Here is a 225103-nt window from a genome sequence, read left to right as displayed (position 1 = left end):
ACCGAAAGCCACGTTTTCTTGGTGGATTTGCGTTCGAAAAACATTACCGGTAAAGCCGCCGAGGAAGCCTTGGGCAAAGCGCACATCACCATCAATAAAAACGCCATTCCGAACGACCCCGAAAAACCGTTTGTCACTTCTGGCATCCGTGTCGGCACCGCCGCAATTACCACCCGCGGTTTCAGCGAAGCCGATGCCCGCGAGTTGGCCAATTTGGTGGCCGACGTGCTGGAAAACCCGGAAGACGAAGCCACGCTGGAGCGTGTGGCCGCCGCGGCCAAAGCACTTTGCGATAAAAATCCGGTTTACGGCGCCTGATGCCTGACTGATGCCGAGCAGGCTACCTGAAACGCTTTCAGGTAGCCTGTTTCCTATGGTCCGCCATATCCGCAGCCGCCGGCTTTCGGTTATACTGCCGCACGGCAGTTTTGCATTCTTTTTCTCTTCTATTCCATTCGGGTCGAACACCATGCAACCGCTCCGTCTGCTCTCCCTGCTTGGCCGCTGCTTATGGCTGGCGGCGGTGGCCTTGATGTTTTCCGCTTGTGCTCTGGTGCAATACCAGCCGGTGGAAACCATCAACCGCATCGACCGCCAGCAGGGCTACCGTTTGAGCCACAACCTGCAGAAACACGATGATGACGTGTTTGTGATTCTGATGTTTTCCGGCGGCGGTTCGCGGGCGGCTGCTCTGGGCTACGGTGTTTTGGAAGAATTGAGCCGCCAGAAAGTGTATGTGAACGGACGCGAAACCACGCTGATGGACAGCGTAGATTTGGTATACGGCGTCTCCGGCGGCTCGGTATTGGCCGCCTATTACGCCATGCACGGCAAAGACACCATTCCGGCTTTCGAGCAGAATTTTTTGAAGCAGAACTTTCAGAAGCAGGTGGTCAGCCAGGTATTCTCCTTGGCCAATCTGCCCCGCCTGACGTCGCCGGAATTCGGCCGCGGCGATCTGCTGCAGGAGCAGTTTGAAAACACCCTGTTCGGCAACACCACTTTCGGCGATTTGGCCGCCCGCCGCAAAGGGCCGTTTGCGGTGATTTCCGCCACCGATATGTCGCTCGGACACCGTTTCGACTTCACCCAAGAATATTTCGACGTGATGTGCCTGAATTTGTCCAAGCTGCCGGTGGCGCGCGCCGTGGCCGCATCCAGCGCCGTGCCTTTGGTGTTCAGCCCGCTCACGCTCAACAACCACGGCGGCAACTGCGGCTATACTCTGCCGCCGAATATGCGCCAAGCCTTGGCCGACAGCGACGAAGAACGGCTGCAAAGCCAAACCCGCCGCGAATTTACCGTCCAACACCTGAACCAATACGGCGACAGCCGCAAACGCCCGTACATCCACCTGATCGACGGCGGCCTTACCGACAACCTCGGCCTGCGCAGCCTGCTTGATGCCTCCGAAATCTATCCCGAAAACATGCTGCGCCGCCAGTTTGCCAACGGCAAGGTGCACACCATCGCCATCATCAATGTGAATGCGCAAAACCAGCTCAGCAGCAACATCGACCAATCGGCTGCCGTGCCGGGCTTTGTGGACGTATTGAATGCCGTCATCAACGTGCCGATCGACCAATATTCCCAAGAATCGCTGCGCCGCTTCCGCGCCGTAGCCGACCAATGGAACGACAGCGACATCCGCACGCCTGCCGGCCGCAAAATCGGCATGCATTTTGTCAGCCTCAATCTGCGCGACCTGCCCGATACGCCGCTGCGCCACGCCGTACTCAATATTTCCACCAGCTTCCAGCTGCCGAATCAAGACGTCAACAACCTGAAAACCGCCGCCGGCGTGCTGTTGCAGCAGTCGCCCGAATACGCCAGACTGCTCGAAGCCCTGTCGGCCAAGCCTGTAGTGGGCCCGGCCATTCCCGTGCCCGCTCCCGCAGCCTGCCATGAAGAAAACGGCGGAGACGAACCCGTTACCGTTTGCCGCTAAACGCTTTTCAGGTAGCCTGAGGCCAATCCAAACAACAAATACAAGACCACCACACCATCGAGGAGAAAAGCATGTCCGCAGACAACCCTTTCGCCGCCTGGCAGCAACTCTGGCAAAACAGCAGCGCCACCGCCCTGCCCTTTATGCCGCCGGTTTCGGCGGAAGAGGCCGCCCGCAAAATCGCCGAGCTGGATTACATTGAAACCTGGCTGCAGTTCCAATTACAGGCGGTACAAAGCCAAAAAGCCCTGCTGAACCAGCAAAAAGCCTTTTTTGAGACCATGCAGCAAATGACGGGCGGCGGCAGCGAATCAACAAAATAACGCTTGCCATCAGGCTACCTGAAAGCCGGAAGCCCGCCGTTGCGGGCGGTTTTCCGCCCTCTCGGCCGAGGGCAAACTCTGCTACAATACGCGCCTGAATAATTCAGCGATTCATTTAGTCAAAAATATAAAGAAGTGTATGGAAGCCGAACGCATCAACCAACTCAACAACACCCTCGACGACCTCGAAAAGCGCAGCGGAGAAATCCGCGTTTACTTGGATTACGACGGCAAGAAAGACCGCTTGGAAGAAGTGATCGGCTTGTCTGAAGACCCGGAGTTGTGGAACGACCCGAAAAAAGCCCAGGAAATCGGCAAAGAGCGCAAAGTGCTGGAAGGCATCGTGCTCACGCTCGACACCATTGCCGGCGGCATCGAAGACAACCGCCTGCTGATCGAAATGACGGTGGAAGAAGGCGACGCCGACGGCTTTGCCGCTTTGGAAGCCGATGTGGCCGGCTTGGAGGCCCAAATGGCGGAGCTGGAATTCAAGCGCATGTTCAATCAACCCGCCGACGTCAACAACTGCTTCATCGACATCACCGCCGGTGCCGGCGGCACCGAGGCGGAAGACTGGGCCGGCATGCTGTTGCGCATGTACACCCGCTACGGTGAGCGCAAAGGTTTCAAAGTGGAGGTACTGGAGGAAGACGAGGGCGAGATTGCCGGCATCAACCGCGCCACCATCAAGCTCGACGGCGAATACGCCTACGGCCTGTTGCGCACCGAAACCGGCATCCACCGCCTAGTGCGCTATTCGCCGTTCGACTCCAACAACAAGCGCCACACCTCGTTTGCCTCGGTGTTTGTTTACCCCGAAGTGGACGACAGCATCGAAATCGAGATCAACCCCGCCGATTTGCGTATCGATACCTACCGCGCTTCCGGCGCCGGCGGCCAGCACATCAACAAAACCGATTCCGCCGTGCGCATCACCCACGAGCCCACCGGCATTGTGGTGCAGTGCCAAAACGACCGCTCCCAGCACGCCAACAAAGCCGCGGCCATGGACATGCTGAAATCCAAACTGTTCGAATTGGAAATGCGCAAGCGCAACGAAGAAAAACAGGCGCTGGAAGACGGCAAATCCGAAGTGGGCTGGGGCCACCAAATCCGCTCCTATGTACTCGATTCCTCGCGCATCAAAGACTTGCGCACCGGTTACGAAATGGGCAACACCAAGGCCGTGCTCGACGGCGATTTGGACGGCTTTATCGAAGCCAGCCTGAAACAGGGTGTATAATCCGCCGCATCGCCGAAGGCTACCTGAAACCGTTTTCAGGTAGCCTTCTCTCACTCCCCTACCCTTTCTCTATACGTTTCCAATGACTACCCTGCTGAACCGCCGCACCCTGTTGGCCGAAGTGATGCTGCTCAACATCGCCATTGCCTGGGGCTTGGGCTTTCCCTTGATGAAAGACGCCATGGCCCAGCACGGCATGTGGACGCTGCTGTGGTTGCGTTTTACCTTGGCCGCCCTGCTGGTCTTGCCGTTTGCCCTGCGCCGGCCGCGCGAGCTGACAGGCGGCACCCTATTTACCGGCAGCGTGTTGGGCGCTTTGCTGTTTCTCACCTTCGCCTTTCTTATTGGCGGCCTGCAATACACCAGCGCCGCCAATACCGGCTTCGTGGCCGGGCTGACCATGCTGTTCGTGCCTGTGTTGGAACGCGTGGTGTGGCGCAAACCGATGTCGGCCGGCGTGAAATGGTCGGTGCTGCTCGGCCTGGCCGGTTTGGCCGTGCTTTCCCAACTGAGCTTCGAGCGCGTGGCACTCGGTGATATGTTGGTGTTGGTGGGCGCCGTATTCAGTGCCCTGCAGATCATCGCCGCCGATAGGCTCACCCTGCGCCACAACGCCGAATGGCTGACGGTGATCCAACTAGCCGCCGCCGCCCTGCTGTTTGCCGCACTCTGTCTGCCGAGCGGACAGCCGCTGTGGCCGCAAAACTGGGATTTCAGCCTGTGGCGCGCCCTACTGCTGACGGCGGGTTTTGCCACCGCCTTTGCCTTTTGGGTGCAGATGCGTTTTCAAAACCAAACCACGCCGCAGCGGGCGGCACTGATTTTCAATCTGGAACCGCTCTTTTCCGCCCTGTTTGCCTGGTGGCTGCTGAACGAACACATCGGTAGCCATGTCTGGCTCGGCGGCTTACTGATTGTGGCCGCCATGACGGTAGCCGTGATTTGGCCCTTACCGAAACGTGTCGTGTAAACACCCCGGCAGAAAGAAACATCCGCCTTCTGCTCTTTACACTGCGCGCCGCCCCAACCGCTCTGGAAAAAAACCGCGGTCGCCCATATAGTATCGGACGCCGTCTTTTCAGGTAGCCTCTTCCCCTTTTCCCTGCCGATTTCCATGCCCGCCCCCGTTACCGTCACCACCTATAACATCCACAAAGGCATGTCGCCGCTCAACCGCAAACTGCTGCTGCCGCAAATGGCCGACGCCCTGCAAAGCATTGCGCCCGACGTGCTGTTTTTGCAGGAAGTGCAGGGCGAACACCGCAAGCGCCTGCTTACCGTGCCCGATTTTCCCGCCGAGCCGCACGACGAACTGCTCGGCCGCCTGCTCTCCTACCACCGCAGCTACGGACGCAACGCCGTCTTCAAAGACCGCCACCACGGCAACGCCATCCTCAGCCGCCTGCCGCTCACTACCAAACACAATCTCGACGTATCGGTTAACCGTCTGGAGCAGCGCGGTATTCTGCATTGCGAAATCCAACCGCCCGGCTGGCGTTATCCCTTGGTTTGCCTGTGCGCCCACCTCAACCTGCGCGAGCCCGACCGCCGCAAACAATACCGCGCCCTCTACGACTACATCCACCGCCATATCCCGCACCACATTCCGCTGGTGCTGGCGGGCGACTTCAACGACTGGCGCCACCAATCCTGCCGCAATCTCGGCCAAGTGCTCGGTCTGGACGAAGCCTTTCTGCGCTTCAGCGGCAGCCGCCCCAAAACCTTCCCCGCCCGCCTGCCCATGCTCAGCCTCGACCGCATCTACACCCGCCACCTCACCGTGCTCGACGCCGTCACCTACCAAGGCAAACCTTGGCAGCTTTTGTCCGACCACCTGCCCCTTTCCGCCACCGTGGTGCCGAAATAAACCGCTCGTTAATTAAAACAGCTACCCGAAAGCCATGTTTTATCATGCTTTCAGGTATCCGCTTGCTGAAAAATCCTGATTAACCAAAGTTGTTATTTGGTCATTACTTTACACGTCGGATACTGCTATGCAGGCGATAGGCTCCATGTTGCAGCAAATGGTTTAAAAAGTGCTCCAATTCGTTTAAGTCATCTGTAGCGTAAACAATTTGATAGCAGGTGTCGCCACTTGTTTTATCTACACTTTCTATGTTTTCCCAACTGAGCAGCCAATTTTCAAACTCATCAAAATGCGTGTGTTGCATTCGTACGCCAATAAAGTGGCGCATTCGGGTTTCTTTAAGCGTAAAACCGTTAATGATACCCGCATCCTGCATTTGCCGAACCCGTTCGGCAACCGCCTGTCCGCTCAAATGAACGGTTTGTCCTAAAGCTTGCCAACTGATTCTCGCGTTGCGACGTAGTTCGCGCAAAATGGCTTGGCTGGTTCGGTCGTTAAATTTTTTCATTTTCTCTGTTTCCAGCATCAATATCGTGAATTATGTGCTGTCACTGCTCTCCGCTTTTCATTATCCTTGCCTTTTCAATTCAAGGAGTAAAACAAATGAAAACCGCTTTGTTGGTCATTGATGTGCAGAACGAATATTTTGCAGGCGGTGCATTTCCGCAAGAAAATGCAACCGAGGTGGCACAAAAAATTGCGGCTCATATCCAGCAAGCGCAAGCAGACGGACAGTTTGTTATTGGCGTACAACATGTTTCTCCCGAAGGAGAAGCTTTGTTTGCACGAGGTTCGCATGGCGGAGCTTTGCATGCTTCGGTGTCAGATTTGCTAGTGGACAAACCTTTAGTACAAAAAATGCACGCAGATTGCTTTTTAGGCACAAATTTGACGGAAATCCTGATGCAGCAAGGCATCGAGGCATTGGATATCTGCGGCATCATGACACAGAATTGTGTTACACATACAGCATTATCCCCCGCAGCAGAGGCTTATCGTATCCGCATATTGGGTGATTTGTGTGCCGCACCAAGTGCATTGGTTCACCAAATCGCGCTACGAGCATTGGCAGACAGGGTTGAGGTGATTTGATCGCCGCAAGCAACTGTGGGCCGGGCATCCTAGCCGACGTTTTTTAGGCAAGGACTGCGCCATCTCCGCCCTATACACATAAAGATCTCAGGCTACCTGAAAACATTTCAGGTAGCCTGAGATCGCTTACCGTAATCCAACATCGGACCATAGCAAATGCTGCTATACAACAAAATCAGTTGAGGCTACCTGAAATATTTTTCTTGAGGTCGCATTATCCCTTTGTTGCCCCAAGAATGTGACAAATAAACCGTTAGACCAGGAACCAGCCGAAAAACGCTAACATCTTATCCAAATAATAAAAACTCGCCACCGCCGCCAAAGCCAGCACAATGCCGACTTGGTTGGCGGTGGCAATCTTTTCCTTAAACACCGCCGCCCCCACCAGCGTGCCCAACACAATCACGCCCAAATTCATGCCGGCAAACACCAGCGTCGGATCGTTTTGATAAGCCTGATGCGCTTTCAGATAAAACAGGATGTTGCCGAAATTCAACGCCCCCAGCAGCAGACCGCCCACCACATCCGCCGCTTTCAGCGCCTTGCCGCGCCACCACACATAGCCCCACATCAGCACGCAGGCCAAAGCAAACGCCACAAACAGATTCAGCGACACCGCCTGCCCGGTTTTCGACAACTGCTTGAACAAAATATCGATCATGCCGAAGCCCAGCCACACCCCGGCCAGCCAAAACAGGCCGCCGCTGCCTTTTTTGCCGCCCTCCGGCTTATACAGCAGGCCGGCCAGTGCGGCGAAGGCCAACACAATACCGACCGTTTTATTGAGCGTCAGTACCTCGCCGAACCACAAAAACGCCACCGCCACCGGCAAAGCCAGCGACAAACGCTGAGCCGCATCGGTACGCACAATACCCGCCTGCTCCACCGCCCGCGCCAGCACCACAAAAATAGTAGGCAGCAGCACGCCCAGCAGCAAAAACGGCCACAGCGCGCGCCAGTCGGCCTGTGCCAAAGAATGCAGCGGGGGTTTGAGCAGAAACCAGCAACACGCCCCGGCCACAATATAGTTCACCGCAATCGCGTGCTCGATCTGAATGCCGCGCCGGCGCGCCACTTTGAGCAACACTGACACCGCCACGCTGCAAGCCACCGCCGCCAATAAAAATTCCATCGCCTCAAGCCTTGTCACTTCCGTTCAAAACGGCGCCGCATTATATAGAAGCGGCCCGCCTCGGGCTACTTAAGCGCCTGTTCGCCCTCTCCGTGGCAGCCGTATTGCCGGCCAAAACCGCATACCGGAAAATCGCACGCAAAGGCTACCTGAAACCCGCCCCGCCGCCGCATTTTCATCATGACAGCCCCCGCCCGACAAGGTAAGATACGCGCTTTATTCCACTGCCGCCCCTTCAATGATTCCAGACAATATGCTCGCCACGGTGGACTTGGGTTCCAACAGCTTCCGCCTGCAAATCTGCCAAAACCACAACGGCCAGCTGCAAATCATCGACTCCATCAAAGAAATGGTGCGCTTTGCCGCCGGTCTCGACCAGCGCAAAATGCTCGACGAGGCCTCGCAGGAGCGCGCCTTGGCCTGTTTGGCCAAATTCGGCGAGCGGCTGCGCGGTTTCCCGCCCGAACAGGTGCGCACCGTGGCCACCAACACCTTCCGCGTAGCCAAAAACATCGACCAATTCATCCCCAAAGCCGAAGCCGCGCTGGGCTTCCCGATTGAAGTGATTGCCGGCCGCGAAGAAGCCCGCCTGATCTACACCGGCGTGGTGCACACCCTGCCGCCCAACGGCGACAAAATGCTGGTGGTGGACATCGGCGGCGGTTCCACCGAATTCGTGATCGGCTCCGACCTCCAGCCCACGGTAACCGAAAGCCTGAATCTGGGCTGCGTAACCTACAGCATGCGCTTTTTTCCGAAAAGCAAAGTCAGTGCGGAGAGCTTTCGCACCGCCGTCACCGCCGCCCGCAGCGAAATCCAGCGCATCGGCAAAATCCTCAAACTCAACGGCTGGGATTTCGCCGTCGGCACTTCCGGCTCCGCCCGCGCCATCCGCGACGTTACCGCCGCCCTCTTTCCCGAACAGGACGGCATCACCCTTGAAGCCATGCAGAACATCGCCCGCCGCTTAATCGGGGCCGGCAGCACCAAAAAAGCCCGTTTGGAAGGCTTAAAAGCCGACCGCATCGAAGTGTTCGCCGGCGGCTTGGCCGTGATGACCGCCGTATTTGAAGAGCTGGGCATCCGCAGCATGACGGTGACCGACGCCGCCCTGCGCGACGGCGTGTTCTACGACCTCATCGGCCGCCAGCTCAACGAAGACATGCGCGACCAGACCATCGCCCGCTTCCAGCAGCGCTACCACGTCGGTCCCAACCAAGCCGAACGCGTGGCCGCCTTGGCCGAACAGTTTTTCGCCATGCTCTCGGCCAAGGAAGAGCCGAAAACCCGCAGCCACTGGCAGCAATATCTGCGTTGGGCCGCTTTGGTGCACGAAATCGGCATCGACATCGCCCACACCGCCTACCACAAACATTCGGCCTACATCCTCGAGCAAGCCGATATGCCCGGCTTCTCGCGTAAAGAACAGCGTATTCTGTCCCTCCTGGTGCTCGGCCACCGCGGCGATGTACGCAAACTGGCCGAGCTGCTCAACGGCAACCGCATGCTCTGGTTCGCCACCCTTTCCCTGCGCCTGGCCGCCCTGTTCTGCCGCGGCCGCCTGCCGCTCGCCCTGCCCGACGGCACCACGCTGGATTACCAACAGCGCCGCTACACCCTCAGCATCAACCGCCGCTGGCTGGACGACAACCCGCTCACCGCCGGCGCTCTGGCCGACGATGCCGCCCAATGGCAGAAAATCGGCCTGAATTTCGAAATCGTCGCCAAATAAAAACACGCCGCCTTTCAGGTAGCCCGAACCCGAACACACCATGCATACCGAAACACACGCCCCCAACGCCGCCCCAATGCCCCAGCACGAACTGCAGATGACCGTTTTGATGACGCCCGACATGGCCAACTTCAGCGGCAATGTGCACGGTGGCGACCTGCTCAAGCTGCTCGACCAAGTGGCCTATGCCTGCGCCAGCCGTTACAGCGGGCATTACTGCGTGACCCTGTCGGTGGACAAAGTCACCTTCAAAGAGCCGATACACGTGGGCGAATTGGTGACTTTCCTCGCCAGCGTCAACCACGTCGGCCGCACCTCCATGGAAATCGGCATCCGCGTCGAAGCGGAAGACATCCGCCGCCGCAGTGTACGCCACACCAACAGCTGCTATTTCACCATGGTGGCCATGCACGAAGGCAAGCCCGCGCCCGTGCCGCCTTTGGCCTTAAACACCGACTTGCAGCGCTGCCGTTTTACTGCCGCCGAGCAGCGCAAAAAACTGCGGCTCGACAGCAGCCGCACCATTCCCTCTTGCGACATTTGCGCCTGAAAACCGTTGTCCGAACACCGGCTCCGCCACCACAACGCCGCGCCTCAGCTTTCAGGTAGCCCCTTGCCTAATCCGACCCTCAGGAGAAAACATCATGAAACGTCTGCTGCTGTGCACCCTACTCAGCGCCGCCTGCCTCAGCGCCTGCGGCGAAAAAGACGCCCCGTCCGCCCTGAGCTGCAGCGCCCCCGAAGTCGTGGAGGCGCTCAAGCAGCAAATCCGCCAGGAATCGGCAGTCCAAGCCGCCCTCGGCAACCATGCAGACCAACTGCCCAGCGTGTCCGACGCTGCCGCCGTGAACAGCGGCCTGGAGGCTTTGGGCTTGGCGATCGACGACATCCGCACCGTCCAGCCCGCCGGCAAAGACAACGCGGCTTTGGCCTGCGAAGCCTCTCTCCGGCTCACGCCCACGGCCGATGCGGCGCTGAAACTGCAGGAAAGCTTCACCCGCTATATGAGCGTGCACGAAACCGACGGCATAGACATGGAAAGCGTGATGAGCAACGGACTGAGGGCCGACGGCAAACAGGGCTACTTCCGCTCCCTTTCCTACACCGTGCAAGCCACCGACGACGGCGCCAAAACCGTGGTAGAACTGGACAGCAAAGCCGCTGCCGCCGCGCTTTCCCTGCCGCTGCGCTTCTATCTCGCCCACGCCCAACTGAAACACGATGCGCAAGTGCTGGAGCAGGCGGCTTCGGCCGAGGCCGCCCGCCAGCAGGAACTCGACGCCCTCAACCAAGCCCAACTGCAAGCCCGGCTCGAAGCGGCGAAAAGCGAAAACCAAGGCTGGCACCGCCAGCTCAACCAACAGTGGCAAAGCCTGCCGCCCGCCGCCCGCGCTGCCCTGAAAACCGATCAAGAGCAATGGAACCGCCTGCGCGAAAGCGAATGCGCCTACTTCGGCAAATCGGAATCGAGCGAGCCGCTGGAGCAGGAAGTGCTGCGTTTGGAATGCGACTCCCAACGCATAGAGCAGCGGCTGCCTGAATTGGCGCAAAATGCCGAAACCCATCTCTTGGCCGCCGTCAACGAAGCCCGCCGCCAGAATCAGCAGGCCGATCAGGAAATCCGCCGCCTGTGGCAGAGCATACCCGACGATGTGAAAGCCATCATCGGCCAAGACTACCAAAACTGGAACAGCGCCACCTCCGCCAAATGTGCCGCCGCCGCCCAACAGGCCGGCAGCAACCATTCCGCCCAGCTGGCGCGCCTGCAATGCGAAACCGAAGAAACCCGCAGCAAAATTAACGAACTGCGCGGCTACGTGGTGCAATAAACCCGCCGGCGGCTTTCAGGTAGCCCGAGCACCCATACCGCAGGCTACCTGAAAGCTCCGCCGCCTCTCCCGCTGCCTGGAAAACCCATGGATTTAACCGAAACCCAAATTGCCTCCGAGCCGATTTTCGACGGCAAATTCGTCACCATCGCCCGCGACACCGTACGCCTGCCCAACGGCAACGAAAGCTACCGCGTCGTCATCCGTCATCCCGGCGCCGCCTGCGTGCTCGCGGTTACTGAGCAGGACGAAGTGGTGCTGGTGCGCCAATGGCGTTACGCCACCGCCCAAGCCCTGCTCGAACTGCCGGCCGGCAAGCTCGACCACGGCGAAGACCCCGCTCTGTGCGCCACCCGCGAGCTGGAAGAAGAAACGCCCTACCGCGCTGAGCGCGTGCGCCTGTTGCACACTTTTTACACCGCTCCCGGCTTTTGCGACGAAAAAATGTATCTCTATCTGGCCGAAGGCGTCAGCGCCACCAGCACCCGCACGCCGGATGAGGACGAATTCGTCGAAACCGTGCTGCTGTCGCGCCAGGCAGTTAAAGCGGCGATGCAGAACAACGAAATCCAAGACGCCAAAACCGTGGTCGGTCTGCAGTATTGGCTGCTCAACAGCTAAATGGCGCCGGCTAGGGCCGCTCTGCTGAAACACCGCCACAGGCACACAGCCGGCTGTTTCAGGTAGCCGCTCAGTGCCGCCGCCGGTGAATCGCCACCTTAATCCGAGGCTACCTGAAACATGCAGCAATTCACCCTCAACACGCCCGAAGGCATCCATCTGGGCTTCATCGTTTTCCTGCCGGACGACGAATACGAAGAGCCGCCGCAAAGCGGCGTCTGTATGTTGCGCCTGCAGGCGGCCGACGCTTCTTCAGCGGAGCTGCCGGTCGGCAACCCGCTACAAGCATGGGCCGAACAGCCCCTGCTTTGGCGTGTTGAAGGCGATACCCTCACCATTCACGATTCAACCGGCCACCCCGTCGCCGACCTGCGCCAGCAATACCTGCGCTTGGCAGGCAGGCTGTTTGTGTTGTCGGATTTAAACGGAAATCTCTAAACCATGGGCAGCGTATTCATCTTGATCCCCATCAGCATCGTGTTGGCGTTTGTGATCGGCTATTTCTTTTGGTGGTCGGGCAAACACGGCCAATTTGACGATTTGGAAGGCCCCGCCCACCGCATTCTGATGGACGACGATTCGGTACACGAAGAAGAACACGGCCACAGAAAGGACCAACCATGAGCAACGGATTCGCCTTTGCCAAAAGCCGGCGCTTCGCGCCCCTGTTCGGTACCCAATTTCTCGGCGCCCTGAACGACAATCTGTTTAAAACCGCCCTCTTCGTGATGATCAGCTACCACGGCTTGGGGCAGAGCAGCTGGCTGCCGGCGGAGCAGATGCTCAATTTGGGCGCCTTATTGTTTATCTTGCCGTTTTTTTTGTTTTCCGCCTTATCCGGCCAACTGTGCAATAAATTCGACCGCGGCCGCATGGCGGTGGTGATCAAGCTGATGGAAGTGGCGGTGATGATGCTGGCCACCGTCGGTTTTTTGGCGCAATCGGTTTGGCTGCTGATGGGCTGCCTGTTTCTGATGGGCCTGCAATCCACTTTGTTCGGCCCGCTCAAATACGCCGTGCTGCCGGATTATCTCAACGAAAAAGAACTGCTTTCAGGCAACAGCCTGATTGAGGGCGGCACCTTTCTGGCCATTTTGTTCGGCCAGATCATCGGCACCCTGCTGGCCGGCACCGGCGGCACGGTGGTGTCCACCGTGGTGTTGGTGATTGCGGCTTTGGGCTTGTGCACCAGCCTGTTTATGCCGCGCGTGGCGGCCAAGGCGCCGCAAACCGCCGTCAGCCTGCACGTGGTGCGCGATTCCAAAGACATTCTGCGCCAAGCCTTCGCCGACCGTGCGCTTTACGCGGCCATCATCGGCATTTCTTGGTTTTGGTTTATCGGCGCGGTTTACACCACCCAACTGCCCACCTTTACCCGCCTGCACTTAGGCGGCAACGAGGCGGTATTCAATCTGATGCTGGCACTGTTTTCCATCGGCATCGGCAGCGGATCGGTATTGTGCGCCAAATTGAGCCATAACCGCCTGAATTTGGGCTGGGTGGCCTTGGGTACCGTCGGCATGGGTATATTCGGCCTGCTGCTGGTTTCCTTAACCCACGGACAACACCACCGTGAATTGGTCGGCATCACTACTTTCTTGGCCCGCAGCCATGCTTACCCGGTGATGCTGTGTATCGGCATGCTCGGCTTTTTCGGCGGTTTTTTCTCAGTACCGCTTTACACCTGGCTGCAAACCGCCAGCAGCGAAACCTTCCGCGCCCACGCAGTGGCCGCCAACAACATTGTCAACGGCTTATTTATGGTGGCCGCCGCCTTGCTGAGCGCTTTATTGCTGTGGCTGTTTGACAGCATCACCCTGCTCTATCTGATGGTGGCGGTGGGCAATGTGCTGATGCTGGGCTATCTGTTGTGGATTGCCCCCGAGATTCGGGAAGGCATCAAGCGCTGGATTGCTTAGCCTACTTGAGATTGCTATACTCGCAACTTCATTTTCGGGCGGGCAAACGGCCTGTCGAAATGGCAAAATCACATCACTGAACAGGTTTATTGGGCATATGAAATCGACAAAAGTCGTTTGCTTGGGCGTGGCCGCCGCACTTTCTTTGAGCGCCTGCACCGGCAGCAACCTGAGCATCGGCAGCAAAACCGTTGTTTTACAGAACGACAGCCACATTCCGCTTGATAATTGGGTGGCCGTTTATCCGATTACCCTGTCTCTGGTCAACGATCTGCGTGCACCCAAGGTATACAGCAGCCGCAATCCCGCTTTGGAGCAGCAAAGCGCCCACTACCGCTACCGCATCGGCAACGGCGATGTGCTCAACATCACGGTTTGGGATTATCCGCAAAACGGCGGTAACCGCTCAGAGCAGGCTGCTGGCGGCGGCACTTGGGTGGACGAGCAAGGCCATATTTTTTATCCCTTAGCCGGCAAAATCTACGTCCGCGGCAAAACACTGGCCGAAGTCCAATCCCTAATCACGCAACGTCTGCGCCGCTACATCCGCAATCCGCAAGTGGATGTCAACATCGCCCAATTCCGCTCGCAGAAAATTTCCGTAGCCGGCGCGGTGAATAAGCCCGGCCAACTCCCGATTACCAATGTGCCGATGACACTGCTGGATGCGGTCAATCTGGCCGGCGGCTTCAGCGAACAGGCCAATATCTCCGCCATCAAATGGACGCATCAGGGCGTTGACCACACCATTTCCCTTACCGACATCGTGCGCCACGGCAACCTCGCTCAAAACCGCCTGTTGGCCGACGGCGACATTGTTTACGTACCGCCTGTTACCGACGCCAAAGTGCATGTCATGGGCGAAGTCGGTAAGCAGCAAACTTTGAGCATGGGCAGCAACGGACTGAATCTGACAGAAGCCTTAGGCATGGCTGAAGGCCTGAACCAACAAAGTGCTCGCGCCACCGGTGTGTTTGTGGTCCGCAACCAAGCCACCCAAACCGAAAACGGCCTCAAACCGATTGCGGTGTACCAGCTCAATCTGGCCGATGCTTCCGCTTTCGCTTTGGGCACCCAATTCAAACTGCAACCCGATGATGTGGTTTACGTGACCACTGCGCCGATTACCCGCTGGAACCGCGTGATGACCCAGATCGTACCGTCGATCGCCAATTTGGTGGGCATCGGCCGAGCCTTCTAAGTCTGTCCTTATGAATTTTCAAAACATTTTGGTGGTGTGCGTGGGCAATATCTGCCGCTCCCCCACCGGCGAGCGACTGCTGCAAGGCTACCTGAAACACAAGCAACAGGTTTCCTCCGCCGGCGTCGGCGCCTTGATCGGTTCCGCCGCCGATGCACAAGCAGAAGCGGTGGCTGCCCGACACGGCGTTTCGCTTGCCGGCCATTGCGCACGGCAACTCACTGCCGAGCTGTGTGATGCCAACGATCTGATTTTGGTGATGGAACAAGCGCACATCGGCGCCGTCGACAAAATCTCCCCTTCCTCGCGCAGCAAAGTGATGCTGTTCGGCCAATGGCTGCCCAAGCAGGACATTGCCGACCCCTACCGCCAAAGCGACGATATGTTTCGTCTGATTTACCGGCAAATTGACGAAGCCGCCCGCCTGTGGGCCGACAAACTCAACCGTACCCGATAATCAAACCGCTATATTTTTGAGATGCCCGACATGAGCAATCCTTCTCTACAAAACAACAACGCTACCGATAACGAAGAAATCGATCTGCACAAACTGCTCGGCACCCTCTGGTTCCATAAATACAAAATCATCAGCGTTGCTGTCTTGAGCGCCCTGTTGGCCGGTGCTTATGCTTTTGGCACGGCCCCCGTTTATCAGGCCGACGCTCTGTTGGAGATCGAAAGCCGGCAGGCAGGGGTGTTGAGCGATCTGGAAAGTTTGCTCAGCAACGGCTCTGTGGCCCAAACCGACGGTGAAATTGAGTTGATCAAATCACGGCTGGTCATCGGCCGTGCTGTACGCGCCCTGAATCTCGAGTACGATGTCCGCCCGCGCTACACCCCTATTGTCGGCCGCCTGGCTGCCAACCTATCCGGTGAAGAAGCACCTGTTCTTCAAATAGAATCGTTCTCGGTGAAAACCGAATGGCTGAACGAAGCCTTTGTGCTGCGTCTCGAAGACAAAGTCAATTTCACTTTGAAAGCTCCCGACGGCCAAACTCATCAAGGCCAAATCGGCAAGCCGCTGACATTCGGCGACAACCAGCTCACTGTCCAACAAGCGCTGGCCCAACCCGGCCAAGAATTCACGCTGCGCCGCCGCTCGTTTTTGGCTTCGGTCGAGCGTTTGAAAGACAATTTATCCGCTTCGGCAAAAGGCAAAAACAGCCCGATTATCGGCCTCTCCTACCAAGACACCGATCCCAAACGGGCGCAGCAGGTGCTCAATTCTGTGTTGGAGCATTACGCTCTGCAAAATAAAGAACAGGAAACCCAAATTGCCGCCAACGGCCTGCAATTCATCCAGCAGGAACTACCCGGCTTGAAACGTGAGCTGGAACAGGCGGAAGACAAACTGAATGCCTACCGCATCCGCCATGGTTCCTTGGATATTCCGCAAGAAGCCAAAGGCACCTTGGAGAGCCTGACCAAAATCGAGATGCAGATGACCGATCTGCGCACCGAACAAGCCGGGCTGTCCGAGCTGTACACCGCCGAGCATCCGGCCATGCGTGCCGTGGCCGACAAACTCAAAGTATTGGAAAACGCCAAGGCCACCATCAATGCGCAAATCAGCCGCCTGCCGGAAATCCAACAAGAAATCATTCGCTTATCGCGCGACGTGGAAATCAACCGTGCCATTTACGTGCAGCTGCTCAACAAACAGCAGGAACTGGATATTTTGAAAGCCAGCTCCGCCGGCAGCGTGCGGATTGTCGATACCGCCATGACGGCAGAACTGCCGGTGAAACCGAAACGCCCCATCCTCATGCTGCTCGGCTTTTTGCTTGGCGGCCTGCTGGCTTCAGGCTTTTATCTGATGCGCTCCGCCCTGCATCGCGGCATCAAATCGCAGGATGAAATCCAATTATTGGGATTGAATGTGTATACATCCATTCCTTTATCAGAAATCCAACGCAAGCGCGACAAAATCTTACAGGCGCTCAAACGCAATAAAGATGTCCGTTCCGATACCCTACTGGCGTTTGAAGACCCCAGCGACGTTGCCGTCGAAGCCTTGCGCGCCCTGCGCACCACTTTATTCTTCAGCATGATGGATGCCGATAACAATATTCTGACCATTTCGGGCCCCGCTCCCGGCGTCGGCAAATCTTTTGTGTCTGCCAATCTGGCCGCCATCATCCATCAAGCGGAAAAAAAGGTATTGGTGGTGGATGCCGATATGCGCAAAGGCTATTTGCACGAAATGATGGGTGGCCGTGCCGAACAAGGTTTGGCTGAAATTCTGGCCGGCCAACTCACTTTTGCGGATGCTGTTCAGCCGGTCAAAGAAGGCCGTATCCACTTTATCAGCCGCGGTACCGTACCCGGTAATCCGTCCGAACTGTTACACCGTCCCAAACTGGCTGAATTCATGAGTTGGGCCGGCGAGCATTACGATTACGTTTTGTTGGACACCCCCCCCATTCTGGCTGTTACCGATGCAGCCGTGCTTGCGCAACACAGCGGCACCACCCTTCTGGTGTCGCGTTTCGCTGAAACCACGCTTGAGGAATTACAGGAAAGCATTACCCGCTTCCAGCACAACAACGTGCGCATCAGCGGTGCCGTGCTCAACGGCGTACAGCGCACCGCCGAAACTTACGGCCGCTATGGCACCTACAGCACCTACAGCAATAAATACGGCGGCAATTGATTTGCCTCAGGCTACCTGAAAACGTTCAGGTAGCCTCAGCATATCCGATGTCACTTCGAAAGGAATCAATCATGGGAATCCTAGACTCCGTTCTCAACAGCGCCCTGTCTTCCATCGCCGGCGGCAACGGTAACGGCCAAAGCCAAGCGCTGCAATTGATTGCGCAGCTGATCGAGCAAAACGGCGGTGTCGGCAACCTACTGCAACAGCTGCAACAAGGCGGCCTGGGCGATATTTTACAAAGCTGGATCGGCCAAGGCGGCAACCAGTCGGTGAGCGCCGATCAGCTCGAGTCCGCACTGGGCGGCGGTTTGCAGCAAGCCGCCCAACAAGTGGGCTTAGACGGTCACCAGGCCGGCGACTTGTTGTCGCAATACCTGCCCCAAATCATCGACAGCCTCACGCCAAACGGCACCGCTGCCGATGCCGACGGTTTCGGCTTAGACGATGTCGCCCGTATCTTGCTGCAAAATTTCATGAAATAAACCGCTTATCCGAACCAAGCGGCAACATGTCTCGGGCTACCTGAAAATGTTGTGCCGCAACCTTTTCAGGTAGCCTGGACCACATTCTTTTTCTATCATCTCCCAGATCATGAACACCGCCTCCGCACCCATTTCGCCCAGCCTCAAAGCCACCGTTCTTTCCGAAGCCCTGCCTTATATCCGCCGCTTTGCCGGCGCCACCGTCGTCATCAAATACGGCGGCAACGCCATGACCGAACCGCATTTGAAAGATGGTTTCGCCAAGGACGTGATTTTGCTCAAATTGGTGGGGATCAATCCGGTGGTCGTACACGGCGGCGGCCCGCAAATCAACGAAATGCTGCAAAAAGTCGGCAAAGAAGGCGTTTTCGTACAGGGCATGCGCGTTACCGACAGCGAAACCATGGACATCGTCGAAATGGTGCTCGGCGGCCATGTCAACAAAGAAATCGTCTCCCTGCTCAACCAAAACGGCGGCAAAGCCGTCGGCATCAGCGGTCGCGACAGCCATTGCATCCGCGCCAAAAAGCTGTTCATCAACACCCCCGAGCGCAACGGCGTCGATATCGGCCAGGTAGGCGTGGTGGAAAGCATCGACGTTTCCCTGATCCGCGGCCTGATCGAGCACGACTACATTCCCGTTATCGCGCCTATCGGCGTCGGCCGCCACGGCGAAGCCTTCAATATCAATGCCGATTTGGTGGCCGGCAAGCTGGCCGAGGAACTGAAAGCGGAAAAACTGGTGATGATGACCAACATCAGCGGCGTGCTGGATAAGGCCGGCAATCTGCTGACCAATCTGACGCCGGAGCGCATTGACGAACTGGTGGCCGACGGCACCCTGTACGGTGGTATGCTGCCGAAAATCAGTTCCGCCATCGAAGCCGCCACCCACGGCGTCAATGCCGTCCACATCATCGACGGCCGCGTGTTGAATGCCCTACTGCTGGAAATTTTCACCGATGAGGGCATCGGCTCGATGATTCTCGGCAAAAAAGCGGCGGCGGCATAAATCCCTCCTCCGCCACGGCCACTACCGAGCGGACTACCTGAAAAGCCGGCCCGTCTCTTGATTTATTTTTGAACAATATTATTGGAACGCCCCATGTCCTGCGAACATCTTGTCATGTCCTATAGCACCTTCAGCAAAGAACAAAACAATGCTTTGCTGGAGCCGATGTTTCTCGGTCAGCCGGTGAACGTGGCGCGTTATGATCAACAAAAATACGAAATTTTCGAAAAGCTGATCGAAAAACAACTCTCGTTTTTCTGGCGGCCGGAGGAAATCGACGTTTCGCGCGACCGCATCGACTATCAAAACTTGCCCGAGCACGAAAAGCATATTTTCATCAGCAATCTGAAATATCAAACGCTGTTGGATTCGATTCAGGGGCGCAGCCCGAATGTGGCGCTGCTGCCCTTGGTGTCGATTCCCGAGCTGGAAACCTGGATTGAAACCTGGAGTTTTAGCGAAACCATCCATTCGCGCAGTTACACCCACATCATCCGCAATATCGTCAACGATCCTTCGGTGGTGTTCGACGATATTGTGCAAAACCAATACATCATCGCCCGCGCCGAAGACATTGCCTGTTATTACGATGATTTGATCGAATACAGCCAGTATTACAATCTGTTGGGCGAAGGGCGGCACCAGGTGGGCGACAAAGCCGTTACCGTCAGCAAACGCGAGCTGAAGAAAAAGCTGTATCTGTGCCTGATGTGCGTGAACGTGCTGGAGGCGATCCGTTTTTATGTGTCGTTTGCCTGTTCGTTTGCCTTTGCCGAACGCGAACTGATGGAAGGCAATGCCAAAATCATCAAGCTGATTGCCCGAGACGAGGCGCTGCACCTCACCGGCACCCAGCATATGTTAAATCTGATGAAGAGCGGCGCGGACGACGCGGAAATGGCGGAGATTGCCGCGGAGCTGGAAGGCGAATGCTTCGAACTGTTCAAAAAAGCCGCCGCCCAAGAGAAAGAGTGGGCCGAGTATCTGTTTAAAGACGGCTCCATGATCGGCCTGAATAAAGAAATCCTCAGCCAGTATGTGGAATACATCACCAATTTGCGTATGCAGGCGGTGGGCCTGAAGCCCGCTTTTGAGGGGGCCAACCAAAATCCGATTCCGTGGATCAATGCTTGGCTGTCGTCCGATAATGTTCAGGTGGCCCCGCAGGAAGTGGAAATCAGCTCTTATCTGATTGGCCAGATCGATGCCGAAGTTAATGCCGAGGATTTAGGCGATTTCGAACTGTAAACCGCTCGGACGGCAAAAGAGGCTACCTGAAAGGCAAAGGTGTTTCAGGTAGCCTGTTCGTTTTAAATAGGCGTATCAAAATTACCGCCACCACTCGCTGCGTTTTACAACGCTTTTTGTTGTTCTGAAGTCTGTTTTGTTATGCCATTGATTACCACACACAGCACCGCTTTTTACCTGCAGGAAGGAGAAACCCTGCTGGAGGCTTTGGAGCGTACCGGCCATGAAGTCGAATACCAGTGCCGCAGCGGCTATTGCGGCTCGTGCCGGCTTAAGCTCTTGTCCGGCAGCGTGGGATATCGGGAATTGCCGTTGGCTTTTTTAGCGCCGAGCGAAATTTTGCCGTGTTGCTGCGTAGTCACAGAAGACATTAAGTTGGATTGCACCGCTCGGCAAAATGAACCAGACTTGTTCGAGCAGGATTTGTTCGCGGAAGGCAAAGCGGATTAGAGCAACTTAGACTAAAAACGTTATATAATAGGTTTTTTCTGGCAGCCGGAGCATGAGATGCGCGCCTATTCGCAAGACCTGCGAGATCGAGTACTGGGAGCGCTGGAGCGCGGAGAGCGCCCCAGCGCCATTGCCCGTCGTTATGAAGTCAGCCGCATGTGGGTATATCGGGTGCGTGATCGCTTCGAAAAAGAAGGCGAGCGCAGCAGCAGGCAGCAAGGCGGCAAGCGCATCTCCCGGCTGGCGCCAGTAGAGGGCATGATCCGCGACTGGATCAAGGCCGATCCCGATCTGACCTTGGTGCAAATGTGCGAGCGTTTGGGCGAGCATGGCATCAGCATCAAACCCTCGGCCTTGTGGCACCAGCTCAACAAATGGCGGCTGAGCTTCAAAAAAAACGCTGCACGCCAGCGAGCAGGAGCGTGAAGACGTGCAGCAGGCACGGGCGAGCTGGATACAGCAGCAGGCCCGGCTCGATGCCAGGCGCCTGGTATTTCTGGACGAGACCTGGAGCAGCACCTGCATGACGCCGCTGCGCGGGCGCGCCCCGCGCGGTCAACGCTGCGTGGCCAGCGCCCCGCATGGGCACTGGAAGACCAGCACCTTCATTGCCGCCTTGCGCTGTGATGCACTGACGGCCCCCATGGTGACCGATGGCCCCATCAATGGCGCCGTGTTTCTGGCGTGGGTCAAAACCTTTCGGTGCCCGACACTTCGCCCTGGCGACATCGTCATTGCCGACAACCTCTCCAGCCACAAAGTGGCGGGCGTGCGAGAAGCCATCGAAGGCGTGGGCGCCAGCATTCGCTATCTGCCGCCGTACTCGCCGGATTTGAACCCCATCGAGAAGCTGTTTGCCAAGTTCAAGGCGCTGCTGCGCAGGGCGGGCGAGCGCACGGTGGGTGCGCTGTGGCAGCGCATGGGGCAGCTGGTTGATTTGTTCTCGGCTCAAGAGTGTGCCAATTACTTCAAATCAGCTGGGTATGTAATGAATTAAATCGAAATTGCTCTAAAGGCATCAACCGAAGGGGATTCCATAGCATACGGTGCGGCCGACATCATCATGCGGCCGCACCGTTTACTGTTTCAGGTAGATTGAAAATAACCTTGCAGCTTAAATCTTACATGCTCCGCCCACGCAGCCATCGTCCTGCAAATCGACCTGAGTATCATCAGCGCCGTCGCGGGTGTTGTGGTAATAGAGGGTTTTGAGGCCAAATTTGTAGGCGGTGAGCAGGTCTTTGAGCATCTGCTTCATCGGCACTTTGTGGCCTTCGAATTTGGCCGGATCGTAAGAGGTGTTGGCCGAAATCGCCTGATCAACAAACTTCTGCATAATGCCCACCAGTTTCAGGTAACCTTCATTATTCGGCATCTGCCACAGGGTTTCGTATTGGTCTTTCAAACGCTCAAATTCGGGCACCACCTGTTTCAAAATGCCGTCTTTGGAGGCTTTGACCGACACCAGGCCGCGCGGCGGCTCGATGCCGTTGGTGGCGTTGGCGATTTGCGAGCTGGTTTCGCTGGGCATCAGCGCGGTGAGGGTGGAGTTGCGCAGGCCGTGTTGCAGGATATCGGCGCGCAGGCCTTCCCAATCTAAGTGCAAAGGCTCGCTGCAAATGCCGTCGAGGTCTTTTTTGTAGGTGTCGATGGGCAGTTTGCCTTGGGCATAGGTGGTTTCGTGAAACAGCGGACAGGGGCCGAATTCTTTGGCCAGATTCACCGAGGCTTTGAGCAGATAATATTGAATTGCCTCAAAGGTGCGGTGGGTCAGGCCCAAGGCGGCCGGGTCGCTGTAACGGGTACCGTTTTTGGCCAGATAATAGGCAAAGTTGATCACGCCCACGCCCAAGGTGCGGCGGTTCATGGTGGCAATTTGCGCCGCCTTGATCGGGTAGTCTTGGTAATCGAGCAAGGCGTCCAGCGCGCGCACGGCCAAATCGGCCAGGCCTTCCAATTCGTCCAGGCTTTCCAGCGAACCCAGGTTAAACGCCGACAGCGTACACAGGGCGATTTCGCCGTTTTCATCGTTGATGTCGTTCAGCGGTTTGGTGGGCAGGGCGATTTCCAGGCATAAATTGGATTGGCGCACGGGAGCGACGCGCGGGTCGAACGGGCTGTGGGTGTTGCAGTGATCCACGTTTTGAATGTAGATGCGGCCGGTACCGGCGCGCTCCTGCATCAACAAGGAGAATAAATCGGTGGCGGGCAGTACGCGCTTGCGGATGGCCGGGTCTTGCTCGTATTGGGTATAGAGACGCTCGAATTCGTCCTGATCGGCAAAAAAGGCATCGTAGAGGCCGGGCACTTCATGCGGCGAAAACAGGGCGATGTCGCCGCCTTTGATCAGGCGGGTGTAGAGCAGGCGGTTGATTTGCACGCCGTAGTCGAGATGGCGCACGCGGTTGTCTTCCACACCGCGGTTGTTTTTCAGCACCAACAGGCTTTCCACTTCAATGTGCCAAAGCGGGTAAAACAGAGTGGCCGCGCCGCCGCGTACCCCACCTTGCGAACAAGACTTGACCGCAGCTTGGAACATTTTGAAAAACGGAATACAACCGGTGTGTTGCGCTTCTCCGCCGCGGATTTCGCTGCCCAAGCCACGGATGCGGCCGGCATTGATGCCGATGCCGGCGCGTTGGGAAACGTATTTCACAATCGCGCTAGTGGTGGCGTTAATGGAATCGAGGCTGTCGTCGCACTCAATCAGCACGCAGCTGGAAAACTGGCGCGTCGGCGTGCGCACGCCGGACATAATCGGCGTGGGCAGGGAAATTTTAAAGGTGGAAACGGCATCGTAAAAGCGTTTCACATAATCCAGACGGGTGGCTTGCGGATATTTGGCAAACAAACACATGGCCACCAAAATATACAGAAACTGCGGCGTTTCGTAGATTTGGCGGGTCACCCGGTTTTGTACCAGATACTTTCCTTCCAGCTGCTTGACCGCGCCGTAAGAGAAGGTCATGTCGCGTTCGTGGTCGATATAGCCGTTGATTTCCTCAAACTCTTCGCGGCTGTAATCGGCCAAAATATGGCGGTCGTATTTACCGGCTTCGGTCAGCTTGAGCACATGGTCGTACAGATGCGGCGGATCGAACTCCCCGTAGGCGATTTTTCGCAGGTGGAATACGGCCAAGCGGGCGGCCAGATATTGGTAATCCGGGGTTTCCGGAGAAATCAAATCGGCGGCCGCCTTGATGATGGTTTCGTGGATGTCTTCCGTGCGGATGCCGTTGTAAAACTGGATATGGGATTTCATCTCCACTTGCGATACCGACACAAGATTCAATCCTTTGGCGGCCCAAGTAATGACGCGATGGATTTTATCTAAATTAATGTCTTCCAAACGGCCGTCACGTTTGGTTACTTTCATATTGGCGGTATCGTTCATGGCACGGCTTCCCTGTGAATTTTTGCAAAGAAACACACTGGTCAAAGTGTGCTGGTAAGTTAAGTAGACGGGCGCAATAGTACGAAAATTTGCCGGCCGGCGAAAGACTTGTCAAAGCCGATATTTTCATAACCAAATGTTTATCTTAAAGATAAACTTTCCCTGTCAAATGACAGGGAAAGTTTGAGGCTACCTGAACTCTTTCATCGCCATTTTCAGGTAGTAAAACATCGACCACAGCGTTAAGACGGAGGCAATCAACATCAAGGCATTGCCCAACCAAATAAAGTTCCAGCCCCGTGCCGGCCAGCTTTCCAGCAGCAGCAGCGTAATGGCCGCCATTTGGGCGGCGGTTTTGAATTTGCCGATGGTGGCCACAGCCACGCTGCTGCGTTTACCCAACTGCGCCATCCATTCGCGCAAGGCGGAAATGGTGATTTCGCGGCCGATGATGATCATGGCGTAGATGGCCCAAGTACGCTCCAGCTTCACCAGCAAAATCAGCGCCACCGCCACCATCAGCTTGTCCGCTACCGGATCGAGAAACGCACCGAAATCGGAAGTCTGTTGCCAACGGCGCGCCAAAAAGCCGTCAAACCAGTCGGTGACGGCAGCCAGCACGAAGATAAAGGCCGCACTCCAATTGACGAACTGCATATCGCCGCGCCATGCAGCCGGCAGATAAAACAGCGCCGTAAACAGCGGGATCATCAAAATCCGCGACCAGGTAAGCAGAATGGGGATATTCCAAGACATAATGTTTTCCGATGGCGCAAGCCGGACGCCTGTCTGCCACAATACTCAAAATCAATCTTTTGCCGAACGCGGCCAAACCGCCGCCCAAACCGTTTTCAGGTAGCCTTCAACCGTGCAAGGCCGCATAAATTTTTTCGGCCAAAGCCCTGCTGATGCCCTCGGTTTGTGCCAAGTCGTCCACACTCGCGGCCTGGATGCCGCGCAAACCGCCGAAGCGGGTGAGCAGGCTTCGGCGGCGCTTGGGGCCGATGCCGGGAATCTCTGCCAGCGTTGATGTGGTGCGCGCTTTGCCGCGTTTGCGGCGGTGGCCGCTGACGGCAAAGCGGTGTGACTCGTCGCGCACGGTTTGCAATAGATGCAAGGCCGGATGATGCGGCGGCAGCTGCATCACGGCATCCAGATGCGGAATGATCAGCTCTTCCAAGCCGGCTTTGCGCTCCGGCCCTTTGGCAATGCCCACAATCGGCAGGGCAATGCCCAATTCGCGCCACACCTGCTGCGCCATCGCCACCTGCCCTTTGCCACCATCAATGAGCACCAAATCGGGCCAGCGGCCGTCTTCTTCGTTGCCGGCGGCCAGTTTGCCGTAACGGCGGGTCAGCACCTCGCGCATGGCAGCATAATCGTCGCCCGCCTTGGCGGTGGCGATATTGTAGCGGCGGTATTGGTCGGGGCGCATGTCCTGTTGTTCATACACCACGCAGGAAGCCACCGTGGCTTCACCTTGGGTGTGACTGATGTCAAAACATTCGATGCGGTTCAAATCTTCTGCCGCCATACCCAACAGTTCGGCCAGCGCGGCCACGCGTTGCGCCTGGTTTTGGTTTTGCTGCACATGCTGGCGGATGGCAAGCAAAGCATTTTGTTCGGCCATTTTCAGCCAGACTTTGCGCTCGCCCACGGTTTTCGACACAAACTGAATCTGCCGCCCCTGCTCTTCGTTTAAAGCAGCCTGCAGGCTTTCAGGTAGCCTGAAGTTGCTGATTATCACATCGGGTTTGTCTTTGCCCAAATAATGTTGGGCGGCAAAGGCTTCGCCGTAGGAGGCCGGGTCTTCTGCAATGTGGTGGCGCGTATCGGGAAAAAAACTTTTGTCGCCCACCCGCCGGCCGCCGCGGATGCTGACCCAATGAATGCACACGCTGCCCTGCTCCGCCGCCAAAGCCAAGATGTCGATGTTGCGCGGATTATGCGGATTTTTGCTGTCGATAAACTGCTGGCTCTGCACCGTGCCCAAGGCTTGGATTTGGTCGCGGTAACGGGCGGCCTGCTCGAAATCGAGCGCGGCAGCGGCCTGCTGCATTTTTGCCGTGAATGTCTGCAACAATTGGTCGGTGCGCCCGTTGAGAAAAGTGACTGCCTCGGCCACGCTTTCCCGGTAGGCCTCGCGCGAAATGTGGCCCACACAGGGGCCGGAGCAGCGTTTGATTTGGTACAGCAGGCAGGCCCGGTCGCGGTGCTCAAACACGCTGTCTTCACAAGTACGCAGCAGAAACACTTTCTGCAAAATCTGTATGCTGTCGCGCACCGCATAGCCGTTGGGATACGGGCCGAAATACTGGTTGGGCTTTTTCAGGCTGCCGCGGTAATACGCCATTTGCGGAAATTCATGCCCGCTGAGCATCAAGTATGGATAACTTTTGTCGTCACGAAACAGGATATTGTATTTGGGCGACAAGGCCTTGATGAAGTTGTTTTCCAGAATCAGCGCTTCGGTTTCCGAGCGGGTGGCGCTCACCTCGATTGAAGCCACTTGGCGCACCATCAGGGCGATGCGCGGCGAGAGATCGTTTTTCTGGAAGTAGCTGCCCACGCGCCGCTTCAGATTCACCGCTTTGCCAACATACAAAACCTGCCCGTCTTTATCGAGAAAACGATAAACGCCGGGCAGGTTGGGTAGGTTTTTCAGGTAGCCGGCCACATCGAAAGCCGGCTGCTCCTCACACGTGCTTTGTGCCGTATCCAAGCCGCAACCGATCACTTGCAGTAAGCGTTGACATTGTTTTGATATTGCTGAACCAATTGGTCGCGGTTTTCCACGCGGGCGGTTTGGGCGTATTGCAGATTGAGTTTCGCCACATTGCAGTTACTGGCTTGGGTGGCTTCGTTCTGCTCGCGCACTTTGCGGTTTTCCTCTTCCAGCTTTCTGGCTTCTTCTTCGGCCACGCGGTTGGCCGCCGCGCGCAAATCGGCCGCGGAGATTTCACCCTGACCGCCCTGGATCTGCGGCAGCTGGTTTTGCTGCTGGCTGGGGGGCGCGGCAGCGGGGCGGCTGGTCTGCGTGCGGACATTCACGATGTTGCTGCTTTGCGGACGCAGATTGCGCGGCACATCGGAATAAGTATTGACACCGCGTTCGCTGCGCCAGTTATACACATCTTCCGCCATCAGATGGCCGGAGCCGAGCAGCAAGGCCGCACACAAAACCGAAAGCGATATTTTTTTATTCATATTCTTCATGTCTGTTTTCCCACTGGATCCGGTTGATAAACGGTTGCCATTCTACTGCAATTGCCGCGTCCCTGTCATGCCTGCGCACGGTTTATCGGTCTCGGCGTTTACTCGAAGCAGACAATTTTGCTACAATGCCGCCGCATCATTGACCCCCTGCAAGAAGGTTTGATTATGCGCATCGTCGAAAAAGCTTATACCTTTGATGACGTATTGCTGGTTCCGGCACACTCACAAGTTCTCCCCAAAGACGTTAGTCTCAAAACCCCGCTTACCCGCGGCATCTCTCTCAATCTCCCCTTGGTGTCCGCTGCCATGGACACCGTTACCGAAGCCCGCTTGGCCATCTCCATGGCGCAGGAAGGCGGCATCGGCATCATCCACAAAAACATGAGCATCGAACGCCAGGCGCTGGCCGTGTCCAAAGTCAAACGCCACGAAAGCGGCGTGGTGAAAGACCCGGTAACCATTGCCCCCGATATGCGGATCGGCGACCTGCTGCATATGCGTGCACAACGCAAACGCAAAATGTCCGGCCTACCGGTGGTGGAAAACGGCAAAGTGGTCGGCTTGGTCACCAACCGCGACCTGCGTTTCGAAACCCGCTTGGATTTGCCGGTTTCCGCCATCATGACCCCGCGTGCCGATTTGGTCACCGTTTGCGAAGGCACCAGCATCGAAGACGCCCGTGAGCTGATGCACCGCCACAAAGTCGAGCGCGTTTTGGTGTTGAACGCCCAAGACGAACTCAAAGGCTTGATCACAGTAAAAGACATTGTCAAAACCACCGAATTCCCCAATGCTAACAAAGACAGCGACGGCCGTTTGCGCGTCGGCGCCGCAGTGGGCGTGGGTAAAGAAACCGACGAGCGCGTTGCCGCCTTGGTGGCGGCCGGTGTGGACGTGATTGTGGTGGACACCGCACACGGCCACAGCCAAGGCGTGCTGGATCGCGTGCGCTGGGTGAAGCAGCATTTCCCGCAGGTACAGGTCATCGGCGGCAACATCGCCACCGCGCAAGCCGCCCGCGATCTGGTGGCTGCCGGTGCCGACGCCGTTAAAGTGGGCATCGGCCCGGGCTCCATCTGCACCACCCGCATCGTAGCCGGCGTGGGCGTGCCCCAGCTGACCGCCATCCACAATGTTGCCGCAGCCTTGGAAGGCACCGGCGTGCCGCTGATTGCCGACGGCGGCATCCGTTTTTCCGGCGACGTGGCCAAGGCCCTGGCGGCCGGCGCCTCCACCGTGATGCTCGGCGGCATGTTTGCCGGCACCGACGAAGCGCCCGGCGAAATCGAACTCTACCAAGGCCGCTCCTACAAATCCTACCGTGGCATGGGTTCACTCGGCGCCATGAGCCAAGGCTCGAGCGACCGCTACTTCCAAGACAAGCAGGACAGCGCCGACAAATATGTGCCCGAAGGTATTGAAGGCCGCGTGCCCTACAAAGGCCCGATTGTGCAGATTATCCACCAGCTGGTGGGCGGCCTGCGCTCCAGCATGGGCTATCTCGGCTGCGCCAGCATTGCCGATATGCACGCCAAAGCCGAATTTGTGGAAATCACCTCCGCCGGCATGAGCGAATCCCACGTTCACGACGTGCAAATCACCAAAGAAGCGCCGAATTACCACCGCTGATTCACTGCTGTTTATCGGCGCCTCATAAACAAAGGCTGAGACCTTTGCAAAACCCTCAGATGTGGATGCAGTTCAAGGCGTAGCAGCGCAGCGAACGCAGACATATCACATAGATAGGCAAGTGAGCGAGCAGCGCACAACGCAGAAATGCGCCGCAGATGGGGGGTTTGCAAAGGTCTCAGGCTACCTGAAAGGAAATATTCCTTTCAGGTAGCCTTTAATCTTGGCCGACATCGTTTTCCCAATTGGCCTACCTGATCAAAACCAGCACTCTTAAAGTCAAAATTCCCACCCTAGATAACGCCTACTTAGGCGCGGCACAAGTGCCCTCCACCTGGCAGGGGTGGCAACTTGCACGTTCGTGATAGCTGGCGATCAGCTTGATGAGTGCTGTTTCCGTATCAACTATCCATTTAGGATCGGGGATTTGGGCCACAAAGAAGTTCACAGTGCATTCAGCGGGAAAATACACCGCCCGCTCTTCCCCGCCGTTGGTATAGCCGTAAAAACGCCACAATTCTCCGTGTACACCGTTGCGGGCGGTCACGGTGCGTAGCCTCTCGGCCCGTATCTGGGCGCCGGCGGCGGCATACATGTCCAACACGCCGCTGACCTGATTTTTAATGGCCTCTTCAGGTGAAGTACCAGCCGCCCGAGTGACCGCGCGGGTATAGAGCAGCACGCCGGATAAATCACCCTCGGAAACCGGCAGAAAAACCATGCCCACACCATACCGAGCGAGAAGGCGGTTATCCATGCGCCAACCCTCCGGCGCTTCAAAGCCGTAATAATGATCGGAGCCGTAAACATAACCGACCGTCAAGGGCGAAGCCGCAAGTACGTTACTGATCAGTAAAACGAATAAAGTAAACAGACGCAACTTCATACACCCCTCCTCTCATCCTAAAAATAAAGCAGCCGAGCGGTTCAGGTAGCCTGATCTGAAGCTTGGTATCGATAATAACCGGCTGCCAAGCCTGCAAACACTCCGATTCAGCGTTCAGCGGCGGATGCGAACCCTATGCCCCGACGGCTTGACTTCAGCCATCGGCACCGGCGACAGCTGCCACTCGGCCAACAGCTGATTCAAGCGATTGAGCTTGCTTTTGCGCACCGGCTTACCGAGCATCACCGGCGCATTCAAAGCAAAACGGCGGCGGGCAAACAGAAAATTCACGCACTCCTGCACCAGCATCCGGCCGTCGGCAAAACGGATTTCCGTGGCGCTGGTCAGCAAGCCGCTGCCTTTTGCGTAGCTGCCGTCCGGTTTCAGGCGGTAGCGGTTTTTCTTCGCCCAAACCTGAAATTCCGGGCTGTGCTCGGCATCGGACGGTACATCGATGGCCAAAACCGGATAATCGCGCGCGGCACGGTCCGACATGACCCACATCATGACAAAACCGATCACCGTGCCAATCACCGCGCCAAAGCCCATACCGATTAAAAAAGAATTCATGATGATGCTTTCCATTACCGCGGCGTTAAAGCCGCTTTTTTTTAACCATTAGGCCGGCAACAGGGCTTCAATGTCGGCCGCCAACTCTTCCGGTGATACGCTCGGCGCGAAACGGGCCACCACTTCACCTTCCCGGTTTACCAGAAACTTGGTGAAGTTCCACTTGATGTCGCTGCCTTCGCGCTTTTCGCCCAGAGAGGCCAAACGGATCAGCAAATCCTTGAAGCCGGCGTTGCCGCGGTCTTCCGGCTGCTGCTGTTTCAGGTAGCCGTATAAGGGGTGCTCATTAGGGCCGTTGACATCGATTTTTTCGAAAATCGGGAATCGGACACCGAAACGGGTTTCACAGATTTGGGCGATTTCGCCGCTGTCTTCGGGCGCCTGATTGCGGAACTGGTTGCAGGGAAAATCCAAAATCTCCAAGCCTCGGCTGTGGTATTGCTCGTGCAGCTGCTGTAAAGCGGCGTACTGCGGCGTTAGGCCGCAGCGGGTGGCGGTGTTCACGATCAGCAAAACCTGACCGCGGTAACGGCTCAAATCCACCGGTTGTCCTTGCACATCGGTTACAGTGAAATCATAAACAGAGGTCATCACACGGCTCCTAAAAAAACGGTAAAACTGCATTATGAGCAACAAAAATGCCGCCGGCAACAAGGTTGCGGCGGCATTCAGCACAAAACGGCAATTATTTACGCAGGCCCAAGCGGGTAATCACGCTGCGGTAAGTGTCGGCGTCGGTGCGGCGCAGGTAGGCCAGCAGACGGCGGCGGGCGCTCACCATTTTCAACAAGCCGCGGCGGCTGTGATGGTCTTTGGGGTTGGCTTTGAAGTGGGGGGTCAGGTCGTTGATGCGGAAAGTCAACAACGCGATCTGCACTTCAGAAGAACCGGTATCGCCTTCTTTGCGTTGGAAATCTTTAACGATTTGTGCTTTTTGTTCTACGGACAATGCCATGATGAAAACTCCGAAAAATCTGCCTTACGGCGGGACAAGTTGGCTGAGCGCAAACCCTTACCAACTCCAATAGTTTCCTGTTTACTCAAAAACAAGAGGGCGGATTATGCCACGGATGCAAACAAAAGGCTACCTGAAAAGCCGTCCCGCCTGCCTGAAACACACGTACTGTAGTCTATCGTACACAATCTTCAGGCAGCGGCCATACGCTGGCGCATCTGTTCAAACAGGCAAACCGTGGCGGCCATCGCCACATTCAGCGATTCGGTGGCGCCGAGCATGGGAATGTGTACCAAACCGTCGGCCGCCTCCTGCATGGCCGGGCCGACGCCGCTGCCTTCGTTGCCGAACAGCCAAGCCGTCGGAGCGCTCAAGCGGCAATCATATAAAGAGATGCTGTCCGTATGCAGGGCGGTGGCCAGCAAAGGCACACGGCAATGTTGCCGCCAAGCCGGCAAATCGACGCCGCTGTGCAACTGCAACAGAAAATGGGCGCCCATGCCGGCGCGCAACACTTTCGGCGACCAGATATCGGCGCAGCCTTTGTCCAATACCACCTGTTTAACGCCCGCCGCTGCCGCGCTGCGCAAAATGGTGCCGATATTGCCTGGGTCCTGTATCCGTTCCAACACCACACAATCCGCCCCGCCGTCGAAAGTCTGAACGGGCGGCAAGGCAATCAGGGCGGTGATTTCCTCGGCGTCGGTGAGGCTGGTGATTTTCTGCAAGGCTTCGCCGCCCACCTGCACCACGTCGTTTGCCGCCAAACGAGCAAGCAGGGCCGAGGTTTCGGGCTGGCTGAAACGGTGTGCTGGCACATAAACCTTCAGCGGGCGGATGCCGCTGTCCAGACAGGCAGACAACAAATGCACGCCCTCAAGCACAGCCTGCCCGTGCTGGCGGCGGGCGCGGCCGCTTTGCAGCAGCTTGGCCAAGTGTTTTAAGGCGGGGTTTTGGGCGGAAGAAAGCGTATTCATGGCGGCGGATAATAACAGTCACGGCAGCTTTCAGGTAGCCTGCCGATTGAGGCTACCTGAAGCCGGGGGACATGTTAAAATGCGCGCCGGTTTTGTTTTGGAATCTTGAATCACGGTATGAGCACTGCTGCCGACCTCGAAGCGCTGTTGCCGCAAACCCAATGCCGCCAATGCGGTTTTGACGGTTGCGCACCCTACGCCGAAGCCATGGCCGCAGGCGAAGCGGGCATCCACCTGTGCCCGCCCGGCGGCGAAACCGTAATGCGCGAACTGGCCGCCCTGCTCGACCTCCCGCCGCGTCCGCTCGAACAGGCAGACAAAGCCGCCACGCCCAAAGTGCTGGCTTATATTGACGAAGCCGCCTGCATCGGCTGCACCGCCTGCATCAAAGCCTGCCCGGTGGACGCCATCATGGGGGCGTCTAAGCAGATGCACACCGTATTGGCCGACGAATGTACCGGCTGCGAGCTGTGCCTGCCGCCCTGCCCGGTGGACTGCATCGAGCTGCATCCGGTGCCGGATGCCTTCCTGCCCCGCGCCCGACCGGAACGCCGAGCCGCCGCCGCCCATGCCAAAACCCGCTACCAACGCCGTCAAACCCGTCTGCAACGGCTGGCCGACGAACGCAGCGCCTATCTGGCCGAACGGGCAGCCGCCCACCGTGCCAAACAAACGGCCAATACCGAGCCGGCGGCGAATGGCGCCATCGATCCCGCCGCCCTGATCGCCCAAGCCATGGCCCGTGCCCAAGCCCTGCAAAACCAACGCAGCGTACCCAGTAACCGCGAAGCTTTTCGCGAACGCGAAATCGCCGATGCACAAGACAAAGCCGCCTTCCGTCGTGCCCAGCGAGATGTGCGTTACGGCGACGAAGCGCAAAAAGCCGCCGCCATCCGCTATCTGAAGGAGCGCAAAGCGGCCGAGGAACAAGAAACGCAATCGGCCGGCAAAGCCGGCTGAACAGGCTACCTGAAAGCCTGCTTCCCCCATTCCCATTCCACCCACCACAAAGGCCTGCCGACCATGCACACCGCCCTTTCCCATATCCCGCTCAACGGATTCACCATCGCCAACGACCGCCCCTTCGTGCTGTTCGGCGGCATGAATGTATTGGAAAGCCGCGAACTGGCCATGGAAATCGCCGCCGCTTATGTGGAAATCTGCGGCAAACTCGGCATCCCCTACGTCTTCAAAGCCAGCTTCGACAAAGCCAACCGCTCCAGCCTGCATTCCTTCCGCGGCCCCGGACTGGCCACAGGCATGCAGTGGCTGGCCGACATCAAAGAACGTTACGGCGTGCCGGTGATTACCGATGTGCATGAGCCCGAACAAGCCGCGCCGGCCGCCCAAGTGGCCGACATCATCCAGCTGCCGGCCTTCCTCAGCCGCCAAACCGATTTGGTGGCGGCCATGGCCAAAACCGGCGCCATTCTGAACATCAAAAAAGCCCAATTCCTTGCGCCGCACGAAATGCGCCACATCATCCACAAATGCTTGGAAGCCGGCAACAACCGCATCATTCTCTGCGAACGCGGTTCGGCATTCGGCTACAACAATCTGGTGGTGGACATGCTCGGTTTCGACATCATGAAACAAATGAACGTGCCGGTCTTTTTCGATGTCACCCACAGCCTGCAACAACCCGGCGCCCGCAGTGATTCCGCCGGCGGTCGGCGCGAACAAATCGTGACGCTGGCCCGTGCCGGCATGGCGGTCGGCCTGGCCGGCCTGTTTCTTGAAGCCCATCCCGAGCCGGAACAAGCCAAATGCGACGGCCCCTGCGCCCTGCGCCTGAACTGCTTGGAACCCTTCCTCGCCCAATTGAAACAGCTGGACGATTTGGTCAAAGGCTTCGCGCCGCTCGACACCCATTAAGCCTCTGCCGAAGCTGCCCGCCGCCCGAATTTATGGTAAAGTCCGCCCTTTGCCCACCCGCCGCAACGGCGCATTGATTGAGAAAAACACCATGCAGTCTTGGCAGTTACCCGAACACATTGCCGACATCCTGCCCACCACGGCCCGCCAGCTGGAAAGCGCCAAAGAAGCATTGTTGGCGCTTTTCCGCGTGCACGGCTACGAATTGGTCAGCCCGCCGCTCACCGAATACAGCCATTCCCTGCTGGCCGATGCCGACCCCGGTTTATCGCTGAAAACCATCCGCGTGGTCGATCAGCTCAGCGGCCGCCAACTCGGCCTGCGCGCCGACATCACCCCCCAGGTTGCCCGCATCGACGCCCACCTGCTGTCAGCCAACAACGGCATCAACCGCCTGTGTTATGCCGGCACCGTACTGCATGCCCGCCCCGACGGCGCATTAAGCACACGCGAGCCGCTGCAGATCGGTGCCGAACTTTACGGCTGCGACGAGGTGGCCGCCGACATCGAATTGATCGATTTGATGTTAAAAAGCCTGCACACCGTACACGTGGGCAAGCCGCTGCTGGCCTTGGGCCACATCGGCGTCTTTTATGCCTTGGCCCACGCCGCCGAATTGCCCGCCGCCGATGCCGAGGAGCTGCTGGCGCTGATGCAGGACAAAGACACCGCCTCCATCCGCCGCTGGCTGGCCGGCCGCGAACTGCCCGCCGAATACGCCGCCGCCCTGCAGCTGCTGCCCGAACTCTACGGCGGCCGCGAAGTGCTGGACGCCATGAGCCTCCTGCCGGCTCTGCCGAAAATCGAAAAAGCCCGTGCCACCCTGGAGGCCGTGTGTGCAGCTTTCCCGCAAGCAGACATCCACATCGACTTATCCGAACTGCGGGTCGATTCCTATCACACCGGCCTGCTGTTCGCCGCCTACCACGCCGACTGGCCGGACGCCGTGGCCCGCGGCGGCCGCTACAACGGCTTGGGCAAACATTTCGGCCGCGCCCGTCCGGCCACCGGCTTCAGCTTCGATTTGCGCGACGTGGCCGCCTGTCTGCCGCCGGCCCAAAATATGCACCGCATTGCGGTGGCGCAGGCCGATGCGGCGGCCGCCCGCGACACCATCGAACGCCTGCGCCGCGAAGGCGAATGCGTGGTGGTGGATTTCGGCGGCGGCGTCGGCGCCTGCGACCGACGCTTGGTCTGCATCGACGGCGTATGGCAGGTGGTGGCCGCAGATTAAGGGTTTTCAGGTAGCCTGCTCATCAGGCTACCTGAAAACAGCATCCGCGATTTCAAAAATATCGATTCTTTTTATTTCCAATATTCTTTAACAGGGTAAGCATCATGGCAAAAAACGTAGTCGTCATTGGCGCACAATGGGGCGATGAAGGCAAAGGCAAAATTGTGGACTGGCTCGCCGAGCAAACCGGCGGCGTGGTCCGTTTCCAAGGCGGCCACAACGCCGGCCACACTTTGGTGGTAAACGGCAAAAAAACCGTTCTGCGCCTGATTCCCAGCGGCATTTTGCACGAAACGCTGGATTGCTTCATCGGCTCCGGCGTGGTGGTTTCCCCCGAAGCGCTGTTGGGTGAAATCGACGAATTGAACGCCGCCGGCGTGAAAAACGTGGAAGGCCGCCTGAAAATCGCTCCCACCTGTCCGATGATTCTGCCCTACCACATCGCGCTCGACCAAGCCCGCGAAGCCTCGCGCGGCAGCGGTAAAATCGGCACCACCGGCCGCGGCATCGGCCCGGCTTACGAAGACAAAGTGGCCCGCCGTTCCATCCGCATCGGCGACTTGGCCGACATCGACCGCATCAGCGACAAACTCAAAGCCAATATCGACCTTTACAATGTGCAGCTGCAACACCTGCACGGCGCCGATCCGGTACGCTTCGACGACGTGATGGCGAAAATCCGCAGCTTCAAAGACCGCATCCTGCCCATGGTGGCCGACGTGTCGCGCACCCTGTATGAAAAAGGCCAGCGCGGCGAGCGCCTGCTGTTTGAAGGCGCCCAAGGCACCCTGCTCGACATCGACTACGGCACTTATCCGTTTGTCACCTCTTCCAACTGCCTGGCCGGCGCCGCCTCAGCCGGTGCCGGCGTGCCGCCGCAAATGCTGGATTATGTGCTCGGCATCGTCAAAGCCTACACCACCCGCGTCGGCTCCGGCCCCTTCCCCACCGAATTGTTCGACGATATCGGCGCCGGCCTGGCCCAGCGCGGCAACGAATTCGGTTCGGTAACCGGCCGCGCCCGCCGTTGCGGCTGGTTTGACGCCGCCGCCCTGAAACGCGCCATCCAAATCAACGGCATCAGCGGCATGTGCATCACCAAACTCGACGTGATGGACGGCATCGAAGAAATCAAAATCGGCGTGGGCTACACCTTGGCCGACGGCAGCACCACCGACATCCTGCCCTTCGGCAGCGAAGCGGTGGCAGGCTGCACACCGATTTACGAAACCCTGCCCGGCTGGAGCGAATCCACCGTCGGCATCAAATCGTTCGACGCCCTGCCGGAAAACGCCAAAGCCTACCTGAAACGCATCGAAGAAGTATGCGGCGCCCCGATTGCGATCGTTTCCACCGGCCCCGACCGCGCCGAAACCATTCTGCTGCAACACCCCTTCAACTAATATTTGCATCATCCCGCAGCAAAGCATCAGGCTACCTGAAACGGTTTTTCAGGTAGCCTGATGCTTTGCAAAACCAGACCGAGACTTTTGCAAAAACTGCATTTGCGGCGCATTTCTGCATTTTGTTTATGCCCTGAAGATACTGTCACATTGGGGACAAAAGATTTCAGGCTACCTGAAAACCTGTTTCAGGTAGCCTGATGCTGATTTCACAACATGCCTTCAGACGGCATTGAGCAACTTAAATCGTGCCTTGTGCTTTCACCCGCTCTGCACCCTCGAATTTGCTCAGCGCAGACAAATAGGCTTTGGCCGTGGCCACCAAAATATCGGTGTCCGCGCCCTGCCCGTTCACCACGCGGCCGTCGCGCAGCAGGCGCACGCTGGTTTCGCCCTGGCTCTCGGTGCCGGCGGTAACCGCATTCACCGAATACAGCTGCAATTGCGCCCCGCTTTGGGCCACACTCTCGATGGCTTTGAAAATCGCATCCACCGGGCCGGAGCCGGTAGCCTGCGCGTGCTTCTCTTCGCCGTGCATGCTGAACACCACTTCCGCGCGCGGCTCTTCGCCGGTTTCGGTGGTGATGTGCTGGGAAATGAATTTGAAATGCTCCTGTTGCGACAGGCTCACCATTTCGTCAGACACCAAGGCGTGCAGGTCTTCATCGAAAATTTCGCGTTTTTTGTCGGCCAACTCTTTGAAACGGGCAAAAGCGGCGTTCAATGCTTCCTCGCTGCCCAACTCGATGCCCAACTCGGCCAGCTTGGTTTTGAAGGCATTGCGGCCGGACAATTTGCCCAAAGTGAGACGGTTGGCGCTCCAGCCCACGCTTTCGGCAGACATGATTTCGTAGGTTTCGCGGTGTTTGAGTACGCCGTCCTGATGAATGCCGGACTCGTGGGCAAAGGCATTGGCACCCACAATCGCCTTGTTCGGCTGGATCGGGTAGCCGGTTACGGTGGACACCAATTTGGAAGCCGGCACAATCTGGGTGGTGTCGATGCCGGTCTCCAATCCGAACACATCGTGGCGAACTTTCAGCGCCATCACGATTTCTTCCAAGCTGGCATTGCCCGCCCGCTCGCCCAAACCGTTGATGGTGCACTCCACCTGGCGTGCGCCGCCCTGCACTGCGGCCAGCGAATTGGCTACCGCCAAGCCCAAATCGTTGTGGCAGTGCGCCGACCAAATCACTTGGCTACTGTTGGGCGTTTTGGCAATCAGTTCGCGGAAAAACGCCTCGGTTTTGTGCGGGATGGAGTAACCCACAGTATCGGGAATATTGATGGTGGTGGCCCCCGCCTCAATCACCGCACCGCAGATTTCGGCCAAGAAGTTGATATCGGAGCGCAGCGCATCTTCGCAGGAAAACTCCACGTCGTCAGTGTATTCACGGGCGATTTTCACTGCTTTTACCGCCGCCTCCAACACCTGCTTGGGCTTCATCTTCAGCTTGTGCTCCATGTGGATGGGGCTGGTGGCAATAAAGGTGTGGATGCGTTTTTTCGGTGCCGGGGCCACCGCTTCGCCGGCTTTGCGGATGTCCGACTCCACTGCGCGCGACAAAGAACACACGGTGGATTTGGTAATGGTTTTGGCGATTTCGTTTACCGCCTCGAAATCGCCCGGGCTGGCGGCGGCGAAACCTGCTTCAATCACATCCACGCCCAGCTTTTCCAGCTGACGGGCAACGCGGATTTTTTCTTCTTTGGTCATCGCGGCGCCGGGCGACTGCTCGCCGTCGCGCAGCGTGGTGTCGAAAATAATGACGCGGTTATTGGGGTTGGACATGGTGGTTTGCTCCAAAGTGGGTTGTTGTTGCAGAAAAGCGTTTAAATCCAAAGGCCGGCCTTGCGCTTCGGCCAATGCGCTCAGGCGTTGCAGTTGGTTCAGCGGCAGCGAACCGCGGGTGCGCCATTTGTAAATGGCCGCCGCCGAAGCGGCGTCTTCGGGATGCTGTTGTTTCAAGGCTTCCGCCAGCGCATTCACGCCGCCGAAGTACGCAATCAAGCGTTCGATATCCAGTTGCATAATAGACCTTTTGTCTAAAAATTTATCTTAGCCTGCAGGTAGCTGCGGTTTTATCGGCCGCAATATACGCATAATTAGACATATGCGCAAGCCGAAATGCTGGCCAATTTTGCCCAAATATACACTTTGTCTAATTTTACTGATTGCATTGATTAAACTCTCGGCAAAACAGGCTACCTGAAAGCATCTCCGGCAGCATTCACCGTCCGTCGAGCCGCCCCCTTACTTGAATTCCAAGCGTTTACTCTTTAAAATTCCGTCAATTTTTTTCAGGAGAAGTAAACCATGTATGATGTGTACCGTGCCCCCGAATCCGGCGGTGAACCGGAAGACAGCGGCGAACTGAGCCTTTTGGCTACCCCCAATCGGTGCCCGGCGGCCATCGGCTGGGCTTGGATTCCGCAAGCCTTTTCGATTTTCCGCGAGCGCTGGGGGATGTGGCTGCTGATTGCCTTGGTTGCGCTGTTATGCAGTCTGCCGCTTAGCGCTGTTGAGCAGCTTCTGCCCGCCGAAGTGGCCTGGATCGGCTCGATACTCTCGTTTTTGCTGAGTATCTTTCTAATGTGCGGTATGGTTTATTGCGCTGCCTCGCAAGTAGAAACCGGAGAACTGGAAATTGGCAGCCTGTTTGCCGGCTTCCAGCTCAAATTCAAAGAAGTATTGATTTTAGGTCTGCTCCAATTTCTCATCATTTTCGGCCTATTGCTGGCGGTGGCCGTGCCGGTTTTGCTGATGTTTGGCATCAGTTTTAACTATGCCGCTTTAAGCCAGAATTGGGGCGGCATTCTGTTCGCGGCCATCATCATCAGTGTACTGGTCGGGCTGGGCATTGTATTGATTACCTGGTTTACGCCTGCCTTGGTGATGTTGCACGATGTGCCTCCTGTCCGTGCCGTCGGCATGAGCTTCCGCGGCGGCTTGGCCAACCTACTGCCGCTCTTGGTTTATGTGCTGGCTTTAATCGGCTTGGCTTTCGCATTTGGCTTGCTGGCGGCTCTGCTGGGCAGCATTCTGCCCCAATCGATTGCCCTGGCCCTGATGGTATTGCTCGGCATTCCGGCATTGCTGTTCTTCAGCGTATGGAATGGCTTAATCAGCTACGTGTCTTACCTCAGCGTGTGGACCAATGCCGAATTGGAAAGCTGACTGCCGATGGTAAAGTCAATGTAAAACAGGCTACCTGAAATTTTTCAGGTAGCCTGTTTGGTTGAAAGCTGTAAAACTGAATCAACTCTTGTTCCCAAACACCTAATAATCAGTCTTCGTGTCACTCGCCTGCAGCCCGATTTGCCTGATAAACCCTACAGCTAGTTCTAAAGAACTAGCCCTTTAAGGCGGGCGGCTTATTTTCCATCTTCAGAATACCGCATAGTATGCCCTGTCCGTCAGGTTGGATTCAGCCGGATGGCGTATGCGTTCAGCGGAGTGTTGTGTTGCCTTCTTTTTACCCGAAAAGTCTTTCTACCCGACTGAAGCTGCTCACGGTTTTGTGGGTGGCGGCCGCCGTGGGATCCATTATTCTGACCTTGCTGCTTTCTTGGCGGCTGGAGGGCAGTGCGGCCGCCATTAACGATGCCGGCCGGCTGCGCATGCAGACCTACCGCCTCGGCCTGATGCTGCGCAACGGAGATGCTGTCGTCGATATTCGGGAAAAAGTGGCCGAATTCGATGCAACCTTACGTGGTTTGGAACAAGGTGATCCGGCCCGTCCGCTGTTTTTGCCGGACACGCCGCAAGTGAAGCAGCATCTGCATACCCTGCAACAGCAATGGGCGCAAGTGCGGCGGATGGTTTGGAATGCAGCAGGCACCGAAACTCAAGTGGACGAAACCCGCTTGCAGTCATTTGTCGGCACGGTAGACGATTTGGTCTCGGCGGTGGAAGAAGTGAATGCCCGCCACACTTATTGGCTGCGTCTTTTCCAAAGCTGTTTGATGGCAATGGTTCTGTTGGGTGCCTGCGTGATGGTGGTGCTGCTGTATCTGTGGATCATCCGCCCTCTGGACGAATTGCAAAGCGGCGTTAAAGCCGTGCATGACGGCCAGCTGGGCGTGCAGGTGCCGATGGACAATTTGACCGAATTTGCCCAGCTGGGCAGCGGCTTCAACCAAATGAGCAGCCGTCTGCAACAACTGTACGCCCATTTGGAGCAGGAGGTGACGGAAAAAACCCGGGATTTGGCTACCAAAAACTACACTTTGGAAACCTTGTATTTCTTTTCCCGTTTTCTCAGCCAAACACAGGTTTCCGGAGAAGCCTGCGAAATATTTCTGCAAAAAGTAATGGCTTTGGTGCCCGCCAAAGCCGGCAGCATCCGCCTGTTGGACTTTAAACGCCGCCGTATGGATTTGGTTACCCACATCGGCCTGCCCGAAACCCTGCAGACAGCCGAAGCCTGCCGCCAATTGGACGACTGTTTCTGCGGCCAAAGCGCACGCCAAGGCAGCTGGCAACCCATCCGCTTTCACGATCATCCGCAGGCGGCCGCTTCCGCAACCAGCTGCGAAAAAGCCGGCTTTCACTATTTGCAGGTATTTAAAATCCGTTATAGCGGCCAAGAACTGGGTATGATGACGCTGTATTTCGAGCAGGAATATGCGCTCAATGCGGTCAGCAACGATTTATTGGACGCGCTCTGCAACCAGCTCGGCTTGGTGCTCACCAATATCCGTCTGGCCGACGAAAGCCGGCAGTTGGCGGTTTTGCAGGAACGCAACCTGATGGCGCAGGGTCTGCATGACAGCATTGCGCAAACCCTTACCTTCCTCAATCTGCAGGTGCAGATGCTGGAAAGCGCTTTAAGCGAAGGCAAACAGGATCAGGTAGCCGAAAATCTCCAATTCATCAAAGAAGGCGTGCAGGAATGCTATGAAGACGTGCGCGAGCTGTTGTTGAATTTCCGCACCAAAATCAGCCGTAAAGAATTTGCCGAGGCCGTACAAACCCTGGCAGACCGCTTCGAGCAGCAAACCCAGGTGCCGGTTGCCCTCAGCTGGCAGGGCGACGGCCCCGACCTCAACAGCGAACAGCAGCTGCAGTTTATCTTCATCCTGCAGGAAAGCCTGTCGAACATCCGCAAACACGCCCATGCGCAAAATGTTACCGTTACGTTTGATAACCGGCAGGATTTCGTGATGACGATTACCGACGACGGCCGCGGCTTCGACCCTGCCGACCTCTCCAAACAGTCCGGCGGCCATGTCGGCCTCAACATCATGCGGGAGCGGGCATTGCGCATTCACGCCCGCCTCGAGTTAGACTCCAGCGCAGGCGGCGGCTGCACCCGCGTCTGCCTCACCTTACCGCAACAAGAAAGAATTTTGATATGAATTCGAGCGAAACCATCCGCATCGCCCTGATAGACGACCACACCCTGTTCCGCAGCGGCATCAAAGCACTGCTGGCACGGCAGGACGACTACGAAGTTGTGGGCGAAGCGGCCGACGGCCTCAGCGGCGTCAAACTGGTTGAGCAAACCGCCCCCGACGTGGTGCTGCTCGATTTGGATATGCCCGTCATGAACGGCCGCGAAGCCTTGGCACAAATCCTCAGCAGCCGCCCCGAACAAGTGGTGGTGATGCTGACCGTTTCCGAAGACAGCGAAGATTTGACCGAATGCATGCGCCTCGGTGCGCGCGGTTTTCTGCTGAAAAACATCCATGCCGATTTTCTAGTGGACGCCATCCGCAAGGCGGCCGACGGCGACAATGTTTTTTCTCCCGAAATGACCGCCCGTCTGGTGCAGTCCCTGATTCAGCCCAATACCCCGCCCGCCGCCAGCGCGCTGGATGCGCTGACCCCGCGCGAATTGGAAATTCTCGGCTATCTGGCGGCCGGACACAGCAACAAAATCATCGCCCGCAAACTCAATCTGGCGGAATCCACCATCAAAGTGCACGTGCAGAGCATTTTGCGCAAACTGGAATTGTCCAGCCGCGTACAAGCCGCCGTTTATGCCGTCCAGCACAATGTGCCGCAGCCGCTGTAGGCTACCTGAAACCCTCCTCCAACCGTCTTTCCCCGCATAAGGAACACCCAATGAAAAGCAGCGCCCGCAACCAGCTGGCCGGCACCGTTACCCGCATCGAACACAGCGACGGCTCGTGTCTGGTTACCCTTGCCAGTGCCGGCGGCATCGAAATCCGCGCCCAAATCAGCAGCTTCAGCCTGCAACGTTTGAAGCTGGCCGTCGGCAGCCCGGTCATCGCCATGATCAAGGCCGCATCGGTGGTGCTGGCCACCGACCTCGCCCCGATGACCTTGTCGGCCGAAAACTGCCTGCACGGCACGGTAAAGCGCGTGGAACAGGGTTCGGTCAACAACGTCGTCACGCTCGATATCAACCACGAAATCAATTTGTGCACCACCATTACCCTTTACAGCAGCGAGACGCTGGCTCTGGAGCCGGGTCGGCCGGCTACCGCCGTTTTCAATGCCAACCAAGTCATGCTGGGCGTGTTGATCTGAGCATCCCCTGCTGCCCCGCCTTTGCCGCAATACTTGATGTGGTGCAGGTAGCGCATGGCGGAATCATTTTGCCTGCCTGATATTTTCGGCAAAAGGCTACCTGAAACGGCTTTCAGGTAGCCTTTTGCCATATTCCCCTCCTTCTTCCGGACGACTGCTGTTCCACCGAAATCCTGCCGACAACAGAGCGCTACATTTATACAATCCCCCGCCAGGCATTCTGTTTTTACCGGAAAGGAACCGACCCGTGAACGATTTAGCCCTTTGGCAGCAGGCAAACGACAGCGCCCTGATCGAGCATATCTTATCCCGTTACCACCAAACCCACCGGATGCAGCTGGGCGGCATATTGCCGCTGGCCGAAAAGGTTGCCCAAGTGCATGCCGGCAGTTTTCCGGCCGAACTGCTGCCGCTGCTGCACACCATGCAGGACGAACTGCTCAACCACATGCAGAAGGAAGAACGCGTGCTGTTTCCGATGATTCTCAACGGCGCCGGCAGCGGAGCCGCCATGCCGATCCGCGTGATGATGCACGAGCACGACGAACACGAACACGCGCTGCGGCAGCTGCACAGCCTCAGCAACGGCTTCACCCCGCCGCCCGATGCCTGCCCGAGCTGGCAGCGGCTGTATGCCGAACTGGCCCGTTTGGCGGCCGATCTGCGCGAACACATCGAATTGGAAAACCGCATTTTGTTTGCCCGTACCCTCGCCTCCTGACGGACACTGCCGCTCCGTTTCGCACACCTACCTCCAAATAACTAGCACCCTGCTTATTTCAGACTAATTTCCACTATGCCAATGCCTTGCCGCCTCCATGCTTCAGGGCAATGCGTGACAGCCGGCGAAAGCGTAAGTTAAGAGAGCGTAAAAATCCGATTAACTTATGGCAAACCACCGGAAAGGAAGGGGCAGCAAGATGGCCTCGGAAACTTACAAACGCTATTCGGTGCTGTTCTCCAGCACCCTGTCTTTCACCGTCTGTTTTATGATCTGGATGATGCTGGCGGTTGTCGGCATCAAAGTGCAGGAAGAAATGGGTTTTAACCAAACCCAATACGGCATTCTGATTGCCCTGCCGGTGCTCTCCGGCTCCTTGATCCGCGTACCGCTGGGCATCCTCACCGACAAATACGGCGGCCGTATTGTACTGTTTGCCCTGATGACCGTATCCGTGCCGGCCATTTTCCTGATGAGTTATGCCGATCAATATTGGCATTTCTTGGTTATCGGCCTTTTAATGGGCTTGGCCGGCGGTTCGTTTTCGGTAGGCACGCCTTATGTGGCGCGCTGGTTTCCGAAACACCAGCAAGGCATGGCCATGGGTGTGTTCGGTGCGGGCAATGCCGGCAGCGCCATCAACAAATTTCTCGCCGCTTGGCTGATTGTGACCTACGGAACCTGGCAGATTGTGCCCACCGTGTACTCGGCCATCATGCTGGCTACCGCCGTGGTGTTCTGGTTCACCAGCTACCATGATCCCAAGCATCTAGTGTCTTCCAACGTGACCCTAAAAGACCAGTTGGCGCTGCTCAAAGATCCCGGTGTGCTGCGTTACAGCCAATATTACTCGGTGGTGTTCGGCGGCTATGTGGCACTGGCTCTGTGGATGACCAAATACTATGTGGGCGAATACGGCATGAGCCTGCAAACCGCCGCCTTCTTGGCAGCCTGCTTCTCCCTGCCCGGCGGCGTACTGCGCGCTTTCGGCGGCTACCTCTCCGACAAATTCGGCGCGTATAAAGTGACTTGGGCCGTGATGTGGGTATGCTGGGTGTGCTTCTTCCTGCTCTCCTATCCGCAAACCGATCTTTCTATCCGCACCACCGACGGCGGCTCAATGGCCCTGCACATCGGCCTGAACGTGACTGTGTTCACCATTCTGATGTTTACCGTAGGCGTAGCCACCGCCGTGGGCAAAGCTTCTGTGTTCAAATTCGTGGCCGACGATTATCCCGATAATATCGGTGCGGTATCCGGCATTGTGGGCCTGGCCGGCGGCATGGGCGGCTTCCTGCTGCCGATCATGTTCGGCGCGCTGGAAGACTGGACCGGCATCCGCTCCACTTCGTTCATGCTGCTTTACGGCACCGTTTGCGTCTCGCTGATTTGGATGCACTTCTCGTTTAAAGCCAAACGCGACAGCGACATGAAAGCGTTGCAGGCCCGCCAATCTTAAGCACCACAGGCTACCTGAAAACCAACCGTACAAAGCGTCTATACCGTTCAAACTTTTCAGGTAGCCTTTCTTCTCGGAAGGAATCCTCTTATGTCCCATCTCATCCAACATTGGCAGCCGGAAGACAAAACCTTCTGGCAGCAAACCGGCAAGAAAATCGCCACCCGTAATCTGTGGATTTCCATCCCTGCCCTCCTGCTCGCCTTCGCCATCTGGCAGGTATGGAGCGTGGCGGTGGTCAACCTGCCCAATATCGGCTTCAAATACAGCGAAAACCAGCTTTTCTGGCTGGCCGCCCTGCCCGCTTTGTCCGGCGCTACCTTGCGGATTTTCTATTCCTTTATGGTGCCGGTATTCGGCGGCCGAAAATGGACGGCCATCTCCACCGCCAGCCTACTCTTGCCGGCCATCGGTTTGGGCTTTGCCGTGCAAAACCCAAATACCAGCTACATCACCATGATGGTGCTGGCGCTGCTGTGCGGTTTCGGCGGCGGCAACTTTTCCTCCAGCATGGCCAACATCAGCTTCTTTTTCCCTAAAGCGGAAAAAGGCACCGCACTCGGCCTGAATGCCGGTTTGGGCAATTTGGGTGTCTCCACCGTGCAGTTTGTGGTGCCGCTCATCATTACTGCCGGCGTATTCGGCGCCTTCGGCGGTGAACCGCAAACCTGGGTGAAAGGCGATGTCACCAAACAGATTTGGCTGCAAAACGCCGGCTTTATTTGGGTGCCCTTCATCATTCTGTCCACCTTGGCCGCCTGGTTCGGCATGAATGATTTGGCTTCCGCTAAAGCCAGCTTCAAAGACCAGGCCGTGATTTTCAGCCGCAAACACAACTGGATCATGTGCATCCTGTATCTGGGCACCTTCGGCTCTTTCATCGGTTTCGCCGCCGGCTTCCCGCTGCTGATCAAAAGCCAGTTTACCGGCATCGATCCGGTGAAATACGCTTTCCTGGGCCCTTTGGTCGGCGCTTTGGTGCGCCCGCTGGGCGGCTGGATTTCCGACAAAATCAAAAGCGGCGCCCTGATTACCCAAATCGTCTTCATCGGCATGATGGTGGCGGTATGCGGCGTGATCTTCTTCCTGCCCAATAACGGCGAGGGCGGCAACTTCTGGGGCTTCTTCGTCTGCTTCCTGGCTCTGTTTGCCCTCACCGGCATCGGCAACGGCTCTACCTTTATGCAGGTACCGGTGATCTTCCTCAATATGCACCAGAAATTTGCCGACGAAGGCAAGGTGAGCGAAGAGCAAGCGCGTTTGGACGCCACCAAAGAAGGGGCGGCCGTGATCGGCTTTACCGCTGCCTTTGCGGCCTACGGCGGTTTCTTTATCCCGAAAAGTTACGGCACGTCCATTGACCTGACCGGCGGGGTAAACGCCGCTCTGATCGGTTTCATTCTCTTCTACGCTCTTTGTGCGGTGTTGAACTGGTGGTATTACGCCCGCAAAGGCGCCGAGGCCAAGTGCTGAGCCCCCCGAACGGGCTACCTGAAAACATTTAGCACATTTGAAATCGTTAAAACCGCTGTCAGCCTGATGATCAAAGGCTTGCAGCGGTTTTTTATGGTTTACAATCTCTTCTTATTTTCCGGGTTTCTTTTTCTCAATCTTGTCCGGCTTGGATTGGGCTGAGATGGCGGCTTCAATCGGTTTCGGTGGCGTTCTCGCACTAAAGCCGCTGTCAATCAAAACACCTATCCCTTTGCTTACCTGCGGGCAAATTGTTCCCCCCCAAGTCAACAACATAACTGGATTCGCGAACAGTATTCCACAACCTCATGGTTCAAGGGGCTGACGGAGCCGGGCGGATGCGGGCCAGCAACTGTTGCAAAGCCTGTGCCCGATGGCTGATGTGGTTTTTCAGTTCGGGAGACAGTTGGGCGGCGGTTTGGCCATATTCCGGCAGATAAAAATGCGGATCGTAGCCGAAACCGTGCTCGCCCCTGGCGTCAGGTAGCCATTGGCCGAACCAGCGGCCTTCGGCGATGACAGGGGTAGGATCCTCTGCATGCTGCAGCCAAACCAATACGCACACATAATACACGCTTGGGTCGGCGCTGCCGGCCAGCTCTGCGCCCAGTTTGGCATTGTTGGCCGCATCCGATTTGGGCTCGCCGGCATAGCGGGCGGAATAGATGCCAGGTGCGCCGCTTAAAGCCGGGGCGCAAATGCCGGAATCGTCGGCCAAAGCCGGCAAGCCACTGTGGCGGGCCGCATGGCGGGCTTTGGCTAAGGCGTTTTCAATAAAAGTTGGGTGGGGTTCGGGGCATTCCGGCACCCCGAAATCCGCTTGCGGCCGCACCTGATAACCGGCCTGGGACAGCAGTGTATTGAACTCCCGAATTTTGCCGCTGTTATTGCTGGCCAGAACCACTGATTTCACAGCTTGCGCTCCTTATTTTGATTTTGCGCTTTCAACAAAGCTTGGCGGTGTTTGTGTTTCAAAAACAGGGCCAATGATGCCATTTGGCCGCCAATGCTGCCGAAGGCGGCAACAAAAGACACCACGGCCAAAGCGGTCTGTTTTTCCAGCAGCAGCCAGCTGCCGATGAGCAAAAGAACCAAAAACAATAAGGTACACAAGGCAGTTAGCCACAAATAACGGCGGGCGGGGGACATACAGGCTACCTGAAAGAAAAATTCAAAACAAAACAGCCTTTAAAGCATTAAAGGCTGTCGGGAAGCAAAATAGGTCAACGCAACTCTTGATATAAGCGGCGCAGCCAAGCTTGGGCATCATTGCCTTGATAAGGGCTGCCATCCTTATTGGCCAGTGAAATACGGCTTGTGTTGTTGGCTTGAGGCGCCACCACCACCACAAATTCAGGCAGTTTTTCCGGCTCGGCGGGGCGGCTGCTACCGAACAGGCGGGCAAAAAAGCCGGGCTTCTCATTGCGCACCGCTTCGCCTTCGGCCGGGGCTACCTGAACCAAATAAGCATGGCGTTGCGGGTTTTCACCGGTGATGTTCAGGCCGATGCGGTCGAGTGCCAGGCTGACCCGGCGCCAGTTGCGCGACTGTTCGCCGCGCACCAGCACCTGGTTGCCCTCTAGGGTGGCCAACTCGCCGGCTTGGGCGGTGCTGCGGCGGCTGAGTTCGCGTTCGATCTGCTGTTCGTCGGCTCCCAGATACTGCATAAAACGGCCGAGGAAGACAGCTTCCAAATCGGCATCACGCGGCGCGGGCTGCCACATGGTGGTGTCTTTGTTGCGGTCGGCATAGGTTTCCTTCATGCCGCGGTGGGAGAAGAAAACATCGGTGCCGCCTTTGCTGTTGCGCTCCAGGCGGATGGTGAACTTATCGCGCTCGCCGGTGGAGTACACGCTGCCCAAGCCGATGCGGTCAAACAGACGGCGCAAGCCGTCTTGCGGCAGTTTGGCACGGTTTTCCGCCCAATCGGTTTCCATCAGGCCGATGCCCGGCTCTTCGCGGGCGATCACAAAGCCCTGCTCCTGCCAGAAGGCATGCAGCAGCGGCCAGATTTGGGCCGGGCTTTTGTTGCCCACGTTCAGCCAGCGCTCGCCGCCTTCGCGTTGGATGCTGATGTTGCGCACTTCGGCCAATACCGGGCTGTTGGCATTGGCGGCAGAGGCTTGGCGGGCGCGGGCCAGATCGCTGGCGCGCACGGCACCGCTGCCGGCCGGCAGGGCGTAACGGTCGCCTTGGTTGGGGTTGGTCAAATCAGGCGGCACGTCCAAGCTGACCACACGTTGGTTATTGGTTTGGTAATCCAATTTTGGCTGTTCGCCGTCTGAGGCACAGGCGGTTAATGTGCCGCTGAGCAGCAAAATAAAAGGCAGTTTCAACGATTTCATGCAGAATTCCTTCACGGTTGGATCAGTTGTGCCGCGCGTAGGGCTGCACTAACTTGTTGTTGTGCGGCTTCGGAAAGCTCGATGATGGGCAAACGGGAGAATGCGCCGCAACGGTTTAATCGGGACAAGGCCCACTTAGGTGCGGCCGGGCTGGGTTCGCAAAACATGACGTTGTACACGGGAATCAGGCGGCGGTTGAGTTCTCGTGCGGTGGCGATGTCGCCGGCCAGAGCGGCACGGCACATATCGGCAAACAATTTGGGCGCCACATTGGCCGCCACCGTGATCACGCCGTGACCGCCGCTGAGGATAAAAGCCATGCCGGTGGGGTCGTCGCCGGAGTAAACGGCAAAGCCTGCCGGCACTTGGTTGATCAATTCGATTTCACGGGCAATGTCGCCGCTCGCTTCTTTGACGCCGATGATATTGGGCACTTCGGCCAAGCGCAAAATCGTTTCGTTATTCATATCCACCACGGTACGGCCGGGAACATTATAGACAATCATCGGGATGTCAACGGCCTCGGCAATGCTTTTGAAGTGGCGGTATATGCCCTCTTGGGAAGGTTTGTTGTAGTAGGGAACCACCGATAAGGTGGCGTCCGCCCCCGCCCGTCGGGCGGCTTGGGAAAGCTCGATGGCTTCGCGGGTGCTGTTGGCGCCCGCGCCGGCAATCACGGGGATACGGCCGGCGGCATGGCTGACGGCTGCTTCGATTACCGCCATGTGTTCCTGCATGCTCAAAGTGGCGCTTTCGCCGGTGGTGCCGGCGGCCACAATGGCATCGGTACCGCTTTCGATGTGCCAGTCGATCAATTGGGCAAATTGTTCGTAGTCGATGCTGCCGTCGTCTTTCATTGGGGTGACGATGGCAACCAAACTGCCTGTCAGCATAGCTTGAACCTTTATTTTTCGATAGCCGTCAATAAAACGGCGCGATTGTAGCTTATTTTTGCCGTTTGTGCGCAAAATCGGCCGGGTAAAGATATCGTGAAGAAATCGGGCTACCTGAAAGCGGATTGCCGCCGTTTTCAGGTAGCCCGGATACCTTGGCAAGCCAGGATCAGAAGCGCCAAGAGACGGAAGCTTTGATGTTTCGGCCAACCCCACTCACTGCTTCGCCAAGATAGGGCGCATAACGGCGGTTGAAGATGTTATCGGCGGTGAGGCGGACAGTCAGCTCCTGCCGATGCGGCGGCTGCCAGGCCGCAAACAGGCCGTGCAGGGCGTAACCGCGTGATTTGGGCAAGGCCCAAACCGCAGCTTTCGGATCGATATCGGCAGGCGAGCGGTCTTGGCGGCGGACAAATTCTCCACGCCAACCAAGACTGAAACCGCTTTGCGGATGACGCCAACCGATCACGGCAGTGGCTTTGCGCGGCGGAATGTCAGTCAGCCAAGTATCTTCCGGAAACCAGGGATTGACCATCGAGCCGCGCCGTTTGCCGCTAAGGAATGAATAAGACAAACTGCCGAACCAGTTGGCTGATTCATAATAAGCCTCCAGCTCTCCGCCTTTGATGGTGTAAGCCGGTAGGTTGCGGTTGTTGGGCAGGGGTTTGTACTGGCTGCACGCGCTACTGCTACCGCCGTTAATGGCCTGTTCTTCACAGAAGATGCCCCGGTTTTTGAAAATTTCATCTTGGCCGCGCAAGCGGAACAAAGTCGTGCGCAATTGGAGGCTGTCTGCTTCCTGTAACAGATTGCGGAAATGAAACTGACCGCCAACGCGCAAGGAGGTGATGCGCTCCGGCTTCAGATGCGGCGCCGAACCGGAGACCCCCGCACTGCGGGATTGAACTTCGTATTGCTCGTCAATCAAAGGGGCCCGCCAAGTGCGCGACACATTGGCAAACAACAAAACCGCCGGACTGGGCTGCCAGCTGATGCCGAAAAACGGCGACCAGCCGCTGTGGCTTTTACTGCTGTAATCATGGCCGGCCGAGGGCGTGTTGTAAATCGGCGCCGCATTGGGTGTGCCTTGGTTCTTCACATAATCGTAGCGCAGCGCCGGGGAAAGCGTCCAATCGCCGATACGGATATCGTCTTGTATATAGAAGCTGTATTGGTACTGACGCCCCGAAGGCATATAGTAAGGTTGGAAATGCCCGTAGTTATAGTCGGCATTGTTGCGTTTACTGCGGTCATACATCCAAACTTCGCGCGTATTGCGATTGAATTGCAGTCCGGATTGCAAGGCATGTGCCGCCCCACCTGTTGTGAATCGGGCGGTATTGCTGACCTCTATACCGCTGTCGCGATAAGTGGTTTCACTGGCATTGCCCATGGTACCGATGGAAATGCCAGCACCGTTTTCAGGGCGACGGTCACGCTGACTGGTTTGCGCATGACTCAATTGGGCGCGAATATCCACCCAAGGGTGATCGGGCGTATAGCGGTAGCGAAGTGTATAACTTTGGTCATTCTGCTTACGGTACAGTAATTTGCGCCGCCAGGCTTCATTCAAGCCGTAACGGTCTATTTCCCTTTGGGTAGGCGGCGTCATATCTCCCCTCTTTGCAGCAAATGGTTCCCAGCCGTTTCGCTTGCCATATATGGCCGACAGCGTTAGGCGGTGGAATTCTGAAGGTGAGTAGTTTGTTTTCAATAAAAAGCTCTGTTGACGGTTGGCCGAAAAAGCAAAACGGCTGCCGTCCGGCTGCTCGATATCATGCCCTCTACGCACAGAGGCATACAGCAAACCGTCGAAGCTGCCGTCTCGGTTACGCCCGTAAACCGCTCCGCTGTGCTGCCACTGCTCGTCATTGGAGTGGTAACTGCTTTTGAGTAATGCGCCGAACTGGCGGTCGGATGCCAGCAGATCTGCGGCATCCCGGCTTTCAAGCTTTACCGCTCCACCGAAGCCGCCATTGCCGCGTGCAGCGTCGAACGCGCCCTTATCCACAGTAATCTGCTTGAGCAATTCCGGTTCGATAAATACCGATCCTTGGCGGTAGCGTTCGAAATTTTTTGCGGCGCCATCTATCGAAACCTTTACATCTTCGGTTTCGCCCATGCCCCAGATATTCAAGGTTTGTCCGCCCGGCCGGGGAGAGCCGGACATACTTGTCCCCGGTAACAAGTCCAGAAGTGCGGCCAAATTATCCGCCTGCTGCTGGTCGATATTTTCCTGGTTTAGCCGGGATTGACCAACCGGCAAATTGGCAGAGGCGGATACCTCAATATCGGGCAGCACCGTAGAGCGGGCGCCTTCTTCTTGGCCGGCGGCCGAAACCGAAGCAGAGATCAAGAGCAAAGCCGATGCGGTAGACAGATAAACAGTAGAAAACGGTAACGGTGATCGGAACAGCATAAAAATTCTCTTAGATACTTTTAGATGTGAGTGAAACTGAATCAGACCGAAGCAGTGGGCCAAGGCAAAGCCTGAGCGCAGTATCCGACTTCCCGAACCCTTCTGCCCGGCAAATTTAAGCGGCGCGAATTGTACAGAAAGGTTAAACAAAATTAAAGATAATTATTACCATTAAAATAAATAGGCATCTTACTTATAAATAACATCAAGTTTTCACTTGATTTTAACTACATATGCAGAGCAGCTTTTAATGATTCTAAAGATTGAGTAAAATTTACACCCCTTAATTTTCACACTTTCTTTACTGGATTTTCATCATGGCCGATGCCGAAACCAAACCCAACGCTGAGGCCGATTTGGTCTATCGCTTGGAAGACAAACCTCCTTTTTTGAATGCCTTAATCAGCGCCGTGACTCACCTACTGGCGATTTTTGTGCCCATGGTCACCCCGGCCCTGATTGTGGGCGGCGCCCTCCAACTGCCGGTGGAAATGACGGCTTATTTGGTGTCTATGGCCATGGTGGCTTCCGGCATCGGTACCTTTTTGCAGGTCAACCGCTTCGGGCCGGTAGGTTCCGGCATGTTGTCGATTCAGTCGGTCAACTTTTCTTTTGTCGGCGTGATGATTTCTTTGGGCATATCGATGCGTGAAGGCGGTCTGAATGAAAACGCCATGATTTCCACCCTGTTGGGGGTGTCTTTTGTGGGCGCATTCTTGGTGTGTGGTGCGGCTTGGGTGTTGCCTTATCTGAAACGGGTGATTACCCCCACCGTCAGCGGCGTGGTGGTGCTGCTCATCGGCCTGAGCCTGATCCACATCGGCATCATCGATTTCGGCGGCGGTTTCGGCGCCAAAGGCACGGAAGACTTCGGCTCGCTGCGCAATATCGGCTTGGCCGCTTTTGTTTTGGTGGTGGTGCTGCTGTTCAACTGTATGCGCAATCCCTTCCTGCGCATGAGCGGCATCGCCGTGGGCCTGATTGCCGGCTATATTGCTGCCCTGCTAATGGGCATGGTGGATTTTTCCGCTTTAAAAGACGTGCCATTGGTAACCGTTCCCACACCGTTCAAATACGGTTTCGCTTTTGATTGGACCGCCTTTTTGGTGGCCGGCACCATTTATCTGCTCAGCGTGTTTGAAGCCGTGGGCGACCTGACCGCCACCGCCATGGTGTCCGGCCAGCCCTACGAAGGCGAAACCTTTCAACAGCGTCTGCGCGGCGGCGTGTTTGCCGACGGTTTGGTGTCGGTGATTGCCACCGCGCTCGGTTCCCTGCCGCTGACCACTTTTGCCCAAAACAACGGCGTGATTCAAATGACCGGCGTGGCTTCCCGCCACGTGGGCAAATTCATCGCCGCGATTTTGGTGCTGTTCGGCCTGTTTCCGGTGGTCGGCCGCGCCTTCACCACCATCCCCTCGCCGGTATTGGGCGGCGCCATGGTGCTGATGTTCGGCCTGATTGCCATGGCCGGCGTGCGCATCATCATGACCCACGGCATCAACCGCCGCGAAGCGGTGATTGCTGCCACGGCGGTGGGCATCGGTTTGGGCGTGGCATTCGAGCCGGATGTGTTTAAAATGCTGCCGGAAGTATTCCGCAACGCAATTGCGGCCGGCGGCATCACCGCCGTGGCGCTAAACCTGATTCTGCCGCGCGACCAGCAGGACAAACCGGTTTTTCTGAGCGAAGAGGGCTGACGGCTGTTCAGGTAGCCCCAACGCCGCCAATATTTATGTTCACCATGAATGGGAAAGGATGACGAAATGCAAACCTCAACTTTGAATATCGAAGGCATGACCTGCGGCGGCTGCGCCAAAAGCGTGGCCAAAATCCTGCAGGCCGTGCCGGGCGTGGCGCAAGCCGACGTGAGCTACGAGCAAAAGCAGGCCGTGGTCACTTTCGACCCCGCCGCAACTTCGGAGCAGGCTCTGATCGAAGCCGTGGAAGACGGCGGTTTCGACGTGGTTTAAGCCGCCCGGCGGGCTACCTGAAACCCGCCCCGCCCGGCGCAAAACGGTGGCATTCACCCGCGAAATCTAGGATAATGCGCCGTCCGTTTCGAGCGTTTGCCCGAAACTCCTATTCAGAACAAGCAACCCATCACAGGAGACGCCATGAGTCACATCAAAGTGCCTGCCGAAGGCCAAAAAATCGTTCCCGGCCAAGCCATCCCCAACAACCCCATCATCCCCTTCATCGAAGGCGACGGCATCGGTGTAGACATCACCCCGGTCATGATTGATGTGATCGACGCAGCGGTAGAGAAAGCCTACGGCGGCGCGAAAAAAATCCACTGGATGGAAGTGTATGCCGGCGAAAAAGCCACCCGCGTTTACGGCGACAACGTCTGGCTGCCGGAAGAAACCTTGGAAGCCCTGAAAGAGTACTCCGTTTCCATCAAAGGCCCGATGACCACCCCCGTAGGCGGCGGCATCCGTTCCCTGAACGTGGCCCTGCGTCAAGAGCTGGACCTTTACCAATGCGTGCGTCCCGTGCGCTACTTCAACGGCGTCCCCTCTCCGCTGAAAGACCCGAGCAAAACCGATATGGTCATCTTCCGTGAAAACACCGAAGACATCTATGCTGGTATCGAATGGGAAGCCGAAAGCGAAAACGGCAAGAAAGTCATTGAGTTTTTGCAAAACGAAATGGGCGTGAAGAAAATCCGCTTTCCGCAAACTTCCGGCATCGGCGTGAAACCCGTTTCCAAAGAAGGCACCCAACGCCTGGTGCGCGCCGCCATCCAATACGCCATCGACAATGACAAGCCCAGCGTGACCTTGGTACACAAAGGCAACATCATGAAATTTACCGAAGGCGGCTTCCGCGACTGGGGCTACGAGCTGGCGCAAAAAGAATTCGGCGCCCAGCCGATTGACGGCGGTCCGTGGTGCACATTCAAAAACCCGAAAACCGGCAAAGACATCATCGTCAAAGACGCCATTGCCGACGCCTTCCTGCAGCAAATCCTGCTGCGTCCGGCCGAATACAGCGTGATCGCCACCCTCAACCTGAACGGCGACTACATTTCCGACGCTCTGGCCGCGCAAGTGGGCGGTATCGGCATTGCTCCCGGCGCCAATATCTCCGACCAATACGCCATTTTCGAAGCCACCCACGGCACCGCACCGAAATATGCCGGCCAAGACAAAGTGAACCCCGGTTCGCTGATTCTGTCCGCCGAAATGATGCTGCGCCACCTGGGCTGGAAAGAAGCGGCCGACTTGGTGATCGAAGCGATGGAAAAAGCCATCGGCGACAAACAGGTGACCTACGATTTCGCCCGCCTGATGGACGGCGCCAACGAAGTATCCTGCTCCGAATTCGGCAAAGCCATGATCGCACGCATGTAAGCACGGCACGGCCAATCAGCCGAAAGGCTACCTGAAAACGGGCAAGGCGGGTTTACCGCCCAGCCAAAAGGTTTCAGGTAGCCTTTTCTTGTGGCTGTCGAGTCGATTATCGGCGCATGGTACGGATGGTCCAAGCGGCAAGCGCATCAGTTGCCTATCCGCTGGCAATAAAAGAAGCGGCAAATGCCGCTTCTTTCTTTCAGGTAGCCTCAAGGCTACCTGAAAACAGGCCCTGCTGCTTAAACGTTCACGCTCTCGGCCACTTGGTTGTAGCTGTCGATCTCGTTGAAGTTCATGTAGCGGTAGATTTGGTCGCCTTGCTCGTTGATGATGCCGATATTGGCTTGGTATTCCTCAATAGTGGGGATTTTGCCCAGCTTCGAGCAGATGGCCGCCAGCTCCGCAGAACCCAAGAACACATTGGTGTTTTTACCCAAACGGTTCGGGAAGTTGCGGGTGGAAGTGGACATCACGGTAGCGCCTTCGCGCACTTGTGCTTGGTTACCCATGCACAATGAGCAGCCCGGCATCTCCATACGCGCACCGGCACGGCCCAACACACCGTAGTGGCCTTCGTTGGTCAACTCTTGTGCATCCATCTTGGTCGGCGGAGCCACCCACAGGCGAACCGGAATATCGCTCTTGCCTTCCAACAACTTGGAAGCGGCACGGAAGTGGCCGATGTTGGTCATGCACGAACCGATGAACACTTCGTCGATCACGGTGCCGGATTTTTCAGACATGAAGCATACGTCGTCCGGGTCGTTCGGGCAGGCAATGATCGGCTCTTTGATGTCGTCCATATTGATGTCGATCACGGCGGCGTATTCCGCGTCTTTGTCGGCTTCCAAGAGCTGCGGATCGGCCAGCCAAGCTTCCATGGCTTTGATGCGGCGTTCCAGTGTGCGCGGATCTTTGTAGCCGTCGGCAATCATGTTTTTCATCAAGACCACATTGGACTTCATGTACTCGATGATCGGCTCTTTATTGAGCTTCACGGTACAGCCCGCAGCAGAACGCTCGGCAGAGGCATCTGACAATTCAAATGCTTGCTCCACTTTCAAATCGGGCAGACCTTCGATTTCCAAAATGCGGCCGGAGAAGATGTTTTTCTTGCCGGCTTTGGCCACGGTCAGCAAACCTTGTTTGATGGCGTACAGCGGAATGGCATTGACCAAGTCGCGCAGGGTCACGCCCGGTTGCAGTTTGCCGCTGAAGCGCACCAACACGGACTCGGGCATATCCAAAGGCATCACGCCGGTGGCGGCGGCAAAGGCCACCAAGCCTGAGCCGGCCGGGAAGGAAATACCCAGGGGGAAGCGGGTGTGCGAGTCGCCACCGGTGCCGACAGTATCGGGCAGCAGCAAGCGGTTCAGCCATGAGTGGATCACGCCGTCGCCCGGACGCAGAGACACGCCGCCGCGGGTAGAAATAAATTCAGGCAGCTCTTTATGGGTTTTTACGTCCACCGGTTTCGGATAAGCGGCGGTATGGCAGAAAGACTGCATCACCAAGTCGGCGGAGAAGCCCAAGCAAGCCAAGTCTTTCAATTCGTCGCGGGTCATCGGGCCGGTGGTGTCTTGAGAGCCCACGGTGGTCATGCGCGGTTCGCAGTAAGTGCCGGGGCGCACGCCTTGGCCTTCGGGCAGGCCGCAGGCGCGGCCGACCATTTTTTGCGCCAAGGTAAAGCCGGCATTGCTTTCGGCAGGCGCTTGCGGCAGGCGGAATTCGGTAGAGGCGGGCAAGCCCAAAGCTTCACGGGCTTTGGCGGTCAGGCCGCGGCCGATGATCAGGTTAATACGGCCGCCGGCTTGTACTTCATCCAGCAACACTTGTGATTTCAATTGGAATTCGGCAACGGTTTCGCCGTTTTTCACAATCTTGCCTTCGTAAGGCAGGATATCGACCACATCGCCCATGTTCAGTTGCGATACATCCACCTCAATCGGCAAGGCGCCGGAGTCTTCTTGGGTGTTGAAGAAAATCGGTGCGATTTTGCCGCCCAAGCATACGCCGCCGTAGCGTTTGTTCGGCACGAACGGAATGTCCAAACCGGTATGCCAGATGACGGAGTTGGTGGCGGATTTGCGGGAAGAACCGGTACCCACTACGTCGCCGACATAAGCCACCGGATGGCCTTTGGCTTTCAGTTCTTCCAGCAGCTTGATGGGGCCGATTTCGCCCGGTTTGTCGGGGTGGATGCCGTCACGCGGGTTTTTCAGCATGGCCAAGGCGTGCAGCGGAATGTCGGGGCGGCTCCAGGCGTCGGGAGCGGGAGAGAGGTCGTCGGTATTGGTTTCGCCGTCCACTTTGAAGACGGTAACGGTGATTTTTTCCGGCACTTTGTCGCGCGAAGTGAACCATTCGGCGTTGGCCCAAGATTCCAAAACGGCTTTGGCGTGTGCATTGCCTTTTTCGGCTTTTTCCTGCACGTCGTGGAAAGAATCGAACATCAGCAGGGTGTGTTTCAGGCCTTCGGCGGCAATCGGGGCCAGTTTGTCGTTGTCCAACAGCTCGATCAGCGGATGGATGTTGTAACCGCCGAGCATGGTACCTAGCAGTTTGGTGGCGTATTCGGGGGAAATCAGCGGGCTTTGTACGCTGCCTTCGGCCACAGCGGCCAGGAAAGAGGCTTTGACTTTGGAAGCGTCGTCCACGCCGGGCGGCACGCGGTTGGCCAGCAGGTCAACCAAAAACTCGCCTTCGCCGGCGGGCGGATTTTTCAGCAATTCAACCAAATCGGCGGTTTGCTGCGCGGAGAGGGGAAGAGCGGGGATACCGAGGGCTTCGCGCTCTGCGGCAGCTTTGCGGTAGGCTTCTAACATGGTGGTTTCCTTTTGTCAGGGCAGGTTAAATTTTTCTAATTCGGGTTCTTACAGCACCGCGCATCATAACCCAAAATGCGTGAAATATAAATGCCCGCCCTACTCCGACGCGCCTGACGGATAACCGTCGCCCAGCACCATTCAAAAGATTGTTTTATGGCTGAATTCAAAATAAAAACAGGCTACCTGAAAGCCGAAACTTTGCTTTCAGGTAGCCTGACACGAATACGGACAGCGCCGGATTAATCCGACTGGCTGCGGGCGCGGTACATCGCTTCTTTCATTTGGCGGATGGCTTCGGGCAGGCCGAGAAACACCGCCTGTGCAATCAGGGCATGACCGATGTTGAGTTCGCGGATCGGCAGGATGCGCGCAATCGGCGCCACATTGTGGATGTTCAGGCCGTGGCCCGCGTTCACCACCAAGCCCAGCTCGGAAGCGAAATAAGCAGCGTCTTCCAAACGGCGGCATTCGCTCAATTGGGCGCTGTGGCCGGCCGCGTCGGCATAGGCGCCGGTGTGCAGCTCGATGACCGGCGCGCCGACATCGCGGACGGCCTGAATCTGCGCTTCGTCGGCATCGATAAACAGGGAAACGCGGATGCCGGCCGCCTGCAGGCGCGCGGTGTAGTCGGCCACTTTCTGCTGCTGGCCGAGTACGTCCAAGCCGCCTTCAGTAGTCACTTCTTCGCGCCGCTCCGGCACCAGGCAGACATCGTGCGGCTGCACGGCCAGCGCATGCTCGAGCATTTCGGGCGTCAGGGCCATTTCCAGATTCATGCGCGTACGCAAAGCATTTTTAATGGCGGCCACATCGGTGTCTTTGATGTGGCGGCGGTCTTCGCGCAGATGCAGGGTAATCAGGTCCGCACCGTGGGTTTCCGCCAACAGGGCGGCTTCCAGCGGGCTGGGGTACACCGTGCCGCGCGCATTGCGCAAAGTGGCGACGTGGTCGATGTTGACACCGAGTAACATGGGCTTCCTTTCTATGGGGTGTGCGGCGTAACCGGGCTACCTGAACTGCTGTAACTGTTGCAACACTTGCCGGCTTTTGATGCCTTCCGGCAGGCGGAAATCGAGCAGCAGGCGGTTGAGGCGCAGGATTTCCTGCAAATGCGCGGGATCGCTTAAACGGCGCTCGGCCAAAGCCTGCAAAGCGGCACCGCTGACCGCCATGCCTTCCATCCCGTCCGTCTGCTGCGGCCACACGGGGTGTTCGGGCTGCACATAATAGCGCTGCTCCGCCACAAACGGGCGGCCGTGGCCGTCCTGCTGCAAATCGGGCGCCAAGCCGTTGTGCTGCAAGAGCGCCCACTCGAAATGCCGCAAAGCCGCGGCATGGTTATCTTCGGTGGCGATGCGGCGCATCACTTCGGCCAGTTCGGCATAAATGGCCGGATGCGGGTCTTCGCGGGCGGTCAGCTTGGCCACCAATTCGTTGGCATACAGGCCGCTGAACAGGGCGCGGTTTTGCGGTTGCGGCCAACCGCCCAGCCATTCGGCGCGGTGCAGGGTTTTCAATTCTTCCTTGCCGTACCACGACACGCAAACCGGCACAAACGGCACCAACACCCCGCGCAATTCGCTCTGCCGTTTGCGCGCGCTGCGCGCCACCAGCGCCACCCGCCCGTAATCGCGGCTGAATAGCTCCACCAACAGACTGGTTTCCCGCCACGGCGTAGCGGACAGCAGAAAAGTGGGTTGGTGGTCGATGCGGTTGGCTGGGCTCATGGGGCGCGATTATAGCGGAAAGACGGGGGTTGGGCGGCCGGGCTTGAATCGGCACGGATGTGTTTCAAGGAGCAGGAATCGGGCTTCAGGCTACCTGAAAGCCTGCCAAACGGTTTTCAGGTAGCCTTGGCCGCCGCACGGTAGGCTTCCTGAAGCGGGCGTAAACGCCGCAGGCGGTCTTTGGCCACGGCTTCGGCAATCTGTTGCGGCTGCTCGGCGTATTCGGCGGCAATTGCCGCGGTGTCGCTGCCGCGGGCGGCGTCCAACAAGGCCAGCCAATGCGCCCGCTGCGGATAAGGCGTGTGTTCCAAACCCAGCCGCCCCTGTACGTCTGCCTGGCACACATCCAGCGCGGCACGGAAACGTTCGGGCCGGCGCAGGGCGTCGGTTTGGCGCAGGGTGTCGAGCACGGTGGCGGGGCGCAGCTCGGCCACACTGTGCAGCACAATGTGCCAGCGGCACACCAGTTCCGCCAGCTCGGCGCAGGCTTTCGGCACCCGCCAGCGGCGGTTGACCGCCTGCACCGCAGGCACGCCGGCGGCGTCGTGGCCGTGATGGCGCGGCAGTTTGTCTTTCGGCGTGAGCGCCTTGCCCAAATCGTGCAGCAGCGCGGCGTAACGTTCGGGCAAGCCCAAGCCTAAATCGGCGGCGCGCTGCAACACCATCAGGGTGTGTACGCCGCTGTCGATTTCAGGGTGGTATTCCGCCCGCTGCGGCACGCCGAACAAGGCCGCCACTTCGGGCAGCAACACCGCCAGCGCGCCGCATTCGCGCAACACTTCCAGCATCCGCACCGGCCGCGGCTCCATCAAACCCTTGGCAAACTCCTGCCACACCCGTTCGGCCACCAAGGCATCCGCCTCGCCCGCTGCCACCATCTGCCGCATCAGCGCCATGGTTGCCGGGGCTACCTGAAAGCCGTAGCGGGCGGCAAAACGGGCGGTGCGCAAAATGCGCACCGGGTCTTCGGCAAAAGCCGGGCTGACATGGCGCAGAATGCCGTCGGCCAAATCCTGCCGCCCGCCGTAGGGGTCGATCAGCGCGCCGTCGGCATCGCGGGCCATGGCGTTGATGGTGAGGTCGCGCCGCAGCAAATCCTGCTCCAGCGTCACCTCGCGTGCGGCATGGCAGACAAAGCCGGTGTAACCTTTGGCGGTTTTGCGCTCGGTGCGTGCCAGCGCGTATTCCTCGTGGCTTTGCGGGTGGAGAAACACCGGAAAATCCTTGCCCACCGGCAGATAGCCGGCCGCCACCATCTCATCGGCATCCGCCCCCACCACTACCCAGTCGCGGTCTTTCACTTCCCGCCCGAGCAGGGCATCGCGCACCGCGCCGCCCACCAAATAAATCTGCATCATCACTCCATTTTATCCACACGGTTTGCCGCCCCGGCTTTTCAGGTAGCCTCAGGGCCGTTACACCGCTTGCGGCCGGCATTATCCTGCATCCGCCCGCTTTCCGCTATAATCGCGCCCCAGCCAGATTTCCCGCACCGCAACCCATCATGACAGACCCCCGCCGCCAACGCGCCCTCGAACACCTCCAAGCCGGTCTCGGCCACACTTTCGCCCGGCCCGAGCTGCTCAAGCAGGCGCTTACCCACCGCAGCTATGCCGCCCGCAACAACGAGCGTTTCGAGTTTGTCGGCGACGGCATCCTCAATTACACCGTCGCGCGCATGCTGTTCGACGCCTTTCCCAAATGCAGCGAAGGCGAGCTTTCCCGCCTGCGCGCCAACTTGGTCAACCAAGACGTGTTGGCCGACATCGCCCGCCGTTTGGCCGTGGGCGACGCCCTGTTTCTGGGGCCGGGCGAACTGAAAAGCGGCGGCTTCGACCGCCCTTCCATTTTGGCCGACGCCATGGAGGCCATGTTTGCCGCCATCAGCTTCGATGCCGGTTTCAACACTGCCGAGGCCGTGGTGCGCCGCCTGTTTGCCGAGCGCGTGCAGGGCGCCAGCCTGAACAATCAGGCCAAAGATCCGAAAACCCGCTTGCAGGAAGCCTTGCAGGCACAGCGCTTCCCGCTGCCCAAATACCGCATCGACAAGCAAACCGGCGAAGGCAGCGACGCCCGTTTCGACGTTTCCTGCGATTTGGGCGAACTGGGCCACATCACCTATGCCCAAGCCCACAGCCGCCGCGCCGCCGAGCAAGACTGCGCCGCCCAAGCCTTGGCCTGGCTGGAAAGCCGCTTGGCCGCAGGCAAACAGAAAAAGCGTTAAGCTCCCCGTTCAGGCACCCCCCCCAGATGTGGATGCAGTTCAAGGCGTAGCAGCGCAGCGAGCGTGAACGTCAGGAATCCCTATGGGAAAGACATATCACACGATAGGCAAGCGAGCGAGCAGTACCCATAGGGCATAAACGCACAACGCAGAAATGCGCCGCAGATGGGGGGTTTGCAAAGGTCTCAGACTACCTGAAAGCCCCGCCCCTTATCTTTGCAGCCGCCACAAACGCGGTTAGAATCCTTCCGTCTCCCCCACAGTGATTGCAGCAGGCGGTTTGCATGATGTTCTCTCTGGTACACAGCCGCGCCTTATCCGGCATGGACGCGCCCCCGGTCGAAGTGGAAACCCACTTGGCCAACGGCCTGCCTGCGTTCAACATTGTCGGCCTGCCCGATACCGAAGTCAAAGAAAGCCGCGACCGCGTGCGCGCCGCCATCGTGCAGAGCGGTTTCGACTTTCCCGCCAAGAAAATCACCGTCAACCTCGCCCCGGCCGACCTGCCCAAAGAGTCGGGCCGTTTCGACCTGCCCATCGCCCTCGGTATTTTGGCCGCCTCCGGCCAAGTGGATGCCGCCAAACTGACCGATTACGAATTTGCCGGCGAACTGGCGCTCTCCGGCCTGCTGCGCCCGATACGCGGTGCACTGGCCATGGCTTGGCAGGCCGGCCGTGCGCAACGCGGCTTTATTCTCCCTACGGCCAACGCAGCCCAAGCCGCCGCCATCGGGGAAGCCGAAGTGTACGGTGCCGACAGCCTCGGCGCCGTGGCCGCCCACTTAAACGGCGTCACCGCCCTGCTGCGCACCCCGCATCAGACTGCGGACAAAACGGAACACGCAGACGCCGCTTTGCCGGATTTGAAAGACGTGAAAGGGCAACACACCGCCCGCCTGGTGCTCGAACTGGCCGCCGCCGGCGGACACAGCCTGCTGATGATGGGCCCGCCCGGCACCGGCAAATCCATGCTCGCCCAACGCCTGCCCTCGATTCTGCCGCCGCTCACCGATGAAGAGCGCATGGAGGTGTGGGCACTGCGTTCATTATTGCCTCAATATATGAACGACTTAAGCAGTCACCGCCCGTTTCGCAGCCCCCATCATACGGCCAGTTCCGTGGCGCTGATCGGCGGCGGACACAGCTCGGATCTGCGTCCCGGAGAGGTTTCATTGGCGCACAACGGCATTTTGTTTTTGGACGAGATGCCCGAATTTGAGCGTAAGGTATTGGAAGCATTAAGAGAACCTCTGGAAAGCGGCGAAATCCACATCTCCCGTGCCGCCCGTCAAGCCGTATTTCCGGCGAAGTTCCAATTGGTGGCCGCCATGAATCCCTGTCCTTGCGGCTATTTGGGTCATCCGGTGAAGCCGTGCCGCTGTACGCCCGAAAGCATTCAGCGTTACCGCAATAAAATTTCCGGCCCGCTGCTCGACCGTATCGACCTGGTCATCGAAGTGCCCGCGCTGCCTGCCGCCGATTTGGTGCAGGCCGAAGCCGGCGAAAGCAGCGCAACCGTCCGCCGGCGTGTGATCCGCGCCCGTGAGAAACAATACGCCCGCCAAGGCAAACTGAACGCCCATTTGTCGCCCACCGATTTGGACGGCATCGCCGCCGTCAGCCCCGAAGCCAAAAGCACCTTGGGCAATCTGCTGGAAAAACTCTCCCTCTCCGCACGCAGCTTCCACCGCATCTTGCGCGTGGCACGCACCTTGGCCGATTTGGCCGGTGACGACACCGTAAACGAGCGCCACGTGCTGCGCGCCGTGGCTTTCCGCCGCAGCCTGTAAGCCTACCCGCCGCACAGGCTACCTGAAACCTGATCAAAACCCTTTTGCCCCGTTTCCTAGAAAGTTTCTTCATCATATGAACACGCCCCTTTCCCTGCCCCGCGGCCCCGTCATGGCCGATGTGGCCGCCTACACCCTCAGCAGCAAAGAAAAACAACGTCTGCTCGACCCCGCCGTCGGCGGCGTTATCCTGTTTCGCCGCAACTATCAAAACCGCGAACAACTCGCCGCCCTGTGCTGCGAAATCAAGGCCCTGCGCACCCCCGAACTGGTGATCGCCGTCGATCACGAAGGCGGCCGCGTCCAGCGCTTTATCGACGGCTTTACCCGCCTGCCCGCCATGCGTGTTTTGGGTGAGATCTGGGAGCGTCAGGGGCAGCCGGCGGCCGAAAAGGCCGCCGAACAAATCGGCTGGGTGCTGGCCGCCGAATTGCGCGCCTGCGGCGTGGATTTGTCGTTTACGCCGGTGCTGGATTTGGATTGGGGGCAGTGCGAAGTCATCGGCAACCGCAGTTTCCACCGCCGCGCCGACATCGTTGCCGCCCTCGCACTCGCCCTGCAGCGCGGCCTCAACCGCGGCGGCATGAAAAGCTGCGGCAAACACTTCCCCGGCCACGGCTTTGTTGCCGGCGACAGCCATTATGTGCTGCCCGAAGACGGGCGCAGCCTGGCCGAACTGGAAGCCGACGACATCGCCCCCTTCCGCGCACTGGCCGCCGAAGGCATGGCCGCCGTGATGCCCGCCCATGTGGTGTATCCGCAGATCGACAGCCAACCCGCCGGCTTCTCAGCCTACTGGCTGCAAACCGTGCTGCGCCAAGACATCGGCTTTCAGGGCGTGATCTTTTCCGACGACCTCACCATGGAGGGCGCCTGTGGCGCCGGCAGCATTGCCGAACGCAGCCGCCTGTCGTTTGCCGCCGGTTGCGACATCGTGTTGGTGTGCAACCGCCCCGATTTGGTGGACGAACTCTTGGCCGCCTTCAAACAGCCCGACAGCGGTCTGGCCGATTGGGCCGAAGCCAATCCGCAGCTGGCCGAGCGCTGGCAATATATGGCCGGCAGTGGCGAGCCCGCCGCCTTCGCCGCCCTGTTTGACGATCCCGCCTTCCAAGCCGCCCAAGCGCTCACTGCTGCTTTGGCTTCGCCGCAAGATTTGGTTGGCGGGGTGAAAGTGGGCGAAGCGTTCTGATGCCTGTTTTCAGGTAGCCTCAGGCTACCTGAAAGGCCTGCCGTTGATGATCAGGCTTAGAAAGAAGACGACAACGGCAAAAACGCTGCTACATCCGCTTGGGCGGGGAGAAGAATGGCAAATACGGTTCCCCTTCCCAACGACGACAGCCGCACCCTGCTTCAAGCACCCGACGAAACCACCCTTCTCCCCCTGAGCAGCAAAGATTACCTCCCGCCGTGACAATTCTGGTCTTTGCCGCAGTAAAATTTGGCTACCCGAGCAAAGCCGCCGGCCCCACCCTCTTAAAGGCTACCTGAAAGGACTCGATATGCCCGCAGATTTCGCCACCGCCGACCTCATTGATCTGGCACCCGACACCCCTTCCTGCGAAACCGACTTCAAAAGCTACGGCCGTCGCCGCCGCTTTTGCGGCCGCATCCGCACCATCCGCTGCCATCAAGACAACGGCCTGATCAAAGCCCTGATGAACACCCCCGGCAACGGGCAAGTGTTGGTGGTGGACGGCGGCGGTTCCCGTTACAGCGCGCTGATGGGCGACATGATTGCCGACGCCGCCCGCCAAAACGGCTGGGCCGGCGCCGTGATTTTCGGCGTCATCCGCGACAGCGTGGCCATCGACCAAATGGACTTCGGCATCAAAGCCTTGGGCACCAACCCGAAAAAAAGCGGCAAAAGCGGCGTGGGCGAAAGCGATGTGCCCGTTTCCTTCGGCAACCTTACTTTCACCCCCGGCCACTATCTTTACAGCGACGAAGACGGCATTTTGGTGTCGCCCGAGCCGATTGAGGCCGCTGACTCTGTTTGATCCACTTTTTACCTCAGGAGACATCCGATGAAAATTACCAGCCAATGGGTAGACGGACGCTGCTTCGTCGCCACCAATGCTTCCGGCCAGAGCGTGATCATGGACGGCGCTCCGGCCGCCGAAGGCAACAAACGCGGTGTCAGCCCGATGGAAATGCTGTTGATGGGCATTGCCGGCTGTTCCAGCATCGACGTGGTGGACATCGCCAAGAAACAGCGCCAAGACGTGCTCGACTGCATCGCCACCGTAGAAGGCAAACGGGCCGACAGCGTGCCCAAAGTGTTTACCGACATCCATATCCACTTCACGGTCATCGGCCGCGGCCTGAACGCCGAAGCCGTTGGCAAAGCCGTGCAGCTCTCCGCCGAAAAATACTGTTCGGCCTCGATTATGTTGGGCAAAGCCGCCAACATCAGCCACAGCTTTGAAGTGGCCGAAGCGGAATAAGCCCGTTCAGGCTACCTGAAAGGCACGAGGCCGGCCCGTTCCAACGGGGCGGCCTCTGTTTTTCGTCCGACACGCGCCTAGGCAGCCGTATCCGGCCAAATATTCCGCCAGCGAAGTTAAAATTAAGTAAAAATTGCCGGCAAGCAAAATTTTAAGCAGTTTTTTGCCTATTATTCATGATTAAAAATACTTAATTTCTTTAAGTGTTAATTTGATGAAATAATATTCTAAAGAAAATTCAATATTCACGCTGCGAAACAGATGCTTTTTCAGCCAAAAAAATTTATGATGCGGCCTTTCCTGAAAACGCTGCAAAGGACCACCTCATGAACCTGAATTTGCGCCGCAATCTTCCCCTCAGCCTGCTGGCTGCCGCCTTCCTGGCCGCCTGTTCCCCGGCAGAAAAACAAGCCCCGGCTCCCGCCGGCAGCGCTTCCGATGCCTCCACACCGGCTGCCGCCAGCGAAACCAAGCGCGTGGCCATCACCTCCATCGTCGAACACCCTGCGCTGGACGCCGTGCGCCAGGGCCTGATCGAGCAGCTGAAAGCCGAAGGCTTTGAAGAAGGCAAAAATCTGGTGATCGACTTCCAAAGCGCACAGGGCAACCCGGCCACCGCCGCCCAAATCGCCAAGAAATTCGCCGGCGACCGCCCTGATGTGATCGTGGCCATCGCCACCCCCAGCGCCCAAGCCGTTGCAGCCGCCACCCAAGACATTCCCCTCGTTTACTCTGCGGTAACCGACCCGGTGGCCGCCAAACTGGTGCCTTCTTGGGAAGCTTCCCAAACCAATGTCACCGGCGTTTCCGACCAACTGCCTTTGGAACCGCAAATCAAGCTGATGCACCAATTGGTGCCCAGCCTGAAATCCGTCGGCTATGTGTACAGCCCCGGCGAAGTGAACTCCACCGTAGTACGCGACCAGCTGAAAGAAGCGTTGGGCAAAACCGGCATCACACTGGCCGAAGCGCCGGCCCAGCGCACCACCGACGTGCTGACCGCCGCCCGCAGCCTGCAAGGCAAAGCCGATCTGATCTACACCTCACTGGATAACAACGTGGTGTCTTCCTACGAAGCCATGTATAAAGCCGCCAACGAAATCAAAGTGCCGCTCTTGGCCTCCGACACCGACTCGGTTGCCCGCGGCGCCGTGGCCGCTTTGGGGGTGAACTACCACAATATCGGCTTGGAAACCGGCAAAGTGACCGCCCGCATTCTGCGCGGTGAAAAAGCCGGCGACATTCCTTCGCAACGCGTAGAACAATTCGACCTGCACCTCAGCCCCAAACATGCCGCCGAACAGGGCATTACCCTGTCTGAAGAGTTGAAACAGCAGGCCACCAAAATCATCGAATAAACATTGGCTTGACAGCCGTCTCTTTCAGGTAGCCCGCAGTTAGGGCTACCTGAAAACATAATGTCCTGCCTGCCCTGCGGCAGTCTTTAAATTGGAGCTTGGGATGAACCAATCCGAAAACCCTTACCGCGCGCCGCAAGGCACCGACTTGACCGACAGCGCCAACCGCATGCGCATCATCGAACAATTGGATGTGGCCGAGTCGTGGAAAAAACGCTTCCGCCTCATCGAAAAAGCCGGCGGCGAAAAACTGCCCCGCATCAAAGAACTGAGTTTCGGAGAGCGCATGAGCGTCGGCTTCAATGTCTGGACCATGTTGTTCGGCGTGATTTACCTGCTGATTAAAGGCATGTGGAAATTGGCGCTGAGCTATGTGGCCGCTGCCGTTTTGCTGTCTCTCGCGGTTTCTGCTTTGGAAGCTTCAGGCTGGAAGACGGGCAATGCACTGTTTTTCGGTTTGGCCGCCGGCTTTGCCGCCATCACCAACCGCCACTACTACAAAAAAATGGTATTGGGCCGCTCAGACTGGCTCTGATATCGTCTTTCGGTTTTCAGGTAGCCCGAAACGCCATCTGAAAACCATCGGGCGGCCGACGCCCATTCCGCTTCGAGCGGTTCGAGCCACCGCACAGACCGCCCCGCACCCCAAGCGCACGGTTACCCACCGTGTCCGTACCACCAATCACAGAGAACCTTCATGTCTTTGATTGCCCTCTTCGGCGCCTTTGAAACCGGCCTCGTTTATGCCCTGGTGGCTTTAGGCGTGCTGATTTCCTTCCGCATCCTCGATTTCCCCGACCTCACCGCCGACGGCAGTTTCCCCTTAGGCGCCTTTGCCTGCGCCGTCTGCATGGTGGCCGGTATCCATCCCTTTATCGCCGTTGCCGTCGGTTTTGCCGCCGGCTGTCTCGCCGGCATCCTCACCGCCTGGCTCAACATCAAGCTCGGCATCCTCCACCTGCTGGCCGGCATCATCGTGATGACCGCGCTGTATTCCATCAATCTGCGCATCGGCGGCGCGCCCAATGTGCCCTTATTGGGCACCGACACTGTGTTCGACATCTTCACCCCGCTGCTCGGCCGCAGCGTGTGGCAAAACACCGCCGTGCTCTTGGCCGCCGTCATCGCCATCAAACTGGTTTTGGACTGGTTTTTCGCCACCGAAACCGGGCTGGCCATGCGCGCCACCGGCGCCAACCCCCGCATGGCCCGTGCCCAAGGCATCGCCACCGGCCGCATGGTCTTGGCCGGCATGGCGCTGTCCAACGGCCTGATCGCCCTGGCCGGCGCCCTGTTTGCCCAACTGGCGGGCGGCGCCGACGTGGCCGCTGGTCTCGGCACCATCGTCTTCGGCTTGGCCGCCGTGATTCTCGGCGAAGCCCTGCTGCCGAGCAAAAACATTCTGCTGATCACCCTCTCCGCCATCATCGGCTCCGTGATCTACCGCCTGTTTGTGATGGTGGCCATGGGCAGCGAAACCCTGATCCAGCTCGGCCTGAAAACGCAAGACCTCAACCTCATCACCTCCGTCATGCTGGTGCTGGTGCTGTTGGTGCCGAAAGCCAAAGCGAAAATGAAACAACAAAGGAAACTGGCATCATGATGCGCGCCGACAACCTCCGTCTTACCTTCAACCCCGGCACCGCCATCGAAAACCCCGCCCTGCGCGGCATGAGCCTGCACATCCGCGACGGCGAATTCGTGACCGTCATCGGCAGCAACGGCGCCGGCAAATCCACTTTCCTCAACGCCATCAGCGGCGACATCGGCATCGATTCCGGCAACATCCAGATCGACGGCCGCGACGTGACCCGCCTCAGCGCCCACGAACGCGCCGGCTTGGTGGCCCGCGTGTTTCAAGACCCGATGGCCGGCACCTGCGAAGGGCTGAGCATCGAAGAAAACCTCGCACTGGCCTACAAACGCGGCCAGCCGCGCCGCTTGGGGCTGGCCTTAAACAAACACAACCGCGAGCTGTTCCGCGAAAAACTCAGCATCCTCAAACTGGGGCTGGAAAACCGCCTCACCGACCGCATGGGCCTGCTTTCCGGCGGCCAGCGCCAAGCCGTCAGCCTGCTGATGGCCAGCCTGCGGCCGAGCAAAATCCTGCTGCTCGACGAGCACACCGCCGCCCTCGACCCCAAAACCGCCGCCTTCGTACTGGAGCTGACCGACCAAATCATCCGCGAAAACAAACTCACCGCCATGATGGTGACCCACTCCATGCAGCAGGCTCTCGACCACGGCCACCGCACCGTGATGCTGCACCAAGGCCAAGTGGTGCTCGACGTTTCCGGCGAAGAGCGCAAAGGCATGACCGTGCGCGACCTTCTGGATATGTTCGAAAAAACCCGCGGCGAAAAAGTCAGCGACGATGCCCTGTTGCTGAGCTGACACCGCCACAGGCTACCTGAACGAACACCGATTTTCCGCTTTCAGGTAGCCTGAGACCTTTGCAAAACCCCCAGATGTGGATGCAGTTCAAGGCGTAGCAGCGCAGCGAGTGCCAGACATATCAGACAGATAGGCAAGCGAGCGAGCAGCGCACAACGCAGAAATGCGCCGCAGATGGGGGTTTTGCAAAGGTCTCAGCCTGATCCCCCTCCCTTCTTTCCGCCATGTCCGATCTGATTGTTTTCAACAAACCCTACGGCGTCATCTGCCAATTCAGCCCGCACGAAAAGCACCGCACGCTGAAATCCTTCATCCCCCTGCCCGGCGTTTATCCCGCCGGCCGGCTCGACACCGACAGCGAAGGGCTGCTCCTGCTCACCGCCGACGGCCGCCTGCAGGCCAAAATCGCCGATCCCAAACACAAAACCGTCAAAACCTATTGGGCACAAGTGGAAGGCAGCCCCGACGAAGCCCGCCTCAATCTGCTGCGCCACGGCGTGGACCTAGGCGATTTCGTTACCCGCCCCGCCCAAGTGCGCGTATTGGCGTCAGCGGAAAGCGCCCGTTTGTGGCCGCGCCAGCCGCCGGTGCGCGAGCGCAAAACCGTGCCCGATTTCTGGCTGGAAATCCGCATCAGCGAAGGCAAAAACCGCCAAGTCCGCCGCATGACCGCCAAAGCGGGCTACCCCTGCCTGCGCTTGGTGCGTGTGGCCGTCGGCCGCCTGAACCTGTTCGATTTGGTCCTGCCTTTAGGCGAATGGCGTGCCATGCCGCATCAGGCGCTCTATTGATTGTTGCATCTCGGCTTTTCGGGCTACCTGAAAGCCGAATCAACCATAAAAAACCGCACTTCATCCGACATGAAGTGCGGTTTTAATTGGCTTGCGCTTAAGCAATGCTGTCGGGAAGCGTGTGACGTTGTTCTACCGGCTCGGCTTCCAGCCTGCCGTCGCGCATGATCAACACCCGGTCGAAGCGGCGGGCCAAGGTGTCGTCGTGGGTCACCACAATCAGGGCGGTGCCCAGTTCGCGCTTGAGTTCCAACATCAGCTCGAACACATGTGCCGCATTGTGGCGGTCGAGGTTGCCGGTGGGCTCGTCGGCCAACAGGCAGGCCGGACGGGTCACCAAGGCGCGGGCGATGGCGGCGCGTTGGCGTTCGCCGCCGGAAAGCTCGCCCGGGCGGTGCAGCATGCGCGCTTTGAGACCGACTTTTTCCAGCATCTCGGCCGCCTGCGCCTCCGCTTCGGCTTTGGGCCGGCGAGCCACCAACAGCGGCATCATCACGTTTTCCAAAGCGGAAAACTCGGGCAGCAGGTGGTGGAACTGATAGACAAAGCCCAAATGGCGGTTGCGCAGCGCGCCGAGTTCGGCCTGATTGAGGCGGCTGAGCTGTTGGCCGCGGATCAGCACCTCGCCGCCGCTGGGCGTGTCCAGCCCGCCCAAAATATGCAGCAGCGTGGATTTGCCGCTGCCGGACGCGCCGATGATGCCCACGCCTTCGCCTGCGGCTACCTGAAAATCCACCGACGAGAGCACGTCCACTTTCAACAAACCGTCGGCATAGGTCTTGCTCACGCCGCGGCATTCGATCACGGTTTCTTTATTCATAACGCAAAGCCTCGGCAGGTTGGGTTTTCGACGCACGCCAACTCGGATAGAGCGTCACCAGGAAAGACAGGCCGAGCGAGATGGCCACAATCACGGCCACATCCGACCATTTCACCTGCGAGGGCATATAGTCGATAAAGTAAATGGCGGAAGTCACCAGCTTGCGGCCGGCCAGGGTTTCGATGCCGGCCACGATGTGGCTCACATTGAAGGCAATCAAAAGGCCGAACACCACGCCCCAGAACGTGCCGATTACGCCCAGCAGCGAGCCCTGCACGAAAAAGATTTTCATGATGCCGCGCGGGGGCACGCCCAGGGTGCGCAAAATGGCGATGGCCGACTGCTTTTCGGTTACCGTCATGATGAGGGTAGAAATCAGGTTGATGGAAGCCACCAAGCTGATGAAAAACATGATGATGAACATCATGCGTTTCTCCACCGCCACCGCTTGGAAATAATCGCGGTTTTGGAAAGTCCAGTCGCGCACCATGATTTTGTCCTGCTGCGCCGCCGGCACCATGGTGCCGCTGATTTCGGGCGCGTTTTCCGGCTGTTTCAGCCGCACTTGCAGGCCGACATCGGCGTCGCCCGCGCGGTAAAGCACTTTGGCGTCGTCAATGTGGATCACCGACAGGCTGTTGTCCACCGCGAAAATGCCGGTGTCCACCACCGCCACCACGGTAAACTGCTTCATGCGCGGCACCATGCCCACCGGCGTCACATTGCCGTCGGGCGAAATCAGGGTGACTTTCTCGCCTTCGTTCACGCCCAAATGCTCGGCCAGACCGCGGCCCAGAATCATGTCAAACTCGCCCGCGCGCAGGCGTGCATAGTATTCGCCGGGAAATTTGCTGCCGTATTCCGACACCTTGTTTTCTTCGGTCGGGTCGATGCCTTTTACCTGCACGCCCTGTACTTCGCCGGCATTGGCCAACAGCGCCTGCCCGCTCACATAAGGCGCCACGCCGGCCACATGGCGGCTTTGCTGCGCCACTTCGGCCAGGCCGTGCCAGTTGTCGTCTTCCTCCGGCAGCAGATACATCATCTGCATATGCGGCGTCACTTGCAGCAATTGGCCGCGTACTTCTTTCTGAAAGCCGTTCATCACCGACAGCACCACTATCAGCGCCATCACCCCCACGGCGATGCCGAGTATCGAAATAATGCTGATCAGCGACACAAAACCGCTGCGCTTTTTGGCCCGCAGATAACGCAGGCCGATCCAAGTTTCCAAAGAAGCCATCATCTGATTTCAGGTAGCCTTTCGTGTGGGCGGTTTCGCCGCCCGATTGCAAATAGGGGCGCATTGTACCCGAAAACTGCGGCAGCACCGATGCCGGATGACTGCTTCGACGCCGAAACATCCGTCAGGGCTGCCCGCAAGGCTTGAGCCGGCTGATGCCCGAAACGCAAACAGGCTACCTGAAAACCTTTCAGGTAGCCTGTTGCCAAGCCATTGCGGCTTTACAGCGAGTAATACAGCTCAAATTCCAAAGGATGGGGCGCCATGCGCAGGCGTTTCACGTCTTCAGACTGCAAAGCAATGTAGCTGTCGATCCAGTCTTTGCTGAACACGCCGCCGCGCAGCAGAAACTCATGGTCGGCTTTCAGCGCGGCCAAAGCTTCTTCCAAAGAGGCGCACACGGTGGGCACCAGTGCGTCTTCCTCCGGCGGCAGATCGTAGAGGTTTTTGTCGGCCGGATCGCCGGGGTGGATTTTGTTTTGAATGCCGTCCAAACCCGCCATCAGCAGGGCGGCGAAACACAGATAGGGGTTGGCCATCGGGTCGGGGAAGCGCGCTTCGATGCGGCGGGCTTTGCTGCTGTTTACCGACGGAATGCGGATGGAAGCCGAGCGGTTTTTGGCGGAATAAGCCAGCTTGGTGGGGGCCTCGAAATGCGGCACCAGGCGTTTGTAGGAGTTGGTGGTGGGGTTGGTGATGGCGTTCAGCGCCTTGGCGTGTTTGATGATGCCGCCGATGTAGTACAGCGCCATCTCGCTCAAACCGGCATAGCCGTCGCCGGCAAACAGGTTTTGGCCGTCTTTCCAGATCGACTGGTGCACGTGCATGCCGCTGCCGTTGTCGCCCATCAGCGGTTTGGGCATGAAGGTGGCGGTTTTGCCGAAGTTGTGCGCCACGTTCCAAATCACGTATTTCATGTCCTGGGTCCAGTCGGCGCGTTTGAGCAGGGTGCTGAATTTGGTGCCGATTTCCATTTGGCTGCCGGTGCCCACTTCGCCGTGGTGCACTTCCACCGGAATGCCCACTTCTTCCAGCACGTTCACCATGGCCGAGCGCAGGTCTTGGCCGGCATCCACGGGGGCAACGGGCGCATAGCCGCCTTTCACCATCGGGCGGTGGCCGGTGTTTTGGCCGTCGAGGTGTTTGCCGCTGCTCCAGGCCGCGCTTTCGGAGGTGATGGCAAAACGCGCTTGGTGCATCTGGGTTTCGAATTCGATGCCGTCGAACACAAAAAATTCCGGCTCGGGGCCGAAAAATGCGGTGTCGCCAATGCCGGAGGATTTCAGGTAGGCTTCGGCGCGGCGGGCGATGGAACGCGGGTCGCGGTCGTAGCCCTGGCCGTGGGCCGGGTCGATCACATCGCAGGTAAGCACCACGGTGGGATCGTCGTAGAAAGGATCAATATAGGCTGTGGCCGGATCGGGGCGCAGTTGCATATCGGAAGCCTGAATGCCCTTCCATCCGCCGATAGACGAACCGTCGAAAGCCTGGCCGTTTTCAAACCATTCTTCGGGGTCGTCCAACACCACACGGGCGGGCACGGTGAGGTGGTGCTGCTTGCCTTTGGTATCGGTAAAACGCAAATCCACGAAGCGGACTTCGTGCTCTTCAATCAAGCGGATAACTTCGGAAATGGACATGTGGTGCTCCTGGATCGGAAAAAACGCCGGCCTGCGTCGGCTTTGAGACGGAAAACGGGGCTGATTTTGCCACAGATACCGTGGAAACTGAATGCTGCGCCGCAAAATTTTCCAAGCGGCCACCAAGCAACAGAATAAGGATTTGATGCGCTGAATGAAAAAGCCGCCTGCCGCCGGCGCCTGCTTCCCTTGTGGCCGCCTCCCTTCCCCACACACAGGCGGCACCGTGCAAGCAGGTATGCTGCCGCACCGCCGCATTCCAAACCGGCGGCAGATTCCGTTTGCCCGCCTCCGCCGCCACCGCTACAATGCCGTCATTGCCCCGCAACCTCAAAAAGGAATAACCGTGATTGCCAAAAGAATTTTTGAAGAAATTTCCGCCAAATTAGGCGACACCATCGAATCCAGCCCGGTAAAAGACGTGGAAAAAAACGTGAAAGCCATGCTCGGCAGCGCGTTTAACAAAATGGATTTGGTAACCCGCGAAGAATTCGACATCCAACAGCAGATTCTGATCAAAACCCGTGAAAAACTGATGGCCTTGGAAGCACGCATCGCCCAACTGGAGGCCGCCGCCCAAGCCGATCAGCCGACACCGGCAGCAGAAGAAACCGCCGCCGAATAAAACAGTCGGCCACACAAACAGGCTACCTGAAAGTCAGCCGCCTTCTGCGTGGCTGACTTTCAGGTAGCCTTTTGTAGCCTTTTGGCTGCCGAAAGAAGAGTGAAGACCTGCGATATCTGTGCCAAATCCCTAGATACAAATGCCCTTAAAACGCAGCAGTGAACGAGCGTAACCGCCAGGAATCCCCGTGGAGGGCCAAATATCATCCGCCTGAAACCGCCAGCACGACCACTGTCTAACCCTCAACTACCCACTCGGCGACAGCCAGGCGCACTTTAACGCCCTGCCTTTCTTGTAATTTGCCGAACATCATGCCGTCCCGTCTGATGCGCCGAATACCGCCTTCCGACAACGAGGGCAACAGCCTCCGGATTCATCAGCCCGTTGCATTTGGCACTTCTGAAAACGCAGGGCCAGCGTCAAACTGAGCTCGGTAGCGGCATCGATACTGCAGCTCTCATAACCAACGGCGACTAGCGGTGGGAGCCGCTCACCATCTCCAGCAAAAACAGGCGACAGTCGAGATTGCCGTTGTAGAGCGGGATTTTGCGCTTGGGCGACAGGCGCATCAGTTTGGGCATGTCGCGGTCGGCGGTGAACATGCCGGCCAGCCAGCCGGCGTAATGCTGCTTCAGCCAGCTGCCCAATTGCGGATACAGCGCGTGCAGCGCCTGCACCTCGGCCAAGCGCACGCCGTAAGGCGGGTTGGACAGCAGAATGCCGTGTTCGCCGTTGGGACGGGTGTCACACACGTCCAGGCAGTCGAATGCCACCACCGCTTCCAACTGCGCCGCACGGGCATTGGCTTGGGCGGTGCGGATTAAGGCCGCGTCATTGTCGCTGCCGGCAAGCGGCATCGCTGCCGTTGGCAGAATGTCGGCCTCGGCGGCTTGGCGCAAACGCTGCCAAAGGGCGGCATCGAAATTGTTCAGCCCTTCGAAGCCGAAGCGGCGGTGCAGGCCGGGCGGACGACGGGTGGCGATGAGGGCGGCTTCGATCACCAGCGTACCGCTGCCGCAAAACGGGTCTTGGAAGGGTTGGCTGCCGTCGTAGCCGGCCAACAGCAGCAGGCCGGCGGCGAGGTTTTCGCGCAAGGGCGCGCTGCCGGTGTCTTGGCGATAGCCGCGTTTGAACAGGGCTTCGCCGCTGCTGTCGATAAACAGGCGGGCGTCCTGCTCATCGAAAAAGGCGTGGATGCGCACATCGGGCGCGGCTTTGTCCACACTGGGGCGGGCTTGGCAATATTCGCGGAAGGCATCGCACAGGCCGTCTTTCACTTTCAAGGCGGCAAAATCCAAACTTTTCAGCCGCGCACGGCGGCCTTCGGCTTTGATTTTGAAGGTTTGCGCCACATCAAACCATTTCGCCCAAGCGATGCTGCGCGCCAAGGTGTAGATGTCCTGCTCGTTGCGGTAGCGGCTTTTGCCCAGCTGGATGAGCACGCGGCCGGCAGTGCGGGCGTGCAGATTGAGGCGGTAAACGGTTTCCAATGTGCCGCGGCAGTAGGCACCGCCGTCTGCGGGCCGAACGTCGCTGCCGCCGCAGGCGGCCAGCTCGGCGGATAAGACGCTTTCCAAACCGCGCGGGCAGGTGGTGAACAGGGTATAAGTGGTCATGGGATATTGGGAGAATGTGGTTTCAGGTAGCCCGAGGCGGCTCCTTGGCAAGCGCTGCGGCGGTATTGGGCGCCCAATCGGCTTCGGCGGGCTTATCCCGCACGCACAAAGAAAATGTGCGCAAGCTGCCAATCTGGTTGTCCGCCACGGCCGTGGCGTGGAAACGGGAAGAGAACGGCTATCGGCAAGCGGCCGGCTGTATTGGGCCGAATATGCCGGTCAGGAATCCGGCGTGGGGGCTCTGCCTGCCCTACTCTTTCAGTGATCGCCTTCGGGCCGGCTGCTGCGGTAGTATTCCCATTCGTCAACGGTTCGGCCGTCGGGCAGATGGCAGACGCCGTATTCGTTGCCGTATTCGTCTTGCCGGATTTCGGTTTGCCCGCCCTGCTTGGCACAATGGGCGCTGGCGGGATTGACGGCTTCCAGCGGCAGAGCCGGCTGTTGGGCGGCGCAGGCGGCTAAGGCAAAGGCGGCTAATGCGGCATACAGCTTGTTCATGGCGGATTCCCGGCGGAAAAAGGTTTTTCAGGTAGCCTGAGGCAATGTGCAGGCTACCTGAAACAAGGGTTATTGCTCAACAAAGGCGCGTTCGATCAAATAGTCGCCGCGCTGGCCCATTTTCGGCGACACGGTGAGACCGAAGCTGTTGAGTACGGCGGCGGTGTCGCGGTTCATGGAGGGACTACCGCAAATCATGGCGCGGTCATCTTGCGGGTTCATCGGCGGCAGGCCGATGTCGGCGAACAGCTGGCCGCTTTTCATCAGGTCGGTGAGGCGGCCTTGGTGTTCGAAAGGCTCGCGCGACACCACGGGGTAGTAGATGAGTTTGTCGCGCACCAAATCGCCAAGGTATTCGTGTTCGAACAGCTCTTTGGTGAAGCGGTCGTAATAGGCAAGGTCTTTTTTCAGGCGCACGCCGTGCACCAGAATCACTTTTTCAAACTGCTCATATACATCGGGGTCTTTGGTGATGCTGAGGAAGGGGGCGATGCCGGTGCCGGTGGAAAGCAGATACAGGTGTTTGCCGGGGTTGAGGTCGCCGAGGATCAGGGTGCCGGTGGGCTTTTTGCTGATCAGGATGTCGTCGCCCACTTTCAAATGCTGCAGGCGGCTGGTGAGCGGACCGTCGGGCACTTTGATGCTGAAAAATTCGAGATGCTCTTCCCAGTTGGCGGAGGCCACGCTGTAAGCGCGCATCAGGGGTTTGCCGTCCACCATCAAACCCACCATGACAAATTGGCCGTTGTCGAAACGCAGGGCGTCGTCACGGGTGCAGGTGAAGGTGAAGTAGTCTTCGGTCCAGTGGTGGACGCTCAATACTTTCTGAACATTGAATGCTGCCATATTGTCTTTCCGAAATCATACGAAGTTACGAAATAAGGGGAGGGTGCGCCAAAACCATAAAGCGCACCGTCGTCAAAATATCGGGCTACCTGAAAGGCGGGAGCAAACTGTTTTCAGGTAGCCTCTACATTGCTTGGCCGGACTTCCTGCTGTTCGTGAAACTGCATGCGGTGCAGATCGGCATAGCGCCCGCTGCGCGCCAACAGCTCGGCGTGTTTGCCCTGCTCCACAATCCGCCCCTCGTGCATCACCACGATATTGTCGGCCTGTTCGATGGTGGAGAGGCGGTGGGCGATGACGATGGTGGTGCGGTTTTCCATCAGCTTTTCCAAAGCGGCCTGCACCAGGCGCTCGGATTCGGTGTCCAAAGCGCTGGTGGCTTCGTCCAAAATCAGAATCGGCGCGTTTTTCAGCAGGGCGCGGGCGATGGCCAAGCGTTGGCGTTGGCCGCCGGAAAGTTTGAGGCCGTTTTCGCCGATTTCGGTGTCCAAGCCCTGCGGCATGGCCTCGATAAACGACCAAGCATTGGCGGAGCGGGCGGCGGCTTCGATTTCGCTGCGCTCGGTATCCGGCCGGCCGTAGGCAATGTTTTCGGCCACCGTGCCGTTGAACAGCACCACGTCTTGGCTGACCAAGGCCATTTGTTCGCGCAAGGAAACCAAGCTGTATTCGCGGATGTCGCGCCCACCGATGTGCACGGCGCCGGCGGTGGGGTTGAAAAAGCGCGGAATCAGGTTGGCCAGCGTGGTTTTGCCGCAACCGGATGCGCCCACCAAAGCGACCACGCTGCCCTGCGCAATGGTGAGGCTGATGCCGTTGAGGCTGCTGCGGGCGGCGCCGTCGTAGCGGTATGCCACGGCTTTCAGTTCGATGTCGCCGGTTTGCGCAGGCAAAACGGCCTGCCCTTGGTCTTCTTCGGCCGGCTCGTCGAGAAAAGTAAACACGCTCTCCGCCGCCGCCAGGCCGCGCTGCAGGGAGGACATGATGCCGGTCATCCGCTTGATGGGGTCGAACATCATCAGCATGGCGGAAAGGAAAGACATGAAATCGCCGGCGCTGAAGGCGTCTTCGGCGGCGCGGCTGGCCGCCAGATAGAGAATGGCCGCCAAGGCAGAAGCAATCATCAACTGGGTGATGGCGGTATTCATGGAATTGGCCGCGGTCTGTTTGACACCGTTGCGGCGCACGCTGACGGCGGCTTGGTCGAAACGGCGGCTTTCGTGCGCTTGCCCGCCGTACACCTTGATGACCCGCGCCCCGTCTATGCTTTCGTTGAGCACCTGTGTCATCAGCCCCATGTGCTGCTGGTTTTCGCGCGACAAGGTACGCAATCGCTTGCTCACCTGACGCACGCACCAGGCCACAATCGGCAGTACGGCAAACGTGATCAGGGTCAGCTGCCAATCCAAATACAGCAGTAGACACAGCAAACCGATCACCGTCACGCCGTCCTTGGCGGTTACCGTGATCACGTTGAAACCCGCTTCGGTGATTTGGCTGGCATCGTTGAGGATGCGCGACATCACGCGGCCGCTGGAATGGTTGCTGAAATAAGCGGAAGGCAGCGCCAACATTTTGGCGAACATCTGGCGACGGATTTGCTGCACCAAATGGCCAGACAGATAGCTGGTGCTGTATTCGTTGATGAAATTGGCCACCCCGCGCAGGATAAACAGGCCGATGATCGCCGCCGGCACCCAACGCATGGCTTCAATATTCTTGGCCACAAAGCCTTCATCAATCAGCGGTTTGAGCAACCAGGCAAACAAAGGCCCTGTGCCCGCCACCACAATCATGGCCGCCACCGCCACCGTAAAAATGCGCCAATATCCCTTCAGATAGGGAAACAGGCGTCGGTAGAGGGCAAAGCCGTTGTGTTCGGGTTGGGACATAGGAAAGAGGGAGAAGGCTGGCAAAGGCGCGATTGTAAGCCAAAAGCGGCAGGGCAACAATGTATCGCGGCACCAGTAAGATAAAAACTCTAAAGCCTGTTGACGTTTGGCCGATGCAGCGGTTTTGTGGGGAAGAATTGACGCCTAGGAGGCTCTCACTCGAAGAGGGCGGTTTGATACGCTGTGCTAATCAAACCAGCCAACGCAGCAAGAAGGTGCATCTTGCGCGCATTTCTGCCGAAGTCAGCGGAGTTTTTTTACCCAAATACCGCCGTGAGGCGGATGCTCAACCGGCCCTAACGCAGCAAAACCTTCAGCAGCAGGCGGAACACCCGGCCGTAAGGCGGCGCCAGCAGGCCCATGCTGTTGAAGCGGGCTTGGTAAAACACCGGTTTCAAATGCGAAAACGTATCGAAGCCCGCTTGACCGTGGTAGGCACCCATGCCGGAAGGCCCGACGCCGCCGAAGGGCAGATTGTCCTGGGCAATGTGCAAAAGCGTATCGTTTACCGTGACTCCGCCGGCCACACTCTGCCGCAACACCCGCTCAATCTCCTTCGGATTGCGGCCGAAAACATACAGTGCCAAGGGGCGCGGACGGGCGCGGATGTAGGCCAGCGCATCGTCCAGGCTTTGATACCCCACCAGCGGCAGCAAGGGGCCGAAAATCTCCTCCTGCATCAAACGGCAATCCTCCGGTGCGTCCCACACCAGATAAGGCGGCAGCAGGGTCGTGCCGCTTTCGCCTTCGGCAGATGCGCCGAGCGCCATCACTTGCGCCCTGCTCTGCTGCGCCTGTTTCAGGTAGCCTGTAAGGCGCCGGTGCTGATCGGGGTTGATGATGCGGCTGTAATCGGGATTGTCCGCCAACTGCGGGTAATGCGCCGCCACCCATTGCTTGGCGGCGGCCACAAAATCGGTTTTGGCCGCTTCGGGCAACAGCACATAATCTGGGGCGATACAGGTTTGGCCGGCATTCACCAGTTTGCCGCTCATCACCCTGGCCGCCGCGGCGCGGATATCCGCGTCTTCCAACAACAAAGTGGGCGATTTGCCGCCCAATTCCAAGGTCAGCGGCGTCAAATGCTCGGCGGCGGCACGCATCACTTTTTTGCCGATTTCGGTAGAGCCGGTAAACAGCAAATGGTCAAACGGCAAGGCCGTGAATGCGGCGGCGGTATCGGCACCGCCGCACACCACCGCCAATTCGTCTTCCGCAAAATAACGGGGGGCGGCATCGGCCAGCCAGCGGGCGAACGCCGGCGTGAATTCCGATACTTTCACCATGGCGCGGTTGCCGGCGGCAAACGCACCGGTCAGCGGCCCGGCCACCAAATACAAGGGGTAGTTCCACGGCGAGACAATGCCCACCAGTCCCAAAGGCTGCGGCAGAATGCGGCTTTTACCCGGCCAAAAATACCACTCGGTCGCCACTTTGCGCGGCCGCATCCATTTCTTGCCGTGTTTGAGGGCATGGCGGATGCCGGCCAAGGACGGAAACAGTTCCAGCAAATCGGTTTCGTGGCGGCTGCGGCCGGAAAAGTCGGCATCAATCGCCTCGGCGATGGCCAAGCGCTGTTCGCGCAGCATTTTGGCCAGACGCTGCAAGCGGTCTTGCCGCAACAGCCAAGGCACTTCGGTTTGCGCATCGGCCGCCCGGCGCAGGCGGTCAAATAGGGCGGATAGGTTTTCAGGCGGCATCGGCGGCTCCTGCCGGGTGTTTGGGCGGCATCCGGCTAACAGCCGCTTCGGCCATTGCGGCAATGGTCAGGCTGGGATTGACGCCGAGGTTGGTGGAAATATTCGATCCGTCAATGATGTAGAGGTTTTGGTAGCCGAACACACGATGGTCGCGGTCGCATACGCCCTGCCGGGGCGAATCGGCCAAGGCGGCGCCGCCCATGCAGTGTGCGGTAGCCGGAATATTCAAAAAAACATCCGACAAACAGGCAAACGCCTCGCCGCCGTGTTGTTGCGCGGCGCGGAAGGTAAAGTCGCTGGCGGCGGGAATCGAAGCAGGAATCGGCGCGCCTTCGGTGGCCAGCGTGCGGGAAAACGGCCACCAGCGGCGCCGCTTCCACACCATGCGCAAAGGCTGCGGCGCCGTCTGCATGCACAAAAACACCACCGACTCGCGCGCCATGTTTTTCGGCCGCAAGGCCCGCCACATCCGCTGCGGGCGCGTTAGCCAAGCCCAGGCAAAGGCCGCCAGCCAGCGGCGGACACTCAACCGGCCGGCCAGGCTGTGGTTCATCAGCGTCCCCAACAGGCTGACGATGTTGGAGCCGTCGGGGAAACGGGTGGCTTCGATGTGGGTGCCGTCGGGCAGATGGATGCCCGAGCCGATGGCGATGCCGCGCGAAAAGTCTTCGCTGCAGCCGGGGAAACGGATGCCGATCAGCGATTCGGCATTGGTGAACACATGGCGGCCGAGGGCATCGGAGAGCTTGGGCAGGCAGCCCTGTTCTTTCATGGCAAACAGCAGTTGTTGGGTGCCCAAACTGCCGGCCGACACAATCACCTGCGCGGCGATGTAGTGCCGTTCAGGTAGCCTGTGCGGCTTGACGGTGATGCGGTAGCCGGCGCTGCCGTCCGCCGCCGCGCCCAAAGGCTCGATGCGCAGCACGCGGGTTTGCGGCAACACGCGCACGCCGAGCCGTTCGGCCAAATACAGATAATTGTAGTCCAGCGAATTTTTCGCCCGGTGGCGGCAGCCCACCATGCAGCCGCCGCAAGCGCAACACGGTTGCCGTGCCGGCCCATTGCCGCCGAAATAGGGGTCGCCGTCCACCATCTTCTGAGCGTGTTCGTCTTGCCCGCCGAAGTACACCGCCACGCGGGTGCGGTAAAAACTGCCGCCGATGCCGTTTTCGTCCGCCAAACGCTGTAAGAGGCGGTCGGCATCGGCCAAAAGCGGATTGTCGGTTACGCCCAACATCTGCTGGGCGGTGCGGTAGTGTGCGGGCATTTCCGCCGCCCAATCGCGCAAACCCGCCCAGGTGCCTTGCCGCCAGACTTCCTGCGGCGGCACCAGCAGCGTGTTGGCATAGGTAATCGAACCGCCGCCCACCGCATTGCCGTGCAGTACCAGCATATGTTTGAACAAGCGCAAAGAAAAAAAGCCGCGGCAGGCCAAGGCCGGCAGCCACAAGAAGCGGCGCCAGTCGCCCGTGCTTTGGGGCATGTTCTCCGACGTGATGCGCCGCCCCTGCTCGGCCAGCAGCACGCGGTAGCCTTTCTCGGCCAACCGCAAAGCGGAAACGCTGCCGCCGAAGCCGGAGCCGACAATAAAACAATCGGTATCGAAGCCGTTTTCTGTCATCCCGTTGTCCATCTGTTTTCAGGTAGCCCGGCTGCCTGAGACCGTCGCAGCCGAGCCCGTCTGAACACTTACTCGGCGGCCAAACCGGCCAGCGCCTGCTGTAAATCGGCAATCAAATCGTCGGCATATTCCAAGCCCACCGCCAAACGCAGCAGGCCATCGCCGATGCCGGCGGCCTGTTTGGCTTCCGGCGTCATTTTGCCGTGGGTGGTGGTCCAGGGATGAGTGATGGTGGAGCGCACGTCGCCCAGATTGGCGGTTTTGGAAAAAATTTCCACGCGGTCGATTACCTGCCAGGCCGCCTGCTGCCCGCCGCGCACTTCAAACGCCACCACAATGCCGCCAGCCTGCTGCTGTTTGGCCGCCAAGGCCGCCTGCGGGTGATCGGGCAAGCCGCTGTAATACACGTTTTGCACTTGCGGCTGTGCACCCAGCCATTCGGCCAGCCGCTGCGCGTTTTGGCATTGGCGCTCTAGGCGCAGCAGCAGGGTTTCGCTGCCGCCGAGCAGCACCCAGGCATTGAAGGGCGACAGCGCCAAACCGGCGGCATTCACATACAACGCCATCTGTTTCACCAAATCGGCGCGGCCGCACACGATGCCGCCCAGTACCCGCCCTTGTCCGTCCACCGCCTTGGTGGCCGATTGAATCGCCAGATCGACACCGAAGGCGAGCGGCTGCTGTAAAGCGGAGGAGCAGAAACTGTTGTCCACCGCCAGCAAGGCGCCGCAAGCGTGCGCCATTTCGGCCAGCGCCGCCAAATCGGCCACTTCGTTGAGCGGGTTGGACGGGGTTTCCAGAAAAAACATTTTGGTATTCGGGCGGATGGCGGCCTGCCATTCGGCCAAATCGGTTTGCGACACCAGCGTGATCTCGATGCCGAAACGGCTCACGTGGCCGGTGAGAAAACCCATGGTGGTGCCGAACAGGCTGCGGCTGGCGATCAAATGGTCGCCGGCGCTGAGAAAGGTGAGGATGGCGGCCTGCACCGCGGCCATGCCGGTGGCGGTGGCGATGCCCGCCTCGGCGCCGTCCAATACCGCCATGCGTTTTTGAAAGGCGGCCACGGTGGGGTTGGCGGTGCGCGAATAGGTAAAGCCTTCTTTCTGTTGGGCAAACAGGGCGGCACCGTCGGCGGCGCTGTCAAACATAAAACTGCTGCTCAAAAACAGCGCCTGATGGTGTTCGTTATAAGCGGTTTGTTCTTTGCCGGCGCGCACGGCCAGGGTTTGCGGATGGAGTTTGCGGGTCATGTTCGAATCTTTGATGGTTCAGATGGTGTCAGGCTTTTCAGGTAGCCTGATGTTGCCGATGAGGCTACCTGAAAAGCCCGAAGCATACCTTTTTTGTACATCGTGGGAAACCGTTGCCGCAGCGGCGGGCCAATAAAACGGCTGCCGCAAGCGGCAGCCGTGGTCTGTTACCGAAAACAGGCGGCTTAAGCGCGTTCTACGGCCAGGGCCACGCCCATGCCGCCGCCGATACACAAGGTAGCCAAACCTTTTTTCGCGTCGCGGCGCTGCATTTCGTGCAGCAGGGTTACCAATACGCGGCAGCCGGAAGCGCCGATCGGGTGGCCCAGCGCAATCGCCCCGCCGTTGACGTTGACTTTGTCCAAATTAAAGCCCAGCTCTTTGGCCACGCCCAAGGCTTGGGCGGCAAAGGCTTCATTGGCTTCGATCAGGTCCACTTCGTCCAGGCTCCAACCGGCTTTGGCCAGGGTTTTCTTCACCGCGCCCACCGGGCCCATGCCCATGATTTCGGGCGCACAGCCGTCCATGGCGTAGGCTTTGATTTTGGCCAGCGGCTTCAGGCCCAGCTCGGCGGCTTTCTCGGCAGACATCATCAGCACGGCGGCGGCGCCGTCGTTGATGCCGGAAGCGTTGGCGGCGGTAACGGTGCCGTCTTTCTTAAAGGCCGGACGCGGTTTGGAGATGGTTTCGATGGTGGCGCCTTTTTTGATGAATTCGTCGCTGTCGAACACAATCGGATCGCCTTTGCGTTGCGGAATGCTCACCGGCGTGATTTCGTCTTTAAACTTGCCGGCGGCTTGGGCGGCTTCGGCGCGGTTTTGCGAAGTCAGCGCCAGCTGGTCTTGCTCTTCGCGGCTGATGCCGTATTTTTCCACAATGTTTTCGGCGGTGATGCCCATGTGGTATTGGTTGTAAACATCGGTCAGGCCGTCGTACACCATGCTGTCCACCACTTTGCCGTCACCCATGCGTTGGCCGTTGCGCATGCCGGGCAGCAAATAGGGCGCCTGGCTCATGTTTTCCTGGCCGCCGGCGATCACGATGTCGGCATCGCCCAAGGCAATCGCTTGCGCCGCCAAGTGGGTGGAACGCAGGCCGGAACCGCACACCACATTGAGCGTAGAACAGGGCACGGTATTGGGCAAGCCGGCTTTCAAAGCGGCCTGACGGGCGGGGTTTTGGCCCACGCCGGCGGTCAGCACCTGACCGAGGATGACTTCATCCACCGCTTCGGGCTTCACGCCGGTTTCCTCCAACAAGGCTTTGATTACAGTCGCACCCAACTCAGGGGCGCCGACGCCGGCCAAGCTGCCGGAAAAATTGCCGATGGCCGTGCGTTTGGCGGCCACAATCACCACTTCTTTCATCTTTCAATCTCCTTTAATTCGGGGTTCAGTCGGGCGGGCTGAGCCGCCCCCGGCAAGATCGGAATGCCGAAAGCCGCGCTGATTTTAGCGTATAAATTCGACTGCGTGTAAACCTTTCTTAACCGATTCGCCATGCGAATCCGACACTTCCGTCCGGCCACCCGACGCTGCTTCCCGCGCGTGTTATGATGCGCGCTTTCAGATGGGAGAAACCGCCGCCATGCCGGGAGAATTCGACTTTATCCGCCGCCACCTGCAGGCCATGCCGCAGCAGGATGCCGACGTGCTGCTCGGCATCGGCGACGACGCCGCCATCGTACGCCCGCGTGCCGGTTTCGACCTTTGCTATAGCAGCGACATGCTGCTGGCCGGACGGCATTTTTTCGCCGACGTCGCCCCCGAAGACCTGGCCCATAAAATTCTGGCGGTGAATATTTCCGACATGGCCGCCATGGGCGCCGTGCCGCGTTGGGTGTTGCTCAGCGCCGCCCTGCCCCACCTGGAAGAAAACTGGCTGCAACGCTTTTCAGGTAGCCTGTTTGGCATGCTGAAACAATACGGCATCAGCCTGATTGGCGGCGACACCACCCGCGGCGACTGGGTCTTCAACATCACCATTATCGGCGAAGTGCCGCAGGGCCAAGGCTTGCGCCGCAGCGGCGCACAAGTGGACGACGATATTTGGGTATCCGGCCGCGTCGGCCTGGCCGCCGCCGCGCTCAACCACATCTGGCAGCGCGTGAGGCTACCTGAAAACCTGTTGGCCGACTGCGAAGCCGCCCGTCTGCGCCCGCAACCGCGCGTGGCGCTCGGCCAAGCCCTGCTGCCGCTGGCACACGCCGCGCAAGACATTTCCGACGGCTTGGCGCAAGACTTGGGCCACATTCTCGCCGCCTCGAAAGTCGGCGCCCTGCTGGAGGCCGACCGCATTCCCACCCTGCCCGGCCTGCGCGACTGCCTGCCCGAAGCGCTGTATGACGACTTTATCCTGGCCGGCGGCGACGACTACGAACTGCTCTTTACCGCCGCGCCCGAACGGCGCCCCCATATTCTCGCCGCCGCCGAACACAGCCGCACCCCGGTGGCCCGCATCGGCCGCATTACCGACACAGGCTACCTGAAAACCGTGCGCACCGATGGCAGCGAACTCAAACTGGCCAAACAAGGATACGACCACTTTGCCTAAAACTGCCCCCGCTTTCCGTCCCACCTTCCGCTGGCTGCTGCGCCGGCCCGTCTGCCTGCTCGGCTTCGGCTTCGGCAGCGGTCTCGCCCCCGTGGCGCCCGGCACCTTCGGCACCCTGCCCGCCCTGCCCATGGTCGCCGGGCTGATGACGCTGGGCATCCATGGCTGGGGGCTGGCCGCCATCGCCTTGCTGCTGTTTGCCGCCGGCATCCCCATCTGCAACCGCACCGAAGCCGCGCTGGGCGTGCACGACTACGGCGGCATCGTGTGGGACGAAATCGCCGCCATGCTACTGGTGTTGGCCTTCACCCCGCCGCATTGGGCGTGGTGGCTGGCCGCTTTCGGCGTGTTCCGCCTGTTCGACGCCGTCAAACCGCCGCCCGTTCGCTGGTTCGACCAACGGGTCGGCGGCGGCTTGGGCGTGATGCTTGACGACCTCATCGCCGCCCTGCTCACGCTGGCCGTCTTGCAGGGCGCGGCTTATTTGTTACAATGACTGCCGTTTCTTTTGGCCAGACACCCAGATGATCATCGAAATCGGCATTCAGGTAGCCTCCGAGTACCGCCCCGACCTCAGCGACGTGATGCGCGACCGCTATGCTTTCGCCTACCACATCACCATCCAAAACCGCAGCCCGGAAACCGTTACCCTGCGCCGCCGCCATTGGGACATCACCGACGCCCACGGCAAACGGCAAACCGTAGAAGGCGCCGGCGTGGTGGGCGAACAGCCGCGCCTGCTGCCCGGCCAGATATTCGAATACAGCAGCTCGGTCATTCTCGACGCCCCGTGGGGCGAAATGAGCGGCCGCTATCTATTTGAAATTGCCGACGGCAGCCAAGCCTGGGCGCCCATCGAGCCCTTCTCGCTCAAAGCCGAATTCACCCTACAATAAACCCACAAAGGAGCCCTCATGAACGACCTGACCCAACAACTCCTGCTCACCGGCATCGGCGGCTTTCTGATCGGCACCGGCTTCACGTGGCTGCTCACCCGCGCTAAAAAACAAGACAAAACCGAATTGGATGCCGCCCGTCAGGAATTGCAAACCTACCGTCAGGGAGTCGAGCGCCACTTCATCGACACCGCCGATGCGGTAGACGAACTCACGCGCAGCTACCAAAAAGTCTTTACCCATCTGAGCCGTGGCGCCGAAACCCTGATGAGCCAGGAAAGCTACCGCAGTCAGCTGGAAAAACGCAGCGGACAGGCCGTTACCCTCGCCTACCTCAGCCAGCAAACCGCCGATACCGCCGCCGAGCAGGCCAACCCCGACACCACCACCCCGGCCGACCCGCTGCCCACCGACGTGCCCGAACTGCCGCAAAACCGTTTGGACGACATCAATGCCGCCAGCAACGCCGCTCCGGTATTCGACACCCGCCCGGCTGAAGCGAACGATATACCACCCAACAGCTTGGACGGCATCAACGCCGCCAGCAACGCGGCACCCGTTTTCGACGCCCCGCCCGCTCAGGCCGAAACTCCCGCCAACAAAAATTAGGTGCACCGCTTTTTCGAATCCATTCTGCAAATAAATCGGGGCTGCTCTAAGGCAGCCCCAGTTTTTTACTTTCACCTTCACCGCAAAAATGGATTGGGCTGGCCCAGTTTGTCACCAATAAAATCCATAAAACTGCGAACCTTCGCACTCAGATACTGCCGGTCGGCATAAGCCGCATAAAGCGGATGGGAAGGCATCGAATAATCGGGCAGCAAACGAACCAATCTACCTTGGGCCAAGTCATCGCAAATCAAACAGTCTGGTCCGTAGCCTATGCCCCGCCCCGCCAAAATCATCTGATAAACCATGACGCTGTTGTTGCTGGTAAACACGGGCTTCAGCCGTAATTCCTCACTTTCGCCGCTGATCAGGTGGCGAAGCGTGCGCACCCTCATATCGACATATTCAGGCAAAACAGCAGGACAGGCTGCCGCTTGTGCCAAAGTTTTGGGTAGGCCGTAACGCTCGACAAAACTTGCCGACGCACACAGCAACATATTGACCGTGCCAAGCCTGCGTACGATCAGAGAGGGCGAAGGTTCGTCAGATGCACGTAAAGCAAGGTCGAATCCGTCGCCCACTAAATCTTTGTGCCGGTTGTCTAAAACCACTTCCAAGGTAATATCGGGAAACGCTTCGGAATATTCGTTCAACCAACGGGCAAATTGCGAGGAGGCAAACCACACCGGTGCCGTCAGCCGCAATAAACCCTGAGCCTGTTCTACACCGGAGGCCGCCTTCTGAGCGGCCTGCTCCAAGGTATCCAGAGCATAGGCACATTGGCGGTAATACTCGGCCCCCGCTTCCGTTAAACTCAAACTGCGGGTATTGCGCAGCAAGAGTTTTGCGCCAATACTGCTTTCCAAATGGCGCACATGCTTGCTGACCATGGCCGCAGACAAATCCATTCGTTGCGCCGCTTTAGTGAAACTGCCGTTTTCAACTACTTGGCGAAAAACTTTCATGCTTAAAAAAGTATCCAAAATCGCTCCTTGAGCCAGGGGCCATTGATATTTGTCCGGGCGGCGGAGTTTGTTGAGGAAAATTTTTTCGCCGGCCGGTCACACCTGTCCGTACAGCAAGACTGGGCATCTTAACAAGCTTTTCAGGCGGCGTAGGCGGAAATTTCTGAGCCCAGCGCCACAACGATAATTGAGGACACGCCCTCAATGATGCTCCAACCATCAAAACTGATTTGATTATTACTGTGCAGTTTCCTTAAACAACGCTACTGTAACATGCCTAAAAGATGACCCACTCACCGCCACCATATCCTCACAACCCGCAATGGACATTGATCTAAGCGCGCCTACCCATCTCTCGTCTAAGCAGCCGAAACGGACATTGTTCTCCTTTATCCTATAAATTGAAATCTTTATTTCAGGTAGCCGACTGATTTTGACCGTTCAGCCCGGAACAAACTTCACGGTTTGGTACAAGAAACAAAATGACGCACTTGCGGCGGGTTCTCCCCTTGGTGGAAACGGCGGATGGCGTCCTGCAGGTCGGCGTCGCTTTTTGACACGCGCTGGTGTTGACGCAGGTGTTCCGCCCAGGATTCGACCAGGAACCATTCCAGCATCAGGGTCGGATCGGCGGTGTCTTCGCTCACGCCCCATTGGTAGGCGCCGTCGCGGCGGCGTTCGCCGGAAAGGGCGGTAATGGCCTTGAGGAAATCGTCACGGTCTTCGGGGCGGATGCGGTATTCGATTTGAATCAGCACCGGGCCACGGTCGTTGGCGGGGCGCGAGGCGGTGAGCGGTTCGGGCCAATGGTTGGAGGGGCTTAAGTCGCTTTCGCCTTGCGGCAGTTTGATGCGGTGCGCAATCAGGGCGGAAACCACCAATGCCGCCGCGCCGGCCAGCAGGGTATAGGGAATGCCGATCAGGCTGGCGACGCTGCCCCAGAGCAGGCTGCCGGCGGTCATCGCGCCGTTGAATACGGTGAGGTATACCGCCAGCGAGCGGCCGCGCACCCAGTTGGGCAGAATGCTTTGCGCCACGCCGTTGAGGGTGGTCAGCGCGGTAATCCACGCCGCGCCGAGCAGCAGCAAGACGGCAATGGCCAGCCATTTCGGAGGGGCGGCGGCCAACACGGCCATCACCGACGCGGTGACGCCTGCCGCCAAAAGCAGCAAGCCGTCGGCGCTCAAGCGGCTGCGCAGGCGCGGCATGATGACTGCGCCGATAATTGCGCCCGCGCCGACCGCGCCGAGCAGGATGCCGTAAAAACCGGCGCTGCCGTTTAGGAGCTGGCGTGCTACCAGGGGCAGCAGCGCCCACACCGAGCTGGCGATGGCGAAGAACACGAATGCGCGCAGCAAGACGATGTGCAGCTCGCGGCTGGCGCGCACATAGCGCAAGCCGGCGCGGAATGCGCCGCCGAATTGTTCGGACAGCTCGTCGCGCTGGGTTTTCGGGCGCTTCCACCACAACAGGGCGCAGATGACGAACACATAGCTCAACACGTCCGCGCCGTAGGCAAATGCCGCACCGGCGCTGGCGAGAATCAGCCCGCCGAGGGCGGGGCCGATGGCGCGGGAAATGTTCACGCCGAGGGAGTTCAGCGCCACGGCGTTTTTCAGGTCTTTTTTCTCCACCAGCTCCGGCACGATGGCCTGCCAGGTCGGCCCCATCAGCGCGGCGCCGATGCCACCCAAGAAGGTAAAGACAATCAGCGAGATAACGGACTGCATGCCGCTGGCCGAGAGCAGCATCAGGCCGGCGCTGACGCTGGCAAGGAGAATCTGGATGCCGATCAAAAATTTGCGGCGGTCGAGAATATCGGACAGCACGCCGGCGGGAATGGCAAGCAGAAATACCGGCAAAGTGGCGGCGACCTGCACCATGGCAACGGCGGCGGGCGAAGGCGACAAATCGGTCATCAGCCAGGCGCTGGCGACATCGCGGATAAAGCTGCCGGTGTTGCCCAAAATGGTGGCGATCCACAGCACCACAAACAGGGTTTGCCGCAAGGGGGCGAAGCTGCTGCCGGCAGTATTGGCGGCAGGAGGAGGGGTTTGGGTCATGGTTGTCTCGGGTTGGTAAAGGATAAATGCGTGTGTCGAGGGGGCAGGCAGATAGGGCTACCTGAAAAAGCTGCGTGGCTTTAGGGTGGGTTAGGTGCAAAGCACCATCACCCGGCAAGCATTTCAATCATTGCGCCGGGTGACGCGGCTGCGTCGCTAACCCGGTCTACATTTGATTTTATAAAACCTGAGCTCGGGATAAGAGGGTGATCATTTTGAACTATTCATCAAAATTTTCTGTGAAGTGACAGACTATTACCCTCCCCCGCTTGCGGGGCGACTGGCTTGCCAGCTCGTCCGCAGGACGAGAAAGACGGGGTGGGGGTGTTTAAAAACGAAAAACATAGAAATCCATCAAAATGCTTCGCATCACCCCCATCCTAACCTTCCCCCGCCAAGGCAGGGGAAGGGACTGTTTCTGTCAATTTCCACCCTTGTATATAGCCACTTCCCCGCTATATTTTTCGATCAGGCGTAGGTTGGGGTGAGGCTTGCCGAACCCCAACATAATGAATTCTAAAATGTTGGGGTTCGCCTGACGGCTCACCACCGGGCCCCCATAAAAATGCGACTGCATTTTTATGGGAAACCCGCCAACCTACATTTTTGTTCTGTTTTTTATTTGGCTATAAATGTGTTGTTTATAGTGATTTTTTACCATTGATAAGCCGCTTATAGTGAGAAATTTTCTCGCGATAAGCGCTTATTGTCGGTAAATTTTCTCACGATCGTTTCGAGTGAGCGGATTACACCGCCCAGCACGAGCAGCCGAGGGCGCCGAAGAAGCCTTTGAGGTCGGAAACAGGCGCCGACGATGCCCAGGCGCGGGCGTGATCGTGGCCGTGCAGACCGCAGGCGCTGGCGCAGCCGCATGAGGCGATGACCTGTTGGCGCAACGGTGCGAGCGAGTTTTTGCCGGCACCTTCGGGGTCGCCCCATGCGCCGTAGCCGCGATATTTGTGTACCGGCGACCAATCGGGCATGGCGGGCGACGGCGGGGTGTCCAAATCAGAGAAGCTGCCTGCGCCGTAAACGACACGGCCGCCCACCACGGTCAGATCCGAGGTCAGGAACGGGATTTCGTCTTCCGGCACGCTGAAAAAGTCTTTGCTCGGCACCATCATGTCGGCCAAATGGCCCACTTCGATGCGGCCGCGCTTGCCGACTTCGTTGGAGAACCAGGCCACGTTTTCCGTCCACATGCGCAAAGCGGTTTCGCGGTCGAGCAAATTGGCTTGCGGATAAAGCGTCATGCCGCCGACGGTTTTGCCGCTGATCAACCAAGACAAGGATACCCACGGGTTGTAGGAGGCCACACGGGTGGCATCGGTACCGGCCGATACTTTCACGCCGCTTTCGAGAATGCGTTTCACCGGCGGCGTGTTGGCCGCGGCAGCCGTGCCGTAGCGTTCGGCAAAGTATTCGCCTTGGTAGGCCATGCGGTGTTGCACGGCGATACCGCCGCCGAGCTCGGCAATGCGGTCGATGGACTTTTGCGACACGGTTTCGGCATGGTCGAAGAACCAGTTGATGCCTTCCAGCGGAATATCGCGGTTAACCTTTTCAAATACATCCAAAGCACGGGTAATGGTTTCGTCATAAGTCGCGTGCATACGCCACGGCCATTTGTTTTGCGCCAGAATGCGCACCACTTCTTCCAATTCGCCTTCCATTTCGGGCGGCATCTCGGGGCGGGGCTGGCGGAAATCTTCAAAGTCGGCGGCAGAAAACACCAACATCTCGCCGGCGCCGTTGTGGCGGAAATAATCGTCGCCCTGTTTGTAAGTCACCGAAGACGTCCATTTGAGGAAGTCTTCTTTTTCCTCTTTCGGTTTTTGCGTAAAGAGGTTGTAGGCGATGCGCACGGTGAGCTGGTTTTCTTCGGCCAGCTTGCGGATGACTTCGTAATCGTCAGGATAATTTTGGAAGCCGCCGCCGGCATCAATCACGCCGGTGACGCCCAAGCGGTTCAGCTCGCGCATGAAATGGCGGGTGGAGTTGACTTGGTAGTCAAACGGCAGTTTGGGGCCTTTGGCCAGCGTCGAATACAAAATCATGGCATTCGGTTTGGCCAGCAACAGGCCGGTGGGGTTGCCATTGGAGTCGCGTTTGATTTCGCCGCCGGGCGGTTCGGGGGTGTCTTTGGTGTAGCCGACGGCGCGCAATGCGGCGGCATTGAGCAAGGCGCGGTCGTACAAATGCAGGATGAACACCGGCGTATCGGGGGCAACCGCATTGATTTCTTCAATGGTGGGCAGGCGCTTTTCGATGAATTGGTGCTCGCTAAAACCGCCGACCACGCGCACCCATTGCGGCGCAGGGGTAATATCGACTTGTGCTTTGAGCATGGCCATGGCATCGGCCAGCGAGCGCACGCCGTCCCAACGCAGCTCCATGTTGTAATTGAGGCCGCCGCGGATGATATGGGTGTGGTTGTCGAACAGGCCGGGCAAAACGCTGCGGCCTTGCAGGTCGATGCGGCGGGTATTGTCGCCCGCCAACGCCAAAATCTCGCTGTTGCTACCGACAGCGGCAAATTTGCCGTCGGCAACGGCAACGGCCTGGGCAACCGGTTTGGATTTATCCAGCGTGGTGATGTCGCCGTTATAGAAAATGGTGTCGATGTGTGTCGTCATCATTTACTCCTTGTTTTGATTATGGTCTTGTGTGTGAACCGTTTGGGAGATAGATGCTGGCGGAGAAAAAAACTGTTTGGAGAACGGAATCATTTGTTCGCCCAGCAACATGCCCAAAAGCCCCAGCAAGGCCACCACGGGCGGCGCGGGAGAACGTACGTTCAACAGATAGTAAACCACCCCGACCAATATTCCGGCTCCGAAAGAAAATACATACATTTTCATCAATATCTCTTTAGGGCAGATGAAACAGCAAAGGTGTGATTTGATGCAAACCACACCTTCGCCGTCGCAATAGTCAGTCAGCGATTACTTGGCCGGATTGGGGCCGATGCGTTCGCCGTGTTGCACGCGCTCGGGGGCTTTGTGCACCATGGTGTAGGCGTAATCCACACCCATGCCGTAGGCGCCGGAATGCTCTTTGACGATATCCAGTACGGCATCGTAAGTCTCCTTGCGCGCCCAGTCGCGTTGCCATTCCAGCAATACCTGCTGCCAGGTCACCGGAATAATGCCGGCCTGAATCATGCGCTGCATGGCGTATTCGTGGGCCTCAACCGAGGTGCCGCCGGAAGCGTCGGCCACCATGTAGATTTCATAGCCGCCTTCTGCAGCCGCTGCCAAGGCAAAGCCCAGGTTGCAGACTTCGGTCCACAGGCCGGACACGATCACTTTCTTGCGGCCGCTCGATGCCAGCGCATCACGCACGTTCTGGTCGTCCCAGGAGTTCATCGAGGTGCGCTCGAGAATCTTGTTTTCAGGGAAAACCGCGAGCAGTTCCGGGTAGGTGGGGCCGGAGAAACCATCGGTTTCCACGGTGGTGATGATGGTCGGGATATTGAAAACCTTGGCGGATTTGGCCAGCGCCACCACATTGTTTTTCAGGGTTTGGCGGTCGATGGACTGCACGCCGAACGCCATTTGCGGCTGCTGGTCGATGAAAATCAGCTGGCTGTTTTCAGGGGTCAAGAGTTCAAGGTATTTGTTGGACATGATGATGCTCCATGTGTGTGTAAAAAGTATGATTAGCAGGATTTTCAAGCAATAAAAAAGCGGCAGACCCCAGGCGTAAACCTGTCTGAATTTGCCGCATTATTGCGCGGTATATTCAGGCCAATAAGCCAGCCTGAAATATTAAAGGCCGTAAACTTTCAGGCGCTCTTCCACGGGGGTAAAAGACTTATCGCCTGCAGGCTCGGCAATGCCGCCGAATACGAGCTGGGCGCTCATTTTCCAGTTGGCTGGCAAATTCCATGTTTTGGCCACTTCGGCATCGATGATCGGCGTGTAATGCTGCAGGTTGGCGCCCACGTTGACCGCAGCCAACGCAGTCCAAATGGCATATTGGCTCATGGCATCGCTGTGGCCTGCCCATACGGGGAAGCCAGCGGCATAAGCAGGGAACTGCTCTTGCAGGCCTTTCACCACGTTTTCGTCCGCAAAAAACAATACGCTGCCAGCCGCCGCCTTAAACATATTCAGCTTGGCTTCAGTGGCTTGGAAGTTCTCAGCAGGAACGATTTTGCGCAACTCGGCAATGGTGATGTCCCACAATTTTTCATGCTCGGCGCCAAACAACACCACAAAGCGGGTCGACTGCGAGTTGAATGCAGACGGTGTGTGCTTAACAGCGTGCTCAACAATCTTGATGATCTCTTCTTTGCTTACAGGCAGGTTTTTGTTCAGCGCGTAAACAGATCGGCGGCTCTCTACAGCTTGCTGAAAATTTTGTATCACAGACATGGGGGTTTCCTTGTTTTTGGTTTCAGGTTGGTTGGCAGGCTGCCCGCTATTTTTCAGGTAGCCCAAAAGTTTGGATAACATTTCGGATAATTCGCCTCAGTGCAATTGGTTGATATTGGCTTCCACATCCATCGGCACGTCCATCAACAAGATTTCCGCATCACCCAAAGCCTCCACGTCAAAGCCGTCGGTTTCCCACAGACCCAGACCGTCTCGCTCGCTCAATTCGATGCCGCCCACTTTGGCTTTACCTTTAATGACGAACACATAGACGCCGTTGCCTTCGAGTTTTACCTCGTAGCGCTTTTGGGTGCCGTCTGAAAACCGCGCCAGCGAGAACCAAGCGTTTTGGTGAATCCACACACCGGCGTCATCCGCATTCGGCGACAGGATTTGCTGGAAGTCGTTGGGTTTGGCTTCGTTGGCAATCGTGATTTGCTGATAGCGGGGCGCCACGTTGTTTTTGCGTGGCAGCACCCAGATTTGCAGAAATTTCACGGCTTGGTCGCGGTTGGCGTTCATTTCGCTGTGGGTAACGCCGGTACCGGCCGACATCACCTGCACATCACCGTTTTTGATGATGCTCCCGTTGCCCATGCTGTCGCGGTGGGCCAAATCACCGCTCAAAGGCACGGAGATGATTTCCATATCGCGGTGCGGGTGGGTGCCGAAGCCTTGGCCGCCTTCTACAAAATCATCATTAATCACACGCAATACGCCAAAGCCCATGCGCTCGGGATCGTAATAATTGGCGAAACTGAAAGTGTGCGCGCTTTTTAGCCAGCCGTGATTGGCAAAGCCGCGTGAATCGGCCGGGTGATATACAGTTTTCATTTTCTTTACCCTTTAATTTAATTGGTTTTTTTAATCTATCAACTGAAGATGGGGCGAATTATAGGAGCAGCTACGGCCGAGAAAAAGGCACGAATGATAAATTAATTATCAACCCACAGTAAACAATAGCGCACTATAAAAAAACCTTGGTGACCAATTAGAAAATATACTCTTCAACAACCAGAAAATATTTCTCCTGTTAATAAATAGGCTAAAACCCTTTCAGGTAGCCTTTTAACCCAATATGAGTGAAGTACAACCGTAGGTTTCTGCTTCAGCATGATCTAAACAGCCAGGCAAAATCGCATACGGCAGGAACTCACATGATTTGATCATCTGAGCAATCGGAATTGCCGCCTCCCATCCCATACTCCCAAATAACTATCCCCGTCCCCCTTTCAGCCAGCCGCCATACATTCCTTTGCTGCCTTTATTTGCGCTTTCGGCGCATATTTTTATTGTGTGCCATCCACTAAGCTTCTATCTGTGAAAAAGTTTTACAACAACGACAGCAACCACTTGACGAAGCTGTTGTTCAGACGGCCTTGGGGCCTGTTAGAGAGGCCGTCTGAACAACCAAACCAAAAGGAACACCATCATGAAAATCAGAGCACAAGTCGGCATGGTTCTGAACTTAGACAAATGTATCGGCTGCCACACCTGCTCCGTTACCTGTAAAAACGTGTGGACTTCGCGCGACGGCGTGGAATATGCGTGGTTTAACAACGTGGAAACCAAGCCCGGTATCGGCTTTCCGAAAAACTGGGAAGACCAAAACAAATGGAACGGCGGCTGGGTGCGCAAGCCCGACGGCAAGCTGGTGCCGAAGCAGGGCGGCAAGTTGAAGATTTTGGCAAACATTTTTGCCAACCCGAATATGCCGAAAATCGACGACTACTACGAGCCGTTTACCTACGACTACGAGCATCTGCAAAACGCGCCGAAAATGCCGACACCGCCGACCGCGCGTCCGATTTCCGTGCTCACCGGCAAAAAAATGGACAAAGTGGAATGGGGCCCGAACTGGGAAGACGATTTAGCAGGCGAGTTTGAGAAGCGGGCGAAAGACGTGCTGTTTGAAGGCATTCAGAAAGACATGCACGCCGCGTTTGAGCAAACCTTCATGATGTATCTGCCACGCCTGTGCGAGCATTGTTTGAACCCGACCTGTGTGGCTTCCTGCCCGTCCGGCAGTATTTACAAGCGCGAAGACGACGGCATCGTGTTGATCGACCAAGACAAATGCCGCGGCTGGCGCATGTGCGTATCCGGCTGCCCCTACAAGAAAATCTATTACAACTGGACTTCGGGCAAGGCCGAAAAATGCACGTTCTGCTACCCGCGTATCGAAGGCGGCCAGCCGACCGTGTGTTCCGAAACCTGCGTAGGCCGCATCCGTTATTTGGGCGTGCTGCTGTATGACGCAGACAAAATCGAACAGGCCGCTTCGGTAGCCAACCCGCAGGATTTATACGAACAGCAATTGGGCGTGTTCTTGAATCCGCACGACCCTGAAGTGCAACGAGAAGCCTTGAAGCAGGGCATCAGCCAAAGCTGGATTGATGCGGCCAAACAATCGCCGGTGTACAAAATGGCGATGGAGTGGAAAGTGGCGTTCCCACTGCACCCCGAATACCGCACCTTGCCGATGGTTTGGTATATCCCGCCCTTATCGCCGATTCAGTCTGCCATCGAAAACGGTTTGGTGGGCGAAAACGGCATCATTCCGAGCGTGGACGAAATGCGTATTCCGCTGCGTTATCTGGCCAACCTGCTCACTGCCGGTAAAGTGGAGCCGATTAAACTCGCGCTGGAGCGCATGATTGCCATGCGCCGTTTCAAGCGCGGCCAAGTGGTGCACGGCGAAACGCCGGAGGAAACGCTGGCAGGCACCGGCCTCACGCCCGAAATGGTGGAAGACATGTATCAAATCATGGCGATTGCCAATTATGAAGACCGCTTTGTGATTCCGACTTCGCACAAAGAAATGGTGGAAAACAGCTTTGAAGACAAATCAAGCTGCGGCTTCACTTTCGGCAACGGCTGTTCCGGAGGCAGCGAAGAAAGCCTGTTCGGCAAGCGCAAAGGCACGCCGATTATCTTCCACGGCCTGCGTAAAGATGCCGAGAAAAACCGCGAAGAAGGAGTACGCTGATGAGCGCGAATCCTGTTTACCGGTGGTTTTCCGCGCTGCTGTGCTACCCCGAAGCCGAGCTGATCGAAGCCTTGCCCGAATTTCAGACGGCCTTGCAAGAATGGCCGGAGCTGCAAGCACAAGCAGGCCGTCTGAACAGCTTTTTGGGCTACCTGAACAGCCACAGCCTGCGTGAATTGCAGGAACGCTACGTCGCCACCTTCGACCGCAACCGCAACCACGCGCTCTATCTCTTCGAGCATGTGTACGGCGAAGACCGCGACCGCGGCAGCGCTATGGTGGACTTACTGGAAGAATACCGCAGCCGCGGTTTCGAGTTGGGCAACGACGAGCTGCCCGATTACCTGCCCGTGCTGCTGGAATATTTAAGCCAAGTGCCGTCTGAACACGCCCAAAAGCTGCTCGGCGATGCCGTGCATGTGGTTGCCCACATCGGCGGAAAACTCGAAAAAAGCGGTTCTCCTTACGCCGTATTGCTGCAAGGCATTACCGCACTCAGCCCGGTGGCACCGCGCCCGCTGGTCGAGCCGCCCGTGCGCGATATGGACGAAGCGATGGAAACGTTCGGCCCCGACATTTCCGGCACCGAGCCGCTGCTGAAACCCCGCATAGAAACCGTACAGTTTTATCCTAAAGCCGCTTTTCAGACGGCCACAAAAGGAGCGCAAACATGAACACCCTGCACCAATTCTTTTTCGGCATTTTTCCCTATATAGCCTTGGCGATTTTCTTTTTCGGCAGCCTGGTGCGCTTCGACCGCGAACAATATTCGTGGAAGAGCGAATCCAGCCAAATCCTGTATGAAGGCCAATTGCGCTTGGGCAACATTCTGTTTCACGTCGGCATCTTGGCCGTGTTTTTCGGGCATTTGTTCGGCCTGCTCACGCCTTTATGGTTTTGGGACGCGCTGGGCATTTCGCACGGAGCCAAGCAGATTTTTGCAATGGTGATGGGCGGCATCTTCGGCGTGATGGCGATGATCGGTTTGGTTATTTTGCTGCAACGCCGTCTGAAATGCGACCGTTTGGCCGCCAACAGCACTTGGCGCGACAAACTGGTGCTGATTTGGCTCATCATCACTTTAGGCTTGGGCTTGCTGACCATCTTCGTGAGCATGGGTCATACCGACGGCCACGAAATGGTGAAACTGATGACTTGGGCGCAGCATATCGTTACCTTCCGCGGTGATGCCGCCGGCCATATCGAAGACGTAAATTTCCTGTTCAAACTGCATATGGTGATGGGTATGGGCTTGTTTGTGATTTTCCCGTTTACCCGCTTGGTGCATGTGTGGAGCGGCTTTGCCAGCGTAACCTACTTAGGCCGTGCGTGGCAGTTGGTGCGCCGCCGTTGATGAAGTGCGGCAACCGGCAAACAGGCTACCTGAAACCCTTTCAGGTAGCCTGTTTTCATGGCGGAAGCGGGAACAAAGCCGCCACAATCCCTTAGGCAGATATGCCTTAAGGCAGCAAAGCCTCGTGATGCAAACCGGCACGTTCGTCGAAGCCGAACATGATGTTCATATTCTGTACCGCCTGCCCGGCCGCGCCTTTGACCAGATTGTCCTGCACGCTCAAAAGAATCCATACCTCGCTGCCGGGCGCACGTTGCACGCTGATGCGGCAAACATTGCTGCCGCGCACACTGCGGGTTTCCGGCGTGCTGCCGGCCGGCATCACATCGACAAAAGGGCTGTCCGCATAATAAGCCGCCAACAGCGCCTGCGGATCTGCCCCTTCTGCGAGATGCACATAAGTGGTGGCGTGCATGCCGCGAATCATCGGCGTGAGGTGCGGCACGAATATCAGATGTTCGGCCACCTCCGCTTGCAGGCCGGCAATGGTTTGACGGATTTCCGGCAGGTGGCGGTGACCGCCTACGCCATAAGCCTTGAAGTTGTCTCCCGCTTCGCACAACAGCGTGCCTACTGTCGCTTTGCGGCCTGCGCCGGAAACGCCGGATTTGCAGTCGGCAATCAGCGGGCGGCCGGTTTTCACCACGCCGGCTTTCAAAAGCGGAATCAGCGGCAGGCTCACGCAGGTGGGATAGCAGCCGGGGTTGGCCACCAGGCGGGCGGTTCGGATGGCATCCCGGTTCAATTCGCACAAACCGTACACCGCCTCCTGCAAAGCTTTTTCGGCGGTAAACGGCATCCCGTACCAATGCTCCCAAGTGGGGATATCTTTGAGCCGGTAGTCGGCCGACAAATCCACCACGCGCACGCCCTGTGCCATCAGAGCCGGCGCATCCCGCATCGCCACACCGTGCGGGGTGGCGAAAAACACCACGTCGCAAGCGGCTAAATCCGCGGCATCGGGCGCTTGGAATACCAAGTCGTACACGCCGCGCAAGGAGGGGAAATAGTCGGCAATGTGCACGCCGGCTTCACTGCGGCTGGTTACCGCCGTCACTTGGGCATGCGGGTGGCCGGCCAGCAGACGCAACAGTTCGACACCGGTGTAGCCGGTGGCGCCGACAATGCCGACACGAAGAGAGGGAAGATTCATGATGCCGCGTTCCTTATTTCATTTCTAATAAAAAAACGGAGTGTAGCGGCTTTTCAGGTAGCCTGAAAGCCCGGCCACAGCAGCCTTTCGCCCGGCATCAACAACAAAACCGCCCAAAGCTGGCAGGCGGCCTGACAGGGGCGTATAATCGCGGCGCATCGCCGGAGCAGCCACACCATGCATCACCATGAAAATCATAATATATGCTACCGGCACCGTTTTAGGAACACTTTGCCATGAGTCAGCAACCCGAGCAAAAGACACAGCCAAAAGAACAAGTTATCAGCCTCTACCAAGGCAGCAAACGCATCCACCCCAAGCTGGCAAAAGGCCGCTTCGCCAATTGGCGCATTCTGGCCGTCCTGGTCACCCAGTTGGTGTTTTACGGCATCCCCTGGCTGATGTGGGGCGACCGCCAAGCCGTCTGGTTCGATATTCCCGGCCGCCACTTCTATATTTTCGGCCTCACCTTGGTGCCGGGCGATCTGATCTACCTCACCGGCATCCTGCTGCTTTCCGCTTTCGGCCTGTTTTGGTGGACCACCATTGCCGGCCGTTTGTGGTGCGGTTATGCCTGCCCGCAAACGGTCTATACCGAAATCATGCTGTGGATCGACCATTTGGTGGAAGGCGACCGCAATAAGCGGCTGAAACTGGATAAAGAGCCGTGGAATGCGCGCAAAATCCGCATCAAGCTCACCAAATACCTGCTGATTTTCTTGGTCGCCGCCTGGACCGGCATCACGTTCGCCGGCTGGTTTGTGCCCATCCGCGAACTGACGGCCAATATTTTCAGCCTGAATTTTGCCGCCATTTCAGGCGCTACACTGTTTGCCGCCGCTTTCTACGGCTTCATGACCTGGCTGATGGGCCACATCATGCGCGAACAAGTGTGCCTGCACATGTGTCCCTACGCCCGCTTCCAAAGCGCAATGTTCGACCACGACACGCTGATCATTTCCTACGACACCGCCCGCGGCGAACCGCGCGGCGCGCGCAAAAAGAATGTCAGCCGCGAAGAAACCGAGCTGGGCGACTGCATCAACTGCACCATGTGCGTACAGGTATGCCCGACTGGCATCGACATCCGCGACGGCCTGCAATACCAATGCATCGGCTGCGCCGCCTGCATCGACGCCTGCGACGAAATCATGGATAAAATGAATTATCCGCGCGGCCTGATCCGCTATACCACCGAAGGCGCACTGGCCAAAGAATACCCGGAAAGCAAAATCCCCAGCCGTCTGCTGCGCCCGCGCGTGGTGGGTTACGGCGCAGTATTGGCCTTGGTGGCCACCGGCCTGATCGTGAGCCTGTTCTTCCGCCAAACCGTGCGCGTGGACGTGATCAAAGACCGCGGTGTGATGGTGCGCCAAAACAAAGAAGGCTGGCTGGAAAACGCCTACAACCTGCGCATCATCAATGCCAGCGAAGACGTGAAAATCCTCACCGCCGAAGTGGAAGGCTTGGAAGACATCAAGATGTCCGGCCTGCCCGCCGACGGCCTGCGCCTCGAAGGCGGCCAAACCTTAACCGTGCCCGTTCAGGTAGCCGTGATTCCGGAATATGCGGAAAAAGGCAGCAACCCCATCCGCTTCACCTTCCGCTACACCGATGCGCAAAACCCTGAAGACAGCAGCACCATTAGCGAAAAAAGCACCTTTATCGGAGAATGATTTTGAGCAACAACCGCAAGGCCAAACCCTGGTACCGTGAACCCTGGCCCTGGCTTTTGGCCGCCGGCCCCATCATTGTTGTATTCGCCGCCCTCTATACCTACCATCTGGCCGCCAACTACAACAAGCCTTCCATGGTCACCGACGACTACTATAAAGAAGGCAAAAACATCGGCCTGCAGCTGGAGCGCGACCAAACCGCCGCCACACGCGGCATCCGCGCCCAAGTGCTGGTGAATCCCGACAACGACCGCGCCAAAGTGCTGCTCAGCGGCCAAATCGAGCCCGGCAGCAAATTGCGCCTGCTCTGGCTGCACCCTGCCCGCAGCGAACACGACCAAAGCGTGGTCTTGCAGCGGCAGGGAGATGCCGCCCCGTCCGGGAATCAGGTAGAATACACCGCCGTTTTCAAGACACTGCCCGCCACCCACCACTGGTATGTGCGCGTAGAAGACGAAGCCGGCCAATGGCGTGTGCAGGGCCGGTGGGACACCAACCAAGGCCAAAGCCTTACACTGCAACCCATGCATCAGGCCGCCCCCCAACCGGCCCCCTAATCCCGCTTTCAGGTAGCCTCTGGTTTCTCAAGGCTACCTGAAACGCCCCGCACCCCACCCCGAAAAGGATTCCTCATGGACGATATGCTCAAACAAGCCGCGCTGGACTTCCACGAATTCCCGCGTCCCGGCAAAATTCAGGTGGCTCCCACCAAACCCTTGGCTACCCAGTACGACCTCTCGCTGGCGTATTCACCTGGCGTGGCCGCGCCCTGCATGGAAATCCATGAAGATCCGCTCGCTTCCTACAAATACACCGCCCGCGGCAACCTGGTGGCCGTCATCTCCAACGGCACCGCCGTGCTCGGCTTGGGCAACATCGGCGCACTGGCGAGCAAACCGGTGATGGAAGGCAAAGGCGTTTTGTTTAAAAAATTCGCCGGCATCGACGTCTTCGACATCGAAGTCAACGAAACCGACCCCGACAAACTGGTGGACATCATCGCCTCCCTCGAGCCCACCTTCGGCGGCATCAATCTCGAAGACATCAAAGCCCCCGAGTGCTTCTACATCGAGAAAAAACTGCGCGAGCGCTGCAACATCCCCGTCTTCCATGACGACCAACACGGCACCGCCATCATCACCGCCGCCGCCGTGCTGAACGGCTTGCGCGTGGTGGGCAAAGACATTGCCGAAGTGAAACTGGTGTGCTCCGGCGCCGGCGCGGCCGCCATCGCCTGTCTCGACCTTTTGGTGGCCTTGGGCATGAAGCGCGAACACATCACCGTTTGCGACTCCAAAGGCGTCATCTTCCAAACCCGCGAAGACCGCGAGCGCATGGACGAAAGCAAAGTGCGCTATGCCGTGGCCGACTGCGGCCAACGCACTTTGGCCGATGCCGTACCCGGCAAAGACATCTTCCTCGGCCTCTCCGGCCCCAATGTATTGAGCACCGATATGCTCAAACAAATGGCCGACAAACCGCTGGTGTTCGCCTTGGCCAACCCGCAGCCCGAAATCTGGCCGCCCGAAGCGAAAGCCGCCCGCCCCGACGTCATCATCGGCACCGGCCGTTCCGACTTCCCCAACCAAGTCAACAACGTGCTCTGCTTCCCCTTCATCTTCCGCGGTGCCATGGACGTGGGCGCCACCACCATCAACGAAGAAATGAAGCTGGCCTGCGTGCGTGCGATTGCCGACTTGGCGCTGGCCGAGCAAAACGACGAAGTCGCCAGCGCCTATATGGGCACCGAGCTTTCCTTCGGCCCCGAATACCTGATTCCCAAGCCCTTCGATCCGCGCTTAATCGCCCGCATCGCCCCCGCCGTAGCCAAAGCGGCCATGGACTCCGGCGTCGCCACCCGCCCGATTACCGATTTCGACGCCTACGTCGAAACCCTCAACCACTTCGTGTACAAATCCAATCTGTTCATGAAGCCGGTGTTCAATCAGGCGAAAAAAGACATCAAGCGCGTGGTATTGAGCGAAGGCGAAGACGAGCGCGTACTGCACGCCGCCCAGCAAATCGTGTCGCAAAAACTGGCTTTCCCGATTTTGATCGGCCGCCCCAATGTGATCGAAGCACGCCTGAAAAAACTCGGCCTCACCATCCAAGCCGGCAAAGACTTCGAGCTGGTCAACAATGAAAACGACCCGCGCTACCGCGAGTACTGGGAAGAATACTACCGCCTGCGCAAACGCCAGGGTGTTACCGAAGAAATGGCGCGCCGCCGCATGATCGGCAACACCACCCTGATCGGCGCCATGATGGTGCATCTGGGCCATGCCGACGCCTTGGTGTGCGGCACCATGGGCCGCTTCCGCGACCACTTCCAAATCATGGAAGAAATCATTGGCTACAACAATCCCGAGCGCAACGCCTGCGCCATGAACGCGCTGATTCTCAGCGGCGGCAGCATCTTCATTACCGACACCTATGTGAATGCCGAGCCCAACGCCGAACAATTGGCCGCCGGCACCCTGATGTGCGTGGAAGAAATGGAACGCTTCGGCATCGTGCCCAAGGTGGCCTTGTTGGCCAACTCCAACTTCGGCTCCATCGATTCGCCCTCCAGCCGCAAAATGCAAACCGCACTGGGTCTGATTCAGGCCGCCAAACCCGAGTTGGAAATCGACGGCGAGATGCAAGGCGATGCCGCGCTGAACGAAAACATCCGCCAGCAAATCATGCCCGATTCCCCGCTGAAAGGCTCGGCCAATCTGTTGGTGATGCCCGATGTGGAAACCGCCAACATCAGCTACAACCTGCTGCGCGTATCCGCCTCCGACGGCGTGACCATCGGCCCGATTCTGATGGGCATGGCCAAGCCGGTGCACATCGTCACCCCCATCTCCTCCGTGCGCCGCATCGTCAATATGGTGGCCTTGGCCGCCGTTGACGCCCAACGCCAACACGGTTGACCATCCTTTTCCATCAGGCTACCTGAAACCCGCCCACGGCTGTTCAGGTAGCCTGAGACCTTTGCAAAACCTTCAGATGTGGATGCAGTTCAAGGCGTAGCAGCACAGCGAGCGTGAACACAGGAATCCCCGTGGGACAGACATATCATTAAGATAGGCAAGCGAGCGAGCAGCGCACAACGCAGAAATGCGCCGCAGATGGGGGTTTTGCAAAGGTCTCAGCCTTTTTCCATCCAGCAACGGTTCTATGCACGCCACATTACCCGAAAAACGCTTCGAAGACTCAGGCGCAGCCGAATACGACCAACGGATTACCCGCCTGATTCCCGGCTATGCCGAGCTGCACCGCCTCAATGCCGCCATCTTGCATCCCCTGCCCGCCGATGCCCGCATCTTATTGATCGGCGTCGGTACCGGCACCGAGCTGCTGTCCCTTGCCGATAGTCGGCCACAATCCGCTTTCACCGCCCTAGACCCCTCATTTGCCATGCTGGAACAAGCCAAGCGAAAAGCGGCCTGCTTGCCGAATACCGTCTATTGGCATCACGGTTTGCTGGAAGAGCTGCCGGAGGCGCCCCAATACGATGCAGCCCTGTGCCTGTTTGTGATGCACTTCCTGCCCGATATAAGGGAAAAGGGTTCGCTGCTGCGGCAAGCCGCCTGCCGTTTGAAACCGAGTGCGCCCCTGCTGCTGGCCGATCTGGCCGTGCAATGCAGCGGACAGACTGAATGCCTGGTGCAATATGCCCGCACCCAAGGCCTGCCCGACCACCAACTCGACCGCTTACAACGGCGTTTGCAACAGGATTTTTTTCCACTCACACCCGGCAATCTGACCGATTTGGCCACAACATGCGGTTTCGAAACACCCGAGCCGTATTGGCAAAACTTGGGCTTTACCGCCTGGCGCTTACGCCGCGCATCACCCCTTCCTACAGCGGCGGTTTAAGACGTCTGAACAACCAACCTGGCAAAGCGGTCTGATGTCAGCCTGAAGCCTGATATACCAGTTCCCGCTACACAGCAAAATTGACGAGGATTTATGAAAAATGGCGTCAATTGGGTAACCAAGCTAGCCGGTGGGTTCGCTTCGAGGTCGAGTTTCGTGCTCATGACTACGAGATTCCCACGGATATCCTCATCTATCCGGGTGAGTATCTGTGTGGTGCTTACCCTATCGGTGCTCGGTTGTTCAAAAACTCGGCCAAACGCAAAACCATAAAACAAGTCAGAAAGGCATTTACTGTACAACGGGCGGCATACTTCGCCCGCCTACAGGCCGGGGCGTTTGTTCGTTACCAACATGAATTGGGCCGGACGGACGGAGAGATTGTTCGGATGCTGATTGCGCCACCCGGCAAATATCCCAAGGGACTGCATCCGCTTGATGATGACTGTACGGCACATCCGATCCTATCGCCTTCTGCGTAAGGTATGCCGGAGACAGGATGCAGATCGGAATCGCTGTCGGTTGGCTTATGGGCGGCAGCAGTGCTGTATTTGAAGTACCTGATTGGCTCTCTGCATGGTCTGTGTTGGCTCTCTGCATGGTCTGTGTTGGTAAAGCCAACAGTCAACGGGCAAACGGGACACCGACAGAGCCGGTATGCGGGGAAGTGTTTGGCATTAGGTACCCATTTAGGCACCAAAACCAGAGTAGATGAAAATAATACCCTTAAAAATCAGGGTATTATTTAATTTATCTAGCAGAGAGGAAGGGAACATAACGTACAAATAACAACGAACAAAAGAAAACACAAAGTACAGATAAATGCTATATTAAATAATCAGTTAATTCTACTCATTTGTTATTTAGTGTTCACAATTCCACCCTTCTGTTCGGCTGAATCCAAATATTTAGGTATAATTTAGGTACAATTTGATTCTAAGCCGCATGGGTAAAAATGGTTGAAAAAAGAACCAGCACCAAACTGACAGATGCCAAGCTGAGGAATATTGCGCCCGGGTCTCCGGTGCTGACTTCCGCACAACATTCCGGCTTGCAGTTCCAGCCTTCGGCCGTGACGAAAGGTATCGGCACTTGGTATCTGCGTTATTACGATCCGGATACCGGCAAGCGCGCCCGTTTGAGACTGGGCAATTATCCGGCAATTTCTTTGGCCGAGGCTGAGGATCAGGCTAAGCGTTTGACTGCCGGCATTAAAGCCGGTATCAGCCCGGTAAAAGCAATCGAACAGGAGCGGATCGAACAGGAAGAAAGGTTACGGGCTGCTGAAACAGCACAACAGAATACCTTCACCGTTCTGACTGAAATATTCTACGAGCGGCAGATAGCCGCCGGCGTATGGAAAAACGAGCGCTACCGCCAACAATGGCTGCGGGAAATAAAGCGTTTGGTTTTCCCGGGTATAGGGAAGATGCCGATAACCGAAATCAAGGCGCTGGATATTGTCGGCGTGTTGGAAGATGTTTGGCACAAAACCCCTGACACCGCCGGCAAGCTGATCGACCGTATCGGGCAGGTGTTCACGTTTGCCGAAGCCATGGGTTACTGTGAGCACAACCCCACCAAAGCCGCGCGGGTGGCCTTGGGCAAGCAGAAACGCAAGCCAAAATCCGAGCGGCACTTCCCTTCTATGCCTTGGCAGGATTTGCCCCGCTTTGTGGCCGATGTGCTGCTGAGCGGCCGGCCTGCACAATCCAAGGTCACCCTACTCTTCCTGATCATCAATGCAGCCCGCAGCGGAGCCATACGCCTGCTGCAATGGTCTGAAATCGACTTCCGAGCAGCCATGTGGAAAATGGAAGCCGATGCTCCCGAGCGGAAAACCTATATCGACCGCTTCTATCCCCTGCCGCGCCAGGCAGTTCAATTACTTCATTCCCTACCCAAAGACACACCTGCCAATTTAGTTTTCCCGATGGCAAAGCCAAACAAGCACGGCAGCTGGGCCATGTCCGATATGACGCTGACTAAGCTGCTCCGGGAGCACTCAGAAGGCTTTCATAGCGACCGGCCGGACAAAGGCCCTACAGTCCACGGCTTCCGCGCCAGCTTCAAAAACTGGGCCACAGAGCACGGTTACGACGACTTGCAAAGCGAAATCCAGCTGGCGCATGACGTGGGCAATGATGTGTACCAGTCCTATATGCGTTCGGCCATGATCGAGAAGCGCCGCCAAATGATGCAGGCATGGGCCGATTATTTATTTAGCGCCGTGGCTGCCTGAAGCCCCAAGGCAAGGGGGTGTCAGTTTGGGGCTACCCTTGGCCTGCATGGTGATTTCCACCATAGAGGAGCTTGACGCTGTTCGGTACCCAAAAGGTACGACCGTACCAAAAAGGTACGCTGAACCGTACCAAAAAGTAAAGGGTGCCTCAGTTTGAGACCTCCCTTGTCTGCTTCCGTATTTTATTCATCCGTATATTGACGCTATACATTATTGACTGTATAGTTTCACTACACATAAGGCAATTTGTATGATTAAGAGTTTCAAGCACAAAGGCTTGCAAAAATTCTTTGAGACCGGCAGCAAAGCAGGCATTCAGGCTGCCCATGCCAATAAGCTGCGCCTGCAATTGATGGCGTTGAACCGTTCCGTAGGCCCTGAAGATATGAAAGCCCCCGGCTGGAATTTGCACCCGCTGACCGGTGATTTGGCCGGGCATTGGAGCATCAAGGTAAACGGTAATTGGCGAATGACTTTTCGCTTTGAAGACGGCCATGCCGAAGTCGTGGATTATCAGGATTATCATTAAAAGGAGATTGGTTATGAATATGCACAATCCCCCGCATCCGGGTTTGGTTTTGTATGAATATTTGGGCAAAACCAGCGTTACCGAAGCCGCAAAGCGTTTGGGCGTTACCCGCGCCGCCCTATCCCGTATTTTGAACGGTAAGGCATCCATCACTGCAGAAATGGCAGTACGCTTGTCTATTTTGCTTGGCACGTCTAGCGCCTTATGGCTGGGTATGCAAAATGATTACGATTTGTGGCAAGCCGAACAGCGCCCGCATGATTTTGTGGTGCCGCTGAGCGTGGCTCTGGCCTGATCCAAACCGCCTTCGGGCGGTTTTTTGATGGGCGGCATGGCAAAATACCACGAACGTGGCAAATTGCCACGGGCAAAACACCACGAACATGGCAAATTACCACGGGCAGACACAAAAAGAACCACCCCCGTTTTTTTGGGGGTGGCTTTGTTTTTTGTGGGTGGTAGTCACCCCCATTTTCGGAGCTGCCCCTTTTAGTGGGGCTGCCCTGTTTTTCGGGGCGGGTTAGCTTTCTGAAATAGAATCTTCAAAGTTGAAGAATTTATTTGTATTTGGCTAATATAACCCCCCCAGTAGATGGTTCATCTGTAGATAATGGCATTTGGTGCTTAAAAATGTATGGCTGTTCTTCCATAATTTGATTGATATCATTAAAAGTTTCTGCCTCAGGTCTTCCTATCTTCCAATCCTCTAATATAGCTTGCTCTAATTTCTCTATTTCAAAATAATGGGAAACCGCAGGTCCCAGCTCATCTAACATACCCATCACATATTTATCTTGAGGACTCAAAATACCCTTAGGCAAAGACTCATAGGCCATTATTGCCGAGTAATAGTCTATCTCTTTTTTTGTTATGTACTCTGATGTTCTATTTTGAGGTTCAATTAGAGTATTTTTAATCCTAAGTCTTTCTTCATTCATTGGACGGATATATTCAATTACTGGTTTACCCTCTATTTCATACTTTGCGGCAAGCTGTGCAATAGCAAACTCAACAACTTCATTCAAGCTAGTATTTCTATCTTTTGATATTAATTCAATAGCTTGTCTATATCTTGGCCGTATGGCTATCGACACCCTGATATTCTTTTCCCCTTCATAGGTTTTAGGGCGCCCGCCCTTATTCTTTGCATTATTCACGCTACAAACTCCAAAAACATACATAACAATTGTTGCATAGTTTTTAGTTTGGCGCTATATTGCGTCAGTAGCGTTTATAGCGTCATAAACATCTTTAACGTGGAGAGCGAAATGAAACCTCAAGATACCCCCGAAGCCCTTGCCGACCTGCCGCCGGAATATGTCCTGTGGTCTGCCTCAACCGTTGGCGCCGTCACCGGTCTAGGCGGCCGGACGGCGATTTACAACGCCATCAAGAACGATGGCCTTCCCAAGCCTTTGCGGATTGGCGGCCGTAAGTCTATGTGGCGCAAATCCGATGTGTTGGCATGGATTGACAGCCGCCAGCAATGCTTAAGCACCTCCCCCCATCTGATGAAAGGAAAACAACCATGAAAACCCCTGAGACTGTCACGATTCCCCGCGGGCTGGCCTGCCAAATAGCCGATTCTCTACTGGCCTTGGGCTATTTTGCTTCGCATATGCAAACCATGGCCGAGGCTGGGCAAGTATTAGCCGGCAGCCATCCGAGCCAAACAGCCCGCCTGCTGTGCACCATGGGTGAGCTGGCCGAGAATGCCTTTGAATCAAACGGTATCGGCCTGTCTGCCGAACTGTGCCAAATCATGGCCGATAGCGCCGAAACCAAGGAGGTAAAAGCATGAACCCCACCGCTAAAACCGTAACCATTTCCCGCGAGCTGGCCGAAAATATTGCCAATACCCTGTTCCGTCTGGAACGCTTTGCCGACCATACGGAAACCATAGCCGTAACCATCAAGGAACTGCCTAGAGGTTCTTGTTTAATCGACTCTCAAGTGGAAATGTTGCTGGATCTGCATGAAGATATGATTCAAATACCCACCCCGGATGCAGAAAGCAGCGCTTATGCGCTGTGGAGCATAATCGAAGAGGCTGATAAGGAGGCACAGAAATGAATGAATTGATTCCGATCCAGCAAACCGGCGTTACCAAGCTCTTTTCTCAATCCGTGAATGCACGGGACTTGCATAAGTCGCTGAATGTCGGCCGCCGGTTCGCCACTTGGATTGTGGAGCGGATTAAAGAGTACGGTTTTATTGAGAATCAGGACTTTGTAGCTATTTCCCAAAAGCGGGAAATAGGTCATGGCAGAGGGAAAATTGACTACCACCTGACTCTTGATATGGCAAAAGAGCTGGCGATGGTGGAGAAAACCGAAGTCGGCCGTGAAGTCCGCCGTTACTTTATCGAGTGCGAGCGTAAGCTTCAGGAAGCGATGGCCGAGCGTTTGGCTTTGGCCGAACCGAAAGCTGCGGCGCTGGATCTGCTTTCAGACCGCAAGGAAGCCATCAATTTCAGGGCCGCCGCCAAAAGCCTGACTGAGCGGGAGAAAGAGGTAAGGGCTGTGATGGTGCAATGGGGCTGGATATTCAAGCAGGGGCGAATAGAGGCCACTCACAAGGCCTTGGATGGTGGTTATATGCTGCAGACTGCGGGCATATCCTCAATCAACGGTCGTGCCTATACGCAGTCGCTGATTACAGGCAAGGGGCTGGCTAAGCTGGCGGAGCATTTCAGCCAAAAGGAAACGGCTTGAAACCCATAGGAATCAAGCCGATAAAGCAAAGTATCAGCAAGGGCGGTAGCAGCCGCCTTTGTTCTTGCCAATGTATGAAAGCTTAACACATGGCTAGTAGAAGAGACAAGATAAAAGCGTGGAATGAAGCTTCTATTAAGCGCAATGGAAAGAATTTTGTCACCATGCGTTTTGATGTCTTGAAAAGCCCTCAATTCACAGGATTGTCAGGTAATGCTGTAAAATTATTGATGTATTTCTGTTCACAATACAATGGTTTCAATAATGGCGATATGTCTGCTCCGAAAAACCGGGCAGCCGATGTCGGTATGTCACCTATGACACTAGAGAAAGCAAAGCAAGAACTTCTAGATAAAGGATTTATTATTGTTACGCGGCAAGGTGGTCGCAATCTATGTTCACTATATGCACTCACTTTTTTTGCCATTGATGAATGTGGCGGTAAATTGGATGTGCCTCCAACCCGAAGAGCTCCAGATTACTGGGAACAAGTGGACCGCGATTTAATCGGTTCGCCACCATGAAACACCTGCATCATTGCAGGTATTTTTTTGCTTGCAGCCCCCTAAAAAATTTTTGTCGGTATAAAAATTAGCCCAACTCGGCCACGACTGGGCTAAAAATTAGCCCAACGCCACCGGAGAAAAATCCCCATTGGGCTAAAAATTAGCCCAGTCAGGCCATTTTTCGGGTTTCCATTGGGCTAAAATTTAGCCACCTTTCTATATAGCCATACCTACCCCTCTTTTTCTCTGCTGGTCTTGTTCTGTTTTTCTTGCTGGTTTAGTGAAAATATGGGGTAAAAACACACGGCGGCCTCCGGCGGCAAAATCTGCCCCGGCAAAATCTGCCGGTTTGGCATGTGCAAATTCTGCATTTTGAGCCTTGCTGGAAAACTCAGGTTGCCTAATCAGGAAAAGCCTAATCAGGAAAAGCCTAATCAGGGTTTGCCCACTGTGGGATTTGCTCTTATCCTGTAAAGCCCAAAATTTCGCTTTTAACGGGCATTGTCCCTTTTCAGGCTACCTAACCATTGCCCACGCCTTCAATCGCAATCCTGGGCGATTCTAGGCGGCTTTGTGGCGATTTTCTCAAACATTCCGCCCTGCCCTTTTCCTGTTGCCACATTTCCCGATGCCTGACTGCCTACACAATGGCAACGGAGATGCTGCCCCCTCCGTCGTCAAGCCGTCAGGCGAAGGCGACAAAGAAGAAGTATTGTCTTTTGGTAGTTGTATATTGTGCGTAGGATTTTCCAACGGCCCTTCGTAGGAATTTCCTACGGTCGTAGGATTTTCCGACGTCGGATTTTCCGACGCCTGCATCTTCGACGTGCAGATTTGCACAATCGGGCTACATTTCAGCAGACTGCTAAAACCGCAGCCTGCGCTTTTGTCGGTTTGCGGCATTCAAATTTGATTCCCCTGCGTTTAAATTTGAATCCCGAGGCATCCAGAAAGCAAAAATTCAGTTTAAACTTATGATTTGAATAAAATAAATCCTGTTTTTGTGGTAAAATCCGGCATCTGAAACACTCCAAGAGGAAAAGAGATGTTCGGTTCTGTGGATGAAGCTCTGTATCGGGCTTTTGAGATTTCCAGCACTCCGATTGTTACCGGTGGTTATATGTTTTCCGGCCAGCGTATCGGAACCAAAAGGGAAATGACTCGTCACGATTGGCACGCACAAGCGGCTTTGGTGTTGGCAAGGGTTGAACGGCAGTTGAGTGCTGAAGAGTATGCCCTGATCCGTGCTGAATACGGTAAGGACTTGAGCGGGATTATTGACCTGAGCCTGTACATTCTTACCCGGCACCCGGAAATCCCGATGCTGGCTTGCGACGATCTAGTGGAACATGCTCTGACCGGCGAGCGTAATTTGGCCGAGCTGCAAAACAAGCACGGCCTATCGAAAAGCACTGTATGGCGGCATAAGCGAAAGGTGGTGGATGTATTGGCTGATTTACACCTTCGGGCCATGTTGAAGCTGGAGGCTGATTTCCAAGACTGCAAACTGACGAACATAGCCGCTTGATTATGTGAAACCTTTGTACTATAATTTCTCTATGATTCGGATAAGACACGTTCTAAGCGTCCGTTAATCAATTTCAGTTTCGATGTTTTATTTCCAGATTGCCGCCTAGCCTAAACAGCCGGGCGGTTTTTTATTGCCCAGCAGAATGACGAATTGGCGCACCAATAAACAAACAGCTGCCCAGCGTGGCTATGGCTACCAGTGGCAGAAAGCCCGAGCAAGCTACCTGAAGAAGCACCCCTTATGCGTGTACTGCGAACGGCAAGGCAGGGTTACTCCTGCTGAGGTAGTGGATCATATACGCCCGCACCGTGGCGATATGGGCTTATTCTGGGATAAGGACAATTGGCAGGCTTTATGCAAGCACTGTCATGATTCGATCAAGAAGCAGGAAGAGAGCGGTAAGCAAAGGCCGGCCATTGGATTAGATGGCTGGCCTATTTTTTAACCATGATTGGAGTTTTCGATGTCTCAATTCAGATTAGTGGAAGCTGAAGCAAAAGGTTTCGGCACGGTATTCACTTTGGCCGGCCAGGACGGCAAGCCCATCTTGGATTTTGCCCGTGTGGAAATCAAGCAGAAGGCCCCCGGCATCTTCGCAGTGACGACCACCACCTACGTTACACACGAGCAGGCAGACGAAGCGTTGCGTGATGTGGCTGAGTACATGGCAGACGTGACCGACGGCAAGCTGTCCTGTTGCATTGAGCGTGACCCGCGATTGAAGGACAAGGTGTCGGCCAAGGACAAGGAGCCGTTCTTGAAGGCGATCAAACGAAACACCCGCAATACGCTGGGCTGATAGTAGGTGGGGGGGGGAGACTGAAATCCTTGACTGGCAAGGCTTCCAGACCGCCGCCCCAGCTTTGATTTTTATCAAACCGTATTTTTTACAGTAGGTTACCCGATATGAAGCGCGAACGATGCGATGGTGCGACTGGTGCTGTGAATGCTTTCAAAGGCGCCAGCACCCCGATTGAGCCGCCCAATACACTAACTGATGATGAAATGCGCTATTGGCGCGACATCATCGCCACCCGCAATTACGCCGACTGGACACGGGCAGATTTGGTGCACGCCTGCAATCTGGCTAAGGTGTTTTGGCTGATTGAACGCACCTTCAAAGAAATTGAAAGCGACCCCGATCCGAAGCTGTTTGACCGGTTGGAAAAATTCACCCGCCTGTCCATTGCAATGTCAAGCAAGCTGCAGATTCATGCACTGGCTACCGTGGGCCGCGCAGAAGACGCCGTAGCGCGAAACAAAGCACAGCGTAATGCTGCCCATAAGCTTGAAGGTTTGAGCGGCTTTATTAAGCGCCCTGAGGCCCTGCAATGACTTTGGGCGAGCAGATTATCGGCTTTATCGAGCATCTGCCTGTACCCGAAGGCAAACTGGTGGGACAGTCGCTGAAGCTGATGGATTTTCAGAAGCGGTTTATTTTGGATGTGTACGACAACCCGCACGGCACCAAAACGGCCATTCTGAGCATGGCGCGGAAGAACGGCAAAACCGCATTGATTGCCGGCTTGCTGCTGGCGCACTTGGTTGGCCCGGCCGCACAGTTGAACAGCCAGATTATCAGTGGGGCCATGAGCCGAGAACAGGCGGGCTTGGTTTTCAAGTTGGCGCACAAGATGGTGCTGCAAAGCGCAGAGTTGAGCGGCATCATCAAGGTTATCCCCTCTTCCAAAACGCTGATCGGTCTACCCTTGAATGTGGAATACAAGGCCATTGCCGCCGACGGTTCGACCGCCCAAGGCTTGTCTCCTGCCCTGGTAATTTTTGACGAGGCCGGGCAGGTACAGGGGCCGCAAAATGATTTCTACGATGCCTTGGTGACTTCGCAAGGTGCCCATGACAACCCGCTGATGATCAATATCAGCACCCAAGCGCCGACCGATGCCGACCTACTTTCCGTCATGATTGACGATGCCAGAAGCGGGAGCGACAAGCGCACCGTGTGCCATGTATATGAAGCGCCGGCAGACTGCGATGTCGGCGACCGGGCGGCGTGGGAAGCAGCCAATCCGGCTTTGGGTGTTTTCCGGAGCGAACAAGATATGCAGGACTTGGCCGAAAAAGCCAAGCGTCTGCCTTCCTTCTCTAACACCTTCCGCAATCTGAATTTGAATCAGCGGATCAGTTCCGAAGCACCGTTTGTTTCGCCCGAAGAGTGGAAAGCCTGTATAGCCGATTACAACGAAGAACCGTTTTTGAAGGGTGAGGTTTGGGGCGGCTTGGACTTATCCATGAAAACCGACCTGACAGCCCTAGGCCGAATCGACATTCATCTGGTATCTTTGGCGGATGACCAAGACCAAGCATCCGCGGCCCCGCCGCTACGAATTAACCCAAACCCAATGGGAGCGGATCGAAGATCTGCTCCCAGGCAAGGCCGGTGACCCCGGGCGTACGGCAGCGGACAACCGCAGCTTCGTCAATGGCGTGCTGTGGGTGTTGCGCTCCGGGGCGCGCTGGAGCGATCTGCCCACGCGCTACGGAGCCTACAAGAGCGTGCACAAGCGCTTCACCCGCTGGGCGGCCAAGGGTATCTGGGAGCTGGTGTTCCAGTCCCTGATTCAGGATCGAAGCAACGAGTATCTGATGATCGACAGCAGCATTGTCCGGGCGCACGCACAGGCGGCGACCGGAAAAGGGGGGCGGCACACCCGGCTCTGGGGCGTTGCCGAGGAGGTCTGAGCACGAAGATCCACATGGCGACAGATGGCCAGGGCCGACCGGTGCGATTCATCCTCACTGGCGGCCAGCGTAACGACATCACGCAAGCCCCAGCGCTGCTGGCCGGGTTCAAGCCCAAGTACGTCTTGGCCGACAAAGGCTATGACAGCCGGCAACTGGTGGCGCTGATCCACTCGCTCGGCGCCCAGGCGGTGATCCCGCCTCGCAGCTGCCAGCAGCCGCGTGCCTACGACAAAGCACGCTACCGGCTACGCAATCGCATCGAGCGTTGCTTTGCCAGGCTCAAGCAGTTCCGCCGCATCGCCACTCGTTTTGACCGCAAGCCCTCTCACTTCCTGGCTTTCCTCTATCTCGCATCAATTACCTTGTGGGTGGGTTGAATGTCGATTCGGCCTAGTGCTGGTGGCCCGCTATGAAGGCAAGGTTTACACCAAGGCCGAGGTTTACACACCCAAAGACACCTTGCAAGAGCGGGCAAAGAGCGACCGCGCACCATATGACGTTTGGGCACGCCAAGGCTGGCTGACGGCACTCCCCGGCCGGATTATCGACTATGCCGCTATTGCCGAACGCCTGGCCTTCTATCATGGCCGTTACCGGTTGATGGGCATTGCTTATGACCGGGCCTATATGACCCTGCTGGAGAAGGAGTTGGATAGCCAGGGCGTAAGCAATATCCCGTTCGTGCCATGGGGCCAGGGCTATATCAGCATGGGCAAAGCCATATCGAGCTTGGAAGAAGTCATTTTGAATGGCAGCTTCAAGCACGATAACAATCCGCTGCTGAATATGTCGGTAGCGAATGCCCGGATGGAAACCGACCACACCATGAACCGCCGCTTTACCAAGAAAAATTCGCATGGCCGCATTGATCCGTTGGTGGCGCTGGCGATGGCAGTTGGTGTAGCGAAAAGCGAACCGGAACCCAAGCAGCCCAGCTATCAAATCTTCATGTTGAACTAACCGCCGCAAGGCGGTTTTTATTGGACGGATTATGCAGACCGCTAAAACCATTTTCACCGTGAAATCCGCCACCGATGAAGGCGTGATTATCGGCATTGCCAGCACCCCGACGCTGGACGTACAGGGCGACACCATCGACCCGATGGGGGCGCAGTTCACCTTACCGATGCCCCTGCTACACGAACACGACCCCGAGCAGCCTATCGGCATGGTGGAACGGGCCGAAGTGACCCCGGAAGGGATACAGGTAACCGCCCGCATTGCCAAAGACGCCAGCCAGCGGGTGAAAGACGTTTGGCAGCGCATCAAGGGCGGGCTGTCCGGCCTGTCCGTGGGCTTCCTGCCGATTGAAAAGGCCGATACCGCCACCGGCCGGCACTTTCAGAAATGGCGTTGGTGCGAATTGTCGGTTGTCGGCATACCGGCCAACCCCGAAGCAGGCATTACCGTTGTTAAATCCGTAAGTTCCCAAACCCGAAAGGAAAACCCCAAGATGAATATTCAAGAGCAAATCCAAGCGATGGAAACCAAAAAAGCCGGTTTGGTGCAAGCCAATGCCGACTTAATCACCAAATCGGCCGAAATGTCCGATGACGACGCCAAAGCCTACGATGCCAACAAGGCCGAGGTGGAGAAAATCGACAAGCACTTGGCCCGCCTGCGCGAAACCGAAGCCGCCTTGGCCGCATCTGCGGTGGCGGTAAACCCGTCTGCCACACAGAGCAGCGAAGCCGGCACCCAAGCCCGCCAAGGCCAAATCACGGTTAAATCCAATCTGCCCAAAGGTACGGCCTTCGTCCGCTATGCCGCCGCCTTGGCCCGTGGCCGTGGCAACCTGATGCAGGCAGCTGAAATCGCCAAGGGCTTCAAAGACACCCCGGAAGTAGAAACCGTGCTGAAAGCCGCCGTGGCCGCCGGCACCACCACCGATGCCACTTGGGCAAAGCCCTTGGTGGAATACCAAGTCATGACGTCCGAGTTTATCGAGTTGCTGCGGCCTGAAACCCTGCTGGGCAAGATTGAAGGCTTCCGCCGGGTGCCGTTCAACATCAAATTCCAATCGCAAACCGCCGGCGCGACCGTAAACTGGGTGGGTGAAGGCAAATATAAGCCGGTTTCCAAACTGGCGTTCGCCACCGATTCGCTGGGCTTTGCCACTGCTTCCGGCATTATCCCGATTACTGAAGAGCTGGCCCGTTTCAGCAGCCCGGCGGCCGAAGCCCTGATTGCACAAGATTTGCGTGCGGCGATGGTGGAGTTTCTGGACACCGCCTTTATCGACCCGAGCAAAGCCGGTGTCAGCGGCGTCAGCCCGGCGTCCATTACCAACGGCTTATCCGGTATCACACCCGGCGGCAAAACACTGGAAAAACTGCGTGCGGACGTGCGCAAGGTATTTGATAAGTTCATTGCCGCCAAATTGGATACTTCCGGCTGCGTGTGGATTATGTCCCCGTCCCGCGCTTTGGCCTTGAGCATGATGTACAACGAGCAAGGCTTGCTGGCTTATCCGAACCTGACGGCCAAAGGCGGCACCTTCCACGGCCTGCCGGTGGTGACTTCCAGCTTGGCCGGTAACAACATCATCATGCTGTCCCCCGGCGAAATCTTCCTGGCCGACGACGGTGACATTACCTTGGACGCCAGCCGCGAAGCGTCTTTGCTGATGTCCGACGACCCGGAAACCGATAAAGCCAGTATGCAGTTGGTGAGCCTGTGGCAAGCCGGCATGATTGGTTTCAAGGCCGACCGCGTGATTAACTGGAAGCGCCGCCGCGCCGAGGCTGTAGCCATCATTACCAATGCACAATACGGCGAGTAAAACAGGCAGCCCGGGGCAACCCGGGCTTTTTCATAAAGGGAAACCATGAAGATTTTCGGTTTTGAAATCAAACGGGCCTTACGCCCGATTGCCGGCACCGGCCGCTACGGCGTGCGCGAACCGTTTACCGGCGCTTGGCAGCAAGGCTTGGAATTGAAGGACACCGACGGCCTGCTGCGTGTGGCCGCCGTCTATGCCTGCGTTTCCCGGATTGCCGCCGACATCAGCAAACTGGGCATCAAACTGGTGAAGCAGCAAGGCACCGTCTTCACCGAAGCGAACAACCACCCGGCAGCGGCACTGCTGAAACGGCCCAACCATTTTCAGAACGGCAAGCAGTTTTTTGAACAATGGCTGATTAGCCGCCTGTTGTACGGCAACACCTACATTTTGAAAAAGGCCGATGCCGCCGGCGCAGTGCAGTCTTTGCATGTCCTAGACCCGCGCACGGTAAAGCTGCTGGTGGCGGACGACGGCAGCATTTTCTACCAGACCGCCGCCGACCAGTTGGCCGGCGTGGCCGACGGAGCGGTTTATCCGGCGCGCCAAGTGATTCACGACCGGGGCGACTGCCTGTTTCATCCGCTTATCGGTGTTTCCCCGTTGTTTGCCTGCGCGGCGTCCGGCACCTTGGCCGGCAATGCCCAAGCCCAAAGCGGGGCCTTCTTTGCCAATGCGTCCCGCCCGGGCGGCCTGATTGTGGCGCCCGAGAATATCGCCGAAGCGGAAGCAAAACGCTTGGCCGACTATTTCAACAGCCATTTCACCGGCGCGAACAGCGGCAAAGTGGCGGCGTTCGGTGGCGGTTTGAAGTTCGAGCCTTTGGGCATGTCGGCCGTGGACGCCGAACTAATCGAGCAGTTGAAATGGAGCGTGGCCGATATTGCCCGCGCTTTCAAGGTGCCGCTGCACAAGATTGATGAAAGCGTGCCCATCACCGCCGGCAACAGTGTGGAAGCCATCAATCTGAATTACTACCAAGACTGCTTGCAATCCTATATGGAAGCAATCGAAACCTGCTTGGACGACGGGCTAAACCTGAGCGACGGCCATCATACAGAGTTTGACGTTCAAAACCTGCTGCGCATGGATTCCGCCGCGCGGGTGGCGGCGAATGTGGAACTGGTGAAAGCCGGGATTAAATCACCGAATGAAGCCCGCGCCGACGAGAACCTGCCGCCGGTGGCCGGTGGCGAATCGCCGATGATTCAGCAGCAGAATTACAGCTTGGCCGCCTTGGCCCAGCGCGACGCCCCCAAAGAAACCCTGAACGAACCGGCACCGACAGAGGCGACGACATGAAATTCATCACTGTGGAAGAACTGAAGCTGTGGGCGCGGATTGACGAGGACGGCGAACCGGACAGCTTTTTTGAGGCCCTAATTGAAGCGGCAAGTGCAGTGGTACTCGACCATATCGGCAAACCCGAGCATATCGGCTGGGATTTGAAGAAACCCGCCACCATGCCGAAGCAGGTAAAGCAGGCTGTCTGTTTGGCCGCTGCGGCGCTGTATGCCGACCGTGAGAACGGCAACCCCTTAACCCCGGCCGTGCGTGCCATTTTGATGCCTTTGCGGAGCCTGCCCTATGCCTAAGCTGAAAGCCGGCCGCCTGCGCCACCGCATCACCATCAAGCGCACCCTGCCGGGCGGGCAAGACCCGGACACCGGCTACCTGCTGCCCGGCACCACCGAGCAGAAAACCGTCTGGGCCGAAGTGGTGCCCTTATCCGGGCAGGAATTTATTGCCGCTGCGGCCACGCAATCGAATATCAGCGTGCGTATGACGATCAGGCCCACCCGAATCAGCACGCAAGACACCGTGACCCACCGGGGTAAAGGCTACAACGTGCGAGCGGTGTTACCCGACCCGGACAGCGGCCGCGAGTATTACACCCTGCTATGTGAGGCAATCGAATGACGACCGTAAAAATCGAAGGTGCCGACAAGTTGCTGAAATTGTTGCAGGAGCTGCCGAAAGAGCTGACCCAAAACAAACGCGGCGGCGTGGCGGCCAAATCCCTACGCAAAGGGGCGAATGTGATTCTGAAAGAGGAGCGGCGGACGCTGGCGCGAGCGATTCAGATAAACGGTGACGATTCCACCGGCTTGCTGCTGAAGAATCTGAAGGTCCGGCGGAAGAAGTACGATGGCAAAGGCGAGCACATGACTATTGGTGTGGGCAATAAACGTTATCCCGACACCCCCGGGCGCAAAGACCGCACCACCCGCCTGAACGGCCAGCGCTTGGAGTATGGCACGAGCCAACAAAAAGCAACGCCGTGGGTGCGCCCGGCCTTTGAGGCAAAGGCGGAAGAAGCGATTCAAACCACGGTTCAGTCACTCAGTAACGACTTGGATCACTTGGCAAGAAAGCATCTGAAATAATGCAAGCATCCGTTTTTAAAACTCTGAATACACCGGATATACAGGCCTTGGTGGGCAAAGCCCCGGCCAGAATCTATCCGTTTGGTACCGCTAAACAGGGCACTGCTAAGCCGTATATCGTCTTTCAGACGGTGGCCGTCACGCCCTATAACGTGCTACCGAAAGCACCGACTCTTGACCGCCATTTGGTTCAGATAGATGTTTATGCCGACACCGCCCCGGTAGCCGACCGATTAGCGGCTTTGGTGCGGAGTACTTTGGATCAGGCGCGGCATCACAACGAAATCACTTTGCAGACTTTCGAGCGTGATACCGGGCTATACCGTTATTCGTTTAATGCCACATTCATCAACAGCCGCATATAGCGGCATTTTTTATGGAGTAATCGCCATGTCTAATGCAGTTTTATCCCAAGGCACCGAGCTGTTCGCTCTGGTAAACCGCGAAATCGTTAAGTGCGAATGCACCGCCAGCATCACCGGCGTTGGCAGCGGCACGAAAACCGAGATCGACATCACCACTTTGAAAGAACGGGTAGCCAAACAGTACGCCTCCGGCCTTGAAGAACCGGCAACTTTGAGCATTCCCTACAAGATGCTGAATTTCAAAGACCACAAGGTATTTGAAAACTTGAAGAAATCAGGTGCGACGGTGAAATGGTGTATCGCTTTGTCCGACGGTACCAATCCACCTACTGCCAGCGACGATGATCTGACCGCTCCCACGGAACGGACGAGTGTCATTTTCTCCGGCTTCGTAGCGGAAAACAGCATTGAATTTGCAGAGAACGATGTGGTGAAAGGTACCCTATCGATCAAACGCAGCGGCGGCGAAACTTGGAACCATAAGGCGTAATCATGAATCTGGATCAATCCCTATTTGCAAAAGCAGAAGTCGTCAGCCGCGAAATCGAATTGCCGGACGGCAGCAAGCAGACGTTCTATTTCAAACCGCTATCCGGTGCAGATTATGCCCTTACCCTGTCGGCATTCATTGGCGCCGGGATGGAAGCAACCCACCGCGCCGACTTGTATTCCGTAGCCATTGTGAAATCACTCTGCAATGCCGACGGCACGCAATTCAATCCCGACGGCTCCCCGCTGCTGACTTTGGAAAAAGCCAAGGCACTGAAGCCGGCCGTCTTTACCAAGTTCTGGAATGCGGTCTTTGAATTGAATTTCACGGAGCCGGACAGCCCGGATCAGGCAAAGAAATAAGCGGCGATGAATATTTGTGGCATACGCTGGCCTTGCGTTTGGGGGCGACAGTTTCCGAACTGAAGGCGCGTATGTCACAAAACGAATTTAAACGGTGGGCTGTGTATTTTGAGCGATACCCGTTTGATGACTTTCACCTGACTGTGCTGCCCGCCGCCATACAAATCAGTGCCAGCACAGGCCGGCCGTTGGACGAAATCATCAAAATTCTGACCGGGCTACCTGAACGGAAAGCACTCCCAGAAGAGCCGCCTCCTTCGACACCCGAACAAATCGACATGAGTATTTTCCAGGCGTTCGGCACCGTTCCGCCCAAATCGTTTACCCAAAGAGACAGATAGATGGCACAAGGCAGCATTATCATTGACCTGCTGTTGAAAACAGGCAGCTTTGAAACCGATACCCGAAAGGCCGCCGGCAACTGGAAAAGGCTGGAGAACAGCATTACATCCGGCGCAGCCAGCTTGGCGAAGGCAGCCGGTTTCAGCACGCTTACCATAGGCGGCCTGGTTACGACGGTCGGCACTTGGGCACACAGCATGGCGCGGGCGGGAACGGAAATCCACCGCCTTTCCCTGATTGCCAACAGTTCGACCAGAGACTTCCAGCAATGGGCCTATGCCACCAAATCAGTCGGCATACAGCAGGACAAGCTGGCGGATATTCTCAAAGACGTCAACGACAAGGTAGGGGAATTTCTCTCTACCGGCGGCGGGGAAATGAAAGATTTCTTCGAAAACATTGCGCCCAAAATAGGCGTGACCGCCGAACAATTCCGCAAGCTATCCGGCCCGCAAGCCTTGCAGCTGTATTACGACAGCCTGCAGAAAGCCGGCCTCAGCCAGAAGCAGGTAACATTCTACATGGAGGCGTTGGCCAACGATGCCACCGCCCTATCGCCTTTGCTGGCCGACAACGGGAAAGAGCTGCAACGTCTGGCCGCAGAAGCAGAACATCTCGGTGTGGTGATGGATGATAAAGCCATTGCCGCTTCTGCCGAATTTTCCGCCCAATTGGACAAGCTTACCGATATGGCCCGTGGCCTTTCGGTACAACTGGCCAACGATGCCCTGTCGATGTTGAATGCCGTTGCAGGCGAGTTTCTCAACGCCGACAAAGAAGCCGGCAATATGCACGGCACCTTGAAAGATTTGGCCGTCGACAACTCGTTTAAAAACTGGCTGCGTGAAGCCCTGCTGATGCTGGCGACCACTGCCGACGAGCTGGTGCGCATCAAAGGCTTGGTGATGGGTGTAATCGGCAGCTTTCAGGTAGCCTATGCCGATATCCGCTATGCCAGTGCTTGGACTAATGCCAAGCTGACGACAGGCAACCGTTCCCCCGAGGATCAGGCCATTGCCGATGCCGTTTTGGTAGGCGCGGAAGCCAACCGGAACCGAACCATCCGTCAAGCCAATTCACAATATGACCTATTCCTGAACGGCTTGGGTGAACAATCCCACTACAACCGGGTAAAGCGGGCTTTGGATGGGGCCGAGGCGCAAACCGCAGTCAGTCAGGCTAATTTGCGTTTGGCAAACGAAGTCCGCAACAGCGGCCAGACTTTTGAAAAGCTGAGCAGCACTGCCGCGAACACGGCAAGAAGCCTGGAAGATTCCATTGAGCGCTACCGGCGTCAGCTGCGTATCAAGCCAGGGGCGGAATCGGCCGGCCGGGCAGAGCTGGGCACTTATGCCATGGCGAAAGCATTGCAGGACATGCTGGGTAACGACCTGCTCCGCTTCGGTGCTTTACGGGATAACTCCCACCGCGGCGTCCGCAGTAAGCACAATGAAGGTTTGGCATTCGATGCGACACCCGCCCCGGGCCTTACCAGCGAACAGCGCCGGGAAATCCCCCGTATTGTGAGCGAGCGCCTGAAGGCATTGGGCTTTGAGCCGGGCAAAGATTTCAGAATGCACTTTGAAGTCAAAGGCCAGCGCAATGCCAACGGCAGCGTTTCGAGTGCAGACCACTGGCATTTTCAGTGGCAAAACAAAGGTGCGGCCGACAGATTTGCCAATATGGCCGGCGGAGGCAATGCGAACTACGAAATCAATGCGGCACAAGAGCAATTGAAGCTGCTGGAAGAGCAAGAGCGCCTACGCCAGCGGATTGCCGAGCAGGTGCAAGATTACATCTACAATCAGCAGGAAACCGTCAAGCTTTTAGGCGTGGAGACTGAGGCGGCCAAGCTTCAGGCACAAATCGAGCTGGGCGCCCATGCCGACAAAACCGAAGCACAGCAAAAAGCCATGATGCTTGCGGCCCAACAGCGCGATGAAGCCGAAAAGCTGTTTGAGGAAACCGAGAAATACAAAAACTTGGTGGAAGCCATCACCGGAAGCCGGGCGATACAGGATTATCTGGAAAATATCGCCATGATCCGCAAGGCTTGGGAAGAAGGGAAAATCAGCTTGGAACAATACCGGCTTGCCTTGTCCCGCATTGAAGTTCCCGAGCAGCTGAAAAATCCCGATGATCTGATGGGCGGCATAAATGACGGCATTGCCCAGTTTGTCAAAAACACCGGCACCTTGCGCGACAATATTGCCAGCTTTACCGAGAACACATTCAGCACGGTGGCCGACAATTTGGCCGCCTTGGCAACCGGCGCGAAGGTTTCCTTCCGGGAGATGGCAGTCAGCATTTTGGCCGACCTGGCGAAAATCTATATCCGCATGGCGATGGTAAAGCTAGTCAGCAGCGTAGCGGGCGACTTTGCCGATGGCGGTGCGGTGCAGAAATTGGCCGGCGGCGGGGCTGTGTTTGGCGCAGGTACCAGTCGGAGCGACTCCATCCCTGCCCTGTTATCCAATGGCGAGTTTGTCGTAAACGCCCAAGCAACCGCCCGCAATCGGCCCTTGCTGGAAGCGTTGAACCGCAACCGTTACGCTTCCGGCGGGATGGTGGGTGGCAGCACTGCTTCAGGTAGCCCAGTTTCCAAAGGCGGGCAAGTCAATCACATTACGATCAATATTCAAACCAACAGTGATGATCCGAAAGCGATCGGCGATGAAGTCCAATCGTCAGTAGCACAGGCGATGATAAGCATTGCCAGACGGGAAGCCCAACAGGTGATGATCGAAGGTGTGCGCCACGGCGGAATCATTAACGAAGCAATGAAGAGGTGAGTATGACGGACAAAAAGACATTTACTTGGGACGTGGCCTACAAGCCGAGAGGGAAAACCAAATACGAAATCCGGGTGGTAAAATTCGGAGACGGCTACGAGCAGCGGCAGCAGATCGGCCTGGCTGCACCGTTGAATACCTGGGACGTCAGCCTGAAGGCAGACCTGAACGTCATTCAGGACGTGAAAGAATTTCTCGACGAACACCGCAGCGTTCACTCTTTCCGCTGGCAAAATCCCTTTGGCAAAAGCGTCCTGGTGGTTGCAGACGAACTGGAAACCGAGCACATAGAAGGCGACTATTGGCAGGTGCGTTGTTCGTTCCGTGAAGTCCGCGCTTGATGAATAGGTATAATTTTAGGTATAAATTTTGCAGCAGAAAAAGAAAAACCCCTTGAATTTCAAGGGGCTCATTCTTTTATCTGGCGGAGAGGAAGGGATTCGAACCCTCGATACGCTATTCACGTATACACGCTTTCCAGGCGTGCGACTTCAACCACTCATCCACCTCTCCGTTGAGGTAAGGGCCGCGATTATAATGAGATTGGTACCTGCTGGCAACCGTTCTATCAGGATTTTGCCGTACATCCAACCGAAGGCCAGTTTATTCCTTCAATTGTCTGCATATTTTCCCGACTGGCGGGAGTCAACGGGGCGATCAATTTTGTCGCAGTCAAACCGTAAATTGCAGCAGCGTGCGGCCACCAACGGTTGCCTGCGTGCTCCATAAAACGCCAATGGTGATGATGTTCCACCGGCGGCACGTATAACATAAAGCGGCCCGTACTTAGGGAAAAGCCTGCAGATTGCAGCAAACGCTTGGTTTGTGACAGAGAAAGCGCTTCTCGAAACAGTGGCTTGGTCCGACCGAAACGCCACAAAGAATAAGGATTAAAGCCGCTGAGCAACAACTGGCCATAGGGTTGCAAGACCCGGAAGCACTCCGCCAGTAGAATATCGTGTTCCCGATATAAATCCAAACCATGGGGCAAGAACAAGATATAGATGGAATGATCGGCAAAAGGCAGCTGGGGCAGTGCGGCAACAATATGCCCATCATTCTCCTGGGGGGCAACGCGGCAAGCCTCTGCCGGCCACCACTCCTTAACGGCGCTCAGCGTCAAGGCAACGCTGAGTTTGCCTTGGCAATGCGGCCATTGGGCGTGGAAAAAATCCCTTTCGGCGGCAGCTGCATAACGGCCCAAGCCATCCTGATGCAGCCATCGTGCCAACTCATGTTCCGATTTCATGGGCCATTCTGCCTTTTCCTGATTTATCATATGGCTATTATGCGTAAATCCCGCCTAAACGTCCTACTTCGGCTTGACACCTTTATTCTAGAAGAAGTACTATCCCGCAGATTTTATTCAAGATACTGAATGCTGCCGTTTTTCAGGTAGCCTTCCGCCGTACAACTCCATCTCTGCGGTTTGCGGCAAGCATCTGCTGTTTCGCTGTATTGGCTGTATTTAAAGAAAACCTCATGACCCAACTCAAACTTCTAACCTTGGCTTTATTGGGCCTCGGTCTGCCGGCCACCGCCGTTTCCCAAACTCACTCCCCCGAAAAAATCGCTTCCGCCATGATGAACCTGAATGCCTCGGCTTTGCGCAGCCAGACGGCAGGAGCGGAGCTCAGCCACAATAATTTATGGAGCCGTATGCGGCGCGACTTCCGCATGAGCGAAGTGAACCCGGAAATCGTCCGCCGGCACGAAAACTATTTCGCCACCCGCAGCGCCTATTTCAACCGCACCATCGAACGCAGCCGCCCTTATCTTTACCACATTCTGTCGGAAGTGGAAAAGCGCAATATGCCGGCGGAAATCGCCTTGCTGCCGTTTATTGAAAGCGCCTTCGTTACCAAAGCCCGCTCGCACGTGGGCGCTTCCGGCTTGTGGCAGTTTATGCCGGCCACCGGCCGCCAATACGGTTTGGCACAGAATAATCTGTATGACGCCCGCCACGATATCGACGCCTCAACCAATGCCGCATTGAATTATTTGGAATACCTCCACCGCATGTTCGGCGACTGGTCTCTGGCTTTGGCCGCCTACAACTGGGGCGAAGGCAACGTCAGCCGCGCCATCAACCGTGCCCGCAGCCAGGGCTTGGAGCCGGTATATGAAAACCTGCGCATGCCCAACGAAACCCGCAATTACGTGCCCAAACTGTTGGCCGTGCGTAATCTGGTGAACAACCCGCAAGGTTTCGGCCTTACCCTTTCCCACATCGAAAACAAACCTTATTTCCAAGCGGTAACCGTCAGCAACCCGATGGACATCAACGCCATCACCCGCTTGGCCAACATCAGCCACGCCGAATTCGAGGCCCTTAACCCCAGTGCCAAAGTGCCGGTCTTCCTGCCCGAAAACGGCCGCCGCAAACTGCTGTTGCCCGTCGGCGCAGTAAACGCTTTCGAACAAAACCTGCGCAGCGCGCCCAACGAGGCCCTGCTCTCTTACGATATCCTGCACACCGACGGCCATACCACCCTAAGCGATATTGCCGACCGCACCGGCATGAGCATATCGGATTTACGCCGCACCAACGGCTTGAGCCGCAACAATGTGCGCGCCGGCAGCCGGATCTTGGTGGCCAGAAACACCAGCACCGCCGCCCGCTTGGTGAGCGACAGCGGAGCAGACGATCCGCTCGGCGGCCTGATCCGCCAAACCGCCGCAGCCGAACCTATGACCGCACCATCGAGCAGCAACCGCATTCAGGTAGCCCGTGCCGATGCTGCGCCGTCCCGCCCGGTAGTAGAAACACGCCCGGCTGCACCGTTGGCCACAGTGGTTGCTGCCCGTCCGGAGCGCATGGAGACCGCCCGCCCCGTGATTCAGCAGGCTGCGGTGGAGAATCAAGTGGCTGCGCCGGCCAATGCCATTATCCAAACCACCCGCCAAGAAGCGCCTCAAGCTCAAGCAACGTGGGCGGCGGATAGCACGGCCGGTCAGGAGCCTGATCCTTTGATGGCTTTGGCGAATACCTCGGCTGCTTCCAATCCGGCACCGGCGGATGCCGCCGCCTTGGTGCAGGCTTCCTTGGCGCAAAGCGGCGCTGAAGAAAACCGCCGTCAGGCCGCCGCGCGTGCCGCTGCCGAACGTCAAACCCGTCAAGAAGCGCAACCGAACCGTCAGGCCCGCCAGCAAGCCGCCGCCACCCACCGTGTGGCATCCGGCGATACCTTGCATTCGATCGCCCGCCGCTACCACATCAGCACCGCCGAACTGCGCCAGCTGAACCGCTTAAACGGCAACAGCATCCGCACGGGACAAGTGCTGAAAGTGGCCGGCAACGGCCAAGCCCAGTCGGCCCGCAACAATGGCGCTTCCCGCCAGGCGGCAAACAACCGCAATGCAAACAGCCGTCAGCGTCAAACATCTTATACCGTACGCAGCGGCGATACCCTGCAATCCATCGCTCGCCGCCACAATGTTTCGGTAAACGATCTGAAACGCGCCAACAATCTGCGCAACAACACCGTCCGCCCCGGTCAGAAACTGCGCGTGACCACCGGCGCATAAGCCTGAGACCTTTGCAAAACCCCCAGATGTGGATGCAGTTCAAGGCGTAGCAGCACAGCGAGCGTGAACGTAAGGAATCCCTGTGGGAAAGACATATCATGGAGATAGGCAAGCGAGCGAGCAGTACCCATAAGGCATAAACGCACAACGCAGAAATGCGCCGCAGATGGGGGTTTTGCAAAGGTCTCAGCCCGCTTATCCGGCCTGACCAAAGCAAAGGCTACCTGAAACGGTTTCAGATAGCCTTTGCTTTGGTGAATCAAGTTTGGCGCGGTGCTTTATTTCAAAGGCTCCATGCCCATCACTTCCATCAGGAAGTTGGTAAATGCCGGGTTGGTGGGTTTGTTTTGCATATTCGGCCAACGCTGCTGCCAACCGCGCAGGGCATTTTGCACAAATGTTTTGGATTGTGCGGAAGTGATTCTGCCTTGCTGGCTTTGTACGGCGGAGCGCAGATAAATTTCATACATATCGTCATCCACCATATTGCGGCCCACCAAATTGATGCGGAAGCGGTTGAGCTGTTGCGCCGCTTGCGCCTTGGTTATTCGGCCGCGGCTGACTTCATAGCCCAAACGGGTGGCTTCGTTGCGGATTTTGGAAACATCGCTCCAATGCGTGGGCGCTAAAGTGTAGCCGGCACTGTGCTGTTGAGTACGGCTGCCGCCAGCTTTTGGTAATGACCATGTGTCACAGCCGCTCAAAACGGCGGCCACCAATAAGAGGGGAAGGTATTTTTTCATGATGGTGTTGGGATAAGGTATTGGATTAAGGACGGGCCCATTGCAGGAGCCCTGGGCGGCAAGTGTAAACAAATTCTACGCAATTTGCCAGTTTTTGAGCAAAGTGGCGGATTTTCTTCCGCCGCTGGCAACGCAGGCGGCCGACAATCTGCATCTGTACCGTCAAATTTTTGCTTGGCCGCCTGCCGGAGCGAACACACGCTTACACGGCTTTGGAGAAATGGAAACAGTCCGCCACATAACCGTGGACATAATAAAACTTGTGTGCCCGCGTACGGAACGTGCCGGAATCCAAAGACACATGGCGGCAGCCGTGTTGGCGGGCCAAATCTTCGCAATAGTGCAGAATCTGCGCGCCGATTTGCCCGCCGCGGCGGTTTTCCGCCACCACCAAATCTTCTAAAAAGAATAGTTTGTGCTGGTAGGTATTGTGGTGCATACGGTATAGTGCCAACCCGACCGGGCGGGCAGCCGCATCGCGCACCAGCAGCAGGCGGGCGCGATCGGCCATCACCCGCTGCATTTGCTCGAAGTAGCCGTCAAAAGTGTGAAAATGCGGCCGAAAATTTTGATGGATCGGGAAAAATTCCCGTATCTGGTTTTCGGCCGCCATCAAATCCTGTTCGTTATCGATGGCGGTATAGACCAAACCGGTCATGGTTGTCTCCGTTTTTGTGCGGGCTACCTGAAAAGCGGCATCATGCTGCCGCCGTTTCAGGTAGCCCGATGGTATGGAATCCTGTCCGGCTCAGCCGGAGAAAGGCAAATCATGAGTGTAAAAGCCTTTTTGGCTGCCCGCAATATCGAATTCAGCTTACGCCGCTACGGCGTGGATGCGCTCAACTTCATGGCCTTGGGCCTGTTCAGCTCCCTGATTGTTGGATTAATTTTAAAAACCGTCGGCGGCTGGGCCGGGTTGCCGTGGCTGGTGGAAGTCGGCACCCAGGCGCAGGGGGCGATGGGTGCGGCCATCGGGGCCGGCGTGGCTTATGCCCTGAAAGCCCCGCCGCTGGTTTTGCTCGCCAGCGTGGCCACCGGCACCGCCGGTGCCGCTTTGGGCGGGCCGGTGGGCTGTTTTCTGGCCGCTGCCGCCGGAGCGGAAACCGGCAAACTGCTCAGCAAAACCACACCGATAGACATCATCGTCACCCCGGCCGTTACCCTGCTGGCCGGCATCGCCGTCGCCCAATTTGTCGGCCCCGCCGTCTCTGCACTGATGACGCAAACCGGCGCCCTGATTATGTGGGCGGTGGAGTTGCAGCCGTTTTTGATGAGCATTGTGGTGGCCGTTTTGATGGGGCTGATTCTCACCCTGCCGATTTCCAGCGCCGCGATTGCCATTTCGCTCTCGCTCAGCGGGCTGGCTGCCGGCGCCGCCACCGTGGGCTGCTGTGCGCAGATGGTGGGCTTTGCCGTGATGGGCTTTAAAGAAAACCGTTGGGCCGGCCTGCTCAGCCAGGGTTTGGGCACCAGTATGCTGCAGATGCCCAATATCATGAAAAACCCGAAAATCTGGATTCCGCCCACCCTGGCCGGCGCCCTGTTGGCCCCGCTGGCCACTTTAGGCTTCCAAATGGCCAATATTCCCTCCGGCGCCGGCATGGGCACCAGCGGTTTGGTGGGCCAGGTCGGCACCCTCAACGCCATGGGCCATGCGCCTCTGGTGTGGGCCGGCATCGTGCTGCTGCACTTCGTGCTGCCCGCCCTGCTCACGCTCGCCATCGCTTGGCCGATGCGCAAAAAGGGCTGGATCAAAGACGGCGATTTGAAACTCGATGTTTAGGCGCGCCGCCAGCAAGTGCTGCGGCGGTATCGGCATTCGAAACCGCCACGCAAGCTTTGCGACAACACGCCTTAAAGCCTTATTCTCCGTTATAATACCGCCCCGTTTCAGGTAGCCTTTAGGCTACCTGAAAACCGTTTGCCTTCCATTTTGCTTATTCCGAAAGACTTTATGAGCACCAAACGCGTTCTCACCGGCGTTACCACCACCGGCATCCCCCACTTGGGCAACTACGTCGGTGCCATCCGCCCCGCCATCCGCGCCAGCCGAAGCGACGACACCGAATCCTTCCTGTTTCTGGCCGACTACCACGGCATCATCAAATGCCACGACCCGGCCCTGATTCACGAATCCACCCAAGCCGTGGCCGCCACCTGGCTCGCCTGCGGCCTTGATCCCGAGCGCACCACCTTCTACCGCCAAAGCGACATCCCCGAAATTCTGGAACTCAACTGGATTCTCACCTGCATTACCGCCAAAGGCCTGATGAACCGCGCCCACGCCTACAAAGCCGCCGTGCAGGACAACCTCGACAAAGGCCAGGAAGACCAAGACCACCAAATCGAAATGGGCCTCTATAGCTACCCCATTCTGATGACGGCCGACATCCTCATGTTCAACGCCCACGATGTGCCCGTGGGGCGCGACCAAATCCAGCACGTCGAAATGGCGCGCGACATCGCCGGCCGTTTCAACCACCGCTTCGAAGAGCTGTTCACCCTGCCCGAAGCGAAAATCGACGATCAGGTGGAAACCCTGGTCGGCCTCGACGGCCGCAAAATGAGCAAAAGCTACGGCAACACCATCCCGCTGTGGGAAAACGACAAGAAAACCCAGAAATCGGTGAACAAAATCATCACCAACCTCAAAGAGCCCGGCGAGGCCAAATTCCCCGGCGAAAGCCCGCTGTTCGAGATCTACCAAGCCTTCGCCAGCGCCGAAGAAAGCGCCGCCTTCACCCAAATGCTGGCCGAGGGCCTGGCGTGGGGCGAGGCCAAAAAAATGCTGGCCGCCAAAATCAACCAAGAGCTGGCCGAGCCGCGCGAACGCTATCAGGAGCTGACCGCCCGCCCCGACCGCATCGAGGAGATTCTGCAAGCCGGTGCGGCCAAAGCCCGCCGCGAGGCCCGTCCGCTGCTGGACAAAGTGCGCGCCGCCGTCGGCATCCGCGCCTTGACATAACACGCCGGCGGGCTTTCAGGTAGCCCGCCGCTTTTTTGCCATGACCCGCTCCGAACGCCTGCTCAACCTGCTGCAACTGCTGCGCAACCACCGTCTTCCCGTTACCGCCGAAACATTGGCGCACACGCTTGGCGTGAGCGTGCGCACCGTCTATCGCGACATCGACACCCTGTGCCGCCAGGGCGCCGACATCCGCGGCGAGGCGGGTGTGGGTTTTGTGTTGCACAAAGATTTTCTGCTGCCGCCGCTTGCCTTTAACGAAAACGAAATCGAAGCACTGGTGCTCGGCATGCGCTGGGTGTTGGCCTATACCGACCACACACTGGCGCAGGATGCCCAATCCGTATTGGCGAAAGTCCAATCCGTATTGCCCGAAAACATGGCGCATGTGTTGGACAGCCAGGCCCTGTTTCCCGTCAGCGCCCATACGGAATACAGCGAACACGAGCAGCATGTTCTCAACACTGTGCGCGCCGCCATCCGCGGCAACCGCAAACTCGAATTCGACTACACCGACGCCCAAGGCCGCCCGAGCCGCCGCACCGTGTGGCCGTTTTCCGTCGGCTATTTCGACAGCGCCCGGCTGGTATCGGCCTGGTGCGAATTGCGGCAGGATTTCCGCCATTTCCGCCCCGACCGTATCGCCAATCCCGTCATCGGCACGCTCTATCCCACCCCGCGCATGCTCTTGCTGCAGGAATGGCGGCGGCAGGAAGACATCGACCTTGCGCCCTTCGGCTTTTAGCGTAAACGCCCTCCCGACTGATTGCAGCACAGGCCATCAGGCTACCTGAAAACCTGCTGACAAAAACTGACACCGCCCGCGCGTACACTCTCCCTACCGATTCACCGTTTGGAGAAAAACATGAAAGACCTCGTCCTTTACACCGCCCCCCAATCGCGCGGCAGCACAGTTTTGTGGATGCTTGAAGAATGCGGCGCCGATTACGATACCGTGGTGTTGTCTTACGACAGCGTCAAATCTGCCGATTATCTTGCCGTCAACCCCATGGGCAAAGTGCCCGCCCTGAAGCACAAAGGTGCAGTGCTCACCGAAACTGCCGCCATTCTTAGCTATCTGGCCGAACAGTTTCCCGACAAAAAGCTGATTCCCGCCGCCGGCAGCGAAGCGCGCGGCCAGTATTACCGCTGGCTGTTTTTCCTCATCCATCTCGAGTATGCCGGCGTGGACAAAAGGCGCGGCTTGGAAAACGATGCCAACATCCGCCGCGCCATCGGCTACGGCGACTTCGACACTGCCGTCCACACCTTGCGCGAACATCTTACCGGCCGCAACCATATGGTCGGCCACCACTTTACCGCGCTCGACCTCTATTGCACCGGCCTCTTGGATTGGATGCTCAACGGCACCGGCGTCCTGCCCGCCGATCCCGTATTCACCCGCTATATCGCCCTTCACCGCGCCCGCCCCGCCGCTGTCTGTTGACCATCGGCAGCCCCTAACCTTGACAACGCTTTCAGGCTACCTGAAAGCGTTTTTTGTTTTCAGGTAGCCTGAGGGCGGATTTGAATCGTGTTAGAATCCCGCCCGATTTCAATTTAGACATCTGCCGTCATCCGTCTTTTCCGAAAGCGTCCTATGAAATTTTTTGCCGTTTCCCGTTCTTATGCCGCAAAGAAAAAATGGCGGGCGGCAAGAAACCAAGGGTATTTGCTGGCGGGTCTGTTGCTGCTGGTCAAACCATTACATGCCGAAATCATCGCAACCGTTCCGGCGCAACAATTAAGTTTTCAAATCGAGCATCTGATATTTTCAGAACACGATATTCCCCCTGCCGAAAGGCAGCATTACCGAATCCGAAATCTTTCCTATGCGGATGACACCCAGCCCCAGCCCTCCCGGACGGAAACGGTTCATATCAGCGATCAGGTATTTTTTTCGGAGCAAGACATTGCTTCAGTGAAGCCCGAATTTGATGGTAGGGAATTTGCCGTAGATGTTCATCTGCAAGAAACGGCCGTCGAGCCGTTTGCACAATTTACCCGTACCCATCTCGGCTCCCGTATTGCCTTAATGGACCACTTCTCAGGCTTGCTGTTCAGCGCACCGATTATCCAAACCGAAATCAATGGTGGGCGTTTACGCATCTCCAGCGGCTTAACCACCCTGCAAGATGCTGAAAATTTTGCGGCCCATCTTAAAAATCATTTGGAAATCCGCCTGCTGCATGAACATGGCAGGCTACCTGAAAACTTCAACACCGTCACACTGGCTAGCTTTCCCCTGCAAGCGGCCGGACAGATTCAAGCGTGGACGCATCCTGCTTGGCGTTTCAGCCAAGATGACGCGGAAAGCTTGATCATCAGCCGCCGACCCAGCACCGGCAGAATGCAATCGCTTTCGCCTGATTATTATGAAGCGGTGATCGTCTTGAAAGAGGAGGCTGCCCAAAGATGGAGCCGGCTGCCCGAAACAACATTTTATTTATTGGATAAAGAAAACCGCCTGACCGGGCACACCATTCCCCGAGTCGGCGGAAAAACCCTGTATATCGACTTATTTCATTTTGAAGAACAAGTGGAACATCTTTTGTGGCAATTGAAACGTCACCCTTGATTCAGGAGATATTGCTCACTCATAAGGACCAAAACGGCCTAGCCGAAAGCACTTTCAGACACTCTGAAACGCTTTTGCTCCATGTTAGAATCGCGACCGATTTCAATTGAAACATCTGTTTTCAGGTAGCCTTCCTCCAACAGCTGAAAAGCGCCAACCAAATTGACCGTATCAACCCTCATGACCACACCCCAATACAGCGAATCCAGCATCACCGTCCTCAAAGGCTTGGAGCCGGTAAAAGAACGGCCGGGCATGTACACCCGCACCGACAGCCCCACCCACATCTGCCAAGAAGTGATCGACAACGCCGCCGACGAAGCGCTCGGCGGTTTTGCCGATGAAATCAAAGTGGAAATCCATGAAGACGGCTCGCTTTCCGTGCGCGACAACGGGCGCGGCATTCCGGTGGGGCTGCATCCGGTGGAAGGTTTGCCGGTGGTGGAGCTGGTGTTCACCCAGTTGCATGCGGGCGGCAAGTTCAACAAGAAAAGCGGCGACGGCGCCTATGCCTTTTCCGGCGGCCTGCACGGGGTGGGCGTGTCGGTTACCAACGCGCTGTCCAAACGGCTCGAAGTGACCGTGAAGCGCGAAGGCAAAATCCACCGCATCGTGTTTGCGGGCGGCGCGGTGGTGGAGCCGCTGGCCGAAGTCGGCAAATGTGCGGTGAAAGACAGCGGCACCGAAGTGCGCGTGTGGCCGGACGGCAAATATTTTGAAAGCCCGCAATACAGCATCGCCGAGCTGGAGCGCCTGTTGCGCGCCAAAGCCGTGCTGCTGCCGGGCGTTACCGTGTCGCTCACCCGTCCCGTCAAAGGCCAACCCGAGCCGCACATGCAGACATGGCATTACCCCAACGGCCTGAAAAGCTATCTGCTCGACTTAATCAGCGAGGCGCAGGAAGCCGTGCCGGTGTTCGCTTCGGAAAACTATCTTTCAGACGGCCACGACAGCGATTTCAGCGCGGGCGAAGGCGCGGCGTTTGCGCTCACTTGGCTGGAGGAAGGTTCGTGCAACAGCGAAAGCTATGTCAACCTGATTCCCACCCCGCTCGGCGGCACGCACGAAGCCGGTTTGAAACAAGCCGTGTTCCAAGCGGTGAACAACTTCATCAACCACCACAACCTGCTACCGCGCGGCGTGAAAGTGCAGAGCGACGACGTGTTCGGCCGCGTGGCATTCGTGTTATCCGCCCGCGTGCTCGACCCGCAATTCCAAGGCCAAACCAAAGACAAACTCACCAACCGCGACGCGCTCAAGCTCGTCGCCGCCGTGTCGGGCGACCCGCTGGAATTGTGGCTCAACCAAAACGTCGAAGCCGGTAAAAAAATTGCCGAACTCGCCATCAAGCAGGCGCAGGCGCGGATGCGTTCGGTGAAAAAAATCGAGAAGAAAAAAGGCAGCGGCGTGGCCGTGCTGCCCGGCAAGCTCACCGATTGCGAAAGCGAAGACATCCGCGAAAACGAACTCTTCTTAGTAGAGGGCGACTCGGCGGGCGGTTCGGCCAAACTCGCGCGCGACAAAGCCACCCAAGCCATTTTGCCCTTGCGCGGCAAAGTGTTGAACAGCTTTGAAGTGCATCCAGACCAACTGTTCGGCAATGCCGAAATCCACGACATCGCCGTCGCCATCGGCGTTGACCCGCACGGCGCGAACGACAACCCCGATTTAAGCGGCCTGCGCTACGGCAAAATCGCCATCCTTTCCGATGCCGATGTGGACGGCTCGCACATCCAAGTGCTGCTGCTCACCCTGTTTTACCGCCACTTCCCCAAACTGGTTTCAGACGGCCACATCTATGTCGCCCAGCCGCCGCTGTTCCGCGTGGACGTGAACGCGCAAGGCAAAAGCAAACCCGCACGCAAATTCTACGCACTCGATCAGGGCGAGTTGGACGGCATTTTGGAGCGGCTGCAAAAAGAAGGCGTGAAAGAAACCGCCTATTCCATCAGCCGCTTCAAAGGCTTGGGCGAAATGAACCCCGACCAGCTCAAAGACACCACCATGCACCCCGACACCCGCCGCCTGTTGCAGGTGCAGATTCCCGAAACGGCGCACGAACACACCCACAGCATCTTCGTCAAACTGATGGGCAAAGGCGAAGCCGCCAGCCGCCGCGCGTGGATGGAGGCCGAGGGCGATACGGTGCGGGTGGATATCTGATGGTAGGCTACCTGAAAGATGCTGGAAACATGGGGAAACCGTGCCTTTTGTTTTCAGGTAGCCATTGGTTGATCCACTGAAATAAGAAGCTTGTGTCAGAAAACCCGTATGCTTACCGTCCAAGCAGCAACTCCACTCAAATAGGGGTTTTTGCCCGCTTTTACCCGACCGCCGGCCACGGCGCGGGGTGTTTTCCGTATAATCGCCGCCGTTTGCTTTTAACGGCCGTTTCGTTTTCAGGTAGCCTGATGTTCACCAAAATCTTCAAACCGTTTCTGTTCCTGCTTTGCCTCTGTTCGGCCTTTCACACCGCCCACGCGGTGGATGCCTCCGAGCTGCTGCCTGCCGATCAGGCCTTCCGCCCCACGGTGTTTGCCAATGCCGACCATTTGGAGCTGAATTTCCAAATTGCCGAGGGTTATTATTTGTATCAGGCCAAAATCGAAGCCGAAACCGAGCCGGCCGGCTTGTTGTCCGCCCCGCGTTTTGAGGGCGGTCAGGAAAAAGAAGACGAGTTTTTCGGCAAGCAGACGGTGTTCTACCGCCAAGCGCAAAGCTGGGTGGATTACACGGGCACGCCGCCCGCCACCTACCGCCTCACCCTGCACTATCAGGGTTGCGCCGATGTGGGCGTCTGCTACCCGCCGGTCAGCAAAACTTTTGATATTCAGGGTGAAGGCGTGTACGGTGACACCGCGGCACCCGCCGGCGGCAACCAGCGCTTCGCCCCCGACAGCCGCCCTGCCCTGACGCCGGCGCCTTCCGCCGTGCCTGCGGAGAAAAGCCCGTTTTCCCTTTCGCGAGACACGCTCGGCGCCAATTTATTGGCGTTTTTTGTTTTCGGCATCGGCTTGAGCTTTACCGCCTGTATGTATCCGCTACTGCCCATCGTATCGGGCATCATCGTCGGCGACCGCAGCGCTTCCAAAGGCCGCGGCTTCCTGCTGTCGTTTATTTATGTACAGGGTTTGGCCCTCACTTATACCTTGGTCGGCGTGGCGGCCGGCCTCACCGGCGCCCTGCTCACCGTGTGGCTGCAGCAGCCGTGGGTGGTGCTGTCGGCAGCGGCTTTGATGGTGGTGCTGGCCTTGGGCATGTTTGACGTCTTCACCATCCAACTGCCGAGCCGTCTGCAAAGCTATTTCCAAAACCAGAGCAATAAATTATCGGGTGGCAAAGCAGCGTCGGTGTTTGTTATGGGCATGCTGTCGGCACTGATCGTTGGCCCCTGCGTGGCGCCGCCGCTGGCGGTGGCCTTGGGCTATATCGGCCAAACCGGCGACGCCGCACTCGGCGGGCTGGCTTTGTACAGCCTGGCTCTGGGCACCGGTGTGCCGCTGATGCTGGTGGGCACCTTCGGCGGCCACATTCTGCCGCGTGCGGACGACTGGATGAACGGCATCAAATATGCCTTCGGCGTGATTTTGCTGGCCGTTGCCGTTTATCTGGCGACACCGTTTTTGCCTTATCCGCTGGTGGCGGTACTCTATTCGCTGCTGTTGGTGATTCCCGGCGGCCTGCTGCTGGCCCGCTGGCGCCGGCAAGTGCCGGCCGTGAAACCGGTGGCGCTCGGCTTGGGCGCGGCCCTGCTGACCTTGGGTGTGTTTTTTGCGGTACAAAGCGGCCGTATGCAGCCCACTTTCCTCCACCACGCCCTGACCCTGTTTCCGCCTAAAACCGCGGCCGACCAGCTGCCGCACCGCATCTTTAGCGAACCGGATCAGCTGGCAGCGGCCATGCGCGAAACGCTGGCCGACGGCAAGCCGGTGTTACTCGATTTTTATGCCGACTGGTGTGTGAGCTGCAAAGAAATGGAAGCCAAAACCTTCAACCAGCCCGAAGTGCAAACCGCCGTGCCGTTAGAGCGCCTCTTCCAAATCGACCTCACCGACAACACGGCCGCGCATCAGGCGATGTTGAAAGAATACGGTTTGGTGGGGCCGCCCGGCCTATTGGTGATTTATCCCGACGGGCGGCGCAGCGATGTATTAATCGGTTTTGCCGCACCGGAGGAATTTATCCGCTGGTATCGAGCCAGGCAGCAATAAGCCTGCGGTCATCCCCACCCATATGTTTACGGCACAAGGAGCGCACCTTGTGCCGTTTTTTCGCCCTTGGCATCTACGTTGACCCAAAATATCTTGAAATTTTGCGTTTGCTCAAACAAGCCTCAGATTCTTCCCCATACCGCCTGCCGCCAAATTGCTTGCTTGCCGGGAAACCATTATCATATTTATGAGTAAATAAGAACCACTCTAATTCTCTTTATTGCATATTTCTTGCATGCCGACTGGTTTGACTGCGTTTCTTATCCCGGTTTCAGGTAGCCTGTTGCTGACGGCAACATACAGCTAAGACATTAAAATACAATATTTTTCTTTACAATATAAGTTCTACAAGGTGATCGTTATGCCTGTTCTTCCCCTCTCCCGCCTGCCAAAAGGCGCATCCGTGCAGATCGATGCCATTGTGCCCAATCCCGCTTTCGGCGAATTGGATGCCGTGGTCAGCCGCCGTTTGGCCGATTTGGGTTTTTCCAACGGCATGCCGCTCACCCTGATTTCCGTCGGCCTGCTCGGCAAAGGGCCTTATGCGGTGCGGCTGGGCAACCAATCCCAGTTTTCCCTGCGCCAGGCCGAAGCGCAGAAGATACTGTGCTGCACCGGCGATAGCTGAGCCGGCCGTAAGTATTCATCAAAACGTTTTTTCCGGCAGCCTGCCTTTCAGGTAGCCTGCCGCCCCACAAAGGAACACAGGAATGGATTTCAGTTACTACGCTTTGGTCGGTGCGCCCAACTGCGGCAAAACCGTGCTGTTTAACGGCCTCACCGGCTCGAATGCCAAAGTGGCCAATTACCCCGGGGTGACGGTGGACAAACGCGAAGGCGTGTTTATCGACGACAGCAACATTCACATCATCGACCTGCCCGGCACCTACAGTCTGCGCACCACCAGCCCGGATGAAAACGTGACCCGCGATATGGTACTGGGCAAATACGGCCAAGTGCCCGACGCCATCATCGCGGTGGCCGACGCCACCAATCTGCGCATGACGCTGCGCATGATTTTGGAGTTGAAAACGCTGGGCATACCGATGGCGGTTTCCTTAAACATGAGCGATGTCGCCCGCGCCCGCGGCCTGGAAATTGATGCGGCCAAACTGAGCGGGCTGCTCGGCATACCGGTATTGGAAACCGCCGCCGTGCGCCGCGAAAGCATTCAGACCGTGCGCGAGGCAGTGGCCAAATTGCCGCGCAAACACACGCAAACATTCGACCCCGCCGCTGCGGAGCGCGATTTGGAAGCGCTGGACAGCGCTGCGCTGTACGCCGAGGTGGAAAGCATTTTGGCGCAAGTGGTGCGCAGCGAAATGAAGCTGCCTGCTTGGCACCGTCGCTTGGACAGCATCGTGCTGCATCCGTTTTGGGGCGTACTCATCTTAATGGCCGTGCTGCTGTTGGTGTTTCAAGCCGTGTACTCGTGGTCGGAACCGCTGATGGGCTGGATTGAAGAGGGCTTCGGCACCTTAGGCGAGTGGGTGGCGGCCACCCTGCCGCCGGGCATTTTGCAGGATTTGCTGGTCAACGGCGTGATCGCCGGCATCGGCAGTGTGTTGGTGTTTCTGCCGCAGATCACCATTCTGTTCGCCTTCATCCTGCTGTTGGAAGATTCGGGCTACCTGCCGCGTGCGGCCTTTCTGCTCGACAATCTGCTCGCCAAAAGCGGGCTGTCTGGTCGCTCTTTCATCCCGCTGTTATCCAGTTTTGCCTGCGCGGTGCCGGCGGTGATGTCGGCGCGCACCATTCATGATCCGCGCGAACGGCTGGTAACCATCGCCATCGCACCCATGCTCACCTGCTCGGCCCGCCTGCCGGTGTATGCGCTGATTATTGCGGCCGTGATTCCGCAGCAAACCGTGTGGGGCGTATTCAACCTGCAAGGGCTGACCCTGTTCGGCCTGTATGCGGTGGCGATTCTGTCGGCCGGTTTGGTGGCCTATGTGATGAAGCTGCTGGCCACCCGCCGCGGCAAGGTACAGCAATTCCCGCTGCTGATGGAGCTGCCTACCTTCCGTATGCCCAATTTCAAACACATTGTGACCAGCTTGTGGGAGCGCGTTTCTGCCTTCCTGAAACGCGCCGGTACGGTGATTTTCGCCATCAGCGTGGTGTTGTGGGTGTTAGTGAGTTTCCCCGCCGCGCCGGAGGGAGCAACGGGTGCTGCCATCGACCACAGTTTCGCCGGCCAACTCGGCCATTTGATTCAACCCTTGTTTGCGCCCTTGGGCTTCACTTGGGAAATGTGCATTGCCATGATTCCCGGCCTGGCGGCCCGTGAAGTGGTGGTGGCGGCGCTGGGCACCGTGTACGCGGTGGGTGCCGATTCGGAAGAAGCGGTGCAGAACGCCCTGATTCCGGTGGTATCCGGCGGCTGGGGCCTGCCCACGGCCTTTGCTTTCCTGGCTTGGTATGTGTATGCCCCGATGTGCATGGCCACGCTGGCGGTGATCAAGCGGGAAACCAAATCGGCCAAGCATACCTTGCTGATTACCGCTTATCTGTTTGCACTGGCTTATGCCGCGGCTTTTGTGGTGTATCAAATTACTTCGAGGTTAGTCTGATGGAACAAATGATTATTGTCGGCATCATCGTGCTGCTGAGCGCGGGCTACCTGCTCCGCAAGTTTGTTTTCAAACCGAAATCGGGCGGCAATTCGGCTTGCGGCGGCTGCGACCGCTGCGGCGGCCGCAAAGGCGGCTGTCATTAGAAAATAGATGGATTTCTGTTTTCAGGTAGCCTAAGACGCCTATAAAAACAGCCCCGATGCCTTTGGCAGCGGGGCTGTTCTATTGGTGCCGAACCTTATTGGCCGGCGGCCTGACGGTTGATTTCCTGCAACACCGCCAGCGGATCGGCGGCGCGGGTAATCGGGCGGCCCATCACCAAATAGCTGGAGCCGGCGGCCAGCGCCTGTTGCGGGGTCATGATGCGACGTTGGTCGTCTTGCTTGGCAGCGGTGTCCAAACGGATGCCGGGCGTCACCAACACGAAATCGCCGCCCAAGCTTTGGCGCAAGGCAGCCGCTTCGTGGGCGGAGCAGACCACGCCGTCCAAACCCGATTGCTGCGCCAAGCCGGCCCACCGCAGCACGCACTCCTCAACCGGCAACGGCCAGCCCAGCTCGGCCAAATCGGCCGCTTCCATGCTGGTGAGCACGGTGACGCCGATCAAGAGCGGTTTGCTTGCATAATTGGCCACTGCTTCGGCGGCAGCCTCCATCATGCGGCGGCCGCCTGAAGCGTGCATGTCCACCATCCACACGCCCATTTCCGCCGCCACCTTGCAAGCCTGCGCCACGGTGTTGGGGATGTCGTGGTATTTCAAATCGAGAAACAGTTTGAAACCCTGCTGAATCAGCTGTTCGGCCAGGCGGCGGCCGGTGGCGGTAAACAGCTCTTTTCCGATTTTCAGCTGGCACAGATCGGGGCTGAGACGGCGCACGAAAGCCAAGGTATCGGCCTCGTTGGCAAAGTCCAGCGCCACAATTACCGGCGTGCGGGCAGAGGAAAGCGGATAATCAGTGAGCAGGGGGTTCATCTTCGGTTCTCCTAATCTATGGAAGCGGAATGAATAAGGTATTCAATAAAAGGCCGTTTGCTTTCAGGTAGCCTGAGACCTTAGCAAAACCCCCAGATATGGATGCAGTTCAAGGCGTAGCAGCACAGCGAGCGTGAATGTCAGGAATCCCTGTGGGAAAGACATATCATATAGATAGGCAAGCGAGCGAGCAGCACACAACGCGGAAATGCGCCGCAGATGGGGGGTTTGCTAAGGTCTCAGTGAGCGCAAACGGCTTTGCTCTGCTTGAGGCCCCGGCAACCATTCATACGGCCACGCCGGCCAGTTTGCCGATCATGGCACTCAGCGCCAAAGCGGCCACGCCCCATCCCGTGATGCGCCGCACCGCCGGCCACGCAGGCGCGCCGCCCAATTTGGCCGACACCGCGCCCAATACACCCAAACCGAGCAAGGTGGCCGCTGCCAGCGCAGGCAGACGCCCACTTTCCGGCATGCCCGCCACCACCAGCAGCGGCGGCAAGGCGCCGGCGGAAAAAGCCAGCGCCGAAGTCCAAGCCGCCTGCAGCGGTTTGGCCTGCGCCGCATCGCTGAGGCCGATTTCATCGCGGGCGTGGGCGTCCAAAGCATTGTGTTCCGTGAGTGCTTGGGCTACCTGAAAGGCCAGTTTTTCATCCAGGCCGCGGCTGCGGTAGATGGCGGCCAATTCGGCCAGTTCGGCTTGCGGATTTTGCGCCAGCTCGCGGGCTTCCTGTTGCAAGTCGGCCCGTTCGGTATCGGCCTGGCTGGAAACGGAAACATATTCTCCGGCCGACATCGACACCGCGCCGCCCACCCAGGCGGCAATGCCCGACAAGAGCAGAAAGCGGCTGTCGGGCGCGGCGGCGGCCACGCCCATGAGCAGGCTGGCGGTGGAAATCAAACCGTCGTTGGCGCCCAGCACCACCGCGCGCAGCCAGCTGTTGCGGCTGCTGTAATGCGGTTCGGCATGGTGGCTGCGGCTCACGACGCTCCCCTTTCGGTTTTCAGGTAGCCTGTTTGGCGGCGGCGCTTTCGGCCAGCAAAGCGGGGAAATCTTGCGGATGGTCGCGCACATAGGCGCTCACCAGGGGAAAATCGTCTTCGCAGATTTCGTAATACTCGGCATCCAGCTCTTCAAAATCGTTGAAGCGGCGGCGCAGGCTGTCTAGGTCTTCGCCCGCTTCGGCCAAGCGCTCGATTTCCGCACCGTGCTTTTGATACAGCGTCCGCGCTTTATCCAAAATTTTGGGCGTGGTTTTGATGCCCCAGCGGCGTAGGCTGTCGGCCAGCGGGTTGTCCAACACATAGCCGCCGTTACCGGCCGCAATCAGGTAAACCAAACCGCCGGCTTCCATGTGCTGATCCATAAACAGATAGGCCAATAAAGTGTTTTCGGCATCGTTGTAGGCGGCGGCGGTCTGCTCGTCGAGTTCGGCCAGACGCAGCAGAGAATAATCGAGCAGATGGTAGAGTTGTTTGGAGTTCAGGGATGTGTTCATAAGGGGGCCAAATCGGTTTCAGGTAGCCTGAGGGGCGGTCAGACTTCGATTTTATTGGGGGTGAAGGTTTCCCATTTGTTGCAGGCGGGGCAGTGCCAGAAAAACACCTGCGATTTGAAATGGCAGTGGCGGCAACGGTACATCACGGCTTTTTGCAGCTGGCGGCCGACCACGCCGCGCATCATGTCGGCATCCGCCCGCCAGCTGGGGGTGAGACCGGAGAGGGTGAGGCCGAGCAGACGGTAAACACCGCCCAAATCGGGCTTCTGGCGCACCAGTTCCACCGCCAGCGCGGCGGCTTGGTCTTCGCCGTGCAGCAGCAGGGCTTTTTCGTACACCACATTGATCAAATCGAGTTGGGGGAAGGTTTTCAGGTAGCCCGTGAGCACCGCCAGCCCTTCCTCGGCCTTGCCCTGCGCTTCGTAGGCGTCATACAGACGCTCGCCCACCATGCTCAGATAAGCGTGGTTTTGTTTTTCGATGGCGCTGTAAGCGGCCACGGCGGCGGCGTAATTGCCCTGTTTCTGCTCGATGTCGCCCAAAATCATATTGGCGCGGGTGCATTTCTTATTGGCATTCAAGGCGTTGGCCACATGGCCGCGCGCCTCTTCGAAATCGGATTTAAACAGCGCCGCTTGCGCCAACTCGCAGTAAAACTGGGCGATTTCAAACTGATAGGTCTGCTCGTCGTGGCTGAGCAGCTGGGCGGTACGGATGGCTTCTTCCCAATCGCGGTCCTGCTGGTAAATATTGAGCAATACCTGATGCGCCTGCTTGGCCATATTGCCTTCCCGCAGGCCGATGAAAATCTGCTCGGCGCGGTCCACCAAGCCGGCGCTTTGGTAGTTTTGGCCGAGCTCGAACAAAACCTGTTCGCGCTTTTCGCCCACAGTATCGGGCATATCGAGTAAAGACTGGTGCAGCTGGATGGCTTTGTCGTTTTCGCCGCGCTGGCGGTAGAGCTTGCCCAAAGTCAGACTCATTTCGTAAGAATCCGCCCCCGGCCTCGCCTCGATGGCCTCAGCCAGATTTCGGGCGGCCTTGCCGGTATTGCGGTCCACCAAAGCGTCCAAGCCGGCATAAAAGCCGGCCGGCACCGATTTGGCCTGCTTCAACACCGCTTTCATGTCCACCCGCGCTGCAAACCAGCCCATGGCGAAGAAAACGGGCAGCAGGATAATCGGCGTCAGCCACCACCAGATATTGCCGTCCATGGGTGCTTATTCCTTCACCACCGGGTGCGCGCTTGCCGCCGGCACCGCAGGCGGTGTGATTTCTTCGCGGGCCACGCGGGCGTTTTTCTTTACCTCCGCGCGCAGGCGGTTGTTTTCATTTCGCAAGGTCAGCAGACGGCCGAACATGGCCAACACGCCGAACAGAGCGCCGATGACGAAAAACGCCAGCAACAGCACAATCAGCGGCAGCGTAATTTGGCTGCCCGGCAGCCAGCTGAACGGCACGCTATGAGTGTTGAATACGGCCAATACAATGAAAAACAGCAGAATCAGTATCTTAACAAGCAAGGCAATCAGTTTCATGAGTCCGTCCCTTCCCGTGCGGATAAGGCTAGTCTGGAAAACGCCGAAGTGTAAACGATTTGGCGGTTTTCAGGTAGCCCGCCTCCGCCTGCCTAGGTGAGCCGAAAGACTACCCGCCGCCCATAGCAGGCGGTATAATCCGCCGCTTATTTTCAGCCTGTGCCAAACCACACCCTGACATAAGGACACGCCATGAATCCGCAAAGCGAACCCGTCATCCTCACCCCGCACGATCTGCCCCTGCATTGCAGCGGCCCCACCGGCCAACCCTGGAACGGCCACCCACGCGTATTCCTGCCGATCGAATCCAACAGCAGCATCGAATGTCCCTACTGCGGCACGGTCTATCAATTGAACGGCGAAATCAAAGGCCACCATTAAGCTGCCTTTCGCCGACCTCAAGCCAACCCACAAAGGAGTTTGCCCATGACCCGACACATCGCCATTTTGCCCGGCGACGGCATCGGCCCCGAAATCATCGCCCAAGCCGTGCGCGTGCTCGACAAACTGATTGCCGACGGCCTGGACGCCCGTTACGACTACGCCCCTTTGGGCGGCGCAGCCTACGACGAATACGGCCACCCCTACCCCGAATTCACCCAAAAGCTGTGCCGCGCCGCCGATGCCGTGCTGCTCGGCGCCGTGGGCGGCCCGCAATACGATAATCTGGACCGCCCGCTGCGCCCCGAGCGCGGCCTGTTGGCCATCCGCAAAGATTTGAACCTATTTGCCAACCTGCGCCCCGCCGTGCTCTACAAAGAGCTGGCCAACGCCTCCACCCTCAAGCCCGAAGTGGTAGCGGGCTTGGATATCCTGATCGTGCGCGAACTGACCGGCGACATCTACTTCGGCGAACCGCGCGGCATCCGCACGCTGGAAAACGGCGAGCGCGAAGGCTTCAACACCATGCGCTACAGCGAAGCCGAAATCCGCCGCATCGCCAAAGTTTCTTTTGAAGCGGCGCAAAAACGCAACAAAAAACTGTGTTCGGTGGACAAAGCCAATGTGTTGGAAACCACCGAGCTGTGGAAAGAGGTTTTCACCGAGGTGGGCCGAGACTACCCGGACGTTACCCTCTCCCATATGTATGTGGACAACGCCGCCATGCAGCTGGTGCGCGCGCCCAAACAGTTTGACGTGATCGCCACCGGCAATATTTTCGGCGACATCCTCAGCGACCAAGCCTCCATGCTCACCGGCTCCATCGGCATGCTGCCCTCGGCCTCGCTCAATGAAACCGGCAAAGGCCTTTACGAGCCTTCGCACGGCTCCGCACCCGACATCGCCGGTCAAAACAAAGCCAATCCGCTGGCCACCATCCTTTCCCTGGCCATGCTCTTGCGTTACAGCCTCAACGACGAAGCCCGCGCCACCCAAGTGGAACAGGCCGTGCAGAAAGTGTTGGAACAGGGCTACCGCACTGGCGACATTTTCGAAGAAGGCTGCCGCCGGGTATCGTGCTCCGAAATGGGCGATGCCGTTTTGGCCGCATTGTGAACACCGCCTCTTGAATTCTGCGCAAACGTCCCTACTTGAGGCGTTCCACACATCCATTTACAGAAAAGGAAAACCATATGGGCATTATTTGGTCGGTCATCATCGGCTTCGTGATTGGCGTATTGGCCAAGTTTCTGCATCCGGGCAAAGAGAACTTCGGTTTCATCGCCACCACCGTTTTGGGCATTCTCGGCTCGGTAGGCGCCGCCTTTGTCGGCCAGCAGCTGGGCTGGTATGCGCCTGACGAGGGTGCCGGCTTCATCGCCTCCGTGATCATGGCGGTGATCCTGCTGTTTGCTTACACCAAAATCAAAAGCAAATAAATCTGCCTCCTAAATCATCAGGCTACCTGAAACCCTTTCAGGTAGCCTGATGCCTTTACTTACCGCCATTCCCCGCCGTCTCATGTCCCGCCACATCCTCATCATCACGCCTTCCTGGATCGGCGACTGCGTCATGACGCAGCCGCTTTACCGCCGGTTGCACCAACTCCACCCCGGCTGCACCATCGATGCGCTGGCGCCCAAATGGTCGATGGCCGTTTTCGAACGCATGCCGGAAATCCGCCGCGTGCTGGAAAACCCTTTCGGCCATGGCGCTTTGCGTCTGCGCGAACGCTGGCGCTTGGGCAAAACCTTGGGCCGGCAGGGTTACGACCAAGTCATCGTATTGCCCGGTTCGTTCAAGTCCGCCCTGATTGCCCGCGCCAGCGGCATCCCTCTGCGCACGGGCTATGTGGGCGAGAGCCGCTATCCGCTGCTCAACGACATCCGCAAACTCGACAAAGCCGCCCTGCCCCTGATGGTGGACCGTTACACCGCCCTCGCCCACCCCAGCCAGGCCGATTTCGACGGCCATTCCGACACCCCGCAGCTCAACATCACGCCCGTCGGCCAACAAGCCGCCCTGCAGGTGCACGGGCTGAACACCGCCCGCCCGATTGCCGCTTTCTGCCCCGGCGCCGAATACGGCCCGGCCAAACGCTGGCCGGCGGCGCATTTTGCCGAATTGGCCCGCCGCTATGCAGCGGAAGGTTATCAAATTTGGCTGTTCGGCTCGGCCAAAGACCAAGCCGTTGCCGACGAAATCAACTGCCTTTCAGGAAGCCTCTGCACCAATTTGTGCGGCCGCACCAGCCTGGCCGAAGCCATCGACCTGCTCTCCTTGGCCGATCTGGTGGTGTGCAACGACAGCGGCCTCATGCATTTGGCCGCCGCGCTCGGCCGGCCGTTGGCCGCGGTGTACGGCTCGTCCAGCCCCGACCACACCCCGCCGCTCAGCCCCCGCGCTGCCGTGGTGAGCCTAAACTTGGACTGCAGCCCCTGCTTTAAGCGCGAATGCCCGCTCGGCCACACCCACTGCCTCCAACAATTGGACCCGCAGCGGGTATATGAGGCCGCCGAAAACGTGCGCCGGCCGGTTTAAATCCTATGGATCGTGAAACATACTGATGACTAGAGCAACTTCGACTAAAAACGTTACATAATAGGTTTTTTCTGGCAGCCGGAGCATGAGATGCGCGCCTATTCGCAAGACCTGCGAGATCGAGTACTGGGAGCGCTGGAGCGCGGAGAGCGCCCCAGCGCCATTGCCCGTCGTTATGAAGTCAGCCGCATGTGGGTATATCGGGTGCGTGATCGCTTCGAAAAAGAAGGCGAGCGCAGCAGCAGGCAGCAAGGCGGCAAGCGCATCTCCCGACTGGCGCCAGTAGAGGGCATGATCCGCGACTGGATCAAGGCCGATCCCGATCTGACCTTGGTGCAAATGTGCGAGCGTTTGGGCGAGCATGGCATCAGCATCAAACCCTCGGCCTTGTGGCACCAGCTCAACAAATGGCGGCTGAGCTTCAAAAAAAACGCTGCACGCCAGCGAGCAGGAACGTGAAGACGTGCAGCAGGCACGGGCGAGCTGGATACAGCAGCAGGCCCGGCTCGATGCCAGGCGCCTGGTATTTCTGGACGAGACCTGGAGCAGCACCTGCATGACGCCGCTGCGCGGGCGCGCCCCGCATGGGCACTGGAAGACCAGCACCTTCATTGCCGCCTTGCGCTGTGATGCACTGACGGCCCCCATGGTGACCGATGGCCCCATCAATGGCGCCGTGTTTCTGGCGTGGGTCAAAACCTTTCGGTGCCCGACACTTCGCCCTGGCGACATCGTCATTGCCGACAACCTCTCCAGCCACAAAGTGGCGGGCGTGCGAGAAGCCATCGAAGGCGTGGGCGCCAGCATTCGCTATCTGCCGCCGTACTCGCCGGATTTGAACCCCATCGAGAAGCTGTTTGCCAAGTTCAAGGCGCTGCTGCGCAGGGCGGGCGAGCGCACGGTGGGTGCGCTGTGGCAGCGCATGGGGCAGCTGGTTGATTTGTTCTCGGCTCAAGAGTGTGCCAATTACTTCAAATCAGCTGGGTATGTAATGAATTAAATCGAAATTGCTCTAAAGCCACAGGCTGAGACATTTGCAACCCCCATCTGCGGCGCATTTCTGCGTTGTGTGCTGTTCGCTCACTTGCCTATCGTGTGATATGTCTGTCTCACAGGGATTCCTGACGTTCACACTTGCTGCGCTGCTACGCCTTGAACTGCATCCACATCTGGGGGTTTTGCAAAGGCCACAGGCTACCTGAAACATTTTCAGGTAGCCTGTGGCTTTTCAAGCATGCCAATACACCTTCCGCAGCCGGCAAGGCCGCGATTCATACTTCTTTTTCCTGCGATTCCCGAGGCCGCCCCCAGCGCGCCCACACCCGCAAGCGCCGCCAGCTGTCGGCATCGGTCATGTCCGGCAATACCGCCATATCGATGCGCCGGCCGTCGCACCGCCATTGCAGCAGCACCAGCCACGGCGTCACCCAGCCTTCGTGCAGTTGCGCTTCGGTCCACAACCCTTGCGGCTGCAGATACAGCGCCGCCCGCCCCTGCCGATCCACAGCCACCCCTTCCACCCGCCGGCGCGGCGCACGCAAAGCGTAGCCGGCCAAAACAGCCGCAGCGGCCATACCGCCCCACCGCCAAGCACCGGAGAAATAGACGGCAGACAAAGCCAGCAGCCACAAAAACGCCGCCGCCTTCAGCCAAAACAGGCGGCGCGAGGGGCGCAAGGCTAGCTGAAACGCTTGCATGCCGCACTCACATCATGGTGTCTACCAGAGGGCTGACCTGCAATTCCTCCTCATCGGTATCCATCACCATATCGTGAAACTCCAAATCGAAGAAGCGGGCGAAGTTCTCCGGCGACAACGTCGGCCATTCGGCTTGCGGCACTTCCCAAGACGCCAACTCGCCGCTGAAGATTTCTTTCCAGCGCTCGCCGAAATAACCGGCGCTCTCTTCCGGCGTCTCGGCCTGCGGCACCAAATACACGCTGCAATTGCTGCGCAGCTGCGAAAGCGTCAAATCGGGCAATTCGTCGGAGGTGCTTTTCAGCCAATTTAAAAAAGCCTCGGTCGGCTTCACCACCACCGCGCTGCGGTCAACAAAATACATATTGTTTTTCCTTATTCAAACAAAATCGGGCTGAGACCTTTGAAAAACCGTCAGATGTGGATGCAGCACAAGGCGTAGCAGCACAGTGAGCGTGAACGCATCCCGTGGGACAGGCATATCATGAAGATAGGCAAGTGAGCGAACAGCACACAACGCAGAAATGCGCCGCAGATGGGGGTTTTGCAAAGGTGTCAGGTTGTAAAAGAAACGGATTATAGCCTGAGGCTACCTGAAAACAAAAAACGGCTGCCCCACATGGGAGCAGCCGTTGGCGGGCATCGGCCCCGATAGCTTAGAAGCGTGCGCCCACGCCCAGTTGGACGGAAGTGCCGCCGCCGTCGCGGCCGAAATCACGCCCTAATTGGCCGAAAGCGCGCCATGGAGAGTTTTGCGGCTGCCATTGCACGCCCAAGCGGGTACTGAGCCAGCTGCGGTCGGCCTGCGGGGCGGCCAAGCTGAAACGGCTGCCGTTCATGCCGGCTTCTATGGGATCCTGATGGTTTTTCCAATCCCGCACCCAGCGCAGATTGGCATAAGGCTGCCAATCGCCCATGCGGTGGGCCGCTTCCGCACCCAAACCGCTGCGCACCGAGGTATAGCTTTGCTTGCCGAACTGCATTTGGGTGGCGCCGCCGTCACGCTCCCCGAAGCCTTTGACTTTGCCGCTGAGCAGCATCAAATCGCCCAAGGCCGCCACTTTGGTTTGGCCCCATTGCCATTCGTAACCGCCGAATACGCCGGCGCCGAAGCTGGTGCCGCCGGTTTCACCGGTTTGCGTGAGATCGGCCTGCCCCAAACGGATGCTGCGGCGGGTTTGGTAATCGCTGTCGTTGAGCTGCACCATACCGCCCAACCACCATTGCGGCGCATCGTAGCGCAGGGTGGAGGTGAGGCTGTTGGTTTTGGCATTGATGCGGGTGTGGCCGAATTGACGGTCTTGCTCTTGCCGGCTGAAGACCACGCCCAGCTGCCAATTCGGATTCAGACGGGCTTTGCCGCCGGCATACACGGTATGGCCGCCCGCGTCGTTGCTGCTGTGCTGGTAGGCAGCCACGGCATCCAGCGTCCGTCCGGTCTGCACGCCGCGCAGGCGGTTGCTGTCTTCGCGCACGAAATCCCAAGCCGCTTCGCCGTTTTGGCGGGCGGTTACGCTCAAGCCACCCATGTCCACCGGCGCACGCAAGGTGCTGAGCAGATAGTCGGCCATGATGCGGTGGGCTTTGGGGCCGGGGTGGAAGCTATCGGCAAACAGCAGGTTGTCGGGATTGGCATTGGCGGCCTGTGTATTGGCGCCGCTCAAGCCTTCGCCACACAATACCGAGGCCGTGGCTTGGTTGCAGGCACGGCCCGAAGTATTGCTGAAACCGTATTTGGCCGGGTCGCTCAGCATATCGGTAAACAGCTGGTTCACCGCCAAACGCACCACATTGCCGCCCTGCTGGTTGAGGGCTTGGGTGGTTTGCGAATTGAGCAGTTCGGTACCTTGGGTAGCCGCATTGGCGAAGGTATCGTAGGTGCTGGTCAACTGGGTTTTGATGCTGTCTTTGCTGACGCCGTTATCGTCAAACATTTCACCATAGGTGCTGTAACGCCAATTGACGGGGAAAGGCGGCGTGGCGGCCCACAAATCTTCTACCACCAAATCCAAAACTTCGGCGCGCTGATTGTGGAAATCATTGAGGTTGTTTTGCTGGCTGGCAGCAGCATTGCCGATACGGTTTCGGTAGCTGCGTTCGATGGTTCGTTTGGCACCGCTGGCGGCGATACCGGAACCCAGTGCGCCGGTTGAGCGGATTTGATCATAGACTCTGTTGGCAAAAGCGCCGGCGAATTGGTCGAAAATTTCCGGCGTATAGAGCACGTTCGGCACGTCGGGGGCCACCACCAAATCAACGCCGGCTGCCTGCAAACGCTGCCACTGGGCACCGGAAACGGCCGCCGTCTCGGCAGTGCGTTGCAGCACCAGGGCCTGGGCTTCGGCCGGATTGGCGATCTTGCCGGCAGCATCGGTCAAAATGGCGGCCATATCGTTACCGCCGCCCCAAAGAATATGCAGATGGTCGGGGTTGGCTTTACCCGAGGCCAGATAAGCATCGATCTGCTTATCGAGCGCCACGCGTTCGTTGAGCGCCATATTGGCCGAGCTGTTGCTGCCCACCACCACGCCGCCGCTGTGGGCGTAGTTGGTGCCGGGCGCGGCAGCCGCATCCAGCGGGAAGGCCGCTTTCGGATTGCCGCCCAAGGCTTGCGCCACATGCTCGCCGTAGAGCAGGTTTTCGCTGCCGTCGGCTTTCAGGTAGCTGGCTTTTAAATGGACATGCTTATCGGCTCGGTCGGCCCAGCCTTTTTGGCCGACATCGCTTAAGCTGTCGCCGAAAATCACCACCTCCTGCGCCAGGGCCAAGGGGGTGTAGGCGGCCAACATCAGGGCCATCCATTTCATTTTCATGATTTCTCCTGTTGATGAGTGGGTTGCGTTGGGGGCGGTTAAGGCAGGCAGAATCCGGCGCCCCTCCCGGCTCCTGCTTGTGCTTTTCAGGCTGGCTATTTTCAGCCTATGCAGCAATTCGATGTTTAAGAAAGGCTACCTGAAAAGGCTTTCGCTTGGCAGAAACCTGCCCGCCCGTTTTCAGGTAGCCCGATTCACCGCTTAATCGGCTTATTGATCAGATTTTTCTTCTTTTTTTCCGGCTTTTTCTTCTTTGGCCAGTTTCTTGTCCATCATTTGCTCAAACTCGCGCATGCACTGTTCGGCAACGGCCAGCATTTTGTCGATTTCTTTTTTGGTCATCACCAAGGGGGGCGCGGCCACCATATGGTCGCCGCAGGCGCGCATGATGAGGTTGTTTTTGAAGAAAATGTCGCGGCACATCAGGCCGGTTTCGCCGGTATTGGGGAACAGCTCGCGCGTGGCTTTGTCTTTCACCAGAGTGAAGCCGCAAATCAAACCTTCGCTGCGGATGTCGTCCACGTATTTGAATTGGCTGAAGGTTTCTTCCCAGCGTTTTTTCATGTACGGGCCGGTTTCGTTTTTCACCTGATCAACAATGCCTTCGTCTTGCAGGATTTCCAGGTTTTTCTTGGCCACGGCGGCCGCCACGGGGTGGCCGGAGTAGGTAAAGCCGTGGTTGAACTCGCCGCCGGCTTTCAGGCCTTCGGCCACTTTGTCGTTCACCAGCACCGCGCCGATGGGCAGGTAGCCGGAAGACAGGCCTTTGGCAGTGGTAAAGATATCCGGTTTGAAGCCCATGGTTTCATGGCCGAACCAGTTGCCTGTGCGGCCGAAACCGCAGATCACTTCGTCGGCCACCAAAAGAATGTCGTGCTTGCGGCAGATTTCTTCGATGCGCGGCCAGTAGGTTTTCGGCGGGATGATCACGCCGCCGGCACCTTGAATCGGCTCGCCGACGAAAGCCGCAATCTTGTCGGCGCCGATTTCTTCGATTTTCTCTTCCAGCCAATTGGCGGCGCGCAGGCCGAATTCTTCCGGGGTTTCGCCGTCTTTGGCCAAGCCGTAATACCAAGGCTGCTCAATGTGCACCACATTCGGAATCGGCAAATCGCCTTGGTTGTGCATGCCTTTCATGCCGCCCAGGCTGGCGCCGCCGATGGTGGAGCCGTGGTAGCCGTTCCAACGGCCGATGATCACTTTTTTCTGCGGCTTGCCCACCGACGCCCAGTAGTGGCGCACCATGCGCATCATGGTGTCTACCGATTCGGAGCCGGAACCGGTGTAGAACACGTGGTTGAAGCCGGACGGCGCGATGTCGGTGATGGTGGAAGACAATTCCACTACTGCGGGGTGGGTGGTTTTGAAGAAGGTGTTGTAGAACGGCAGCTCCTTCATCTGTTTTTTGGCCACTTTGGCCAGCTCTTTGCGGCCGTAGCCGATGTTCACGCACCACAGGCCGGCCATGCCGTCGAGGATTTCGTTGCCCTCGTCGTCATACACATAAATGCCTTTGGCCTTCACCATCACGCGCACGCCTTCGCGTGCCAGAGCGGCGTTGTCGGAGAAGGGGTGGAGGTGGTGTTTGCCGTCTTGGCGGCTGTAGTCTTGTTTGCTCATGCTTTACTCCTTTGAAAAATAAAGGTTATCAACAAAATAATCGGGATCATATCGCCCGAATGGAAATATTATAGCCAATGGCCGTCCGGTTCGGAAAACGGCGGCTCGAAAACCGGTTTACGATTTCATTGAAATCATGACGATGGGGTTCGGGCCGACATCCGCAGCCGCCAGCCGGAAGGCATCACTCAACACTGCGGCGCAGCAGCCATACCGAACCGACCACCAACAACATGCCGCCAACGGTCAAGATGCCGATGGGTGTGCCGAACACCCAATAATCCAGCAGTAAGGTACACACCGGCACCAAATACAACACGGCATTCACCCGGCTCACCGCGCCCTGCGATAGAAAAACAGCAGCAGCGCCCCCACCGACACCAAGCCGCCCATCCAAGCCAAAGCGCCGACAAAAGGCCAGCTCCATTGCACTTGCCAGCCTTGATGCCATACTGCCAGCAAGTACACCGGCAAGGCAAGGGCGTATTGCAAAGCGGTCAGCGGCAGCAGGTGGCCGTCGAGCCGTTTCTGCACCATCGAACCGAGGCTGAACGAGAGCATGGCCGCCACCGCAAACAGCAGCCCCAAGCCGTTGACGCTGCCCAAATCCTTGGCGCCGTACACGGCCAGCACCACGCCGGCGAAGCCAGCAACCAAGCAGAGCATACCGGTTAAACTGCGGACATCGCGCAGTAACAGCGCGGTGGCCAGCGGCTGCAAAGCCAATACAATCGTCACCAAGCCCGGCGAAAGATGATGGCGGATGCTCAGAAAATAACAGCTGATGTACACCACTTGGATCAAAAACCCGCACAGCAAGAGCCACGGCCATTGGCCGGCTGCCACTTTCAGCGGCGGGCGCAGCCAGGCGATGGCCAAACCGAGCAAGGCCAGCGCCACGGCCATCCGCAACAGCAAGAACGACCAGACATCGGCATATTGCAGACCGACCTTGGTGGCGATGGCGCCAATGCTCCAGAAAGCCAGAAACAGCAAAGGGGCGTAGGTTTTCAACTGCATCACAAAACTTTCCGTTTGGTTTGCGTCTGCCGTTTCAGGTAGCCTCACCGGCTACCTGAAAGCCGTTTGTTTTGACACTTAAACGTGCAGCAGCAGGTATTTGCGCTCCCACGGGCTGATGACGCGGAAGTATTCGGCCACTTCTTTCTCTTTCAAGCCGATGTACATTTCCACAAAACGTTTGCCCAATACCTCGTGAATCGGCTCGCAAGTGCGCAGGCGCTCGATGGATTCTTCCACCGTGGTGGGGAATTGGTAAGGCAGCTCATAGGCGTTGGAGAAATTCGGCGCGCTGGGCTGCAGTTTTTCCTTGATGCCCAAATAGCCGCAGGCCAGCGAACAGGCCACCGCCAGATAGGGATTGACGTCCACGCCGGGCAGGCGATTTTCCACACGGCGGCCTTGCGGCGAGGAGCGCGGCACGCGCAAACCCACGGTGCGGTTGTCGTAGCCCCACTCCACATTGGTGGGAGCAGCGGTGTAGCGGGTGAGGCGGCGGAAAGAGTTCACATACGGCGCAAAAATCGGCATGGTTTCGGGCAGGTATTTTTGCAGGCCGCCGATGAAGTGGAAAAACAGCTCGGACGGCGAACCGTCTTCCTGGTTGCTGAAGGCGTTTTTGCCGCTTTCGATGTGGGTCAGGCTTTGGTGCACGTGCATGGCGCTGCCGGGCTCGCCTTCCAAGGGTTTGGCCATGAAGGTGGCGTACATATTGTGGTGGAAGGCCGCCTCGCGCACGGTGCGCTTGAAGAGAAATACTTGGTCGCACAAATCCATGGCGTTGCCGTGCAGGAAATTGATTTCCATTTGCGCCGGGCCCAGCTCGTGAATCAGGGTGTCCACTTCCAGATTCTGCTTGTCGCAGTAATCGTAAATTTCTTCAAACAGGGGATCGAATTCGTTGACCGCGTCAATGGCGTAGGAACGGCGGCCGAACTCTTTGCGGCCGGTGCGGCCGATGGGCGGCACCAGGGGAATATCGGGGTCGGGGTTTTGCGCCACCAGATAAAATTCCATTTCCGGCGCAATCACCGGCGCCAGGCCGATGTTTTCATACAACTTGAGCACGCGGCGCAGCACATTGCGTGGCGAAGTTTCCACTGGCAGGCCTTCGGGGGTGAAGCAGTCGAAAATCAGGCTGGCGGTGGGGTCTTGCGCCCAGGGCACATGACGGATGGTGCTGGGGTCGGGGCGCAGTTCCATATCGGGGTCGGTCAGATCCAGCATGTCGTCGCTGGGGAAATCGCCGGTAACGGTTTGGATCAGCACCACTTCGGGCAGGCGCATTTCCGGCTCCGATAAGAATTTGTCTTTGGGAATAATCTTGCCGCGGGCCACGCCGGTGATGTCGGGCAGAATACATTCCACTTCGGTGATGTGATTGTCTTTCAGCCACTGTTCGATATCTGGGTTTAGCATAATGGGGTCATCCTCGTTTCTGGTGGTTTCGTTTGTCGTTGGAATGGGTGCAGCTGAAGGCTGCATTAACAGGCTACCTGAAGGAGAAACCGGCTTTCAGGCAGCCTGAATCGGGTGTTTGCGGGCAGGTTCAACGGATGGTTTCCGCAGCCGGCCCATGATAGGCAGTAAGCCGCTTAGCCGGGGGCGGCCACGCAGATGCTGCCCCGGCCGCCCTGTTCGATTTCAATCAAATAGCGTCCGCGGTCATTCTTTCGCGCACCGTGCAGTTCCAAAAACAGATTGGCTTGGCCGGTATCGCCGTCCAAACGCGACTCCATACGTTGGGTGATGTCGTCATTGCCTTTGTAGAGCCGCACACGGATATCGCCTTGGATCATCACAACCCACAGGCCATCTTGCGCATCAACACTAAACGGAAAGCGCTCGTCTTTTTGTATCTGCCGCGGTTGGCATTCGTAAGGATCGCTCTGTCCGTCGGCGGCGGCGATGGCGGGGGCGGACAAGGCCAGGCTGGCGCTCAGTAAAACCATGGATTTGAGGTAAGACATCGTATTCTCCTTCAAATGGTACCGAAAACAGCTGCCGAACGGATGTCGGCAAAGACTTCACACACGCTGTTGCAAATCAGGCTACCTGAAACCGTGTTGCCGATGGTTTTCAGGTAGCCTGTGCTCAGAATTTGCCTGCCCGGTAGGCTTCGCAGGCTTCTTTGAAAGCCTTGAAGAGGGCAACGGAGGCCGGTTTTTCGTTGAACAGCCATTCGGGGTGCCATTGCACGGCATAGCCGAAATGGCGGGCGGCGTCGATGCGGAAGGCTTCCACGATGCCGTCGGGCGCCAGCGCCTCTACGGAGAGGCCGCGGCCCAAATCTTTGATGCCCTGCTGGTGCAAGGAATTAATAGTGATGGTGTCGGCGCCGTCCAGCCATTGCTTAAGCAGGCTATCAGCCTGCAAATGGGCCTCGTGGGCGTCGGCATAGAGGGTGGGGATGTCGCCTTCGGGCGGCTCGCGGTGGTCCATCTTGCCCGGCAGTTCCTGGATGTGCTGATGCAAGGTGCCGCCGAATGCGACGTTGATTTCCTGAAAACCGCGGCACACGCCGAAGAGAGGCATGCCCATGTCGATCACGGTTTGGATCAGCGGCAGCGTGGTGGCATCGCGGGCGGGGTCGTGCAGGGTGCCTTCGCGAGCGGGCGGTTCGCCGTAGTGGTGCGGCTCGACGTTGGAGAGCGAACCGGTAAGAAACAGGCCGTCCAGCAGCGGCAGGAAACGGGCCAATACGCTTTGGTCGCCCAAGGCAGGCAAAATCATCACGTCGCCCACTGCGGTTTGCACGGCGTGCACATATTTGTCGCCGACCGAATGGAACGGCCATTGCCCCTGGTATTTGATGTCGGCCGGAATGCCGATAACGGGACGGGTCATGAAACAGGCTCCTTTGTCGATTTTGGCATGGTTTTTATCAGGCGGGCGCTACTATCCCATGCGGCAGAAAAATTGGCAAGTGCCCGTATATCGGGGCATACGGGCTACCTGAAAGATTTTTGAGCCGCTTTCTGAGCATTTATTTGCTTAAGGGCTTGAGGCGAAAGACTTGGTGCTCTGCAGCAACGGTTTGCAGAAAATCTACGTTGGGATGCTTGCCCGGATGGGCCTGTGCATCAGCGGTGTGCTCGGCAAACCAGAGCAGGCCCTGCGCGGCGGCTTCGGCATCCAAGCGGCCGTTGAAACGCTGACAGAGGGCGTAATACAGTTTGAGCGAACCGAGCTTGCCTTCTACGGCGGGGATGTGGTGCACGGTATGGCCGGCGGCGTCTTCAATATCCAAGCCGGCTAGGTGGGCGATGTCGGGAAAAGTGGCGAGGTGGTCTTGAAAATTCATGGCGGGTCTTTCGAAATCAGAACGGAGGCAACATGGCAAGGATGCTGATGTTGCTGTGAGAGACGGAAAAAGGGGGTGTCGGCGGCGCGACTGAGGTCGGTGAGCAGGAAAAACGCGGTGCGCACAGGCGTCTAAAACAAGGGCATGGCGGCGCTGCGGAGTATGCACCAGCAGTTGGCAGCGTCTTTGCCAGCCGTGTTGGGTTTGCCGGTATTCGAACACATTGCCTTGAAGGGCAAAGCGGTAGCGGATGCGGCCGAAATAGCCGCAGAAAATCAGGCTGCCGTTTTCCAATGTGGCAAAATACGGCGTAGTCAGCGCGGCGGCGGCCGGCTCCGCTGCATACAGCAAGGCCAGCGACAAAAACCATGCCGACCACGGGCTGCCCGTAAGCAGCCAGATCGCGGTCAAACAATATAATAAAACGGCCGCCACAACCCAGCGGCGGTAGCGGAAACCGTAAGCAGATGCGGCAAGCATGGCGCCAGGCTACCTGAAAAGAAAGGCCGCAGAAATATTAGGCTTCTTCATCGCCGTAATACTTCACGCCGATTTTAATCGGCGCCCTGCCCTGTGATTTGCGGTGGTGGTTGGTATCGCGCAGGGAATAGGCGCAGCCGCAGTATTCCTGCTGGTAGAAATGCTCGCGTTTGCTGATTTCGATCATGCGCGCGCTGCCGCCGCCTTTGCGCCAGTTGTATTCCCAATAGGTGAGGCCAGGGTATTTTTCGGCCGCACGCACGCCGCATTCGTTGATTTGGTTCATGTTTTTCCAGCGCGAAATACCCAGCGAGCTGGTGATCACCGGAAAGCCGTGTTCGTGGGCATACAGCGCGGTGCGTTCGAAGCGCATGTCGAAACACATGGTGCAGCGGCGGCCGCGTTCGGGGTCCATCTCCATGCCGCGTGCCCGCTCGAACCAGTTGTCCACATCGTAATCGGCGTCGATAAACGGAATACCATGCTTTTCGGCAAAGGCGATGTTTTCGTTTTTGCGGATTTCGTATTCTTTTTTGGGGTGGATATTGGGGTTGTAGAAGTAGATGGTGAAATCGATGCCCGAGGCGAGCATGGCTTCCATCACTTCGCCGCTGCAGGGGGCACAGCAGGAATGCAGCAGCACTTTCTTTTCGCCGCCGGGCGGGGTAAGCACCGGGCGCTCGATGGGGGTGGTGTTCGGTTTGTCTTGGCTCATGATGTGTGTAAAGAAGTATAGAGTGGACAACAGGCTACCTGAAAACCGTCATCCGCCTTTCAGGTAGCCTGTTTAGCAGGAAATTAGGCCAAGCCTTTCTTTTCCAAATAGCTTTCGTAATCGCCCAGATAATGTTCGTAGCCGCCGTTGCCGTCCAGCTCAATCACTTGGGTGGCAAGGGAGGACACAAACTGGCGGTCGTGCGAAACGAAAATCAGCGTGCCTTTGTATTTTTCCAAAGCCATATTCAGCGACTCGATGCTTTCCATGTCCATATGGTTGGTGGGTTCATCCATGATCAGCACATTGGGCTTGAGCAGCAGCAGTTTGCCGTACAGCATGCGCCCTTTTTCGCCGCCGGAGAGCACTTTCACCTGCTTCACCACATCGCTGCCACCAAACAGCAGGCGGCCGAGCGTGCCGCGGATCACTTGTTCGTCGTCGCCTTCCTGGCCCCATTGGCGCATCCATTCGGTGAGGTCCATCGCCACGTCGAAATCGTTTTCGTGGTCTTGCGGATAATAGCCGACGCTGGCTTTTTCCGCCCATTTGATGCTGCCGGCATCGGGGGTGATGCCTTCGGCGTATTCGGCTTTATAGGCGCCGGCCAACAGCTTCAAGAGCGTGGATTTGCCCGCGCCGTTGGGGCCGATGATGGCCAGGCGCTCGCCGGCTTCCAAAATAAAGCTGAGTTTTTCAAACAATTTTTTGTCGAAGGATTTGGCCAAACCTTCCACTTCCACCGCCTGACGGTGCAGCTTGGATTTTTCGTCCATTTCAAAACGGATATAGGGGTTTTGGCGGGTGGAGGGCTTCACTTCCACCATCTCGGCTTTGATCTTGTCGGCCTGTTTCAGGCGGCTGGTGGCCTGGCGGGCCTTGGATTTGTTGGCCGAGAAGCGGGCCACGAATTCCTGCAGCTCCTGCAGTTTTTCTTTGGCTTTGGCGTTGTCTTTCATGGTGCGTTCGCGAGCCTGAGCCGAGGCCAGCATGTAGTCGTCGTAATTGCCGGGGTAGATGGTGATGGTGTTGTAGTCCAAATCCGCCATGTGGTTGCACACTTCGTTGAGGAAGTGGCGGTCGTGCGAGATGATGATCATGGTGGAGTCGTATTGGTTGAGCACGCCTTCCAGCCAGCGGATGGTGTTGATGTCCAAGTTGTTGGTGGGCTCGTCCAACAGCAGCACATCGGGCTTGGAAAACAGCGCCTGCGCCAGCAGCACGCGCAGTTTGAAGCCGGGCGCGACTTCGCTCATGGTGGCGTTGTGCAGCGATTCGTCGATGCCCACTCCGCTTAAGAGCTCGGCGGCGCGCGCTTCGGCGGTGTAGCCGTCGTATTCGGCAAATTTGGCTTCCAATTCGGCCGCCTGCATGTAGTCGTCTTCGGTGGCCTCGGGATTGGCGTAAATGGCGTCGCGTTCGGTCATCGCCGCCCACATTTCGGTGTGCCCCATCATCACCACGTCGAGCACGCGCATGTCTTCGTAGGCGAACTGGTCTTGGCGCAGCTTGCCCAAACGCACGCCGTGTTCGATGGCCACTTCGCCGCCGGTTTGCTCCAAATCGCCGCCGAGGATTTTCATAAACGTCGATTTGCCCGAGCCGTTGGCGCCGATCAGGCCGTAGCGGTTGCCTTCGCCGAACTTCACGGACACGTTTTCAAACAGCGGCTTGGCGCCGAACTGCATGGTAATGTTGTTGGTGCTGATCACAATATTTCTTTCAAAACAAAATGGTAAACAAAGCGGGGGATTTTATCACAAGCGCAGGAAAACAACACGGATATCGGCTATAATGCGCCGCTTTCCATTTTGTCGAACCCGTTGAAGAATATGTCTTTACCCAAACTGAGCACCAAAGAAATCGCCGGGCTGAAACAGCGCGCCCACCATTTGCACGCCGTGGTGATGGTGGGCCAAAACGGCCTCACCGATGCCGTGGTCCGCGAAACCGATGCCAATCTCACCGCCCACGAGCTGATTAAGGTTCAGGTAGCCGGCGACGACCGCCAGGAGCGCATTGCCGTGGCCGAAGCCCTGTGCGAAGCCGTTGACGCCCTGCTGGTGCAGCACATCGGCAAACAGCTGGTGTTGTGGCGTCCGAAACCGGAAGAGGTGTAAAACCCGTTTTCCGCTGTGCAAAAAACCTGTCTTGACCGCGATACGGGCCAAGACAGGTTTTTTGTTGGCGCATCCGAAGCGGCGCTAATCTGCCGTGCGCCCGTGAAACATTTCTACCCAGCCGCTTTCGAAAAAGCCCTGCAAAATGGCCTGTGCCGCCACTTGGTCGAGCACCGGCTTTTGTTTGCGTCCGCGCAGGCCGGCTTCGGCCAGCAGGCTTTCGGCATACAGCGAAGTCAGCCGTTCGTCCACCCAATACACCGGCAGGCCGAAACGGCCGTGCAGGCGGCGGCCGAATTTGCGTGCCAGGCGGGTGAGTTCGTGTTCGCTGCCGTCGGTATGCAGCGGCAGCCCGACCACCAGCTGCACCGGCTGCCATTGCGCCACCAGCTTGGCGATGGCGGCGAACTTCACTTCGTTGCCCTCCCCCGCTACCGTCGCCAGCGGGTGGGCGATACCGATTTCGGCATCGCCTTGTGCCACGCCGATGCGGGTTTCGCCGAAATCGAAAGCCAGCGTGGTGCCGTGCATCGGTTTAAGCATGGCCGCCGGCCCCCAGCTGCTCGGGCACGATGTTCAAGAGCTTGATGGCGGCGTCGTAGCGCGCTTCGTGCGGCAGGTCGAACACAATGTCCAAATCCGCCGGCACGGTGAGCCAGCTGTTGTCGGCCAGTTCCTGCTCCAGCTGCCCGGGGCTCCAACCGGAATAGCCCATAAACAGCAGCGCTTTATGCACCTGCGCTTCGTCTTCCAGATGGGCCAGAATGTCGTCGGAAGAAGTCAGCGCGATATCGTTGTTCACCGCCAAACTGCTTTTCCAACTGCCGGCCGGCGTGTGCAGCAGAAAGCCGCGGTCGGTCTGCACCGGCCCGCCCACCAACACATAACCTTCGGCGAAATACGGCGGCACGCGGTGCTGCATCGATTCGAGCACCTTCCGCACCGGTAGCGGCGAAGGTTTGTTGATCACCACGCCGGTGGCGCCTTCGTCGGAATAATCGCAAACATACACCACGCTACCTGAAAAAAACGGATCGCGCATATCGGGCATGGCAATGAGGAAGTGGTTGCTCAGATTCATGTTCGGCTTTCTTGCAGACACAATAAACAGCATGATACCCGAATCGGGCGGAAGGTTTCAGGTAGCCTCAGGCGCGGCCTGTGCTGCCGAAGCCGCCTTCGCCGCGTTGGCTGGCGGCAAATTCGTCTACCACCTGAAACGAAGCCTGCAACACCGGCACGATCACCATCTGCGCAATCCGCGCCATCGGCTCCACCACAAACGGCTCCGAGCTGCGGTTCCACAGCGACACTTTCAACTCGCCCTGATAATCGGAGTCGATCAAGCCTACCAGATTGCCCAGCACGATGCCGTTTTTGTGGCCGAGGCCGGAGCGCGGCAGCAGCATGGCGGCGTAATTGGGGTCGGCCAGATGCATGGCAATGCCGGTGGGCACCAGAAGCGTGCCGCCCGGCGGCAGGGTAACGGCTTCGTCCAAGCAGGCGCGCAAGTCCAGGCCGGCCGAGCCGGGGGTGGCGTATGCCGGCAGTGCGTTTTGCATTTGGGGATGGAGGATTTTCAGTTCGACAACGGGGTTCATGGATGTCCTTTAACGGTGTAGTGTTGATGTGAAGGGCACGGCAACAGGCTACCTGAAAGCAGGCCGCGCGGCTTTCTGCTAAGCGAAAACCCGGCACTATTTGCGCAATAGGCGCAAGGCATTGGCGGAGACCAACAGCGAGCTGAGGCTCATGCCCAAGGCAGCCACAAAAGGCGTCACATAGCCGAAGGCGGCCAGCGGCACGGCAATCAGGTTGTAGGCGGTGGCCCACCACAGGTTCTCGCGGATGATGCGGCGGGTGCGGCGGGCAGCGGCGGTGAGTTCGGGCAAAATGCGCATATCGCTGTTGATCAGCAGCACGTCTGCGCCTTCGCGCGCCACATCCGCCCCCTCGGCCACCGCTACCGACACATCGGCCTGCGCCAGCACCGGCGCGTCGTTGATGCCGTCGCCCACCATCAGCACGCAGCGGCCTTTTGCCTGCAAATCCTGCACATAAACCAGTTTGTCTTCGGGCGCGGCTTCGGCGCGCAAGGCGTCCAAGCCGAGCCGCCGGGCCACGCTCTGCACCGCCGCTTCGCGGTCGCCGCTGAGCAGATGCAGGCGCAAACCCTGTGCGTGCAGGGCGGCCACCATATCGGCCACGCCGTTTTTGATTTGGTCCTGCAGCAGGAAAACGGCGGCGAAACCGCGGCGGTGGCCCAAATAAACCGCGGTGCCGGCGTATTCGGTGTGCAGGCTTTCAGGTAGCCTGCCGGCGATTTCGGCCACATAGGCCAAACGGCCGATGCGCCATTCTTCCTGCCCGTCGCCGTCGAACACCGCCGCCATGCCGTGGCCGACGCGGTTGAGGGTTTGCCGCGGCTGCAGGCTACCTGAAACGCCGGCCGCCGGCAGCGCCATCAGGGCCTGCGCCACCGGGTGTTCCGACTGCCGCTCCAAAGCCTGTGCCATCGCCACCGCCTGTTCGCGGCTGACGCCCTCGGCCAGCAAAATGTCTTCCACCGCCAAGCGGCCTTCGGTGAGGGTGCCGGTTTTATCCAGCACTACGGTGTCCACCTTGGCCAGCGTTTCCAAACTGTGGCCGCGGCCGATCAGCACGCCCTCGCCCGCCAAACGGCCGGTGCTGGCTGCCAGCGCCGCCGGCGTGGCCAGCGACAAAGCGCACGGACAGGTCACCACCAGCAGCGACACCGTAATCCACCAAGCCGTTTCAAAATCCGCCAGATACAGCCACACACCGAACACCACAGCGCTCAGCAGCAGCAGCCCCAACACAAAAGAAGAAGCATGGCGGTCGGCCAGCTCTACCATGCGCGGTTTTTCCGCCAAAGCGCGGTCGAGCAGGCGCACGATGTGGCCCAAACGGGTGCCCGAACCGGTTTCCGACACCCGCACCACCAGCGGGCTGCCAATATTTAAAGTGCCGGCGGTGACGGCTGAACCGGCATATTTCGCCACCGGCAGACTCTCACCGGTGAGGATGGCCTCATTCACCTCGCTCTCGCCGGACAACACCTCGCCGTCCACCGGCACCACTTCGCCGGCTTTCACCAACACCACCTCGCCGCTCTGCAGCCGCGCCACCACCGCTTCTTCCATCTGTGCGGTATCGGGATAAGCGGGCAGGCGGTGGCAGAATGCCGGCACCAGTTTCACCAAACGCTCGGCGGCATCGCCTGCTTTGCGCCGCGCCATCTGTTCCAAATAGCGGCCGCCCAGCAACAGAAACACAAACATCGACACCGAATCGAAATAAATACCGCGCTCGTAGCCCAGCACCAGCGCCACAAAACTGGCGCCGAATGCCGCCGAGATGGCCAGCGCCACCGGCGTATCCATGCCTAAGCGGCGGTTTTTGATGTCGCGCCAAGCGCCTTTGAAAAACGGCACCGCCGAATAAAACATCACCGGCAGGGTGAGAATCATATTGGCCCAATGCAGTATCCACAAAAACCACGGCTCGATTTCGCCGCCGTAGAGATACACCGGAATGATGTACATCATCACCTGCATCATCGCCAAACCGGCCACCCACAAGCGGGTCAGCGCCTGCCGCCGTTCCGCTTGCGCCTGCACTTCCAGCTTGTTGGCATCGTAAGGTGCGGCCTCGTAGCCGGTGCGGCGCACGCACAGCAGAATGTCCGACAAAGCCACGCGGCTGTTGTCCCAAGCCACCCGCGCGCGCAAGGTGCTGTAATTGACTTCAGCCCGCAGCACGCCGTCCAAGCGCAACAGCTGCTGCTCGATCAGCCACACACAAGCGGCACAAGTCACCCCACCCAACATTAACACCGCCTCGCGCTCGTGCTCGGAAAGGGTTTCCACAAACTCGGCCTGCACATCGGGCAGATCGTACAGTTTGAGCTGTTCCAACACATCCGGCGGCGGCAGGGCGGCACGCTCGGCATCGGCCGTGCGGCGGTGGTAATAGCTGCCCAAGCCGGCAGCGATAATGCTCTCGGCCACCGCTTGGCAGCCGGCGCAGCAGGTGGGGTGGGTTTCCCCTTCGAAAACCACCGGCAAATCCACCGAGGCGGGCACATCCAAGCCGCAATGGAAGCAGGTGGGGGAAGCATGTTCGGTTTGGTTTTTCATAGCGGGCGGATTATAGCCGATGGACGGCTTGTGCGCTGGCCGTCGGCACAGGGCATTCCGCACACTGCTCGGCAGGACAAATGGCAACTCCGTCGGCTTTCAGGTAGCCTCAAGCAGCGCTTTCCGTTACCATTCCACCGTAACAGGCTACCTGAAAGCCTTTTCCGAACCCATAGAAAGGACCCGATATGTCATTCGGCCAACTCAGCCCCAAACTGTTTGTTGCCCCGCAAGTCGGCCGTGCCGAAATCGAAGCCGCCGCCGCGCAGGGCATCCGCACCCTCATCTGCAACCGCCCCGAAGGCGAAGAACCCGGCCAACCCTCTACTGAGCAGCTGCGCCAGTGGGCCGCCGAAGCCGGCATCGAGCACTTTATCCATCAGCCGGTGGTGGCGCCGCAAATCCAATTAAGCGATGCGAAAACCTTCGCCGAAGCCGTGGCCCAAAGCCACAGCCCCGTATTGGCTTTCTGCCGCACCGGTACCCGTAGCTCGATTCTGTGGGCGCTGGCCGAAGCCGCCGCAGGCGCCGACCCGCAACAATTGCTGCAAACCGCCGCTGCCGCCGGTATTGATCTGAGTGCCGCCCTGCCGCATCTGGAAGCCGCGCGCCCATAAAAAAACAGGCAAACAAATGCAAGCGGCCGGCCGCCGGAACATCCGGCAGCCGGCTCTGAAAAAACCAATAACAATAAGCAACCATCTGAATCATCAGGAGACACGCATGGAGACGGCTGTGAAAGCACCTTATGTCGCCCGCGAGGCCGATGCCGATGGCTTCATCCGCTATAGCAAAGAGGAGAATCAGGTGTGGCAGGACTTGATGGCGCAACAGCAACCGGCGCTACCCGGCCGCGCCTGCCAGGCATACATGGACGGCTTGGCCAAGCTGAAACTGCCTCGGGACAGAATTCCCCAGCTGGCTGAGATAGATGCGGTGTTACAGGAGACCACCGGCTGGCGCACGGCAGCCGTACCGGCACTGATTTCGTTCAGCCGTTTTTTCGATCTCTTGGCTAACAAAGCTTTTCCGGTGGCCACATTCATCCGCAGGCAGGAGGATTTCCAATACATTCAGGAGCCGGATATTTTCCACGAAATCGTCGGCCACTGCCCCCTGCTCACCCACCCCGCCTTTGCTGCCTTCAACGAAACCTACGGCAAACTCGGCCTGGCGGCCTCTAAAGAAGAGCGGGTGTTTTTGGCCCGCCTGTATTGGTTTACCGTGGAATTCGGCTTGGTCGGCGGCCAGGCAGACGAGCGGCGCATTTACGGCGGCGGTATTTTGAGTTCGCCGGCAGAAACCCGCTATGCGCTGAGTGATGCGCCCGAACACCGGCCATTCAATATAGCCGACGTACTGCGCACCCCTTACCGCATCGACCGCATCCAACCGATTTATTACGTCATCGACAATATGAACAGCCTGTTCGAGATTGCCGATACCGACATCATGTCCGAGGTGCGCCGCGCCATGCAAAAAGGCCTGTTCGCCCCGCACCCGAGTTTGAACGAAACCGGTAAAAACCAAAAGGAGACCCTATGAGCACAGAATTGGCCCAACAACGCTGCGAGGCCTGCCGGGCAGACGCGCCCAAAGTCAGCGATGCCGAATTGTCCGAATTGATGCGCCTGATCCCGGACTGGCAAGCTGTGGTCATCGACGGCGTTTTGCAGCTGAAGCGAGTGTTTGGCTTCAAAAACTTCAAGCAAGCCATGGCTTTCAGCAACCGATTGGCCGATTTAGCCGAAACCGAAGGCCACCACCCAGGCATTTTTACCGAATGGGGTAAAGTCACCGTTACTTGGTGGTCACACAGCATCCAAGGTTTGCACCGTAATGATTTCATCATGGCCGCCAAAACCGATGCCCTGTTGATGGAATAAACAAGAAACCAACTGATTTTCATATATTTAATGCAATATTCGGGTTTCGATGTGCTCTTTTATCGGAAAGCACACATCGAAACCCGAATCTTTGTCTAGCTCTTCTCTCAGCCACCCCTTCGGGCAAACTGTTTAGCAATGGCTTCTTTCAAGCCGTTGTTGCGTATGCTTTTCCGCTTGACCGCTTGCTTCAAGCCTTCCGGATCTCCCGCATACACAAAGGTTTCCTTGGCTCGGGTAACCGCAGTGTAAAGCAGGCTGCGGTCAAACAAAGCACCCGATTGCGCCGAATGCCCCTGCGGTGGCAGCAACCAAACCTCCCGATATTCAGAACCTTGGCTTTTGTGCACCGTCATTGCGAATGCGGTTTCACAAAGCGGCAAACGGCTGAGTGCAATCGGACGGTATCCTGCAGCATGTGGGAAAAAAGCAACCAACCGGCCTTCATGCGGCAAAACGATACCGATGTCGCCGTTGAAAACATTGACGGCATAATCGTTTTCTACCGCCATCAAAACCTGGCCGGCAAACCAGCCGTCTTGACCGGCTTTGCCCGCTTTTGCCAATAAACGGCGGTAGACCTGATTGAAGGCCTCCGCATCAGAACGCAACGCAGCCAAAACCACACAGCGCTGTTGCTCGATCAAGCAAGCAGCCGGATCACCCGACGAAACGGCTTGCCAATACGTTTGCTGCTGCCGGAAAAAAGCCCGGGCCAATTCCGGTAAAGACGAAGTCTGCCAAAACAGATCCTTCTCGAAATGTGAAAAAGCCGCCACCGCGCATTCAGCCGAGCCGGCCACAACCGCTTGTGCCAACGCACCCACGCCTTTTTCCGGGTTGAAGCGGTGACTGCGCGTCAACTTGGCCACATGGGCAGACAAGGGAGGCGGCTCATCACTGACGGCAAACGGCATATTTTCAGGTAGCCAAGCAGACACAATTTCACTCTGCCGAGGCGTCAGACACGTTGACTGCGCCAAAGCCGGCAGCAATGCGCCCATGCCCACCGGAGGCAATTGGTTCTCATCTCCCAGCAAAATCAAGCGGCCGCCGTCCGGCACAGCCCGCAAAATTTTCAACAGCAGCGCGAAATCGAGCATAGAGGCTTCGTCCACAACCAAGATGTCGTAAGGCAAGGGCTGCTGCGCATCATATTTTGCCGTCGAATCCAAAGGATTCAAGCGCAGGAGCCGGTGGACGGTTTGCCCCTCTAAAGCCGCCAGATGTGTGTAAACAGGGGCTGACAAAGAAAATGTGCCGAGTGCCCCATGCACGGAGCGCGTCATGTGGGCAGCGGCCTTACCGGTGGGCGCGGCCAAAGCAATACGCGGCAAGCGTTCTTCCTCGCCGCACAGCAAAGCCAATAATTTCGCCACCGTAGTGGTTTTGCCTGTTCCCGGCCCGCCGCTGATCAAAATAAAAGGCTGCAACAAGGCCAAAGCCGCAGCGGCTTTTTGTTCTTGTGATGCCCGGCCGGGAAACCAAGCCTCCAGCTGCCGCCGAATGTACCCGTCATCAGGTAGCCTGACCGATAAGCCGGACAATCGGTAAAGCTGCTCGGCAATTTCCTGCTCCCAGGCAAACACCCTAGCACTGTATAAACGATTCCCTTGCAAAACCAGCGGGCTAGCTGACGAACCGTCACCCACAATCGGCTCGGCTTGCCTTAATGCCGCAGCCTGCGCTTTACCGACAACAATAAAACTGTGGCCCGCCTCTTGGGCATGCAGCAAGGCATCCAAATAAGGCTCAATCGTCTCGGCTGCCGTTGGGGCGTATTTTCGGAAAGTCGCCATGATGGCCGAAGCGGCAGGATGGCCGGACAAAGAGTTGTGAGCAGAAGACATCATGAATAAGGCCTGAGTAATGCTGATCGCAGATCAGATCGGATCATAAACAATACCGGCCATGCTTTCTAGATGATTCATTTCTTCATACCACTCGGCACGAATGTCCACCTCCCATTCTGCCTGACATTGCAGTTGGAATACTTTTTTCCTGCCATCGGATACTGGTTCGGATGCGGAGAGCTGAGCTGAAACTTCGGAGCAGCTTGCAGGCAAAACCGCCGCCGGAGAAGCCATCACCTGCTCTTTGCCGGAAAAAACAGAAAAACCCAGCAAAAGCATGCCACTCAATATCAACAGGCGAATGCGATACATTTCTTTACTCCATCTATTCAAATTAAGATTTACCTAAAATTTACTAAGAAAAAATAAAGATATCAAGTCAGATTTTCTAAAGATTTAATCAAGATATTGCTTTTTATGAAATAAAAAATTAAAATCAGCCCAAGATTCAGATACAACACAGACATATTTTGAGGTATTCGCTATGAAAAACTTTAAAGACAGGCTGCTTTTCCTGTGGGGTGCGCACACCACGCCCTCAAAAATTGCGGCAGACATCGGCATGACTTTGGCCGGCTTCAGCCGTATTTGGAAGGAGGATGGCCTGCCCAAAGCAGAAACCCTTCTGAAAATTAAAGAATTGAAGCACTGCTCTCTGGATTGGCTGCTGACCGGAGAAGGCGATGCTTTCGCAAGCGGCAATGCGGTGCAAACCGTGAGCGACACACTGGCTAATCAGTATGACATTGAAGATTTTGTCTTCATCCCCCAATACGACATTCAAGCCGCAGCGGGCCACGGCCGTTTGGTGGGCGACGAAGCGGCTGTTGGAGCCCTCCCTTTTCAGCGCCACACCATCGAGCGCCTGATGAAAACCGATGCCTCGCAGCTGGCCGTCATCACGGTTAAAGGCGACTCTATGGAAGGGGTGCTCAATGATGGCGATCTGATTTTGGTAAATCTGCGCGAAACCACGCCTCGAGACGGCCTGTATGTGCTGCGGATCAACGAGAACCTATTGGTCAAACGCTTGCAACTGGTACCCGGCGGCGTGGTGAATGTGATTTCGGCCAACGAATCTTATCCTGCTTTCCAAATTCATCTGCATCAGACGGAAGACGATTTTGCCGTCATCGGCAAAGTGGAATGGTTTAGCAGACAAATTTAAAACCACTCGCGCTTAAAACTTAAAAATGGCATAGGGTTTCAGGTAGCCTTTGAGTACGATGCAAATCCGGTTGACGGGACCGGAAACAGGTTTGTTTCCGGCTTTGTCAGCATCGGTTAAAGCCGTTACAATGCCGCCTTTCCGTATCAACCTTTTCTTTCAATCTACCCATCATGTTTGAAATCGTCGAAAAAAACCGCACTGCCGCCCAAATTTTACTCGGTTTAATCGCCGTAGCTTTCGTGGGCTTTGGTGTGGGCACTTTGGCTGCGCCCGGCAGCGACTACATTGCCAAAGTAGGCGATGTCAAAATCAATACTTTTCAAGTCAACGAGCTGGCTCGTGCCGCCCGCAGCAGCGGCACGCCGCTTGACGAGCAGGCTGTTTACCAAACCTTGGTTCAGCAGGCGTATTTGGAGGCCGGCGCCCGAGCAGCCAATGTGGGCGAGCCTTCTTTGGAACATATTCAGCAGGAATTGGTGAAAGACCCGCAGTTTCAGATAGACGGCCAATTCAGTAAAGCCGCTTTCGAAAACTATCTACGTCAGCGTGGATTGAACGAAGACCAGTTCATTGAAGAAATGCGCAATCAATACCGCCGCCAAACCATGTTCAGCCTGCTGGCCGGCGGCAATATCGTGAGCGATATTCAAGCCAAAAGGCTGCTTGCCGTCATGGACGGTGAACGCAGCCTGCGCAGCGTGGCGTTCGAGGCCAAGTCATTTGCCGGCCAAGTGCCGGCGAGCGATGATCTGCTACAAAAATATTTCGATGCCCACAAAGCAGACTATGCTTTGCCTTTAGCGGTAAAACTAGAATATGTCGAACTGAGCGTGGAAGAGTTGGCCAAACAACAAAGTGTCACGGCAGAAGAATTGCAACAGGCTTATCAGAATATGGCTGTGCCGAGCGGACAGGAAAAGCCGGACTTTGCAGCCGCCAAAGCAGGTTTGGAAGCCGAATTGCGCAACCGGAAAGCTTCGCAAAGCCTGATTACCGAACGCGAAAAATTGTCGCAATTGGCATTCGAGCATCCCAACAGCCTGCAAAAAGTGGCTGAACAAATGAAGCTGCCGCTGCAAAAACACGAAACTTGGCTCAGCCGTTCAGAAGCGGAAGCCAGCCAACTGCCGGCACCGGTATTGGAGGCGATGTTTGGTGACGACGTGGTGGTGCGCCGCCATAATTCCGACGTTTTGGACATGGGCAACGGCGTGTTGCGCGTATTGCGGGCCAGCGATGTGAGCCAAGCGCGCGAACAAACCTTTGAAGAAGCCAAAGCCGCAGTGCGCCAAGACTATATCGCCGTCGAGAGCGCCAAACTTGCCCAGGCCGCCGCTGCGGCAGCTTTGGAAAAAGCCAACAGCGGCAACCACGCCGGCTTGTCTTGGTCTGGCGTGGAGAAGATTGGTTCGCCGCAGCTGCAGCAAAACTTAGGCATGGACAACTTCTCGGCCATTCTGAAAGCCCGTCCGCAAAACGGCAAGCCGGCCTACACCGTGATCAAGCTACCGCAAGCCTCCTTATTGGTTGAGGTACAGGCGGTCGAACTGCCTGCCGACAGCGACGCCAAACTGGCGCAGATGCGTGAGTTGGCCGGCCAACGCACCGCCGAATCGTTCTATGCGCTCTATATGCAGTATTTGGAAAAGCGTTTTCCCTTGCAAAGCGGCGCACAAAAATTAAACAGCGAAGCAGCCAATTAAAAGAAACATACCGCAACAGGCTACCTGAAACCGATTCAGGTAGCCTGTTTTTTCTTGTGAAGCGGTAGTGCAATCCATAAACATCATAAGACTTTTTCCTCATCTGCAGCGTATGTCCGCATTGAGACCTTTGCAAAACCGCCAGATGTGGATGCAGTTCAAGGCGTAGCAGCGCAACAAGCGTGAACGCTAGGCTTTAAACGCATGCACATCTGTTTTTTTACAAAGGTCTCTTTATCTGAAGAAACAGCAGACCAATGACAACTTTTGGTTCCTATCTTCCGGGTCTTGGGTTTAGCCGGCGCGGCTCACAGCCGTGTCAGGCGGATACCCTCAGCCATGAAAGTGGATAACGGTTAGCGTTCGGTCACCGATTTCACCACCAAACGCACCTTTTCACCTTCCATTCGTTGCGACAACCAAGCCGATAAGCGTTGGTTTTCCTTTTCCGACAACGGCTCCGGCAGCAACATCCAAACAAAAACGGCCTGCTCCGCCTCTTGAACCTCCGGTGCACTGGCTGCTACGGCATCGGAAGCGGCAGTTGTCTGCTCGGCCTCCTCCCACATCACGCCGCGGCCGACCGCCAATTGTCTGACTTCCGGATATTGCGCCCGGATCTCTTTTAAAACGGCGGCTTCATTCTGGCTCTGCTCGTTCAAACTGGTTTGCAGAGTATGGATGTAGTCGGCCTGTTGTTTGAGCTGGTCTTGCAGACGCAGCGAATCGTTCTGGCTGGCTTCGATTTCCTTACGCACCGCATCCAGATTGCCCGAATCGCCGCCCGCATACACCACCTGCACTTGCGGTTCGCGAATACCCGCCGCTTCCAGCTTTTGGTGCAGGCGTTGGCTGATTTGCTCAGCATTGCCCACACCGTTGATGATGAGGCGCACCAGTTTTTGGCGGTCGTCGGTGTGGCTGCGCAGCACAAAAAAGCCTTCCTCCTGCTGGGCCGCTTTCACCACCGAGGCCACATTGGTATTGAAAATTTCTTTTTGCACCAAACGCATGGCCAGATAGCTGCTGGGCAGCATCACCGCCACCACCACCAGCAAAATCACCGCCCGGTGCACCCGGCGGGTGGACTCGGTAACCAAGCCGCGGCGCGGTAATTTCAGCAGACGAGAAAAAATCAAGGTGGCAAAGGCGATGAACACACAGTTGATCGCGAACAGATAAAAAGCGCCGAAAAAATACCCCCAATTGCCGTGCGCCAAGCCGAAACCGGCGGTACACAAGGGCGGCATGAGCGCGGTGGCAATGGCCACTCCGGGAATCACGTTACCGCCATCCTTGCGCGTGATGGCCACGATGCCGGCACTGCCGCCGAAAAACGCAATCAGCACGTCCCACAGGGTTGGCTGGGTGCGGGCCAGCAACTCACTTTGCGCCTGTTCCAGCGGCGTAATCAAAAAATACAGCGTGGCCGTCAGCAGGCTGATGAGGATAAACACCATCATATTGCGCGCCGCCAAACGGATCAGACGGACATCGCCTACCGCCGCGCCATAGCCCATGCCCACAATCGGGCCCATCAGGGGCGAAATCAACATGGCGCCGATGATGACGGCGGTACTGTTCACATTCAGGCCGATGCTGGCAATCGCAATCGCAAACATCAATACCCACAAATTGGTGCCGGAAACGCGCACATTATTGCGGATGGCCGCATCCACCTTATCGGCATGGGCTTGGTCGTGATGCAGGCTGAACAGCTCATGCAGGGGGGAAGGCGGAGCAACTTCTTTTTCTTTTTCAGATGTGGTGTTCATGGTTTATGCTCTTTGTGATGGTGAAGTATTTGGGTCAGCCGGCGGTTTCAGGTAGCCTGCAGCCGCTGGTATCATGCGGCCTGATCGGCTCGGGCAACAGGCTACCTGAAACGCACACCAAACCACCCGGATTGGCCGGCGGAAAAAGCGCGACATTATGCCCGTTTTCCGGCGGAATAAAAGCCCCCTGCCCCGACCATTTTTCAATTCCTTACCGAGTGATGACCCGCCATGACACAGCCTCCTCCTCCCTGCCCATTGTGCCACCCCGCCAAGGAAACCCTGCTTTGGCAAACCCCGAAACTGCGCGTGATCGCAGTAAACGACGAGCCCGGCGTGCCCGCCTTCTGCCGCGTGATCTGGCAGGAGCACATTGCCGAAATGACCGACCTGCTCCCGGCCGAACGTCAGGAGCTGATGGAGGCCGTATTCAAAGTGGAAGCCGGGATGCGCCATATTCTGCGCCCCAGCAAAATCAATCTGGCCAGCCTGGGCAATATGGTGCCGCACCTGCATTGGCACATCATCGCCCGCTTTGAAGACGACGCCCACTTTCCCGCGCCGATTTGGGCCGCCCCCAAACATACGCGCACACACCCGCTGCCCGACGGCTGGCAGCAAAAACTGGCCGCCTATCTGCGCGGGCAGATGTCGAACGGTTAAATTGTTTCAATCGCCTTAGCAAAACAGGCAGAAAACTGGTATGGTTGGCCGCCGGCTTCCGCCTGCACCGCAAGCCGAGACCTTTGCTCCCCGATCTGAATGCCCTTCAAGGCGCAGTAACACAATAAGCCTGTACGCCGGGAATCCCTGCGGAAAAGACAGATCACATACCCGGCCAGACAAGCCAACGACACCCATGCAAACAGGCGCCGCACATAAAGTTTTTGCAAAAGTCTCAGGCCACCTGAAACCCCAGCTTTACCGAGAACCCGATTCATGCAGACACACAACCCTTCCCGCCGCCACTTTCTGCAAACCTCCGCCGCGGTGGCCAGCGCCGGTATCCTACAGGCTTGCGGCACCAGCGCCGCCCCTTCCTCCTCCGGCAACACTGTCCGCCCTGTGCTGCCCGCCGGCCGACCCGCTGCCGGCCGCGGCAGCGGAGAAGACAAGACCTTGCGCGTGGTGGCCACGTCGGGTTTTGCCCCCCGACCCGATCAAGCCGAACGCGGCTTGCGCCGCCTGTATGATGCCGGTTTCGTCATCACCAACCAACACGCCGTATCGCGCCGTTACCAACGCTTTGCCGGCAGTGATGCCGAAAGAATTGCCGACTTCCAAGAAGTGGCCACCGGCCGCGTGGCCACCCCGAAAGTATTGATGGGCCTGCGCGGCGGCTACGGCGCCGTACGCCTGCTGCCGCACATCGATTGGGCTTCCTTGGGCAGCCGCATGCGCGAACACGGCACCCTGTTTTTCGGCTTCAGCGACGTTTGCGCCGCCCAATTGGCGCTGCTCGCCCGCGGCAACTGCCCCAGCTTTGCCGGCCCCATGCTGTATAGCGAATTCGGTAAAATCCAACCAACGGCCTACACCATGCAGTCGTTTATCGACGGCAGCACGCGCAGCCAGCACACCATTGACGTCTATGCGGTACAGGCGCAGGATTTCCGTCCGCTGCAAGGCACTTTATGGGGCGGCAATCTCAGCGTGATCGCTTCTTTGGTCGGCACCCCTTATCTGCCCGATATCGCAGGCGGCATTCTGTTTTTGGAAGACGTGAGCGAACAGCCCTACCGCATCGAACGTATGCTGCAAACCCTGTATCTGGCCGGCATTCTGAAAAAACAGCAGGCCGTGGTGTTGGGCGACTTCCGCATGGGCAATATCCGCGACGTTTACGACAGCAGCTACGATTTCTCTTCCGTCATCCACACCATGCGCCGCGTCACCGGCATTCCGATTCTCACCGGTTTCCCTTTCGGACACGTGGCCAACAAAGCCACCTTCCCGCTCGGCGCCCACACCGAAATCCGCCCCAACGCCAGCGGCGGCTACCGGGCGGTGTTCAGTGCCTATCCCACCCTGAATCCGGCCGCCTTAAACCTCGCCAGCCTCATCACCCCGATCACCGCCGCGCCCGTGGTCGGCGATGACGGCGGCGGCGAATCCGAATAAACAACCGATAAACCCGCCCTACCCGCACCGGCGCAACAGGCTACCTGAAAAGCCGAAATGCAGACTGAGATCAGCCCTCAGCCGCCGGACAAACGGTTTTGCCATTTTTTACCGCCCGATACTTGATTGCTGTTGCGCCTTTGCCTTAAAGTGCGCTGCCCCGGCCGGCCGTTTCGGGCCGCACGCACCCCATTCCGCCTACATCCGTTATTTGGAAAACAAACAAGATGTCCCAACAAACCTTCAAAAAAATCGCCCTCTACACCTTGGGCACCTTCACCGGCATCGCCGTGAGCCTGAGCGTACAAAGCTTTGCCGAAAGCCGCGGCAGCAAACAGGCCCTGCCGGTGGACTCGCTGCGCACCATGGCCGAAGTGTACGGCCAGATCAAAGCCAACTATTACGAAAACAAAAACGACGACGAAATTCTCGAAGGCGCCCTCAAAGGCATGGTGTCGAATCTCGACCCGCATTCCGAATACATGACGGTAAAAGACTACGCCGACCTGCAGGAGTCCACCAAAGGCGAATTCGGCGGTTTGGGCATGGAAATCGGCTCGGAAGACGGCTTCATCAAAGTGGTGTCGCCGATTGAAGACACCCCGGCCGAGCGGGCCGGTATCCGCAGCGGCGACTACATCATCAAAATCGACGAAGACTCCACCCGCGGCATGAGCGTCACCGACGCGGTCAAGCGCATGCGCGGCGAGCCGGACACCAAAATCACCCTCACGCTGACCCGCAAAGACGAAGCCAAACCCATCGTGGTGCACCTTACCCGCGCCATCATCAAAGTGCGCAGCGTGCGCCACCACCTGATCGAGCCGGGCTATGGCTATGTGCGCATCAGCCAGTTCCAAGAGCGCACCGTGCCGGCGCTGGCCGATGCGGTAAAAGCCCTGCGCCGCCAAAACGACGCCCCGCTCAAAGGCGTGATTCTGGATTTGCGTGACGATCCGGGCGGCCTGTTGAACGGCGCGGTGGGCGTGTCCGCCGTCTTTCTGCAGCCCGGCCAGCCAGTGGTGAGCACCAAAGGCCGCGACGGCCGTGCCAGCATGAGCCTGAAGGCCCAACCGCAAGACTACCGCGTGGGCGCCGGCAACGACCCGCTGGCCGACTTGCCGCCCGAGCTGAAAAACATCCCGCTCACCGTGCTGATCAATTCCGGCTCCGCTTCGGCTTCCGAAATCGTGGCCGGTGCCCTGCAAGACCACAAACGCGCGGTGATTGTCGGCACCCAAAGTTTCGGCAAAGGCTCGGTGCAAACCGTGATGCCACTCTCCAACGGCGGCGCCATCAAGCTGACCACCCAGCTCTACTACACGCCGAACGACCGCTCCATCCAAGCGCAAGGCATCGTGCCCGATGTGGAAGTGGCCGATAAAAACCGCCGCTACGAAAGCCGCGAAGCCGATCTCTCCGGCCACATCGGCAACCCCAAAGGCGGCAACGAAGTGAAAGGCCGCGCCCTGCAGCATCAGGCAGACCCGGCCGAAGCAGCAGAAAGCAAAGCCGCTTCCGAAGCCGAGAACGGCAAAAATGAAGAAGAAGCGCTGTCTTCCCGCCACATTCCGAATCCGGAAAAAGACGACCAGCTGCGCCGCGCGCTGGAACTGGTGAAATCGCCCCAGCAATGGCAGGCCTCACTCGGCCAGGCCGCCCGCCAGCCGGCCAAAGCCGAAAGCAGCAAATAAGCGTTTTGATACACCGCAAAAAGCACAACAGGCTACCTGAAACCTTCAGGTAGCCTGTTTTCATGCCGCTACGATTCAGCTGCAAATTTCCGTCAGCGGCCAGCGCGGGCGCACGCTGAACGCCGCCGCCGTTTCGGCATCCCGCACCCGCATGGCGCCGGCAAAAGCAATCATGGCGCCGTTGTCGGTGCACAAAGACAGCGGCGGAAAATACGTTTGCACCGCCTCGGCAGGCGCTTTGGGCGCAGGGCGGACCCTCAACTGCGACAAAGCCTGACGCAACTGCCAATTGGCGCCCACTCCGCCGGCCACCACCAAACGGCGGAAACCGGTTTGCAGCAAAGCCGCTTTCGCTTTGGCGGTCAGCACCTCCACCACCGCCTCCTGAAAGGCGCGGCAAATGCTGTTGCGTACGTCTTCAGGTAGCCTGTCGCCGTATTCGGCACGGGCTTTTTCCACTGCAGTCAGCACCGAGGTCTTCAGGCCGGAAAAGCTCATTTGCAGGTCGCCCGAATGCAGCATCGGCCGCGGAAATTCGAACCGTCCGGCTTCGCCGGCCTTGGCCAGCTCCGACAGCTTGGCGCCGCCCGGATACGGCAGGCCGAGCAGTTTGGCGGTTTTGTCGAAGGCTTCGCCGGCCGCATCGTCCACGCTCTCGCCCAATAAGGTGTAGTCGCCGATGCCGCGCACGGCCATAAACTGGGTGTGGCCGCCGGAAACCAAAAGGGCGACAAAGGGAAACGCCGGCCGGTCCTCGGCCAGCAAGGGCGACAGCAAATGGCCTTCGAGATGATGCACCGGCACCACCGGTTTGCCCAAAGCAAACGCCAAGGCATTGGCGTAAGCCGTACCCGCCAACAAAGCCCCGCCCAAGCCCGGACCTTGGGTGTAGGCCACGGCGTCGATGTCGGCATAGTTTTTGCCCGCTTCGGCCAGGCAGGCTTGGGTGAGCGGCACCAGGCGGCGGATGTGGTCGCGACTGGCCAGCTCGGGCACCACCCCGCCGTATTCGGCGTGCATCGCCATTTGGGTGTGCAACTGGTTGCCCACCAGACCGCGTTCGGTGTCGTACAGCGCGACGCCGGTTTCATCGCAAGAGGATTCAATACCGAGAACAAGCATAATCGGGGGTTGGTCCATCAAAAAAGAGAGCGATTATAGCAGATGCGCCCTTGGCCGCCGTGGGTGCAGTTCAAGGCGTAGCAGCGCAGCGAACGTGAACGCCAGGAATCCCCGTGGGACAGACACATCAGATAAATAGGCAAGTGAGCGAGCAGTACCCCGAGGGCATAAACGCACAAGGCAGAAATGCGCCGCAGATGGGGTTTTGCAAAGGTCTCAGCCCCGTAGATCGCAGCCACACAGACGCAAAAAAACCGGAGCAGAGGTGCTGCTCCGGCGATGAGGGGAAACCTGTTCGGGATTTATTTGTAACCGGCCTGCTGCATCAGCATCACGGCTTTGCGTTGGTTGCGGCCGGCAACGGATACGTTGATCACGTCTTGCCTGAAGCGGCCCCAACGCGCCACTTTCGGATCGGGATTCACGCGCGGGTTGGCGGGGTATTCGTGGTTGAGGTCGGCAAACAGGTTTTGCGCTTCGCTGCCGGAGAGCCATTCGATGAATTTCTGCGCTTCGGCCGGCTGACGGCTATGCTTGGCCACGCCGGCACCGGATACGTTCACGTGGGTGCCGCGGCCCTGCTGGTCGGCAAAGAAGATGCCGATGGGCAGGTTGGGCTGTTTCTCCATCAGGCGGCCGTAGTAGTAGGTGTTGGCGATGCCGACATCACAACGGCCGGCGCCGATGGCCTCCAGCATGGCGGTGTCGTTGGCAAACGGTTCGGCGGCCAAATTGGCTACCCAACCCTGTACGATTTGTTTGGTGCGTGCATCACCGACGTTGGCAATCATGGTGCCCACCAGCGACTGGTTATACACATTGTTGGAAGTGCGCAGGCAGAGGCGGCCGCGCCATTTGGGATCGGCCAAGTCGGCATAGGTGGACAACTGGTTGGGGCGCACTTTGTTGGTGTTGTAGAAAATGGTGCGGGCGCGTACGGAGAGGCCGAACCATTTGTTGCCCGGGTCGCGCAGGTGGGCGGGGATGTTGGTGCGCAGGGTGTTGGAGTTGACGGTGCGCAGCAAGTCCATTTGGGTGGCCTGCCACAAATTGCCGCCATCTACCGTAATCAAAACGTCGGCCGGGCTGTTGGCGCCTTCTGCACGCATACGCTCCATCAGGGGGCCGGCTTTGTCATTGACCAGTTTGACGGTGATGCCGGTTTTTTGTTGGTAGGCTTGCGCAATCGGTCTGAGCAGATTGTCCGCACGGGAAGAATACACCACCAGCTCTTGGGCGAAAGAAGGTGCGGTCGCACCGATGGCGGTCAAAGCTAAAAACAGACTTTTTTTCAACATCAGATTTTCTCCTGTTTCAGGGTAGATAGGCCGGAATGCCTCGGTTAAAGTCAGGCCGCATCTTAGCACTGAAGCTTGTTTACAAACAATATCGAATATCATTTATTTTCTTAGCCAGCTTGCATCCGTATCCCAACTCTAAGATAATCGCCAACTTTATCCAAACAGGCTACCTGAAAACCTATGGCCTCCTTTTCCGCTTCCCGCCTGCTGCCGCGTTTTTGGCTGCTGTTGTGCCTGGCCGCCTTGCTGTTGCCGCTGTCGGTCATTGTGGCGGCGCTGGGCGATTTCGATGCCGAGTTGTGGGCATTTTTGCTGGAATACCAATTGCCGGTGCTGATCAAAAACACCGCCTATTTGGTATTGGGCGTCGGCTTCGGGGTGGCACTGCTCGGCACGTCCGCTGCTTGGCTGACGGCCATGTACGACTTTCCGCTGCGAGGTTTCTTCTTCTGGGCCATGATGCTGCCCTTGGCAGTGCCGGCCTATGTATTGGCTTTTACCCAACTCGGCCTGTTCGACTACACCGGCCCCATCAGTACCTGGTTGCGCGAAAGCCAAGGTTGGGAACAGGGCCTGCCCGATGTGCGCAACGGCTTCGGCCTGGCGGCGGTGATGAGCCTCACGTTTTACCCTTATGTGTATCTGTTGGCGCGCAACGCCTTTTGCAGCATGGGCCAACGCGCCTTGGAGGCCGGCGCTTCTCTGGGGTTGTCACCGTGGCAGTCTTTCCGCCGCATCGCTTTGCCCATGGCACGGCCGTGGATTGCCGGCGGCACCATTTTGGCGCTGATGGAAACCTTGGCCGATTTCGGCACCGTGTCGGTATTCAGCTATGACACCTTTACCACCGCCATCTATCAGGCTTGGTTTGATTTCTACTCGCTGGAAACCGCCAAACAGCTGGCGGCACTGCTGATTTTCGGCGTATTCGTGTTATTGGTGCTGGAGCAGCTCTCGCGCGGCAACCGCCGCTTCAACCCTTCCGGCAAAGCCGCCAAGCAACGCCGCACCCCGCTTTCAGGTAGCCTCAAATGGTTGGCTTTTGCTTATTGCACCCTGATTCTGCTGGCCGCCTTTATCGTGCCTGTGATCCAGCTCATCATCTGGGCCTACGAAACTTTCCACGACCGCTTCAATATTTCTTTATGGGAACAGGCTTGGCATTCTTTGGCCGGCTCGCTCGCCGCCGCTTTGCTCACCGCCGCCGTTGCCCTGCTGCTCGCCTTGGCCAAACGGGCCGACCGCAGCCGCTTTGCCGCCGTCGCCGCCCGCACCGCCACATTGGGTTACGCCGTTCCCGGCACCGTATTGGCGGTAGGCATTTTCGTGCCGGTGGCTTGGTTGGACAACCAGCTGATCGCCCACCTCGGGCTACCTGAAGGCACCACCGCCATCTTCAAAGGCACTTTGGCCGTGATGCTGGCGGCTTTCGCCCTGCGTTTTCTGGCCGTGGCCTTCGCCGCCGTCGAAGCGGGTTTGGAGCGCATCAGCCCGTCGCAAGCCGAAGCCGCCCGCTCCTTGGGCTGCAACGGCATGGGCGTGCTGCGCCGCATCTACCTGCCGCTGCTCAAAGGCTCGGTGGGCACCGCCATGCTGATGGTGTTTGTGGACGTGATGAAAGAAATGCCCATCACCCTGATGACCCGCCCCTACGACTGGGACACCCTCTCGGTGCGCGTTTACGCCTTCACCATCGAAGGCCAATATGCCCAAGCCGCCCTGCCCGCCCTGCTGATTGTGGCCACCGGCCTCTTGCCCGTTATCCTGTTTTCCCGCACCGAGTCCCAACCATGACCCTGCACGTTCAAGACCTCAGCGTAGCCTTCGGCGACAAAACCGTTCTGCACCATTTCGGTTTTACCTTGGAGCAAGGCGAAACCGCCTGCCTGCTCGGCCATTCCGGCTGCGGCAAAACCACCGCTCTGCGCGCCATCGCCGGTTTCGAAACCCCCACTACCGGCAGCATTTCCCTGCACGGCCGCTTGCTCAACGACGTACCCGCGCACCAGCGCCAAATCGGCATGGTGTTTCAAGACTACGCCCTGTTTCCCCACTTGAATGTGGCCGACAACATCGCCTTCGGCCTGCACCGCCGCCCACGCAGCGAACGCCAACAGCGGGTGGCGGAGCTGCTCGCCCTCACCGGTCTTGAGGCGCAGGCCAAACAATATCCGCACCAACTCTCCGGCGGCCAACAACAACGGGTGGCACTGGCGCGCGCGCTGGCGCCGAAACCCGATCTGATTCTGTTGGACGAGCCGTTTTCCAATCTGGATGCCGATCTGCGTACCCGCCTCTCCAAAGAAGTGCGCCAACTGCTGAAACAGCAAAACACCGCCGCCATCATGGTCACCCACGACCAGCAAGAAGCCTTTGTGATGGCCGATAAAATCGGCGTAATCAAACAAGGGCGGCTAGTGCAATGGAGCGACCCCTACACTCTCTACCGCCAGCCGGCCGATGCCGAAACCGCCTGCTTTATCGGCAGCGGCGCCCTGATTAGCGGCCAGGTGGCAGACCAGGGCGTTCAAACCGGTCTTGGCCTACTGCCCGCAGCTGACACCACCGCCTTGACTCCCGGTCAAGCCGTGCGCGTGCTGATCCGGCCGGACGACATTGTTTTCGACCCCTCTGCCGCCGAACAGGCCGAAGTCATGGAACAAGATTTCAAAGGCGGTCACTTCCTCTATACCCTGCGCCTGGCCGACGGCAGCCTGTTTCCCGCCCACTCCGCCGAACACCTCACTATCGGCCAGCGCTTGGGCGTCCGCTACCGGGGCGCTGCCGCAGTATGTTTCCTCATCTAAACGCAACATCAGCAGGCGTTAACAACTGTCTAAAACCACATCAAGAAATCGGTGGCTGTGCCTCTAATTAAGAGAATATCTTCCCGCCGCCACCGAACCGCCAACCTTCTTGTCAATCTTACTCGCAGGCTTGCTGAAGCCTTTATCAGAAGCTGTTCCTCATCTTCTTGCATAGCGGTTTTCATTCCGGCTGAGGCCGGTTTTACCTATTCCTTTTTTTTCCATCAAACAATAAGCTAAATCATCAGAGTAGATAGAATATTCGTCATATTGCCTTTTCAGGTAGCCTTCGGGCTACCTGAAAGACTGTTCACAATGGGCAAACCCAAGGAGCCATCATGTTGACATCTCGCCATTATGCACTCTGCCTGGCCGCCACGCTGTGGCTGGCAGGCTGTTTTGAATTGGAGCCGCTCACCCACCAAAGCTGGAAAGAGGAAGTGGAGCTCCGCGACGGTACGGTAATTTTGGTGGAGCGGCGGCTGGCATATAAAGAAGGCGGCTTCCTGCCGGACAGCAGCGCTAAGATTTTTAAAAATGAAGTGGAGGTGCTGGATGCCAAAGGCTTGCCCCCTCCGCCCGTATGGTCGGACAAATGGGAACCGATGGTCTTGGATCGGGATAAGGATGGCGTTTGGTTTATGGTGGTGATTCCCATTCATTGTTTCGACTGGAACAGCAGTTTCTCCTATCGCCAATACAAGGCCTATAACGGGGTTTGGCAACAGGTGGAATTCGATATGGGCTTGAATCTGCGCCGGCCGAATATCGAGTGGTATACCAAAAAAGAAATGCCGGAAATGCTGCGTTTGCGGGACAAACCGGAATGGGAGAAAGGAGGTGGTGGAACAGCACCAGAATATCGGATTATTGATACTTCTTATCGCTCTGGATGTTAATCCAAAAATCAACTAAAAACGGAGAAAACCCATGCTTACTGAAAAAGAATATGCTCAATTGGCCGCCCGCATTTATGACCGCACCAAAGCAAATAAAATCACCCTGCCTGCCGATATAGAAGAAATCCACTGGCAGGATGACGACCAGAAAAATGACCATTAATGACGCCGGCTTGTCAGGTAGCCTTCAAGCCAGTTGAAAGACTGTTGACGACTGGCAAACCCAAGCAGCAATGATGCTGTACTTCAGCACTACGAGAAAATGGCCGATATCAAATAGCTTGATCAATATAAATGCCGTGCTTAGAAACACCTAGTCTATCCTTCTGCATGACTTGTACTTGCCAGGCGGATCAGTTAGCGCAACAGCGAATAACCGAACAGCGCTGAAGCGGATACGCGTGAAGGGGCGCGTTTGACATGAGATACCCATTTAGGCACCCAAACGAGAGAAAATAAAAAAACAGGGGCTTAGGAAGCAAAATTCATTTTAAGGGATTCTCGCGCAACATTCCCAACAGCACTTTATACAAATCGTCATGCCTGTGATTGAAGCGGAACTCAGTTTCTTTTAAATGCAGGTAAAACGTATGCTTCGGCACCCCGTTAAATTGTACCAAGCGATGCTTCGCGTAGCTCCAAAAAGATTCGATACCGTTGATATGCTGAGCGCCGCGAGCAAATTCATTATCACCATGACGCACTCTGAAGTGCTTCGCGAAGCCCATATCGACCAATCCCTGATAACCGCGCCATCCATCAGTATGAATGACGCTCTCAACAGAGATATGTCCTCTGATAACCTTTTGTAACGTTGCTTTTGAAGCATCGGAAACGATTTCGGTATAAACCTTGTCATCTCGTTTGAGTATGCCGAAAACAATCGTTTTACCGCCTGCACCTTGCCCGCGTTTGCCGCGGATACGTTTGGCACCGAAATAGGATTCGTCCAATTCCACTATGCCGCACAAAGGTGTCTGCCGCTCACATTCCTCAGCCAATCGTCGCCGTAGTTTCAGGTACAGGCTGTTGATGCTTCTGACGCTGATTCCTGTCAGTTTGGCGGTGTCGGAAGCAGTCAGATCCAAGGAGAAAAGCCGCAGGATTTGCCGGAATTTTGGCTCGGTAATTTTGCTGAACTTTTGATACTTGTTTTTTAATTCCATTTCAGAAGTTTATCACTGGATTTAGTGATTTTGCTTCCTAAGCCCCTAAATTAATTGATCGATCTCCTGCACTAGATATACAAGAAAAGGTAATTGTATTTAAACATCAGGAGTATAAAATTTTTTACCAGATCAATGAAAGAGTTTCTGTTTATGCTAGATATGAAGGCAAGCCATATATTTTATTGACTGATTGGATCTATTATGATGAGTTTAGCAACTCTTTTATTTTGCAACATATTGGAACATCAGCAGGTACAAACTCAACTGATTTAATTGAAGGATTGAAGTTTTGGCTAGACTACTTGCCGAGTTGCCAAAATTATTTTGAGTTAAGTAAACAGGAAAATCTATACTTTTTTAAACCGTAAATGGGAGATGTATTATGAGTAATCAAAATATTTCAGACTATGTAGTTTTGGCAGAAGCTGCATATGCAGATTTTTCAATTTTTAATATAAAAAATAATCTGCAAGTACAGCAAGCTATTATTAATACTGGAAAAGAAGATGATGAACCGAATGAAAAATCCACCATCATCAAGATGGCTGACTATATTACCAGCCGCTACGATGTCATCGCCCATCACCACGACCAGGCCGGGGATGGCTTCTTTACTTCTGATATTCTTAACGGCAGCGGTTTTTCCGCCACCCTGTTTCAAGACAAAGTATCCAAAGCCTATGTATTGGCCTTAAAAGGCTCGAAAGGGGCGCAGGATTTAATTGGCGCAGATCTCAACGATATTGTGCTGGACGGTTTGGCGCATCATCAGGTGGATACATACCATTTTTGGCACCTTTCGGCCTAGATGGGGAGCATTGCGGAATCATCAAGGCAAGCCGATAAGAGTGGAGAGTTTCACCAAGCAGGCGGTTTAGCGCCATTTTATGCGGGAAATTAAACTTTAGAATGATTTATCCAATATGGCATGAGATTTGCTTATGTTAATGATATTTAATTGAAATAAAATTATTATAGGCAAAGGGAATTGCTTTCTACCGGTATGGATAAGCAGTGATGCCGATAAATACTATAGTGGAGGCTACCTGAAAGCCGTTTCAACCGCTATAAGCAACTTTCAGCCGTCTTTGCTGAAAAAATAAAGCCATCAATCGGAGATGTTGTGATCATTATTGTTATCTGGTTTGCCTTGGGCATTTGGTTTGGGGCTGAAGTAGATTAGTCCTAAACTTCGCACCAAGTCCGCAGAATTTTTAGCTGCTGCTTTGGCGTCCCAAAATTAAAACGAAATTCGCATTCTTTCAAGAATAGAGGAAAAGACTTTCGGTCAATGCCATTATATTTGCGCAAGACACGCTTGGCCTGATTCCAGAAATTCTCAATGCCGTTGATGTGGTTTTGCCTCTCGGCAAATGCCTTACTGTGGTTAATTCTGTGGTGGTGAAAACCGCTGACATCCAGTACATCGTAACTACTCAAGCTGTCTGTATAAACCACGCTATCCGGCAGAATTTTCTTTGTAATAACAGGAAATAAACTTTCCCTCTTAGCATTGTCCACCACGACGGTATAAACCTTGCCGCCGCGTTTGAGGATGCCGAAAACCACCACTTTGCCTGCGGCTCCTCTGCCGCGTTTCCCTTTGCGCTTACCGCCGAAGTAGCTCTCGTCCAACTCTACGGAGCCCTCAAAAACCTGATCTGCCTCCAAAGCCAGATGATGGCAGATCACTTGGCGGATTTTGCGGTAAAACAGTATGGCGGTGTTAGGTTGGATACCCAAGATATCGGCAGCGGAACGGGCGGTTACTTCCAGCACAAAATATTCGAGCAGCTTTCCTTGTGTCGTCTTTTTTAATTTACAGTGGGTTATCTTCATTTAGTAGCCTAGCATGACTGCTAATCTACTTCAGCCCCTTTGGTTTTGGCTGACGGTGGCTGCGGCCAAACTGGGTCAGATGTGGATGCGGGCGTCTTTCCCCGAAAAAAAATGGGCGGGTGCAGCCGGGGCGTTTATCGGCTTTATGCTGCTGATGGGCGGCTGGTGGGTGTATTGGGGCGTAGAGTATCTGCAAGTGCGCGCCTATGCCAAGGAAATGTGCCAACAAGCCGGAGTTAAGGTTTATATAACGCCGGAAGAGTGGAAAGAAATAGTAGGAGGGGAAGAGATTTGGAGAGAAATTCAGCCGATTGATCAATCCCCTACCCTAGATATGCAAGGCAAGACTCTTACTTTTAATCATATAAATTATGAAATTTCTCATCAAGTTAATAATAGGGTTTTTACATATACTAGATATAAAAATCATTCATATTTATTAATGACTGATAAAATTTATTATGATAGATTAAGCCAAAAAGTTCTTTTTCAATATATTGAAGCTAATATTGGAACCAGCTCAACGGATTTAATTGCTGGATTAAAATTTTGGATAGATGCTATACCTAGTTGTAAAAATAGAGAACTATGGATTCAGTATAAAATGCTGTATTTTTTTAAATCGTAAATGGGAGATGAATTATGAGCAATCAAAACATTTCAGACTATGTGATTTTGGCAGAAGCTGCGTATGCAAATTTTTCTAATTACAAACTGGGTGGTAAGGAGGAATTAGGTCAGGCTATCATTGATACTGGAAAAGAAGATGATGAACCGAATGAAAAATCCACTACTGTTAAACTGGCTGATTATATTACCAGCCGCTACGATGTCATCGCCTATCACCACGACCAAGCTGGGGACAGCTTCTTTACTTCTGATATTCTCAACGGCAGCGGCTTTTCCGCCACCCTGTTTCAAGACAAAGTATCCAAGGCCTATGTGCTGGCCTTGAAAGGCTCGAAAGGTGCGCAGGATTTAATTGGCGCAGATCTCAACGATATTGTGCTGGATGGTTTGGCGCATCATCAGCTGGTGGATATGTATAACTTCTGGCAATCCCTTACCCGTACCGAATACCACCCTGCCGCCATCAGAACGGATTGGGCGCTGACGGCCGAATATGCGGCGGAACGATTGAAAGCATCTATCTGCTACGAGTCATATAGAGAGGCTACCTGAAAGCCGTTTGAACTGTTACAGACTGCTTTCAGATAATCTTTTAAAGAAAAGACGGGCTTTTTATTTAGCTAAACCCTGTCTTCATTATTCACAATAATGAATAACTTTACTAAAAGTTTCATATGAAAAATTTATTTATTATTATTGTATCTTTGATGCTAGTAGCTTGCTCGTCTGAACCGGAGTTACTTATAGAGAAGTTTCATGATGAATATTTTAAAGGTTTTGGTACAAAAGGGGCGGAGAATAGATACTGGATTGATAAACATATCTATATTTATGCCGCCTATGACAGACAGTCAATTATAGATGACTATTCGGGTATTCCGGGCTGTGTGATTCATGTCTATAATTTAGAAACATCTTCTGCTTTATCAGGCATCTCTGTAGATAAGGCTCTTCGCTACCTGAATGAAATAGATACGCCAAGTGGTGCTAAGTGGCTGCCCGAATCATCTGTTCCATCCAGCTATTACTTGGTTGGGGAAAACCCAGGAAGTGTTCGATCTATTTGGTTTAAACAAAGTGAACTACCTAAAGATATTTTTAATCCATTTAATGTTGATTTATCTGATTTTTACCAAGATAAAAATAAAGTGCAATCTCCAGTAAAGACCGACTTGGATGAGTGCCTGAAGTTTCTTTATGACGGATCGGATAAACAAACTTATACGGAAAAATATCGGCTAGACTTTCTTGAAAAATACAGAGAAGGAATTGCTGAAAAATATACCCGATTGGATTTTGTTGATGCTTTACAGGATCAGGATACATTAATCCGTATGGATCCTTATTGTCGCAGCAATATTACATATTTTTTTAATACTAAAAGGAGTCTGTTTATTGTTGCCAGTTCGGGAAGGGAAAAATATCCTAACCCATTTTGCTCTTAGTTATTAACCAACAATCGGGAGATTTACTATGTCTACTATTCCTTCATTTCAACAATTATGGTCTATGTATCTATTTGGGAAAAATAGCGTTCTTAAAAGGATTGAGCTTTTAGAGAGTGAACTAATATGAAGCAATTATTTATTTTAATTTTATCTGTAATGTTAATATCTTGCTCATCAGAACCTGAATTAATTATTGAGAAATTTAATGATGATGGCTTGAAAGATTTGCATACTGTAAATCCCAACAAGTACAAGATTGATAGGAATATTTATCTATATATGGCTTACGATAGGCAATCTATGTTAGATGAAACCCAAGTGGCACCAGGATGTATTTTCCGGATTTATAACTTAAAATTTCCTATAATTTACTCTCCTGATAATATGTTAAACTATTTAAATGAGGTAGATACCCCTAGTCAGCCTTATTGGATAAAAAGTACACTTCATAAAAATTGGTATTATTCATATGGTAATAAACATTTAGGAGGGGATAAATTGGTGCGCTCTATATGGTCTAAACAGTCTGATTTACCAGGCGACTTTTTTAATCCATTTCATCTTAATCTTGCTGATTTTTATCAGGATAAAGATATGATTCAGTCTTCTGCGGAGGTGGCCTTAAATGAGTGTTTGCAATTTTTTTATGATGGCGCAATTAATCAGGCATATACTGAGAAATATCATTTGAATTTCTTGGAAAAGTATAGGGATGATATTTCTGAATCTTACTTAAGAGATGAATTTGAAAGGACTCTAAAAGATAAAGACACTTTGGTTTCTTTTAATAGTAATTGCTGGTCATCTGAAATGATGTTTTTAAGTAGTAAAACTAATTTATTAATCACGGTTGGTTATGGGTTGAGAAGTCAATTTCCCAATCTTGCTTGTAAGTAGTTTATATTGCGTATTAAAAATATGAAAAGTTTATTTGTTTTTATTCTGTCTATAATGTTGATGGCTTGTTCAACTGATCCAGAATTAGATATTGAGAAATTTAGTGATGACGGAATAAAGGATTTGCATACAGTAACACCAAATAGATACGGGATTGATAAGCATATCTATATTTATGCTGCCTATGACAGGCAGTCAATTATAGATGATTATTCGGGTAATCCTGGTTGTGTGATTCATATTTATAATTTAGAATCATCTTCTCCTCTATTGGGTATTCCTGTAGATATGGCGCTTACTAGACTAAATCAAATGGATACGCCAAATGGTGCTAAATGGTTATTTGAATCATCTATTTCATCTAATTATTATTTTGTTGGTGGAGGTGGTAGAAGCATTAAATCTACTTGGTTTAAGCAAGGAGATTTACCTACTGATTTTTTTAATCCATTCAAGGTGAATTTGCCTGAATTTTATCAAGATAGAAATATGGAGCATTCTCCTGTAAAAACGGACTTGGATGAGTGCTTACAATTTTTTTATGATGGAGGAGGAAAGCAAACTTATACTGAAAAATACCATTTAGATTTTCTTGAGAAGTATAGAGAAGATGTTTCTTTACCATATAAAAGATCTGATTTCGAATATCTTTTAAAAGATGAAGATAATTTGGTTAATCTGTATTCATCTAGTTGCGATGGGTCTAATATTTTATTTCTGAATAATAAGGCAGGATTGCTCTTTTTTGTAAGTTCCGGGAGAGGGAAATACCCCAATCCATTCTGTTCTTAATTATTAATAGTTAATTGGGAGGTTTGCTATGTCTACTATTCCTTCGTTTCAGCAATTGTGGGCTATGTACTTGTTTGAAAAAATCCAAGCTCCTAAAGGTGCGGAGTTTCTAGATGAAAAACTAATTAGAAATAATCTGCTTGATACTAAAGATAAATCTAAAACAGATGTAAAATCTGATATTGTTCAGATTTCTGCTCATGAATTCATGAGCAAAGGTCCGGGTAGGTTTGTTAACGGTGCAATTTTTGGCTTTGTAAAAAATTTCTTTTCCGTTAATCTGCTCTCAGATATTCAAAAAGATAATGATCTGGTTGATATTGGTTTGACAACAGATTTTCTTCTCAAGCATGGCGGTAAAGAGCCTGATAAAAATGGTGATTTGGTTTTTGACTTAAAAGAAATCATTGCCTTAAACGAACGCTATCTTGGCGTCAGCAAAGGTAGCCCAACTCTGCAAAAAGCTGTTTTCCAGCGCCAATTTTTCCCGGATGGAGAGAGCAGTTATGATTTTGCGCAGCGTGTACAGATGTTTGAAAGCACCAATTTCCAAGTAGGCGCTGTTGATGTGGGTAATGATGTTGATTTAAATAGTGTTTACGATAACAATGTGCGCTTTGTAGTAAAGGCGGATGGCACACGCCTGATTGAAAACTTTGTGGTTAGCCCCAAAGGGGTGGATAACTTTGATTTTGTTGGTGGCAATAATGATGGCGGGCAGAAAACCGGTAATCTGTTTAATGCTTTTGTTTCTGACCCCAGCAGCATCAGAAAAAATGCTGATCAACCGCTAAAAACTTTGGGTATCGGCCGCACTGTGCCTATTCACTATACCGACTACCATTTATTACCCAGAAGCACTTACACCTTAGCTGATTTTAAAAAGGATCAGAAGATTTTGTTAGATAATAATTATATCGAAGCAAGTAATATTTTGATGGATATAAGATTGGGTAATGTTTTATACGGTTCAAGGATAATGTATTCGGAAATGTATGAGCAGGGAGTTATTTCATTTAAAGATGATAAGGGTAGAAGCGTATATTATGGAACAGTGGATGATGATAAGCTAGATTTGGATAAATTTTCTATCCAGGATTTTAGTGATTTTATCAACCATCAACTTATTACATCCGTTCCTAAATCTGATTCTGAAAGCCTGATTGATATAGAAGTAGCACGATTAAATAATTTCAAACTCGGCATCAACAATAAAAACAAAATCACCTTTGTTGCCGGAGGCGGCGATGATGTGATCTATGGCTTGGATAAGGCGGGCGGGCTGTTGTTTCCGGATAAACGCTTAAATGATGACCGGATATTCGGTGGCTCCGGTAATGATAAGCTGTATGGTCGACGCGGAGACGATTATCTGAACGGTGGTGACGACAACGATGAATTGCACGGCGAAGCCGGCCACGACTACCTCGAAGGCGGCAGCGGGCAGGACACCTACCATATCCAAGACCACGACACCGTATTCGACAGTGACGGTCAGGGCCGCATCGTGTTCAGCGGCCGCGAGCGTTTGTTGGGCGCAGATTCGGCAGACTACACCGCCGCCCGCTTCGCCCGCAGCAGCAGCGATCCCGACAACACTTGGTACAGTATCGGCCAAGACGGCAAGCGCGACGGCGAATTGGTGGCCGAGCGCCAAGAGGAGGATTTGCTGCTCTCCCGTCAGGGCGGCGACAGTGCCACGGTAAAAGGCTTTTTTGCTTCGGTCGGCAGCGCCCAGCCGGGCACCTTCAGTGCATTGGGCATCACCCTGGCCGATGAAGTGCCGGCAGAAGGCGGATCTGAAGCCGCCTTCTCCCAAAGCGGCCATGCCGGCCGCTACAATGTGTTCTACCTCGGCGGTCACCATCATTTCCAAATTTCGGGAGCGGAGAAAGACGACATCGTGTTTGCCACCGGTACGGCAGGTGCCAAGATAAATGGCGGGAGTGGCAGCGATTTGGTGTTCGGCAGCTTCCATGCCGATACGATCTACGGCGGAGAGGACAACGATATTCTGAGCGGCAGCGCCTATGTGGGTGCCGGTAGTTCGCGTACACCCGAAGAGCAGGCTTTGGATGCCGACACCATTATCGGCGGTGGCGGCCGTGATTTGATCAGCGGCATGGCCGGCGACGACATCATCCATACCGGTTTCGAGAACGAGCATCTGCGCACCGGCAGCGGCGGCGAGCGCGGCGATTGGGCGACAGGCGGACTGGGTAACGACCGGATTTACGGCAGCATCAACCATGACTTCCTAAGCGGTGCGGAAGGCATGGATTGGCTGTACGGCGGTGCAGGCGACGATGTATTGATCGGCGATGCTTTTTACCGCGCCGGCCGGCGCAGCCAGCATATTTATGTGGAGAGCACGATTAGCGGTCCGACCTATCTGCCCGGCGGCGGGGTGATTCCGCCTTCGGTGCACCGTCCGGCTTTGGGTACGGAGTTTTCTTTCCGTAACGGAGAGTGGGAAGCGACAACGCTCAACAGCGTTACCCGCACCCATCCGGATACCGACGAATGGTCTGTGGCGATCAATCGGGAAACCGGAGACTATGCATTGACGGCCAAAGTGCTGCCCAGTAATGAAGACCATCGTGTGGCGGCAGACGGCGCCACCGACTTCTTGGATGGTGGTTACGGCAACGATTTGCTGATCGGCCAAGACGGCGGCGATTACTTATACGGTGGTCACGGCGACGACATTCTGTGGGGTGATGACAACCGCAATCACGATGTGGCCGGACATGATTACTTAAGCGGTGGCGAGGGCAACGATGTCCTGCACGGCGGCAAAGGCAACGATGTGTTGATCGGTGGCCGTGGCGGCGACCGGCTGCTGGGTGGCGAAGGGGCGGATGTGTATCTGTTCCACAGCGGTGATCTGCAAAATGCCGCCGATACCGACACCATTAGCGACAGCGACGGCCAAGGCGCGATTATGATTGACGGCCGTGCCCTGCATACCTTGTCTTGGGCGGCCGACCCAGCGCAGCCCGACCGCTGGCAGGCGAAAGAAACCGGCTGGTTGCTAACCCGGTCCGGCAACAGCCTGAATTTGAATGGTGGCGACCTGTTTCAAAGCGGCATCGTGATTGACAACCATCGGGCGGGAGATTTCGGTTTGTACCTGCCGGATGCGGCCGCTCCGAAGGATCCGGAGCAGCCGGATTCGCCCAAACCCGATGACGGCGGTGCCGCTACCACACCGGATGCGCCCAAAGGCAAATACGAAACGCCCGAACAGACATGGAGCGGCGGTGAGGACGGCGATACCTTAACCGGCACCGATGCGCGCGAAGACCTCAATGGCTACGGCGGCCACGACACCATTTTCGGCATGGGCGGCAACGACGTCATCAACGGCGGAGAAGGCAACGACGTACTCAACGGCGGGGCCGGTGCCGACACTTATGTCTTCTCCGGCCGCTGGGGGCAAGACACGATTCAAGCCGAGGGCGGCGAAGACCATATCTACTTCAAAGACACCAAACTGGTCGAGGTCGGTTTCAAACGCGAAGGCAAAGACCTGTGGATCCGCAAACACGGCAGCAGCGACAGCATTCTGATTCAGAATCAGTTTGCCGATGGGCAAAGCCAAACCGCGCAGGCGGTGGTGAATTGGGAGTTTGCCGACGGCCAGATTCTCAAGCCCGACCAAGTGCAGGCTCTGCTGGCCGACAGCGCAAGCGGCTTGGTGCATGCCATGGCCGCCTTCGGCGCCGGCAGCGGCGGCGTGGCCGCCCCCTTGGCCGCCACGCAAAACCAGCCCCTGCTGGCGGCTACGCCGTTGGCTTGAGGCAAGCATCCGGCTTTTAAAGATGAAGGGCTACCTGAGAACTTTTCAGGTAGCCCGAGACCTTTGCAAAACCTCCAGATGTGGATGCAGTTCAAGGCGTAGCAGCGCAGGGAACGCAGACATATCATATAGATAGGCAAGTGAGCGAGCAGCGCACAACGCAGAAATGCGCCGCAGATGGGGGTTTTGCAAAGGTCTCAGCCCTTTATCGTTCAAATAAGCAATCGCTTACCTGGATACAAGCAAGCGCAAAAGCTACCTGAAAACCCCCATGACGCAGAGCGCCGCTGAGGCATTTGTAGCGGCGACCTGAAAGCCGTTTAGAACGGTAGCAGACTGCTTTCAGGTAGCCTTGTGACTGCCGGTAACCACCGTTTCCGCTTCCATCTTCAGCCTAAGCAGCCGCTTGATTTGATGATTACCGTGCCCGGCTGCTGCTCTGATCAGACGGATCAGACGGACGGGCCGGCCCGTACAAGCGTTGGCGCAGTACCGCCCAGCCGGTTTCGTCGGTTAGCGTACCGCTGTGCGCCAGCAACTGCAAATACGCCATGATTTGTCCGTAGCGGGCTTCTGCCAATTGCTGCCGCGCCTCAGCTTCGGCCTGAACCGCCTGCAACTCGTCCAGATTGCTGCGCACGCCCACCTGGCGGCCCAGGCGGACGGATTCGAGTTTGCTCCGGTTGCTCTCCCACAACCGCTGATGGGCGAGAATGCGGTAACGGGCATCATGGGTTTTCGGCCCTGGCTGTCAACAAGTCCTGGGTCAGTTGTTGCAATTCACGGCGAGTACAACCGGCCAATATTGCGGCGTGGTATCTCTCTATCTCAGCCATTGGCCAGTACGACAGCTGGCCGATTTTTATGGGCGGCGGTAGAGTGCCTCCCCGTATATGGCTGTATACAGTTGATGGTTTGATACGTAATATTTCGCATAGTTCATTGATATCTATAATATTTTTAATTTTAGTCATTTTAATTTTAGTCATAGGAATGCTCCTGCGGTAAATCATCATGGTTACCATAATGATTAATCCTCTCTACTGCAGTCAATCATTTTTTGATATTAATCATTTGATTTTTATAAACTATTTTCAAAGGCGCAATACTCCCCCCTTTCCCCCGTTGCTGCCCCTGCAAACACTGCGTGGCAGCGTGACGCACGCACAACAACCTCGTGCTTACAGTCATATGCCGCGGCCGCAGAAAAACCCCCTTTCATTTCTTCATATGAAATAAAATTAAATAAAATCATTTGTTTATATTTTTCAGTAGATCCGGCTGCGCCCAAACATCGTCCGGCGTGCGCTGGAGGCCATCAGCAGCAAAAAAACGTGTCCGGCCCGAGCCGGTACACGTTTTTTGTGGCATATGCGCAGCACATTATTTGGATAATTACAGCCGAAAAGTTACCTGTAATGCAGTCGGATGAACTGCCGTATCAATGAGTGAATCCGAATAGACGAATATGATTAATCCACTGTTTAAATTGAATATTTTGATAATTGATGAGATGTAATAAGATGAGGGCATCGATAAAATCTATATAAAGGAGATCGCAGTGTCCAAATCCTCAAAAGAACCGAAACATTATTATCAGGCACGACCGGCCGGCCATTTGATGCACAGCGTGCAGCAAAGTATGCAGCGGCAAGTGGAGATGCTGTATGAGCTGGATACACTGATTGGCTCGGCCGCCGCAGAGCTTAACCGTGCCCAACGCATCTGTTCGCCCAGGCTATCGGTTCCGTTTTTCAAAACACACAAGGTATATGGCCACGGTTACGATTATGTCCCGCTATGGATTGTGCAGCGGCAGGGTAATGCGGGCAATTGGTATAGCCAGCGCCTGCACTTGGACCAGCCAACCCAGCATCCGCTCTATTTGTTACGCCGCAAGGCTTTCCAGCCGGCACAAGGGCGTAACCAGGCGGTGATTAAGCGCTTGGTTAAACTGTTGCTCGGCTTACTGGACGTGCGTCGGCAAGTGCTTGATGAGCTGTCTGCCTTTAAAAAGCAGAATGCCATCCGACGGCGTCAGATTTATCCGTTAATCGACCGCAGTATCGAGGCGCTGGAAAATCTGTCTTCCCGTATCGACCCCGTTGAATAGCAGAGAGGCGGTTATTTCTTCTGCGCGTAGATTGATGATGAATTTAAGTTTTTAAATAAAACCTTATCAATTGATGTTTGATGGCTAAAGGGCGGCCTCGGTGCCGCCCTTTGAGCAGCCAGGCTGCGCTGCTTGGCCACCTGTTTTAGGCTTAATGGACATTTGGGTTGGTAAAAACCGCTGTAATCCTTAGCATACAAGGCTTTCAGCGGTTTTTTGCCAATGTTTGTTAAAAATGCCCGTTTTGCCATCAAAACACCCTTATCAAATACGGAAGAAAAAACGGTAGGCAAAGATATAAATGTTCTGCCTGCAACAAATTTCTCCCGGTCTCAAAGACACTCGACAATGACTGTCTTTTGTATGAGTACATCCACCTCAAACAAACTTATGCCCAACTGGCCCATCGGCACCGTTGCAGCTTAAAAACCATACAGCGCCGCCTCAAACAAGCCAGCCTGCATCGGCCGCCGCCGCCCCATCCGGTTGCCAACATCATCATGGACACAACCTACTTCGGCAGAGCTTTCGGCGTCATGGTGTTTATGAACAGCCTCAACGGCCAAGTGCTGCACAAGCAGTATGTGGCAAAAGAAAGTACCGTACTCTATGAACAAGGGTTAACGGGGAACGGCATGGGAGAACGAAGACGGTAGCGGGAAAACCTTATATATCGGCTCCCGCTATGGAGCAAAATTGGCGAGGATTTACGAAAAAGGGCGTCAATTGGGTGACAAAACCAGCCGGTGGGTTCGCTTCGAGGTCGAGTTTCGTGCTCATGACTACGAGATTCCCACGGATATCCTCATCTATCCGGGTGAGTATCTGTGTGGTGCCTATCCTGTCGGTGCACGGTTGTTTCAAAACTCGGCCAAACGAAAAATCACAAAACAAGTCAGAAAGGCATTGACTGTACAACGGGCGGCATACTTCGCCCGCCTACAGGCCGGGGCGTTTGTTCGTTACCAACATGACTTGGGCCGGACGGACGGAGAGATTGTTCGGATGCTGATTGCGCCACCCGGCAAATATCCCAAGGGGCTGCATCCGCTTGATGAGAATTGTACGGCGCCTCCGATCCTATCGCCTTCTGCGTAAGGTATGCCGGAAACAGGAAGATCGGAACCGATGTCGGTTAGGTTATGGGCAGCAGTGCCGTATTTGAAGTACCTGATTGGCTCTCTGCACGGCCTGTGCTGGTGAGGCGCAACAGTCAGCGGGTAAGCGGAACACCGCCGGGAGAGGTGAGAGGGGAGTGTTTGGCATTAGGTACCCAATTAGGTACCAAAACCAGAGCGGATAAAAATAATACCCTGATAAATCAGGGTATTATTTAATTTACTTGGCGGAGGCGGTGAGATTCGAACTCACGGAGGGCTATCAACCCTCGACGGTTTTCAAGACCGTTGCATTAAACCGCTCTGCCACACCTCCGGCTAACGGAAGCGCGCATTATACCGCTTTTTTACATATTGGCAAGCAATTTTTAAGAAGAAGCACGAGGCGCCGGAAACGGGGGGGCACGCTGCTGCAAGCTCGTTTTCCAAACATTCTTAAAATTTATTGTGGACGTAGCGGCGTGGTTGCTGAAGCGGTTTTAGCATTAAAAACCGCCTATATACCAAGCTCAATAAGCGGAAGCTTGGGCACCTGGTAAACGTTTCCAACACAGCAGACGCGGTTGTTTAAACGGTCAGCCACACGGACTGGCCAAGCCAACATAATGCCGTAACACCACGCCTCCTCTGTGCCGCCAACAGCCTCTAAGGTGCAGCCGTCTGAATGGACGGGAGCAAAGCAAAAGCACCTGCTCTTTTGCTCGATTTCTCCTGCGACATGATTGCTGTTACAATCCGCGGCCTATAGCGAAGAGACACCGATTATGAGTATCGCCAACAATAAAAAAGCGTTCCACGACTACTTCATCGAAGACCAAATCGAAGCCGGCTTGGTGCTGGACGGCTGGGAGGTCAAAGCTATACGTGCCGGACGGGTGCAGTTAAAGGAGAGCTATATTCATTGGAAAAAAGGGGCGTTTTATCTGGTGGGCTGCCACATCACGGCGCTGCCGACTGCTTCTACCCACGTCAAGCCTGATCCGGTTCGCCAGCGCAAACTGCTGCTCAAGCAAGCCGAAATCAACAAGCTGATCGGCAAAACCGAGCGGGCCGGCTACACCATCGTGCCGCTCAATCTGCATTATCGGCGCGGCTACATCAAAATGGATATAGGCTTGGCCAAAGGCAAGAAACAGCACGACAAGCGCCAAAGCATGAAAGATGCCGACTGGCAACGTGAAAAACAGCGCCTGATGAAGCACGCGCGCTAAACACCATCACGGCAAAGGCTACCTGAAAGCCTGGCGACATTTGGAAACAGAAAGAAAGAGAAAATCATGCGGCAAAGCTCTTTGTTGATTCCCTTGGTGCTGATCATCGTCGGCGCCATTTGGTTTTTAAAAAGCACCCATATCCTACCGCCTACGGCCACTTTGCTGGCGATTGGCTTGGCTGTGGGCGGCGCGGCAGTGCTGGTGATGGACGGCATCAACAAGCAAAGCATTGTTTCCGGCCCGCTGCTCATCTACATCGGCGCCGCAGTCTATTTGAAAAGCCAGTATATTTTCGACCAAGGGCCGCTGATTGCTTTGGGGCTGATGGTAACCGGCTGCCTGATGCTGTTGGCGCGCAGCAGCCTGATCCCGCCCAAATACAGCGCCCACGGCCTGCGCTACCGCCGAAAAGACGGCGGCGAATAAACAGCACCCTCCCCGCTTATCCCACGCCTCAAATCTGATCCGGCTTCGGGCCGCTCAGATTTGATGTGTGATTCATCCATGGAATAGATATGCCCGTTATCATCAAAACCCCGGAAGAAATCGAAAAAATGCGCGAACTCGGCCGCTTGGCCGCACAAGCGCTCGACTACATCGGCGACTTCGTCAAGCCCGGGGTCACCACCAATGAAATCAACCAACTGATTCACGATTACCACATCAATGTGCAGGGCGGCTATCCCGCGCCCCTGCATTACGGCAGCCCGCCCTTCCCCAAATCCTGCTGCACCTCGGTCAACCACGTGATCTGCCACGGCATCCCCGACGACAAGCCGCTGAAAAACGGCGACATCGTCAATATCGACGTTACCATCAAAAAAGACGGCTTTCACGGCGACTCCAGCCGCATGTTTGCCGTCGGCCAAATCAGCCCGCAGGCCAAACGGCTGATCGACGTAACCCACGCCAGCATGATGGCCGGCATCGAGGTGGTAAAGCCCGGCGCCACCTTGGGCGACATCGGCCATGCCTGTCAGCAGGTGGCGGAAAATGCCGGTTATTCGGTGGTGCAGGAATTCTGCGGCCACGGCATCGGCCGCAGCTTCCACGAAGAACCGCAGGTACTGCATTACGGCCGCAAAGGACAAGGTCTGCGCTTGGAGCCGGGCATGATTTTTACCGTCGAACCGATGATCAATCAAGGCAAGCGCCATCTGAGGATTCTGGCCGACGGCTGGACGGTGGTGACCAAAGACCGCTCACTGTCCGCACAATGGGAGCATGAAGTGCTGGTGACCGAAAGCGGCTATGAAATTCTGACCGTCAGCCCGAAAACCGGTCTGCCTTAACCGCCGATCCGACCGCAAGGCTGCGCCCTACCCAATTAAACAGCCGTCAGCCATTCTCCCCTACTCTTTTTCACACGCCCTTACCATTCAGGCTACCTGAAAGCCCGCCGCGATAAACCGCATGCTTTCAGGTAGCCTGAATCATCAACACACTGCGTCTTCAAGCCTTATCTGTCTGCTCCGTTTTTTCCACCAAGGGCCGCTCCACCAGGCAAATGCTGGTGTCGTCCGGATCTTTCTTAATATTGAAGCCCAGCTTGCGGGTAAGCTTCTGCATACCGGTGTTGGCGGTCAGGATTTCGCCGCGCATGGTTTTCAGGCCTTGATGGCGGGCCGCATCAAACAGTAAGTTCATCATGATCACGCCGATGCCGTGGCCCTGCCACTGGTCGGAAACCGAAATGCCGAATTCGCAAGTGGTCATATCCGGGTCGGTAATGTAGCGGGCAATCGACAAAATTTCCTCATGACCGTCCGGGTGCCGCTTGAGCATGACCAAAGCCATTTCGCGGTCGTAATCGAGTTGGGTAAAACGCACCAAAACGTTTTGCGACAACTGCTTGATGCTGGACATAAAGCGGTTGTAGCGGCTTTCGTCCGACAACCCGCGCACAAAAGCCTGCACCATATCGGCATCTTCCGGCCGCAGCGGCCGCACGAACACGGCGGTACCGTCTTTCAATGTGGTCTCGGTTTCCAAGAAATGCGGGTACGGCATGATGGCCATGTGGCCGTAACGGGCGACGGGGGCTTCCTGCTGGCGCAACACCATACGCGCATCCAGCACCATGATGCCTTCCGGCCCCACAATAATCGGATCAATTTCGATTTCGGCAATTTCCGGCAGCTCGCACACGATTTCTGACACGCGCAGTAGGAGGTGCCGCAGCGCCAAATCGTCGATCGGCGGCATATTGCGGTAGCTGCCGAAGGTTTTGCCCACTTCGGCGCGGGCAAACATATCACTGATCAGGGTATCGTTCAGCGGCGGCAGCGATACTACCAGCTTGCCTTGTATGTCGGCGCTGTCGCCGCCCGCACCCAAGGTCAGAATCGGGCCGAATACCGCATCGTTGGCCACGCTCACCGACACCTCGCGCCCGTGTTTGGCGGCATACATCGGCTGCACGGTGAGGCCGTTGATGCGGATTTTCGGCTCCACCGCCTCGGCATTGGCCAACACCTGGCGGTAGGCCGCCACCAGTTCTTCGCGGTTGGCGAGATTCAGACGCACGCCGTCGATATCGGATTTGTAAAACAAATCGGGCGAATCGATTTTCAGCACCACCGGATAGCCCATCTCCTCCGCAATTTCGCAGGCCATTTCTTCATTGAGCGCCAAGCGTGTCGGATTGGTGTGGATGCCGAATAAACCGAGCAGCTGCTTGGAAATGTGCTCGGGCGCGATGTGTTGGCCGCTCTTGGCTACCCAGTCGAGCAAACGGTGTGCGGCGGGGAGATCGGGCCGCAAATGCGTGTCGTTCAAAGGCGGCGGGGTTTGCAGCAACAGACGCTGGTTGTGGTTGTAGTCGGCCAGTTTGCGGAACACCGCCATGGCCTGCTCGGGGCTACTGAAATGCACCCGTTTGGACTGGACAAACAAATCCCGGCTGCTCTGCACCTTGGTGCCGCCCAGCCAAGACAGCAAAATCGGCTTCTGCGTTTCGCTTTGCAGCTGAATCATCATCTTGGCGGTGGTCAGGTGGTCGGTACCGTTTTGCGGCGAGAACAACACCAGCACGGCATCGGTGTTTTCGTCTTCCAAGCACAGCTTCACCGCCGTGCGAAAACGCATCGGGCCGGCATCGCCCAAAATATCCACCGGATTGGTCTGCGGCCAGTTTTCAGGTAGCCCGGCCGCCAGGGCAGCCAAGGTACGCTCGCCCAATTGCGCCAAGGGCACACCGGCATCGGCTGCCGTATCTGCGGCGAGCAGACCCAAGCCGACGCCGTTGCACACCACCGCCAGACGGTCGCCGCTGCTGCGGTAATTGGCCGCCAATACGCGCACCGCGGTAAACATTTCCGACATGGTCCTTACCTGCAGCACGCCCGCCCGCGCCAAAGCGCTGTCGAATACATGACCGGCGCTCAAACGGCGGCTGGCCAGGGTGTAGCCGGCCAAATGACCGTTGGCATTGCCCGATTTGATCACCACCACCGGCTTGGAACGGGCGGCAGAGCGCAAAGCGCTCATGAAGTGGCGGCCGTTGCCGGCATGGTGGATATGCAGCAAAATCGCCTGCGTGCTGCGGTCGTTGACCAAATAATCGAGAATCTCGCCGAAATCCACGTCCCAAGTGTATTCGCCCAGAGAGAGCACGGTAGAGAAGCCGATGTCGCGGCTCTCCGCCCAATCCAACATGGCGCTGCACAAAGCGCTGGACTGGCTGACCAGGGCCAGATTGCCCGCCTTCACCGTGCCGTTGTGGATGCCCGCATTCAGGCCGACGGCCGGCCGCATCATGCCCAAAAAGCTCGGCCCCAGTACGCGCACGCCCAATTTCTTTGCCGTTTTTACCGCTTTTTCCAGCAGCTTGCGGTCTTTGGCCGTGGTTTGATTATGGGTTTTCAGCAGCACGGCAAATTTGATTTTGCTTTTTGCGCAATCTTTGAAAATCGCCTCCAGCGAAGAAATCCGCGTCAGCACAATCGCCACGTCCACTTGGTCGGGAATCTCGCTCAAGTGCGCATAAGCCTTCAGGCCGCCCACCATGCCGTGGCGGATATTGACCGGCGTGATTTTGCCTTTGAAGCCGCCGGCCAACAGATTGCCGAGCAGAATTTGGCCCGCGCTGCCCGAGGTATCACTGGCGCCCACCACCGCCACATGCGACGGCGCAAACAAAGGATGCAGGTAATGCGGCTTCATCAGGAATACTCCTTCACATAGAAATCGGCTGAACAGACGGCAAATTCTAACGGAAAACACCGGCCTGCGCATTGATGTAACGCAGCGTTTCGCCCTCGCGGCCATCTCCCGGGGCCGGTGCGAATAAACGTGCCGGCTGTTTTGACGCCGCCATGCCGCCGCGCATTCTATCTTGAGGTAAAGAGTGAACAGTCCGTTGGGAAATGATCACCGGGAGGGATGTCGAAACGAGGTAAGAAAGAATAGGCAAAGATTTTGCAAAACATCCGCGTACGGACATTTTTGCAGGGTATTTCCAGAGAAACCCTCCCCCGCCTACCCGTAGAATGGATCGGCCCGGAGGGCGTGATGACAACACGCCGCCTAAATTGCGCACCGGCCGCAGGCTACCTGAAAGCCGGCGGCCGGGCGGATGGGCTATGGGTCAGTAGCCGGCACGGTTTGCGGCGTGTCTATGTGGTTTGGGCGGCAAACGGCAGTGATTACCGACGGGCAATATCGGGAGTGGCTACCTGAACGTCGGCATTCTGCGCACGATGGCGCAAAGCATGGTCGATTAACACCAGTGCGAGCATGGCCTCGGCAATCGGGGCGGCGCGCAGGCCGACGCAGGGGTCGTGGCGGCCGTGGGTGGCGATCTCAACCAGATTGCCTTCGATGTCGATGGAGCGGCGTGGGGTTGCGATGCTGCTGGTGGGCTTGACGGCAATGTTCACCGTGATGTCTTGGCCGGTGCTGATGCCGCCCAAGATGCCGCCGGCGTGGTTGGACAAAAAGCCTTCGGGGGTCAGTTCGTCGCCGTGTTGGCTGCCGCGTTGGGCAACGCAGCCGAAACCGGCGCCGATTTCCACGCCTTTAACGGCATTGATCGACATCATGGCATAAGCGATGTCAGCATCCAGCCGGTCGAATACGGGTTCGCCCAAGCCGACGGGGACGTTGCGGGCTTCGACGGCGAGTTTGGCGCCGACGGAATCCAGCGATTTGCGCACGCTGTCCATATAGTGTTCCAACTCGGCAATTTGGCTGTGGTTGGCAGCGAAAAAGGGATTGTTGCCGATGTGTTCGTAGCCTTCGAAGGCGATGGTTTTTTCGCCTACTTGGGTGACATAGGCGGTGATGTCGGTGCCGAATTGTTCTTTGAGCCATTTCTTGGCCACCGCACCGGCGGCAACGCGGGCGGCGGTTTCACGGGCGGAGCTGCGGCCGCCGCCGCGGTAGTCGCGCAGGCCGTATTTGTGCCAATAGGTATAATCGGCGTGGCCGGGGCGGAATTGACGGGCGATGTTGCCGTAGTCTTTGCTGCGTTGGTCAGTGTTGCGGATTAAGAGCGCAATCGGGGTGCCGGTGGTTTGCCCTTCGAATACGCCGGAAAGGATTTCCACTGCGTCTGCCTCGCGCCGCTGGGTCACGTGGCGGCTGGTGCCGGGTTTGCGGCGGTCTAGATCGGTTTGGATGTCGGCGGCGCTTAATGCAAGCCCGGGTGGGCAGCCGTCGATGATGCAGCCCAAGGCGGGGCCGTGGCTTTCGCCGAAAGTGGTGACGCGGAAGAGTTGTCCGAAAGAATTGCCTGCCATGATGTAGGGAGAGATGAAGGAAAACGGGCAGCAGTTTAGCATATTTGCCTTTCAGGTAGCCTTTTACGGCTACCTGAAAGCAAAACCGCAGATATAAGCCCCGGGCAATGACGGTTTGATGATGTTTGTGTGACAGCGCGGATTACTGCCCGCGCAAAAACAGGGCATCCAATTCTTTCAGCGTGAGCTTCACCCAAGTCGGCCGGCCGTGGTTGCATTGGTTGCTGCGCGGGGTGGCTTCCATATCCCGCAGCAGGGCGTTCATTTCGGGCAGGGTGAGGCGGCGGCCGGCGCGTACCGAGCCGTGGCAGGCCAAAGTGCCGAGAATATGGTTTTCCAGCGCTTCGATGCTGTGCGACTGGCCGTGTTCGGCCAAATCGTGCAGCACCGCGCGGGCCAAGGCGGCCACATCGGTTTTGGCCAGCATATTCGGCACGGCGCGCACGGCTATGGATCGCTCGTTCAATGCCGAACAGTGCAAACCGAAACGTTGCAGGGCATCGGCGTGTTCTTCTAAAGCGGCCATTTCTTCGCGGCCGGCTTCGAATGTCACCGGAATCAACAGCTGCTGGCTGTTGAGGCTACCTGAAAGCGCGCGTTGGCCTTTCATTTTTTCGTAATTCACCCGTTCGGCGGCGGCGTGCATGTCCACCAAAATCAGGCTGTCTTCGGCCTGTGCCAAGATATAGATGCCAAGCAGCTGGGCAATGGCGAAACCGAGCGGATAGTGCGGTTCAGAGCCGTCATTTTGCGGATGTTCTTCCGGCAACGCTGACTCAATCGCGCTGCGCACAGCTTCCGGCAAGGCAGTTTCGTCGTCGCTGCGGCGGTAGAGTTCGGCATAAGTGCGCAGCGCATCACGGCTTTCTTGCAACGATAGGGCACGTTGTTGCGGCGGCCGGGCGGCCGGGGTGTAAGTGGCGGGGCGGCTGCCGCCGGAAGGGCGTGCAGCGGACAGCGTTTCTTGTGCGAAGAATGATGTGGGCACCTGTTGCGGGCTGTCACCGGCGGGCGTGATGCCCAGCATGTCGTGCAATACCGCACCGGCATTGCTCACGCTCTCGGTTTGGTCGGCGCGGGTGTCGGCCAGGGCTTTGTTGAGGGTGTGGAACACTAAGCGGTGGATGGCCTGGCTGTCGCGGAAGCGGATTTCGGTTTTGGTGGGGTGCACGTTGACGTCCACCATTTCCGGCGGCAGCTCGAGAAAAAGCACAAAGCTCGGCACGATTTGGTTGTGCAGCACATCGCGGTAAGCCTGTTTGACCGCATGCAGCATCACTTTGTCGCGCACAAAGCGGCGGTTGACAAAGCAAAACTGGCGGTCGCTGCGGCCTTTGGCAAAGGTGGGTTTGGCGATGTAGCCGTGCAGGCGCAGCAGGCCGGGGCCGCTGTCCACCGCCAAAGCGGCCGCGGCAAAATCGTCGCCCAAAATGGCGGCCATCCGCTGCGCTTCACTGTGGGGGGGGTATTTGAACACGCTTTTGCCGTTGTGCTTGAGCGAGAAGGCTACCTGAGAGTGTGCCAGCGCCAAGCGTTCCAGCATGGTGGCGCAGTGGGCATATTCGGTGGCTTCCGATTTAAGGAATTTGCGCCGCGCAGGGGTGTTGAAAAACAGCTCGGCCACTTCCACGGTGGTGCCGACCGGATGGGCGGCCGCGCTGCCGTCTTCCAGCTTGCCGTCCACCGCGCGGATGCTGTGCGCGTGCGGGCTGCCGTCGGTGCGGCTGGTGAGCGTGAGGCGCGACACCGAAGCAATGCTGGCCAAACCTTCGCCGCGAAAACCCATGCTGGCCACCCGCTCCAAATCGCCAAGGCTGGCAATTTTGCTGGTGGCGTGGCGGGAAAGGGCCAGTTTCAAGTCGTCGGCATGGATACCGCCGCCGTTGTCGCACACCCGAATCAGCTTGATGCCGCCACCGGCCAGCTCCACGTCAATTTGATCCGCACCCGCATCCAGGCTGTTTTCTACAATTTCTTTCAGCGCATTGGCCGGCCGTTCCACCACTTCGCCGGCGGCGATTTGGTTGATCAGATGGTCTGGCAGGGCGGCAATGCGGGACATAGGAAAATCCACCGGCTTAATCAAGAAAGGCGCGCATTATACCGCAGCCTCAAGCGGAAACAGGCTACCTGAAAAGCTTTTCAGGTAGCCTGGGGCTTGGGGTGAGTTGATTTGAAAATATAGAAGCCGGGCGGTTTGGCCGGCAGCCGGCCGCATCGAATAAGGCTTGCATTGGAAAATGTTTACAGTATAATCCGCAAATTCAAAATTGCGGACGTGGCGAAATTGGTAGACGCACCAGATTTAGGTTCTGGCGCCGAGAGGTGTGAGAGTTCGAGTCTCTCCGTCCGCACCACTAATCTATTTAAATTCATATTTTTATGCAACGATCGGTGCAAATCTGGTGCAAATCAGATTGCCGGGCGTTTTTCTTTTTGGCGCTCCAGCCATAACGCTACCTCCTCTTTTTTCCACCAAAAGATTTTTTTGGATACTGCAATCCGCGCCGGAAAATCTGGGCGCGGAGCGATACGCTCCAGAAAAGTACGCTTCTTCACAGCCAGCATATCTGCGCATTGCTGAGATGTCAGGTATTCGGTTTCCATATTCACTCCAAAACAAAACCCGCTCTGAGTTGGGCGGGTGGTTGAACTTGCTCGCGGTTACTCAACGTCTCCACGGTTGATGGCGTTGAGTACATCTGCGTGTTGCTCCGCAGCGTCTTTGGTAAGGTGGCACATACCCGCATTAAGGCGATTGGAATCGACATTATGCGATGTCCAAACCATCGAATCGGATTTGAACCCATAGCTATACTGATTCACATACCAGTAACGGGTTCCGTCAGTCGGTGCAGTTTGCATGGGGAGAGGAAACTCATGTTTGCCGATTTTGATTATGTCGGGTTTGCGACGGTACTGTTTTTGTGTTTCCCAAGTAATAGGTCTGTTGCAAGTTACCCATCGGTCGTCCCCATATTCATCGGCAGCGATAAAGAATTCCCACCATACCCACGGTTTATCTGTTTCGGCAGCATCTTCTGCGTATTGTGCCATCAATTCGGCGTGCGGATGTCCTTTGGGTTTGCTATTCAGCATTGCAATAATTGATTCGGGTTCGATGGGGCAGAGTTTTGCGTTGTCGAAGAAAGCCTCTTCGCCCTCAGCCCCACATGTAATCGTCCCGCACGCACGAATGTATAAGTATGGCCTTTCTGTATATATTATTGTTTTTGAATCGTCACCATTCCAGACAATATCATTGGCGAAACACGCTTCTTGCACTGCCCGAGACTGCTCGGGTGTTACTTTCATTTTATAGTCTTTGTCTAAAATTTTCATTTTCTTAACCTCCGCCAATACCGTTGGGAACATCTGTAACTATCTCGCCTTGCTTTGGTGGGGGTGGCACGCTTACATCTACCCACCACTCCGCCCCATCATAAACAGCACGCTCGGCATGACCACCTTCTACGAACCACAAACGCCCGAATAGCTTTTGTGTACCATAACCATCGTCGTATTCTATGTTGACCTGCCGCTCCCATTCCTGCAATTGCTGGTCGGTAAATCCTTCAGGCAGCGTGGCGTGCAGGAATTTATCGTTATACTCACTGTCATAGCCAATTTTGATATGGAGGGCGGCAGCTTTCAGGGTTTTATTATGGTTATGCAGGAAGGTTTTAATTTCATTCAATACGTTTGCCATTTTGTACCCCACGAATGAATCGCTAGTTACGTTTGCGGAAATGGGTAGTATTACGATACTGCCGGAATACTACATCGACTAAGAAACCATCGTTTACTTCCGATGCTTCCACGCATTCGATGATTGAACCATCATCGAGTTTAATGTCATACAGACAATCAAGATTAGGGCGTTCGTATTCCATTGATACCCATTCATTTTCGTTCATAATTAAGCTCCTTATTTAAGGTTAATCCCCTTCGGAATGTTCCATGATTACGGAAACAAGATGGTTGTAATTAGAAGATTTAGCTGCTTCTAGTACCGTTTCAATGTCGGCATCATTCCAGCCTTGTCGCTTAGCATTACGCTGACAAGCACCCATGATAACGAAAGCGTTACCGTCCAAGCCGACCAGTTTCATTTTCACTTTACGCGGCGAGTTAAATAGATTTTGTACCATTTTATTTACCTTTCTCTATTTGGCGGAACGCCACTTGCCTTTCGGCGTTTCCGTTTCCTCCGTTGGTGTTTTGGTCGCTGAAACTTCTGCACGGGTTTCAGCTTTACAGGATTGTCCGCCTGTTTTCGGGGCTTTCTTCCCGGCTCAGGCTGCTTTTCTTTCATCAAGCCGAGGCTGATTGCCATAGCCATAAACACTTTTTTCATTTACTCACCTCACTCATCAGCATCGAAATCAGCAAGCCGATTACGACGCCTACCACAACATATACGGCGTTTTCTGGTGTCATTTTTTACTCCAAATAAAAAACCGCCCGAAGGCGGTTGATGGCTATGCTGCCGGCGCTTCCATAAAATCGAACAGGGAGGGCATCTGAACTTCTTGCTCGGCAGCTTTGAGATATTGCACGCTGTCTAGAAAGTAGCCGGAGTTCAGTTCGCTGCCTTGCCCTTTGCGCCCCATTTTGACGGCACGGTAAGGGACGGTGCCCAATCCGCAGAATGGGTCGTAAACCAGCTCGCCAGGGTTGCTGTACCGCTCAATCAGGCGATCTACGATGTCAAGTTGGAGGGGGCAAACGTGCATCTGTACGTTGCGGGCTTTTTGTTGGCCGTTAAGGGTCAGCATGCGGTTGATGTCGTGCCATACCATGCCATCATGGCTGCCGGGGGCGAGGCTCATAAAGCTGGACGGCAAGGCACCACGGGTTTCCAGTTCTTCGCCGATTTTGACGTGCGTCTCGTAGTCATAGACGTTTTTCAGCGTCCAATCGGTAAACGCGCGGCTGAGTTTATCCGGCGGCAGGGCGGCCAACTCATCCGGTGTCAGTTGCCGGTCGCCGCTGCTGCGCCAGAAAGCGTGTGCATCGATCTGCCAGCGGGCGCGGGTGTACTCGTCTTTGCTGTGCTTGACAGGGGTATCGGCATAGCCGCGCGTGCGGTCGGTCTGCGGCTTGCGGAACAGAATAATGTACTCCGGAGAGCCAACGCCCATTTTGGTGCCGTCTTTGGTCATTTCCGTCCAGCCCAGCCGGTAGGTTTGGTTGTTTTCGCGCACCACGTCCGTTACCACGGTGATCATGCCCATGTAATCAAATCCGTGTTTGATGCCGTGCATGATGGCTTCGCAATGGAACGGCGAGACGGTGGGCGCACCGGCCCCGGTCACATTGCCGAATAAGATGCGGTCTTTGACGTGGCAGGCATAAATGCGGCCGGGCTTGAGAATGCGCTTCAGCTCTGGCGTCAGGTAGTCCATCTGCGCCCAGAAATGATCGTTGTCGTCGGTGTGGCCGAAGTCGTTGTAGCTGGGCGTGTATTCGTAGTGGTTAGCAAAGGGGATAGAGGTCACGATTAAATCAACGTGATTCTCCGGCTGCCGCTGGGCTTCCAATACGCAGTCGTTGTTGGCCAGCGTGTAGCGCTCGCCGCTGGCTTCGATGCGCTCAATGCCGATGGTGCGTGTCAGCACGTCGGACAGGCTCAATTGATCCAAGCCGTGTTGTTTGATGATTTCGGTCATGTTGTCCACCATGTGTTTATGATTGGCCCACTTCTCTTCCAACGTGCGCAGGATTTCGCGCTCGGCTTCCGAATAGATAATGTGGATTTCTACCCGTTCGGTTTGCAAGAACCGGTGGATGCGGTGCACGGCTTGAATGAAGTCGTTAAAGCTGTAACCAATGCCGGTAAAGATGGCTTTGTGGCAATGGCGCTGGAAATTGCAGCCGCTGCCCGCAATCGAGGGTTTGGCGGACAAGTATTTGAATTTGCCATCGGAAAAATCAATAATGGCCTGTTCGCGCTTGTCGAGGTCTTGGCTGCCGTAAATGGCCACGCTTTCCGGCACCGCTTTTTGAATGGCGTGGCGCTCGGTCTCCAGGCCGTGCCACAAGATGTAATGGCTGCCCGGGTCGGCAGCCAAAATTTCCTGCATCTTGGCCATACGCGCCGGCAGGCTGTCGCGCTTTTCGGCGGCAGCAGATTGCAGGCCGATGGCGGCATCTTTGAACAACAGGTTCTGGCCGAATTTGTCGGTACCGGCCAGCTCATGCTGTGTTTTCACTTCGTGATACACGAGCTTCATTTCCGGCAGATCGTAGCCGGTGTCGTCAAAGCCTAAATCGGACGGACGTTGCAGAAATACTGCCCACGAATTGAGCCACAGCCAAAATTCCTGCTCTTTGTGCGGGTATAGGGTAAGGTTGTTGGCTTTGGTGCTGTCGCGTTGGAAAAAACGGGTCAAAGACTGCCCGGTATCCATGATGCCGAGGAAGCCGGCATAGTGGATCAGCTCCTTGTAGCGGTTCGGTGACGGCGTGGCAGTGGCAACAAACTTATGCTTGACGTTGCGGAACAGTGGCAAAAACTCCTGATAGGTTTTGCTGCCGTAGCTGCGCAGCACGCTGGCTTCGTCAAGCGACACCACGGTAAACAGGGACGGATCGAGCTTGCCGTCGCGCACGCTTTCGTAATTCGTCAGGTAAAAATCGCCGCCGTCCATTTCTTCCGGCCGGCGGATGAATTGAAAATCCACGCCCAGCTTTTGGCCGTCGCGCTTAAATTCTTGGCGCACACCCAGCGGGCAGACAATCAAGGCTTTGCCGCCTGCTTTGGCCTGCATGATGCGGACAATCTCAATCTGCTGCATGGTCTTGCCCAAGCCGAAGGCTTCAAAAATGGCGCGGTTGCCGCCTTTGACTGCCCACTGCACCACGGCTTTCTGATGCGGTTTCAGCATGGGGTTGATTTCGTCCAGGGCGACGTCGTAGCCGTCGAAGTTGGCCAGCGGGATTTTGGCGCGCAAAAAATCGATGTAGTCCATGTGGTTTTCCCAATAAAAAACCGCTGCTTTGTATGCAGCGGTTGATTCACAAAATTACTTGTCGCTCAGATTCCGGCTTTTTTGATTGGCAAGCCGTTGCCGGTGGCGGACGACTGCCTGCCAGTTCCAGACGCGGCGGCGGGGGTTGTGGTGTGTCATTGCTTTGCTCCATAGAAAAAGCCCCGCGCGGGCGGGGCTGGTTGAAAGTTCGGGTTTAAATGGTCTGCACGGCGTCGAAGCGGCGCAGGCTGTGTTGGATGTGGTTGCGGTAGTAGCTGTCGGCGATGTTCGGCAGCTCTCGCTCCAATGCTTCGCGGCTCCCTCTGAGGAAGGAGATGCTTTCGTCGGCGATTGTCCACATGGTAAGGGCTTTGTTGTAGCCCAAGGCTTTCAGCGGGGCGGATACTTCTTCAAGCAGGCGGCACGCCCAGTTGCAGTAGTAAACCACGGTGGCGAGTCTGGCGACTTCGTGGTCTTCAAAGCGGGCGGCTGGCGGCTGGCGGAAGACTTCGGGGGCGTTTTCCATGCTGGCGAGGAAATTCAGCGCGGTTTGGAATTGGGCGGCGCCGATTTGTTCGTAGCTGGGAATGCCCATAAAGGCGTGCAGTTTGCGGTATACGGCTTGGCTGCTCTCCCCTGTCCGTTCGCAGCGCTCTTTCACCGCCGCGCGGATTTGGGCGCGTTCCCATTCGGTGAGCCAGCGGTCGAGGTGCAGTTCGTAGCTTCCTGTTTTGCGGATGGCGGGGATGACTTCTTCAAATATCCAGTCTTGGAATTTCACCGCTTCAGGCTTGTTGCTGCGGAAGATGACGCGGTAGAGGTTGGGCTCGTTGATGAAGGTGAGTTGCTGCTTGCCGCCGCCCGTTTCCACGCTGATTTTTTCGATGCCGTTCGGTTTCAGCATTTCAGCGGCTACGCGGCGGCTGTTTTCAATTTCCAAAATGTCGGCCACGTCTTTGAGACAAAACCACGGTTCCCCGTTTTTGATTTCAACGCGGACGTATTGGGCTACCTGAAACTGGAAAACAGAAATTTGAGTTTGCATTTTAAAAGTTCCTATTGAAAGTTTTTTAACCCGCCGCCATTCCGCCAAGAATGGGTGGAGCGGTACTTTTCAGGTTGGCGGACTGTTCAATAGGGAAACAGCACATCTTTCGATGTCCCGAAAAGCCCGCCCCGTAGGAGTTTCATAAAGGGGGTACGTTTTGCGTACCCCCTTTTCGGGGGAACTTTATGCAAACAAAAACCGCATGAAGCGGCATTTGATGCCCTACTGAAAGAAACAGGCCGCCAAGCCTGCGCCGCTGATTGAAGCGGCAGGGGTATAGTAACCTGTTTGCTTTCGGTTGGCAATAAAAAAGCCCTGATGGTGTCGGGGCTTTATAAGTTATCTGCTTGCAACGGATCTGCTTTCCATCGGTTTGCAAGCCATTCAAACTCTTGATAGTAAGTATCTCGTCCCTTTCGCCGCCTCATTTCCATAATCATGGGCTTGGCTTTTTCCCAAATCTCCATGGTGTCTGAGTGTTTCAGACGTTTGTAAATTTCCTCTTCAAAAGCGCCCTGTCTGATGCCCAATGCAATAAATTCTAGACGATTGATTAATATCCGGATGCTTTCTTTTTCTGCCTGTGCCTGCGGATTGTCACACAGGCGTGGCTCCAGATATCTGACAAATGATGCCTCTTCCGGCAGGGCTAGTACTATGCGCTTTGCCTGCACCAGTTCGTCATCTTGGTTTTCTTGGATGATGATGTCGATGGTGGCGCGTTTGCGAACCATTGTGTGGTTATGGTGTAAGGCTTCTTTGGCTGACTTGCCGTTGGCCTTAATGGCTTTTTGAGCAAAAAAGCCTGTCACGACGATAGATGCGATAATGGCTCCTGTTTGTATCCAGAAGCCATAAGTTTGATTAAATGTTGCGATGTCCATTAAAAGCCATCCCAACCTTCTTGGCGGATGTTGTTGTCGTTGCCATCCCAGCCGTCTAAGTAAATGCGTCTCATGATGAAATCCTTGTGGTTGTAGTTGGGTAGGTGCTGCCAATTTGGCAGCCAGCGAAGTGCATCAGATGCCCCTATATTAGGGCAAAGTCGCCCGATTTTCAAATTTTGTTTAAAGCGCTGAACCCACAAACGGCACCCGTTGCCGGATGCCGTGCCGCTGGTGCGGTCTTCAAGCCCCTTGCGGGAACGGGGGTATTGTGGCGGGTTTGCTTTCGCTTGGCAATATGGCCGCCTTCACGCAGCCTGCGCGTGTTTTACGTCAATATCTATCAGCCGCTGGCGGAAGCGTTTGAAGTCAATCAGCGTCAGGCCGGTGTGGTTTTCAAACGGTATCAGCCATTTCTCCACCATCTCGCGAATCATGCCTTGCAGGGTGTCCGGTTGCCCGTATGGCTGCCAGACGGGTTTGCGCAGGTCGGGTATGGCCTGCGGCTCGTCCACGTCCTGAAAGCACTCGGCGATGCGGTACAGGCACCAGGCGGCTTCCAGAATGCCGGTGCGCAGTTCGGGCATTTTGATGCCGTATTTTTTCGCCAAATCACGCAGCGATTCGCCACGGATAACGGCGTTCAGTCCTTCGTAATGCTCGCGCGGGCGCTCGAATAGGCCGGTGGTGTACAGGGCTACTTGAACGCTGGCGCAGTATTTGGCGATGGTGTCCACGGTGCGGGCGGGTATGAATGCGGCATAGGCGGCAGCGTATTTGATGAGGATGCGCAGCGGTCGCAACAGGATGCGGCGCTGGTTGGGGCTTAAATCCGCTTTCTCTCGGCTCTGCTCCAGGCTGTGCTGGGCGGCGTTGGCGGCAGCGCTCAATTCGTAGTCGGCATAGATGCCGGCCACGCAGCGCATGGCGCGGATGAGCTTTTCAAACACGGTAACGGATGGCATATGGTGGCCGTACACCAATTCGCCATAGGCCAGCCAGCTGCGGATCTCGTCGGTTACGGCGTTGTCTTGGCTTTCCGGCGGGCCTTCGCGCAGTTCGCGGCGGTTTTGGTGTTGCGTAAATTCGATGTTGGCGCGGCGGTTGCGGTCGCCAGGGATTTTGCCGGTGCCGATTTGCTGTTTGGCTTCGCGGGTGATTTTGGCGGCGGCTTTGGCCTGCTTTTTGGCGGCCATGATTTGGGATGCGGTTTGCATGGGTGGCTCCGTGGTTTGGGCGGCACGCGGCCGCCCGGGGTTAAACCAATTGGCCTTGTGCTACATCAGGGATGGCTTCAGGGTTGAGCACTTCGCCGGTTTCGGGGTCGATGATGGGCTGGGGCGGCCCGGAATGTTGCGCCTCCGGCTCGACATCCAGCCCTTCAGCTTCTTCGGTAACGTTTTTCATTTCGCGGCGCAGGGTTTCGGTGGTGACGCCGACGACTTCGCCGCTGGGGGCGATGTCGATGATGTCGGCGGCTTCTTCCGCTGTTTGCAGGCCCATGCTCAATTCGGGGGCATAGGCGCGCGTCCACCAGGCACCGGCACGGTACATCAACATTTGTTGGGGAATGGTTTTCCATTTGCTGCCGTTTTTCCCGTACCAGCCTTCGGCTTTGGCAATGCCGATGGTGATGTCGGTGCCCACCAGTTTTTCGCCGCTGTCTTTCTCAATCGCCCATGCACGGCAGCCCCAGCTATCGGTGCCCTCTTCGCCGAAAAATTCGTAGCGCAAGGCGGTGAAGCGGCCGCAGGTGTTGACGGTGGCAATCAGGAATTGGCTGCTCCAGGTGGGCTTGCCGTGTACGACAACAAGGTTTTGCATCACCATCAAGGGGTCGGCACCGATGCGGTTGGCCATGTTCAGGGCAATCACGCAGTTGGGTAGATTGCCTTGGTATTCTTTCGGCACCAGTTGGGCGGTGGCCAAGAGTTTTGCACCTCGCTGCATCAGTTCAAACGATTGCAGGCTGCCGAAGCCCATGCGGACTTGTTCGGCGGGGGCGGTTTGGCGCATTTGGCCGAGGGTGACTTGCTGGGTCATGGGGTTCTCACTTTCTGAATTTGCAGGTGGGGTATTCGGGGCAGTAGCGCGGGTGGCACATCATGCTTTTGGGGTTGCCGTAGAAATTGCCGCTGTGCACGATGGCGGCGGCCATTTGCAGGATGCCTGGGCCGTTTTCATCGCCCAGCAGCACTTCGCGCGCACCTTCGATTTGGCCGGTGCCGACACGTTGGGCGGCGTCGGTTTTGGCGGTGTTGAGGCCGATGATTTCGGCGGGGGCGGTGATGGGTAGGCCGCTGCCGTGTTCGGCCAATAATTCGTACACGCCCATTTGGTAGGCGTGGCCAGCGGTTTTGACTTTGCCGTCTGCGCCCACGGCGGCCTTGCCGGTTTTGATGTCGGCGATGCCGTAGCCATCTTCGGTGCAGACAATGCGGTCGGTGGTGCCGGTTAGCTCCAATCCCAAATCGGTGATTTGCAGGCCGTCGCAGCGGATTTCCACGGCGGCATAGGTTTGGCCGGGGGCGATTTGGTCGCAGTATTTGCGGTGCAGGGAGAGTGCGATTTTCTCCACTTCCTGCGGCTTTTCTTCGTCCCAAATCACTTCTTCGTCTGGCTGGTAAATGGCGTCCACGGCAGCGGCGGCCGCTTCTTCGGCGGTGATGCCGGCGCCGTCTAATGTGGACTGGTCAAATACGGCGGTGCTGGCGTGCACGGCTTTGCCCAGTGTGGCCTTGCCGCTGGAGGGCAGGCGTTTGCCGTAGATGTTGGTGGCTGCCCAGGATGCGGGGCAGTCGAACAGGCGGCCTAGGCTGCTGGCGCGGATGGTAACGATGCGGCTCATGGCTCACTCCAAAAATAATGCCGCTCAGGCGGCGGGGTTATTGGCCGAATCTGCGGCCGGTCAGGTGTTCCAGCAGTTCGCGCAGATACGGCGGCAGGGTCATTTGATGGGTTTCTAAGTCGGCTTGATCGATTAAGTGGGCTATTTCCTGCCTGCCCACAGTGGCGGTTCCTGCGCTCGCGCCACAGGTGCAGCCGACTTTCTCCAAAATTTCTTGGATGTCGGAATCGTCCAATTCCACGTCTATGTCCACTCTCCTGTATAGGGTAACCATGTTCATCTCCTAATTTCTTGCCGGCATGACGACGGTTTGCAGGGTGTCGGCGGCAGCGCTGACAATCAAAGCTGCGCGTTCGTAGGTGCTTAGGTAAATATCTACGGTGTCGCCGGGGATATTGCGCAGGGCTTCTTTCAGGTAGCCTGCATTAAATGCGATTTCCATTGCTCCGCCATCAAACGATGCGGGGATGTGGTCTTCTATCGCGCCGTCTGTTCCATAGTAGGATGCGGTCAATTTATCAGCGGAAACGGCCAAATTGACGTATGGCTTGCTTCTATCCAGCATGATTTCGATGCGCTCCAGCATATCGAGCAGGGGTTGGCGGTTCAGATTAAGCTTCTTCCCGTCTTTGCTCGGCAAAACCCGCTCCCAGTCGGGGAATTTGCCGTCTATCAGCAGGCAGCGTAATGTGGTGCCACCAATGCGGATATCGGCATGACGCAGACCGTGGACGGAGATAAAAACGGGGTCTTCGTTGTCGGCCAGCCGCTTGATGATTTCGCTGGCGGCGCGGTGCGGCAAAATCACTTCCATGTCCTTACCGCCTTCGATAAGTTCAATTTTCCCAGCGGCCAAACGGTGGCCGTCTGTGCCGACAATGTGCAGCACATTGTCTTTTACTTTCAGCAGCAGGCCGTTGAGGTAGTGGCGGATGTCGTTTACCGGGGCGGCGTACAGGGTACGCTTGAGCAGGGTTTTCAATTCGCCCTGTTTACATTGCAAAGTGGTGGTGTCGCCCGCTGTTTTAATCAGCAGGAAGTCTTGTGCCGGCAAGGTGGGCAGGGTGTAGCGGCCGCCTGCTTTGACGTTGAGTTTGCCTATATCGCCTCTGATGACGATTGCACCGGTCGGCGCGGCTTTGGCGATGGCGGACAATTTGTGCGCGTCGGCGGAAATTTCAAAATCCTCCCCTTCTGAAGGCAGGGTGCTGCTTATCTGAATTTCCAAATCGCTGCCGGTCACGGTCAGTAGGCCGGCTTCGCGCCGAATCAGCAGATTGCTCAAAATCGGTAGCGTGCTGCGGCGTGCTGCTGCGGAAGCAGGGGCGGCAATCAAATCCGCAAAGTCGGTATTGTTGATGCTTAAATCCATGGTGTTCTCCGGTTACGCCGCCATCATTGTCCCGCGCGGGCGGAACGTGCAGACGGTTCGCAGGTTGGTAATGTCTCTGCCTTTGGGCAGGGTATCGTAGTAAGCGGCGGCTTCGGCGTAGTCGGCAAAGCATTGGATGGGCTGGCCGGGGCGGCGCTTGCCTTTGGCGTCAAACTTCATTTCTCTGACCGTCCATTGCGTGCCGGTGCGTTTCAGGTAGTAGTCCATTATTCGCCCTCCGGCTCAAGCACCACGCCGGCCATCAGTTCGGTGTCGCTCATGCCCTGCCACGGGCTGGCGAGTACGGCGAGGCGGGCGGCTTTTTGGGCGGCCGGCTTGGTTTGGGTTGCCGATAATGCTGGCCGCGCGGGTTTCGGGGCTTCGGCGCTGCTCATGGCGGCGAGTGCGCCGAGCATAAAAATAGCCGCTGCTGCGGCTGTGATCGCTTGGATGGTTTTGGATGTCATGTCCATATCTCCTTGTTGATGGCATAGGGATGGCGGCTGGTCGCAACCGCCATGCCTATGCCGCCGAAGCGGCTTAGGGAATCAGGCGTTGCCTTCTTGGGTTTCAGGCTCAGGGCTGGCTTCGGCCTGCTTTTTTTGTTGCGACCCAATAATGGCAGTCAGGACTTCCAAAACTTCCGGCGGAATTTTGTCGCCGTTCACAACGTTGATTTCGCCAGTTTTTGCGTCTTTTGCAACCTCAATTTTTTGAACATCAATCTGCGCGACTTTTGCCATGGCAGGCCGTAAAACTTGATACGCGCACACGCACGCTTTTTCGGCAGCCTCTTTATCCAGCAGCTTTTCGCCGCTCTCTTTGTTCACCGGCATCAAGTCGTTTTCGATTGCTTCTTTCGCCAGATTAAAAACAATCATCAGAGCAGATAATTGTTTGTTGCTAAATTTGATTTTGTGTTTCATGGGGTGTCTCCGATTGGTTTAAAAAAAGCCGTCTTTCCGGCCTGTCCGTGCGTCGCGGTAAATCGGTGCGCTACCTCACCGATAAGGAGGTCTTACCCACGCACTGTGCACTGTTTTCCCACCTGCGCACTGGGGTCATGATGCAAACTGCCAATCAATCCAATAACTCAAGGTCGGCAAAAAACTCTTTTACAGCTGCGCGCATTTCTGCTGCTGAGCCGTAAGTTTTCCAGCCGCTTGTTTGCTTGGTTTCGCCGTGTTTTGCCTTGTGGTAGGTTGTTACCATTGATGCCTTGTATTTCGTCACTTGGCCGCTGGCGTCCGTTTCGGCGGCAAATACCCGCATAACACGGGTTTCGGCCATTGTGCTGACGCCCTTTTCAAACAGGGCTTCGGCGGCTAGGGTTTCGGCGGAAAAAATCGACATCGAATCAATAATACGCATGGGTATCTCCAATCATTGTTGATAGCACGGCAAGCGTGCCGGTTGCGACTGCCCGATTTTGGCAGCCTGTAAAAGCCAAGCATCCACCTGGTCTGCATACCAGTGCATCAGGCGGGTGCGCTCATCAATCAGCTTGGCGTGGTTGTAAACACCGCGCACCGAGCCGTCTATGTGCGCAAGCTGAAGCTCAATCGCATCAGCCGACCAAAGCCCCGATTCGTTGGCGGCGGTACTGAATACTTTGCGGAAGCCGTGCAAGGTCATCGCCCGGTGATAGGGGGTGTACCTAACCCAGTACCAAACCGTACTGGGGTGCAGGTTAAAAACCTTGCCGCGCTTTGGACTGCCATTTTTGGCATGCCAATACCGCAACAAATCCAAAACACGCGGAGCCAGCGGCACCAAATGGCAGATACGCTTTTTGGCTTCCCGCCGTGATCGCGTTTTCATTCGGGCGGCTGGGATGCGCCACAGGGCGGCATCAAAATCCATCTCCTCCCACTTGGCATCACATACCTCGCCCCGCCGCAAGCCGGTGTAAACCAGCAGCCAAAAGGCCACCTGAACCGCCTCATTGGTACGGTGCGCCTGCTCGCCCAGCGCATAAAACAAATGCGGCATTTGGTCGGGCGGCAGGAAGGCATAGCCGTTGTACTCAATAGCCGGCAAAGCCTCCTGCAAGTTGTCGCATACATTGCCATCCACCCAGTCACGGCATACCGCATAAGCAAATACCCGCTTCATGCGGGCAAGTATTGTGCGGGCGGTGCTTGGGTACCGCTCAGCGCAATCATCAATGATGCGCAAAATGTGTCTGCGTTTGATGCGGTTGATCGGCATCTGCCCAATAATCGGATAGATGTAGATTTCTGCCTGGCGCCGGTGGTTGGTTTGAGTGCTGACAGCACAATGGCGCAGCTTTTTACTGCGCCACTCCATATCCACCTCTTGATAAGTCGGCACTGGCGATAGTGCCGACAAAATCTGCATCAGTCCCATATTGCCCCCTCAGGCAACCAGTTATCCAAAATCTTGTTGGCCTCTTCGATGCTGCCGCCGCTCTCCAGCAAAATCTTTGCCTGTCTGCCGGCACCGGCTTTTTGGTAGTTGCTTGCATCAGAGTAATCACACGCCTTGAGGTACACCTTTGCAACGGGGTATTGCTGCTCCAGCGCCTCGATGTCCGCTTGAGGCGCTTTCGGAGGGCGCACTCCGTCGTTTTGCTCATCCTCCATCATGCGGTTAAACGCATCATGGTAGGCGTTGATGTCGTAGTATGCGTTTCGCAAAATGCTCAAGCCGGGGATTTTGCGCTCCAACTCTTCTTCGCGAGCTTTGGTCTCTTGGCGGATTTTTTCCATTTTTGCCTCGCGCGCTTGGGCATATTTGTTCTCAAAATCAGCCAAATATTCAGGATTGACGATGACGGCACCATCTTTGCCGTCTTTTTTGACAACCAAGTACAGATATTTGCCTTCCGGCAACTTGCCGCCGTCCGGCATTTTCAGGCCGGCTTTTGTCAATTCGGCCGCTGTTTTTGTCCAGTAGCGCTGATAGCGGTATTGGATACCGGCGCAGTCAATTTTGTCGGCCATAAAATCAATGTTTACGATTTTGCCGGTGGGGGTTTGGTAGGTGGCGTTAATCATGATTGTCCCCTTGTGTGATTGGTAAGCGGTATGGGTAAGGGTAGCACTCGGGGTTTGGGCTGTTGCGTTGGCCGCTAGCTTTCCGAATCGGTAGCATTCACGGTTTCCGCGGTCGCGTTGGCCCTTAGCCTTCCCTTACCGATACCGCCTAGGGCGGCTTCAGGCTGCCTGAAGGGCTTTTTTGGCCGCTTCGGTTGCCAAAAAATCCAGGCCGGCAAAGTCGGCATCTTCGGCAATCAGAAGCAGCATGGCTTCGCGCAGACTGGCCGGGGTTTCCACTTCCAGCCATTCATGCCATTGGCACGGCTCTACGTCGCTCAGGTCGAAGTCGCCGTTGCAGGTGGCGAAGGGATAGGCTTGCTCTGCGGCGATGGCGCGGCATTGGGGGTAGTAGGCCCGCAGTACTTCGTTGCGGCTTTCCTGCACCCATTCAGCGGCCTGTGCGCGGCTGATTTGGTCGATATGGGCGGCCAGTTGCTTGTCTTGGTAGCGGGCGGTGGCGCGGCTGAAATCGAACATGTCTCTCTCCTGTGTTGAACCTTTAATCAAGCCGCCTCGCTGAAGCGGCTTTGTTAAAAATTCTGGGTGTTGCTTGTCGCTTAATTTCTAGCCAGCGTCGCCGGTGTATCTCTCGTTCCGCCCGATTTTTGTCGGGGCATTCCCGTTTGTGCCGCGCCTGATACCCTGCGCGTCGCACCCTGCAATATCCCGTGACCGGGCCGGTGCGTGGCTGCCTGAACTTTTAAAGAGCGGTGAAGCGGTGTTTGCTTCGATGGGTG

233 protein-coding genes, 3 tRNA genes and 4 pseudogenes (1 of these 240 only partly in view) are annotated in these 225103 nt (G+C 56.6%); 131 read left to right on the top strand and 109 right to left on the bottom strand.

From position 1 onward, the window contains the following. The 6 genes from glyA to H3L94_RS05525 all read left to right on the top strand — a co-directional run. On the top strand, positions 1 to 318 hold the end of the coding sequence (gene glyA, locus H3L94_RS05550) for a serine hydroxymethyltransferase (RefSeq protein WP_182123008.1). It extends 933 nt beyond the left edge of the window; the window shows 318 of its 1251 coding nt (coding positions 934-1251); the start codon falls outside the window, past its left edge; it ends in the stop codon at positions 316 to 318. 151 nt (positions 319 to 469) lie between these two features. Then, positions 470 to 1948: a patatin-like phospholipase family protein gene (locus H3L94_RS05545; RefSeq protein ID WP_182123007.1), complete on the top strand. Its 1479-nt coding sequence runs from the start codon at positions 470 to 472 to the stop codon at positions 1946 to 1948. A 71-nt stretch (positions 1949 to 2019) separates the two neighbouring features. Further along, on the top strand, positions 2020 to 2271 hold the full coding sequence (locus H3L94_RS05540) for a PhaM family polyhydroxyalkanoate granule multifunctional regulatory protein (RefSeq protein ID WP_009118045.1): 252 nt from the start codon (positions 2020 to 2022) through the stop codon (positions 2269 to 2271). A 139-nt stretch (positions 2272 to 2410) separates the two neighbouring features. Continuing rightward, positions 2411 to 3514: a peptide chain release factor 2 gene (prfB, locus tag H3L94_RS05535; protein WP_009118044.1), complete on the top strand. Its 1104-nt coding sequence runs from the start codon at positions 2411 to 2413 to the stop codon at positions 3512 to 3514. Positions 3515 to 3596: 82 nt separating this feature from the next. Continuing rightward, the gene (locus H3L94_RS05530) at positions 3597 to 4484 is read left to right on the top strand and encodes a DMT family transporter (protein WP_182123006.1); all 888 of its coding nucleotides are present in this window, start codon (positions 3597 to 3599) and stop codon (positions 4482 to 4484) included. A 144-nt stretch (positions 4485 to 4628) separates the two neighbouring features. Further along, on the top strand, positions 4629 to 5381 hold the full coding sequence (locus H3L94_RS05525) for an endonuclease/exonuclease/phosphatase family protein (protein ID WP_182123005.1): 753 nt from the start codon (positions 4629 to 4631) through the stop codon (positions 5379 to 5381). Between the two features lie 103 nt (positions 5382 to 5484). On the opposite strand, the gene H3L94_RS05520 is transcribed toward H3L94_RS05525, so the two are convergent. Next, positions 5485 to 5889: an Lrp/AsnC family transcriptional regulator gene (locus H3L94_RS05520; RefSeq protein ID WP_182123004.1), complete on the bottom strand. Its 405-nt coding sequence runs from the start codon at positions 5887 to 5889 to the stop codon at positions 5485 to 5487. 95 nt (positions 5890 to 5984) lie between these two features. Here H3L94_RS05520 and H3L94_RS05515 point away from each other — a divergent pair, with 95 nt between their 5' ends. After that, complete coding sequence (locus tag H3L94_RS05515) at positions 5985 to 6473, top strand: isochorismatase family protein (protein ID WP_182123003.1); 489 nt, start codon at positions 5985 to 5987, stop codon at positions 6471 to 6473. 253 nt (positions 6474 to 6726) lie between these two features. Here H3L94_RS05515 and H3L94_RS05510 read toward each other — a convergent pair whose 3' ends face one another. Beyond that, the gene (locus H3L94_RS05510) at positions 6727 to 7605 is read right to left on the bottom strand and encodes an EamA family transporter (protein WP_182123002.1); all 879 of its coding nucleotides are present in this window, start codon (positions 7603 to 7605) and stop codon (positions 6727 to 6729) included. A gap of 238 nt (positions 7606 to 7843) precedes the next feature. Here H3L94_RS05510 and ppx point away from each other — a divergent pair, with 238 nt between their 5' ends. The 15 genes from ppx to H3L94_RS12990 all read left to right on the top strand — a co-directional run bounded on the left by ppx (position 7844) and on the right by H3L94_RS12990 (position 21752). Next, on the top strand, positions 7844 to 9337 hold the full coding sequence (gene ppx / locus H3L94_RS05505) for an exopolyphosphatase (protein ID WP_182123001.1): 1494 nt from the start codon (positions 7844 to 7846) through the stop codon (positions 9335 to 9337). A 40-nt stretch (positions 9338 to 9377) separates the two neighbouring features. After that, positions 9378 to 9887, top strand: a complete 510-nt coding sequence (locus tag H3L94_RS05500; protein WP_182123000.1) for an acyl-CoA thioesterase — start codon at positions 9378 to 9380, stop codon at positions 9885 to 9887. A gap of 94 nt (positions 9888 to 9981) precedes the next feature. Next, positions 9982 to 11166 (top strand): lysozyme inhibitor LprI family protein, encoded by a 1185-nt coding sequence (locus tag H3L94_RS05495; protein WP_182122999.1) that lies wholly within the window; start codon positions 9982 to 9984, stop codon positions 11164 to 11166. Between the two features lie 87 nt (positions 11167 to 11253). After that, positions 11254 to 11787 (top strand): NUDIX hydrolase, encoded by a 534-nt coding sequence (locus H3L94_RS05490; protein WP_182122998.1) that lies wholly within the window; start codon positions 11254 to 11256, stop codon positions 11785 to 11787. A 120-nt stretch (positions 11788 to 11907) separates the two neighbouring features. Continuing rightward, positions 11908 to 12225: an HLGFF motif protein gene (locus H3L94_RS05485; protein WP_182122997.1), complete on the top strand. Its 318-nt coding sequence runs from the start codon at positions 11908 to 11910 to the stop codon at positions 12223 to 12225. A 3-nt stretch (positions 12226 to 12228) separates the two neighbouring features. Beyond that, entirely contained in the window at positions 12229 to 12411 is a 183-nt protein-coding gene (ccoS, locus tag H3L94_RS05480; RefSeq protein WP_009118093.1) for a cbb3-type cytochrome oxidase assembly protein CcoS, read from the top strand. Further along, positions 12408 to 13706, top strand: a complete 1299-nt coding sequence (locus tag H3L94_RS05475) for an MFS transporter (protein ID WP_182122996.1) — start codon at positions 12408 to 12410, stop codon at positions 13704 to 13706. Before ccoS ends, H3L94_RS05475 begins: the two co-directional genes overlap by 4 nt. A gap of 97 nt (positions 13707 to 13803) precedes the next feature. After that, positions 13804 to 14907, top strand: a complete 1104-nt coding sequence (locus tag H3L94_RS05470; RefSeq protein ID WP_182122995.1) for a polysaccharide export protein — start codon at positions 13804 to 13806, stop codon at positions 14905 to 14907. 10 nt (positions 14908 to 14917) lie between these two features. Further along, positions 14918 to 15364, top strand: coding sequence for an arsenate reductase/protein-tyrosine-phosphatase family protein (locus H3L94_RS05465; protein WP_182122994.1), 447 nt, complete (start codon positions 14918 to 14920; stop codon positions 15362 to 15364). A 30-nt stretch (positions 15365 to 15394) separates the two neighbouring features. Continuing rightward, positions 15395 to 17560 carry a polysaccharide biosynthesis tyrosine autokinase gene (locus tag H3L94_RS05460; protein WP_182122993.1) on the top strand — a complete coding sequence of 722 codons (2166 nt, stop codon included), beginning with the start codon at positions 15395 to 15397 and terminating at the stop codon, positions 17558 to 17560. A 71-nt stretch (positions 17561 to 17631) separates the two neighbouring features. Further along, positions 17632 to 18045 carry a YidB family protein gene (locus H3L94_RS05455; protein WP_009118095.1) on the top strand — a complete coding sequence of 138 codons (414 nt, stop codon included), beginning with the start codon at positions 17632 to 17634 and terminating at the stop codon, positions 18043 to 18045. A 109-nt stretch (positions 18046 to 18154) separates the two neighbouring features. Beyond that, positions 18155 to 19057 (top strand): acetylglutamate kinase, encoded by a 903-nt coding sequence (gene argB / locus H3L94_RS05450; protein WP_182122992.1) that lies wholly within the window; start codon positions 18155 to 18157, stop codon positions 19055 to 19057. Positions 19058 to 19171: 114 nt separating this feature from the next. Further along, positions 19172 to 20305 (top strand): class Ia ribonucleoside-diphosphate reductase subunit beta, encoded by a 1134-nt coding sequence (nrdB, locus tag H3L94_RS05445; RefSeq protein WP_182122991.1) that lies wholly within the window; start codon positions 19172 to 19174, stop codon positions 20303 to 20305. A gap of 141 nt (positions 20306 to 20446) precedes the next feature. Further along, positions 20447 to 20755 carry a class I ribonucleotide reductase maintenance protein YfaE gene (yfaE, locus tag H3L94_RS05440; protein ID WP_182122990.1) on the top strand — a complete coding sequence of 103 codons (309 nt, stop codon included), beginning with the start codon at positions 20447 to 20449 and terminating at the stop codon, positions 20753 to 20755. Between the two features lie 57 nt (positions 20756 to 20812). Beyond that, positions 20813 to 21752 (top strand): IS630 family transposase gene (locus tag H3L94_RS12990; protein WP_182121299.1). Its coding sequence is split into 2 segments (ribosomal slippage): positions 20813 to 21145 and positions 21147 to 21752, totalling 939 coding nucleotides; the frame shifts between segments, so codons are not numbered across the junction. 117 nt (positions 21753 to 21869) lie between these two features. Here the strand turns inward: H3L94_RS12990 and nrdA are convergent. The 4 genes from nrdA to H3L94_RS05415 all read right to left on the bottom strand — a co-directional run bounded on the left by nrdA (position 21870) and on the right by H3L94_RS05415 (position 27356). Further along, the gene (gene nrdA, locus H3L94_RS05430) at positions 21870 to 24149 is read right to left on the bottom strand and encodes a class 1a ribonucleoside-diphosphate reductase subunit alpha (protein WP_182122989.1); all 2280 of its coding nucleotides are present in this window, start codon (positions 24147 to 24149) and stop codon (positions 21870 to 21872) included. Positions 24150 to 24338: 189 nt separating this feature from the next. After that, positions 24339 to 24905, bottom strand: coding sequence for a CDP-diacylglycerol--glycerol-3-phosphate 3-phosphatidyltransferase (gene pgsA / locus H3L94_RS05425; RefSeq protein ID WP_182122988.1), 567 nt, complete (start codon positions 24903 to 24905; stop codon positions 24339 to 24341). A 106-nt stretch (positions 24906 to 25011) separates the two neighbouring features. Further along, entirely contained in the window at positions 25012 to 26871 is a 1860-nt protein-coding gene (uvrC, locus tag H3L94_RS05420) for an excinuclease ABC subunit UvrC (RefSeq protein ID WP_244958847.1), read from the bottom strand. An 11-nt stretch (positions 26872 to 26882) separates the two neighbouring features. After that, positions 26883 to 27356 carry a DUF4124 domain-containing protein gene (locus H3L94_RS05415; protein ID WP_244958846.1) on the bottom strand — a complete coding sequence of 158 codons (474 nt, stop codon included), beginning with the start codon at positions 27354 to 27356 and terminating at the stop codon, positions 26883 to 26885. 174 nt (positions 27357 to 27530) lie between these two features. On the opposite strand from H3L94_RS05415, the gene guaB reads away from it, so the two are divergent. Continuing rightward, on the top strand, positions 27531 to 28994 hold the full coding sequence (gene guaB, locus H3L94_RS05410) for an IMP dehydrogenase (RefSeq protein ID WP_009118105.1): 1464 nt from the start codon (positions 27531 to 27533) through the stop codon (positions 28992 to 28994). A gap of 11 nt (positions 28995 to 29005) precedes the next feature. On the opposite strand, the gene H3L94_RS12415 is transcribed toward guaB, so the two are convergent. From H3L94_RS12415 to H3L94_RS05385, 6 genes are all read right to left on the bottom strand, one after another. Beyond that, complete coding sequence (locus H3L94_RS12415) at positions 29006 to 29176, bottom strand: lipoprotein signal peptidase (protein WP_244958875.1); 171 nt, start codon at positions 29174 to 29176, stop codon at positions 29006 to 29008. A 122-nt stretch (positions 29177 to 29298) separates the two neighbouring features. Further along, positions 29299 to 29880 carry a hypothetical protein gene (locus tag H3L94_RS05405; protein ID WP_182122985.1) on the bottom strand — a complete coding sequence of 194 codons (582 nt, stop codon included), beginning with the start codon at positions 29878 to 29880 and terminating at the stop codon, positions 29299 to 29301. Positions 29881 to 29994: 114 nt separating this feature from the next. Further along, the gene (locus H3L94_RS05400) at positions 29995 to 30450 is read right to left on the bottom strand and encodes a hypothetical protein (protein WP_244958845.1); all 456 of its coding nucleotides are present in this window, start codon (positions 30448 to 30450) and stop codon (positions 29995 to 29997) included. 48 nt (positions 30451 to 30498) lie between these two features. Further along, the gene (locus H3L94_RS05395) at positions 30499 to 31041 is read right to left on the bottom strand and encodes a glutathione peroxidase (protein WP_182122984.1); all 543 of its coding nucleotides are present in this window, start codon (positions 31039 to 31041) and stop codon (positions 30499 to 30501) included. Positions 31042 to 31135: 94 nt separating this feature from the next. After that, a complete protein-coding gene (gene rpsO, locus H3L94_RS05390) occupies positions 31136 to 31405 on the bottom strand; it encodes a 30S ribosomal protein S15 (RefSeq protein ID WP_040659903.1) in 270 nt (89 codons plus the stop codon). Between the two features lie 191 nt (positions 31406 to 31596). Continuing rightward, positions 31597 to 32382, bottom strand: a complete 786-nt coding sequence (locus H3L94_RS05385; RefSeq protein WP_182122983.1) for a TrmH family RNA methyltransferase — start codon at positions 32380 to 32382, stop codon at positions 31597 to 31599. 117 nt (positions 32383 to 32499) lie between these two features. On the opposite strand from H3L94_RS05385, the gene H3L94_RS05380 reads away from it, so the two are divergent. The 4 genes from H3L94_RS05380 (at position 32500) to H3L94_RS05365 (ending at position 36894) form a co-directional block, all read left to right on the top strand. Then, complete coding sequence (locus H3L94_RS05380) at positions 32500 to 33342, top strand: RnfABCDGE type electron transport complex subunit B (protein WP_009117939.1); 843 nt, start codon at positions 32500 to 32502, stop codon at positions 33340 to 33342. Positions 33343 to 33405: 63 nt separating this feature from the next. After that, a complete protein-coding gene (gene kdsA, locus H3L94_RS05375; protein WP_182122982.1) occupies positions 33406 to 34257 on the top strand; it encodes a 3-deoxy-8-phosphooctulonate synthase in 852 nt (283 codons plus the stop codon). 91 nt (positions 34258 to 34348) lie between these two features. After that, positions 34349 to 35491 (top strand): ATP phosphoribosyltransferase regulatory subunit, encoded by a 1143-nt coding sequence (locus H3L94_RS05370; RefSeq protein ID WP_182123110.1) that lies wholly within the window; start codon positions 34349 to 34351, stop codon positions 35489 to 35491. Positions 35492 to 35595: 104 nt separating this feature from the next. After that, complete coding sequence (locus H3L94_RS05365) at positions 35596 to 36894, top strand: adenylosuccinate synthase (protein WP_182122981.1); 1299 nt, start codon at positions 35596 to 35598, stop codon at positions 36892 to 36894. Between the two features lie 241 nt (positions 36895 to 37135). On the opposite strand, the gene H3L94_RS05360 is transcribed toward H3L94_RS05365, so the two are convergent. Further along, positions 37136 to 38926 carry a 2-isopropylmalate synthase gene (locus tag H3L94_RS05360; protein ID WP_182122980.1) on the bottom strand — a complete coding sequence of 597 codons (1791 nt, stop codon included), beginning with the start codon at positions 38924 to 38926 and terminating at the stop codon, positions 37136 to 37138. A 285-nt stretch (positions 38927 to 39211) separates the two neighbouring features. Here H3L94_RS05360 and H3L94_RS05355 point away from each other — a divergent pair, with 285 nt between their 5' ends. The 7 genes from H3L94_RS05355 (at position 39212) to H3L94_RS05325 (ending at position 47046) form a co-directional block, all read left to right on the top strand. Next, positions 39212 to 40072 (top strand): BPSS1780 family membrane protein, encoded by an 861-nt coding sequence (locus tag H3L94_RS05355; protein WP_182122979.1) that lies wholly within the window; start codon positions 39212 to 39214, stop codon positions 40070 to 40072. 287 nt (positions 40073 to 40359) lie between these two features. Beyond that, positions 40360 to 42255, top strand: a complete 1896-nt coding sequence (locus H3L94_RS05350; RefSeq protein ID WP_244958844.1) for a type IV pili methyl-accepting chemotaxis transducer N-terminal domain-containing protein — start codon at positions 40360 to 40362, stop codon at positions 42253 to 42255. Continuing rightward, positions 42252 to 42914 carry a response regulator gene (locus H3L94_RS05345; RefSeq protein WP_182122977.1) on the top strand — a complete coding sequence of 221 codons (663 nt, stop codon included), beginning with the start codon at positions 42252 to 42254 and terminating at the stop codon, positions 42912 to 42914. Before H3L94_RS05350 ends, H3L94_RS05345 begins: the two co-directional genes overlap by 4 nt. Positions 42915 to 42964: 50 nt before the next feature. After that, positions 42965 to 43393: a TOBE domain-containing protein gene (locus H3L94_RS05340; protein WP_182122976.1), complete on the top strand. Its 429-nt coding sequence runs from the start codon at positions 42965 to 42967 to the stop codon at positions 43391 to 43393. 247 nt (positions 43394 to 43640) lie between these two features. After that, a complete protein-coding gene (locus H3L94_RS05335) occupies positions 43641 to 44114 on the top strand; it encodes a hemerythrin domain-containing protein (RefSeq protein ID WP_182122975.1) in 474 nt (157 codons plus the stop codon). A 199-nt stretch (positions 44115 to 44313) separates the two neighbouring features. Then, complete coding sequence (locus H3L94_RS05330; RefSeq protein ID WP_182122974.1) at positions 44314 to 45573, top strand: MFS transporter; 1260 nt, start codon at positions 44314 to 44316, stop codon at positions 45571 to 45573. Between the two features lie 90 nt (positions 45574 to 45663). Then, positions 45664 to 47046 (top strand): NarK family nitrate/nitrite MFS transporter, encoded by a 1383-nt coding sequence (locus H3L94_RS05325; protein WP_182122973.1) that lies wholly within the window; start codon positions 45664 to 45666, stop codon positions 47044 to 47046. Positions 47047 to 47359: 313 nt separating this feature from the next. Here H3L94_RS05325 and rdgB read toward each other — a convergent pair whose 3' ends face one another. The 5 genes from rdgB to H3L94_RS05300 all read right to left on the bottom strand — a co-directional run bounded on the left by rdgB (position 47360) and on the right by H3L94_RS05300 (position 52703). Next, the gene (gene rdgB, locus H3L94_RS05320; protein WP_182122972.1) at positions 47360 to 47959 is read right to left on the bottom strand and encodes an RdgB/HAM1 family non-canonical purine NTP pyrophosphatase; all 600 of its coding nucleotides are present in this window, start codon (positions 47957 to 47959) and stop codon (positions 47360 to 47362) included. Then, a complete protein-coding gene (locus H3L94_RS05315) occupies positions 47956 to 48195 on the bottom strand; it encodes an NGO_0222 family membrane protein (protein WP_182122971.1) in 240 nt (79 codons plus the stop codon). The genes rdgB and H3L94_RS05315 overlap by 4 nt, the downstream gene beginning before the upstream one ends. A 74-nt stretch (positions 48196 to 48269) precedes the next feature. Further along, the gene (bamC, locus tag H3L94_RS05310; RefSeq protein ID WP_182122970.1) at positions 48270 to 49391 is read right to left on the bottom strand and encodes an outer membrane protein assembly factor BamC; all 1122 of its coding nucleotides are present in this window, start codon (positions 49389 to 49391) and stop codon (positions 48270 to 48272) included. Between the two features lie 11 nt (positions 49392 to 49402). Continuing rightward, positions 49403 to 50284: a 4-hydroxy-tetrahydrodipicolinate synthase gene (dapA, locus tag H3L94_RS05305; RefSeq protein ID WP_182122969.1), complete on the bottom strand. Its 882-nt coding sequence runs from the start codon at positions 50282 to 50284 to the stop codon at positions 49403 to 49405. Positions 50285 to 50453: 169 nt separating this feature from the next. Then, the gene (locus H3L94_RS05300; RefSeq protein WP_182122968.1) at positions 50454 to 52703 is read right to left on the bottom strand and encodes a TonB-dependent hemoglobin/transferrin/lactoferrin family receptor; all 2250 of its coding nucleotides are present in this window, start codon (positions 52701 to 52703) and stop codon (positions 50454 to 50456) included. A gap of 317 nt (positions 52704 to 53020) precedes the next feature. On the opposite strand from H3L94_RS05300, the gene H3L94_RS05295 reads away from it, so the two are divergent. The 3 genes from H3L94_RS05295 (at position 53021) to icd (ending at position 56059) form a co-directional block, all read left to right on the top strand. Then, the gene (locus H3L94_RS05295; RefSeq protein WP_182122967.1) at positions 53021 to 54403 is read left to right on the top strand and encodes a nucleobase:cation symporter-2 family protein; all 1383 of its coding nucleotides are present in this window, start codon (positions 53021 to 53023) and stop codon (positions 54401 to 54403) included. A gap of 66 nt (positions 54404 to 54469) precedes the next feature. Next, positions 54470 to 54676, top strand: coding sequence for a heavy-metal-associated domain-containing protein (locus tag H3L94_RS05290; protein WP_182122966.1), 207 nt, complete (start codon positions 54470 to 54472; stop codon positions 54674 to 54676). A 144-nt stretch (positions 54677 to 54820) separates the two neighbouring features. After that, positions 54821 to 56059 (top strand): NADP-dependent isocitrate dehydrogenase, encoded by a 1239-nt coding sequence (gene icd, locus H3L94_RS05285; RefSeq protein WP_182122965.1) that lies wholly within the window; start codon positions 54821 to 54823, stop codon positions 56057 to 56059. Between the two features lie 239 nt (positions 56060 to 56298). On the opposite strand, the gene acnB is transcribed toward icd, so the two are convergent. From acnB to H3L94_RS05265, 4 genes are all read right to left on the bottom strand, one after another. Next, positions 56299 to 58884 (bottom strand): bifunctional aconitate hydratase 2/2-methylisocitrate dehydratase, encoded by a 2586-nt coding sequence (gene acnB, locus H3L94_RS05280; protein ID WP_009117841.1) that lies wholly within the window; start codon positions 58882 to 58884, stop codon positions 56299 to 56301. A 242-nt stretch (positions 58885 to 59126) separates the two neighbouring features. After that, a complete protein-coding gene (gene pdxJ / locus H3L94_RS05275; RefSeq protein ID WP_182122964.1) occupies positions 59127 to 59858 on the bottom strand; it encodes a pyridoxine 5'-phosphate synthase in 732 nt (243 codons plus the stop codon). 36 nt (positions 59859 to 59894) lie between these two features. Continuing rightward, positions 59895 to 60614, bottom strand: a complete 720-nt coding sequence (gene recO / locus H3L94_RS05270; RefSeq protein WP_182122963.1) for a DNA repair protein RecO — start codon at positions 60612 to 60614, stop codon at positions 59895 to 59897. A 116-nt stretch (positions 60615 to 60730) separates the two neighbouring features. Beyond that, on the bottom strand, positions 60731 to 61969 hold the full coding sequence (locus H3L94_RS05265) for a multifunctional CCA addition/repair protein (RefSeq protein WP_182123109.1): 1239 nt from the start codon (positions 61967 to 61969) through the stop codon (positions 60731 to 60733). 146 nt (positions 61970 to 62115) lie between these two features. On the opposite strand from H3L94_RS05265, the gene rnc reads away from it, so the two are divergent. The 9 genes from rnc to H3L94_RS05220 all read left to right on the top strand — a co-directional run bounded on the left by rnc (position 62116) and on the right by H3L94_RS05220 (position 70827). Continuing rightward, entirely contained in the window at positions 62116 to 62838 is a 723-nt protein-coding gene (gene rnc, locus H3L94_RS05260; RefSeq protein ID WP_415752582.1) for a ribonuclease III, read from the top strand. Between the two features lie 284 nt (positions 62839 to 63122). Beyond that, positions 63123 to 64628: a YifB family Mg chelatase-like AAA ATPase gene (locus tag H3L94_RS05255; RefSeq protein WP_182122962.1), complete on the top strand. Its 1506-nt coding sequence runs from the start codon at positions 63123 to 63125 to the stop codon at positions 64626 to 64628. Positions 64629 to 64704: 76 nt separating this feature from the next. Beyond that, positions 64705 to 65820 carry a beta-N-acetylhexosaminidase gene (gene nagZ, locus H3L94_RS05250; RefSeq protein WP_182122961.1) on the top strand — a complete coding sequence of 372 codons (1116 nt, stop codon included), beginning with the start codon at positions 64705 to 64707 and terminating at the stop codon, positions 65818 to 65820. 310 nt (positions 65821 to 66130) lie between these two features. After that, positions 66131 to 66628 carry a ribonuclease E activity regulator RraA gene (gene rraA, locus H3L94_RS05245; RefSeq protein WP_182122960.1) on the top strand — a complete coding sequence of 166 codons (498 nt, stop codon included), beginning with the start codon at positions 66131 to 66133 and terminating at the stop codon, positions 66626 to 66628. A gap of 27 nt (positions 66629 to 66655) precedes the next feature. Continuing rightward, entirely contained in the window at positions 66656 to 67075 is a 420-nt protein-coding gene (locus tag H3L94_RS05240) for an OsmC family protein (protein WP_182122959.1), read from the top strand. 326 nt (positions 67076 to 67401) lie between these two features. Then, positions 67402 to 68433: an ABC transporter substrate-binding protein gene (locus tag H3L94_RS05235; RefSeq protein ID WP_182122958.1), complete on the top strand. Its 1032-nt coding sequence runs from the start codon at positions 67402 to 67404 to the stop codon at positions 68431 to 68433. Between the two features lie 103 nt (positions 68434 to 68536). Further along, positions 68537 to 68968: a DUF2628 domain-containing protein gene (locus H3L94_RS05230; RefSeq protein WP_182122957.1), complete on the top strand. Its 432-nt coding sequence runs from the start codon at positions 68537 to 68539 to the stop codon at positions 68966 to 68968. 162 nt (positions 68969 to 69130) lie between these two features. After that, positions 69131 to 70036, top strand: a complete 906-nt coding sequence (locus H3L94_RS05225; RefSeq protein WP_182122956.1) for an ABC transporter permease — start codon at positions 69131 to 69133, stop codon at positions 70034 to 70036. Further along, positions 70033 to 70827: an ABC transporter ATP-binding protein gene (locus H3L94_RS05220; protein WP_182122955.1), complete on the top strand. Its 795-nt coding sequence runs from the start codon at positions 70033 to 70035 to the stop codon at positions 70825 to 70827. Before H3L94_RS05225 ends, H3L94_RS05220 begins: the two co-directional genes overlap by 4 nt. Before the next feature lie 41 nt (positions 70828 to 70868). Here the strand turns inward: H3L94_RS05220 and H3L94_RS05215 are convergent. After that, positions 70869 to 71016: pseudogene (locus H3L94_RS05215) on the bottom strand (lipoprotein signal peptidase). A 35-nt stretch (positions 71017 to 71051) separates the two neighbouring features. Between H3L94_RS05215 and H3L94_RS05210 the strand changes: the two are divergent. Further along, on the top strand, positions 71052 to 71618 hold the full coding sequence (locus tag H3L94_RS05210; protein ID WP_182122954.1) for a pseudouridine synthase: 567 nt from the start codon (positions 71052 to 71054) through the stop codon (positions 71616 to 71618). Positions 71619 to 71715: 97 nt separating this feature from the next. Here the strand turns inward: H3L94_RS05210 and lolD are convergent, their stop codons facing one another. The 3 genes from lolD to glnA form a co-directional block, all read right to left on the bottom strand. Further along, positions 71716 to 72438 carry a lipoprotein-releasing ABC transporter ATP-binding protein LolD gene (lolD, locus tag H3L94_RS05205; RefSeq protein ID WP_182122953.1) on the bottom strand — a complete coding sequence of 241 codons (723 nt, stop codon included), beginning with the start codon at positions 72436 to 72438 and terminating at the stop codon, positions 71716 to 71718. After that, entirely contained in the window at positions 72431 to 73681 is a 1251-nt protein-coding gene (locus H3L94_RS05200) for a lipoprotein-releasing ABC transporter permease subunit (RefSeq protein ID WP_182123108.1), read from the bottom strand. Before H3L94_RS05200 ends, lolD begins: the two co-directional genes overlap by 8 nt. Positions 73682 to 73902: 221 nt before the next feature. Then, a complete protein-coding gene (gene glnA / locus H3L94_RS05195; protein WP_040659992.1) occupies positions 73903 to 75321 on the bottom strand; it encodes a type I glutamate--ammonia ligase in 1419 nt (472 codons plus the stop codon). Positions 75322 to 75667: 346 nt separating this feature from the next. Between glnA and H3L94_RS05190 the strand changes: the two genes are divergently transcribed. Further along, positions 75668 to 75946, top strand: coding sequence for an accessory factor UbiK family protein (locus H3L94_RS05190; protein ID WP_040660655.1), 279 nt, complete (start codon positions 75668 to 75670; stop codon positions 75944 to 75946). Between the two features lie 473 nt (positions 75947 to 76419). On the opposite strand, the gene H3L94_RS05185 is transcribed toward H3L94_RS05190, so the two are convergent. The 7 genes from H3L94_RS05185 to H3L94_RS05155 all read right to left on the bottom strand — a co-directional run bounded on the left by H3L94_RS05185 (position 76420) and on the right by H3L94_RS05155 (position 85372). Beyond that, on the bottom strand, positions 76420 to 77562 hold the full coding sequence (locus H3L94_RS05185; RefSeq protein WP_182122952.1) for a THUMP domain-containing class I SAM-dependent RNA methyltransferase: 1143 nt from the start codon (positions 77560 to 77562) through the stop codon (positions 76420 to 76422). A gap of 258 nt (positions 77563 to 77820) precedes the next feature. Then, complete coding sequence (locus H3L94_RS05180) at positions 77821 to 78060, bottom strand: putative hemolysin (protein ID WP_182122951.1); 240 nt, start codon at positions 78058 to 78060, stop codon at positions 77821 to 77823. A 69-nt stretch (positions 78061 to 78129) separates the two neighbouring features. Then, on the bottom strand, positions 78130 to 78906 hold the full coding sequence (locus H3L94_RS05175) for a ferredoxin--NADP reductase (RefSeq protein WP_009118072.1): 777 nt from the start codon (positions 78904 to 78906) through the stop codon (positions 78130 to 78132). A 113-nt stretch (positions 78907 to 79019) separates the two neighbouring features. Further along, positions 79020 to 80798 (bottom strand): lipid A export permease/ATP-binding protein MsbA, encoded by a 1779-nt coding sequence (gene msbA, locus H3L94_RS05170; protein ID WP_182122950.1) that lies wholly within the window; start codon positions 80796 to 80798, stop codon positions 79020 to 79022. Positions 80799 to 81094: 296 nt separating this feature from the next. Beyond that, positions 81095 to 82498, bottom strand: coding sequence for a coniferyl aldehyde dehydrogenase (locus H3L94_RS05165; RefSeq protein ID WP_182122949.1), 1404 nt, complete (start codon positions 82496 to 82498; stop codon positions 81095 to 81097). Further along, the gene (locus H3L94_RS05160) at positions 82488 to 84119 is read right to left on the bottom strand and encodes a GMC oxidoreductase (protein WP_182122948.1); all 1632 of its coding nucleotides are present in this window, start codon (positions 84117 to 84119) and stop codon (positions 82488 to 82490) included. Before H3L94_RS05160 ends, H3L94_RS05165 begins: the two co-directional genes overlap by 11 nt. Positions 84120 to 84187: 68 nt before the next feature. After that, complete coding sequence (locus tag H3L94_RS05155) at positions 84188 to 85372, bottom strand: O-succinylhomoserine sulfhydrylase (RefSeq protein WP_182122947.1); 1185 nt, start codon at positions 85370 to 85372, stop codon at positions 84188 to 84190. Between H3L94_RS05155 and H3L94_RS05150 the strand changes: the two genes are divergently transcribed. After that, a complete protein-coding gene (locus tag H3L94_RS05150) occupies positions 85371 to 85508 on the top strand; it encodes a hypothetical protein (RefSeq protein WP_182122946.1) in 138 nt (45 codons plus the stop codon). The genes H3L94_RS05155 and H3L94_RS05150 overlap by 2 nt on opposite strands. Before the next feature lie 49 nt (positions 85509 to 85557). On the opposite strand, the gene H3L94_RS05145 is transcribed toward H3L94_RS05150, so the two are convergent. Next, positions 85558 to 86739, bottom strand: coding sequence for an acetyl-CoA C-acetyltransferase (locus H3L94_RS05145; RefSeq protein ID WP_182122945.1), 1182 nt, complete (start codon positions 86737 to 86739; stop codon positions 85558 to 85560). A gap of 202 nt (positions 86740 to 86941) precedes the next feature. Here H3L94_RS05145 and thiL point away from each other — a divergent pair, with 202 nt between their 5' ends. From thiL to H3L94_RS05125, 4 genes are read left to right on the top strand one after another with little or no spacing between them, the layout of a single operon-like run. Then, the gene (gene thiL, locus H3L94_RS05140) at positions 86942 to 87925 is read left to right on the top strand and encodes a thiamine-phosphate kinase (RefSeq protein WP_244958843.1); all 984 of its coding nucleotides are present in this window, start codon (positions 86942 to 86944) and stop codon (positions 87923 to 87925) included. After that, entirely contained in the window at positions 87918 to 88421 is a 504-nt protein-coding gene (locus H3L94_RS05135; RefSeq protein WP_182122944.1) for a phosphatidylglycerophosphatase A family protein, read from the top strand. The genes thiL and H3L94_RS05135 overlap by 8 nt, the downstream gene beginning before the upstream one ends. A gap of 28 nt (positions 88422 to 88449) precedes the next feature. After that, complete coding sequence (apaG, locus tag H3L94_RS05130) at positions 88450 to 88821, top strand: Co2+/Mg2+ efflux protein ApaG (protein WP_009118083.1); 372 nt, start codon at positions 88450 to 88452, stop codon at positions 88819 to 88821. Positions 88822 to 88839: 18 nt separating this feature from the next. Further along, positions 88840 to 89430: a Z-ring associated ZapG family protein gene (locus H3L94_RS05125; RefSeq protein ID WP_182122943.1), complete on the top strand. Its 591-nt coding sequence runs from the start codon at positions 88840 to 88842 to the stop codon at positions 89428 to 89430. A gap of 77 nt (positions 89431 to 89507) precedes the next feature. On the opposite strand, the gene H3L94_RS05120 is transcribed toward H3L94_RS05125, so the two are convergent. The 7 genes from H3L94_RS05120 to H3L94_RS05090 form a co-directional block, all read right to left on the bottom strand. Further along, positions 89508 to 90413 (bottom strand): LysR family transcriptional regulator, encoded by a 906-nt coding sequence (locus H3L94_RS05120; protein ID WP_182122942.1) that lies wholly within the window; start codon positions 90411 to 90413, stop codon positions 89508 to 89510. A gap of 440 nt (positions 90414 to 90853) precedes the next feature. Further along, positions 90854 to 92458 carry an MFS transporter gene (locus H3L94_RS05115; protein WP_182122941.1) on the bottom strand — a complete coding sequence of 535 codons (1605 nt, stop codon included), beginning with the start codon at positions 92456 to 92458 and terminating at the stop codon, positions 90854 to 90856. 746 nt (positions 92459 to 93204) lie between these two features. Next, a complete protein-coding gene (locus tag H3L94_RS05110; protein ID WP_182122940.1) occupies positions 93205 to 95097 on the bottom strand; it encodes an amidohydrolase in 1893 nt (630 codons plus the stop codon). Further along, a complete protein-coding gene (locus tag H3L94_RS05105) occupies positions 95098 to 95319 on the bottom strand; it encodes a DUF1427 family protein (RefSeq protein ID WP_182122939.1) in 222 nt (73 codons plus the stop codon). It lies immediately after the preceding gene. A gap of 84 nt (positions 95320 to 95403) precedes the next feature. After that, positions 95404 to 96087, bottom strand: a complete 684-nt coding sequence (locus H3L94_RS05100) for a hydrolase (protein WP_182122938.1) — start codon at positions 96085 to 96087, stop codon at positions 95404 to 95406. A 141-nt stretch (positions 96088 to 96228) separates the two neighbouring features. After that, positions 96229 to 96837, bottom strand: a complete 609-nt coding sequence (locus H3L94_RS05095; protein ID WP_182123106.1) for a nitroreductase family protein — start codon at positions 96835 to 96837, stop codon at positions 96229 to 96231. Between the two features lie 96 nt (positions 96838 to 96933). After that, positions 96934 to 97671 (bottom strand): pirin family protein, encoded by a 738-nt coding sequence (locus tag H3L94_RS05090; protein WP_182122937.1) that lies wholly within the window; start codon positions 97669 to 97671, stop codon positions 96934 to 96936. 598 nt (positions 97672 to 98269) lie between these two features. Here H3L94_RS05090 and narH point away from each other — a divergent pair. From narH to narI, 3 genes are read left to right on the top strand one after another with little or no spacing between them, the layout of a single operon-like run. Further along, complete coding sequence (gene narH / locus H3L94_RS05085) at positions 98270 to 99826, top strand: nitrate reductase subunit beta (protein WP_182122936.1); 1557 nt, start codon at positions 98270 to 98272, stop codon at positions 99824 to 99826. After that, the gene (narJ, locus tag H3L94_RS05080; RefSeq protein ID WP_182122935.1) at positions 99826 to 100500 is read left to right on the top strand and encodes a nitrate reductase molybdenum cofactor assembly chaperone; all 675 of its coding nucleotides are present in this window, start codon (positions 99826 to 99828) and stop codon (positions 100498 to 100500) included. Before narH ends, narJ begins: the two co-directional genes overlap by 1 nt. Further along, positions 100497 to 101180, top strand: coding sequence for a respiratory nitrate reductase subunit gamma (narI, locus tag H3L94_RS05075; protein ID WP_054600099.1), 684 nt, complete (start codon positions 100497 to 100499; stop codon positions 101178 to 101180). Before narJ ends, narI begins: the two co-directional genes overlap by 4 nt. A gap of 106 nt (positions 101181 to 101286) precedes the next feature. Here narI and argC read toward each other — a convergent pair whose 3' ends face one another. Then, on the bottom strand, positions 101287 to 102333 hold the full coding sequence (argC, locus tag H3L94_RS05070; RefSeq protein ID WP_182122934.1) for an N-acetyl-gamma-glutamyl-phosphate reductase: 1047 nt from the start codon (positions 102331 to 102333) through the stop codon (positions 101287 to 101289). A gap of 24 nt (positions 102334 to 102357) precedes the next feature. Further along, entirely contained in the window at positions 102358 to 102531 is a 174-nt protein-coding gene (locus H3L94_RS05065; RefSeq protein ID WP_182122933.1) for a hypothetical protein, read from the bottom strand. A 38-nt stretch (positions 102532 to 102569) separates the two neighbouring features. Here H3L94_RS05065 and ccoG point away from each other — a divergent pair, with 38 nt between their 5' ends. The 3 genes from ccoG to H3L94_RS05050 all read left to right on the top strand — a co-directional run bounded on the left by ccoG (position 102570) and on the right by H3L94_RS05050 (position 106927). Beyond that, on the top strand, positions 102570 to 104009 hold the full coding sequence (gene ccoG, locus H3L94_RS05060) for a cytochrome c oxidase accessory protein CcoG (RefSeq protein WP_182122932.1): 1440 nt from the start codon (positions 102570 to 102572) through the stop codon (positions 104007 to 104009). Beyond that, positions 104006 to 104566 (top strand): FixH family protein, encoded by a 561-nt coding sequence (locus tag H3L94_RS05055; RefSeq protein ID WP_182122931.1) that lies wholly within the window; start codon positions 104006 to 104008, stop codon positions 104564 to 104566. Before ccoG ends, H3L94_RS05055 begins: the two co-directional genes overlap by 4 nt. 75 nt (positions 104567 to 104641) lie before the next feature. Next, on the top strand, positions 104642 to 106927 hold the full coding sequence (locus H3L94_RS05050; RefSeq protein WP_182122930.1) for an NADP-dependent malic enzyme: 2286 nt from the start codon (positions 104642 to 104644) through the stop codon (positions 106925 to 106927). A 43-nt stretch (positions 106928 to 106970) separates the two neighbouring features. On the opposite strand, the pseudogene H3L94_RS12410 reads toward H3L94_RS05050, so the two are convergent. Continuing rightward, a pseudogene (locus H3L94_RS12410) lies at positions 106971 to 107140 on the bottom strand (lipoprotein signal peptidase). Between the two features lie 34 nt (positions 107141 to 107174). Here H3L94_RS12410 and H3L94_RS05045 point away from each other — a divergent pair. The 5 genes from H3L94_RS05045 to H3L94_RS05025 all read left to right on the top strand — a co-directional run bounded on the left by H3L94_RS05045 (position 107175) and on the right by H3L94_RS05025 (position 110942). After that, positions 107175 to 107876 (top strand): class I SAM-dependent methyltransferase, encoded by a 702-nt coding sequence (locus H3L94_RS05045; RefSeq protein ID WP_182122929.1) that lies wholly within the window; start codon positions 107175 to 107177, stop codon positions 107874 to 107876. An 80-nt stretch (positions 107877 to 107956) separates the two neighbouring features. After that, positions 107957 to 108358, top strand: a complete 402-nt coding sequence (locus H3L94_RS05040) for a replication initiation factor domain-containing protein (RefSeq protein ID WP_182122928.1) — start codon at positions 107957 to 107959, stop codon at positions 108356 to 108358. A gap of 473 nt (positions 108359 to 108831) precedes the next feature. Further along, positions 108832 to 110118, top strand: a complete 1287-nt coding sequence (locus H3L94_RS05035; protein WP_182122927.1) for a tyrosine-type recombinase/integrase — start codon at positions 108832 to 108834, stop codon at positions 110116 to 110118. Between the two features lie 277 nt (positions 110119 to 110395). Beyond that, positions 110396 to 110647 carry a type II toxin-antitoxin system RelE/ParE family toxin gene (locus tag H3L94_RS05030; RefSeq protein WP_425325932.1) on the top strand — a complete coding sequence of 84 codons (252 nt, stop codon included), beginning with the start codon at positions 110396 to 110398 and terminating at the stop codon, positions 110645 to 110647. Between the two features lie 13 nt (positions 110648 to 110660). Further along, positions 110661 to 110942, top strand: a complete 282-nt coding sequence (locus tag H3L94_RS05025; protein ID WP_182122925.1) for a HigA family addiction module antitoxin — start codon at positions 110661 to 110663, stop codon at positions 110940 to 110942. Between the two features lie 262 nt (positions 110943 to 111204). On the opposite strand, the gene H3L94_RS05020 is transcribed toward H3L94_RS05025, so the two are convergent. After that, positions 111205 to 111804, bottom strand: coding sequence for a hypothetical protein (locus tag H3L94_RS05020; RefSeq protein ID WP_182122924.1), 600 nt, complete (start codon positions 111802 to 111804; stop codon positions 111205 to 111207). A 111-nt stretch (positions 111805 to 111915) separates the two neighbouring features. Between H3L94_RS05020 and H3L94_RS05015 the strand changes: the two genes are divergently transcribed. From H3L94_RS05015 to H3L94_RS04905, 23 genes are all read left to right on the top strand, one after another. Further along, entirely contained in the window at positions 111916 to 112179 is a 264-nt protein-coding gene (locus H3L94_RS05015; protein ID WP_182122923.1) for a helix-turn-helix transcriptional regulator, read from the top strand. Further along, the gene (locus tag H3L94_RS05010; RefSeq protein WP_182122922.1) at positions 112176 to 112448 is read left to right on the top strand and encodes a hypothetical protein; all 273 of its coding nucleotides are present in this window, start codon (positions 112176 to 112178) and stop codon (positions 112446 to 112448) included. The genes H3L94_RS05015 and H3L94_RS05010 overlap by 4 nt, the downstream gene beginning before the upstream one ends. Continuing rightward, a complete protein-coding gene (locus tag H3L94_RS05005; RefSeq protein ID WP_182122921.1) occupies positions 112445 to 112720 on the top strand; it encodes a hypothetical protein in 276 nt (91 codons plus the stop codon). Before H3L94_RS05010 ends, H3L94_RS05005 begins: the two co-directional genes overlap by 4 nt. Then, positions 112717 to 113361, top strand: a complete 645-nt coding sequence (locus H3L94_RS05000; protein ID WP_182122920.1) for an antA/AntB antirepressor family protein — start codon at positions 112717 to 112719, stop codon at positions 113359 to 113361. Before H3L94_RS05005 ends, H3L94_RS05000 begins: the two co-directional genes overlap by 4 nt. Positions 113362 to 113450: 89 nt before the next feature. After that, the gene (locus H3L94_RS04995) at positions 113451 to 113885 is read left to right on the top strand and encodes a helix-turn-helix domain-containing protein (protein ID WP_182122919.1); all 435 of its coding nucleotides are present in this window, start codon (positions 113451 to 113453) and stop codon (positions 113883 to 113885) included. Between the two features lie 1027 nt (positions 113886 to 114912). Next, positions 114913 to 115395, top strand: coding sequence for a helix-turn-helix domain-containing protein (locus H3L94_RS04990; protein ID WP_182122918.1), 483 nt, complete (start codon positions 114913 to 114915; stop codon positions 115393 to 115395). 145 nt (positions 115396 to 115540) lie between these two features. After that, entirely contained in the window at positions 115541 to 115843 is a 303-nt protein-coding gene (locus tag H3L94_RS12985) for an HNH endonuclease (protein ID WP_182122917.1), read from the top strand. Between the two features lie 18 nt (positions 115844 to 115861). Then, complete coding sequence (locus tag H3L94_RS04980; RefSeq protein WP_182122916.1) at positions 115862 to 116197, top strand: hypothetical protein; 336 nt, start codon at positions 115862 to 115864, stop codon at positions 116195 to 116197. A 143-nt stretch (positions 116198 to 116340) separates the two neighbouring features. After that, on the top strand, positions 116341 to 116733 hold the full coding sequence (locus H3L94_RS04975) for a hypothetical protein (protein WP_182122915.1): 393 nt from the start codon (positions 116341 to 116343) through the stop codon (positions 116731 to 116733). Further along, positions 116730 to 117800: a terminase large subunit domain-containing protein gene (locus tag H3L94_RS04970; RefSeq protein ID WP_182122914.1), complete on the top strand. Its 1071-nt coding sequence runs from the start codon at positions 116730 to 116732 to the stop codon at positions 117798 to 117800. The genes H3L94_RS04975 and H3L94_RS04970 overlap by 4 nt, the downstream gene beginning before the upstream one ends. After that, positions 117706 to 118478 (top strand): IS5 family transposase gene (locus H3L94_RS04965; protein ID WP_182121336.1). Its coding sequence is split into 2 segments (ribosomal slippage): positions 117706 to 118060 and positions 118060 to 118478, totalling 774 coding nucleotides; the frame shifts between segments, so codons are not numbered across the junction. The genes H3L94_RS04970 and H3L94_RS04965 overlap by 95 nt, the downstream gene beginning before the upstream one ends. A 22-nt stretch (positions 118479 to 118500) precedes the next feature. Further along, on the top strand, positions 118501 to 119061 hold the full coding sequence (locus tag H3L94_RS04960) for a terminase TerL endonuclease subunit (protein WP_182122913.1): 561 nt from the start codon (positions 118501 to 118503) through the stop codon (positions 119059 to 119061). 31 nt (positions 119062 to 119092) lie between these two features. Continuing rightward, complete coding sequence (locus H3L94_RS04955) at positions 119093 to 120883, top strand: phage major capsid protein (protein ID WP_182122912.1); 1791 nt, start codon at positions 119093 to 119095, stop codon at positions 120881 to 120883. 45 nt (positions 120884 to 120928) lie between these two features. Beyond that, positions 120929 to 122185: a phage portal protein gene (locus tag H3L94_RS04950; protein ID WP_182122911.1), complete on the top strand. Its 1257-nt coding sequence runs from the start codon at positions 120929 to 120931 to the stop codon at positions 122183 to 122185. Further along, positions 122182 to 122478, top strand: a complete 297-nt coding sequence (locus H3L94_RS04945; RefSeq protein WP_182122910.1) for a head-tail connector protein — start codon at positions 122182 to 122184, stop codon at positions 122476 to 122478. The genes H3L94_RS04950 and H3L94_RS04945 overlap by 4 nt, the downstream gene beginning before the upstream one ends. After that, positions 122471 to 122803, top strand: a complete 333-nt coding sequence (locus H3L94_RS04940) for a phage head closure protein (RefSeq protein ID WP_220457324.1) — start codon at positions 122471 to 122473, stop codon at positions 122801 to 122803. Before H3L94_RS04945 ends, H3L94_RS04940 begins: the two co-directional genes overlap by 8 nt. Next, positions 122800 to 123270, top strand: coding sequence for an HK97-gp10 family putative phage morphogenesis protein (locus H3L94_RS04935; protein WP_182122909.1), 471 nt, complete (start codon positions 122800 to 122802; stop codon positions 123268 to 123270). Before H3L94_RS04940 ends, H3L94_RS04935 begins: the two co-directional genes overlap by 4 nt. Beyond that, positions 123270 to 123635 (top strand): DUF3168 domain-containing protein, encoded by a 366-nt coding sequence (locus H3L94_RS04930; protein ID WP_182122908.1) that lies wholly within the window; start codon positions 123270 to 123272, stop codon positions 123633 to 123635. The genes H3L94_RS04935 and H3L94_RS04930 overlap by 1 nt, the downstream gene beginning before the upstream one ends. Positions 123636 to 123660: 25 nt before the next feature. Beyond that, a complete protein-coding gene (locus H3L94_RS04925) occupies positions 123661 to 124125 on the top strand; it encodes a phage tail tube protein (protein ID WP_182122907.1) in 465 nt (154 codons plus the stop codon). 2 nt (positions 124126 to 124127) lie between these two features. Next, the gene (locus tag H3L94_RS04920) at positions 124128 to 124487 is read left to right on the top strand and encodes a hypothetical protein (RefSeq protein WP_182122906.1); all 360 of its coding nucleotides are present in this window, start codon (positions 124128 to 124130) and stop codon (positions 124485 to 124487) included. 71 nt (positions 124488 to 124558) lie between these two features. Further along, positions 124559 to 124828 carry a hypothetical protein gene (locus tag H3L94_RS04915; protein WP_182122905.1) on the top strand — a complete coding sequence of 90 codons (270 nt, stop codon included), beginning with the start codon at positions 124559 to 124561 and terminating at the stop codon, positions 124826 to 124828. A gap of 123 nt (positions 124829 to 124951) precedes the next feature. Then, positions 124952 to 127621 (top strand): phage tail tape measure C-terminal domain-containing protein, encoded by a 2670-nt coding sequence (locus tag H3L94_RS04910; RefSeq protein ID WP_182122904.1) that lies wholly within the window; start codon positions 124952 to 124954, stop codon positions 127619 to 127621. Between the two features lie 2 nt (positions 127622 to 127623). Then, positions 127624 to 127962 (top strand): phage tail protein, encoded by a 339-nt coding sequence (locus tag H3L94_RS04905; RefSeq protein WP_182122903.1) that lies wholly within the window; start codon positions 127624 to 127626, stop codon positions 127960 to 127962. 81 nt (positions 127963 to 128043) lie between these two features. On the opposite strand, the gene H3L94_RS04900 is transcribed toward H3L94_RS04905, so the two are convergent. Next, positions 128044 to 128134 (bottom strand) — tRNA-Ser (locus H3L94_RS04900). Positions 128135 to 128189: 55 nt separating this feature from the next. Further along, positions 128190 to 128870, bottom strand: a complete 681-nt coding sequence (locus H3L94_RS04895) for a class I SAM-dependent methyltransferase (protein WP_182122902.1) — start codon at positions 128868 to 128870, stop codon at positions 128190 to 128192. 233 nt (positions 128871 to 129103) lie between these two features. Between H3L94_RS04895 and H3L94_RS04890 the strand changes: the two genes are divergently transcribed. Continuing rightward, positions 129104 to 131149 carry a LysM peptidoglycan-binding domain-containing protein gene (locus H3L94_RS04890; protein WP_182122901.1) on the top strand — a complete coding sequence of 682 codons (2046 nt, stop codon included), beginning with the start codon at positions 129104 to 129106 and terminating at the stop codon, positions 131147 to 131149. Here the strand turns inward: H3L94_RS04890 and H3L94_RS12405 are convergent. The 3 genes and pseudogenes from H3L94_RS12405 to H3L94_RS04880 all read right to left on the bottom strand — a co-directional run bounded on the left by H3L94_RS12405 (position 131119) and on the right by H3L94_RS04880 (position 132550). Further along, positions 131119 to 131330, bottom strand: a pseudogene (locus H3L94_RS12405) (ATP-dependent exonuclease). The gene H3L94_RS04890 and the pseudogene H3L94_RS12405 overlap by 31 nt on opposite strands. Before the next feature lie 97 nt (positions 131331 to 131427). After that, the gene (locus H3L94_RS04885) at positions 131428 to 131892 is read right to left on the bottom strand and encodes a prokaryotic membrane lipolipid attachment site family protein (protein WP_182122900.1); all 465 of its coding nucleotides are present in this window, start codon (positions 131890 to 131892) and stop codon (positions 131428 to 131430) included. A 202-nt stretch (positions 131893 to 132094) separates the two neighbouring features. Next, entirely contained in the window at positions 132095 to 132550 is a 456-nt protein-coding gene (locus tag H3L94_RS04880) for a GNAT family N-acetyltransferase (protein ID WP_182122899.1), read from the bottom strand. Positions 132551 to 132661: 111 nt separating this feature from the next. Between H3L94_RS04880 and H3L94_RS04875 the strand changes: the two genes are divergently transcribed. From H3L94_RS04875 to H3L94_RS04830, 10 genes are all read left to right on the top strand, one after another. After that, on the top strand, positions 132662 to 133675 hold the full coding sequence (locus H3L94_RS04875; protein ID WP_182122898.1) for a PTS sugar transporter subunit IIC: 1014 nt from the start codon (positions 132662 to 132664) through the stop codon (positions 133673 to 133675). Between the two features lie 171 nt (positions 133676 to 133846). Beyond that, positions 133847 to 134857, top strand: a complete 1011-nt coding sequence (gene trpS / locus H3L94_RS04870; RefSeq protein ID WP_009117963.1) for a tryptophan--tRNA ligase — start codon at positions 133847 to 133849, stop codon at positions 134855 to 134857. A 40-nt stretch (positions 134858 to 134897) separates the two neighbouring features. Continuing rightward, positions 134898 to 135602: a helix-turn-helix transcriptional regulator gene (locus tag H3L94_RS04865; RefSeq protein WP_182122897.1), complete on the top strand. Its 705-nt coding sequence runs from the start codon at positions 134898 to 134900 to the stop codon at positions 135600 to 135602. A 120-nt stretch (positions 135603 to 135722) separates the two neighbouring features. Continuing rightward, entirely contained in the window at positions 135723 to 136304 is a 582-nt protein-coding gene (locus H3L94_RS04860) for a glutathione S-transferase family protein (protein WP_182122896.1), read from the top strand. A 153-nt stretch (positions 136305 to 136457) separates the two neighbouring features. Further along, a complete protein-coding gene (locus H3L94_RS04855; protein ID WP_182122895.1) occupies positions 136458 to 137435 on the top strand; it encodes a SecDF P1 head subdomain-containing protein in 978 nt (325 codons plus the stop codon). 180 nt (positions 137436 to 137615) lie between these two features. Beyond that, positions 137616 to 139598 carry a DNA topoisomerase IV subunit B gene (locus H3L94_RS04850; RefSeq protein WP_182122894.1) on the top strand — a complete coding sequence of 661 codons (1983 nt, stop codon included), beginning with the start codon at positions 137616 to 137618 and terminating at the stop codon, positions 139596 to 139598. A 248-nt stretch (positions 139599 to 139846) separates the two neighbouring features. Then, complete coding sequence (gene dsbD, locus H3L94_RS04845) at positions 139847 to 141646, top strand: protein-disulfide reductase DsbD (protein ID WP_182122893.1); 1800 nt, start codon at positions 139847 to 139849, stop codon at positions 141644 to 141646. Between the two features lie 361 nt (positions 141647 to 142007). Next, entirely contained in the window at positions 142008 to 142274 is a 267-nt protein-coding gene (locus H3L94_RS04840; RefSeq protein WP_182122892.1) for a FeoA family protein, read from the top strand. Between the two features lie 82 nt (positions 142275 to 142356). Further along, complete coding sequence (gene feoB / locus H3L94_RS04835) at positions 142357 to 144219, top strand: ferrous iron transport protein B (protein ID WP_182122891.1); 1863 nt, start codon at positions 142357 to 142359, stop codon at positions 144217 to 144219. Beyond that, a complete protein-coding gene (locus H3L94_RS04830) occupies positions 144219 to 144365 on the top strand; it encodes a FeoB-associated Cys-rich membrane protein (protein WP_009118125.1) in 147 nt (48 codons plus the stop codon). Before feoB ends, H3L94_RS04830 begins: the two co-directional genes overlap by 1 nt. Before the next feature lie 95 nt (positions 144366 to 144460). On the opposite strand, the gene pyrF is transcribed toward H3L94_RS04830, so the two are convergent. From pyrF to H3L94_RS04805, 6 genes are all read right to left on the bottom strand, one after another. Beyond that, the gene (gene pyrF / locus H3L94_RS04825) at positions 144461 to 145195 is read right to left on the bottom strand and encodes an orotidine-5'-phosphate decarboxylase (protein WP_182122890.1); all 735 of its coding nucleotides are present in this window, start codon (positions 145193 to 145195) and stop codon (positions 144461 to 144463) included. Positions 145196 to 145258: 63 nt separating this feature from the next. Continuing rightward, positions 145259 to 145414: a lipoprotein signal peptidase gene (locus H3L94_RS12400; protein WP_244958874.1), complete on the bottom strand. Its 156-nt coding sequence runs from the start codon at positions 145412 to 145414 to the stop codon at positions 145259 to 145261. Between the two features lie 67 nt (positions 145415 to 145481). Then, positions 145482 to 146180 (bottom strand): VIT1/CCC1 transporter family protein, encoded by a 699-nt coding sequence (locus H3L94_RS04820; protein ID WP_182122889.1) that lies wholly within the window; start codon positions 146178 to 146180, stop codon positions 145482 to 145484. A 19-nt stretch (positions 146181 to 146199) separates the two neighbouring features. Beyond that, a complete protein-coding gene (locus H3L94_RS04815) occupies positions 146200 to 146694 on the bottom strand; it encodes a DMP19 family protein (protein WP_182122888.1) in 495 nt (164 codons plus the stop codon). Between the two features lie 38 nt (positions 146695 to 146732). Then, entirely contained in the window at positions 146733 to 147908 is a 1176-nt protein-coding gene (gene lapB, locus H3L94_RS04810; protein ID WP_009118129.1) for a lipopolysaccharide assembly protein LapB, read from the bottom strand. Positions 147909 to 147914: 6 nt separating this feature from the next. Continuing rightward, the gene (locus H3L94_RS04805; protein WP_009118130.1) at positions 147915 to 148232 is read right to left on the bottom strand and encodes a LapA family protein; all 318 of its coding nucleotides are present in this window, start codon (positions 148230 to 148232) and stop codon (positions 147915 to 147917) included. Between the two features lie 192 nt (positions 148233 to 148424). Here H3L94_RS04805 and H3L94_RS04800 point away from each other — a divergent pair, with 192 nt between their 5' ends. The 6 genes and pseudogenes from H3L94_RS04800 (at position 148425) to H3L94_RS12395 (ending at position 152356) form a co-directional block, all read left to right on the top strand. Then, on the top strand, positions 148425 to 148613 hold the full coding sequence (locus tag H3L94_RS04800) for a zinc-finger domain-containing protein (RefSeq protein ID WP_182122887.1): 189 nt from the start codon (positions 148425 to 148427) through the stop codon (positions 148611 to 148613). Positions 148614 to 148658: 45 nt separating this feature from the next. After that, the gene (gene leuB / locus H3L94_RS04795) at positions 148659 to 149729 is read left to right on the top strand and encodes a 3-isopropylmalate dehydrogenase (protein WP_182122886.1); all 1071 of its coding nucleotides are present in this window, start codon (positions 148659 to 148661) and stop codon (positions 149727 to 149729) included. 77 nt (positions 149730 to 149806) lie between these two features. Continuing rightward, positions 149807 to 150052: a GlsB/YeaQ/YmgE family stress response membrane protein gene (locus H3L94_RS04790; protein WP_182122885.1), complete on the top strand. Its 246-nt coding sequence runs from the start codon at positions 149807 to 149809 to the stop codon at positions 150050 to 150052. Between the two features lie 82 nt (positions 150053 to 150134). Further along, positions 150135 to 151154, top strand: a complete 1020-nt coding sequence (waaF, locus tag H3L94_RS04785) for a lipopolysaccharide heptosyltransferase II (protein ID WP_182123104.1) — start codon at positions 150135 to 150137, stop codon at positions 151152 to 151154. A gap of 90 nt (positions 151155 to 151244) precedes the next feature. After that, positions 151245 to 152154 (top strand): IS630 family transposase gene (locus H3L94_RS12980; protein ID WP_425325931.1). Its coding sequence is split into 2 segments (ribosomal slippage): positions 151245 to 151577 and positions 151579 to 152154, totalling 909 coding nucleotides; the frame shifts between segments, so codons are not numbered across the junction. A 32-nt stretch (positions 152155 to 152186) separates the two neighbouring features. Beyond that, positions 152187 to 152356 (top strand): annotated as a pseudogene (locus tag H3L94_RS12395) (ATP-dependent exonuclease). A gap of 69 nt (positions 152357 to 152425) precedes the next feature. Here the strand turns inward: H3L94_RS12395 and H3L94_RS04775 are convergent. The 13 genes from H3L94_RS04775 to H3L94_RS04720 form a co-directional block, all read right to left on the bottom strand. After that, positions 152426 to 152851: a protein YgfX gene (locus H3L94_RS04775; RefSeq protein ID WP_182122883.1), complete on the bottom strand. Its 426-nt coding sequence runs from the start codon at positions 152849 to 152851 to the stop codon at positions 152426 to 152428. Positions 152852 to 152858: 7 nt separating this feature from the next. Next, entirely contained in the window at positions 152859 to 153215 is a 357-nt protein-coding gene (locus tag H3L94_RS04770) for a hypothetical protein (protein WP_182122882.1), read from the bottom strand. A gap of 15 nt (positions 153216 to 153230) precedes the next feature. Beyond that, a complete protein-coding gene (locus H3L94_RS12390; protein WP_244958842.1) occupies positions 153231 to 153401 on the bottom strand; it encodes a lipoprotein signal peptidase in 171 nt (56 codons plus the stop codon). A gap of 106 nt (positions 153402 to 153507) precedes the next feature. Continuing rightward, the gene (locus H3L94_RS04765; protein ID WP_182122881.1) at positions 153508 to 155664 is read right to left on the bottom strand and encodes an autotransporter domain-containing protein; all 2157 of its coding nucleotides are present in this window, start codon (positions 155662 to 155664) and stop codon (positions 153508 to 153510) included. Between the two features lie 210 nt (positions 155665 to 155874). Further along, positions 155875 to 157284, bottom strand: a complete 1410-nt coding sequence (locus tag H3L94_RS04760; RefSeq protein WP_182122880.1) for an aspartate aminotransferase family protein — start codon at positions 157282 to 157284, stop codon at positions 155875 to 155877. Positions 157285 to 157468: 184 nt separating this feature from the next. Then, positions 157469 to 157612, bottom strand: coding sequence for a hypothetical protein (locus H3L94_RS04755; protein WP_182122879.1), 144 nt, complete (start codon positions 157610 to 157612; stop codon positions 157469 to 157471). Positions 157613 to 157617: 5 nt separating this feature from the next. After that, positions 157618 to 158304, bottom strand: a complete 687-nt coding sequence (locus H3L94_RS04750) for a DMT family transporter (RefSeq protein WP_182122878.1) — start codon at positions 158302 to 158304, stop codon at positions 157618 to 157620. Positions 158305 to 158382: 78 nt separating this feature from the next. Then, positions 158383 to 159723: a glutamine synthetase family protein gene (locus tag H3L94_RS04745; protein ID WP_182122877.1), complete on the bottom strand. Its 1341-nt coding sequence runs from the start codon at positions 159721 to 159723 to the stop codon at positions 158383 to 158385. A 176-nt stretch (positions 159724 to 159899) separates the two neighbouring features. Next, positions 159900 to 160274, bottom strand: coding sequence for a hypothetical protein (locus H3L94_RS04740; RefSeq protein ID WP_182122876.1), 375 nt, complete (start codon positions 160272 to 160274; stop codon positions 159900 to 159902). Between the two features lie 124 nt (positions 160275 to 160398). After that, complete coding sequence (locus H3L94_RS04735) at positions 160399 to 161151, bottom strand: gamma-glutamyl-gamma-aminobutyrate hydrolase family protein (RefSeq protein WP_182122875.1); 753 nt, start codon at positions 161149 to 161151, stop codon at positions 160399 to 160401. Between the two features lie 139 nt (positions 161152 to 161290). Continuing rightward, positions 161291 to 161608: a DUF2322 family protein gene (locus H3L94_RS04730; protein ID WP_182123103.1), complete on the bottom strand. Its 318-nt coding sequence runs from the start codon at positions 161606 to 161608 to the stop codon at positions 161291 to 161293. A gap of 517 nt (positions 161609 to 162125) precedes the next feature. Continuing rightward, positions 162126 to 162803 (bottom strand): epoxyqueuosine reductase QueH, encoded by a 678-nt coding sequence (locus H3L94_RS04725; RefSeq protein ID WP_182123102.1) that lies wholly within the window; start codon positions 162801 to 162803, stop codon positions 162126 to 162128. A gap of 83 nt (positions 162804 to 162886) precedes the next feature. Continuing rightward, complete coding sequence (locus H3L94_RS04720) at positions 162887 to 164515, bottom strand: ABC-F family ATPase (protein ID WP_182122874.1); 1629 nt, start codon at positions 164513 to 164515, stop codon at positions 162887 to 162889. A 120-nt stretch (positions 164516 to 164635) separates the two neighbouring features. Here H3L94_RS04720 and yhbY point away from each other — a divergent pair, with 120 nt between their 5' ends. Continuing rightward, entirely contained in the window at positions 164636 to 164923 is a 288-nt protein-coding gene (gene yhbY, locus H3L94_RS04715) for a ribosome assembly RNA-binding protein YhbY (protein WP_182122873.1), read from the top strand. Positions 164924 to 165007: 84 nt separating this feature from the next. On the opposite strand, the gene ruvX is transcribed toward yhbY, so the two are convergent. From ruvX to H3L94_RS04695, 4 genes are all read right to left on the bottom strand, one after another. Next, entirely contained in the window at positions 165008 to 165466 is a 459-nt protein-coding gene (ruvX, locus tag H3L94_RS04710; RefSeq protein WP_182122872.1) for a Holliday junction resolvase RuvX, read from the bottom strand. After that, a complete protein-coding gene (locus tag H3L94_RS04705; protein WP_182122871.1) occupies positions 165459 to 166004 on the bottom strand; it encodes a YqgE/AlgH family protein in 546 nt (181 codons plus the stop codon). Before H3L94_RS04705 ends, ruvX begins: the two co-directional genes overlap by 8 nt. Positions 166005 to 166071: 67 nt before the next feature. Further along, on the bottom strand, positions 166072 to 166524 hold the full coding sequence (gene dut / locus H3L94_RS04700) for a dUTP diphosphatase (protein ID WP_182122870.1): 453 nt from the start codon (positions 166522 to 166524) through the stop codon (positions 166072 to 166074). Positions 166525 to 166620: 96 nt separating this feature from the next. Beyond that, positions 166621 to 169083 (bottom strand): heavy metal translocating P-type ATPase, encoded by a 2463-nt coding sequence (locus tag H3L94_RS04695; protein ID WP_182122869.1) that lies wholly within the window; start codon positions 169081 to 169083, stop codon positions 166621 to 166623. A gap of 188 nt (positions 169084 to 169271) precedes the next feature. On the opposite strand from H3L94_RS04695, the gene H3L94_RS04690 reads away from it, so the two are divergent. The 3 genes from H3L94_RS04690 to H3L94_RS04680 all read left to right on the top strand — a co-directional run bounded on the left by H3L94_RS04690 (position 169272) and on the right by H3L94_RS04680 (position 170969). Beyond that, positions 169272 to 169700 carry a TIGR01244 family sulfur transferase gene (locus H3L94_RS04690; protein WP_182122868.1) on the top strand — a complete coding sequence of 143 codons (429 nt, stop codon included), beginning with the start codon at positions 169272 to 169274 and terminating at the stop codon, positions 169698 to 169700. A gap of 106 nt (positions 169701 to 169806) precedes the next feature. Beyond that, positions 169807 to 170628 (top strand): phenylalanine 4-monooxygenase, encoded by an 822-nt coding sequence (gene phhA, locus H3L94_RS04685; protein ID WP_182122867.1) that lies wholly within the window; start codon positions 169807 to 169809, stop codon positions 170626 to 170628. Next, complete coding sequence (locus H3L94_RS04680; protein WP_009117947.1) at positions 170625 to 170969, top strand: 4a-hydroxytetrahydrobiopterin dehydratase; 345 nt, start codon at positions 170625 to 170627, stop codon at positions 170967 to 170969. The genes phhA and H3L94_RS04680 overlap by 4 nt, the downstream gene beginning before the upstream one ends. A gap of 107 nt (positions 170970 to 171076) precedes the next feature. On the opposite strand, the gene recD is transcribed toward H3L94_RS04680, so the two are convergent. Both recD and H3L94_RS04670 read right to left on the bottom strand, forming a co-directional pair. Then, on the bottom strand, positions 171077 to 172822 hold the full coding sequence (gene recD / locus H3L94_RS04675; protein WP_182122866.1) for an exodeoxyribonuclease V subunit alpha: 1746 nt from the start codon (positions 172820 to 172822) through the stop codon (positions 171077 to 171079). 30 nt (positions 172823 to 172852) lie between these two features. Then, a complete protein-coding gene (locus H3L94_RS04670) occupies positions 172853 to 173134 on the bottom strand; it encodes a hypothetical protein (RefSeq protein ID WP_182122865.1) in 282 nt (93 codons plus the stop codon). A 172-nt stretch (positions 173135 to 173306) separates the two neighbouring features. Between H3L94_RS04670 and H3L94_RS04665 the strand changes: the two genes are divergently transcribed. Further along, a complete protein-coding gene (locus H3L94_RS04665; RefSeq protein ID WP_182122864.1) occupies positions 173307 to 173990 on the top strand; it encodes a S24 family peptidase in 684 nt (227 codons plus the stop codon). A gap of 173 nt (positions 173991 to 174163) precedes the next feature. Then, positions 174164 to 175696 (top strand): SurA N-terminal domain-containing protein, encoded by a 1533-nt coding sequence (locus H3L94_RS04660; protein ID WP_182122863.1) that lies wholly within the window; start codon positions 174164 to 174166, stop codon positions 175694 to 175696. A 356-nt stretch (positions 175697 to 176052) separates the two neighbouring features. Here H3L94_RS04660 and H3L94_RS04655 read toward each other — a convergent pair whose 3' ends face one another. Beyond that, positions 176053 to 177471, bottom strand: a complete 1419-nt coding sequence (locus H3L94_RS04655; RefSeq protein WP_182122862.1) for a DUF389 domain-containing protein — start codon at positions 177469 to 177471, stop codon at positions 176053 to 176055. A gap of 231 nt (positions 177472 to 177702) precedes the next feature. Here H3L94_RS04655 and H3L94_RS04650 point away from each other — a divergent pair, with 231 nt between their 5' ends. From H3L94_RS04650 to H3L94_RS04640, 3 genes are all read left to right on the top strand, one after another. Further along, positions 177703 to 178134: an HIT family protein gene (locus H3L94_RS04650; RefSeq protein ID WP_182122861.1), complete on the top strand. Its 432-nt coding sequence runs from the start codon at positions 177703 to 177705 to the stop codon at positions 178132 to 178134. 276 nt (positions 178135 to 178410) lie between these two features. Beyond that, complete coding sequence (locus tag H3L94_RS04645) at positions 178411 to 179592, top strand: LD-carboxypeptidase (protein WP_182122860.1); 1182 nt, start codon at positions 178411 to 178413, stop codon at positions 179590 to 179592. Positions 179593 to 179819: 227 nt separating this feature from the next. Then, positions 179820 to 181286: a S41 family peptidase gene (locus H3L94_RS04640; RefSeq protein WP_182122859.1), complete on the top strand. Its 1467-nt coding sequence runs from the start codon at positions 179820 to 179822 to the stop codon at positions 181284 to 181286. Between the two features lie 75 nt (positions 181287 to 181361). Here H3L94_RS04640 and tsaD read toward each other — a convergent pair whose 3' ends face one another. Continuing rightward, positions 181362 to 182408 (bottom strand): tRNA (adenosine(37)-N6)-threonylcarbamoyltransferase complex transferase subunit TsaD, encoded by a 1047-nt coding sequence (gene tsaD, locus H3L94_RS04635; protein ID WP_182122858.1) that lies wholly within the window; start codon positions 182406 to 182408, stop codon positions 181362 to 181364. A gap of 302 nt (positions 182409 to 182710) precedes the next feature. Further along, the gene (locus tag H3L94_RS04630; RefSeq protein WP_182122857.1) at positions 182711 to 183706 is read right to left on the bottom strand and encodes a Fe(3+) ABC transporter substrate-binding protein; all 996 of its coding nucleotides are present in this window, start codon (positions 183704 to 183706) and stop codon (positions 182711 to 182713) included. A gap of 183 nt (positions 183707 to 183889) precedes the next feature. On the opposite strand from H3L94_RS04630, the gene H3L94_RS04625 reads away from it, so the two are divergent. The 4 genes from H3L94_RS04625 (at position 183890) to H3L94_RS12780 (ending at position 187578) form a co-directional block, all read left to right on the top strand. Continuing rightward, a complete protein-coding gene (locus tag H3L94_RS04625) occupies positions 183890 to 185503 on the top strand; it encodes an ABC transporter permease (RefSeq protein ID WP_182122856.1) in 1614 nt (537 codons plus the stop codon). Then, positions 185500 to 186516: an ABC transporter ATP-binding protein gene (locus H3L94_RS04620; protein ID WP_182122855.1), complete on the top strand. Its 1017-nt coding sequence runs from the start codon at positions 185500 to 185502 to the stop codon at positions 186514 to 186516. Before H3L94_RS04625 ends, H3L94_RS04620 begins: the two co-directional genes overlap by 4 nt. Positions 186517 to 186854: 338 nt before the next feature. Beyond that, complete coding sequence (locus H3L94_RS04615) at positions 186855 to 187415, top strand: hypothetical protein (RefSeq protein WP_182122854.1); 561 nt, start codon at positions 186855 to 186857, stop codon at positions 187413 to 187415. Between the two features lie 31 nt (positions 187416 to 187446). Next, on the top strand, positions 187447 to 187578 hold the full coding sequence (locus H3L94_RS12780) for a hypothetical protein (protein ID WP_280525474.1): 132 nt from the start codon (positions 187447 to 187449) through the stop codon (positions 187576 to 187578). A 322-nt stretch (positions 187579 to 187900) separates the two neighbouring features. On the opposite strand, the gene H3L94_RS04610 is transcribed toward H3L94_RS12780, so the two are convergent. After that, on the bottom strand, positions 187901 to 188581 hold the full coding sequence (locus H3L94_RS04610) for an IS1595 family transposase (RefSeq protein ID WP_182122853.1): 681 nt from the start codon (positions 188579 to 188581) through the stop codon (positions 187901 to 187903). A 385-nt stretch (positions 188582 to 188966) separates the two neighbouring features. Here H3L94_RS04610 and H3L94_RS04605 point away from each other — a divergent pair, with 385 nt between their 5' ends. Beyond that, positions 188967 to 189392 (top strand): hypothetical protein, encoded by a 426-nt coding sequence (locus H3L94_RS04605; protein ID WP_182122852.1) that lies wholly within the window; start codon positions 188967 to 188969, stop codon positions 189390 to 189392. Positions 189393 to 189769: 377 nt separating this feature from the next. Here the strand turns inward: H3L94_RS04605 and H3L94_RS04600 are convergent, their stop codons facing one another. Next, on the bottom strand, positions 189770 to 190423 hold the full coding sequence (locus H3L94_RS04600; RefSeq protein WP_182122672.1) for an IS1595 family transposase: 654 nt from the start codon (positions 190421 to 190423) through the stop codon (positions 189770 to 189772). Between the two features lie 13 nt (positions 190424 to 190436). Between H3L94_RS04600 and H3L94_RS04595 the strand changes: the two genes are divergently transcribed. From H3L94_RS04595 to H3L94_RS04570, 6 genes are all read left to right on the top strand, one after another. Further along, a complete protein-coding gene (locus tag H3L94_RS04595; RefSeq protein ID WP_182122851.1) occupies positions 190437 to 191051 on the top strand; it encodes a hypothetical protein in 615 nt (204 codons plus the stop codon). A gap of 14 nt (positions 191052 to 191065) precedes the next feature. Next, positions 191066 to 191605, top strand: coding sequence for a hypothetical protein (locus H3L94_RS04590; protein WP_182122850.1), 540 nt, complete (start codon positions 191066 to 191068; stop codon positions 191603 to 191605). A 122-nt stretch (positions 191606 to 191727) separates the two neighbouring features. Continuing rightward, positions 191728 to 192498, top strand: a complete 771-nt coding sequence (locus H3L94_RS04585; protein ID WP_182122849.1) for a hypothetical protein — start codon at positions 191728 to 191730, stop codon at positions 192496 to 192498. Between the two features lie 126 nt (positions 192499 to 192624). Then, on the top strand, positions 192625 to 193398 hold the full coding sequence (locus H3L94_RS04580) for a hypothetical protein (protein ID WP_182122848.1): 774 nt from the start codon (positions 192625 to 192627) through the stop codon (positions 193396 to 193398). A gap of 6 nt (positions 193399 to 193404) precedes the next feature. Beyond that, a complete protein-coding gene (locus H3L94_RS04575) occupies positions 193405 to 194190 on the top strand; it encodes a hypothetical protein (protein ID WP_182122847.1) in 786 nt (261 codons plus the stop codon). Between the two features lie 28 nt (positions 194191 to 194218). Beyond that, positions 194219 to 197992: a hypothetical protein gene (locus H3L94_RS04570; protein ID WP_182122846.1), complete on the top strand. Its 3774-nt coding sequence runs from the start codon at positions 194219 to 194221 to the stop codon at positions 197990 to 197992. Positions 197993 to 198037: 45 nt separating this feature from the next. Here H3L94_RS04570 and H3L94_RS12385 read toward each other — a convergent pair whose 3' ends face one another. From H3L94_RS12385 to H3L94_RS04560, 3 genes are all read right to left on the bottom strand, one after another. Continuing rightward, complete coding sequence (locus H3L94_RS12385; protein WP_244958873.1) at positions 198038 to 198217, bottom strand: lipoprotein signal peptidase; 180 nt, start codon at positions 198215 to 198217, stop codon at positions 198038 to 198040. Between the two features lie 193 nt (positions 198218 to 198410). After that, the gene (locus H3L94_RS04565) at positions 198411 to 198689 is read right to left on the bottom strand and encodes a hypothetical protein (protein ID WP_182122845.1); all 279 of its coding nucleotides are present in this window, start codon (positions 198687 to 198689) and stop codon (positions 198411 to 198413) included. A gap of 31 nt (positions 198690 to 198720) precedes the next feature. Further along, the gene (locus H3L94_RS04560) at positions 198721 to 198981 is read right to left on the bottom strand and encodes a helix-turn-helix transcriptional regulator (RefSeq protein WP_182122844.1); all 261 of its coding nucleotides are present in this window, start codon (positions 198979 to 198981) and stop codon (positions 198721 to 198723) included. A gap of 572 nt (positions 198982 to 199553) precedes the next feature. Between H3L94_RS04560 and H3L94_RS04555 the strand changes: the two genes are divergently transcribed. After that, positions 199554 to 200105 carry a hypothetical protein gene (locus H3L94_RS04555; protein ID WP_182122843.1) on the top strand — a complete coding sequence of 184 codons (552 nt, stop codon included), beginning with the start codon at positions 199554 to 199556 and terminating at the stop codon, positions 200103 to 200105. 11 nt (positions 200106 to 200116) lie between these two features. Here the strand turns inward: H3L94_RS04555 and H3L94_RS04550 are convergent, their stop codons facing one another. Next, on the bottom strand, positions 200117 to 200356 hold the full coding sequence (locus tag H3L94_RS04550; protein WP_182122842.1) for a hypothetical protein: 240 nt from the start codon (positions 200354 to 200356) through the stop codon (positions 200117 to 200119). A 108-nt stretch (positions 200357 to 200464) separates the two neighbouring features. Between H3L94_RS04550 and H3L94_RS04545 the strand changes: the two genes are divergently transcribed. Further along, entirely contained in the window at positions 200465 to 200761 is a 297-nt protein-coding gene (locus H3L94_RS04545; RefSeq protein WP_182122841.1) for a hypothetical protein, read from the top strand. Positions 200762 to 200777: 16 nt separating this feature from the next. Then, positions 200778 to 201203 carry a replication initiation factor domain-containing protein gene (locus tag H3L94_RS04540; protein ID WP_182123101.1) on the top strand — a complete coding sequence of 142 codons (426 nt, stop codon included), beginning with the start codon at positions 200778 to 200780 and terminating at the stop codon, positions 201201 to 201203. A 245-nt stretch (positions 201204 to 201448) separates the two neighbouring features. On the opposite strand, the gene H3L94_RS04535 is transcribed toward H3L94_RS04540, so the two are convergent. Next, a tRNA-Ser gene (locus H3L94_RS04535) sits at positions 201449 to 201539 on the bottom strand. A gap of 445 nt (positions 201540 to 201984) precedes the next feature. Here H3L94_RS04535 and smpB point away from each other — a divergent pair. The 3 genes from smpB (at position 201985) to map (ending at position 203729) form a co-directional block, all read left to right on the top strand. Next, positions 201985 to 202434, top strand: a complete 450-nt coding sequence (gene smpB / locus H3L94_RS04530; protein ID WP_280525476.1) for an SsrA-binding protein SmpB — start codon at positions 201985 to 201987, stop codon at positions 202432 to 202434. A gap of 66 nt (positions 202435 to 202500) precedes the next feature. Beyond that, entirely contained in the window at positions 202501 to 202863 is a 363-nt protein-coding gene (locus tag H3L94_RS04525) for a hypothetical protein (RefSeq protein WP_009118115.1), read from the top strand. A gap of 89 nt (positions 202864 to 202952) precedes the next feature. Then, complete coding sequence (map, locus tag H3L94_RS04520; RefSeq protein WP_182122839.1) at positions 202953 to 203729, top strand: type I methionyl aminopeptidase; 777 nt, start codon at positions 202953 to 202955, stop codon at positions 203727 to 203729. A 160-nt stretch (positions 203730 to 203889) separates the two neighbouring features. Here the strand turns inward: map and H3L94_RS04515 are convergent, their stop codons facing one another. The 3 genes from H3L94_RS04515 to mutL form a co-directional block, all read right to left on the bottom strand. Beyond that, positions 203890 to 206601 carry a bifunctional acetate--CoA ligase family protein/GNAT family N-acetyltransferase gene (locus tag H3L94_RS04515; RefSeq protein WP_182122838.1) on the bottom strand — a complete coding sequence of 904 codons (2712 nt, stop codon included), beginning with the start codon at positions 206599 to 206601 and terminating at the stop codon, positions 203890 to 203892. Positions 206602 to 207083: 482 nt separating this feature from the next. Beyond that, positions 207084 to 208178, bottom strand: coding sequence for a chorismate synthase (aroC, locus tag H3L94_RS04510; RefSeq protein WP_182122837.1), 1095 nt, complete (start codon positions 208176 to 208178; stop codon positions 207084 to 207086). 142 nt (positions 208179 to 208320) lie between these two features. Then, positions 208321 to 210240, bottom strand: coding sequence for a DNA mismatch repair endonuclease MutL (gene mutL / locus H3L94_RS04505; RefSeq protein ID WP_182122836.1), 1920 nt, complete (start codon positions 210238 to 210240; stop codon positions 208321 to 208323). Between the two features lie 210 nt (positions 210241 to 210450). Between mutL and H3L94_RS04500 the strand changes: the two genes are divergently transcribed. Then, positions 210451 to 210535, top strand: a tRNA-Leu gene (locus H3L94_RS04500). Between the two features lie 55 nt (positions 210536 to 210590). Here the strand turns inward: H3L94_RS04500 and H3L94_RS04495 are convergent. The 21 genes from H3L94_RS04495 to H3L94_RS04395 all read right to left on the bottom strand — a co-directional run bounded on the left by H3L94_RS04495 (position 210591) and on the right by H3L94_RS04395 (position 224843). Beyond that, complete coding sequence (locus H3L94_RS04495; RefSeq protein WP_182122835.1) at positions 210591 to 210785, bottom strand: helix-turn-helix transcriptional regulator; 195 nt, start codon at positions 210783 to 210785, stop codon at positions 210591 to 210593. 57 nt (positions 210786 to 210842) lie between these two features. Then, positions 210843 to 211520: a hypothetical protein gene (locus H3L94_RS04490; RefSeq protein ID WP_182122834.1), complete on the bottom strand. Its 678-nt coding sequence runs from the start codon at positions 211518 to 211520 to the stop codon at positions 210843 to 210845. Between the two features lie 4 nt (positions 211521 to 211524). Further along, positions 211525 to 211887 carry a hypothetical protein gene (locus tag H3L94_RS04485; RefSeq protein ID WP_182122833.1) on the bottom strand — a complete coding sequence of 121 codons (363 nt, stop codon included), beginning with the start codon at positions 211885 to 211887 and terminating at the stop codon, positions 211525 to 211527. A 22-nt stretch (positions 211888 to 211909) separates the two neighbouring features. Further along, complete coding sequence (locus H3L94_RS04480; protein ID WP_182122832.1) at positions 211910 to 212095, bottom strand: hypothetical protein; 186 nt, start codon at positions 212093 to 212095, stop codon at positions 211910 to 211912. Positions 212096 to 212116: 21 nt separating this feature from the next. Beyond that, entirely contained in the window at positions 212117 to 212329 is a 213-nt protein-coding gene (locus tag H3L94_RS04475; RefSeq protein ID WP_182122831.1) for a hypothetical protein, read from the bottom strand. 5 nt (positions 212330 to 212334) lie between these two features. After that, positions 212335 to 212535: a hypothetical protein gene (locus tag H3L94_RS04470; RefSeq protein WP_182122830.1), complete on the bottom strand. Its 201-nt coding sequence runs from the start codon at positions 212533 to 212535 to the stop codon at positions 212335 to 212337. A gap of 124 nt (positions 212536 to 212659) precedes the next feature. Then, the gene (locus H3L94_RS04465; RefSeq protein ID WP_182122829.1) at positions 212660 to 215152 is read right to left on the bottom strand and encodes a DNA methyltransferase; all 2493 of its coding nucleotides are present in this window, start codon (positions 215150 to 215152) and stop codon (positions 212660 to 212662) included. 214 nt (positions 215153 to 215366) lie between these two features. Next, entirely contained in the window at positions 215367 to 216197 is an 831-nt protein-coding gene (locus H3L94_RS04460) for a BRO-N domain-containing protein (protein ID WP_182122828.1), read from the bottom strand. Positions 216198 to 216532: 335 nt separating this feature from the next. Further along, positions 216533 to 217084, bottom strand: a complete 552-nt coding sequence (locus H3L94_RS04455) for a DUF4760 domain-containing protein (RefSeq protein ID WP_182122827.1) — start codon at positions 217082 to 217084, stop codon at positions 216533 to 216535. A gap of 308 nt (positions 217085 to 217392) precedes the next feature. Further along, entirely contained in the window at positions 217393 to 218301 is a 909-nt protein-coding gene (locus H3L94_RS04450; RefSeq protein ID WP_182122826.1) for a hypothetical protein, read from the bottom strand. Between the two features lie 40 nt (positions 218302 to 218341). Then, on the bottom strand, positions 218342 to 219127 hold the full coding sequence (locus tag H3L94_RS04445; protein WP_182122825.1) for a hypothetical protein: 786 nt from the start codon (positions 219125 to 219127) through the stop codon (positions 218342 to 218344). Positions 219128 to 219134: 7 nt separating this feature from the next. Further along, positions 219135 to 219932, bottom strand: coding sequence for a RecB family exonuclease (locus H3L94_RS04440; RefSeq protein ID WP_182122824.1), 798 nt, complete (start codon positions 219930 to 219932; stop codon positions 219135 to 219137). A 37-nt stretch (positions 219933 to 219969) separates the two neighbouring features. Next, on the bottom strand, positions 219970 to 220206 hold the full coding sequence (locus H3L94_RS04435) for a hypothetical protein (RefSeq protein WP_182122823.1): 237 nt from the start codon (positions 220204 to 220206) through the stop codon (positions 219970 to 219972). Between the two features lie 9 nt (positions 220207 to 220215). Continuing rightward, on the bottom strand, positions 220216 to 221304 hold the full coding sequence (gene dnaN, locus H3L94_RS04430) for a DNA polymerase III subunit beta (protein ID WP_182122822.1): 1089 nt from the start codon (positions 221302 to 221304) through the stop codon (positions 220216 to 220218). Positions 221305 to 221316: 12 nt separating this feature from the next. Continuing rightward, positions 221317 to 221532, bottom strand: coding sequence for a hypothetical protein (locus H3L94_RS04425; RefSeq protein ID WP_182122821.1), 216 nt, complete (start codon positions 221530 to 221532; stop codon positions 221317 to 221319). Further along, positions 221532 to 221771: a hypothetical protein gene (locus tag H3L94_RS04420; RefSeq protein ID WP_182122820.1), complete on the bottom strand. Its 240-nt coding sequence runs from the start codon at positions 221769 to 221771 to the stop codon at positions 221532 to 221534. Before H3L94_RS04420 ends, H3L94_RS04425 begins: the two co-directional genes overlap by 1 nt. A gap of 81 nt (positions 221772 to 221852) precedes the next feature. Next, positions 221853 to 222230, bottom strand: coding sequence for a hypothetical protein (locus tag H3L94_RS04415; RefSeq protein ID WP_182122819.1), 378 nt, complete (start codon positions 222228 to 222230; stop codon positions 221853 to 221855). A 154-nt stretch (positions 222231 to 222384) separates the two neighbouring features. Continuing rightward, positions 222385 to 222675 carry a hypothetical protein gene (locus H3L94_RS04410; protein ID WP_182122818.1) on the bottom strand — a complete coding sequence of 97 codons (291 nt, stop codon included), beginning with the start codon at positions 222673 to 222675 and terminating at the stop codon, positions 222385 to 222387. A gap of 12 nt (positions 222676 to 222687) precedes the next feature. Beyond that, a complete protein-coding gene (locus tag H3L94_RS04405) occupies positions 222688 to 223674 on the bottom strand; it encodes a tyrosine-type recombinase/integrase (protein WP_182122817.1) in 987 nt (328 codons plus the stop codon). Continuing rightward, positions 223665 to 224270 (bottom strand): hypothetical protein, encoded by a 606-nt coding sequence (locus H3L94_RS11930; protein ID WP_220457319.1) that lies wholly within the window; start codon positions 224268 to 224270, stop codon positions 223665 to 223667. The genes H3L94_RS04405 and H3L94_RS11930 overlap by 10 nt, the downstream gene beginning before the upstream one ends. A gap of 213 nt (positions 224271 to 224483) precedes the next feature. Beyond that, positions 224484 to 224843 (bottom strand): hypothetical protein, encoded by a 360-nt coding sequence (locus H3L94_RS04395; RefSeq protein ID WP_182122816.1) that lies wholly within the window; start codon positions 224841 to 224843, stop codon positions 224484 to 224486. Positions 224844 to 225103 lie beyond the last annotated feature (260 nt).

Source organism: Neisseria shayeganii (assembly GCF_014054965.1).
GTDB classification, from domain to species: Bacteria; Pseudomonadota; Gammaproteobacteria; order Burkholderiales; family Neisseriaceae; genus Eikenella; species Eikenella shayeganii.
This window is presented reverse-complemented; position numbering and strand designations above follow the sequence as displayed.

What these genes read in the sequence shown, in the direction of transcription:
- H3L94_RS05545 (WP_182123007.1), top strand. Translation starts at nt 470, where the DNA reads ATGCAACCGCTCCGTCTGCTCTCCCTGCTTGGCCGCTGCTTATGGCTG.
- H3L94_RS05540 (WP_009118045.1), top strand. Translation starts at nt 2,020, where the DNA reads ATGTCCGCAGACAACCCTTTCGCCGCCTGGCAGCAACTCTGGCAAAAC.
- prfB (WP_009118044.1), top strand. Translation starts at nt 2,411, where the DNA reads ATGGAAGCCGAACGCATCAACCAACTCAACAACACCCTCGACGACCTC.
- H3L94_RS05530 (WP_182123006.1), top strand. Translation starts at nt 3,597, where the DNA reads ATGACTACCCTGCTGAACCGCCGCACCCTGTTGGCCGAAGTGATGCTG.
- H3L94_RS05525 (WP_182123005.1), top strand. Translation starts at nt 4,629, where the DNA reads ATGCCCGCCCCCGTTACCGTCACCACCTATAACATCCACAAAGGCATG.
- H3L94_RS05520 (WP_182123004.1), bottom strand. Translation starts at nt 5,889, where the DNA reads ATGAAAAAATTTAACGACCGAACCAGCCAAGCCATTTTGCGCGAACTA.
- H3L94_RS05515 (WP_182123003.1), top strand. Translation starts at nt 5,985, where the DNA reads ATGAAAACCGCTTTGTTGGTCATTGATGTGCAGAACGAATATTTTGCA.
- H3L94_RS05510 (WP_182123002.1), bottom strand. Translation starts at nt 7,605, where the DNA reads ATGGAATTTTTATTGGCGGCGGTGGCTTGCAGCGTGGCGGTGTCAGTG.
- ppx (WP_182123001.1), top strand. Translation starts at nt 7,844, where the DNA reads ATGATTCCAGACAATATGCTCGCCACGGTGGACTTGGGTTCCAACAGC.
- H3L94_RS05500 (WP_182123000.1), top strand. Translation starts at nt 9,378, where the DNA reads ATGCATACCGAAACACACGCCCCCAACGCCGCCCCAATGCCCCAGCAC.
- H3L94_RS05495 (WP_182122999.1), top strand. Translation starts at nt 9,982, where the DNA reads ATGAAACGTCTGCTGCTGTGCACCCTACTCAGCGCCGCCTGCCTCAGC.
- H3L94_RS05490 (WP_182122998.1), top strand. Translation starts at nt 11,254, where the DNA reads ATGGATTTAACCGAAACCCAAATTGCCTCCGAGCCGATTTTCGACGGC.
- H3L94_RS05485 (WP_182122997.1), top strand. Translation starts at nt 11,908, where the DNA reads ATGCAGCAATTCACCCTCAACACGCCCGAAGGCATCCATCTGGGCTTC.
- ccoS (WP_009118093.1), top strand. Translation starts at nt 12,229, where the DNA reads ATGGGCAGCGTATTCATCTTGATCCCCATCAGCATCGTGTTGGCGTTT.
- H3L94_RS05475 (WP_182122996.1), top strand. Translation starts at nt 12,408, where the DNA reads ATGAGCAACGGATTCGCCTTTGCCAAAAGCCGGCGCTTCGCGCCCCTG.
- H3L94_RS05470 (WP_182122995.1), top strand. Translation starts at nt 13,804, where the DNA reads ATGAAATCGACAAAAGTCGTTTGCTTGGGCGTGGCCGCCGCACTTTCT.
- H3L94_RS05465 (WP_182122994.1), top strand. Translation starts at nt 14,918, where the DNA reads ATGAATTTTCAAAACATTTTGGTGGTGTGCGTGGGCAATATCTGCCGC.
- H3L94_RS05460 (WP_182122993.1), top strand. Translation starts at nt 15,395, where the DNA reads ATGAGCAATCCTTCTCTACAAAACAACAACGCTACCGATAACGAAGAA.
- H3L94_RS05455 (WP_009118095.1), top strand. Translation starts at nt 17,632, where the DNA reads ATGGGAATCCTAGACTCCGTTCTCAACAGCGCCCTGTCTTCCATCGCC.
- argB (WP_182122992.1), top strand. Translation starts at nt 18,155, where the DNA reads ATGAACACCGCCTCCGCACCCATTTCGCCCAGCCTCAAAGCCACCGTT.
- nrdB (WP_182122991.1), top strand. Translation starts at nt 19,172, where the DNA reads ATGTCCTATAGCACCTTCAGCAAAGAACAAAACAATGCTTTGCTGGAG.
- yfaE (WP_182122990.1), top strand. Translation starts at nt 20,447, where the DNA reads ATGCCATTGATTACCACACACAGCACCGCTTTTTACCTGCAGGAAGGA.
- nrdA (WP_182122989.1), bottom strand. Translation starts at nt 24,149, where the DNA reads ATGAACGATACCGCCAATATGAAAGTAACCAAACGTGACGGCCGTTTG.
- pgsA (WP_182122988.1), bottom strand. Translation starts at nt 24,905, where the DNA reads ATGTCTTGGAATATCCCCATTCTGCTTACCTGGTCGCGGATTTTGATG.
- H3L94_RS05415 (WP_244958846.1), bottom strand. Translation starts at nt 27,356, where the DNA reads ATGAATAAAAAAATATCGCTTTCGGTTTTGTGTGCGGCCTTGCTGCTC.
- guaB (WP_009118105.1), top strand. Translation starts at nt 27,531, where the DNA reads ATGCGCATCGTCGAAAAAGCTTATACCTTTGATGACGTATTGCTGGTT.
- H3L94_RS05405 (WP_182122985.1), bottom strand. Translation starts at nt 29,880, where the DNA reads ATGAAGTTGCGTCTGTTTACTTTATTCGTTTTACTGATCAGTAACGTA.
- H3L94_RS05400 (WP_244958845.1), bottom strand. Translation starts at nt 30,450, where the DNA reads ATGAATTCTTTTTTAATCGGTATGGGCTTTGGCGCGGTGATTGGCACG.
- H3L94_RS05395 (WP_182122984.1), bottom strand. Translation starts at nt 31,041, where the DNA reads ATGACCTCTGTTTATGATTTCACTGTAACCGATGTGCAAGGACAACCG.
- rpsO (WP_040659903.1), bottom strand. Translation starts at nt 31,405, where the DNA reads ATGGCATTGTCCGTAGAACAAAAAGCACAAATCGTTAAAGATTTCCAA.
- H3L94_RS05385 (WP_182122983.1), bottom strand. Translation starts at nt 32,382, where the DNA reads ATGAATACGCTTTCTTCCGCCCAAAACCCCGCCTTAAAACACTTGGCC.
- H3L94_RS05380 (WP_009117939.1), top strand. Translation starts at nt 32,500, where the DNA reads ATGAGCACTGCTGCCGACCTCGAAGCGCTGTTGCCGCAAACCCAATGC.
- kdsA (WP_182122982.1), top strand. Translation starts at nt 33,406, where the DNA reads ATGCACACCGCCCTTTCCCATATCCCGCTCAACGGATTCACCATCGCC.
- H3L94_RS05370 (WP_182123110.1), top strand. Translation starts at nt 34,349, where the DNA reads ATGCAGTCTTGGCAGTTACCCGAACACATTGCCGACATCCTGCCCACC.
- H3L94_RS05365 (WP_182122981.1), top strand. Translation starts at nt 35,596, where the DNA reads ATGGCAAAAAACGTAGTCGTCATTGGCGCACAATGGGGCGATGAAGGC.
- H3L94_RS05360 (WP_182122980.1), bottom strand. Translation starts at nt 38,926, where the DNA reads ATGCAACTGGATATCGAACGCTTGATTGCGTACTTCGGCGGCGTGAAT.
- H3L94_RS05355 (WP_182122979.1), top strand. Translation starts at nt 39,212, where the DNA reads ATGTATGATGTGTACCGTGCCCCCGAATCCGGCGGTGAACCGGAAGAC.
- H3L94_RS05345 (WP_182122977.1), top strand. Translation starts at nt 42,252, where the DNA reads ATGAATTCGAGCGAAACCATCCGCATCGCCCTGATAGACGACCACACC.
- H3L94_RS05340 (WP_182122976.1), top strand. Translation starts at nt 42,965, where the DNA reads ATGAAAAGCAGCGCCCGCAACCAGCTGGCCGGCACCGTTACCCGCATC.
- H3L94_RS05330 (WP_182122974.1), top strand. Translation starts at nt 44,314, where the DNA reads ATGGCCTCGGAAACTTACAAACGCTATTCGGTGCTGTTCTCCAGCACC.
- H3L94_RS05325 (WP_182122973.1), top strand. Translation starts at nt 45,664, where the DNA reads ATGTCCCATCTCATCCAACATTGGCAGCCGGAAGACAAAACCTTCTGG.
- H3L94_RS05315 (WP_182122971.1), bottom strand. Translation starts at nt 48,195, where the DNA reads ATGTCCCCCGCCCGCCGTTATTTGTGGCTAACTGCCTTGTGTACCTTA.
- bamC (WP_182122970.1), bottom strand. Translation starts at nt 49,391, where the DNA reads ATGAAATCGTTGAAACTGCCTTTTATTTTGCTGCTCAGCGGCACATTA.
- dapA (WP_182122969.1), bottom strand. Translation starts at nt 50,284, where the DNA reads ATGCTGACAGGCAGTTTGGTTGCCATCGTCACCCCAATGAAAGACGAC.
- H3L94_RS05300 (WP_182122968.1), bottom strand. Translation starts at nt 52,703, where the DNA reads ATGCTGTTCCGATCACCGTTACCGTTTTCTACTGTTTATCTGTCTACC.
- H3L94_RS05295 (WP_182122967.1), top strand. Translation starts at nt 53,021, where the DNA reads ATGGCCGATGCCGAAACCAAACCCAACGCTGAGGCCGATTTGGTCTAT.
- H3L94_RS05290 (WP_182122966.1), top strand. Translation starts at nt 54,470, where the DNA reads ATGCAAACCTCAACTTTGAATATCGAAGGCATGACCTGCGGCGGCTGC.
- icd (WP_182122965.1), top strand. Translation starts at nt 54,821, where the DNA reads ATGAGTCACATCAAAGTGCCTGCCGAAGGCCAAAAAATCGTTCCCGGC.
- acnB (WP_009117841.1), bottom strand. Translation starts at nt 58,884, where the DNA reads ATGTTAGAAGCCTACCGCAAAGCTGCCGCAGAGCGCGAAGCCCTCGGT.
- pdxJ (WP_182122964.1), bottom strand. Translation starts at nt 59,858, where the DNA reads ATGTTACTCGGTGTCAACATCGACCACGTCGCCACTTTGCGCAATGCG.
- recO (WP_182122963.1), bottom strand. Translation starts at nt 60,614, where the DNA reads ATGAGCCCAGCCAACCGCATCGACCACCAACCCACTTTTCTGCTGTCC.
- H3L94_RS05265 (WP_182123109.1), bottom strand. Translation starts at nt 61,969, where the DNA reads ATGCAGATTTATTTGGTGGGCGGCGCGGTGCGCGATGCCCTGCTCGGG.
- H3L94_RS05255 (WP_182122962.1), top strand. Translation starts at nt 63,123, where the DNA reads ATGATGTTCTCTCTGGTACACAGCCGCGCCTTATCCGGCATGGACGCG.
- nagZ (WP_182122961.1), top strand. Translation starts at nt 64,705, where the DNA reads ATGAACACGCCCCTTTCCCTGCCCCGCGGCCCCGTCATGGCCGATGTG.
- rraA (WP_182122960.1), top strand. Translation starts at nt 66,131, where the DNA reads ATGCCCGCAGATTTCGCCACCGCCGACCTCATTGATCTGGCACCCGAC.
- H3L94_RS05240 (WP_182122959.1), top strand. Translation starts at nt 66,656, where the DNA reads ATGAAAATTACCAGCCAATGGGTAGACGGACGCTGCTTCGTCGCCACC.
- H3L94_RS05235 (WP_182122958.1), top strand. Translation starts at nt 67,402, where the DNA reads ATGAACCTGAATTTGCGCCGCAATCTTCCCCTCAGCCTGCTGGCTGCC.
- H3L94_RS05230 (WP_182122957.1), top strand. Translation starts at nt 68,537, where the DNA reads ATGAACCAATCCGAAAACCCTTACCGCGCGCCGCAAGGCACCGACTTG.
- H3L94_RS05225 (WP_182122956.1), top strand. Translation starts at nt 69,131, where the DNA reads ATGTCTTTGATTGCCCTCTTCGGCGCCTTTGAAACCGGCCTCGTTTAT.
- H3L94_RS05220 (WP_182122955.1), top strand. Translation starts at nt 70,033, where the DNA reads ATGATGCGCGCCGACAACCTCCGTCTTACCTTCAACCCCGGCACCGCC.
- H3L94_RS05210 (WP_182122954.1), top strand. Translation starts at nt 71,052, where the DNA reads ATGTCCGATCTGATTGTTTTCAACAAACCCTACGGCGTCATCTGCCAA.
- lolD (WP_182122953.1), bottom strand. Translation starts at nt 72,438, where the DNA reads ATGAATAAAGAAACCGTGATCGAATGCCGCGGCGTGAGCAAGACCTAT.
- H3L94_RS05200 (WP_182123108.1), bottom strand. Translation starts at nt 73,681, where the DNA reads ATGGCTTCTTTGGAAACTTGGATCGGCCTGCGTTATCTGCGGGCCAAA.
- glnA (WP_040659992.1), bottom strand. Translation starts at nt 75,321, where the DNA reads ATGTCCATTTCCGAAGTTATCCGCTTGATTGAAGAGCACGAAGTCCGC.
- H3L94_RS05185 (WP_182122952.1), bottom strand. Translation starts at nt 77,562, where the DNA reads ATGACCACTTATACCCTGTTCACCACCTGCCCGCGCGGTTTGGAAAGC.
- H3L94_RS05180 (WP_182122951.1), bottom strand. Translation starts at nt 78,060, where the DNA reads ATGAACAAGCTGTATGCCGCATTAGCCGCCTTTGCCTTAGCCGCCTGC.
- H3L94_RS05175 (WP_009118072.1), bottom strand. Translation starts at nt 78,906, where the DNA reads ATGGCAGCATTCAATGTTCAGAAAGTATTGAGCGTCCACCACTGGACC.
- msbA (WP_182122950.1), bottom strand. Translation starts at nt 80,798, where the DNA reads ATGTCCCAACCCGAACACAACGGCTTTGCCCTCTACCGACGCCTGTTT.
- H3L94_RS05165 (WP_182122949.1), bottom strand. Translation starts at nt 82,498, where the DNA reads ATGCCGCCTGAAAACCTATCCGCCCTATTTGACCGCCTGCGCCGGGCG.
- H3L94_RS05160 (WP_182122948.1), bottom strand. Translation starts at nt 84,119, where the DNA reads ATGACAGAAAACGGCTTCGATACCGATTGTTTTATTGTCGGCTCCGGC.
- H3L94_RS05150 (WP_182122946.1), top strand. Translation starts at nt 85,371, where the DNA reads ATGTTCGAATCTTTGATGGTTCAGATGGTGTCAGGCTTTTCAGGTAGC.
- H3L94_RS05155 (WP_182122947.1), bottom strand. Translation starts at nt 85,372, where the DNA reads ATGACCCGCAAACTCCATCCGCAAACCCTGGCCGTGCGCGCCGGCAAA.
- H3L94_RS05145 (WP_182122945.1), bottom strand. Translation starts at nt 86,739, where the DNA reads ATGAAAGAAGTGGTGATTGTGGCCGCCAAACGCACGGCCATCGGCAAT.
- thiL (WP_244958843.1), top strand. Translation starts at nt 86,942, where the DNA reads ATGGGAGAAACCGCCGCCATGCCGGGAGAATTCGACTTTATCCGCCGC.
- apaG (WP_009118083.1), top strand. Translation starts at nt 88,450, where the DNA reads ATGATCATCGAAATCGGCATTCAGGTAGCCTCCGAGTACCGCCCCGAC.
- H3L94_RS05125 (WP_182122943.1), top strand. Translation starts at nt 88,840, where the DNA reads ATGAACGACCTGACCCAACAACTCCTGCTCACCGGCATCGGCGGCTTT.
- H3L94_RS05115 (WP_182122941.1), bottom strand. Translation starts at nt 92,458, where the DNA reads ATGACCCAAACCCCTCCTCCTGCCGCCAATACTGCCGGCAGCAGCTTC.
- H3L94_RS05110 (WP_182122940.1), bottom strand. Translation starts at nt 95,097, where the DNA reads ATGATGACGACACACATCGACACCATTTTCTATAACGGCGACATCACC.
- H3L94_RS05105 (WP_182122939.1), bottom strand. Translation starts at nt 95,319, where the DNA reads ATGAAAATGTATGTATTTTCTTTCGGAGCCGGAATATTGGTCGGGGTG.
- H3L94_RS05100 (WP_182122938.1), bottom strand. Translation starts at nt 96,087, where the DNA reads ATGTCCAACAAATACCTTGAACTCTTGACCCCTGAAAACAGCCAGCTG.
- H3L94_RS05095 (WP_182123106.1), bottom strand. Translation starts at nt 96,837, where the DNA reads ATGTCTGTGATACAAAATTTTCAGCAAGCTGTAGAGAGCCGCCGATCT.
- H3L94_RS05090 (WP_182122937.1), bottom strand. Translation starts at nt 97,671, where the DNA reads ATGAAAACTGTATATCACCCGGCCGATTCACGCGGCTTTGCCAATCAC.
- narH (WP_182122936.1), top strand. Translation starts at nt 98,270, where the DNA reads ATGAAAATCAGAGCACAAGTCGGCATGGTTCTGAACTTAGACAAATGT.
- narJ (WP_182122935.1), top strand. Translation starts at nt 99,826, where the DNA reads ATGAGCGCGAATCCTGTTTACCGGTGGTTTTCCGCGCTGCTGTGCTAC.
- narI (WP_054600099.1), top strand. Translation starts at nt 100,497, where the DNA reads ATGAACACCCTGCACCAATTCTTTTTCGGCATTTTTCCCTATATAGCC.
- argC (WP_182122934.1), bottom strand. Translation starts at nt 102,333, where the DNA reads ATGAATCTTCCCTCTCTTCGTGTCGGCATTGTCGGCGCCACCGGCTAC.
- H3L94_RS05065 (WP_182122933.1), bottom strand. Translation starts at nt 102,531, where the DNA reads ATGATTTTCATGGTGATGCATGGTGTGGCTGCTCCGGCGATGCGCCGC.
- ccoG (WP_182122932.1), top strand. Translation starts at nt 102,570, where the DNA reads ATGAGTCAGCAACCCGAGCAAAAGACACAGCCAAAAGAACAAGTTATC.
- H3L94_RS05055 (WP_182122931.1), top strand. Translation starts at nt 104,006, where the DNA reads ATGATTTTGAGCAACAACCGCAAGGCCAAACCCTGGTACCGTGAACCC.
- H3L94_RS05050 (WP_182122930.1), top strand. Translation starts at nt 104,642, where the DNA reads ATGGACGATATGCTCAAACAAGCCGCGCTGGACTTCCACGAATTCCCG.
- H3L94_RS05045 (WP_182122929.1), top strand. Translation starts at nt 107,175, where the DNA reads ATGCACGCCACATTACCCGAAAAACGCTTCGAAGACTCAGGCGCAGCC.
- H3L94_RS05035 (WP_182122927.1), top strand. Translation starts at nt 108,832, where the DNA reads ATGGTTGAAAAAAGAACCAGCACCAAACTGACAGATGCCAAGCTGAGG.
- H3L94_RS05025 (WP_182122925.1), top strand. Translation starts at nt 110,661, where the DNA reads ATGAATATGCACAATCCCCCGCATCCGGGTTTGGTTTTGTATGAATAT.
- H3L94_RS05015 (WP_182122923.1), top strand. Translation starts at nt 111,916, where the DNA reads ATGAAACCTCAAGATACCCCCGAAGCCCTTGCCGACCTGCCGCCGGAA.
- H3L94_RS05010 (WP_182122922.1), top strand. Translation starts at nt 112,176, where the DNA reads ATGAAAACCCCTGAGACTGTCACGATTCCCCGCGGGCTGGCCTGCCAA.
- H3L94_RS05005 (WP_182122921.1), top strand. Translation starts at nt 112,445, where the DNA reads ATGAACCCCACCGCTAAAACCGTAACCATTTCCCGCGAGCTGGCCGAA.
- H3L94_RS05000 (WP_182122920.1), top strand. Translation starts at nt 112,717, where the DNA reads ATGAATGAATTGATTCCGATCCAGCAAACCGGCGTTACCAAGCTCTTT.
- H3L94_RS04995 (WP_182122919.1), top strand. Translation starts at nt 113,451, where the DNA reads ATGGCTAGTAGAAGAGACAAGATAAAAGCGTGGAATGAAGCTTCTATT.
- H3L94_RS04990 (WP_182122918.1), top strand. Translation starts at nt 114,913, where the DNA reads ATGTTCGGTTCTGTGGATGAAGCTCTGTATCGGGCTTTTGAGATTTCC.
- H3L94_RS12985 (WP_182122917.1), top strand. Translation starts at nt 115,541, where the DNA reads ATGACGAATTGGCGCACCAATAAACAAACAGCTGCCCAGCGTGGCTAT.
- H3L94_RS04980 (WP_182122916.1), top strand. Translation starts at nt 115,862, where the DNA reads ATGTCTCAATTCAGATTAGTGGAAGCTGAAGCAAAAGGTTTCGGCACG.
- H3L94_RS04970 (WP_182122914.1), top strand. Translation starts at nt 116,730, where the DNA reads ATGACTTTGGGCGAGCAGATTATCGGCTTTATCGAGCATCTGCCTGTA.
- H3L94_RS04955 (WP_182122912.1), top strand. Translation starts at nt 119,093, where the DNA reads ATGCAGACCGCTAAAACCATTTTCACCGTGAAATCCGCCACCGATGAA.
- H3L94_RS04950 (WP_182122911.1), top strand. Translation starts at nt 120,929, where the DNA reads ATGAAGATTTTCGGTTTTGAAATCAAACGGGCCTTACGCCCGATTGCC.
- H3L94_RS04945 (WP_182122910.1), top strand. Translation starts at nt 122,182, where the DNA reads ATGAAATTCATCACTGTGGAAGAACTGAAGCTGTGGGCGCGGATTGAC.
- H3L94_RS04940 (WP_220457324.1), top strand. Translation starts at nt 122,471, where the DNA reads ATGCCTAAGCTGAAAGCCGGCCGCCTGCGCCACCGCATCACCATCAAG.
- H3L94_RS04935 (WP_182122909.1), top strand. Translation starts at nt 122,800, where the DNA reads ATGACGACCGTAAAAATCGAAGGTGCCGACAAGTTGCTGAAATTGTTG.
- H3L94_RS04930 (WP_182122908.1), top strand. Translation starts at nt 123,270, where the DNA reads ATGCAAGCATCCGTTTTTAAAACTCTGAATACACCGGATATACAGGCC.
- H3L94_RS04925 (WP_182122907.1), top strand. Translation starts at nt 123,661, where the DNA reads ATGTCTAATGCAGTTTTATCCCAAGGCACCGAGCTGTTCGCTCTGGTA.
- H3L94_RS04920 (WP_182122906.1), top strand. Translation starts at nt 124,128, where the DNA reads ATGAATCTGGATCAATCCCTATTTGCAAAAGCAGAAGTCGTCAGCCGC.
- H3L94_RS04915 (WP_182122905.1), top strand. Translation starts at nt 124,559, where the DNA reads ATGTCACAAAACGAATTTAAACGGTGGGCTGTGTATTTTGAGCGATAC.
- H3L94_RS04905 (WP_182122903.1), top strand. Translation starts at nt 127,624, where the DNA reads ATGACGGACAAAAAGACATTTACTTGGGACGTGGCCTACAAGCCGAGA.
- H3L94_RS04895 (WP_182122902.1), bottom strand. Translation starts at nt 128,870, where the DNA reads ATGAAATCGGAACATGAGTTGGCACGATGGCTGCATCAGGATGGCTTG.
- H3L94_RS04890 (WP_182122901.1), top strand. Translation starts at nt 129,104, where the DNA reads ATGACCCAACTCAAACTTCTAACCTTGGCTTTATTGGGCCTCGGTCTG.
- H3L94_RS04885 (WP_182122900.1), bottom strand. Translation starts at nt 131,892, where the DNA reads ATGAAAAAATACCTTCCCCTCTTATTGGTGGCCGCCGTTTTGAGCGGC.
- H3L94_RS04880 (WP_182122899.1), bottom strand. Translation starts at nt 132,550, where the DNA reads ATGACCGGTTTGGTCTATACCGCCATCGATAACGAACAGGATTTGATG.
- H3L94_RS04875 (WP_182122898.1), top strand. Translation starts at nt 132,662, where the DNA reads ATGAGTGTAAAAGCCTTTTTGGCTGCCCGCAATATCGAATTCAGCTTA.
- trpS (WP_009117963.1), top strand. Translation starts at nt 133,847, where the DNA reads ATGAGCACCAAACGCGTTCTCACCGGCGTTACCACCACCGGCATCCCC.
- H3L94_RS04865 (WP_182122897.1), top strand. Translation starts at nt 134,898, where the DNA reads ATGACCCGCTCCGAACGCCTGCTCAACCTGCTGCAACTGCTGCGCAAC.
- H3L94_RS04860 (WP_182122896.1), top strand. Translation starts at nt 135,723, where the DNA reads ATGAAAGACCTCGTCCTTTACACCGCCCCCCAATCGCGCGGCAGCACA.
- H3L94_RS04855 (WP_182122895.1), top strand. Translation starts at nt 136,458, where the DNA reads ATGAAATTTTTTGCCGTTTCCCGTTCTTATGCCGCAAAGAAAAAATGG.
- H3L94_RS04850 (WP_182122894.1), top strand. Translation starts at nt 137,616, where the DNA reads ATGACCACACCCCAATACAGCGAATCCAGCATCACCGTCCTCAAAGGC.
- dsbD (WP_182122893.1), top strand. Translation starts at nt 139,847, where the DNA reads ATGTTCACCAAAATCTTCAAACCGTTTCTGTTCCTGCTTTGCCTCTGT.
- H3L94_RS04840 (WP_182122892.1), top strand. Translation starts at nt 142,008, where the DNA reads ATGCCTGTTCTTCCCCTCTCCCGCCTGCCAAAAGGCGCATCCGTGCAG.
- feoB (WP_182122891.1), top strand. Translation starts at nt 142,357, where the DNA reads ATGGATTTCAGTTACTACGCTTTGGTCGGTGCGCCCAACTGCGGCAAA.
- H3L94_RS04830 (WP_009118125.1), top strand. Translation starts at nt 144,219, where the DNA reads ATGGAACAAATGATTATTGTCGGCATCATCGTGCTGCTGAGCGCGGGC.
- pyrF (WP_182122890.1), bottom strand. Translation starts at nt 145,195, where the DNA reads ATGAACCCCCTGCTCACTGATTATCCGCTTTCCTCTGCCCGCACGCCG.
- H3L94_RS04815 (WP_182122888.1), bottom strand. Translation starts at nt 146,694, where the DNA reads ATGAACACATCCCTGAACTCCAAACAACTCTACCATCTGCTCGATTAT.
- lapB (WP_009118129.1), bottom strand. Translation starts at nt 147,908, where the DNA reads ATGGACGGCAATATCTGGTGGTGGCTGACGCCGATTATCCTGCTGCCC.
- H3L94_RS04805 (WP_009118130.1), bottom strand. Translation starts at nt 148,232, where the DNA reads ATGAAACTGATTGCCTTGCTTGTTAAGATACTGATTCTGCTGTTTTTC.
- H3L94_RS04800 (WP_182122887.1), top strand. Translation starts at nt 148,425, where the DNA reads ATGAATCCGCAAAGCGAACCCGTCATCCTCACCCCGCACGATCTGCCC.
- leuB (WP_182122886.1), top strand. Translation starts at nt 148,659, where the DNA reads ATGACCCGACACATCGCCATTTTGCCCGGCGACGGCATCGGCCCCGAA.
- H3L94_RS04790 (WP_182122885.1), top strand. Translation starts at nt 149,807, where the DNA reads ATGGGCATTATTTGGTCGGTCATCATCGGCTTCGTGATTGGCGTATTG.
- waaF (WP_182123104.1), top strand. Translation starts at nt 150,135, where the DNA reads ATGTCCCGCCACATCCTCATCATCACGCCTTCCTGGATCGGCGACTGC.
- H3L94_RS04775 (WP_182122883.1), bottom strand. Translation starts at nt 152,851, where the DNA reads ATGCAAGCGTTTCAGCTAGCCTTGCGCCCCTCGCGCCGCCTGTTTTGG.
- H3L94_RS04770 (WP_182122882.1), bottom strand. Translation starts at nt 153,215, where the DNA reads ATGTATTTTGTTGACCGCAGCGCGGTGGTGGTGAAGCCGACCGAGGCT.
- H3L94_RS04765 (WP_182122881.1), bottom strand. Translation starts at nt 155,664, where the DNA reads ATGAAAATGAAATGGATGGCCCTGATGTTGGCCGCCTACACCCCCTTG.
- H3L94_RS04760 (WP_182122880.1), bottom strand. Translation starts at nt 157,284, where the DNA reads ATGAGCAAACAAGACTACAGCCGCCAAGACGGCAAACACCACCTCCAC.
- H3L94_RS04750 (WP_182122878.1), bottom strand. Translation starts at nt 158,304, where the DNA reads ATGCAGTTGAAAACCTACGCCCCTTTGCTGTTTCTGGCTTTCTGGAGC.
- H3L94_RS04745 (WP_182122877.1), bottom strand. Translation starts at nt 159,723, where the DNA reads ATGCTAAACCCAGATATCGAACAGTGGCTGAAAGACAATCACATCACC.
- H3L94_RS04740 (WP_182122876.1), bottom strand. Translation starts at nt 160,274, where the DNA reads ATGTCTTACCTCAAATCCATGGTTTTACTGAGCGCCAGCCTGGCCTTG.
- H3L94_RS04735 (WP_182122875.1), bottom strand. Translation starts at nt 161,151, where the DNA reads ATGACCCGTCCCGTTATCGGCATTCCGGCCGACATCAAATACCAGGGG.
- H3L94_RS04730 (WP_182123103.1), bottom strand. Translation starts at nt 161,608, where the DNA reads ATGAATTTTCAAGACCACCTCGCCACTTTTCCCGACATCGCCCACCTA.
- H3L94_RS04725 (WP_182123102.1), bottom strand. Translation starts at nt 162,803, where the DNA reads ATGAGCCAAGACAAACCGAACACCACCCCCATCGAGCGCCCGGTGCTT.
- yhbY (WP_182122873.1), top strand. Translation starts at nt 164,636, where the DNA reads ATGTCTTTACCCAAACTGAGCACCAAAGAAATCGCCGGGCTGAAACAG.
- ruvX (WP_182122872.1), bottom strand. Translation starts at nt 165,466, where the DNA reads ATGCTTAAACCGATGCACGGCACCACGCTGGCTTTCGATTTCGGCGAA.
- H3L94_RS04705 (WP_182122871.1), bottom strand. Translation starts at nt 166,004, where the DNA reads ATGAATCTGAGCAACCACTTCCTCATTGCCATGCCCGATATGCGCGAT.
- dut (WP_182122870.1), bottom strand. Translation starts at nt 166,524, where the DNA reads ATGAACCCCGTTGTCGAACTGAAAATCCTCCATCCCCAAATGCAAAAC.
- H3L94_RS04695 (WP_182122869.1), bottom strand. Translation starts at nt 169,083, where the DNA reads ATGAAAAACCAAACCGAACATGCTTCCCCCACCTGCTTCCATTGCGGC.
- H3L94_RS04690 (WP_182122868.1), top strand. Translation starts at nt 169,272, where the DNA reads ATGTCATTCGGCCAACTCAGCCCCAAACTGTTTGTTGCCCCGCAAGTC.
- phhA (WP_182122867.1), top strand. Translation starts at nt 169,807, where the DNA reads ATGGAGACGGCTGTGAAAGCACCTTATGTCGCCCGCGAGGCCGATGCC.
- H3L94_RS04680 (WP_009117947.1), top strand. Translation starts at nt 170,625, where the DNA reads ATGAGCACAGAATTGGCCCAACAACGCTGCGAGGCCTGCCGGGCAGAC.
- recD (WP_182122866.1), bottom strand. Translation starts at nt 172,822, where the DNA reads ATGATGTCTTCTGCTCACAACTCTTTGTCCGGCCATCCTGCCGCTTCG.
- H3L94_RS04670 (WP_182122865.1), bottom strand. Translation starts at nt 173,134, where the DNA reads ATGTATCGCATTCGCCTGTTGATATTGAGTGGCATGCTTTTGCTGGGT.
- H3L94_RS04665 (WP_182122864.1), top strand. Translation starts at nt 173,307, where the DNA reads ATGAAAAACTTTAAAGACAGGCTGCTTTTCCTGTGGGGTGCGCACACC.
- H3L94_RS04660 (WP_182122863.1), top strand. Translation starts at nt 174,164, where the DNA reads ATGTTTGAAATCGTCGAAAAAAACCGCACTGCCGCCCAAATTTTACTC.
- H3L94_RS04655 (WP_182122862.1), bottom strand. Translation starts at nt 177,471, where the DNA reads ATGAACACCACATCTGAAAAAGAAAAAGAAGTTGCTCCGCCTTCCCCC.
- H3L94_RS04650 (WP_182122861.1), top strand. Translation starts at nt 177,703, where the DNA reads ATGACACAGCCTCCTCCTCCCTGCCCATTGTGCCACCCCGCCAAGGAA.
- H3L94_RS04645 (WP_182122860.1), top strand. Translation starts at nt 178,411, where the DNA reads ATGCAGACACACAACCCTTCCCGCCGCCACTTTCTGCAAACCTCCGCC.
- H3L94_RS04640 (WP_182122859.1), top strand. Translation starts at nt 179,820, where the DNA reads ATGTCCCAACAAACCTTCAAAAAAATCGCCCTCTACACCTTGGGCACC.
- tsaD (WP_182122858.1), bottom strand. Translation starts at nt 182,408, where the DNA reads ATGCTTGTTCTCGGTATTGAATCCTCTTGCGATGAAACCGGCGTCGCG.
- H3L94_RS04630 (WP_182122857.1), bottom strand. Translation starts at nt 183,706, where the DNA reads ATGTTGAAAAAAAGTCTGTTTTTAGCTTTGACCGCCATCGGTGCGACC.
- H3L94_RS04625 (WP_182122856.1), top strand. Translation starts at nt 183,890, where the DNA reads ATGGCCTCCTTTTCCGCTTCCCGCCTGCTGCCGCGTTTTTGGCTGCTG.
- H3L94_RS04620 (WP_182122855.1), top strand. Translation starts at nt 185,500, where the DNA reads ATGACCCTGCACGTTCAAGACCTCAGCGTAGCCTTCGGCGACAAAACC.
- H3L94_RS04615 (WP_182122854.1), top strand. Translation starts at nt 186,855, where the DNA reads ATGTTGACATCTCGCCATTATGCACTCTGCCTGGCCGCCACGCTGTGG.
- H3L94_RS12780 (WP_280525474.1), top strand. Translation starts at nt 187,447, where the DNA reads ATGCTTACTGAAAAAGAATATGCTCAATTGGCCGCCCGCATTTATGAC.
- H3L94_RS04610 (WP_182122853.1), bottom strand. Translation starts at nt 188,581, where the DNA reads ATGGAATTAAAAAACAAGTATCAAAAGTTCAGCAAAATTACCGAGCCA.
- H3L94_RS04605 (WP_182122852.1), top strand. Translation starts at nt 188,967, where the DNA reads ATGAGTAATCAAAATATTTCAGACTATGTAGTTTTGGCAGAAGCTGCA.
- H3L94_RS04600 (WP_182122672.1), bottom strand. Translation starts at nt 190,423, where the DNA reads ATGAAGATAACCCACTGTAAATTAAAAAAGACGACACAAGGAAAGCTG.
- H3L94_RS04595 (WP_182122851.1), top strand. Translation starts at nt 190,437, where the DNA reads ATGACTGCTAATCTACTTCAGCCCCTTTGGTTTTGGCTGACGGTGGCT.
- H3L94_RS04590 (WP_182122850.1), top strand. Translation starts at nt 191,066, where the DNA reads ATGAGCAATCAAAACATTTCAGACTATGTGATTTTGGCAGAAGCTGCG.
- H3L94_RS04585 (WP_182122849.1), top strand. Translation starts at nt 191,728, where the DNA reads ATGAAAAATTTATTTATTATTATTGTATCTTTGATGCTAGTAGCTTGC.
- H3L94_RS04580 (WP_182122848.1), top strand. Translation starts at nt 192,625, where the DNA reads ATGAAGCAATTATTTATTTTAATTTTATCTGTAATGTTAATATCTTGC.
- H3L94_RS04570 (WP_182122846.1), top strand. Translation starts at nt 194,219, where the DNA reads ATGTCTACTATTCCTTCGTTTCAGCAATTGTGGGCTATGTACTTGTTT.
- H3L94_RS04560 (WP_182122844.1), bottom strand. Translation starts at nt 198,981, where the DNA reads ATGACTAAAATTAAAATGACTAAAATTAAAAATATTATAGATATCAAT.
- H3L94_RS04550 (WP_182122842.1), bottom strand. Translation starts at nt 200,356, where the DNA reads ATGGCAAAACGGGCATTTTTAACAAACATTGGCAAAAAACCGCTGAAA.
- H3L94_RS04525 (WP_009118115.1), top strand. Translation starts at nt 202,501, where the DNA reads ATGCGGCAAAGCTCTTTGTTGATTCCCTTGGTGCTGATCATCGTCGGC.
- map (WP_182122839.1), top strand. Translation starts at nt 202,953, where the DNA reads ATGCCCGTTATCATCAAAACCCCGGAAGAAATCGAAAAAATGCGCGAA.
- H3L94_RS04515 (WP_182122838.1), bottom strand. Translation starts at nt 206,601, where the DNA reads ATGAAGCCGCATTACCTGCATCCTTTGTTTGCGCCGTCGCATGTGGCG.
- aroC (WP_182122837.1), bottom strand. Translation starts at nt 208,178, where the DNA reads ATGGCAGGCAATTCTTTCGGACAACTCTTCCGCGTCACCACTTTCGGC.
- mutL (WP_182122836.1), bottom strand. Translation starts at nt 210,240, where the DNA reads ATGTCCCGCATTGCCGCCCTGCCAGACCATCTGATCAACCAAATCGCC.
- H3L94_RS04495 (WP_182122835.1), bottom strand. Translation starts at nt 210,785, where the DNA reads ATGGAAACCGAATACCTGACATCTCAGCAATGCGCAGATATGCTGGCT.
- H3L94_RS04490 (WP_182122834.1), bottom strand. Translation starts at nt 211,520, where the DNA reads ATGAAAATTTTAGACAAAGACTATAAAATGAAAGTAACACCCGAGCAG.
- H3L94_RS04485 (WP_182122833.1), bottom strand. Translation starts at nt 211,887, where the DNA reads ATGGCAAACGTATTGAATGAAATTAAAACCTTCCTGCATAACCATAAT.
- H3L94_RS04480 (WP_182122832.1), bottom strand. Translation starts at nt 212,095, where the DNA reads ATGAACGAAAATGAATGGGTATCAATGGAATACGAACGCCCTAATCTT.
- H3L94_RS04475 (WP_182122831.1), bottom strand. Translation starts at nt 212,329, where the DNA reads ATGGTACAAAATCTATTTAACTCGCCGCGTAAAGTGAAAATGAAACTG.
- H3L94_RS04470 (WP_182122830.1), bottom strand. Translation starts at nt 212,535, where the DNA reads ATGAAAAAAGTGTTTATGGCTATGGCAATCAGCCTCGGCTTGATGAAA.
- H3L94_RS04465 (WP_182122829.1), bottom strand. Translation starts at nt 215,152, where the DNA reads ATGGACTACATCGATTTTTTGCGCGCCAAAATCCCGCTGGCCAACTTC.
- H3L94_RS04460 (WP_182122828.1), bottom strand. Translation starts at nt 216,197, where the DNA reads ATGCAAACTCAAATTTCTGTTTTCCAGTTTCAGGTAGCCCAATACGTC.
- H3L94_RS04455 (WP_182122827.1), bottom strand. Translation starts at nt 217,084, where the DNA reads ATGGACATCGCAACATTTAATCAAACTTATGGCTTCTGGATACAAACA.
- H3L94_RS04450 (WP_182122826.1), bottom strand. Translation starts at nt 218,301, where the DNA reads ATGCAAACCGCATCCCAAATCATGGCCGCCAAAAAGCAGGCCAAAGCC.
- H3L94_RS04445 (WP_182122825.1), bottom strand. Translation starts at nt 219,127, where the DNA reads ATGACCCAGCAAGTCACCCTCGGCCAAATGCGCCAAACCGCCCCCGCC.
- H3L94_RS04440 (WP_182122824.1), bottom strand. Translation starts at nt 219,932, where the DNA reads ATGAGCCGCATCGTTACCATCCGCGCCAGCAGCCTAGGCCGCCTGTTC.
- H3L94_RS04435 (WP_182122823.1), bottom strand. Translation starts at nt 220,206, where the DNA reads ATGGTTACCCTATACAGGAGAGTGGACATAGACGTGGAATTGGACGAT.
- dnaN (WP_182122822.1), bottom strand. Translation starts at nt 221,304, where the DNA reads ATGGATTTAAGCATCAACAATACCGACTTTGCGGATTTGATTGCCGCC.
- H3L94_RS04425 (WP_182122821.1), bottom strand. Translation starts at nt 221,532, where the DNA reads ATGGACTACTACCTGAAACGCACCGGCACGCAATGGACGGTCAGAGAA.
- H3L94_RS04420 (WP_182122820.1), bottom strand. Translation starts at nt 221,771, where the DNA reads ATGACATCCAAAACCATCCAAGCGATCACAGCCGCAGCAGCGGCTATT.
- H3L94_RS04415 (WP_182122819.1), bottom strand. Translation starts at nt 222,230, where the DNA reads ATGAAACACAAAATCAAATTTAGCAACAAACAATTATCTGCTCTGATG.
- H3L94_RS04410 (WP_182122818.1), bottom strand. Translation starts at nt 222,675, where the DNA reads ATGCGTATTATTGATTCGATGTCGATTTTTTCCGCCGAAACCCTAGCC.
- H3L94_RS04405 (WP_182122817.1), bottom strand. Translation starts at nt 223,674, where the DNA reads ATGGGACTGATGCAGATTTTGTCGGCACTATCGCCAGTGCCGACTTAT.
- H3L94_RS11930 (WP_220457319.1), bottom strand. Translation starts at nt 224,270, where the DNA reads ATGGCCGACAAAATTGACTGCGCCGGTATCCAATACCGCTATCAGCGC.
- H3L94_RS04395 (WP_182122816.1), bottom strand. Translation starts at nt 224,843, where the DNA reads ATGTTCGATTTCAGCCGCGCCACCGCCCGCTACCAAGACAAGCAACTG.